Annotated in this window: 206 protein-coding genes, 12 tRNA genes, 3 rRNA genes, 1 other RNA gene, 5 pseudogenes and 2 riboswitches (1 of these 229 only partly in view); of the genes and pseudogenes, 113 read left to right on the forward strand and 114 right to left on the reverse strand. The window is 71.9% G+C overall.

Features of this window, described 5'->3' with window-relative positions:
• The 4 genes from FHX78_RS17755 to FHX78_RS17770 all read left to right on the forward strand — a co-directional run.
• A protein-coding gene (locus FHX78_RS17755) for a bifunctional glycosyltransferase family 2/GtrA family protein (RefSeq protein WP_145868425.1) crosses the window boundary here: on the forward strand, window positions 1-1,165 show its 3' portion. 437 nt of this gene lie to the left of the window's left edge; the window shows 1,165 of its 1,602 coding nt (coding positions 438-1,602); its start codon lies off the left edge, out of view; it ends in the stop codon at window positions 1,163-1,165.
• A complete protein-coding gene (locus FHX78_RS17760) occupies window positions 1,162-3,372 on the forward strand; it encodes a glycosyltransferase family 39 protein (RefSeq protein WP_145868426.1) in 2,211 nt (736 codons plus the stop codon). The genes FHX78_RS17755 and FHX78_RS17760 overlap by 4 nt, the downstream gene beginning before the upstream one ends.
• A gap of 123 nt (window positions 3,373-3,495) precedes the next feature.
• Entirely contained in the window at window positions 3,496-5,019 is a 1,524-nt protein-coding gene (locus tag FHX78_RS17765; RefSeq protein ID WP_145868427.1) for an MFS transporter, read from the forward strand.
• Between the two features lie 97 nt (window positions 5,020-5,116).
• Entirely contained in the window at window positions 5,117-5,896 is a 780-nt protein-coding gene (locus tag FHX78_RS17770; RefSeq protein ID WP_145868428.1) for a TetR/AcrR family transcriptional regulator, read from the forward strand.
• A gap of 115 nt (window positions 5,897-6,011) precedes the next feature.
• Here FHX78_RS17770 and FHX78_RS17775 read toward each other — a convergent pair whose 3' ends face one another.
• Both FHX78_RS17775 and FHX78_RS17780 read right to left on the reverse strand, forming a co-directional pair.
• Window positions 6,012-6,482 (reverse strand): PPOX class F420-dependent oxidoreductase, encoded by a 471-nt coding sequence (locus tag FHX78_RS17775; protein ID WP_145868429.1) that lies wholly within the window; start codon window positions 6,480-6,482, stop codon window positions 6,012-6,014.
• A 9-nt stretch (window positions 6,483-6,491) separates the two neighbouring features.
• Entirely contained in the window at window positions 6,492-6,857 is a 366-nt protein-coding gene (locus FHX78_RS17780) for an STAS domain-containing protein (RefSeq protein ID WP_145868430.1), read from the reverse strand.
• Window positions 6,858-6,980: 123 nt separating this feature from the next.
• On the opposite strand from FHX78_RS17780, the gene FHX78_RS17785 reads away from it, so the two are divergent.
• Entirely contained in the window at window positions 6,981-7,745 is a 765-nt protein-coding gene (locus FHX78_RS17785; protein WP_145868431.1) for an ANTAR domain-containing protein, read from the forward strand.
• A 54-nt stretch (window positions 7,746-7,799) separates the two neighbouring features.
• Here FHX78_RS17785 and FHX78_RS17790 read toward each other — a convergent pair whose 3' ends face one another.
• The 3 genes from FHX78_RS17790 to FHX78_RS17800 form a co-directional block, all read right to left on the reverse strand.
• Window positions 7,800-8,621 carry a YceI family protein gene (locus FHX78_RS17790; RefSeq protein ID WP_145868432.1) on the reverse strand — a complete coding sequence of 274 codons (822 nt, stop codon included), beginning with the start codon at window positions 8,619-8,621 and terminating at the stop codon, window positions 7,800-7,802.
• A 109-nt stretch (window positions 8,622-8,730) separates the two neighbouring features.
• A complete protein-coding gene (locus FHX78_RS17795; RefSeq protein WP_483025207.1) occupies window positions 8,731-11,214 on the reverse strand; it encodes an MFS transporter in 2,484 nt (827 codons plus the stop codon).
• A gap of 88 nt (window positions 11,215-11,302) precedes the next feature.
• Window positions 11,303-11,794 (reverse strand): MarR family winged helix-turn-helix transcriptional regulator, encoded by a 492-nt coding sequence (locus FHX78_RS17800; RefSeq protein WP_145868434.1) that lies wholly within the window; start codon window positions 11,792-11,794, stop codon window positions 11,303-11,305.
• A 228-nt stretch (window positions 11,795-12,022) separates the two neighbouring features.
• Here FHX78_RS17800 and FHX78_RS17805 point away from each other — a divergent pair, with 228 nt between their 5' ends.
• Complete coding sequence (locus tag FHX78_RS17805) at window positions 12,023-12,217, forward strand: hypothetical protein (RefSeq protein WP_145868435.1); 195 nt, start codon at window positions 12,023-12,025, stop codon at window positions 12,215-12,217.
• Window positions 12,218-12,405: 188 nt separating this feature from the next.
• Here the strand turns inward: FHX78_RS17805 and FHX78_RS17810 are convergent, their stop codons facing one another.
• The 8 genes from FHX78_RS17810 to FHX78_RS36820 all read right to left on the reverse strand — a co-directional run bounded on the left by FHX78_RS17810 (window position 12,406) and on the right by FHX78_RS36820 (window position 17,011).
• Window positions 12,406-13,308 (reverse strand): RNA polymerase sigma factor SigF, encoded by a 903-nt coding sequence (locus tag FHX78_RS17810; RefSeq protein WP_145868436.1) that lies wholly within the window; start codon window positions 13,306-13,308, stop codon window positions 12,406-12,408.
• 245 nt (window positions 13,309-13,553) lie between these two features.
• Window positions 13,554-14,489 carry an RNA polymerase sigma factor SigF gene (locus tag FHX78_RS17815; RefSeq protein WP_145872040.1) on the reverse strand — a complete coding sequence of 312 codons (936 nt, stop codon included), beginning with the start codon at window positions 14,487-14,489 and terminating at the stop codon, window positions 13,554-13,556.
• 204 nt (window positions 14,490-14,693) lie between these two features.
• Complete coding sequence (locus FHX78_RS17820; RefSeq protein WP_145868437.1) at window positions 14,694-14,987, reverse strand: Dabb family protein; 294 nt, start codon at window positions 14,985-14,987, stop codon at window positions 14,694-14,696.
• Window positions 14,987-15,163: a hypothetical protein gene (locus FHX78_RS17825; protein WP_145868438.1), complete on the reverse strand. Its 177-nt coding sequence runs from the start codon at window positions 15,161-15,163 to the stop codon at window positions 14,987-14,989. The genes FHX78_RS17820 and FHX78_RS17825 overlap by 1 nt, the downstream gene beginning before the upstream one ends.
• Before the next feature lie 100 nt (window positions 15,164-15,263).
• Window positions 15,264-15,348: transfer RNA gene (locus FHX78_RS17830), tRNA-Ser, on the reverse strand.
• Between the two features lie 45 nt (window positions 15,349-15,393).
• Entirely contained in the window at window positions 15,394-15,825 is a 432-nt protein-coding gene (gene tadA / locus FHX78_RS17835; protein ID WP_145872041.1) for a tRNA adenosine(34) deaminase TadA, read from the reverse strand.
• A gap of 74 nt (window positions 15,826-15,899) precedes the next feature.
• Window positions 15,900-16,439 carry a tRNA adenosine deaminase-associated protein gene (locus FHX78_RS17840; RefSeq protein ID WP_145872042.1) on the reverse strand — a complete coding sequence of 180 codons (540 nt, stop codon included), beginning with the start codon at window positions 16,437-16,439 and terminating at the stop codon, window positions 15,900-15,902.
• A gap of 338 nt (window positions 16,440-16,777) precedes the next feature.
• A complete protein-coding gene (locus FHX78_RS36820) occupies window positions 16,778-17,011 on the reverse strand; it encodes a hypothetical protein (protein ID WP_167531788.1) in 234 nt (77 codons plus the stop codon).
• A 138-nt stretch (window positions 17,012-17,149) separates the two neighbouring features.
• Here FHX78_RS36820 and upp point away from each other — a divergent pair, with 138 nt between their 5' ends.
• The gene (upp, locus tag FHX78_RS17845) at window positions 17,150-17,785 is read left to right on the forward strand and encodes a uracil phosphoribosyltransferase (protein WP_145868439.1); all 636 of its coding nucleotides are present in this window, start codon (window positions 17,150-17,152) and stop codon (window positions 17,783-17,785) included.
• 395 nt (window positions 17,786-18,180) lie between these two features.
• Here the strand turns inward: upp and FHX78_RS17850 are convergent, their stop codons facing one another.
• The 4 genes from FHX78_RS17850 to FHX78_RS17865 form a co-directional block, all read right to left on the reverse strand.
• Window positions 18,181-18,795 (reverse strand): LytR C-terminal domain-containing protein, encoded by a 615-nt coding sequence (locus FHX78_RS17850; protein WP_145872043.1) that lies wholly within the window; start codon window positions 18,793-18,795, stop codon window positions 18,181-18,183.
• 135 nt (window positions 18,796-18,930) lie between these two features.
• Window positions 18,931-19,227 (reverse strand): type II toxin-antitoxin system VapB family antitoxin, encoded by a 297-nt coding sequence (locus FHX78_RS17855; protein WP_004943146.1) that lies wholly within the window; start codon window positions 19,225-19,227, stop codon window positions 18,931-18,933.
• Between the two features lie 416 nt (window positions 19,228-19,643).
• Window positions 19,644-20,246 carry an HhH-GPD-type base excision DNA repair protein gene (locus FHX78_RS17860; RefSeq protein WP_145868440.1) on the reverse strand — a complete coding sequence of 201 codons (603 nt, stop codon included), beginning with the start codon at window positions 20,244-20,246 and terminating at the stop codon, window positions 19,644-19,646.
• 142 nt (window positions 20,247-20,388) lie between these two features.
• Window positions 20,389-21,111, reverse strand: a complete 723-nt coding sequence (locus FHX78_RS17865; RefSeq protein ID WP_145868441.1) for a siderophore-interacting protein — start codon at window positions 21,109-21,111, stop codon at window positions 20,389-20,391.
• A 77-nt stretch (window positions 21,112-21,188) separates the two neighbouring features.
• Between FHX78_RS17865 and FHX78_RS17870 the strand changes: the two genes are divergently transcribed.
• The 4 genes from FHX78_RS17870 to FHX78_RS17885 all read left to right on the forward strand — a co-directional run bounded on the left by FHX78_RS17870 (window position 21,189) and on the right by FHX78_RS17885 (window position 27,048).
• A complete protein-coding gene (locus FHX78_RS17870; protein ID WP_145868442.1) occupies window positions 21,189-23,945 on the forward strand; it encodes a GNAT family N-acetyltransferase in 2,757 nt (918 codons plus the stop codon).
• Window positions 23,942-24,421 (forward strand): cupin domain-containing protein, encoded by a 480-nt coding sequence (locus tag FHX78_RS17875; protein WP_145868443.1) that lies wholly within the window; start codon window positions 23,942-23,944, stop codon window positions 24,419-24,421. Before FHX78_RS17870 ends, FHX78_RS17875 begins: the two co-directional genes overlap by 4 nt.
• Window positions 24,418-25,191, forward strand: a complete 774-nt coding sequence (locus FHX78_RS17880; RefSeq protein WP_145868444.1) for an SDR family NAD(P)-dependent oxidoreductase — start codon at window positions 24,418-24,420, stop codon at window positions 25,189-25,191. The genes FHX78_RS17875 and FHX78_RS17880 overlap by 4 nt, the downstream gene beginning before the upstream one ends.
• Before the next feature lie 153 nt (window positions 25,192-25,344).
• Entirely contained in the window at window positions 25,345-27,048 is a 1,704-nt protein-coding gene (locus FHX78_RS17885; protein WP_145872044.1) for a copper resistance CopC/CopD family protein, read from the forward strand.
• 35 nt (window positions 27,049-27,083) lie between these two features.
• Here the strand turns inward: FHX78_RS17885 and FHX78_RS17890 are convergent.
• Window positions 27,084-27,323: pseudogene (locus FHX78_RS17890) on the reverse strand (ATP-binding protein); the annotation flags it as partial.
• A gap of 130 nt (window positions 27,324-27,453) precedes the next feature.
• Window positions 27,454-27,541, reverse strand: a tRNA-Ser gene (locus FHX78_RS17895).
• A 73-nt stretch (window positions 27,542-27,614) separates the two neighbouring features.
• Here FHX78_RS17895 and ffs point away from each other — a divergent pair.
• The 6 genes from ffs to FHX78_RS17925 all read left to right on the forward strand — a co-directional run bounded on the left by ffs (window position 27,615) and on the right by FHX78_RS17925 (window position 36,586).
• An RNA gene (gene ffs, locus FHX78_RS17900) (signal recognition particle sRNA small type) lies at window positions 27,615-27,713 on the forward strand.
• Between the two features lie 81 nt (window positions 27,714-27,794).
• Window positions 27,795-30,077 carry a DNA polymerase III subunit gamma and tau gene (locus tag FHX78_RS17905; protein ID WP_145868445.1) on the forward strand — a complete coding sequence of 761 codons (2,283 nt, stop codon included), beginning with the start codon at window positions 27,795-27,797 and terminating at the stop codon, window positions 30,075-30,077.
• Between the two features lie 222 nt (window positions 30,078-30,299).
• The gene (purD, locus tag FHX78_RS17910) at window positions 30,300-31,586 is read left to right on the forward strand and encodes a phosphoribosylamine--glycine ligase (RefSeq protein WP_145868446.1); all 1,287 of its coding nucleotides are present in this window, start codon (window positions 30,300-30,302) and stop codon (window positions 31,584-31,586) included.
• Window positions 31,587-31,892: 306 nt separating this feature from the next.
• Window positions 31,893-33,791 (forward strand): M48 family metalloprotease, encoded by a 1,899-nt coding sequence (locus tag FHX78_RS17915; protein WP_145868447.1) that lies wholly within the window; start codon window positions 31,893-31,895, stop codon window positions 33,789-33,791.
• A 273-nt stretch (window positions 33,792-34,064) separates the two neighbouring features.
• Window positions 34,065-35,594, forward strand: coding sequence for a N,N-dimethylformamidase beta subunit family domain-containing protein (locus FHX78_RS17920; RefSeq protein ID WP_145868448.1), 1,530 nt, complete (start codon window positions 34,065-34,067; stop codon window positions 35,592-35,594).
• A 92-nt stretch (window positions 35,595-35,686) separates the two neighbouring features.
• Window positions 35,687-36,586 (forward strand): phosphoribosylaminoimidazolesuccinocarboxamide synthase, encoded by a 900-nt coding sequence (locus FHX78_RS17925; RefSeq protein ID WP_145868449.1) that lies wholly within the window; start codon window positions 35,687-35,689, stop codon window positions 36,584-36,586.
• A 121-nt stretch (window positions 36,587-36,707) separates the two neighbouring features.
• On the opposite strand, the gene FHX78_RS17930 is transcribed toward FHX78_RS17925, so the two are convergent.
• The 8 genes from FHX78_RS17930 to FHX78_RS17965 all read right to left on the reverse strand — a co-directional run bounded on the left by FHX78_RS17930 (window position 36,708) and on the right by FHX78_RS17965 (window position 41,302).
• A tRNA-Gly gene (locus FHX78_RS17930) sits at window positions 36,708-36,780 on the reverse strand.
• Between the two features lie 23 nt (window positions 36,781-36,803).
• The gene (locus tag FHX78_RS17935; RefSeq protein ID WP_145868450.1) at window positions 36,804-37,424 is read right to left on the reverse strand and encodes a response regulator transcription factor; all 621 of its coding nucleotides are present in this window, start codon (window positions 37,422-37,424) and stop codon (window positions 36,804-36,806) included.
• Window positions 37,421-38,707, reverse strand: a complete 1,287-nt coding sequence (locus tag FHX78_RS17940; protein WP_145868451.1) for a sensor histidine kinase — start codon at window positions 38,705-38,707, stop codon at window positions 37,421-37,423. The genes FHX78_RS17935 and FHX78_RS17940 overlap by 4 nt, the downstream gene beginning before the upstream one ends.
• A gap of 29 nt (window positions 38,708-38,736) precedes the next feature.
• Complete coding sequence (locus FHX78_RS17945; protein ID WP_145868452.1) at window positions 38,737-39,513, reverse strand: ABC transporter permease; 777 nt, start codon at window positions 39,511-39,513, stop codon at window positions 38,737-38,739.
• Window positions 39,510-40,472 carry an ABC transporter ATP-binding protein gene (locus FHX78_RS17950; RefSeq protein ID WP_145868453.1) on the reverse strand — a complete coding sequence of 321 codons (963 nt, stop codon included), beginning with the start codon at window positions 40,470-40,472 and terminating at the stop codon, window positions 39,510-39,512. The genes FHX78_RS17945 and FHX78_RS17950 overlap by 4 nt, the downstream gene beginning before the upstream one ends.
• A gap of 130 nt (window positions 40,473-40,602) precedes the next feature.
• Window positions 40,603-40,675: transfer RNA gene (locus FHX78_RS17955), tRNA-Gly, on the reverse strand.
• Window positions 40,676-40,755: 80 nt separating this feature from the next.
• A tRNA-Gly gene (locus FHX78_RS17960) sits at window positions 40,756-40,827 on the reverse strand.
• Between the two features lie 157 nt (window positions 40,828-40,984).
• A complete protein-coding gene (locus tag FHX78_RS17965) occupies window positions 40,985-41,302 on the reverse strand; it encodes a histone-like nucleoid-structuring protein Lsr2 (RefSeq protein WP_145868454.1) in 318 nt (105 codons plus the stop codon).
• A gap of 353 nt (window positions 41,303-41,655) precedes the next feature.
• Here FHX78_RS17965 and purS point away from each other — a divergent pair, with 353 nt between their 5' ends.
• From purS to purM, 9 genes are all read left to right on the forward strand, one after another.
• Complete coding sequence (purS, locus tag FHX78_RS17970; RefSeq protein WP_006133353.1) at window positions 41,656-41,919, forward strand: phosphoribosylformylglycinamidine synthase subunit PurS; 264 nt, start codon at window positions 41,656-41,658, stop codon at window positions 41,917-41,919.
• Window positions 41,916-42,596, forward strand: coding sequence for a phosphoribosylformylglycinamidine synthase subunit PurQ (purQ, locus tag FHX78_RS17975; RefSeq protein ID WP_145868455.1), 681 nt, complete (start codon window positions 41,916-41,918; stop codon window positions 42,594-42,596). The genes purS and purQ overlap by 4 nt, the downstream gene beginning before the upstream one ends.
• Entirely contained in the window at window positions 42,593-44,851 is a 2,259-nt protein-coding gene (gene purL / locus FHX78_RS17980; protein WP_145868456.1) for a phosphoribosylformylglycinamidine synthase subunit PurL, read from the forward strand. The genes purQ and purL overlap by 4 nt, the downstream gene beginning before the upstream one ends.
• 123 nt (window positions 44,852-44,974) lie before the next feature.
• Window positions 44,975-45,475 carry an ArsR/SmtB family transcription factor gene (locus FHX78_RS17985; protein ID WP_229924123.1) on the forward strand — a complete coding sequence of 167 codons (501 nt, stop codon included), beginning with the start codon at window positions 44,975-44,977 and terminating at the stop codon, window positions 45,473-45,475.
• A 31-nt stretch (window positions 45,476-45,506) separates the two neighbouring features.
• Entirely contained in the window at window positions 45,507-46,343 is an 837-nt protein-coding gene (locus tag FHX78_RS17990) for a M23 family metallopeptidase (RefSeq protein ID WP_145868457.1), read from the forward strand.
• Between the two features lie 17 nt (window positions 46,344-46,360).
• A complete protein-coding gene (locus FHX78_RS17995) occupies window positions 46,361-47,158 on the forward strand; it encodes a maleylpyruvate isomerase family mycothiol-dependent enzyme (RefSeq protein ID WP_145868458.1) in 798 nt (265 codons plus the stop codon).
• 119 nt (window positions 47,159-47,277) lie between these two features.
• Complete coding sequence (locus FHX78_RS18000) at window positions 47,278-48,060, forward strand: META domain-containing protein (RefSeq protein WP_145868459.1); 783 nt, start codon at window positions 47,278-47,280, stop codon at window positions 48,058-48,060.
• 62 nt (window positions 48,061-48,122) lie between these two features.
• Window positions 48,123-49,649 (forward strand): amidophosphoribosyltransferase, encoded by a 1,527-nt coding sequence (gene purF / locus FHX78_RS18005; protein ID WP_145868460.1) that lies wholly within the window; start codon window positions 48,123-48,125, stop codon window positions 49,647-49,649.
• 33 nt (window positions 49,650-49,682) lie between these two features.
• The gene (gene purM / locus FHX78_RS18010; RefSeq protein ID WP_145868461.1) at window positions 49,683-50,750 is read left to right on the forward strand and encodes a phosphoribosylformylglycinamidine cyclo-ligase; all 1,068 of its coding nucleotides are present in this window, start codon (window positions 49,683-49,685) and stop codon (window positions 50,748-50,750) included.
• Between the two features lie 129 nt (window positions 50,751-50,879).
• Here the strand turns inward: purM and FHX78_RS18015 are convergent, their stop codons facing one another.
• Together FHX78_RS18015 and FHX78_RS18020 are read right to left on the reverse strand one after the other, a co-directional pair.
• Window positions 50,880-51,128, reverse strand: coding sequence for a DUF3073 domain-containing protein (locus FHX78_RS18015; RefSeq protein ID WP_073933448.1), 249 nt, complete (start codon window positions 51,126-51,128; stop codon window positions 50,880-50,882).
• Between the two features lie 317 nt (window positions 51,129-51,445).
• Complete coding sequence (locus FHX78_RS18020) at window positions 51,446-52,534, reverse strand: Leu/Phe/Val dehydrogenase (RefSeq protein WP_145868462.1); 1,089 nt, start codon at window positions 52,532-52,534, stop codon at window positions 51,446-51,448.
• Between the two features lie 222 nt (window positions 52,535-52,756).
• On the opposite strand from FHX78_RS18020, the gene FHX78_RS18025 reads away from it, so the two are divergent.
• Together FHX78_RS18025 and bldC are read left to right on the forward strand one after the other, a co-directional pair.
• Window positions 52,757-53,599, forward strand: a complete 843-nt coding sequence (locus FHX78_RS18025) for a DUF8083 family protein (protein WP_145868463.1) — start codon at window positions 52,757-52,759, stop codon at window positions 53,597-53,599.
• A gap of 539 nt (window positions 53,600-54,138) precedes the next feature.
• Entirely contained in the window at window positions 54,139-54,345 is a 207-nt protein-coding gene (bldC, locus tag FHX78_RS18030; protein WP_003949541.1) for a developmental transcriptional regulator BldC, read from the forward strand.
• A gap of 436 nt (window positions 54,346-54,781) precedes the next feature.
• Here the strand turns inward: bldC and FHX78_RS18035 are convergent, their stop codons facing one another.
• The 7 genes from FHX78_RS18035 to FHX78_RS18065 all read right to left on the reverse strand — a co-directional run bounded on the left by FHX78_RS18035 (window position 54,782) and on the right by FHX78_RS18065 (window position 61,348).
• Complete coding sequence (locus tag FHX78_RS18035; protein ID WP_145868464.1) at window positions 54,782-54,970, reverse strand: DUF6274 family protein; 189 nt, start codon at window positions 54,968-54,970, stop codon at window positions 54,782-54,784.
• A gap of 182 nt (window positions 54,971-55,152) precedes the next feature.
• A tRNA-Asp gene (locus FHX78_RS18040) sits at window positions 55,153-55,227 on the reverse strand.
• Between the two features lie 93 nt (window positions 55,228-55,320).
• The gene (gene hrpA, locus FHX78_RS18045; RefSeq protein ID WP_145868465.1) at window positions 55,321-59,298 is read right to left on the reverse strand and encodes an ATP-dependent RNA helicase HrpA; all 3,978 of its coding nucleotides are present in this window, start codon (window positions 59,296-59,298) and stop codon (window positions 55,321-55,323) included.
• Window positions 59,299-59,392: 94 nt separating this feature from the next.
• Window positions 59,393-59,466, reverse strand: a tRNA-Phe gene (locus tag FHX78_RS18050).
• Window positions 59,467-59,490: 24 nt separating this feature from the next.
• Window positions 59,491-59,565: transfer RNA gene (locus tag FHX78_RS18055), tRNA-Asp, on the reverse strand.
• A gap of 37 nt (window positions 59,566-59,602) precedes the next feature.
• Window positions 59,603-59,675 (reverse strand) — tRNA-Glu (locus FHX78_RS18060).
• Between the two features lie 80 nt (window positions 59,676-59,755).
• On the reverse strand, window positions 59,756-61,348 hold the full coding sequence (locus FHX78_RS18065; RefSeq protein ID WP_167531789.1) for a metallophosphoesterase family protein: 1,593 nt from the start codon (window positions 61,346-61,348) through the stop codon (window positions 59,756-59,758).
• Between the two features lie 84 nt (window positions 61,349-61,432).
• Here FHX78_RS18065 and FHX78_RS18070 point away from each other — a divergent pair, with 84 nt between their 5' ends.
• From FHX78_RS18070 to FHX78_RS18085, 4 genes are all read left to right on the forward strand, one after another.
• Window positions 61,433-61,783 (forward strand): metallopeptidase family protein, encoded by a 351-nt coding sequence (locus FHX78_RS18070; RefSeq protein ID WP_189908708.1) that lies wholly within the window; start codon window positions 61,433-61,435, stop codon window positions 61,781-61,783.
• A 72-nt stretch (window positions 61,784-61,855) separates the two neighbouring features.
• On the forward strand, window positions 61,856-62,404 hold the full coding sequence (locus FHX78_RS18075; RefSeq protein WP_145868466.1) for a hypothetical protein: 549 nt from the start codon (window positions 61,856-61,858) through the stop codon (window positions 62,402-62,404).
• Window positions 62,405-62,704: 300 nt separating this feature from the next.
• Window positions 62,705-64,885: a DEAD/DEAH box helicase gene (locus FHX78_RS18080; RefSeq protein ID WP_145868467.1), complete on the forward strand. Its 2,181-nt coding sequence runs from the start codon at window positions 62,705-62,707 to the stop codon at window positions 64,883-64,885.
• A gap of 152 nt (window positions 64,886-65,037) precedes the next feature.
• Window positions 65,038-65,110: transfer RNA gene (locus FHX78_RS18085), tRNA-Lys, on the forward strand.
• On the opposite strand, the gene FHX78_RS18090 is transcribed toward FHX78_RS18085, so the two are convergent.
• The gene (locus FHX78_RS18090) at window positions 65,108-65,428 is read right to left on the reverse strand and encodes a DUF3040 domain-containing protein (protein WP_145868468.1); all 321 of its coding nucleotides are present in this window, start codon (window positions 65,426-65,428) and stop codon (window positions 65,108-65,110) included. The genes FHX78_RS18085 and FHX78_RS18090 overlap by 3 nt on opposite strands.
• A gap of 441 nt (window positions 65,429-65,869) precedes the next feature.
• On the opposite strand from FHX78_RS18090, the gene FHX78_RS18095 reads away from it, so the two are divergent.
• The 5 genes from FHX78_RS18095 to FHX78_RS18115 all read left to right on the forward strand — a co-directional run bounded on the left by FHX78_RS18095 (window position 65,870) and on the right by FHX78_RS18115 (window position 70,479).
• Entirely contained in the window at window positions 65,870-66,895 is a 1,026-nt protein-coding gene (locus tag FHX78_RS18095) for a HAMP domain-containing sensor histidine kinase (protein WP_145868469.1), read from the forward strand.
• A gap of 27 nt (window positions 66,896-66,922) precedes the next feature.
• On the forward strand, window positions 66,923-67,582 hold the full coding sequence (locus FHX78_RS18100; protein ID WP_145868470.1) for a response regulator transcription factor: 660 nt from the start codon (window positions 66,923-66,925) through the stop codon (window positions 67,580-67,582).
• 126 nt (window positions 67,583-67,708) lie between these two features.
• On the forward strand, window positions 67,709-68,842 hold the full coding sequence (locus FHX78_RS18105; RefSeq protein ID WP_145868471.1) for a dihydrofolate reductase family protein: 1,134 nt from the start codon (window positions 67,709-67,711) through the stop codon (window positions 68,840-68,842).
• 63 nt (window positions 68,843-68,905) lie between these two features.
• Window positions 68,906-68,979, forward strand: a tRNA-Met gene (locus FHX78_RS18110).
• A gap of 310 nt (window positions 68,980-69,289) precedes the next feature.
• A riboswitch (cyclic di-AMP (ydaO/yuaA leader) is annotated at window positions 69,290-69,447 on the forward strand.
• A gap of 12 nt (window positions 69,448-69,459) precedes the next feature.
• Window positions 69,460-70,479 carry a M23 family metallopeptidase gene (locus FHX78_RS18115; RefSeq protein WP_145868472.1) on the forward strand — a complete coding sequence of 340 codons (1,020 nt, stop codon included), beginning with the start codon at window positions 69,460-69,462 and terminating at the stop codon, window positions 70,477-70,479.
• 126 nt (window positions 70,480-70,605) lie between these two features.
• On the opposite strand, the gene FHX78_RS18120 is transcribed toward FHX78_RS18115, so the two are convergent.
• The 4 genes from FHX78_RS18120 to FHX78_RS18135 all read right to left on the reverse strand — a co-directional run bounded on the left by FHX78_RS18120 (window position 70,606) and on the right by FHX78_RS18135 (window position 75,839).
• Window positions 70,606-72,078, reverse strand: a complete 1,473-nt coding sequence (locus FHX78_RS18120; RefSeq protein ID WP_145868473.1) for a PrsW family intramembrane metalloprotease — start codon at window positions 72,076-72,078, stop codon at window positions 70,606-70,608.
• 31 nt (window positions 72,079-72,109) lie between these two features.
• The gene (trmB, locus tag FHX78_RS18125) at window positions 72,110-72,973 is read right to left on the reverse strand and encodes a tRNA (guanosine(46)-N7)-methyltransferase TrmB (protein ID WP_145868474.1); all 864 of its coding nucleotides are present in this window, start codon (window positions 72,971-72,973) and stop codon (window positions 72,110-72,112) included.
• A gap of 139 nt (window positions 72,974-73,112) precedes the next feature.
• Window positions 73,113-74,360: an L-2-hydroxyglutarate oxidase gene (gene lhgO, locus FHX78_RS18130; protein ID WP_145868475.1), complete on the reverse strand. Its 1,248-nt coding sequence runs from the start codon at window positions 74,358-74,360 to the stop codon at window positions 73,113-73,115.
• A gap of 54 nt (window positions 74,361-74,414) precedes the next feature.
• Window positions 74,415-75,839 carry an NsdA family TPR-like regulatory protein gene (locus FHX78_RS18135; RefSeq protein WP_145868476.1) on the reverse strand — a complete coding sequence of 475 codons (1,425 nt, stop codon included), beginning with the start codon at window positions 75,837-75,839 and terminating at the stop codon, window positions 74,415-74,417.
• Between the two features lie 718 nt (window positions 75,840-76,557).
• On the opposite strand from FHX78_RS18135, the gene FHX78_RS18140 reads away from it, so the two are divergent.
• Window positions 76,558-78,690, forward strand: coding sequence for an asparagine synthase-related protein (locus FHX78_RS18140; protein WP_145868477.1), 2,133 nt, complete (start codon window positions 76,558-76,560; stop codon window positions 78,688-78,690).
• A gap of 487 nt (window positions 78,691-79,177) precedes the next feature.
• Here FHX78_RS18140 and FHX78_RS18145 read toward each other — a convergent pair whose 3' ends face one another.
• Window positions 79,178-79,933 (reverse strand): TetR/AcrR family transcriptional regulator, encoded by a 756-nt coding sequence (locus FHX78_RS18145; RefSeq protein ID WP_145868478.1) that lies wholly within the window; start codon window positions 79,931-79,933, stop codon window positions 79,178-79,180.
• 378 nt (window positions 79,934-80,311) lie between these two features.
• Here FHX78_RS18145 and FHX78_RS18150 point away from each other — a divergent pair, with 378 nt between their 5' ends.
• Together FHX78_RS18150 and FHX78_RS18155 are read left to right on the forward strand one after the other, a co-directional pair.
• Window positions 80,312-81,691 (forward strand): NAD(P)/FAD-dependent oxidoreductase, encoded by a 1,380-nt coding sequence (locus tag FHX78_RS18150; RefSeq protein WP_145868479.1) that lies wholly within the window; start codon window positions 80,312-80,314, stop codon window positions 81,689-81,691.
• 172 nt (window positions 81,692-81,863) lie between these two features.
• Window positions 81,864-83,513 carry an ATP-binding SpoIIE family protein phosphatase gene (locus FHX78_RS18155; protein WP_145868480.1) on the forward strand — a complete coding sequence of 550 codons (1,650 nt, stop codon included), beginning with the start codon at window positions 81,864-81,866 and terminating at the stop codon, window positions 83,511-83,513.
• Between the two features lie 22 nt (window positions 83,514-83,535).
• Here FHX78_RS18155 and FHX78_RS18160 read toward each other — a convergent pair whose 3' ends face one another.
• Complete coding sequence (locus FHX78_RS18160) at window positions 83,536-84,810, reverse strand: MFS transporter (protein WP_145872048.1); 1,275 nt, start codon at window positions 84,808-84,810, stop codon at window positions 83,536-83,538.
• A 122-nt stretch (window positions 84,811-84,932) separates the two neighbouring features.
• On the opposite strand from FHX78_RS18160, the gene FHX78_RS18165 reads away from it, so the two are divergent.
• From FHX78_RS18165 to rrf, 4 genes are all read left to right on the forward strand, one after another.
• Complete coding sequence (locus tag FHX78_RS18165) at window positions 84,933-85,481, forward strand: MarR family winged helix-turn-helix transcriptional regulator (protein WP_145868481.1); 549 nt, start codon at window positions 84,933-84,935, stop codon at window positions 85,479-85,481.
• 538 nt (window positions 85,482-86,019) lie between these two features.
• Window positions 86,020-87,545 (forward strand): 16S ribosomal RNA (locus FHX78_RS18175).
• A gap of 309 nt (window positions 87,546-87,854) precedes the next feature.
• A 23S ribosomal RNA gene (locus tag FHX78_RS18180) occupies window positions 87,855-90,974 on the forward strand.
• An 84-nt stretch (window positions 90,975-91,058) separates the two neighbouring features.
• A 5S ribosomal RNA gene (gene rrf, locus FHX78_RS18185) occupies window positions 91,059-91,175 on the forward strand.
• The 16S, 23S and 5S rRNA genes sit together here, the layout of an rRNA operon.
• A gap of 52 nt (window positions 91,176-91,227) precedes the next feature.
• On the opposite strand, the gene FHX78_RS18190 is transcribed toward rrf, so the two are convergent.
• From FHX78_RS18190 to FHX78_RS18240, 10 genes are all read right to left on the reverse strand, one after another.
• Window positions 91,228-91,890 (reverse strand): response regulator, encoded by a 663-nt coding sequence (locus FHX78_RS18190; protein ID WP_145868483.1) that lies wholly within the window; start codon window positions 91,888-91,890, stop codon window positions 91,228-91,230.
• The gene (locus FHX78_RS18195; protein ID WP_189908556.1) at window positions 91,887-93,152 is read right to left on the reverse strand and encodes a sensor histidine kinase; all 1,266 of its coding nucleotides are present in this window, start codon (window positions 93,150-93,152) and stop codon (window positions 91,887-91,889) included. The genes FHX78_RS18190 and FHX78_RS18195 overlap by 4 nt, the downstream gene beginning before the upstream one ends.
• Window positions 93,153-93,195: 43 nt before the next feature.
• Window positions 93,196-93,975, reverse strand: a complete 780-nt coding sequence (locus FHX78_RS18200) for an ABC transporter permease (RefSeq protein ID WP_145868485.1) — start codon at window positions 93,973-93,975, stop codon at window positions 93,196-93,198.
• A complete protein-coding gene (locus tag FHX78_RS18205; RefSeq protein ID WP_145868486.1) occupies window positions 93,972-94,892 on the reverse strand; it encodes an ATP-binding cassette domain-containing protein in 921 nt (306 codons plus the stop codon). Before FHX78_RS18205 ends, FHX78_RS18200 begins: the two co-directional genes overlap by 4 nt.
• A gap of 318 nt (window positions 94,893-95,210) precedes the next feature.
• Entirely contained in the window at window positions 95,211-96,707 is a 1,497-nt protein-coding gene (locus FHX78_RS18215) for a TraM recognition domain-containing protein (RefSeq protein WP_145868487.1), read from the reverse strand.
• Window positions 96,708-96,716: 9 nt separating this feature from the next.
• The gene (locus FHX78_RS18220; RefSeq protein ID WP_145868488.1) at window positions 96,717-98,126 is read right to left on the reverse strand and encodes an ATP-binding protein; all 1,410 of its coding nucleotides are present in this window, start codon (window positions 98,124-98,126) and stop codon (window positions 96,717-96,719) included.
• Between the two features lie 13 nt (window positions 98,127-98,139).
• Window positions 98,140-99,699 (reverse strand): SCO6880 family protein, encoded by a 1,560-nt coding sequence (locus FHX78_RS18225; RefSeq protein WP_145868489.1) that lies wholly within the window; start codon window positions 99,697-99,699, stop codon window positions 98,140-98,142.
• On the reverse strand, window positions 99,696-101,021 hold the full coding sequence (locus FHX78_RS18230) for a hypothetical protein (RefSeq protein ID WP_145868490.1): 1,326 nt from the start codon (window positions 101,019-101,021) through the stop codon (window positions 99,696-99,698). The genes FHX78_RS18225 and FHX78_RS18230 overlap by 4 nt, the downstream gene beginning before the upstream one ends.
• The gene (locus tag FHX78_RS18235; protein ID WP_145868491.1) at window positions 101,011-101,817 is read right to left on the reverse strand and encodes a DUF8175 domain-containg protein; all 807 of its coding nucleotides are present in this window, start codon (window positions 101,815-101,817) and stop codon (window positions 101,011-101,013) included. The genes FHX78_RS18230 and FHX78_RS18235 overlap by 11 nt, the downstream gene beginning before the upstream one ends.
• Window positions 101,818-102,016: 199 nt before the next feature.
• On the reverse strand, window positions 102,017-102,325 hold the full coding sequence (locus FHX78_RS18240; protein ID WP_030829533.1) for a hypothetical protein: 309 nt from the start codon (window positions 102,323-102,325) through the stop codon (window positions 102,017-102,019).
• 429 nt (window positions 102,326-102,754) lie between these two features.
• Here FHX78_RS18240 and FHX78_RS18245 point away from each other — a divergent pair, with 429 nt between their 5' ends.
• Entirely contained in the window at window positions 102,755-103,702 is a 948-nt protein-coding gene (locus FHX78_RS18245) for a bifunctional lytic transglycosylase/C40 family peptidase (protein ID WP_229923899.1), read from the forward strand.
• A gap of 210 nt (window positions 103,703-103,912) precedes the next feature.
• On the forward strand, window positions 103,913-104,620 hold the full coding sequence (locus FHX78_RS18250; RefSeq protein WP_145868492.1) for a phosphatase PAP2 family protein: 708 nt from the start codon (window positions 103,913-103,915) through the stop codon (window positions 104,618-104,620).
• Window positions 104,621-105,101: 481 nt separating this feature from the next.
• Here the strand turns inward: FHX78_RS18250 and FHX78_RS36825 are convergent, their stop codons facing one another.
• Entirely contained in the window at window positions 105,102-105,263 is a 162-nt protein-coding gene (locus FHX78_RS36825; protein WP_167531790.1) for a hypothetical protein, read from the reverse strand.
• A gap of 105 nt (window positions 105,264-105,368) precedes the next feature.
• Here FHX78_RS36825 and FHX78_RS18255 point away from each other — a divergent pair, with 105 nt between their 5' ends.
• Window positions 105,369-106,211 (forward strand): SCO4651 family lipoprotein, encoded by an 843-nt coding sequence (locus FHX78_RS18255; protein ID WP_145868493.1) that lies wholly within the window; start codon window positions 105,369-105,371, stop codon window positions 106,209-106,211.
• A gap of 82 nt (window positions 106,212-106,293) precedes the next feature.
• Entirely contained in the window at window positions 106,294-106,473 is a 180-nt protein-coding gene (locus FHX78_RS36830; RefSeq protein WP_189908549.1) for a hypothetical protein, read from the forward strand.
• 6 nt (window positions 106,474-106,479) lie between these two features.
• On the opposite strand, the gene FHX78_RS18260 is transcribed toward FHX78_RS36830, so the two are convergent.
• Window positions 106,480-106,875, reverse strand: coding sequence for a metal-sensitive transcriptional regulator (locus FHX78_RS18260; RefSeq protein ID WP_145868494.1), 396 nt, complete (start codon window positions 106,873-106,875; stop codon window positions 106,480-106,482).
• A 239-nt stretch (window positions 106,876-107,114) separates the two neighbouring features.
• On the opposite strand from FHX78_RS18260, the gene FHX78_RS18265 reads away from it, so the two are divergent.
• Both FHX78_RS18265 and FHX78_RS18270 read left to right on the forward strand, forming a co-directional pair.
• On the forward strand, window positions 107,115-107,735 hold the full coding sequence (locus FHX78_RS18265) for a DUF47 domain-containing protein (RefSeq protein ID WP_006136311.1): 621 nt from the start codon (window positions 107,115-107,117) through the stop codon (window positions 107,733-107,735).
• Window positions 107,736-107,742: 7 nt separating this feature from the next.
• Window positions 107,743-108,741 carry an inorganic phosphate transporter gene (locus tag FHX78_RS18270; RefSeq protein WP_145868495.1) on the forward strand — a complete coding sequence of 333 codons (999 nt, stop codon included), beginning with the start codon at window positions 107,743-107,745 and terminating at the stop codon, window positions 108,739-108,741.
• 157 nt (window positions 108,742-108,898) lie between these two features.
• On the opposite strand, the gene pstB is transcribed toward FHX78_RS18270, so the two are convergent.
• From pstB to mshD, 9 genes and pseudogenes are all read right to left on the reverse strand, one after another.
• Window positions 108,899-109,675, reverse strand: a complete 777-nt coding sequence (pstB, locus tag FHX78_RS18275; protein ID WP_145868496.1) for a phosphate ABC transporter ATP-binding protein PstB — start codon at window positions 109,673-109,675, stop codon at window positions 108,899-108,901.
• Between the two features lie 55 nt (window positions 109,676-109,730).
• A complete protein-coding gene (gene pstA / locus FHX78_RS18280; protein WP_145868497.1) occupies window positions 109,731-110,792 on the reverse strand; it encodes a phosphate ABC transporter permease PstA in 1,062 nt (353 codons plus the stop codon).
• Window positions 110,789-111,793, reverse strand: a complete 1,005-nt coding sequence (gene pstC, locus FHX78_RS18285) for a phosphate ABC transporter permease subunit PstC (RefSeq protein WP_145868498.1) — start codon at window positions 111,791-111,793, stop codon at window positions 110,789-110,791. The genes pstA and pstC overlap by 4 nt, the downstream gene beginning before the upstream one ends.
• Window positions 111,794-111,927: 134 nt before the next feature.
• The gene (pstS, locus tag FHX78_RS18290) at window positions 111,928-113,058 is read right to left on the reverse strand and encodes a phosphate ABC transporter substrate-binding protein PstS (protein ID WP_145868499.1); all 1,131 of its coding nucleotides are present in this window, start codon (window positions 113,056-113,058) and stop codon (window positions 111,928-111,930) included.
• A 233-nt stretch (window positions 113,059-113,291) separates the two neighbouring features.
• Window positions 113,292-113,732 (reverse strand): NUDIX hydrolase, encoded by a 441-nt coding sequence (locus FHX78_RS18295; protein WP_229923892.1) that lies wholly within the window; start codon window positions 113,730-113,732, stop codon window positions 113,292-113,294.
• A 22-nt stretch (window positions 113,733-113,754) separates the two neighbouring features.
• Window positions 113,755-114,936 (reverse strand): CHAD domain-containing protein, encoded by a 1,182-nt coding sequence (locus FHX78_RS18300; RefSeq protein ID WP_373313005.1) that lies wholly within the window; start codon window positions 114,934-114,936, stop codon window positions 113,755-113,757.
• 30 nt (window positions 114,937-114,966) lie between these two features.
• Window positions 114,967-115,263 (reverse strand): annotated as a pseudogene (locus FHX78_RS38165) (CHAD domain-containing protein); the annotation flags it as partial.
• Complete coding sequence (locus FHX78_RS18305) at window positions 115,244-117,613, reverse strand: RNA degradosome polyphosphate kinase (RefSeq protein WP_145868502.1); 2,370 nt, start codon at window positions 117,611-117,613, stop codon at window positions 115,244-115,246. The gene FHX78_RS18305 and the pseudogene FHX78_RS38165, both read right to left, overlap by 20 nt.
• Window positions 117,614-117,956: 343 nt before the next feature.
• Window positions 117,957-118,883 carry a mycothiol synthase gene (gene mshD, locus FHX78_RS18310; RefSeq protein ID WP_145868503.1) on the reverse strand — a complete coding sequence of 309 codons (927 nt, stop codon included), beginning with the start codon at window positions 118,881-118,883 and terminating at the stop codon, window positions 117,957-117,959.
• Window positions 118,884-119,043: 160 nt separating this feature from the next.
• On the opposite strand from mshD, the gene FHX78_RS18315 reads away from it, so the two are divergent.
• Together FHX78_RS18315 and FHX78_RS18320 are read left to right on the forward strand one after the other, a co-directional pair.
• Window positions 119,044-120,864: a bifunctional metallophosphatase/5'-nucleotidase gene (locus FHX78_RS18315; protein WP_145868504.1), complete on the forward strand. Its 1,821-nt coding sequence runs from the start codon at window positions 119,044-119,046 to the stop codon at window positions 120,862-120,864.
• A gap of 189 nt (window positions 120,865-121,053) precedes the next feature.
• Complete coding sequence (locus FHX78_RS18320) at window positions 121,054-122,043, forward strand: ornithine cyclodeaminase family protein (protein ID WP_145868505.1); 990 nt, start codon at window positions 121,054-121,056, stop codon at window positions 122,041-122,043.
• Here the strand turns inward: FHX78_RS18320 and FHX78_RS18325 are convergent.
• The 7 genes from FHX78_RS18325 to FHX78_RS18355 form a co-directional block, all read right to left on the reverse strand.
• Window positions 122,030-122,218: a DUF1737 domain-containing protein gene (locus FHX78_RS18325; protein WP_145868506.1), complete on the reverse strand. Its 189-nt coding sequence runs from the start codon at window positions 122,216-122,218 to the stop codon at window positions 122,030-122,032. The two genes, FHX78_RS18320 and FHX78_RS18325, sit on opposite strands and share 14 nt — an antisense overlap.
• Window positions 122,219-122,273: 55 nt before the next feature.
• Window positions 122,274-124,364 carry a pectinesterase family protein gene (locus FHX78_RS18330; RefSeq protein ID WP_145868507.1) on the reverse strand — a complete coding sequence of 697 codons (2,091 nt, stop codon included), beginning with the start codon at window positions 124,362-124,364 and terminating at the stop codon, window positions 122,274-122,276.
• A 73-nt stretch (window positions 124,365-124,437) separates the two neighbouring features.
• A complete protein-coding gene (locus tag FHX78_RS18335; protein ID WP_145868508.1) occupies window positions 124,438-125,859 on the reverse strand; it encodes a sensor histidine kinase in 1,422 nt (473 codons plus the stop codon).
• Complete coding sequence (locus FHX78_RS18340) at window positions 125,856-126,590, reverse strand: response regulator transcription factor (protein WP_145868509.1); 735 nt, start codon at window positions 126,588-126,590, stop codon at window positions 125,856-125,858. Before FHX78_RS18340 ends, FHX78_RS18335 begins: the two co-directional genes overlap by 4 nt.
• Window positions 126,591-126,661: 71 nt before the next feature.
• Window positions 126,662-127,726 (reverse strand): S1C family serine protease, encoded by a 1,065-nt coding sequence (locus FHX78_RS18345; protein ID WP_145868510.1) that lies wholly within the window; start codon window positions 127,724-127,726, stop codon window positions 126,662-126,664.
• 125 nt (window positions 127,727-127,851) lie between these two features.
• The gene (locus FHX78_RS18350) at window positions 127,852-128,874 is read right to left on the reverse strand and encodes a LacI family DNA-binding transcriptional regulator (RefSeq protein WP_145868511.1); all 1,023 of its coding nucleotides are present in this window, start codon (window positions 128,872-128,874) and stop codon (window positions 127,852-127,854) included.
• Window positions 128,875-128,981: 107 nt separating this feature from the next.
• Window positions 128,982-129,761, reverse strand: coding sequence for a winged helix-turn-helix transcriptional regulator (locus tag FHX78_RS18355; RefSeq protein WP_145868512.1), 780 nt, complete (start codon window positions 129,759-129,761; stop codon window positions 128,982-128,984).
• A 227-nt stretch (window positions 129,762-129,988) separates the two neighbouring features.
• On the opposite strand from FHX78_RS18355, the gene FHX78_RS18360 reads away from it, so the two are divergent.
• The 8 genes from FHX78_RS18360 (at window position 129,989) to FHX78_RS18395 (ending at window position 135,654) form a co-directional block, all read left to right on the forward strand.
• Window positions 129,989-130,954: an alpha/beta hydrolase gene (locus tag FHX78_RS18360; protein ID WP_167531793.1), complete on the forward strand. Its 966-nt coding sequence runs from the start codon at window positions 129,989-129,991 to the stop codon at window positions 130,952-130,954.
• Between the two features lie 40 nt (window positions 130,955-130,994).
• The gene (locus tag FHX78_RS18365; protein ID WP_145868513.1) at window positions 130,995-131,249 is read left to right on the forward strand and encodes a MoaD/ThiS family protein; all 255 of its coding nucleotides are present in this window, start codon (window positions 130,995-130,997) and stop codon (window positions 131,247-131,249) included.
• Between the two features lie 3 nt (window positions 131,250-131,252).
• Window positions 131,253-132,395 carry a hypothetical protein gene (locus FHX78_RS18370; RefSeq protein WP_145868514.1) on the forward strand — a complete coding sequence of 381 codons (1,143 nt, stop codon included), beginning with the start codon at window positions 131,253-131,255 and terminating at the stop codon, window positions 132,393-132,395.
• Window positions 132,396-132,989: 594 nt separating this feature from the next.
• Window positions 132,990-133,730 carry an LmeA family phospholipid-binding protein gene (locus FHX78_RS18375; protein ID WP_145868515.1) on the forward strand — a complete coding sequence of 247 codons (741 nt, stop codon included), beginning with the start codon at window positions 132,990-132,992 and terminating at the stop codon, window positions 133,728-133,730.
• Window positions 133,731-133,927: 197 nt separating this feature from the next.
• Window positions 133,928-134,008, forward strand: a complete 81-nt coding sequence (locus tag FHX78_RS38170) for a putative leader peptide (protein ID WP_350310325.1) — start codon at window positions 133,928-133,930, stop codon at window positions 134,006-134,008.
• 123 nt (window positions 134,009-134,131) lie between these two features.
• Window positions 134,132-134,977 carry a sulfurtransferase gene (locus FHX78_RS18385; protein ID WP_145868516.1) on the forward strand — a complete coding sequence of 282 codons (846 nt, stop codon included), beginning with the start codon at window positions 134,132-134,134 and terminating at the stop codon, window positions 134,975-134,977.
• A 41-nt stretch (window positions 134,978-135,018) separates the two neighbouring features.
• The gene (locus FHX78_RS18390; protein ID WP_004986406.1) at window positions 135,019-135,306 is read left to right on the forward strand and encodes a DUF1416 domain-containing protein; all 288 of its coding nucleotides are present in this window, start codon (window positions 135,019-135,021) and stop codon (window positions 135,304-135,306) included.
• Window positions 135,307-135,393: 87 nt separating this feature from the next.
• On the forward strand, window positions 135,394-135,654 hold the full coding sequence (locus FHX78_RS18395; RefSeq protein WP_145868517.1) for a DUF3099 domain-containing protein: 261 nt from the start codon (window positions 135,394-135,396) through the stop codon (window positions 135,652-135,654).
• A gap of 7 nt (window positions 135,655-135,661) precedes the next feature.
• Here the strand turns inward: FHX78_RS18395 and FHX78_RS18400 are convergent, their stop codons facing one another.
• Window positions 135,662-136,024, reverse strand: a complete 363-nt coding sequence (locus tag FHX78_RS18400) for a DsrE family protein (RefSeq protein WP_145868518.1) — start codon at window positions 136,022-136,024, stop codon at window positions 135,662-135,664.
• 102 nt (window positions 136,025-136,126) lie between these two features.
• Between FHX78_RS18400 and FHX78_RS18405 the strand changes: the two genes are divergently transcribed.
• From FHX78_RS18405 to ygfZ, 10 genes are all read left to right on the forward strand, one after another.
• Window positions 136,127-136,942, forward strand: a complete 816-nt coding sequence (locus tag FHX78_RS18405) for a hypothetical protein (RefSeq protein ID WP_189908547.1) — start codon at window positions 136,127-136,129, stop codon at window positions 136,940-136,942.
• On the forward strand, window positions 136,939-137,715 hold the full coding sequence (locus FHX78_RS18410) for a hypothetical protein (protein WP_145868519.1): 777 nt from the start codon (window positions 136,939-136,941) through the stop codon (window positions 137,713-137,715). Before FHX78_RS18405 ends, FHX78_RS18410 begins: the two co-directional genes overlap by 4 nt.
• A complete protein-coding gene (locus FHX78_RS18415) occupies window positions 137,712-138,587 on the forward strand; it encodes a hypothetical protein (RefSeq protein WP_145868520.1) in 876 nt (291 codons plus the stop codon). Before FHX78_RS18410 ends, FHX78_RS18415 begins: the two co-directional genes overlap by 4 nt.
• Window positions 138,588-138,650: 63 nt before the next feature.
• Window positions 138,651-138,785 (forward strand): hypothetical protein, encoded by a 135-nt coding sequence (locus FHX78_RS37960; protein WP_268257189.1) that lies wholly within the window; start codon window positions 138,651-138,653, stop codon window positions 138,783-138,785.
• Between the two features lie 23 nt (window positions 138,786-138,808).
• Complete coding sequence (locus FHX78_RS18425) at window positions 138,809-139,384, forward strand: heme-binding beta-barrel domain-containing protein (RefSeq protein ID WP_145868521.1); 576 nt, start codon at window positions 138,809-138,811, stop codon at window positions 139,382-139,384.
• A gap of 324 nt (window positions 139,385-139,708) precedes the next feature.
• Entirely contained in the window at window positions 139,709-140,374 is a 666-nt protein-coding gene (locus tag FHX78_RS18430; protein WP_145868522.1) for a hypothetical protein, read from the forward strand.
• Window positions 140,375-140,388: 14 nt separating this feature from the next.
• The gene (locus tag FHX78_RS18435) at window positions 140,389-142,062 is read left to right on the forward strand and encodes an N-6 DNA methylase (RefSeq protein ID WP_145868523.1); all 1,674 of its coding nucleotides are present in this window, start codon (window positions 140,389-140,391) and stop codon (window positions 142,060-142,062) included.
• Complete coding sequence (locus FHX78_RS18440; RefSeq protein ID WP_167531794.1) at window positions 142,059-142,712, forward strand: restriction endonuclease subunit S; 654 nt, start codon at window positions 142,059-142,061, stop codon at window positions 142,710-142,712. Before FHX78_RS18435 ends, FHX78_RS18440 begins: the two co-directional genes overlap by 4 nt.
• Window positions 142,713-142,741: 29 nt before the next feature.
• A complete protein-coding gene (locus tag FHX78_RS18445) occupies window positions 142,742-143,179 on the forward strand; it encodes a Fur family transcriptional regulator (protein WP_145868525.1) in 438 nt (145 codons plus the stop codon).
• A gap of 9 nt (window positions 143,180-143,188) precedes the next feature.
• A complete protein-coding gene (gene ygfZ / locus FHX78_RS18450) occupies window positions 143,189-144,154 on the forward strand; it encodes a CAF17-like 4Fe-4S cluster assembly/insertion protein YgfZ (protein WP_145868526.1) in 966 nt (321 codons plus the stop codon).
• Window positions 144,155-144,160: 6 nt separating this feature from the next.
• Here the strand turns inward: ygfZ and dtd are convergent, their stop codons facing one another.
• Window positions 144,161-144,586: a D-aminoacyl-tRNA deacylase gene (dtd, locus tag FHX78_RS18455; protein ID WP_145868527.1), complete on the reverse strand. Its 426-nt coding sequence runs from the start codon at window positions 144,584-144,586 to the stop codon at window positions 144,161-144,163.
• Between the two features lie 177 nt (window positions 144,587-144,763).
• Between dtd and FHX78_RS18460 the strand changes: the two genes are divergently transcribed.
• Both FHX78_RS18460 and FHX78_RS18465 read left to right on the forward strand, forming a co-directional pair.
• Window positions 144,764-145,396, forward strand: coding sequence for an RsiG family protein (locus tag FHX78_RS18460; protein WP_145868528.1), 633 nt, complete (start codon window positions 144,764-144,766; stop codon window positions 145,394-145,396).
• A 66-nt stretch (window positions 145,397-145,462) separates the two neighbouring features.
• Entirely contained in the window at window positions 145,463-146,719 is a 1,257-nt protein-coding gene (locus FHX78_RS18465) for a GNAT family N-acetyltransferase (protein ID WP_145868529.1), read from the forward strand.
• A 166-nt stretch (window positions 146,720-146,885) separates the two neighbouring features.
• On the opposite strand, the gene FHX78_RS18470 is transcribed toward FHX78_RS18465, so the two are convergent.
• Entirely contained in the window at window positions 146,886-147,071 is a 186-nt protein-coding gene (locus FHX78_RS18470; RefSeq protein WP_145868530.1) for a hypothetical protein, read from the reverse strand.
• Window positions 147,072-147,249: 178 nt separating this feature from the next.
• On the opposite strand from FHX78_RS18470, the gene FHX78_RS18475 reads away from it, so the two are divergent.
• Complete coding sequence (locus FHX78_RS18475; protein WP_145868531.1) at window positions 147,250-148,158, forward strand: FadR/GntR family transcriptional regulator; 909 nt, start codon at window positions 147,250-147,252, stop codon at window positions 148,156-148,158.
• 36 nt (window positions 148,159-148,194) lie between these two features.
• Here FHX78_RS18475 and FHX78_RS18480 read toward each other — a convergent pair whose 3' ends face one another.
• Window positions 148,195-148,383: a hypothetical protein gene (locus tag FHX78_RS18480; protein ID WP_145868532.1), complete on the reverse strand. Its 189-nt coding sequence runs from the start codon at window positions 148,381-148,383 to the stop codon at window positions 148,195-148,197.
• A 155-nt stretch (window positions 148,384-148,538) separates the two neighbouring features.
• On the opposite strand from FHX78_RS18480, the gene FHX78_RS18485 reads away from it, so the two are divergent.
• The 5 genes from FHX78_RS18485 (at window position 148,539) to FHX78_RS18505 (ending at window position 154,117) form a co-directional block, all read left to right on the forward strand.
• Window positions 148,539-149,420 carry a GntR family transcriptional regulator gene (locus tag FHX78_RS18485; RefSeq protein ID WP_145868533.1) on the forward strand — a complete coding sequence of 294 codons (882 nt, stop codon included), beginning with the start codon at window positions 148,539-148,541 and terminating at the stop codon, window positions 149,418-149,420.
• Window positions 149,420-150,163: an HAD family hydrolase gene (locus FHX78_RS18490; protein WP_229923890.1), complete on the forward strand. Its 744-nt coding sequence runs from the start codon at window positions 149,420-149,422 to the stop codon at window positions 150,161-150,163. Before FHX78_RS18485 ends, FHX78_RS18490 begins: the two co-directional genes overlap by 1 nt.
• Window positions 150,164-150,304: 141 nt before the next feature.
• Window positions 150,305-151,414: a phosphotransferase gene (locus FHX78_RS18495; protein WP_145868535.1), complete on the forward strand. Its 1,110-nt coding sequence runs from the start codon at window positions 150,305-150,307 to the stop codon at window positions 151,412-151,414.
• Window positions 151,407-152,027 (forward strand): TetR family transcriptional regulator, encoded by a 621-nt coding sequence (locus FHX78_RS18500; RefSeq protein WP_145868536.1) that lies wholly within the window; start codon window positions 151,407-151,409, stop codon window positions 152,025-152,027. Before FHX78_RS18495 ends, FHX78_RS18500 begins: the two co-directional genes overlap by 8 nt.
• 41 nt (window positions 152,028-152,068) lie before the next feature.
• Entirely contained in the window at window positions 152,069-154,117 is a 2,049-nt protein-coding gene (locus FHX78_RS18505) for a HelD family protein (RefSeq protein ID WP_145868537.1), read from the forward strand.
• Window positions 154,118-154,133: 16 nt separating this feature from the next.
• Here FHX78_RS18505 and FHX78_RS18510 read toward each other — a convergent pair whose 3' ends face one another.
• Complete coding sequence (locus FHX78_RS18510; RefSeq protein WP_145868538.1) at window positions 154,134-155,021, reverse strand: NAD(P)-dependent oxidoreductase; 888 nt, start codon at window positions 155,019-155,021, stop codon at window positions 154,134-154,136.
• Between the two features lie 50 nt (window positions 155,022-155,071).
• Between FHX78_RS18510 and FHX78_RS18515 the strand changes: the two genes are divergently transcribed.
• Window positions 155,072-155,422 (forward strand): winged helix-turn-helix transcriptional regulator, encoded by a 351-nt coding sequence (locus FHX78_RS18515; RefSeq protein ID WP_145868539.1) that lies wholly within the window; start codon window positions 155,072-155,074, stop codon window positions 155,420-155,422.
• A gap of 153 nt (window positions 155,423-155,575) precedes the next feature.
• Here FHX78_RS18515 and FHX78_RS18520 read toward each other — a convergent pair whose 3' ends face one another.
• Window positions 155,576-156,280 (reverse strand): FadR/GntR family transcriptional regulator, encoded by a 705-nt coding sequence (locus tag FHX78_RS18520; protein WP_145868540.1) that lies wholly within the window; start codon window positions 156,278-156,280, stop codon window positions 155,576-155,578.
• 281 nt (window positions 156,281-156,561) lie between these two features.
• Here FHX78_RS18520 and FHX78_RS18525 point away from each other — a divergent pair, with 281 nt between their 5' ends.
• From FHX78_RS18525 to FHX78_RS18540, 4 genes are read left to right on the forward strand one after another with little or no spacing between them, the layout of a single operon-like run.
• Window positions 156,562-157,803, forward strand: coding sequence for an aminotransferase class V-fold PLP-dependent enzyme (locus FHX78_RS18525; RefSeq protein ID WP_145868541.1), 1,242 nt, complete (start codon window positions 156,562-156,564; stop codon window positions 157,801-157,803).
• A 54-nt stretch (window positions 157,804-157,857) separates the two neighbouring features.
• Window positions 157,858-159,153 (forward strand): ABC transporter substrate-binding protein, encoded by a 1,296-nt coding sequence (locus FHX78_RS18530; RefSeq protein ID WP_145868542.1) that lies wholly within the window; start codon window positions 157,858-157,860, stop codon window positions 159,151-159,153.
• A 2-nt stretch (window positions 159,154-159,155) separates the two neighbouring features.
• Window positions 159,156-160,166 carry a carbohydrate ABC transporter permease gene (locus FHX78_RS18535; RefSeq protein ID WP_145868543.1) on the forward strand — a complete coding sequence of 337 codons (1,011 nt, stop codon included), beginning with the start codon at window positions 159,156-159,158 and terminating at the stop codon, window positions 160,164-160,166.
• A complete protein-coding gene (locus FHX78_RS18540; RefSeq protein ID WP_145868544.1) occupies window positions 160,163-160,999 on the forward strand; it encodes a carbohydrate ABC transporter permease in 837 nt (278 codons plus the stop codon). The genes FHX78_RS18535 and FHX78_RS18540 overlap by 4 nt, the downstream gene beginning before the upstream one ends.
• Window positions 161,000-161,055: 56 nt before the next feature.
• Here FHX78_RS18540 and FHX78_RS18545 read toward each other — a convergent pair whose 3' ends face one another.
• Window positions 161,056-161,670: a DinB family protein gene (locus tag FHX78_RS18545; RefSeq protein ID WP_145868545.1), complete on the reverse strand. Its 615-nt coding sequence runs from the start codon at window positions 161,668-161,670 to the stop codon at window positions 161,056-161,058.
• A gap of 18 nt (window positions 161,671-161,688) precedes the next feature.
• Window positions 161,689-162,549, reverse strand: coding sequence for a GNAT family N-acetyltransferase (locus FHX78_RS18550; RefSeq protein WP_145868546.1), 861 nt, complete (start codon window positions 162,547-162,549; stop codon window positions 161,689-161,691).
• Window positions 162,550-163,071: 522 nt separating this feature from the next.
• On the opposite strand from FHX78_RS18550, the gene FHX78_RS18555 reads away from it, so the two are divergent.
• The 4 genes from FHX78_RS18555 (at window position 163,072) to FHX78_RS18570 (ending at window position 165,592) form a co-directional block, all read left to right on the forward strand.
• Window positions 163,072-163,737 carry a maleylpyruvate isomerase family mycothiol-dependent enzyme gene (locus FHX78_RS18555; protein WP_145868547.1) on the forward strand — a complete coding sequence of 222 codons (666 nt, stop codon included), beginning with the start codon at window positions 163,072-163,074 and terminating at the stop codon, window positions 163,735-163,737.
• Window positions 163,738-163,836: 99 nt separating this feature from the next.
• Window positions 163,837-164,445 (forward strand): helix-turn-helix domain-containing protein, encoded by a 609-nt coding sequence (locus FHX78_RS18560; protein ID WP_145868548.1) that lies wholly within the window; start codon window positions 163,837-163,839, stop codon window positions 164,443-164,445.
• An 80-nt stretch (window positions 164,446-164,525) separates the two neighbouring features.
• The gene (locus tag FHX78_RS18565) at window positions 164,526-165,128 is read left to right on the forward strand and encodes a hypothetical protein (protein ID WP_145868549.1); all 603 of its coding nucleotides are present in this window, start codon (window positions 164,526-164,528) and stop codon (window positions 165,126-165,128) included.
• 128 nt (window positions 165,129-165,256) lie between these two features.
• Window positions 165,257-165,592, forward strand: a complete 336-nt coding sequence (locus tag FHX78_RS18570; protein ID WP_189908554.1) for a DUF2516 family protein — start codon at window positions 165,257-165,259, stop codon at window positions 165,590-165,592.
• Between the two features lie 24 nt (window positions 165,593-165,616).
• Here FHX78_RS18570 and FHX78_RS18575 read toward each other — a convergent pair whose 3' ends face one another.
• The 3 genes from FHX78_RS18575 to FHX78_RS18585 all read right to left on the reverse strand — a co-directional run bounded on the left by FHX78_RS18575 (window position 165,617) and on the right by FHX78_RS18585 (window position 169,702).
• On the reverse strand, window positions 165,617-166,990 hold the full coding sequence (locus FHX78_RS18575) for a PP2C family protein-serine/threonine phosphatase (protein ID WP_145868550.1): 1,374 nt from the start codon (window positions 166,988-166,990) through the stop codon (window positions 165,617-165,619).
• Between the two features lie 487 nt (window positions 166,991-167,477).
• The gene (locus FHX78_RS18580) at window positions 167,478-168,614 is read right to left on the reverse strand and encodes a C40 family peptidase (RefSeq protein ID WP_145868551.1); all 1,137 of its coding nucleotides are present in this window, start codon (window positions 168,612-168,614) and stop codon (window positions 167,478-167,480) included.
• A gap of 296 nt (window positions 168,615-168,910) precedes the next feature.
• Window positions 168,911-169,702: a class I SAM-dependent methyltransferase gene (locus tag FHX78_RS18585; RefSeq protein ID WP_145868552.1), complete on the reverse strand. Its 792-nt coding sequence runs from the start codon at window positions 169,700-169,702 to the stop codon at window positions 168,911-168,913.
• A 276-nt stretch (window positions 169,703-169,978) separates the two neighbouring features.
• On the opposite strand from FHX78_RS18585, the gene mshA reads away from it, so the two are divergent.
• Together mshA and FHX78_RS18595 are read left to right on the forward strand one after the other, a co-directional pair.
• Window positions 169,979-171,316, forward strand: a complete 1,338-nt coding sequence (mshA, locus tag FHX78_RS18590) for a D-inositol-3-phosphate glycosyltransferase (RefSeq protein ID WP_145868553.1) — start codon at window positions 169,979-169,981, stop codon at window positions 171,314-171,316.
• Complete coding sequence (locus FHX78_RS18595; protein ID WP_145868554.1) at window positions 171,309-171,848, forward strand: type III secretion system chaperone family protein; 540 nt, start codon at window positions 171,309-171,311, stop codon at window positions 171,846-171,848. Before mshA ends, FHX78_RS18595 begins: the two co-directional genes overlap by 8 nt.
• Window positions 171,849-171,930: 82 nt before the next feature.
• Here the strand turns inward: FHX78_RS18595 and FHX78_RS18600 are convergent, their stop codons facing one another.
• Complete coding sequence (locus FHX78_RS18600; RefSeq protein ID WP_145868555.1) at window positions 171,931-172,758, reverse strand: AraC family transcriptional regulator; 828 nt, start codon at window positions 172,756-172,758, stop codon at window positions 171,931-171,933.
• Between the two features lie 50 nt (window positions 172,759-172,808).
• On the opposite strand from FHX78_RS18600, the gene FHX78_RS18605 reads away from it, so the two are divergent.
• Window positions 172,809-173,225, forward strand: coding sequence for a DUF2000 domain-containing protein (locus FHX78_RS18605; protein ID WP_145868556.1), 417 nt, complete (start codon window positions 172,809-172,811; stop codon window positions 173,223-173,225).
• Between the two features lie 29 nt (window positions 173,226-173,254).
• Here FHX78_RS18605 and FHX78_RS18610 read toward each other — a convergent pair whose 3' ends face one another.
• From FHX78_RS18610 to FHX78_RS18635, 5 genes are all read right to left on the reverse strand, one after another.
• Window positions 173,255-174,220 (reverse strand): phosphorothioated DNA-binding restriction endonuclease, encoded by a 966-nt coding sequence (locus FHX78_RS18610; RefSeq protein ID WP_145868557.1) that lies wholly within the window; start codon window positions 174,218-174,220, stop codon window positions 173,255-173,257.
• A 294-nt stretch (window positions 174,221-174,514) separates the two neighbouring features.
• Window positions 174,515-174,694, reverse strand: a complete 180-nt coding sequence (locus tag FHX78_RS18620) for a DUF433 domain-containing protein (RefSeq protein WP_229923889.1) — start codon at window positions 174,692-174,694, stop codon at window positions 174,515-174,517.
• Between the two features lie 349 nt (window positions 174,695-175,043).
• A complete protein-coding gene (locus FHX78_RS18625; protein WP_145868558.1) occupies window positions 175,044-175,262 on the reverse strand; it encodes a DUF397 domain-containing protein in 219 nt (72 codons plus the stop codon).
• 29 nt (window positions 175,263-175,291) lie between these two features.
• Window positions 175,292-175,474, reverse strand: a complete 183-nt coding sequence (locus FHX78_RS37510; RefSeq protein WP_229923888.1) for a DUF397 domain-containing protein — start codon at window positions 175,472-175,474, stop codon at window positions 175,292-175,294.
• Window positions 175,386-176,300, reverse strand: coding sequence for a helix-turn-helix domain-containing protein (locus tag FHX78_RS18635; protein WP_145872054.1), 915 nt, complete (start codon window positions 176,298-176,300; stop codon window positions 175,386-175,388). The genes FHX78_RS37510 and FHX78_RS18635 overlap by 89 nt, the downstream gene beginning before the upstream one ends.
• 167 nt (window positions 176,301-176,467) lie before the next feature.
• On the opposite strand from FHX78_RS18635, the pseudogene FHX78_RS18640 reads away from it, so the two are divergent.
• Window positions 176,468-176,890: pseudogene (locus tag FHX78_RS18640) on the forward strand (ATP-binding protein); the annotation flags it as partial.
• Between the two features lie 217 nt (window positions 176,891-177,107).
• Window positions 177,108-178,565, forward strand: coding sequence for an FG-GAP and VCBS repeat-containing protein (locus FHX78_RS18645; RefSeq protein ID WP_145868561.1), 1,458 nt, complete (start codon window positions 177,108-177,110; stop codon window positions 178,563-178,565).
• 60 nt (window positions 178,566-178,625) lie between these two features.
• Here the strand turns inward: FHX78_RS18645 and FHX78_RS18650 are convergent, their stop codons facing one another.
• The 5 genes from FHX78_RS18650 to FHX78_RS36835 form a co-directional block, all read right to left on the reverse strand.
• Window positions 178,626-179,402 (reverse strand): methyltransferase domain-containing protein, encoded by a 777-nt coding sequence (locus FHX78_RS18650; RefSeq protein WP_145868562.1) that lies wholly within the window; start codon window positions 179,400-179,402, stop codon window positions 178,626-178,628.
• Between the two features lie 127 nt (window positions 179,403-179,529).
• Entirely contained in the window at window positions 179,530-179,865 is a 336-nt protein-coding gene (locus tag FHX78_RS18655; RefSeq protein WP_145868563.1) for a hypothetical protein, read from the reverse strand.
• On the reverse strand, window positions 179,862-180,332 hold the full coding sequence (locus FHX78_RS18660) for a DUF6232 family protein (RefSeq protein ID WP_145868564.1): 471 nt from the start codon (window positions 180,330-180,332) through the stop codon (window positions 179,862-179,864). Before FHX78_RS18660 ends, FHX78_RS18655 begins: the two co-directional genes overlap by 4 nt.
• 250 nt (window positions 180,333-180,582) lie before the next feature.
• The gene (locus tag FHX78_RS18665) at window positions 180,583-181,557 is read right to left on the reverse strand and encodes a GNAT family N-acetyltransferase (protein WP_167531795.1); all 975 of its coding nucleotides are present in this window, start codon (window positions 181,555-181,557) and stop codon (window positions 180,583-180,585) included.
• 392 nt (window positions 181,558-181,949) lie between these two features.
• On the reverse strand, window positions 181,950-184,469 hold the full coding sequence (locus FHX78_RS36835) for a hypothetical protein (protein WP_167531796.1): 2,520 nt from the start codon (window positions 184,467-184,469) through the stop codon (window positions 181,950-181,952).
• A gap of 132 nt (window positions 184,470-184,601) precedes the next feature.
• Here FHX78_RS36835 and FHX78_RS18675 point away from each other — a divergent pair.
• Window positions 184,602-184,969: pseudogene (locus FHX78_RS18675) on the forward strand (transposase family protein); the annotation flags it as partial.
• 145 nt (window positions 184,970-185,114) lie between these two features.
• On the opposite strand, the gene FHX78_RS18680 reads toward FHX78_RS18675, so the two are convergent.
• Window positions 185,115-185,876: a phosphoglyceromutase gene (locus tag FHX78_RS18680; protein WP_145868566.1), complete on the reverse strand. Its 762-nt coding sequence runs from the start codon at window positions 185,874-185,876 to the stop codon at window positions 185,115-185,117.
• 152 nt (window positions 185,877-186,028) lie between these two features.
• Between FHX78_RS18680 and FHX78_RS18685 the strand changes: the two genes are divergently transcribed.
• Window positions 186,029-187,318: an MDR family MFS transporter gene (locus FHX78_RS18685; protein WP_145868567.1), complete on the forward strand. Its 1,290-nt coding sequence runs from the start codon at window positions 186,029-186,031 to the stop codon at window positions 187,316-187,318.
• Between the two features lie 45 nt (window positions 187,319-187,363).
• Here the strand turns inward: FHX78_RS18685 and FHX78_RS18690 are convergent, their stop codons facing one another.
• The 3 genes from FHX78_RS18690 to phoU all read right to left on the reverse strand — a co-directional run bounded on the left by FHX78_RS18690 (window position 187,364) and on the right by phoU (window position 188,745).
• Window positions 187,364-187,612 (reverse strand): SCO4226 family nickel-binding protein, encoded by a 249-nt coding sequence (locus FHX78_RS18690; RefSeq protein WP_145868568.1) that lies wholly within the window; start codon window positions 187,610-187,612, stop codon window positions 187,364-187,366.
• Window positions 187,613-187,752: 140 nt separating this feature from the next.
• Window positions 187,753-187,908 (reverse strand): hypothetical protein, encoded by a 156-nt coding sequence (locus FHX78_RS36840; protein ID WP_167531797.1) that lies wholly within the window; start codon window positions 187,906-187,908, stop codon window positions 187,753-187,755.
• 147 nt (window positions 187,909-188,055) lie between these two features.
• Window positions 188,056-188,745 (reverse strand): phosphate signaling complex protein PhoU, encoded by a 690-nt coding sequence (phoU, locus tag FHX78_RS18695; protein ID WP_145868569.1) that lies wholly within the window; start codon window positions 188,743-188,745, stop codon window positions 188,056-188,058.
• 198 nt (window positions 188,746-188,943) lie between these two features.
• Here phoU and phoR point away from each other — a divergent pair, with 198 nt between their 5' ends.
• Window positions 188,944-190,236 (forward strand): two-component system sensor histidine kinase PhoR, encoded by a 1,293-nt coding sequence (phoR, locus tag FHX78_RS18700; RefSeq protein ID WP_145868570.1) that lies wholly within the window; start codon window positions 188,944-188,946, stop codon window positions 190,234-190,236.
• The gene (phoP, locus tag FHX78_RS18705; protein ID WP_004929857.1) at window positions 190,233-190,913 is read left to right on the forward strand and encodes a two-component system response regulator PhoP; all 681 of its coding nucleotides are present in this window, start codon (window positions 190,233-190,235) and stop codon (window positions 190,911-190,913) included. The genes phoR and phoP overlap by 4 nt, the downstream gene beginning before the upstream one ends.
• Window positions 190,914-191,022: 109 nt before the next feature.
• Here the strand turns inward: phoP and FHX78_RS18710 are convergent, their stop codons facing one another.
• On the reverse strand, window positions 191,023-191,751 hold the full coding sequence (locus FHX78_RS18710) for a copper chaperone PCu(A)C (RefSeq protein ID WP_145868571.1): 729 nt from the start codon (window positions 191,749-191,751) through the stop codon (window positions 191,023-191,025).
• Between the two features lie 820 nt (window positions 191,752-192,571).
• Here FHX78_RS18710 and FHX78_RS18720 point away from each other — a divergent pair.
• From FHX78_RS18720 to FHX78_RS18750, 6 genes and pseudogenes are all read left to right on the forward strand, one after another.
• A complete protein-coding gene (locus FHX78_RS18720) occupies window positions 192,572-193,054 on the forward strand; it encodes a CarD family transcriptional regulator (protein ID WP_003953493.1) in 483 nt (160 codons plus the stop codon).
• A 392-nt stretch (window positions 193,055-193,446) separates the two neighbouring features.
• Window positions 193,447-194,191 (forward strand): annotated as a pseudogene (gene ispD / locus FHX78_RS18730) (2-C-methyl-D-erythritol 4-phosphate cytidylyltransferase); the annotation flags it as partial.
• On the forward strand, window positions 194,181-194,678 hold the full coding sequence (gene ispF, locus FHX78_RS18735; protein ID WP_145868574.1) for a 2-C-methyl-D-erythritol 2,4-cyclodiphosphate synthase: 498 nt from the start codon (window positions 194,181-194,183) through the stop codon (window positions 194,676-194,678). The pseudogene ispD and the gene ispF, both read left to right, overlap by 11 nt.
• A gap of 145 nt (window positions 194,679-194,823) precedes the next feature.
• The gene (gene cysS, locus FHX78_RS18740; protein ID WP_145868575.1) at window positions 194,824-196,224 is read left to right on the forward strand and encodes a cysteine--tRNA ligase; all 1,401 of its coding nucleotides are present in this window, start codon (window positions 194,824-194,826) and stop codon (window positions 196,222-196,224) included.
• A 110-nt stretch (window positions 196,225-196,334) separates the two neighbouring features.
• Window positions 196,335-197,276, forward strand: coding sequence for a 23S rRNA (guanosine(2251)-2'-O)-methyltransferase RlmB (gene rlmB, locus FHX78_RS18745; protein WP_145868576.1), 942 nt, complete (start codon window positions 196,335-196,337; stop codon window positions 197,274-197,276).
• Window positions 197,277-197,394: 118 nt separating this feature from the next.
• Entirely contained in the window at window positions 197,395-199,044 is a 1,650-nt protein-coding gene (locus FHX78_RS18750; RefSeq protein WP_167531798.1) for a DoxX family membrane protein, read from the forward strand.
• A gap of 136 nt (window positions 199,045-199,180) precedes the next feature.
• Here FHX78_RS18750 and FHX78_RS18755 read toward each other — a convergent pair whose 3' ends face one another.
• The 3 genes from FHX78_RS18755 to FHX78_RS18770 form a co-directional block, all read right to left on the reverse strand.
• The gene (locus tag FHX78_RS18755) at window positions 199,181-199,912 is read right to left on the reverse strand and encodes a nucleotidyltransferase family protein (RefSeq protein ID WP_145868577.1); all 732 of its coding nucleotides are present in this window, start codon (window positions 199,910-199,912) and stop codon (window positions 199,181-199,183) included.
• Window positions 199,913-200,277: 365 nt separating this feature from the next.
• The gene (locus FHX78_RS18765) at window positions 200,278-200,736 is read right to left on the reverse strand and encodes a hypothetical protein (RefSeq protein ID WP_145868578.1); all 459 of its coding nucleotides are present in this window, start codon (window positions 200,734-200,736) and stop codon (window positions 200,278-200,280) included.
• Between the two features lie 188 nt (window positions 200,737-200,924).
• Window positions 200,925-202,013, reverse strand: coding sequence for an ABC transporter ATP-binding protein (locus tag FHX78_RS18770; protein WP_145868579.1), 1,089 nt, complete (start codon window positions 202,011-202,013; stop codon window positions 200,925-200,927).
• A gap of 338 nt (window positions 202,014-202,351) precedes the next feature.
• On the opposite strand from FHX78_RS18770, the gene FHX78_RS18775 reads away from it, so the two are divergent.
• A tRNA-Thr gene (locus FHX78_RS18775) sits at window positions 202,352-202,425 on the forward strand.
• Window positions 202,426-202,467: 42 nt separating this feature from the next.
• Here the strand turns inward: FHX78_RS18775 and FHX78_RS18780 are convergent.
• The 3 genes from FHX78_RS18780 to FHX78_RS18790 all read right to left on the reverse strand — a co-directional run bounded on the left by FHX78_RS18780 (window position 202,468) and on the right by FHX78_RS18790 (window position 205,608).
• Entirely contained in the window at window positions 202,468-203,391 is a 924-nt protein-coding gene (locus FHX78_RS18780) for an aminoglycoside phosphotransferase family protein (RefSeq protein WP_145868580.1), read from the reverse strand.
• Between the two features lie 18 nt (window positions 203,392-203,409).
• Complete coding sequence (locus tag FHX78_RS18785) at window positions 203,410-204,384, reverse strand: zinc-binding dehydrogenase (protein WP_145868581.1); 975 nt, start codon at window positions 204,382-204,384, stop codon at window positions 203,410-203,412.
• 63 nt (window positions 204,385-204,447) lie between these two features.
• Window positions 204,448-205,608, reverse strand: coding sequence for an NAD(P)-binding protein (locus FHX78_RS18790; protein WP_145868582.1), 1,161 nt, complete (start codon window positions 205,606-205,608; stop codon window positions 204,448-204,450).
• 170 nt (window positions 205,609-205,778) lie between these two features.
• Here FHX78_RS18790 and FHX78_RS18795 point away from each other — a divergent pair, with 170 nt between their 5' ends.
• The gene (locus tag FHX78_RS18795) at window positions 205,779-206,456 is read left to right on the forward strand and encodes a pentapeptide repeat-containing protein (RefSeq protein ID WP_229923886.1); all 678 of its coding nucleotides are present in this window, start codon (window positions 205,779-205,781) and stop codon (window positions 206,454-206,456) included.
• A gap of 40 nt (window positions 206,457-206,496) precedes the next feature.
• On the opposite strand, the gene FHX78_RS18800 is transcribed toward FHX78_RS18795, so the two are convergent.
• Window positions 206,497-206,997, reverse strand: a complete 501-nt coding sequence (locus tag FHX78_RS18800) for a hypothetical protein (protein ID WP_145868584.1) — start codon at window positions 206,995-206,997, stop codon at window positions 206,497-206,499.
• Between the two features lie 136 nt (window positions 206,998-207,133).
• Between FHX78_RS18800 and FHX78_RS18805 the strand changes: the two genes are divergently transcribed.
• Window positions 207,134-208,549, forward strand: a complete 1,416-nt coding sequence (locus FHX78_RS18805) for a M1 family metallopeptidase (protein ID WP_145868585.1) — start codon at window positions 207,134-207,136, stop codon at window positions 208,547-208,549.
• 135 nt (window positions 208,550-208,684) lie between these two features.
• On the opposite strand, the gene FHX78_RS18810 is transcribed toward FHX78_RS18805, so the two are convergent.
• A complete protein-coding gene (locus FHX78_RS18810; RefSeq protein WP_030829245.1) occupies window positions 208,685-209,260 on the reverse strand; it encodes a TerD family protein in 576 nt (191 codons plus the stop codon).
• Between the two features lie 162 nt (window positions 209,261-209,422).
• Between FHX78_RS18810 and arfB the strand changes: the two genes are divergently transcribed.
• The gene (gene arfB / locus FHX78_RS18815; RefSeq protein ID WP_145868586.1) at window positions 209,423-209,860 is read left to right on the forward strand and encodes an alternative ribosome rescue aminoacyl-tRNA hydrolase ArfB; all 438 of its coding nucleotides are present in this window, start codon (window positions 209,423-209,425) and stop codon (window positions 209,858-209,860) included.
• A 203-nt stretch (window positions 209,861-210,063) separates the two neighbouring features.
• On the opposite strand, the gene FHX78_RS18820 is transcribed toward arfB, so the two are convergent.
• Together FHX78_RS18820 and FHX78_RS18825 are read right to left on the reverse strand one after the other, a co-directional pair.
• Window positions 210,064-210,537: a GNAT family N-acetyltransferase gene (locus tag FHX78_RS18820; RefSeq protein ID WP_145868587.1), complete on the reverse strand. Its 474-nt coding sequence runs from the start codon at window positions 210,535-210,537 to the stop codon at window positions 210,064-210,066.
• Between the two features lie 73 nt (window positions 210,538-210,610).
• Window positions 210,611-211,195: a flavin reductase family protein gene (locus FHX78_RS18825; protein ID WP_145868588.1), complete on the reverse strand. Its 585-nt coding sequence runs from the start codon at window positions 211,193-211,195 to the stop codon at window positions 210,611-210,613.
• A gap of 316 nt (window positions 211,196-211,511) precedes the next feature.
• On the opposite strand from FHX78_RS18825, the gene cdgB reads away from it, so the two are divergent.
• Both cdgB and FHX78_RS18835 read left to right on the forward strand, forming a co-directional pair.
• Window positions 211,512-213,200: a diguanylate cyclase CdgB gene (gene cdgB / locus FHX78_RS18830; RefSeq protein ID WP_145868589.1), complete on the forward strand. Its 1,689-nt coding sequence runs from the start codon at window positions 211,512-211,514 to the stop codon at window positions 213,198-213,200.
• 116 nt (window positions 213,201-213,316) lie between these two features.
• The gene (locus FHX78_RS18835) at window positions 213,317-214,252 is read left to right on the forward strand and encodes a carbohydrate-binding protein (protein WP_145868590.1); all 936 of its coding nucleotides are present in this window, start codon (window positions 213,317-213,319) and stop codon (window positions 214,250-214,252) included.
• A 3-nt stretch (window positions 214,253-214,255) separates the two neighbouring features.
• Here FHX78_RS18835 and FHX78_RS18840 read toward each other — a convergent pair whose 3' ends face one another.
• From FHX78_RS18840 to FHX78_RS18850, 3 genes are all read right to left on the reverse strand, one after another.
• Window positions 214,256-215,185, reverse strand: coding sequence for a 1-phosphofructokinase family hexose kinase (locus FHX78_RS18840; RefSeq protein ID WP_145868591.1), 930 nt, complete (start codon window positions 215,183-215,185; stop codon window positions 214,256-214,258).
• A gap of 118 nt (window positions 215,186-215,303) precedes the next feature.
• Window positions 215,304-216,449 carry an N-acetylglucosamine-6-phosphate deacetylase gene (gene nagA, locus FHX78_RS18845; RefSeq protein WP_145868592.1) on the reverse strand — a complete coding sequence of 382 codons (1,146 nt, stop codon included), beginning with the start codon at window positions 216,447-216,449 and terminating at the stop codon, window positions 215,304-215,306.
• Window positions 216,449-217,459, reverse strand: a complete 1,011-nt coding sequence (locus tag FHX78_RS18850; protein WP_268257185.1) for an ROK family protein — start codon at window positions 217,457-217,459, stop codon at window positions 216,449-216,451. Before FHX78_RS18850 ends, nagA begins: the two co-directional genes overlap by 1 nt.
• A gap of 87 nt (window positions 217,460-217,546) precedes the next feature.
• On the opposite strand from FHX78_RS18850, the gene FHX78_RS18855 reads away from it, so the two are divergent.
• Together FHX78_RS18855 and FHX78_RS18860 are read left to right on the forward strand one after the other, a co-directional pair.
• Window positions 217,547-218,848, forward strand: coding sequence for an extracellular solute-binding protein (locus FHX78_RS18855; RefSeq protein WP_145868593.1), 1,302 nt, complete (start codon window positions 217,547-217,549; stop codon window positions 218,846-218,848).
• Between the two features lie 10 nt (window positions 218,849-218,858).
• Entirely contained in the window at window positions 218,859-219,134 is a 276-nt protein-coding gene (locus tag FHX78_RS18860; RefSeq protein WP_145868594.1) for a DUF3263 domain-containing protein, read from the forward strand.
• A gap of 242 nt (window positions 219,135-219,376) precedes the next feature.
• Here FHX78_RS18860 and otsB read toward each other — a convergent pair whose 3' ends face one another.
• From otsB to FHX78_RS18875, 3 genes are all read right to left on the reverse strand, one after another.
• The gene (gene otsB, locus FHX78_RS18865; RefSeq protein WP_145868595.1) at window positions 219,377-220,261 is read right to left on the reverse strand and encodes a trehalose-phosphatase; all 885 of its coding nucleotides are present in this window, start codon (window positions 220,259-220,261) and stop codon (window positions 219,377-219,379) included.
• Between the two features lie 57 nt (window positions 220,262-220,318).
• Entirely contained in the window at window positions 220,319-221,734 is a 1,416-nt protein-coding gene (locus FHX78_RS18870) for an alpha,alpha-trehalose-phosphate synthase (UDP-forming) (protein WP_189908546.1), read from the reverse strand.
• Window positions 221,735-221,795: 61 nt separating this feature from the next.
• Window positions 221,796-222,767, reverse strand: a complete 972-nt coding sequence (locus tag FHX78_RS18875) for a glucosyl-3-phosphoglycerate synthase (protein WP_145868596.1) — start codon at window positions 222,765-222,767, stop codon at window positions 221,796-221,798.
• Between the two features lie 138 nt (window positions 222,768-222,905).
• Window positions 222,906-223,053: riboswitch (SAM riboswitch) on the forward strand.
• A gap of 18 nt (window positions 223,054-223,071) precedes the next feature.
• Here FHX78_RS18875 and thrC point away from each other — a divergent pair.
• The 3 genes from thrC (at window position 223,072) to FHX78_RS18890 (ending at window position 225,313) form a co-directional block, all read left to right on the forward strand.
• A complete protein-coding gene (thrC, locus tag FHX78_RS18880; protein WP_145868597.1) occupies window positions 223,072-224,370 on the forward strand; it encodes a threonine synthase in 1,299 nt (432 codons plus the stop codon).
• Between the two features lie 32 nt (window positions 224,371-224,402).
• The gene (locus tag FHX78_RS18885) at window positions 224,403-224,678 is read left to right on the forward strand and encodes a ubiquitin-like small modifier protein 1 (RefSeq protein WP_145868598.1); all 276 of its coding nucleotides are present in this window, start codon (window positions 224,403-224,405) and stop codon (window positions 224,676-224,678) included.
• A gap of 431 nt (window positions 224,679-225,109) precedes the next feature.
• The gene (locus tag FHX78_RS18890) at window positions 225,110-225,313 is read left to right on the forward strand and encodes a cold-shock protein (protein WP_004929928.1); all 204 of its coding nucleotides are present in this window, start codon (window positions 225,110-225,112) and stop codon (window positions 225,311-225,313) included.
• Window positions 225,314-225,634 lie beyond the last annotated feature (321 nt).

Consider the following 225,634-nt stretch of genomic DNA (forward strand, 5'->3'; position numbering starts at 1 on the left):
CCGCAGCTCACGGGTGGTGCGGGGCGCCAAGCGGGAGTTCATCAGCCGCTCGTACAACTTGATCCTTCGCGGCTCGCTCCAGGCCCGCTTCTCCGACGCGCAGTGCGGGTTCAAGGCGATCCGCCGGGACGTGGCCCAGGTGCTGCTGCCGCTGGTGGAGGACAGCGGCTGGTTCTTCGACACGGAGCTGCTGGTGCTCGCCGAGCGCGCGGGGCTGCGGATCCACGAGGTGCCCGTCGACTGGGTCGACGACCCCGACTCCACCGTGCACATCGTGAAGACGGCGACCGACGACCTCAAGGGCGTCTGGCGGGTCGACAGGGCCCTGGCCACCGGGGCGCTGCCGCTGGACCGGCTCGCCCGCCCCTTCGGTGACGACCCCCGTGACCGGGACATCAAGGACGTACCCCAGGGACTGGCCCGGCAGTTGGTCGGATTCTGCGTCGTCGGCGCCCTGTCCACCCTGTTCTACCTGCTGCTCTACAGCGGCTTCCGGTCCTTCGCCGGCTCCCAGACCGCCAACGGACTCGCCCTGCTGGTCTCGGCGGTCGCCAACACCGCCGCCAACCGGCGGCTCACCTTCGGCGTGCGGGGGCGGGGCGGGGCCGTACGGCACCAGGCGCAGGGGCTCGTCGTCTTCGGCATCGGGCTCGCGCTGACCAGCGGCTCGCTCGCCGCGCTCGACACGGCGAGCAGCGACCCCGCCCACTCCACCGAGTTGGCGGTCCTCGTCGCCGCCAACCTCGCGGCGACGGTGCTCCGCTTCCTCCTCTTCCGGGCGTGGGTGTTCCCGGACCGGGGCCGCTCGGCCGACGCGCCCTCCCTTTCCTGGCAGGACGCGCCCTCGGCCCCCTCTCGGCAGGGCGCTCCCGCCGCTCCCTCCTGGCAGGACGCGACCACACCGCTCCGGCCGGTCCGCGCCCCCCTGCCCACCTCCCGCCCGTCCTTCCGGAACGCCCAGACCAGCCAGGTCACCGAGGTCACCTCAGCCACCCCAGCCACCCAAGGCCCGCAGGCCACCCACGCCGTCCCGCCCCTCCAGGAGAGCCGACCCACCCCGCCCCTCCAGGAGAGCCGACCCATCTCGCCCCTCCAGGAGAGCCGGCCCACCCCGCCCCTCCCGTCCCGCCCTTCCACCGACAACGACCCGAGGGACTTCTCATGACCACCCCGTATGACCGGACGAGTCCCCCGGCGGACCCCGCCACCTGGGAACCCCCGCTTCCGACGGCGCCCCGTCACACCGCGTCCACCCCCGCGCCGAGTGAACCCCGGCCGCCCCTGCCCCGCAGAGTGTGGCGCGGCCGGCCCGAGGACCCCCGCTGGGTGCGCCCGGCCTTCCTCGGACTGCTGCTGGTGACCGGCCTGCTCTACCTCTACGACCTGAGCGCCTCCGGATACGCCAACTCGTTCTACTCGGCGGCCGTCCAGGCGGGCAGCCAGTCCTGGAAGGCGTTCTTCTTCGGCTCGCTGGACGCGGCGAACGCCATCACCGTCGACAAGCCGCCGGCCTCGCTGTGGCCGATGGAGCTCTCGGTCAGGATCTTCGGCCTGAACTCCTGGGCGATCCTCGTCCCCGAGGTGCTCATGGGCGTCGCCACGGTCGCCGTGGTGTACGCGGCCGTCCGGCGCCGTTTCGGCCCGGCGGCCGGACTGATCGCGGGGACGGTCCTCGCGCTGACGCCCGTCGCGGCGCTGATGTTCCGGTTCAACAACCCGGACGCGATGCTGGCGCTGCTGATGTCCCTCGCCTGCTCCCTCGTGGTGCGCGCGCTGGAGGACGGCCGGACCAAGTGGCTGGTGTGGGCCGGGGCCGCCATCGGCTTCGCGTTCCTCGCCAAGACCCTCCAGGCCTTCCTGATCCTCCCGGCCCTCGCCCTCGTCTACGGGGTCTGCGCCCCGGTGCGGCTGCGGAAGCGGCTGGGGCAGCTGGCGCTGGCGACCGTCGCGCTGGTCGTCTCCGGCGGCTGGTGGGTGGCGGTCGTCGAACTGTGGCCCGCGTCCTCGCGGCCGTACGTCGGCGGCTCGCAGAACAACAGCTTCCTGGAGCTGACCTTCGGCTACAACGGGCTCGGCCGGCTCAACGGCGAGGAGACCGGCAGCGTCGGCGGCGGTGGCGGCATGGGCGGCGGAGGACAGTGGGGCGAGACCGGCTGGGACCGGATGTTCACCTCCGAGATTGGCGGCCAGATCTCCTGGCTGCTGCCCGCCGCGCTGATCCTGCTCGTCGCGGGCCTGTTCCTCACCCGCAGGGCCGCACGGACCGACCTGGCCCGCGCCTCCTTCCTGGTGTGGGGCGGCTCGCTGCTGATGACCGCGGTGGTCTTCAGCTACATGGCCGGCATCTTCCACCAGTACTACACGGTGGCGCTCGCCCCCTACCTCGCGGCCGTGGTCGGCATGGGCGCGGCGGCCCTGTGGGAGAAGCGGCACGCGCTCTGGGCCTCGCTCGCCCTCGCGGCCGCCGTCACGGCCACGGCCGCCTGGGGGTACGTGCTGCTCAACCGCACGCCCGACTACCTGCCGTGGCTGAAGTGGCTGGTGCTGGTCGGGGGACTGACCGCGGCGCTCGGGCTGGTCTTCGCCGGCAGGCTGGGGCCGCGGCTGGCCCTGTCGGCGGCGGGGCTGGGGCTGATCGCGGCGCTGGCCGGGCCGACGGCGTACACCCTGAGCACCGTGCAGGAGCCGCACACCGGTTCCATCGTCACCGCCGGTCCGGCGGGGGCGGGCATGGGCGGCGGTCCCCGCGGGGGTGGCGGCTTCCCCGGCGGGGGCGGCAACCAGCAGGGCGGTCCGGACGGCCGGACCCCGCCCGGCGCGGGCGGCACCGGCACCGGCGGCTTCCCGGGGGGCGGCCCGACGGGCCAGAACAACCAGAAGGGGGGAAGCAACCAGAACGGGGGAGGGACCCAGAACGGCCAGAACGGCCGGACCGCGCCCACCGCCCCCGGCGGCAGCGCCGAGGGAGGCATGCCGGGAGGAGGAGGCGGCGGCATGGGCGGTCTCCTCGGCGGCGCGGACGTCGACGCCGAGGCCCGGGAACTGCTGGAGGCCGACGCCGGCGACTACACCTGGGCCGCCGCCGCCATCGGCGCCCAGAACGCCGCGAGCTACCAACTCGCCACCGGTGAGCCCGTGATGGCGATCGGCGGCTTCAACGGCACCGACCCGTCCCCGACCCTCGCCCAGTTCCAGGAGTACGTGGCGGAAGGGAAGATCCACTACTTCGTCTCCGGCGGCGGCATGGGCGGCGGTGGCGGTGACTCCGGCACCTCCGCGCAGATCGCGACCTGGGTGGCGGAGAACTTCGAGGAAGTGACGGCCGGTACGGCGACCTTCTACGACCTCACGCAGAAGACGAGCGGCGACTGACGGCCGACACCCACCGGTGACGACGGGCGAGGGCGCTGGCGCCACGGCACGCCACCACCCTCACCCGTTCGCCCCGCCCGCCCGAGCTGTACGCCGTACAGGAGCTGTTCTACGCTGTACAGCATGACGGCATCACCTCAGGAGCGCGCCCCCGGCCGGTCCCCCGACCAGGCGGTTCCGCAGCCCCAGGGCCACGCGCGGCGCTGGCTGATCCTGGGAGTCATCTGCCTCGCCCAGCTCACCGTGCTGCTGGACAACACCGTCCTGAACGTGGCGATCCCCTCCCTCACCCGGGAGCTGGACGCCTCCACCGCCGACATCCAGTGGATGATCAACGCCTACTCCCTGGTGCAGTCGGGGCTGCTGCTCACCGCGGGCAACGCCGCCGACCGCTACGGCCGCAAGCGGATGCTGCTCGTGGGCCTGGCCCTGTTCGGCGCGGGCTCGCTGGGGGCCGGACTGGCTCAGTCCGCGGGCCAGTTGATCGCCGCGCGGGCCGGCATGGGGATCGGCGGCGCGCTGCTGCTGACCACGACCCTCGCCGTCGTGATGCAGATCTTCACGCACGAGGAGCAGCCCAGGGCGATCGGCATCTGGGCCGCCGTCAACTCGCTGGGGTTCGCGGCCGGGCCGCTGGTCGGCGGGTTCATCCTGAACCACTTCTGGTGGGGTGCCATCTTCCTGGTCAACCTGCCGGTCGTGGCCCTCGCCCTGGCCGCCGTCACCGCCTACGTCCCCGAGTCCAGGAACCGCCGGGGCGACCGGCCCGACCTGGCAGGCGCCGTGCTCTCCACCATCGGCATGGCGTCCCTCGTGTACGCGATCATCTCGGGACCCGAGCACGGCTGGACCTCGGGCCGGGTGCTGGGCACGGCGGCCGCGGCCGTGGCGGTGCTCGGCGCCTTCGCGTACTGGGAGAGCCGCATCCCCCACCCGATGCTCGACCCGCACTTCTTCCGCAACCGCCGCTTCACCGCCTCCGTCGGCGGTCTGGTGCTGATCACCTTCGGCATGGGCGGCGCGCTCTTCCTGCTCACCCAGTACCTGCAGTTCGTCCTCGGCTACGGCCCCCTGGAGGCCGGCCTGCGCACCGCGCCGATGGCGCTGACCGTCGTCGCCCTCAACTTCACCGGCGTGGCCACGACGTGGTCGGCGCGGATGGGCACCCCGGTCTCCATCGCCCTCGGCATGGGGCTGATGGCGGCCGGGCTGGTGTCGATCGCCACCCTCACCGAGCACGGTTACGCCGGCACCCTGCTCGGCCTGGTGCTGATCGGGGCGGGCACGGCCGTCGGCAGCCCGGTCATGTCGCACGCGATCATGAGTTCCATCCCGCGCGAGAAGGCGGGCGTCGGCGCGGGGATCAACGGCACCCTCGCCGAGTTCGGCACCGGGCTCGGGGTCGCCGTGCTGGGTGCGGTGCTCAACGCGCGGTTCGCGGCACTGGTCCCGGTCGCGGCGAGCTCGCTGCCGGTGGCGCTGGCCGCGGCGGGCTCGGACGGCGAGCGGGCGCGCATCACCGGCGCGTTCTCCTCCGGGCTGGAGACGAGTCTGCTGGTGGGGGCGCTGGCCGTGCTGCTGGGCGGGTTGATCGCGGCGGCGTTGCTGCGCCGGGCGGACCGGGCAGACTCCGGGGAGAAGGCCTGAGCGCCGGGGCGGTCCGCGGGGGGACGGGCGTCCTGGAGCGCCCCTCGCGGGGGGTGCCCGGTACGAACCGGCGTCGGGGAGTCGAGGAAGGTGCGCCATGGTGAGGGCAGACCAGCGGTCCGGGCGCGGGGCGCGGTCCAGTGTCTGGCTGGAGGGCAGGGCCGCCCGCCGGGGCGGACGCGGCGGCGGACAGCCGTCGGGGCTGGACCGGGAGCGGATCACCGGGGCCACCGTGCGGCTGCTGGACGCCGAGGGCCTGGACCGGTTCTCCATGCGCCGGCTCGCCGCCGAACTGCAGGTGACGGCGATGTCCGTCTACTGGTACGTCGACACCAAGGACGACCTCCTCGAACTCGCCCTGGACGCGGTCTTCGGCGAGCCCGCGCTGCCCGATCCGGCCGCCGACGAGGACTGGCGCGACCAGCTGCGCGCGCTCGCCCGGGAGTACCGCGCCCTGCTGGTGCGTCACCCGTGGCTGTCGCCGCTGGCCGGGAGGTACCTCAACATCGGGCCCAACGCGCTGGCGTTCTCCCAGGTGATGCAGCAGGTCGTCCGGAAGACGGGGCTGCCCGCGCGGGGGCTGACCGGGGCCATCTCCGCCGTCTTCCAGTTCGTCTACGGCTACGGCACGATCGAGGGGCACTTCTTCGCCCGCGTCGCCTCGGCCGGCATGACCCCCGACGAGTACCACCGGCACGCCATGAGCGAGGTGACGCGGTCACCGGACGCCGCCGAGGTCATCGGGGAGTCCGCGAGGGTCATGGAGGCCCGCGGCGGCGACACGGTCGAGGAGATGATGGAGCGGGACTTCGCCTTCGCCCTGGACCTGCTGGTCGCGGGCATCGAGGCGATGGTCGCCCGCGCCCGGGAGGACTGAGGGCCGGTACCGAGGGCCGATCCCGAGATGCCGGGCGGGCCGGACCGGGCAACCGGACCGAGCAGGCCGGACTGGGCGGGCTCACGCGCCTCCAGGCGCCCACGCGCCTCCGGGCCTACTCCCCTTCGGCCAGCCGCGCCGGGAACCCGCCGGTGGCCACCGGACCCCAGCGCTCCGGGGTGACGCGGATGAGGGACTTGCCCTGCTTGACCATCGCCTGCCGGTACTCGTCCCAGTCGGGGTGCTCCCCGGCGATGTTCCGGTAGTACTCCACCAGCGGCTCCACGGACTCGGGCGCATCCACCACCTCGGCGGTGCCGTCGATCTGCACCCAGGGCCCGTTCCACTCGTCGCTGAGGACGATCAGGCTCACCCGGGGGTCCCGCCTGGCGTTGCGGGTCTTGGCACGCTCGGGATAGGTGGAGACCACGATCCGGCCCGAGTCGTCGACCCCGCAGGTCAGCGGTGAGCCCTGGGGGCCGCCGTCGGCGCGCCGGGTGAGCAGGATCGCGCGGTGCCGGGGCCGTACGAAGTCGAGCAACTCGTCGAGGGAGACGCGGGTGTTCGTCGCGATGTTCGGTGCCATGGCGTCAGACTAGGCCGCCATCGCCTCGGCGACGTTGTCGTACACGGGGACGTCGCGGCGCAGGCCGGTCAGTTCCAGGACGCGGCTCGCCACGCTGTCCGGACGGGCCACCACGTACACCCCGGTCCGGGGGCGCAGCAGCCGGCGCACGTCGTTGATGAGGCGGACGCCCTGGGAGTCCATGAACAGGGTCGCGGTGAGGTCGAGGACCACGATCCGGGGCCGGCGGCCCGAGGCGGGGCGGGCCCGGGACATGATCAGCGGCAGCAGCCCGTCCGCGTTGGAGAAGTCGATCTCGGGCGGGAACGGCAGCAGCACACGCGCGGACGGACCGCGCGGTCCGGAGGACGACGGGAGGAAGGACACGGCACTCACCTGACAGACATGTGTCCGGGATTCCGGTAAGGCCACTTCCTGACCCGTCCACCCATTGCACCACGTCGGAGCGGATCAGCGGAAGCGGCTAAAGTTCTGTACGTCCTGTGCTCGCAGTCGGGAATGTGCTGCGGAGCTCTCCTGCGCACGGCCGGTCGGTCGTGCACGCCGAAGAGGTTCGTGGTGGCTGCGTCCCGGTTTTCTGATTTGCCCCGTTTTCCTGACGGTTTGGAACTGGCGGAAGCGCTTACGGCGGCGGCCCGTCGGCTGCACGACACCTCCAGCCCGGAGAGCACCCTCGACACCGCGGTCCGTCTCGCCGTGGACCTCGTGCCCGGCGCCGACCACGTGGGCATCTCCGTGATCGAACGCAACAACGGGCGCCGCACGCTCGCCTGGACCGACGAGGTGGTGCGCGCCGCCGAGGACGGAGCCCCGGCGTCCGAGCACCGGCCGTACTGGCACCGCCTGTGGACCGCCCCGGTGGCCGCGGTCGAGGACAGCGAGGGGGACGAGGGCGAGGACACGCTGGCGGACCTGGGCCTGCGCTCCGTGCTGTCGCTGCGGCTGCGCGCCGACCGCCGCCGGCTGACCGTGCTCACCGCCTACGCCCGCAAGCCGCGGGCCTTCGACGAGACCGCGCTGCGCATCGGGCGGCTGTTCACCGCGCACGTCGGCATCGCCCTCGACTCCGCCACCGTGCGCGAACAGCTCACCGAGGCGATGCGCACCCGGGACCTGATCGGCCAGGCCACCGGCATCCTCATGGAACGCCTGGACATCGACGCGGCGGGCGCCTTCGACAGCCTGGTACGGGCCTCGCAGCGGGAGAACGTGAAACTGCGCGACCTCGCCCGCCGCGTCGTCGACGCCCACACCAACCCCTGACGTCCCCCGAAGGGGCGTAGGGCCACGGCGCTACAGAACCACCGGGCCACAGGACTACAGCGCGGGCAGCGACTCCCCCTGGACGGCCTGGACGTCCAGCTCCACCCGGAGCGTCGTGCCGATGGCGGCGATGCCCGCCTGGAGGACCTGGTTGTAGTGCATCGCGAAGTCCTCGCGCCGCAGTTCGGCCGTGGCGCGGAAGGCCGCCCGGGTGCCGCCCCACGGGTCGGCGCCGGTGCCGAGGTAGGCCAGGTCCAGGTCCACGGGGCGCACGACACCGCGCAGGGCCAGCTCGCCGTGGACGGTCCAGCGGTCGGCGCCGGCCGGGGTCAGCCCCGTGGACCGGTAGGTGATCTCCGGGTACCGCTCGACGTCCAGGAAGTCCGCGGACCGCAGATGGGTGTCGCGCGTCGCGTTGCCGGTGTCGATGGACGCCGCCCGGATCACCGCCTCCACCCGGGACGTGGCGATGTCGTCCGGCGCGACCTCCACCGCGGCCGTGAACTCGGTGAACCGCCCGCGCACGCTGGAGATGCCCAGGTGCTGGGCGACGGCGGCCACGGCGGAGTGCGCCGGGTCGACGGTCCACGGCCCGGGCGGCGGCAGTTCGGAGCCGCCCTGCCGGGCCAGGGTCACCGTCCCGACCTCGGCCCGCCCGCTCGCGGTGACCACGGCGCTCGCGGCGGCGGGCGCGTACCCGACCGCGGTGACGATCACGGTGTACGCCCCCGGCGCCAGCGCGATGGTGTCCCGGACGACGCCCTCGGCGTCCGCCCCGGCGCGCAGCACCTGCGTACCGGTGGCGTCGGCCAGCGTGACGACCGCGTGCGACACGGCCCATCCGTCCCGGGTACGGATCCTCGCGGTCAGTGGCATCCCGTCTTCTCCCTGCGAAAGCTCACACGTCGGTCGTGAAGTGACCGGCCCGCGGCGGGGGCGCGTCTCCGCTACGGGACGCGCCCGTCCGCTGCGGGCCGGGGCCGTGCTACTCGCCCGGGTGGGCGAGCTCGATGTCGTGGTCGTCGGCTCCGCCGCCGGTGACCGTCAGCGCGGTGGCCACCGGGGGGTAGCCCGTGGCGATGACGGTGTACTCGCCGCCGTCCAGGTCGGTGAAGGCGTACGCCCCGTCCGCGCCGGTCGTCGCCGTGCCGACGACGTTGCCCGCCGCGTCGACCAGGGTCATCCGGGCGTCGGCCAGCGGTCCGTGCGGGGCGCGGACCACGCCCCGCACCTGGGCGCCGGTCTCCAGCTCGACCTCGACGCGGGTCACACCGGTGCCGCCCACCTCGACGGGCAGCGCCCGCGGCCGGAACCCGGCGGCGTTCACCGCGACGGTCACCGCGCCCGGCACCAGCTCGGCGAAGGCGAACTCGCCCTGCTCACCGGTGCTCCCGGCGGCCAGCAGGTCCCCGCGCACATCGGTGACGATCACCATGGCGTCCTTCACCGGCAGCCCGCCGCCGACGGTCCGGACGACGCCGTTCAGTCCGCTGGTGCCGCTGAGCAGGATGTCGTAGGCGACCGGTTCGCCGTTCACCACGACCGTGGACGCCTGCGGCTGGTGCCCGTCGGCGGCGGCGATCAGGACGTACGACCCGGTGCCGGGCGCGTCCACCGCGTAGGAGCCGTCGGACTGCGCCACCGACCGGCCCAGCTGACGCCCCGCCAGGGAGATCAGCGTGACGGCCGCCCGCGGCACGGGCGTGCTGTCGGCGCCCCGCACGAAACCTCGTACCGGGACGCCGCCGGCGGCGGACCCCTCCGGGGGCGCGACCGTGGCCACGGCGGACAGCGGCTGTGCGGCCGCGCCCTCCGCGCCGGTGCCGTTCACGGGCTCAGCCGTGACCTCCGGTCCGGTCGCGGTGTCGGTGACGGCACGGGCCGGGGCCGCGTCGGCGGCCGGGGCGGGCGCCTCGGCGGTGGCCCGCGCGGTGGCCGGGGACGTCTCCTCCGCGGCCTGGGCCAGCGCGCCGGAGGTGCGCAGCGGGACCTCCTTGATGAACAGGGTCACCAGGAAGGCGAGCAGGGCGATCGGGGCGACGTAGAGGAAGATGTCGGCGATGCCGTGCCCGTAGGCGCTCTCCAGCCAGGTCCGGATGCCCGGGGGCAGCAGGTCCATGTCGGGGATCGCGCCGCTGCCGGAGGCCTTGGCGGCCGCCGCCTGCTCCTGCGGGCCGAGTGAGCCGATGGTGTCGGAGGCGTAGTGGCCGATCCGGGTCGACATGACCGAGCCGAGCACCGAGACGCCCACCGCGCCGCCCAGGGAGCGGAAGAAGGTGACGACGGAGGAGGCCGCGCCCAGGTCGCTCGGGGCCACCTGGTTCTGGGTGCACAGCACCAGGTTCTGCATCATCATGCCGACGCCCAGGCCCATCAGCGCCATGTAGATCGCGATGTGCCAGTAGGGGGTGTCGTAGCGCATCGTGCCCAGCAGGCCGAGGCCCGCCGTCAGCAGCACGCCGCCGGCCAGCAGCCAGCCCTTCCACCGGCCGGTCCGGGTGATGATCATGCCGGAGACCGTGGACGACACGAACAGGCCGCCGATCATCGGGATCGTCATGACGCCCGACATCGTCGGGGACTTGTCGCGGGCCAGCTGGAAGTACTGGCTGAAGTAGACGGTGCCCGCGAACATCGCGATGCCGACGAACAGCGAGGCCAGCGAGGCCAGGGTGATGGTGCGGTTGCGGAACAGCCGCAGCGGGATGATCGGCTCGGCGGCCTTCGACTCGACGAACAGGAAGACCAGCGTCAGCGCGACCGCGCCGCCGACCATGACACCGGTCTGCCAGGACAGCCAGGCGTACTTGTCGTCGGCGAAGGTGACCCAGACGAGCAGCAGGCAGACGGCGGCGGTGACGAAGAAGGCGCCGGCCCAGTCGACCTTGACCTTCCGCCTGACCACCGGCAGGTGCAGCGTCTTCTGCAGCACGACCAGCGCGATCAGTGCGAAGGGCACGCCGACGTAGAGGCACCAGCGCCAGCCGAGCCAGCTGGTGTCGGTGATGACGCCGCCGAGCAGCGGACCGCCTACGGTGGCGACGGCGAAGGTCGCGCCCAGGTAGCCGGAGTACCGCCCGCGCTCACGCGGGGAGATCATCGCGGCCATGATGATCTGCGCCAGCGCGGACAGACCGCCGGCGCCCAGGCCCTGGATGGCGCGGGCGGTGATCAGCATCGCCGGGTTCTGCGCGAGGCCGGCGACGACGGAGCCGACGACGTAGACGACCAGGCCTATCTGGACCAGGGCCTTCTTGCTGACCAGGTCCGCGAGCTTGCCCCACAGGGGGGTGGAGGCGGTCATCGCCAGCAGCGAGGCCGTGACGACCCAGGTGTAGGCGCTCTGCCCGCCGCCGAGGTCGCCCACGATCTCGGGCAGGGCGTTGGTGACGATGGTGGAGGACAGGATGGCGGCGAACATGCCGAGCAGCAGCCCGGACAGTGCCTCCATGATCTGCCGGTGCGTCATCGGAGCGTGGCTTTCCGAGGAGCCTCCCCCGTGCTTGGCATGAGCCCGCACACCGGATGGTGTGGTCGTTGCCATGGACTTCCTTCTCTTACGTGCTTGCGGGTGTACGGGTGGTCTGTTCGGGAGCGGGAGGGGCCGGCCGGGGCGCGGCACGGCAGTCGCCGAAGCTGTCCCTGAGCCGGGCCATCAGCAGGGTGAGCCGGCCGACCTCGTCGTCGGTCCAGTCGGACAGGCGCTCGGCGAGCAGCCGGGTGGTCCGCCGGAACAGCTCGTCGAGCTGCTCCTGGCCGGACGGGGTCAGGTGCAGGATGCGCGAGCGCTTGTCGGCGGGATCGGGGGAGCGCTCGATCCAGCCGCGCTCGGCGAGGTGGGCGACGTGGCGGCTGGTGACCGACAGGTCGACCGACATCAGCTCGGCGAGCCTGCTCATGCGCATGGCGCCGTGACGGCCGAGCAGCGTCAGCACGCCGGCGGAGCCGCTGGGACAGTCCGCCGGCATGATCCGGTTCATCTCCCGCTTGACGGCGCCGAAGGCGCTGAACTGGCGCACCAGTTCCTCGTACTGCGCCGGCTCGGCCATGACACCTCCGTTTTGTTGCTTGAAGCAACCATAAAATCGATGGTTGCCACAGGCAAGCAAAAAGGGGGTCTCCCGTCCTAAAAACATGGCAAAGGCAAGTAATCGCACTAGTAAACGCCCAGGTGGCACGGCCCGCGCCCGTCCGCCCATGCCGTGCGCCTGCTCCGCCCGGGTCCTTCACCTGCCCCGCTTGGGCCGCCCGTCGGGGATTCGCTAGGGTCTCGGAGCATGGCTAACTCCCAGGGCCCGCAGGGCAACCACGACCCCGCCGGCAGCACCCAGATGTTCCGCGCGTTCGTCGATGAGGCGCCGCAGGGCCGGCAGGCCGCCACCACGGGCGGTGGGCCGCGGATCGGCCTGATCGTCGGCATCGTGGTGGCCGTGGCGGTCGTCGCCGCGGTCGCCTGGCTCGCGCTGAAGTAGGGGACACGGGGCCGGCGCGTTGGCGGCGGCGGCCCGGTCCATGAGGGGCCGCGGTGGCCCGGCCGGCGCCGAAGCGGCGCGAGAAACGCGGCGGCCGCCGTTGCGTCCGTATCAGGCGCCCCGGCGGCCACGGTCCGATGCCGGGTGCGGAGCGTCCGGCCGACGCCCCGTGACCCGCGCGCCGCGCGTCAGTCCGAGATGAGGCCCTCGCGCAGCTGCGCGAGCGTCCGCGTGAGCAGCCGCGAGACGTGCATCTGGGAGATGCCGACCTCCTCGCCGATCTGCGACTGGGTCATGTTGGCGAAGAAGCGCAGCATGATGATGCGCCGCTCCCGGGGCGGCAGCTTGGCGAGCAGCGGCTTGAGGGACTCGCGGTACTCCACGCCCTCCAGTGCCGTGTCCTCGTAGCCGAGGCGGTCCGCGAGCGAGCCCTCGCCGCCGTCGTCCTCGGGGGCGGGGGAGTCCAGCGAGGACGCCGTGTACGCGTTGCCGACCGCGAGGCCGTCGACGACGTCCTCCTCCGACACGCCCAGCACGGCGGCGAGTTCGGTGACCGTCGGCGAGCGGTCCAGCTTCTGGGAGAGCTCGTCGCTGGCCTTCGTCAGCGCCAGGCGCAGCTCCTGCAGCCGGCGCGGCACCCGCACCGACCACGAGGTGTCGCGGAAGAACCGCTTGATCTCACCGACCACCGTCGGCATCGCGAACGTCGGGAACTCGACGCCCCGTTCGCAGTCGAAGCGGTCGATCGCCTTGATCAGCCCGATGGTGCCGACCTGGACGATGTCCTCCATCGGCTCGTTGCGCGAGCGGAACCGGGCCGCCGCGTACCGCACCAGCGGGAGGTTGAGTTCGATCAGGGTGTCCCGGACGTAGGCACGCTCGGGGCTGTCCTCGTCGAGCGCGGCGAGGCGCAGGAACAGGGAGCGGGACAGGGTGCGGGTGTCGAGGGCCGCCGTGTCCGGGAGTTCCGGAGCGGGTGTGGCCGTGAGGGCCGGGCCTTCGTCGATGGGGCCGAGTGCGTCGAGAGCATGGGGAGCTGTTTCGCTCTCCGCGAGCGTGAGCACCTTCGAGCTGCCCTGTTCTGCGGACATGCCACCCCCTTTGGGTCGCGGGACGGTCGCGGCGGACGCTCCCGTCCGAGGAACGCAGCCTTCACCTGAATACCGGCGCCGAGGCTCCGGCAAACGCGCTTCCCGCAGAATGTCACATGTCGGCAACGCGCTGTAGTGACATGTCGACATCTGAGATGTGAATCAGCCCTGGAAACAAGGGGTCTGACGGGCTATCGGCCCAGAAACGCACAGAACAGCACTGATGAGCGATTCGCTCGTTCCGGCTACGCCTCGATCCTGTTTGCGGATCGCAGTCGCTGGAAGCTACGTGCCAGTAGGCGGGACACGTGCATCTGCGAGACGCCGAGTTCCGCGCTGATCTGCGACTGGGTGAGATTGCTGTAGTAACGCAGCAGCAGGATGCGCTGCTCCCGCTCGGGCAGCTGCACCAGCAGGTGCCGTACGAGGTCGCGGTGTTCGACGCCGTCCAGGGCGGGGTCCTCGTAGCCCAGGCGGTCCAGCAGTCCCGGCATCCCGTCGCCCTCCTGCGCGGCCTCCAGCGAGGTGGCGTGGTACGACCGTCCGGCCTCGATGCAGGACAGCACCTCGTCCTCGGAGATGCGCAGCCGCTCGGCGATCTCGGCGGTCGAGGGGGTGCGTCCGAAGGCGGTCGTCAGGTCCTCGGTCGCGCTGTTCACCTGGACCCACAGCTCGTGGAGCCGGCGCGGTACGTGGACGGTGCGGACGTTGTCGCGGAAGTACCGCTTGATCTCGCCGACCACCGTCGGCATGGCGAACGTCGGGAACTGCACGCCCCGGTCCGGGTCGAAGCGGTCGATGGCGTTGATCAGCCCGATCGTGCCGACCTGGACGACGTCCTCCATCGGCTCGTTGCGGGAGCGGAAGCGGGCGGCCGCGTAGCGCACGAGCGGGAGGTTCGCCTCGATGAGCGCCGCGCGCACGCGGGCGTGTTCCGGCGTGCCCGGCTCCAGTTCCTTGAGCTGGCCGAAGAGCAGTTGCGTCAGGGCCCGGGTGTCGGCGCCGCGCCGCTTGGCGGGGCTCGGCGGCTGGGAATCCTCCGGGGTTTCCGGGGCGTTCGGGACGTGCGGGGCGTTCGCGTTCGAGGTCGGTTCGGTGCCGGGAGCCTGTGCGGCGACGGTGGTCGGTGCGGTGGCCGGGGGCTGGGGTGTGGCCGGGGCCTGGAGCGCGTCGGGGGACATCTCGTCCTGGGGTGGCGCAGTACTGGCCGACACGGTCAACGCCACCTCTTGTTCGGTCAACTCGTCCGTCAAAAGCGGTCATAGCATCACAAGACTGACTCACTGTGTGCAAGCACCGCATATTCCGTGTTGGGTGACAAATATGTGCACACGACACAAGAGAGCCCCCTGCCGTCATGGCAGGGGGCTTCGGAAGGCCGGTGATCAGAACTCGTAGTCGGCGATCACCCACGTGGCGAACTCCCGCCACAGGCCGACGCCGGCCTGGTGCTCGGGGTGCTCCACGTAACGGCGCAGCGCGGCCGCGTCCTCGAACGCCGAGTTGATCGCGAAGTCGTACGCGATGGGCCGGTCGCTGATGTTCCAGGCGCACTCCCAGAAGCGGATCTCCGGGATCTTGCCGTCGAGCGAACGGAAGGCCTCCACGCCCTTCACGACCCTCGGGTCGTCGCGCTCGACACCCTCGTTCAGCCGGAAGAGCACCAGGTGGCGGATCATCACTGTCCTCCGTTGGCGAGCCACGTCATGAAGTCGCCGACGGCCTTCGCGGCGTCCGAGATGCCCTCGAACCCTATCTGGACGTAGTCGGCGGCCTTGGCCGGGTCGGTGATGATCAGATACAGCACGAAGACCACAAGAACGTAGACGGCGATCTTCTTCGCGTTCACCGCCATCGCGGCCCTCCCCTGTCACTGGTGTGCGCTGGTGTCACATGCCCCGGCGGGCCCCATGATCGCACGAAGGGCCCCGTCTGACGACGAGGCCCTTCACCAGCGGTAGCGGAGGGATTTGAACCCTCGGTGACTTGCGCCACACTCGCTTTCGAGGCGAGCTCCTTCGGCCGCTCGGACACGCTACCGAGGGAGACCTTACAGCACGGTGGGGCATGGTTCGAAATCGGTATTCACCGGCGGCGGAAGAACTCCGTGAGCAGCCGGGAGCACTCCTCGGCGAGCACGCCCTCGATCACTTCGGGCCGGTGGTTGAGCCGCCGGTCGCGGACCAGGTCCCAGAGGGAGCCGACCGCGCCCGCCTTCTCGTCCCGGGCGCCGTACACGACCCGGTCCACCCGGGACTGCTGGACCGCGCCCGCGCACATGGTGCAGGGCTCCAGCGTGACGACCAGGGTGCAGCCGGTCAGCCGCCACTCCCCGAGCCGCGCGGCGGCCCGCCGGACGGCGAGCACCTCCGCGTGCGCGGTGGGGTCGCCGCCGGCCTCGCGCTCGTTGTGCGCGGAGGCCAGCACGGTGGTGCCGTCCGGGGCGAGCACCACGGCGCCGACGGGAACGTCCCCGCCCGGGACGGCCAGTTCGGCCTCGTCCAGGGCGAGCCGCATCGCCGCCCGCCACCGGTCGCGGACCGGATCCGGCGGCGAGCCGGGTGCGCATGGGGGTGAGGTGGCCGGCACGGTCAGCGGACGGTCTCCAGGACCTCCGAGGCGCCCAGGGCCTCGGCGATCTCGTTGACGGCGTCCTCGGTCATGGATCGCAACTCCTTCTCGCTCACGCCCAGATCCTCCAGGACCTGCGCGTCACCGACCGGTCCGTGCGGCACGGCGTCGGCGGATCCGGTGGACGCGGGGCCGTCGTCGGCGTCCTCGTCGTCCGGCTCGCCGTCCTCCGTGCCGTCGAGGTCGAGGGCGTCCAGATCGGCGCCGTCGTCCCCGGGTTCACGGCCGAGCAGCTCGTCGGTGAGCAGGATCTCGCCGTAGCTGCTGCGGGCGGCCGCGGCGGCGTCGGAGACGTAGATGCGAGGGTCCTCCTCGCCGTCCACGCGGACGACGCCGAACCAGCCGTCCTCCTGCTCGATCAGTACGAGGACCGTGTCCTCGTCGGGAGAGGCTTCCCGGGCCAGGTCGGCCAGATCCGACAGGGTTTCCACATCGTCGAGCTCTGTGTCGCTCGCTTCCCACCCGTCTTCGGTGCGCGCGAGCAGTGCGGCGAAGTACACCGTGACTCTCCCACTGGTCATAGGCGTGCCGGTTGGGAATCCCCCCGGCGGAGGTGTGCGGGTGGGGGGTCGGCGTTCCGAGCCCCACCCACTCGGAATCGTGGCAGAAACAAGGCCGTCAGGGGACGTCTTCGGCTCCCTGTGTCCGGCGGTTTCGATCGCAGTTCGCCGGGTGGGCCCATCGAGGACCCACCAGCGAACTCCTTGTCGCCACGTGCGGATCGTACGCGGATCCGCCCGCCCTCTCCGCACGCCCACCGCACCCAACACCCGCGCGTCGCGCGATCTTCCCGGCACCACGGGCTCCGGTCGGCGGGACCGGAGCCGGGCGGGGCGTCCTACCAGCGGAAGGTGCGCATGCGCATCGCGTGCCGCAGCCGGGCCGCCTTGGCGCGGCGGGGCTGGACCCGGTCGCGCAGTTCCCGGGCCTCGGCCAGCTCGCGCAGGAACCGGGCGCGGCGCCGCCGCCGCTCGGCCTCCGTCTCGGACCCGGACGCGGACACGGACCCGGTCCCGGGCGGGCCGGAGGTCTCGTGCGACGACGGGACGTCTCGTTCTTCCTGCTCACGCAATCGGTTCACCACCCCAGTCCGTCCCTCCCACCTTCCCCCGGACGGGGGGTTTGACGCCAGCGAAGGAGTGACCGGTGCCCGGGAGGCTTGCCGCGTGCGGGGACGCCGAGCCCAGCGGGCCCGGTTAATGTTGACGCCATGCGTCTCCACGTCGTCGACCACCCCCTGGTCGCCCACAAGCTCACCACGCTGCGCGACCAGCGCACCGACTCCGCGACCTTCCGCCGTCTCGCCGACGAGCTGGTCACCCTGCTCGCCTACGAGGCCACGCGCGACGTGCGCACCGAACAGGTCGACATCCGGACGCCGGTCGAGGCGACCACGGGCGTCAAGCTCTCCCACCCGCGCCCGCTGGTGGTGCCGATCCTGCGCGCCGGTCTCGGCATGCTGGACGGCATGGTCCGGCTGCTGCCGACCGCCGAGGTGGGCTTCCTCGGCATGATCCGCAACGAGGAGACGCTGCAGGCGTCGACGTACGCCACCCGGATGCCGGAGGACCTCTCCGGGCGTCAGGTGTACGTCCTCGACCCGATGCTCGCCACCGGCGGCACGCTGGTCGCGGCGATCCAGGAGCTGATCAAGCGGGGCGCGGACGACGTGACCGCCGTGGTGCTGCTGGCCGCGCCGGAGGGCGTCGAGGTCATGGAGCGCGAGCTGGCCGGCACGCCGGTGACGGTCGTGACGGCGTCGGTCGACGAGCGCCTCAACGAGCAGGGCTACATCGTGCCGGGGCTCGGCGACGCGGGCGACCGGATGTACGGGGCGGCGGAGTAACGCTCCACACGGCGGAGTATCGCTCCACGCGGCGGGGCAACCACTGCGGGCGGCGGGGCCGCGGGAGCCCGGGCGGGGAGTAACCGCTCAGGGCGGGCTGGCCGCTGCCGCTGGTGGCCGGGCAATGGCCGCTGGTGGTTCAGGTGGTGATCCCGGGCTGCCGGGCTGCCGTCCAGGGCGGCCCGGTGACCGCTGTGGGCGGCCGGGCCACCGCCCCTCGTGGCCGAGGTAGCGCTCCGAACGGCCGAGCAACCGTCCCGGGCGGCGAGCCGCCACTCCGCACGGCCGGGCTGCCGTCCAGGGCCGCGGCGCAGACCCCCGGGGCGGCGGCGTAGCCACCCCGGGCGGCCGGGCAGTCGTCGCCGGTGGCCGCAGACGCCCCGGGGCCGTGCCGTTCAGCAGGTCTTCTTCGTCCCGGTGGGCGTCGGCGCGGGCGCGGTCAGGGCCGTCAGGGCCCGGTCGGCGTCCGCCTTCTTCGCGAGCTGCCGGAACGCGTCGCCGATGACGAGGTCGACCTCGCCGCCCTTGCGGGCGGGGTCGGTGCGCCGTTCGGCGCCGGCGAGCTGGGTGCCGAGCACCCGGAGCGAGGTGTCCAGGGCGGAGGCGGGGCCGAGCAGCACACCGGTGCCCTTGACCTTCTTGTCGTACTCCTTGGTCGCGTTGGCGACGTCGCCGATTTTGAAGCCGCGCTTCTTGAGCTCGTCGGCGGTCTTCTGGGCGAGACCCGCCCGGGTCGTCGCGTTGAGGACGTTGACGGTGATCGCGCCGGGCTCGGGCAGCGCCTTCGGGGCGGCCACGGGGCTCGGCCGGGTCACGCAGGCCGCCTTGGTGCCGGTCGCGGAGGTGGAGTCGCCGCCGCCGGCGAACACGTCGATGAGCTGGAGCGTGCCCCAGCCGCCCACGCCCAGCACGGCGACGGAGGCGACGGCCAGGACGACGAGCCTGCCGCGCCGCCGGGGTCGGCGCATCCGCGGGTACTTGTCGCCCGTGATCCGGTACTGGCCGCCCATGCCAGGTGGTGTGAGCATGCTCATGGGCGCAGCGTAGTGCGCCCGGGCGGCTCTGCCTACTAGATGATCATTCGATGGTGCGCAGTCCAACCCGAAAGGGCCAAACCGGCCCGCGCGGGCGGGGCCGGACGGGTGTCAGTCCAGCTCGAGGACGCGGGCGTGCAGCACCTGACGCTGCTGGAGCGCCGCCCGGACCGCGCGGTGCAGCCCGTCCTCCAGATACAGGTCGCCCTGCCACTTCACGACGTGCGCGAAGAGGTCGCCGTAGAAGGTCGAGTCCTCGGCGAGGAGCGTTTCCAGGTCGAGCTGCTGCTTGGTCGTCACGAGCTGATCGAGGCGGACCGGGCGCGGCGCGACGTCCGCCCACTGCCGGGTGCTTTCCCGGCCGTGGTCGGGGTACGGCCGGCCGTTTCCGATGCGCTTGAAGATCACACGGAAAGCCTACCGGTCAAGGCGTTCCGGGCGCAGCCATGGCGACGTAGTGCGACGCCGGAAAAGGCACCCGAAATGCGGGCGAAACGGGAACAGGGGTCCGAGACGAGCGAGCGGGAGAACGGGCCGCCGACCACCGTTCCGAGGCGCCCGGGGCCGCCCCCGCGCTCCCTGGGCGAACCCTGGGCAACGCGTCCGGCCGCGCCCTCACCCGGCCCGCCCTCCCGGTCCTCGCCGCGCCACCGCGCGCGTTGTGCACAGGCTGTGGACCGCACGGCGCCGCACTGCGCCGCACCGCACTGCGCCGCACCGCACCGCACTGCGCCGCGCCTCCGCGTACGAGCGGCCGGCTGAAGGGGACGCGGGCCGCGTCCGGTGCGCCACGGGCCGGCGGGGAGGGGGGAAGGCCCCGAGACCTACCCGGCGGTCTTCTTCGCGGCCTTGGCCGCCTTCGCCGCCGCCTTCATCTCCTGCTTGTGCGCCCGCACCTTGGCCAGCGACTCCGGACCGGTGATGTCGGCGACGGAGCGGAAGGACCGCTCCTCGCCGTAGGCGCCCGCGGCCTCCCGCCAGCCCGTGGGCCGCACGCCGAGCTGCTTGCCGAGCAGGGCCAGGAAGATCTGGGCCTTCTGCCTGCCGAACCCGGGCAGTTCCTCCAGCCGCTTCAGCAGCTGCCCGCCGTCGCCGACGCCCCGCCAGACGGCCTCGGCGTCACCGTCGTAGTGCTCGACGAGGTACCGGCACAGCTGCTGGATGCGGCCCGCCATGGAACCCGGGTAGCGGTGCACGGCGGGCTTCTCGGAGAGCAGCGCGGTGAAGGCGTCGGGGTCGTGTGCGGCGATCGCGTGCGCGTCCAGGTCGTCCGCGCCGAGCCGCCGGGCGATCGTCGCCGGGCCCTTGAACGCCCACTCCATCGGGATCTGCTGGTCCAGCAGCATGCCGGTCAGCGCGGCGAGCGGACTGCGCCCGAGGAGTTCGTCGGCCTCGGGGTCCTGGGCGAGGTGAAGGGTGACGTCCATGCGTCGATCATCCCGCGCCGGGCACACGGGCGCGCGCCGGTGCGAGGCCGGTCCGGCGGGGTGACGGAACGGTCCGGCGGGGTGGCGGAACGGTCCGGCGGGGTGGCGGAACGGTGCGGCGGGGAGCGGGGAGCGGGCGGGGTCAGGTCGCGCGCCAGTAGCCCAGGGCGTGCACCCGCTGCCGGGGCAGTCCCAGTTCCTTGCGGGCGTAGGCCGCGAGAGCGCGCGTCGTCGCCGTGTCGCAGGCGATCCAGACGTACGGGTCCGTCTCGTCCTTCAGCAGGTCCGGCAGCCGGGACGTCACCTCGGTGACGAGCAGCGCGCCCGCGTCGCCGCGCGGCACGCGCCGTACGTCGTGCAGGCCCGGTTCGGCGCGCAGGGGCAGCCCGTCCGTGTCGCCCTCCAGCCAGATCGTCGCCGGAGTGGTGCCGAGCGAGCCGAGGAGGGAGTTGATGGCCGGGAGGGACGCCGGGTCGCCGACGGCGACGACGTGGGACGGCTCGGGGTCCGGCCGGTCGAAGCCGGTGCCCTGGACGGTCGCCTCGATGGTGTCGCCGGGCCGTGCCGACCGCGCCCAGTCGCTCGCCCGGCCCTCGTGGAGCGCGAACTCCAGGCTGAAGGTGTCCGCCGCCGCGTCCGGGGCGACCAGTGTGTACGCGCGCTGGTGCGGCTTGCCCGCGTTGTCGAACCACAGCCGCACCCACATCGTCGGGTGCACGCCGGTCGCCGCCAGCATGCCGCCGTCGGTGAAGTGCACCCGCCGGTAGCCCGCGGTGACGTCCTCGGCACCCGTCACGGTGAAGGTGAAGTCCTTCGCCCGCAGCAGCTTGAGGACCGCGCCCTCCCAACCCCGCCCCTGCGCCATCTGCGTCTTCACCTTTCGCGTACGATTCCGCCACGATCTACTTAGGGAAGCCTAACCTAAAGTGAAATGAGGGCACAGTGACCGGCGAGATCTTCCGGGACCCCTGGGGCATCCCGCATCTGCGGGCGGACAGCGCGAACGACCTCGCGCACGCCCAGGGCCGGGTCACCGCCCTCGACCGCGCCTGGCAGCTCGAGGTCGAGCGCCACCGCGCCCAGGGCACCACGGCCGCCTTCCTCGGCCCCGAGTCCCTGCCCTGGGACCGCTTCGTCCGCCGCGCCCGCCTGGCCGACACGGCCCGCCGCTGCTGGACCGAGCTGGAACGGACGGACTCGGAGACCGCCGACTGGATCCGTGCCTACGTGGCCGGCGTCAACGAGGGGCTGGACGCCGCCGACGCCCCCGAGTTCGCGCGTACGGGACTCGCCCCCGGCCGCTGGGAGCCCTGGACCCCGCTCGGGGTCTGGCTCGCCACCCACATCCTCTTCGCCGGCTTCCCCGCCAAGCTCTGGCGCGAGCACGCCACCACCCACCTCGGCGAGGACGCGGTCGGCCTGTTCGCCACCGACGGCCCCGGCACCGCGGGCAGCAACGGCTGGCTGGTCGCCGGGGAACGCACGGTCACCGGGCAGGCGGTCATCGCCGGCGACCCGCACCGCTTCATCGAGGACCCCGGCGTCTACCAGCAGATCCGCCTGTCCTGCCCCGAGTTCGACGTCGTCGGCCTCGCTGTGCCCGGCGTCCCCGGCATCGCCCACTTCGGCCACACCGGCACCGTCGCCTGGGCCATCACCAACGCCATGGCCGACTACCAGGACCTCTACCGCGAGCGGCTGCGGCGCACCGGCGCCGGCGTGGAGGCACTCGGCCCGGACGGCACCTGGCACCGGGCCGCCCGGCACACCGAGACCGTCGAGGTGGCGGGCGAGGAGCCGGTCGAGGTGGAGGTCATCGAGACCGACCGGGGCCCGGTCGTCATCGGCGGCCCCGAAGGACTCGACGACGGCGTGCCCGAGCCCGGCGAGCCCCCGGTCGCCGTCGCCCTGCGCCACCCGCCCCGCGTCACCGGCGACCTCGGCTTCGGCGCCCTGCTGCCGCTGCTGCGCGCCCGCCGGGTCGCCGACGTCGACGCGGCCGTCGACCGCTGGGCCGAACCGGTCAACGTGGTCCTGGCCGCCGACACCGGGGGCGGCACCCTGCACCGGGTGGCCGGCCGGGTCCCGGTGCGCTCCGCGGCCAACCGGACCCGCTTGGTACCGGCGTGGGAACCCGGACACGAGTGGCAGGGGTGGCACGAGGCACCGCGCGCCGGACTGACCGAGGGCGTCGCCGTGATGGCCAACCAGCGCGGCCCGGCCGCGCCCCTCGGCGTGGAGTTCGCCCCGCCGCACCGCGCCGACCGCATCACCGAGCTGCTGGGACAGCGGACGCGCTGGGCCGCCGCCGACATGTCCGCCCTGCACACCGACACCCACCTCGCCTCCGCCGCCGCCCTGCTGGACCACGTCGCCGCACTCGACGGCCTGAGCGCCCCGGCCGCCGCCCTGCGCGACCGCCTGCTCCACTGGGACCGCCGCATGGACGCGGACAGCGCCGACGCGGCGGCCTACGCGGCGGTGCGCGGCGCGGTCGTACGGCGGCTGGCCGCGCACCCCGCCTTCGCCGCGCTGCGCACCCCGCCCGCGTACCCGGCGGTGTTCCGGCCCTGGCTCGCCCTCCTCCCGCGCATCGGCTTCGCCCTCGAACACCTCCTGCGGGCCCCGGAGCTGTACGGCGTCGACCGCCCGGCCGAGGTGCGCGCCGCACTGGAGGAGGTGGCCGAGCACCCGCCCGCCGGCACCTGGGGCGACACCCACCGCCTGGCACCCTGGCGCGCCCTGCCGCCCGGGACGCCGTACGACGAACCCGGTCTGTCCGGCGACCACGACTGCGTGCTGTGCACCTCCCCCGTGCCCGGCCTCACCGACCTCGCCGCCCGCGGCCCCGCCGCCCGCTACGTCTGGGACCTGGCCCGGCGCGAGGACAGCCGCTGGGTGGTGCCGCTGGGCGCCTCGGGCGTCCCCGGCTCCCCCCACCACCGCGACCAGCAGCCCCTGTGGGTCGCGGGCGACCTCGCCCCGGTGATCACCGACTGGCACCGGCTCCGCGAGGAGCCCGCAGGGCCCGGCCGGGACACGGACGACCACCCGGTGAACGACACCGACGCACGCCCCACGAGGAGACCGATGTCCGACCCGTACACCGCCCGCACGGCCGTCCACGAGCAGCTGGTCGACGGCTTCGGCCGGGTACGCGTCCTGCCGCTCGACGCGACCGCCGACGCGCCCCTCCTGCACCTATGGGTGAGCGGGGAACGCGCCGCCTTCTGGGGCATGAACGGCCTCACCGAGCAGCAGGTCGCCGAAATCTACGCGCACATGGCCACCCTCGACACCCACCATGCCTACCTCGTCCTCAAGGACGGCGAACCGGTCGCGCTGCTCCAGACCTACGAGCCGGAGGCCGACCGCGTCGGCGAGTGCTACCCCGTCCTGCCCGGCGACATCGGCGTCCACCTGCTGCTCGCCCCCGCCGCACCGGACGGGGCGCGGTCCGGCTGGACGGCCGGGCTGCTCACCGCCCTCACCGCGTTCGTCCTGCTGGGCCTGGACCGCCGGCGGGTGGTGGTCGACCCGGACGTCGCCAACGACAAGGCGGTCGCCCGCTTCCTGAAGCAGGGCTTCACGGCGGGCCCCGAGGTCGTCCTGCCGGAGGTCGACCTGCCCGACGTGTACCTCCCGGAGAAGAAGGCCCAACTCGCCTTCCTCACCCGAGAGGTAGCCTTCGGCGCATGACGCCCGACGAGCTCGTCGCCCACTACGGACTGGAGCCGATCCCCCGCGAGGGCGGGCGGTTCCGCCAGACCTGGGCGGGTCCGCGGCGGCCCGACGGCCGGCCCGAGGGCACCGCCATCGTTGCCCTGCTCACCGACGCCCCCGGCGACTTCTCGGCCCTGCACCGCCTGCCCGCCGACGAGATCTGGCACTTCCACCTCGGCGACCCGCTCCAGTTCCTCCTGCTCGCCCCGGACGGCACCTCCCGCACCCCCGTCCTGGGCCCCGACGTCCTCGGCGGCCAGCACGTGCAGCTCACCGTCCCCGCCGGCACCTGGATGGGGGCACGGGTGGCGGCGGGCGGCGCCTGGACCCTCTTCGGCTGCACCATGGCGCCCGGCTTCACCCACGAGGGCTACGAGCACGGCGACGCGGCGGAACTGACGGCGCGCCACCCGGACCGGGCGGCGCTCATCGCGGATCTGTGCCGCCCATGAGCGGCCAGGGCCTGCTCCGCGGCCAGGTCGCCCTCGTCACCGGCGCGGGCGGCGGCGTCGGCCGGGGCATCGCGGAGCGGTTCGCCGAGGAGGGCGCCGCCGTCGCGCTGCACTGCCGTACGGCGGTGGAGTCCGCGCGCGGCACCGCCGACCGCATCCGTGCGGCGGGTGGTGAGGCCGTCGTGCTGCGCGCCGACCTCACCGACGAGGACGCCTGCCACGCCCTGGTGGCCGAGGCCGCCGAGTGGGGCGGCGGCCGGCTGACCGCGCTCGTCAACAACGCCGGGATCCAGCCGGTCCGGGAACTCGCCGGAATGACGGCGGCCGAGTGGCGTACGGTCGTGGACACCAACCTCACCAGCGTCTTCGCCTGCACCCAGGCGGCCGCACGGCTCATGCGGGACCAGGACGGCGGCGGCTCCGTCACCCACATCGCCTCGGTCGAGGCCCACCGCCCGGCCCCGGCCCACGCCCACTACGGCGCGTCCAAGGCGGCGGTGGTGATGCACGCCCGCTCGGCCGCCCTGGAGTACGGCCCGTGGGGCGTGCGCGTCAACACGGTCTCGCCCGGCCTGATCGACCGGGAGGGCCTGGCCGACGCCTGGCCGGAGGGCGTACGCCGCTGGCAGCGGGCGTCCGCCGTGGGCCGGCTCGGCCGCGCCGAGGACGTCGGCGACGCCTGCGTGTTCCTGGCCTCACGGCTCGCGTCCTGGATCACGGGCCACGACCTGGTGGTGGACGGCGGGGTGTCGGCGCGGCCCACCTGGTGAGCCGGTGAGCGAAGCGGGCCACCTGTCCGTACGTATCCCGGAGCCGGACGGCCGGAGGGCGGGTACGACGTGGAGCGACGGCGGAGCGGGGCGGCGGACGGGGGCGGGCGCGGCCGGGCCCCGGCCCGCGGCACCCGGCGACTTCGGGGACTGGTGCTGCTGGGTCCCCTGCTGGTCCTGTTCCTCCTCGGCAGCGCGGCCCCGGCGAGTGCCCACGCCGCCCTGCGCGGCACCGACCCCGAGGACAAGAGCGTCGTCGCGTCGGCGCCCCGGCACATCACCCTGACCTTCACGGAGTCCGTCGGCCTGCTCGAGGACTCCTTCCGCGTCTACGCACCCGACAACCGCCGGGTCCCCCTGGGCGAGCCGCGGCACGCGGACGGCCGCTCCGACACCGCCCGCACCGGGCTCCCCGGCGGCCTCGCCGACGGCACCTACACGGTGGCCTGGCGGGTGGTCTCCGCCGACAGCCACCCGGTCTCCGGCGCCTTCACCTTCTCCGTCGGCGCCCCCTCGCCCACCCCACCCGCGGCGCGCGTGGCCCCCGCCGAGCACCCGGTCACCGCGAGCCTCTACGACACCGGCCGCCATCTCGCGTACATCGCCGCCGCCCTGCTGATCGGCACGGCGGCGTTCGCCGGGCTGTGCCGCCCGCCGGACCCCGCCCCGCTGCGGCTCCCGCTGCTCACCGGCTGGTGGACCCTGCTGGCGGCCACGGTCGTGCTCCTCGTCCTGCGCGCCCCCTACGAGACCGGTACCGCGCCGGGCACCGCCTTCGACACCTCCGCCCTGGCCCGCACCCTCACCGGCCGCCCGGGTCTCGCCCTGCTGGCCCGGCTGGCCCTGCTCCTGCTGACGGCGGCCGTCTTCCTCCTCCTCTCCCGGCGCCGCGCACCGGCCGCCCGCACACCCCCGGCCCACCTGGCCGCGGGCGCCGCCCTGGCCGTCGCCCTCGCCCTGACCTGGGCGGCGGCCGAACACGCCTCCGCCGGCATCCAGGTCCCGGTGGCGATGACGTCGTCCGTCCTGCACCTGCTGGCGATGGCGTGCTGGCTCGGCGGCCTGACCGCCCTGCTCCTCACCCTGTACCGCGCGAAGACCCCGCCACCGGCCGCCACGGTCACCCGCTTCTCCCGCCTGGCCTTCGCCTCGGTGACCGTCCTGGTCCTCACCGGCGTCTACCAGTCCTGGCGCGGCCTGGGCTCCTGGAACGCGCTCAACGACTCCCCGTACGGCCGCACCCTCACCGTCAAACTCCTGGTGACGGTCCTCCTGCTGGCGGCGGCGGGCCTCTCCCGCCACTGGACGACCGCCCTGGCAGCAGCGGAGACACCGCCCCCGACCCCCCACAAGCCCACCCCCGACCCCCGCCGCGCCCTGCGCCGGTCCGTACTGGCCGAAGTGACGGTGGCGGTCGTCGTGCTGCTGGTCACCACGGTGCTGACCGGCACCCTCCCGGCCCGCGCGGAGGCCGAGGCGGCCGAGGCACCGCGACCGCAGGTGGCCGGCCTCCCCGGGGCGTCGGCCCTCACGGTCCCCTACGACACCGGCACACCGGGCGGCCGGGGCTCGGTGCAGATCACCATGGACCCGGGCCGGGTGGGCGAGAACGGCCTCCAGGCGGTGGTCTTCGGCCCCGACGGCGGCCTGGTCACCATCCCGGAACTGCGCCTCTCCTTCACCCTCGCCGCCCGGGACATCGGCCCCCTGGACGCGAAGCTGACCGACCGCGGCGGCTACTGGGCCACCAACGACCTCACCCTCCCCCTCGACGGCACCTGGACCATGAAACTGACGGTCAGGGTCTCCGAACTGGACCAGGTGACCGAGACCCGAAAAGTACGCATCACCCGCTGACGCCGGCGCACTGCGACCTAGCGCTCGGTTCCTGCTCATGCCCTGCGCCAAGCGCTGAGCAGTTCCTCGGGGCCGTACACCGCCCGGAGGCCGGAACAACCGACCCCGTTGCGGGAGACCGCCACGAGCGGTACCGGCTCGTCGGTGATCGCTGCCCGGTGCTTCTGCAGTGCGATCAGGTCGTGGCTGTCGAACGGGGAGTTCTCCAGCCACTTGACCGAGCCGAGGAAGAGCAACCGCTCGGCCACCGGTTGCCGGTCGGCGCCCACCAAGTCGGGGGAGCCCTTGGGGATCGCGAGCTCAGCACCTGTTCCGAGACCGACTGAGACGGAAACTGGGACGGACCACGTCGAAGGGCCCCACCGCGAACGGTGGGGCCCTTCGACATCGTGCCCGGTGAGGCACTGGCGGAGGATACGAGATTCGAACTCGTGAGGGGTTGCCCCCAACACGCTTTCCAAGCGTGCGCCCTAGGCCTCTAGGCGAATCCTCCGGTGGGAACATTACATGACCGAGAGGAGTGCTCGCGAACTCGTTCCGGGCCCGCGACATGGGGTAGCCTCTGCCGTAGCCCCTCACGCGGCGCTATCTGACTGAACTCCCCCAGGGCCGGAAGGCAGCAAGGGTAGGTCGGCTCTGGCGGGTGCGTGGGGGGCGCTTGCGTTTGCCGGCCGGTCGTCGCAGGTCACGGGGCCCCCTCCGGCGCGCGGGGCCGGTTGTCGGCGGGCGCCTATAACCTCGTATGCGTGTCGTCTCTCGCGCTGTACCGCCGCTATCGCCCGGAGTCGTTCGCCGAGGTCATCGGGCAGGAGCATGTCACCGACCCGTTGCAGCAGGCGCTGCGGAACAACCGGGTCAATCACGCGTACCTGTTCAGCGGTCCGCGCGGATGCGGCAAGACGACCAGCGCGCGCATCCTGGCGCGCTGCCTGAACTGCGAGAAGGGCCCCACGCCGACCCCGTGCGGGGAGTGCCAGTCCTGCCAGGACCTCGCGCGCAACGGGCCCGGTTCGATCGACGTGATCGAGATCGACGCCGCTTCCCACGGTGGTGTGGACGACGCCCGTGACCTGCGCGAGAAGGCTTTCTTCGGGCCCGCCTCCAGCCGCTACAAGATCTACATCATCGACGAGGCCCACATGGTCTCCCCGCAGGGTTTCAACGCCCTGCTCAAGGTCGTCGAGGAGCCCCCGGAGCATCTGAAGTTCATCTTCGCGACCACCGAGCCCGAGAAGGTCATCGGGACCATCCGGTCGCGTACGCACCACTACCCGTTCCGGCTGGTGCCGCCCGGCACCCTGCGGGACTACCTCGGCCAGGTGTGCCAGAAGGAGGACATCCCCGTAGAGGACGGCGTGCTGCCGCTCGTCGTGCGGGCCGGTGCCGGGTCCGTGCGTGACTCGATGTCCGTCATGGACCAGCTGCTCGCCAGCGCCGGCGCGGACGGTGTGACGTACGCCATGGCCACCTCCCTGCTCGGGTACACGGACGGCTCGCTGCTCGACTCCGTCGTCGAGGCCTTCGCGACCGGCGACGGGGCCGCCGCCTTCGAGGTCGTCGACCGGGTCATCGAGGGCGGCAACGATCCGCGCAGGTTCGTCGCCGACCTGCTGGAGCGGCTGCGGGACCTGGTGATCCTCGCCGCCGTGCCGGACGCGGCCGAGAAGGGGCTCATCGACGCCCCCGCCGACGTCATCGAGCGGATGCAGGCCCAGGCCGGCACCTTCGGCGCCGCCGAGCTCAGCCGCGCCGCCGACCTCGTCAACGAGGGACTCACCGAGATGCGCGGCGCCACCTCGCCCCGCCTCCAGCTCGAGCTGATCTGCGCGCGCGTCCTGCTCCCCGCGGCCTACGGCGACGAGCGCTCGGTCATGGCCCGCCTGGACCGGATCGAGCGCGGGGTGAACTTCTCCGCGGGCGCCGGCGGCGTCGGCATGCCCGCCGCGGGATACGTGCCCGGGCCGGAGGCCCACGGGGGAGCACCGGCCGGGGCCGGTCAGGTTCCGGTGCCGCCGGGCAGCGGCCCCGCGGCCGCCCGGGCGGCGGTCCGCGGGCCGAGCCCGTCACCGGCTCCGCCGCCGCCCGCCCCCGCGCCTGCTCCGGCTCCCGCCGCGGCTCCCGCGCCCGCCCCCGCTCCGGCCGCCGCGCAGGCTCAGCCTCCGGCTGCCGCCCCGGCCCCTGCCCCGGCCGACCCGCAGGCCGCGTCCGGTGCCCCCGGCGCCTGGCCCACCGCAGCCTCCGCCGGTGGCGGTGGCCGACGGCCGGGCGGCTGGCCCACGGCCACGCCGGCCGGTGGCGGCGGGCAGCCCGCGGCCACCCCTGCCGGTGCTCCCACGCCGCCGCCCGCACCCCAGGCGGCCCCCGCGCCCGCACCGACGGCACCCGCGCCCTCGGGCGGCGGCGGTGGCCTCGACCCCCGCATGCTCTGGCCGAACATCCTGGAGACCGTCAAGAACCGCCGGCGCTTCACCTGGATCCTGCTCAGCCAGAACGCCCAGGTGACCGGCTTCGACGGCACCACCCTCCAGATCGGCTTCGTGAACGCCGGGGCCCGGGACAACTTCCTCAGCAGCGGCAGCGAGGACGTACTGCGCCAGGCGCTGGCCGAACAGTTCAACGTGCAGTGGAAGATCGAGGCGATCGTCGACCCCTCCGGTGGGGGCGCGCCCGCACCCGCCCCGGCCGGACCGCCCGGCGGCCGTAGTGGCGGCGGCGGGGGCTACGGAGGCGGGGGCGGTGGCTACGGCGGCCCCGGCACCGGAGGCGGCCAGCGCCCGTCCGCGCCCCAGACACCCGCCCCACCCGCCCCCACGCAGCACGCGAGCAGCGCCCCGGCCCCGCCCGCGTCGGCCCCCGCCCCCGCCCCGGCGCCCCGCCCGGCCGCCCAGGAACCGCCGCCGCCCGTCTCCCCGGAGGACGACACCCCCGAGGACGACGACCCCGACCTGGACGAATCGGCCCTCTCCGGCCAGGACCTCCTCGTCCGCGAGCTGGGGGCGACGGTCGTCGAGGAGTTCACCAACGACTAGGCGACGACCGGGGACGGCCGGGGACGACCGGCGGACGAGTGGCGGCCAGGGCTCCGATCCGGACGACGGGGCAGGACGAGAGGCGGGGCCGGAGGCGCTCCGCCGTAACTGCGGACGCCCTCCCTCCGCCCCCGTACCTGGAGGAACGTACGAACCGCCTTCCCCCACCCCTTCGGAAGCCCGCACAAAGCGAATGCGCCGCTTCCCGTTAGGCTGACCCCTGTGAAGGTCCTCGTCATCGGCAGCGGCGCCCGCGAACACGCCCTGTGCCACTCCCTGTCCCTCGACCCCGCCGTCACCGCGCTGCACTGCGCGCCCGGCAACGCCGGCATCGCCGGGGTCGCCGAGCTGCACCCGGTCGACGCCCTCGACGGCGCGGCCGTGTCGGCGCTGGCCACGCGGCTCGGCGCGGACCTCGTGGTGGTCGGCCCGGAGGCGCCCCTCGTCGCCGGTGTCGCCGACGCCGTGCGCGACGCGGGCATCCCGGTCTTCGGCCCCTCCAAGGAGGCCGCGCAGCTCGAGGGCTCCAAGGCCTTCGCCAAGGACGTCATGGCGGGGGCCGGGGTGCCCACCGCCCGCTCCTACGTCTGCACCACGCCCGAGGAGGCCGACGCGGCCCTCAGCGCGTTCGGCGCGCCGTACGTCGTCAAGGACGACGGGCTCGCTGCGGGCAAGGGCGTCGTCGTCACCGGAGACGTCGAGGTGGCCCGCGCGCACGCCGCCGCCTGCATGGGGGTGTCTCCCGCGCCGTCCCGGCAGCGGGGGAGCGTGGTCATCGAGGAGTTCCTCGACGGCCCCGAGGTCTCCCTCTTCGCCATCACCGACGGCGAGACGGTCGTCCCGTTGCAGCCCGCCCAGGACTTCAAGCGCGCGCTGGACGGCGACGAGGGCCCGAACACCGGCGGGATGGGGGCGTACTCCCCGCTGCCGTGGGCCGACCCGAAGCTGGTCGACGAGGTCATGGAGACCGTGCTCCAGCCGACCGTGGACGAGATGAGGCGCCGCGGCACCCCCTTCTCCGGCCTGCTGTACGCCGGACTCGCGATCACCTCGCGCGGTGTCCGCGTGATCGAGTTCAACGCCCGGTTCGGCGACCCCGAGACCCAGGTGGTCCTGGCCCGGCTGCAGACCCCGCTGGGCGGCGTGCTGATGGCCGCCGCCACCGGCAACCTCGCCCACCTGGAGCCGATGCGCTGGAGCGACGAGGCCGCCGTCACCGTGGTCGTCGCCTCGCACAACTACCCCGGCACGCCCCGCACCGGAGACCCGATCACCGGTCTGGACGAGGTCGCCGCGCAGGACGCCCCGCACGCGTACGTGCTGCACGCCGGGACGAAGCGCGACGGCGACGCGATCGTCAGCGCGGGCGGGCGCGTGCTGTCCGTCACCGCGACCGGCAAGGACCTCACCGAGGCCCGCGACCGCGCCTACCGCGCGGTCTCCCGCATCGGCCTCGACGGCTCCCAGCACCGCACCGACATCGCGGCGAAGGCGGCGCGGGACGCGTGAGCGACCGGGCCGACCCGCTCCCGGCCCCACCCCCATGCCTCGTCGATGAACCCCGCAGGCCCCGGATCCGTCTCAGGATTCGGGGCCTGACCCTTGCCGTCCGTCATCCACCTTTCCCCAAAGCCATTCCATCGAGTGAGCGATGTGCCATCCGGCTGACGAGGGCCGGAGCCCCAACTAGGGTGCCGCGCAAGCGTTCCGGCACTTGGCCCACCGGCATTGCGATGTCAGTGGCGGGTGCCACAGTGGGGGAGTGAGCAGGGCCAGGAGAGCGTCAGGACCGCCGTGAGGGGGTGAGGTCGGGCCATGAGCGGAAGCGGAATGGGAGCGGAAGCGGGCGCACGGACCGCGCGATCACGCGCGCTGGCCGTGCTGCGCATCCGCGGCCGGGCACTGGCCGTCGCGCTGCTGCCGGCCGCCGCCGCCGTGATCCTGCTCGTCGGCGGCTCCACCGGCCATCTGCCGGGCGCCGGCTGGGACCTGGCCCGCCGGCTCCTCACCCCGCTCGCCGTGCTCGTCCTGCTCGTCGCCGCCGGTGTCGCGCTCGTCGTGGCCCGGGCCCGGCCCGCCATGAGCCCGACGGTCCCGATCGCCGAGGAGGCGGCCCCGGACCTGTACCGGATGGTGCGCGACCTCGCCGACCGCCTCGACGTCCCCGCCCCGTCCGCGATAGCGCTCACCCCCGACTGCGACAGCTGGCTCGAGGACCGTACGCACCCGGCCCACGGCCCCCCGCCGGCCGAGAAACACGCCGACATAGCGGACGCCGGCCGGCCCGCGCGCGTCAGGACCGCCGCGCCGGTGCTGGTGATCGGCTCCCCGTTCCTGTGGTGGATGCGGGTGGGCGAGCTGCGCGCGGTGCTCGCCCCGGTCGTCGCCGGTACGGGACCGTCGGCGCACCCGGACATAGCCGCCGCCCGGCGCTTCGTGCAGGGGCTGGACGCCGCGGTGGCGGTGGCCTCGGAGCCCCGCCGAGGGCCGGTGTTCCGCGGGGTGCTCGCGGGCGTCGGCTGGGTCGCCCGGCTGCTGTTGCGCGGGTGCCGGGGGCACGCGGCCGAGATGGAGCGCGGGGTCGCCGCCGCGGCGGCCGAGCGGGCCCAGGCCGTGGACTACGGGCTGCGGATCGTCGCCCAGGAGCAGGTGGGGCTCGCGTACGCGGGCTGGGACCGGCTGCTCACCCGGGTCGCGCTGCCCGCCTGGCGGATGGGCCGCTGGCCGTCACGGCTGAACGCCGGGGTGGTGGCGGCGCTCACCGAGCTGTCCCGCCGGGACCGGCTGGCGGAGGGCTTCGCCTCCCGCCTCGGCGAGCGTCCCGCCTGTGACCTGCTCGAAGAGCCCGGCGCGGTGGACGAGGCGGCCTCCCTGCTCGCCGCCCGCCTCTTCCACGGCGGGCCCGCGGAGATCGGCCCCGCCTGGTCGCCGGTCCACTGGGACGACTATCCGGAGGAGGTCGTCGACCGCAAGTGGCGTACCGACGCCGCCCGCCTCCACCGCGTCCTGGACGCCCTCCGCGTGCCGCCCGCCCCCGGCGAGTCCCCGGCCTCCGACGCCCCCACCCTCACCCGCGTCCTCGCCCACCTGGCCACCCCGACGACACCGGCGGAGCCGCCGACCGGGCCCACGGCACCCGGGGAGCCGACCCGGCCGACGGAGCCCGCCGCGCCCGCCCCGCCCGCGACGACCACAGCACCCGCCCGGCCCGCCACGCTCGCCCCGTCAGCCCCCTCGACGCCTCCCGCCCCGTCCGCCCAGCCCCTGGACCCCGCCCCGGACGACGAGGACCTGGCGGGCACCACCGCCCGCAGCGCCGCCCTGGCCGCCCGGCTGAGCGCCGAACTGGCTCGCGAGGAGGCGGCGGCGGCCTCCGCCCCCGCGGAGGGCACCGCACCGGCCGGCACTCCCGACCCCGCCCCCCTCCGGGACGACCGCGCGCTCCCCCTCTTCCCCCTCCAGCCCCCGCGCTCCGCCCGCGAACTGCTCGCCGACCACATCACGGCGATGGTCTGCTGCGCGGCGATGGACACCGTGGGCGCCACCCCCGGGCTCGACTGGCTCGACGGGCCGACCCTGCTCCTGGGCGGCGCGCGGGCCGCTGACCTGTCCCCCCAGGTCCTGGCCCTGATCGAGGACGGCGACCCCTCGGCCCTGAGCCGGTGGCTGACCCGGCAGGGCATACGCCCGGAGAAGCCCGTCCGGCTCGTCTGAGCCCACGACCGCGACTCCCGCTCCACCCTTCCCCCCTCCTCTCCTCCCGCTCCACCCCTCCGGAGCTAAACCTTCCGTTTTCGGTCAATTCAAAACGAACGGTGACGGACTGGGTGCCTTATGTGATGTGCTTGGACCGTTCGCGCTCACTGGCAAGAGCGCGCGACATACGACAAGCACATAAGTCGCGGCGGGCATCACCCGCCAGGCGACTGCCGAACAGCACCACGCACCGCACCGCATCGCACGGGGGCCAGAGGGAGGGGAGCGATCATGGGTTCGGAGCAGATCCGCCGCTGGGAGTCGGGGGCACTGGCGCACGCCGTGAACGACCCCTTCGGGCAGGGCCCCCTCCCGTGGCTGCGCGGCAGCGAGACCTACTTCGGTGACTCCGGCCAGGTCGTCCCCTGGTACGTGGACCCGGACCCGGACGCGGGCCCGGAGCCGTCCCCGGAGCGGGCCGCCGCCCGCCTCCCCAGGCAGCGCGGCACCAGGGCACCCGCCCCCCGCTCCTCGGTCGGACCCCGCGCCGCGGACGACGTGCGCCGGCAGATCAAGGGCTACACCTCGACCGGCGCCGTCGCCCCCGGTGAGGCCATCGACTTCCACGTCACCGTCGACCCGCCCCAGGAATTCGACGTCGACGTCTACCGCATCGGCCACTACAGCGGCCACGGCGCCACGAAGATCACCTCCAGCCCCCGCCTCTCCGGCATCGTGCAGCCGCCGCCGCTCACCGCCGACCGCACCGTCTCCTGCCACCACTGGTGGCTGTCCTGGCGGTTACCGGTCCCCTCGTACTGGAGCGTCGGGGCGTACGTCGCCGTGCTCACCACGGCCGACGGCTACCGCTCGCACATCCCGTTCACCGTCCGCGACGACCGCCCGGCGGACCTCCTCCTCGTCCTGCCCGACGTCACCTGGCAGGCGTACAACCTCTACCCGGAGGACGGCCGCACCGGTGCGAGCCTCTACCACGCCTGGGACGAGCAGGGCCGCCTGCTCGGCGAGGCCGACGCCGCCACCACCGTCTCCTTCGACCGCCCCTACGCGGGCGCCGGCCTCCCGCTGCACGTCGGCCACGCCTACGACGTCATCCGCTGGGCCGAGCGCTACGGCTACGACCTCGCCTACGCCGACGCCCGCGACCTGCACGCCGGCCGCGTCGACCCCACCCGCTACCGGGGCCTGGTCTTCCCCGGCCACGACGAGTACTGGTCGCGGCCGATGCGCACCGCCGTGGAGCGCGCCCGCGAGCACGGCACGTCCCTGGTCTTCCTCTCCGCCAACACCCTGTACTGGCAGGTGGAGCTCGCCCCCTCCCCGTCCGGCCCCGACCGCCTGCTGACCTGCCGCAAGCGCCGCGGCCCGGGCAAGCCGGTGCTGTGGCGGGAGATCGACCGCCCGGAGCAGCAACTGCTGGGCATCCAGTACGCCGGTCCCGTCCCGGAACCGCACCCGCTGATCGTCCGCAACGCGGGCCACTGGATGTGGGAGGCGACCGGCGCCCACGAGGGCGACGGCCTGACGGGCATGGTCGCGGGCGAGGCCGACCGCTACTACCCGCGCACCGCGCTGCCCGAGCACGACGAGCGCGTCCTGCTCGCGCACTCCCCGTACACCGACCGCGGGGGCGCCCGGCGCCACCAGGAGACCTCCCTGTACCGGGCGCCGTCGGGGGCGTGGGTCTTCGCGTCGGGCACCTTCGCCTGGTCCCCGGCGCTGGACCGGCCGGGCCACGTGGACCCGCGCATCCAGCGCGCCACGGCCAACCTCCTGGACCGCATCTGCAAGCGTGACTGACCGTCCCAGGCCCGTCCCGTGCGACCCGTGGCCGAGACCGTTCGCCCCATACGGGAGAATCGACTCATTGGACAGAACCACGGGGAGGAACCGTGTCCGGATTCGTCGAAAAGCCCGAGCCGATCCAGGTTCCGGGTCTGGTGCACCTGCACACCGGGAAGGTGCGCGAGCTGTACCGGAACGAGGCGGGCGACCTCGTGATGGTCGCCAGTGACCGCATCTCCGCCTACGACTGGGTTCTGCCCACCGAGATCCCCGACAAGGGGCGGGTCCTCACCCAGCTCTCCCTGTGGTGGTTCGACCAGCTCGCCGACCTGCTCCCGCACCACGTGCTGAGCACGGACCTCCCGGCCGGCGCCCCCGCCGACTGGGCGGGCCGCACCCTGGTCTGCAAGTCGCTGAACATGGTCCCCGTCGAGTGCGTGGCCCGCGGCTACCTCACCGGTTCCGGCCTGGCCGAGTACGACCAGTCCCGCACCGTGTGCGGCCTCGCCCTCCCCGAGGGCCTGGTGGACGGTTCGGAACTGCCCGCGCCGATCTTCACCCCGGCCACCAAGGCCGCCGTCGGCGACCACGACGAGAACGTCTCCTACGAGGAGGTCGCACGCCAGGTCGGCGCGGAGACCGCGGCCCAGCTGCGCCAGGCGACCCTCGCCGCCTACTCGCGGGCCCGTGACATCGCCCGGGACCGGGGCATCCTGCTCGCCGACACCAAGTTCGAGTTCGGCTTCGACGGGGAGACCCTGGTCATCGCGGACGAGGTGCTCACCCCGGACTCCTCCCGCTTCTGGCCGGCCGAGCAGTGGGAGCCGGGCCGGGCGCAGCCGTCGTACGACAAGCAGTTCGTGCGGGACTGGCTGACCTCGGCGGAGTCGGGCTGGGACCGTAAGAGCGAGCAGCCCCCGCCGCCGCTGCCGCAGCAGGTCGTGGACGCGACACGGGCCAAGTACGTGGAGGCGTACGAGCGTCTGACCGGCACCGCCTGGAGCTGACCCCCGACCTCCCCGGGCCCGGAGGCACGGCCCCCGGGCCCGGAGGCACGACCCCGAGCCCCGCGGGTGACCCACCCCACGACGAAGGCCCCGGTCGAAGTGACCGGGGCCTTGATCCCTGAGCGGACGACGAGGCTCGAACTCGCGACCTCAACCTTGGCAAGGTTGCGCTCTACCAACTGAGCTACGTCCGCGTTGCGCCGTGGCGCGAGGCCAACTATACCCAACCTCGCTCGCGTGCGAGCCGCACCGCGGCATGACGGTTCTCCGCCCCGAGCTTCGAGACGGCCGAGGAGAGGTAGTTCCGCACGGTCCCCTGGGAGAGCGCGGCCCGCTCCGCGATCTCCGCGACGGGCGCCCCGTCCGCCGCCAGCTCCAGCACCTCGGCCTCCCGCGCGGTCAGCGGGGAGTCGCCGGAGGCGATCGCGTCGGCGGCCAACTCGGGGTCGACGTAGCGGTTTCCCTCGTGCACCGTGCGGATGATCTCCGCGAGGCGCTGGGCGCTGACGGTCTTGGGGACGAAACCGCGCACACCCGCCGCCAGCGCCCGCTTCAGATGCCCGGGCCGCCCGTGACTGGTCACGATCAGCACCCGGCAGCCGGGCAGTTCCGCCCGCAGGGATGTGGCGACCTTCACACCGTCCGCGCCGGGCATCTGCAGATCGAGTACGGCGACATCGGGGGCGTGCGCCCGTGCCATCGCCAGCGCCTCCGGACCGGAGGCCGCCTCGGCGACGACGGTCAGGTCGTCCTCGAGGGACAGCAGTGCGGCGAGCGCGCCCCGGATCAGGTGCTCGTCGTCGGCGAGCAGCAGCCGTACCGGCGGGGGTGTCGTCATGGTGTGGCCTCGCTGACGGGGGAGAAGGTGTGCAGGGCGGGATGGGCCTCGCCGGAGTGCGACGGCAGCGGGACCTCGACGGTCAGCAGGAACGACCCCTCGTCGAGGGGCCCGGCCCGCAGCGTGCCCCCGATCTCCGCGAGCCGCTCGCGCAGCCCGACCAGCCCGGAGCCGCCCCCCAGGGCGCCGCCCGAGCCACCGCCCGAGCCACCCCCCTGCGGCACCCCGTCGTTCTCCACCGTCAGCACCACACGCCCCTCATCCACCGTCAGCGCCATCGCGCACCGCCGTGCGTCCCCGTGCCGCAGCACGTTCGTGGCCGCCTCCCGCACCACCCAGCCGAGCGCGGACTGCACCGGCGAGGGCAGTCCGGTGACCGGGCCGGTGACGGTGCAGTCGATGCCGGCGGCGGTCAGCACGCCCTGCGCGCCCGCGAGTTCGCCGGACAGGTCGGCCTCCCGGTAGCCGCGCACCACCTCGCGCACCTCCCGCTGCGCCTCGTGCGCGAGACGCTGCACCTCGATCATCTCGGTCACGGCCTCCGGCCGTTCCCGCCGGGCGAGCTGCACGGCCAGCTCGCTCTTGAGCGCGATGACGGCGAGGTTGCGCCCCATCACGTCGTGCAGGTCCCGTCCGAACCTGAGCCGTTCCTCCGCGACGGCGAGCCGGGCGCGGGTCTCGCGGGCCTCGTCGAGTTCGTAGACGGCGGTGAGCAGCCAGACGGAGAACAGGGAGGTGAAGGCGGAGAACCCGCCGCAGGCCAGCACGACCAGGGCGACGACCAGGGCGACCGCGACGGGCCGGCCGAGGAGCAGGCACACGGTTCCCGCGCCCAGCGCGAACCCCGCCACGGTGAGGAACACCCGCCGCCGGCCGCCGACCCCGAGGGCGATCACACCGGTGCCGAAGGCCGTCACGACGGCGAAGACCGCGCCGGCCGCGCCGTCGACGTCCTTGCCGCCCGGAGCGTGCTCGACCACGAGGAGCGCGACGACGGCCACCGCCGCGGTGCCGGCGCCGAAGGCCCACAGTGTCCGCAGGGGCCGCTCGCGCTGCCCGCGCAGCCAGTCCAGGGCACGTGAGGCGGTCACCGCGCACCCCAGGCTGTGCACGGCCGTCATGACCAGCAGCAGCGCCGCCTGCCGCGGCCGCACGTGTTCGATCACCGGCCCGCAGACCACCACGAACTCGATCAGCGCGATCAGATGGAACGACCACCGCGTGTACGTCTCGACCTTGGCCGGGGTGCTCTTGCGCCCCCACCAGACGCCCGGCCTGCTCATCTCCCCGTGTCCCCCCGCCCTCATGTACGTCAGCGCCTCGGCTCCCAGCGGAACCACCGCTGTACAGCAAACACCGCCAGCAGGGTCCAGGCCACCGCCGTGGCCACGGCGCCCAGCGCCTCGTACGCCCCCAGGTCGCCGGTCCAGCCGCCGCGCACCAGGGTGATGACCGGGGTCAGCGGCAGCAGTTCGCAGAAGGAGGCCAGCCGGTCCGGGAGCAGCTCCAGCGGGACGAACATGCCGGAGCCGAGCATCGAGACGATCATCAGCGGCATCGGGGTGACCTGCGCGCTCTCCCCGGTGCGGGTGAAGCTCGCGGTGACCGCCGCGAGCGCGGCGCACATCACCAGCCCCAACAGCAGTCCGAGCACGGCCAGATGCGGCGCGGACGGCGCGGACAGGTCGAGGAGCAGGGAACAGCCCGCCGCCAGCAGCAGGCACTGGGCCAGCGCGATGAGGGCGGCCGGCAGCGCCGCCCCGCCGAGGATCTCGGCGTCCCGCAGCTCGCCGGTGCGCAGCCGCTTGAGCACCAGTTCCTCGCGCCGGACGACGAAGACACCGACGAGGGCGGAGTACACGGCGAAGAGCAGGGAGAAGCCGACGGCGGCGGGCAGGACGACGGTGCCGGGGGTCAGTCCGGCCTCGGCGAGGTCCATCTCCTCGGCGGCCGACCGCACGCTGAGCGGCAGCACCAGCGGCACGAACAGCGAGGCGACCATGGTGCCCTTGCTGCGTCCCAGCAGTGTCAGCTCGGCGCGGGCGAGGGCGGTCATCCGGCCCGTCGGTGTGGTCACGGCCGTGCTCATGCCGCGTACTCCTTCCTCGCGGCGGTGCCCGCGGTCACGTCCTTGGCGATGCCGAGGAACGCCTCTTCCAGGGACGCCGACCGCACGTCGAGGTGGCGCAGTTCCACTCCGGCGCCGTGGGCCCACATCAGCAGTCCCGTGGCGGCCCGCTGCAGGTCGCGGGTGCGCAGCCGTACGGTGCGGCCGTCCACCCGGTGGTCGGTGACACCGAGTTCGGCGAGCGGCGGCAGGTCGCCCACGAAGTAGCCCGGGGGCAGTTCGAAGGTGATGCGGGACGGCTGGGTGGCGGTCACCTCGGCCGGGGTCCCGGTGGTGGCGATGCGGCCCTCGTGCATGATGGCGAGCCGGTCGGCGAGGTTCTCGGCCTCCTCCAGATAGTGCGTGGTGAGGAGCACGGTCGTACCGCCGTCGCGCAGCGCGCTCACCAATTCCCAGGTGGCGTGGCGTCCTTCGGCGTCGAGTCCGGTGGTGGGTTCGTCGAGGAAGAGGACCTCGGGGTCGCCGAGCAGGGCGAGCGCCAGGTCCAGGCGGCGTCGCTGGCCCCCGGACAGCTGCTTCACCCGGACGTCGGCCTTGGCCTCCAGCCCGACGAGCGCCAGGACCTCCCGTTCCGGGCGGGCCCCGCTGACGCAGCCCGCCCACATCCGCGCGGTCTCCGCCACGGTCAGTTCGGAGGGGAAGCCCCCTTCCTGCAGCATCACGCCGGTGCGCGGCCGTACGGCGGCGCGGTCGGTGTACGGGTCGTGCCCGAGGACCCGGACGCGTCCGCCGGCCGGGGCGGCGAGTCCTTCGAGCAGTTCGACGGTGGAGGTCTTGCCGGCGCCGTTGGTGCCCAGCAGGGCGAAGATCTCCCCGCGCCGCACGGAGAAGTCGATCCCGCGCACCGCCTCGAACCCGCCCCCGTAGACACGCCGCAGGTCGGTGACCTCAATCACGTGTTCGTGTTCGTTCGCTTCCATGCGTCGAGCATCCCGGCGGCCGGGGGTTCCGGGCAGTGCGGGCTGTCATCACCGGACATGACAAATGTCAGACGGTGGCGCCCGGGCACACGAGAAGGCCCCGGTCCGATGGACCGGGGCCTTCTTCCCGAGCGGACGACGAGGCTCGAACTCGCGACCTCAACCTTGGCAAGGTTGCGCTCTACCAACTGAGCTACGTCCGCATTGCCTCCGACCGGCTCTCACCGATCGGCGCGGGCACCAGCCTACCCGATCCACAGGAGTGGTCGGTACGGTGGTGCAGAGCGGGTGACAGGAATTGCACACTGCGCCTTCCCCCTGGAAGGGGGATGTTCTACTACTGAACTACACCCGCATGTACTCCGTGGACCGGGCCTTTCGGCCGTGCCCCTCGGCGTGCTCCAGACTCTAGCTGATCAGCGGGGGTGCTGCGCAAGTCGGTTGCCGCGAGGGGCGGGTGACCGGCCGTCGGACGGACCACCCGGCCGGCCCGGACCGGCCACCCGGCCGGCTCACTGCGCCGCGGCGAAGGCCTCGTAGACCTTCTTGGGGATGCGTCCCCGCGCGGGGACGTCCATCCGGTTCGCCTGTGCCCAGGCGCGGACGGCCGCGGGATCGGGAGCGACCTCCGTCTGCCGGTACGCCTTGCCGGAGCGCGACCGCTTGCGGCCGGCGTCCACGTAGGGCGCGAGCGCCTTCCGCAGTTTCCTGGCGTTGGCTTCATTGAGGTCGATCTCGTACGACTTGCCGTCGAGTCCGAAGGCGATCGTTTCCGCCGCTTCCGAGCCGTCGATGTCGTCAAAGAGAGTGACCACGACCTTCTGCGCCACGAATATCGGTCCCTTCGTGCGACACCTCTCGTCCGGACGTCCGTGATGACGTGCCGGTACGTCGCCGAGATGTCGGCTGTTCGCCTGTAATCGGGCAAAGTATCTGCTAATGACAATTCATTTGTACAGTGCCCGGCATTGCAATGTGAAGCCCGACTAAATCTGTCCGCGTGTCCGCTGCGCAATAGCGGTGAGCGGGTGAACGCGGATCTTTCCCGGATCTTTTCCCAGCCGTCTCCCCGCGATGCCGAATCGTGATCGGGGTCACGTAGATTCCTACAACTCTACCCGCGTAGAAATTTTGTGCGGGTAGTCTGAAGGAACCTGCTCAGCACCACACACCGGGAGTGCCAGTGGCACGCGTCGTAGTCGACGTCATGCTCAAGCCGGAGATCCTCGACCCCCAGGGCCAGGCGGTGCAGCGCGCACTGCCGCGACTGGGTTTCGAGGGGATCTCGGACGTCCGTCAGGGAAAGCGATTCGAACTGGAAGTTGACGGGCCGGTCGACGAGGCCGCGCTCGCCCGTATCCACGATCTTGCGGAATCCTTCCTCGCCAACACCGTGATCGAGGACTTCACCGTCCGGGTCGAGGAAGTCGCGGAGGCCGCGAAGTGACCGCTCGTATTGGCGTCGTCACTTTCCCGGGCAGTCTCGACGACCGGGACACGCAGCGCGCGATCCGCGTCGCCGGCGCCGAGCCCGTCGCCCTCTGGCACAAGGACAAGGACCTCAAGCAGGTCGACGCCGTGGTGCTCTGCGGCGGTTTCTCGTACGGCGACTATCTGCGGGCCGGTGCCATCGCCCGCTTCTCGCCGGTGATGGACTCCGTCATCGACCAGGCCAAGGCCGGCCTGCCGGTGCTCGGCATCTGCAACGGCTTCCAGATCCTCACCGAGGCGCACCTGCTCCCCGGCGGCATGCTGGGCAACGACCACCTGCACTTCATCTGCCGCGACCAGAAGCTGCGGGTGGAGAACGCGGACACCGCCTGGACCACCGACTACACGGCCGGCCAGGAGATCCACATCCCGCTGAAGAACATGGACGGCCGCTACGTCGCCGATCGGCGGACGCTGGACGAGCTGGAGGCCGAGGGCCGGGTCGCCTTCCGCTACGTGGACTTCAACCCCAACGGCTCGCTCAACGACATCGCCGGCATCACCAACGCGGCGGGCAACGTCGTCGGTCTGATGCCGCACCCCGAGCACGCCGTCGAGCCGCTGATCGGCACCGGCCGCACCGACGGCCTGCCGTTCTTCACGTCGATCCTCAAGAAGCTGGTCAACGCATGAGCCGGACGCCTCTGGACACGGTCGAGCACGCGGCCGCGACCCCCGACGTCGAGCTGCCCTGGGCCGAGCTGGGCCTGAAGAAGGACGAGTACGAGAGGGTCGTGGAGATCCTCGGCCGCCGCCCCACCGGGGCGGAGCTGGCCATGTACTCCGTCATGTGGTCCGAGCACTGCTCGTACAAGAGCAGCAAGGTCCACCTGCGCCAGTTCGGCGAGAAGGCCCCCGAGTCCGACGCGATGCTCGTCGGCATCGGCGAGAACGCCGGTGTGGTCGACGTCGGCCAGGGCTACGCGGTCACCTTCAAGGTCGAGTCGCACAACCACCCCTCCTACGTCGAGCCCTACCAGGGCGCGGCCACGGGCGTCGGCGGCATCGTCCGCGACATCATCGCGATGGGCGCCCGCCCGGTCGCCGTCGTCGACCCCCTGCGCTTCGGCGCCGCGGACCACCCCGACACCAAGCGCGTCCTGCCCGGCGTCGTCGCCGGCATCGGCGGCTACGGCAACTGCCTGGGCCTGCCCAACATCGGCGGCGAGGTCGTCTTCGACGCCTGCTACCAGGGCAACCCGCTGGTCAACGCCGGTGCCATCGGCGTCATGCGGCACGAGGACATCCACCTCGCCAAGGCGTCCGGCGCCGGCAACAAGGTCATCCTGTACGGGGCCCGCACCGGCGGCGACGGCATCGGCGGCGCCTCCATCCTGGCCTCCGAGACCTTCGACGACGCCAAGCCGTCGAAGCGCCCCGCCGTCCAGGTCGGCGACCCCTTCCAGGAGAAGCTGCTCATCGAGTGCACCCTGGAGGCGTTCCAGGAGAAGCTCGTCGTCGGCATCCAGGACCTGGGAGCCGCGGGCCTGTCCTGCGCGACCAGCGAGCTGGCCTCCAACGGCTCCGGCGGCATGCGCGTCACCCTCGACGACGTCCCGCTGCGCGACTCCACGCTCTCGCCCGAGGAGATCCTCATGAGCGAGTCGCAGGAGCGCATGTGCGCGGTCGTCGAGCCCGAGAAGGTCGACCGCTTCCTCGAGATCTGCGACAAGTGGGACGTCATCGCCACCGTCATCGGCGAGGTGACCGACGGCGACCGCCTGGAGATCTTCTGGCACGGCGGCAAGATCGTCGACGTCGACCCGCGCACCGTCGCGCACGACGGCCCGGTCTACGAGCGCCCCTACGCCCGCCCGTCCTGGCAGGACGAGCTCCAGGCGGACGACGCGAACAAGCTGCCCCGCCCGCAGACGTCCGAGGAGCTGAAGGACCAGGTCCTGAAGCTGGTCGGCTCGCCCAACCAGGCGTCCAAGCGGTGGATCACCCAGCAGTACGACCACTTCGTGCAGGGCAACACCGTCCTCGCCCAGCCCGAGGACTCCGGCATGATCCGCGTCGACGAGGAGACCGGCCTCGGCGTCGCGATCGCCACCGACGGCAACGGCCGGTACGCCAAGCTGGACCCGTACACCGGCGCCCAGCTCGCGCTGGCGGAGGCCTACCGCAACGTGGCGACGACCGGCGCCAAGCCGCTGGCCGTCTCCGACTGCCTGAACTTCGGCTCGCCGGAGGACCCGGCCGTGATGTGGCAGTTCGCGGAGGCCGTGCGCGGTCTGGCGGACGGCTGCCTGCAGCTCGGCACCCCGGTGACCGGCGGCAATGTCTCCCTCTACAACCAGACCGGTGAGGTGGCCATCCACCCCACCCCGGTCGTGGCCGTGCTGGGCGTCATCGACGACGTCGCCCGCCGCACCCCGGTCGCCTTCCAGGAGGAGGGTCAGCTCCTCTACCTGCTCGGCGACACGCGGGAGGAGTTCGGCGGCTCGGCCTGGTCCCAGGTGATCCACGACCACCTCGGCGGCCTGCCGCCCAAGGTGGACCTGGAGCGCGAACGCCTGCTGGCCGAGATCCTGATCTCCGCCTCCCGCGACGGCATGATCGACTCCGCGCACGACCTGTCCGACGGCGGTCTGATCCAGGCGGTCGTGGAGTCGGCGCTGCTCGGCGGCAAGGGCGCGCGTCTGGTCGTCCCGGACGGCCTGGACGCGTTCACCTTCCTGTTCTCCGAGTCGGCCGGCCGCGCGATCGTCGCAGTGCCGCGCTCGGAGGAGGTCCGCTTCAACGACATGTGCGGTGCCCGCGGCCTCCCGGCCACCCGCGTCGGCGTGATCGACGGCGACACCGTGGAGCTCCAGGGCGAGTTCTCCCTCACCCTGGCCGAACTCCGCGAGACCCACGAGGCGACGATCCCGGCGCTGCTGGCCTGATCGTCAGGAGCCCGCTCGACGCACGAAGCCCCCGTCCGGTCCACCGGGCGGGGGCTTCGGCGTACCGAGGTCCTCGACGCCAGGGTCTTGTGCGTCATTACGTAGTTACGTAATCTCGTGGGTGTGGAACTCGAAAAGCGCATGACCGATCTCGAACGCCGGCTGGCGGCACTGGAAGCGGCCGACCGCGCCGCCCCCCGGCTCGGCGAGGGCGACTTCTGGGCCCTCGAAGGGCTGAAGGAGCAGCTCGCCGAGCTGCGGGCCGCCGACGGAGGCGTGCTGTTCACCGGCGCGGTCCGGCTGCCGACCGGCGAGCAGTACGAGTGGCAGCACGGCGCGCTCACCGACGGGCTGCTGGCCTACGAGTGGCCGGACGCCGCCGAGGCGCTCGCCGCGCTCGGCCATCCGGTGCGGCTCCGGCTGCTCCGCGAGATAGTCGGCGGCCGGCGCACCGCGGCGGACCTGGCGGAGCTGGAGGAGATCGGCACGACCGGCCAGATCTACCACCACCTCCGCCAGCTCACCGGTGCCGGCTGGCTGCACGCCACGGGCCGGGGCCGCTACGAGGTTCCACCCGGACGGGTCGTACCGCTGCTGGTGACGCTGTCGGCGGCGCGTCCCTGACCATCGCCGGCACACAGGACAAGGGGGAAACATGTCCGCGCGCAAACTCGCCCAGACCGCCTTCCGCGGTCTGCAGATCGGCTTCATCGGGCTGGTGACCGCCCACATCGCCTTCGGCTGGGGCTACGCCTGGTGGTGGAACCTGCTGCCGCTGGCCCTGGCCTACGCCCTCGTCATCGTGGTGAACAGGTGGGGCGGTGCTCCGGACGCCCCCGGCTCGGTCCGTGCGCCGGTCGAGGTCGACCCGCCGGTCACTGGCCGCTGGACCGCCCTGAACAGCCCGGCCGACCGCACCCCGAGCCACGGGCTGCACGCCTACGGCCAGACCTACGCCATAGACGTCCTCGCCGAACCCGGGCCGGGCGCCCGTCCGGGCTTCTCCTTGCTGTGGCCGCCCGCCCGCCGCCCGGCCGCCTTCCCGGCGTTCGGTGCTCCCCTGCGAGCCGTCGCCGACGCCCGGGTCGTACGCGCCGACGACCGGCAGCGCGACCACCTCAGCCGGACCTCGCTGCCCGCGCTGCTGTACCTGATGCTGATCGAGGGCTCGGTGCGCGAGATGTCGGGAGTCCGCCGGATCCTCGGCAACCACGTGGTGCTGGACCTCGGCGACGGCACCCACGCCGCCTACGCCCATCTGCGGCGCGGCTCCCTCACGGTGCGCGAGGGCGACCGGGTGAGCGCCGGGGACGTGATCGCCGCCTGCGGCAACTCCGGCAACTCCACCGAGCCGCACCTGCACTTCCAGCTGATGGACGGTCCCGACCCGGACACCGCCCGCGGCATACCGTTCACCTGGCGCGGCCTGGGCGTCCCCCGCAACGGCGAGTCGTTCGACGTGGCCGATCCGGCGTCGGCCGCCCCCGCGTGACGCCTTAGGCTGCCGCCATGCCACCGGCCAAGAAGCGCGCTCGTTCCTACGACCCCGCCAGGACCCGGGCCGCCGTGCTGGCCCAGTTCGGGCACGTGCGGGAGGCCGTGCGCACCCTCACCCCCGAGCAGCTCGCGCTGCCCACACGGCTCGGTGACTGGACGGTGCGGGAACTGGTGGCGCACTGCGGGATGGCGCTGACGGCCGTGGACCGGCTGCTGGACGAGCCCGAGCCCGCGCGGCAGGACGCGCGGCTGCTCGACTGGCCGTTCGCGATCGCCGCCGACGCGGACACCATCGCCGGTACCGCCCGCCGCCTGGCGGCGGACCACCCCGACCTCGACGCCCACCTCGCCGACGTCGAGCGGCGCTTCACCGCCCGCCTCGACGCGCACCCCGGCGGCCGGCTACTGCCGACCGGTGCCGGCGCCCTCCCACTGGCCGACTACCTGGTCACCCGCACCGTCGAGCTCGTCGTCCACACCGACGACCTCAACGCCGCCGTGCCCGGCCTCGGCATCCCCCACGACCGCCAGGCCCTGGCCGCCTGCACCCGGCTGCTGGCCGACGCGCTCGCGGTCAAGGCCCCCGGCGGCTCGACGGAGGTGCGGATCCCGCCGTACGCGGTGGTGCAGTGCGTGGAGGGGCCGAGGCACACGCGCGGCACCCCGCCGAACGTCGTCGAGACCGACCCGCTCACCTGGATCCGCCTGGCCACCGGGCGCACGGCCTGGCCGGACGCCGTGGCCGACGCCCGGGTGGGCGCGAGCGGGGAGCGGGCGGACCTGGGGCCGTACCTGCCGTTGCTGACGTGATCCCCTGACCGGACAGGACCGGACAGGGCCGGACAGGACAGGACCGGAAGGGACCGGACGGCACCGGACCGGACCGGATCGAAGGGGAACCGCCCGCTCCCCGCTTCCGTCGAATCGGCATGTACAGGCAGAAGCACCAGCAGCGCATGACCCTGATGGCAGTCGCCGTGCTCGTCCCGCTCGCGGCGGCCTGTGGCAGTGAACGGGCGGACGCGGGCAGCGGCACCGCCGACGTGGAGCGACCGGTCACCGGCATCCGCTGGAGCGTCGACAGCGTCACCGTCGACGGCACCACCCACCGGGCCCCCGGCAGCGCCCACGTCACCCTCGGTGACGACGGCCGGGCGGAGGGCAGCTACGGCTGCAACACCTTCAGCGCCAAGGCCGCCGTCGACGGGGACCGGATCAGCCTCAGCGACGCCGCGTCCACCGAGATGGCCTGCGACGACCGGCCCATGGACTTCGAACGCGTCCTCTCCCACACCCTCGCCGACAGCGCCCTGAAGGCCGACGTGAACGACGACCGCCTCACCCTCACCACCGACTCCGGCGACACCGTCCGCCTCAGCGAGGCGAAGGACGCGCCCCTGGCCGGCACCAAGTGGACCGTCACCACCCCCGCCACCGACAGCCGCGCCCACCTCACCTTCGACGAGCGGAAGGGCACCGTCTCCGGCAGCCTCGGCTGCAACCAGGTCAACGCGGCGGCCACCGTACGCGACGGGCATATCACCCTGGGCGTGCCGTCCCTGACCCGAATGATGTGCGAAGACTCACTCATGGACAGCGAGAAGGCCCTGACCAAGCTCTTCGGCGGCACGCTCGCCTACTCCATCGATCACCGCACGCTCACGCTGACCAGCGAAAACGGGACAGAGGTCCGCGCCGTCGCCGAGGGCTGATCCACTATGGCGGCCGCATCCCGCATTCGGACCAGTGGGCGATCTCGCCTACACTCAAAGGCGTGCCACGTGGTGACGGACGACTCAACCACGACCTGCTCCCCGGCGAGAAGGGCCCCCAGGACGCTTGCGGCGTCTTCGGTGTCTGGGCTCCGGGTGAAGAGGTCGCCAAGCTCACGTACTTCGGGCTCTACGCCCTCCAGCATCGGGGCCAGGAATCCGCGGGAATCGCGGTCAGCAACGGCTCCCAGATCCTCGTCTTCAAGGACATGGGCCTGGTTTCCCAGGTCTTCGACGAGACCTCTCTCGGTTCGCTCCAGGGTCACATCGCGGTCGGACACGCCCGCTACTCGACCACCGGTGCCTCCGTGTGGGAGAACGCCCAGCCGACGTTCCGCGCGACCGCGCACGGATCCATCGCGCTCGGCCACAACGGCAACCTGGTCAACACGGCGCAGCTCGCCGGCATGGTCGCCGAGCTGCCCAAGGAGAACGGCCGCGCCCCGAAGGTCGCCGCCACCAACGACACCGACCTGATCACCGCCCTGCTGGCCGGCCAGCGCGCCGCCGACGGCGAGCCGGTGACCGTGGAGCAGGCCGCTCACGTGGTCCTCCCCAAGGTCAGGGGCGCCTTCAGCCTCGTCTTCATGGACGAGAACACCCTCTACGCGGCCAGGGACCCGCAGGGCATCCGCCCGCTGGTCCTCGGCCGCCTGGAGCGCGGCTGGGTCGTCGCCTCCGAGTCCGCCGCCCTCGACATCTGCGGCGCCAGCTACGTCCGCGAGATCGAGCCGGGCGAGTTCGTCGCCATCGACGAGAACGGCCTGCGCACCTCCCGATTCGCGGAAGCGAAGCCCAAGGGCTGTGTCTTCGAGTACGTGTATCTGGCCCGCCCGGACACCGACATCGCCGGCCGGAACGTGTACCTCTCGCGTGTCGAGATGGGCCGCAAACTCGCCAAGGAAGCCCCGGTCGAGGCAGACCTGGTCATACCGACCCCGGAGTCGGGCACCCCGGCCGCCATCGGCTACGCGGAGGCCTCCGGCATCCCGTTCGGCGCCGGCCTGGTCAAGAACGCGTACGTCGGCCGGACGTTCATCCAGCCGTCGCAGACCATCCGGCAGCTCGGCATCCGCCTGAAGCTGAACCCGCTCAAGGAAGTCATCAAGGGCAAGCGCCTGGTCGTCGTCGACGACTCCATCGTGCGCGGCAACACCCAGCGCGCCCTGGTCCGCATGCTCCGCGAGGCCGGCGCCGCCGAGGTCCACATCCGGATCTCCTCGCCGCCCGTGAAGTGGCCCTGCTTCTTCGGCATCGACTTCGCCACCCGCGCCGAGCTCATCGCCAACGGCATGACCATCGAGGAGATCGGCACCTCGCTCGGCGCCGACTCCCTGGCGTACATCTCCATCGACGGCATGATCGAGGCGACCACCATCGCCAAGCCGAACCTGTGCCGCGCCTGCTTCGACGGCGAGTACCCGATGGAGCTGCCCGACCCCGAGCTCCTCGGCAAGCAGCTCCTGGAGACCGAGCTGGCCGCCGGCACCGCCGCCCCGGCCGCGGTCGACGCGATCCGCCGCCCGTAAGCCCTGACGGACGACACGAAAGCTCTCACAGTCATGTCCCAGAACACTGGTGCCAGCTACGCCGCGGCGGGCGTCGACATCGAAGCGGGCGACCGCGCCGTCGAGCTGATGAAGGAGTGGGTGAAGAAGACGCAGCGCCCCGAGGTCCTCGGCGGCCTCGGCGGCTTCGCCGGCCTCTTCGACGCCTCCGCCCTGAAGAACTACGACCGTCCGCTGCTCGCCTCCGCCACGGACGGCGTCGGCACCAAGGTCGACATCGCGCGGCAGCTGGGCGTGTACGACACCATCGGCCACGACCTGGTCGCCATGGTCATGGACGACATCGTGGTGTGCGGCGCCGAGCCGCTGTTCATGACCGACTACATCTGCGTCGGCAAGGTCCACCCCGAGCGGGTCGCCGCGATCGTCAAGGGCATCGCCGAAGGCTGTGTGCTGGCCGGATGCGCCCTGGTCGGCGGCGAGACGGCCGAACACCCCGGCCTGCTGGGTCCGGACGACTTCGACGTCGCCGGGGCCGGTACGGGCGTCGTGGAGGCCGACCGGGTGCTCGGCGCGGACCGCATCCGTACGGGTGACGCGGTCATCGCCATGGCGTCCTCCGGCCTTCACTCCAACGGTTACTCGCTGGTCCGGCACGTGCTGCTGAACCAGGCGGGGCTCGCCCTGGAGAGCCGGATCGACGAACTGGGCCGCACCCTCGGCGAGGAACTGCTGGAGCCCACCAAGATCTACTCGCTGGACTGCCTGGCCCTGATCCGCACCACCGAGGTGCACGCGTTCAGCCACGTCACCGGCGGCGGCCTCGCGGCCAACCTGGCCCGTGTGATCCCCGACGGGCTGCACGCGACCGTCGACCGCTCCACCTGGACCCCCGCCCCGGTCTTCGACCTGGTCGGCCGGACCGGCTCGGTCGAGCGCCTGGAGCTGGAGAAGACGCTGAACATGGGCGTGGGCATGATCGCGGTCGTGCCCCAGGAGTCCGTCGACGTGGCACTCGCGACGCTGGCCGACCGCGGTGTGGACGCCTGGGTGGCCGGTGAGATCACCGACCGCGGCGAGCACGCCGAGGGCGCTGCCCTCGTCGGTGACTACGCGAGCTGAGCACCCCGAAGCTGCCCGCGCGGAACGCGTGCGGGCAGCACGGTCGCACGGGCCGGCCCGGTCGGTGCGGGCAACACTGAACCCGGTCGGTGACCGGGGTCACCGACCGGGTTCATGCTCAGCGCAAGGTCAAGCGCCGCGACGCTGTTGCGAGGACGGGCCGTCCTCGTCCTCGTCGTCGTCCTCATAGAGGTCGGCGTACCGTGCGTACAGATCGTCGTCTTGCTCATCGTCCTCGAAATGCTCACCATTCGGTGGCTGGTTCGAAGGCGATGCGCCCAGCTCCTCGGCCAGGCGTGAGAGATCAGTCCCACCGCTGTTGTACTTCAGCTGGCGGGCGACCTTCGTCTGCTTGGCCTTGGCCCGGCCGCGCCCCATGGCTCGACCCCCTCAACGACGGGGCTCGACGGCCCCAGAGTCTTGACACGCGTTCATGGTCCAGAACGGACTCTCCGCGGAAAGTCCGGTCCGTAGGGCTTCCACGGTACCTGAGCCCGCGCCCATACGGTACGTCGCCCGCATGACGTGCCCGCGCCCAGGACCTTCGAGGCGCCCCGTCCTCGCTGGTCAACCGCGATTTTAACCACTTATTGGAGGTCGACCCGCCGGGAGAAGTGAGAGTTCTCTCCAAGTGCCCGCCGACGGGTACCGATCAGATGTGCGAGGGCGTCCGCGGCCGGGCGCCCTCGCGGACCTCAGCGCGCCGAGCGGGCCTCGGCCATCCGCTGCTCGGCGATCCGGTCGGCCGCGGCGGCCGGCGGAATACCATCGTCCTTCGCACGTGCGAATATGGCGAGCGTGGTGTCGAAGATCTTCGCCGCCTTCGCCTTGCACCGGTCGAAGTCGAAGCCGTGCAGCTCGTCGGCGACCTGGATGACCCCGCCGGCGTTCACCACGTAGTCCGGCGCGTAGAGGATCCCGCGGTCGGCGAGGTCCTTCTCCACACCCGGGTGGGCGAGCTGGTTGTTGGCGGCGCCGCAGACCACCTTGGCGGTCAGCACCGGCACGGTGTCGTCGTTCAGCGCGCCGCCGAGCGCGCACGGGGCGTAGATGTCCAGGCCCTCGGTGCGGATCAGCGCCTCGGTGTCGGCGACCGCCGTGACGCCCTCGGGGTGCCGCTCGAGGATCCGGCGCACGGCGTCCTCGCGCACGTCGGTGATCACGACCTCGGCGCCCTCCGCGCGCAGGTGCTCCACCAGGTGGTGGCCGACCTTGCCGACGCCGGCGACGCCGACCGTGCGGTCGCGCAGCGAGGGGTCGCCCCACAGGTGCTGGGCGGAGGCGCGCATGCCCTGGTAGACGCCGTAGGCGGTGAGCACCGAGGAGTCGCCGGCGCCGCCGTTCTCGGGGGAGCGGCCGGTGGTCCAGCGGCACTCGCGGGCCACGACGTCCATGTCGGCGACGTAGGTGCCGACGTCGCAGGCGGTGACGTAGCGGCCGCCGAGCGAGGCGACGAACCGGCCGTAGGCCAGCAGCAGCTCCTCGCTCTTGATCCGCTCCGGGTCGCCGATGATCACGGCCTTGCCGCCGCCGTGGTCCAGACCGGCCATGGCGTTCTTGTACGACATCCCGCGCGCGAGGTTCAGCGCGTCGGCGACGGCCTCCTCCTCGGTGGCGTACGGGTAGAAGCGCGTGCCGCCGAGGGCGGGGCCCAGGGCGGTGGAGTGGATGGCGATGACGGCCTTGAGGCCACTGGCACGGTCCTGACAGAGCACGACTTGCTCGTGACCCCCCTGGTCCGAGTGGAACAGGGTGTGCAGGACGCCGTCAGATACGTCGGTCACTGTGGTGACTCCTGAGTAAGTAGCGGCGGGTGGGGTGGGCTCCCCGTACGGGTGGCGGGGGCTGTGAGCACGAGATTAGAGCCTGCCGCGCCCGCTGGGGTCACCGTGTCGTGGATCACCTCCGACCGGAGTACCGCCGTGCGACGATTTGCAGGGGTTTCCCACCGGTCGGGTGGGGGATCCGGCAGGTTTTCGCAACGGTCCGCGGGGGAGGGAGCAGGCGTGCCCAAGGTGTCCTCGCTGATCGTCCCGTACGCGACCTACCTCCGCGTGTACGAACCGCTGGCCGCCTTCCCGGAAGCGGAACGCGGTCACTGGGCCCGGTACGCCCGCCGCCCCGACCGCCCCTCCTACCAGGACGAACTCCGCCGTGCCCTGGCCGGCCTGGCCCCCACCCCGCCGGTCGCGGTGCCGGTGCACGAGAGCGACGACGCGTTCGTGCTGGAGGCCGACGGCGTGGTCTGCGTCTGCCCCTGGCGCACCCGGCTGCGCGGCTGGCAGGCCCTGGGCGAGCTCGCCGAGGACTTCCCGCTGCCGGTCCTGGACGCGCTGCTGCCCCCGGTCGTACGGCACCAGGCGACCCAGGACTACGAGCGCTGGCTCGCCGAGAACCCCGACGCCCGGCCGTGGATCCGTACCGCCACCTGGCAGGTGCCGATCAACTGGTTCGTGCTCTTCGCGGACGAGGAGCGGGAGTACGCCAAGGGCTCCGCCGACGAGGCGCCCGTGCTGCGCTACCGGACGCCCATGGTGCAGGCCCGCAGGCGGGTGGCCCGGGGCCTGCGGGCGCTGCGGGACGCCATGGAGGAGAGCCTGCTGATCGACGGCCTCGTGGACGTCGGGCGGTGGCTGGAGGAGTTCCACCCGCGCTCGGTGGTCGAGCTGGACTACGGCGGGCTGGTGCACGCCCTGCCGGCCGGTGCGCTGGAGGGCGACCACTCGGCCGCCGACGTGGCCGAGGGGATCGCGGCGCTGCGCCGGGGCGACGAGGAGGGTGCCGGGGCGGCCTACGGGCGCCTCGTGGAGCGCTGGCGGTCGGTGCGCGACCTGCGCTCGGCGAACTGACGTTTGACCAAACGCCTTTCTTGGGGTTTTGTCATCGCTCTGAGGTGTCTGAGGTTCCGTCAGCCCGGGCGCGACTGTGGACGTAGGGCCCGATCCGGGCGTATGTCCCAAGCGTGTCAAGCGTGACGGACCGCACGTACGCGGCCCTTGCGCCGCTTGCCCCCCCTCATGCCAAAATAGGACAAGGAGTCCGGGGAGGACTCCTCCGTCCTGCTGTGCTGGACTATGGGCGGAATCTCAGCATTGCACGCTTTGGGGGGTCTGGTGACTCCTGAACGCCGCTGTGACTGATCGTCACAGCGGCGTGACTGTCCGCTATGGCATGGTCCATCGGCTTCCGCGGCTGATGAACACCTGGGAGGGCAATTCCATCGGTTTGGCCGACGTGGCTGGACAGATGGTGTAGTTGTAGTGCCGAGGACAAGCCGTTCGTCCTATAACCGACTCGACTCGCGTCCGCCATTTCGGGCAACGCGGGTCAAGGTGCAGAATTTAGAGGAAAGAACCGAGAAGGTTCGGTTCTCCCGAGGAGGCCGCTCATGACCGCTCGCACCCCTGATGCCGAGCCGCTGCTGACCCCGGCTGAGGTCGCCACCATGTTCCGCGTCGACCCCAAGACGGTCACGCGCTGGGCGAAGGCAGGCAAGCTCACGTCGATCCGCACGCTCGGCGGGCACCGCCGCTACCGCGAAGCCGAGGTCCGCGCACTGCTCGCGGGCATTCCGCAGCAGCGCAGCGAGGCCTGAACAACTGAATAAACCGGGCAGAACCGGCTGGTCCCCCACTGGCCGAGACGCCCGGGATCCTTGGCTCGAAGCGACGCGGGGACTGCCCCAACAGGCCCCGGGCCCACGCCGAACAGAGTTTTCCAGGCAACTGAACAAGGGTGCGTCGTAGATCGCGCTGGACTCCGCCGGGTCCAGCGCGATCTTTTTTGTGCGCCCCTGGTCGGCCCGGACGGGCGCGGACGGAGTCCGGGAGCGCCTCGTGCGCGGGCTTGTCGGACTCTGGGGACGGCTGTGGGATCACCTGTGCGCCGGCCGGGACGGACCCCGTCGAGTGGTGCAATTGCACATATTAAATTGACTGGTTGTAGGAGAGGCGTAAGTACCGCCCTTCCCAAAACTCATGCCGTGACACCCGTCACATACCAGTCGGCTTGTTGAGCCCCCGGCATATGCGCTAAAGAAGACGCCCGTTGGGGCCGGGCCGTTCCTCGGCCGCCTCCGGGCCGCCGGACGGGGACGCCATCGCCAGCCGCAACAGGCGGTGGCAGACCGGGCAGTGGCGCGTCACATGCCGGTACGACGACGCGGCCGACAGGTGCGCGCGCAGCAGCGCCCGCGTCTCGTGCCTGGCCGATGCGGCCATACGCCACCCCCAGCGGGCCCACACGGGAAGAGGCCCGCCTCTTGGAGTACCGAGGGAACGCGGGCCCGTCAAGACGGCGCAGCGGCGCCCGCCGACGCGGCCCGCGCCGCGGGACGCCGCCGACCTGCCCGAAGCACGAAGAAGGCCCGCACCCGGTGACGGGTACGAGCCTTCTTCTTCTGCGGTCCTGACGGGATTTGAACCCGCGGCCTCCACCTTGACAGGGTGGCGAGCACTCCAAACTGCTCCACAGGACCAGGTTTTGCGGCGCCATTCCCTCGTTGCGCTGCGAGAAGGACTCTACAGGAGGGAAAGCCTCCTGGTCGAACTCACCCTGCGTGCCGGACCGGTCACGGCACCGCCGCGTCGATCGCCTTCACGATCCGCTTGTCCGACACCGGGTACGCCGTGCCCAGCGCGTGGGCGAAATAGCTGACCCGCAGCTCCTCGATCATCCAGCGGATCTCCAGGACCTCCCGCGGCACGGGCCGCCCCTGGGGCATCTGCTCCAGCAGCCACGCGTACTCGTCCCGCATCTCGTGGACCTTCGCCATCCGCGTGGTGTCCCGCTGCGCGTTCGCCGGCATCTGCTGCAGCCGGCGGTCCGCGGCCACCAGGTACCGCATCAGGTCCGGCAGCCGGCGCAGCCCCGCCCCGGTCACGAAACCGGGCCGTACGAGCCCGTCCAGCTGCGCCCGCACGTCCTGGAGGTTCGGCAGCAGCGCGGGGCTCCGTACGCCCTTCAGGCGCCGCTCACAGGCCTGCCAGGCGGCCAGCACCTGCTGCACCTGCCCCACCGCGCGGACGGTCGTGTCCACGATCTCCGCGCGGACCTTGTCGTACAGCTTCCGGTACGACTCCTCGTCCCACGCCGGACCGCCGAAGTCCCCGATCAGCTTGTCCGCCGCGGCCATCGCGCAGTCGTCGAACAGCGCCTGGACGGAACCGTGCGGATTGGCGGACAGCGCCAGCTTCTGAGGATTCGTCAGCTTCTCGGACGCGAACTTCGCGGGGTTCACCGGGATGCCCAGCAGGATCAGCCGGCGGGTGCCCTTCCACATCGCCTCCGCCTGCTCGGCCTCCGAGTCGAACAGCCGCACCGACACCGTGTCGCCGTCGTCCACCAGCGCCGGATACGCCTTCACCGGCTGGCCGGCCCGACGGGTCTCGAACACCCGGGTGAGCGAACCGATCGTCCAGTCCGTCAGCCCCTTGCGCTCCAGGGACTCGCCGCCCTGGCGCTGCGCCGTGGCGGCGGCCGCCTGGGACAGGGCCTTGCGGGCCTTCGGCCGCAGACTGAGCTTCAGCGCCTCCAGGTCCTTGTCCTCGGCGAGCTTGCGACGCCGCTCGTCGACGATCCGGAAAGTGATCTTCAAGTGGTCCGGGACCTTGGACCAGTCGAAGTCCTCCGCCTCGAACGGAACCCCGACCATCCGCTTCAGCTCACGGGCCATCGTCACGGTGAGCGGCTCCTGGAGCGGGACCGCCCGCTCCAGGAACGCCTTCGCGTAGTTCGGCGCCGGCACGTAGTTGCGGCGGATCGGCTTGGGGAGCGAGCGGATCAGCTCCGTGACCACGTCCTCCCTGAGGCCCGGGATCTGCCAGTCGAATCCCTCGTCCGTCACCTGGTTCAGCACCTGGAGCGGGATGTGGACCGTGACACCGTCGGCGTCCGCACCCGGCTCGAACTGGTACGTCACCCGGAACTTCAGCGGGCCCTGCCGCCAGGAGTCCGGGTAGTCCGCCTTGGTGACGGCCTCCGCGGACTCGCGGATCAGCATCTCGCGCTCGAAGTCGAGGAACTCCGGCTGCTCGTGCCGCTTGTGCTTCCACCACGAGTCGAAGTGCGCCCCCGACACCACGTGCTCGGGGATCCGCTGGTCGTAGAAGTCGAACAGGGTCTCGTCGTCGACCAGGATGTCCCGCCGCCGCGCCCGGTGCTCCAGCTCCTCGACCTCGGTCAGCAGCCGCCGGTTGTCCGCGTAGAACTTGTGGTGCGTCCGCCAGTCGCCCTCGACGAGCGCGTTGCGGATGAACAGCTCCCGGCTGGCCTTCGGGTCGATCCGGCCGTAGTTCACCTTGCGCTGTGCCACGATCGGCACGCCGTACAGCGTCACCTTCTCGTAGGCCATCACGGCCGCCTGGTCCTTCTCCCAGTGCGGTTCGCTGTACGTGCGCTTGAGCAGGTGCTCCGCGAGCGGTTCCACCCACTCCGGCTCGATCCTCGCGTTGACCCGCGCCCACAGCCGGGACGTCTCCACCAGCTCGGCCGACATCACGAACCGCGGGGGCTTCTTGAAGAGCGCCGACCCCGGGAAGATCGCGAACTTGGCGTTGCGCGCGCCCAGGTACTCGTTGCGGCCGCCGTCCTTGCGGCCGGCCTGACCCGAGTCCTTGGACTCCTTCACGTCCTTCATGCCGATGTGCGAGAGCAACCCCGCCAGCAGCGACACATGGATGTGGTCCGCGGGGGCGTCGTCCTCGTTCAGATGGATGCCCATCTGCTTGGCGACGGTCCGCAGCTGGGTGTAGATGTCCTGCCACTCGCGGATCCGCAGGAAGTTCAGGTACTCCTGCTTGCACATCCGCCGGAACGACGACGAGCCGCGTTCCTTCTGCTGCTCGCGGACGTACCGCCACAGGTTGAGGTAGGCCAGGAAGTCGCTGCTCTCGTCCCGGAACCGGGCGTGCTGCTGGTCCGCCTGCGCCTGCTTGTCGGCCGGCCGCTCCCGCGGGTCCTGGATGGACAGCGCCGCCGCGATGACCATGACCTCGCGGACGCAGCCGTTCTTGTCCGCCTCCAGCACCATGCGGGCCAGCCGCGGGTCCACCGGCAGCTGCGCCAGCTTGCGGCCGGTCTGCGTCAGCCGCTTGCGCGGGTCCTTCTGCGCGGCGTCGAGCGCGCCCAGCTCCTGCAGCAGCTGCACACCGTCGCGGATGTTGCGGTGGTCCGGCGGGTCGATGAACGGGAACTTCTCGATCTCGCCCAGACCGGCCGCCGTCATCTGCAGGATGACCGAGGCGAGGTTGGTGCGCAGGATCTCCGCGTCCGTGAACTCCGGCCGGGACAGGAAGTCGTCCTCGCTGTAGAGCCGGATGCAGATGCCGTCCGAGGTACGGCCGCAGCGGCCCTTGCGCTGGTTGGCGCTCGCCTGCGACACCGGCTCGATCGGCAGCCGCTGCACCTTGGTGCGGTGGCTGTACCGCGAGATGCGGGCGAACCCGGGGTCGATCACGTACTTGATGCCCGGAACGGTCAGCGACGTCTCGGCGACGTTCGTCGCCAGCACGATCCGGCGGCCGCTGTGCTGCTGGAAGACCCGGTGCTGCTCCGCGTGCGACAGCCGCGCGTACAGCGGCAGCACCTCGGTCGACCGGTACCGCTTCTTGGTGAGCGCGTCCGCGGTGTCCCGGATCTCCCGCTCACCGGAGAGGAAGACCAGGACGTCCCCGGGCCCCTCCGCCATCAGCTCCTCGACGGCGTCCGTGATCGCGGTGATCTGGTCGCGGTCGGCGTCGTCCGAGTCCTCCTCCAGCAGCGGGCGGTAACGGACCTCCACCGGGTACGTACGCCCGCTGACCTCGATGATCGGGGCGTCACCGAAATGCCGGGAGAACCGCTCCGGGTCGATGGTCGCGGAGGTGATCACGACCTTGAGGTCCGGCCGCTTCGGCAGCAGCTGCGCCAGATAGCCGAGCAGGAAGTCGATGTTCAGCGACCGCTCGTGCGCCTCGTCGATGATGATCGTGTCGTAGGCGCGCAGCTCGCGGTCGGTCTGGATCTCCGCGAGGAGGATGCCGTCGGTCATCAGCTTGATGAACGTGGCCTCGGGGTTCACCTGGTCGGTGAAGCGGACCTTCCAGCCGACGGCCTCCCCGAGCGGGGTCTCCAGCTCCTCGGCGACCCGCTCGGCCACCGTGCGGGCGGCGATCCGGCGGGGCTGGGTGTGCCCGATCATGCCCCGGACGCCCCGGCCCAGCTCCAGACAGATCTTCGGGATCTGCGTGGTCTTCCCGGACCCGGTCTCACCCGCGACGATCACCACCTGGTGGTCGCGGATGGCCTCGGCGATCGCGTCCTTCTTCTGGCTGACGGGCAGCTGCTCCGGGTACCGGATCTCCGGCACCCGGGCGCGCCGGGCCGTCATCCGCTCCTCGGCCCCGGCGACCTCCGCCTCGATCTCGGCGAGAACGGCGGCGCGGGCCTCCGGCTTACGGATCTTGCGCGCACCCTCCAGCCTCCGCCCGAGCCGGTGCGCGTCGCGCAGCGACAGCTCGGTGAGGCGGGGGGTGAGGGAGCCGAGAGTGGGGGCAGAGTGCGTAGACATACGGACTCCAGGATCTCATCCTGCGGAAATTCGCGGCCAATGGTTTTGCCGGGGCACACAACAAGGCCCCGATCGATGATCGGGGCCTTTGCTGTGGCTGGGGCCGGGGTCGAACCGGCGACCTATCGCTTTTCAGGCGATCGCTCGTACCAACTGAGCTACCCAGCCGCGGTGTTTCACGTGAAACACCAGCGGTCCTGACGGGATTTGAACCCGCGGCCTCCACCTTGACAGGGTGGCGAGCACTCCAAACTGCTCCACAGGACCAAGCGTGTCGTACGACAGTGTCGCACAGGGTGGTGCGTGCCCCCAACGGGATTCGAACCCGTGCTACCGCCTTGAAAGGGCGGCGTCCTAGGCCGCTAGACGATGAGGGCTATCGGCCCGCCTGGGCGCTTCGCAGCGCGTCGGGGACGTGAGAAGCATATGGGATGGGGGGAGGGTTCGCCAAAACGGTTTACGGGGAGGTCGTCGAGGGCGTGGCGGTGGACGGGCTCGGCGACGGGCTCGGTGAGGGGGCGGCGCCGGGCTGGTTCTCCTCGGGGAGGTGCCGGCTGACCTCCGCCGTCGTCAGCCCGAGCCCGCCCAGTTCGATCGAGTCCCACGCCTGGAGGCGCCGGGAGTCGCGGTCGAAGTAGAGGATCGACGTCTCGATCGGGTCGGGGTACGTGCCCTCGATGGCGCGCAGGCCGCTGCCGCCGGTGGAGCCCTCCACGCGGAGCCGGGTGCCGTACCGCATGACTTCCGTCTTCTCGTGGTGGATGTGGCCGGCCAGGACCAGCGGCACGGTGCCGTCGACCTCGCGGGCCGCGGACGGTTCGTGGGCGATCGCCACGTCCACCGGGGTGCCGGCGGTCCGCTGGTCGCGCAGGGCGGAGGCGAGACGGGCGCCCGCCAGTTCCTGGGACTCCTCGGCCCCGGCCCTCTTCGAACGGTCGGGGGTGAACTGCGGATCGCCGATGCCGGCGAAGCGCAGTCCGGCGACGGTCCGGGCCCTGCCGTCGTCGAGGACGTGGACGTTCTTCATCCGTTCGAGGTAGCGCTGGGTGACGAGCGAGTCGTGGTTGCCCCGCACCCAGACGTAGGGCGCGCCCAGGTCCTCGATGGGGTCCAGGAAGCCGTTCTCGGCGGCGCTGCCGTGGTCCATCGTGTCGCCGGAGTCGACGATCACGTCCACCCGGTACTGCTCCACCAGCGAGGCGATGATCTTCCAGCTGGCCGGGTTGAGGTGGATGTCGGAGACGTGCAGCACACGGATGGTGGTGGGGTCCGGCTGGTAGGCGGGGAGGGTGGAGGTGGCGTCGTAGAGCTTGGTCACGTTGGTGACGAGGCGGGCCAACTCCTTCTGGTAGACGTCGAACTCGGTCACGATGCTGCGCGCGTCGCCGACGAGGGAGGGCGCGGAGGAGAGCAGGCCGGAGAACTTCGGTTCCAGGACGGAGTCGGCGTTCCAGGTGGCGTAGGCGGTGCCGCCGGACGCGACCAGCAGGGTGAGGGCGAGGCCGCCCGCGGCGAGGGCCCGGCGGGGCCGGCGGTAGACGACGAGGCCGAGGGCGGTGGCCCCGGTGACGACGGCGATGCAGGAGCGCACGGCGAGGTCGGCGGTGCCGCGGGTGATGTCCTGGGCGACCTCGTCCTGGAGGCCGGAGAGGCGTTCGGGGTGGTCGACGAGGGCCTGGGAGCGCTCGGGGTCGAGCTGGTCGACGTTGACGTCGAGGCGGACGGGGGCGATGTGGCTGTCGAGTTGGAGGGCGCCCAGGGGGGAGATGTTGATCTTCGTGCCGCCGGTGAGGGAGGGGCGCAGGGTCATGGTGGTGTTCATGGGGCCGACCGGGACACGGACGTTGCCGACCACGAGCAGGCCGAGCCAGGCGCCGAGGGTGACCACGGCCACGAGGCCGAGGGCACGGGTCCAGGGGCGCGCCCGCGGCGCGAGGGTCACGGCCGCGGGGGCGGCGGGCCGGCGGGTGCGGTGACGGCGGGTGAGGGCCCGCGGGACCCGTCGGATGCGGTGCAGGGCGTTCGTGACGGCGGAGGGGACGCGGACCATTGGTCCCGTATGCCCAAGTCGGCGACGGGATATGCGGGGCCCTTGGGCATCTCGTACGGACGGCTCGTACCTGACAATGGCTCTGTGCTGGAGATGACGCGCGAGATGTTCGAGGAACTGGTCGCCGAGGCGCTGGACCGGATCCCTCCGGAGCTGACGCGACTGATGGACAACGTCGCGGTGTTCGTCGAGGACGAACCGCCGGCGGACGATCCGGAACTGCTCGGGGTGTACGAGGGAACCCCGCTGACGGAACGGGGCGAGTGGTACGCCGGGGTGCTGCCGGACCGGATCACCATCTTCCGGGGGCCGACGCTGCGGATGTGCGAGTCCCAGGAGGACGTCGTGGCCGAGACGGAGATCACGGTGGTGCACGAGATCGCGCACCACTTCGGGATCGACGACGCCCGGCTGCACGCGCTCGGTTACGGCTAGGCCGTTTGCGTGTCCTCCTGTGGGGGGCGGGAGTTGGGGTGGTTGACCCTGCACTCCCATCGGAGGTGGCCCGTGCGCCGCTTGTACGTACCAGTCCGCCTGGCCGCCGCCGTCGTGGCCGTCGCCGCTGCCGCCGGCTGTGTGAGCGTGGGTGAGGACGGCGCGGGCGGGCACGCCGGGCCGTCGCGTTCCGCCGAACGGCCGGGCGGTGAGGAACCCGACGGGGGTGCGGCGGTGTCGGGCGGCGGGCCCGGGTACGGCGCCGCCGCGGCCGACGGCGAGCGCGGCGACCGCGGCCGGGACAAGGGGCGCAAGGGCGGCAAGGGGAACAAGGCCGGGCAGGACGAGTCCGCGGCCCCCGACGCGTCACCGTCCGCGGGGGCGAGCCGTTCCGCGACGGCCGAGGACGAGCCCGGTGGGCCGGCCAAGCCGACCCCCGACGACCGGCCCGTTCCGCCGGAGCCGACGCGGACGCCGGAGCCCGAGCCGACGCCGACCCCGCCCGAGCCGTCGGCGTCCCCGGAGCCGACGCAGGCGGAGCCCTCGTCGTCGGCGCACGAGCCGCCCCAGACCCAGTTGGCGCAGCGGGAGCCGGCGCCGGAAGCGGGGGCGCCGTTCTAGCGTTCCCTCCCTCGCCCACCCGCGTGTCCGCCCGCCGACCCGGCCGGCCCCTCTTCCTGGATCACCCCGCTGACCTGCGGATCGTTCCGGGGCATCGGGCTCGGTTTGCTTTCGGGGGGTGGAGGTGCGTATGGTGGCAGATCGTTTGATCCTATTTGCCCGGCGCCACTGCAGAGCGCGCCGTGTGGCGCGTACTCTCCCTTGCCGTGGTGGACCGCATTGAGGCGGTCATATTGCGAATCGCGAATCACGGAGTTGACGGGCGCGTGCCGAAGAGACTCCGGAAGGTTTCGCATTCGTATGCCCATCGCCAGTACTGATCACGTCGTCGTGCCCGAGAACACCGAGGACACGGACATCGACGTCACCACCGAGGTGGCGGCTCCCGAGCCCACCTTCGCCGACCTCGGTCTCCCCGAGGGCGTCGTGCGCAAGCTCGCGCAGAACGGCGTGACCACCCCCTTCCCGATCCAGGCCGCGACCATCCCGGACGCCCTGGCCGGCAGGGACATCCTCGGCCGTGGCCGCACCGGCTCCGGCAAGACCCTCTCCTTCGGTCTGCCGACCCTGGCCACCCTGGCCGGCGGCCGCACCGAGAAGCACAAGCCGCGCGCCGTCATCCTGACGCCGACGCGCGAGCTGGCCATGCAGGTCGCCGACGCGCTCCAGCCCTACGGCGACGTCCTCGGCCTCAAGATGAAGGTCGTCTGCGGCGGCACCTCCATGGGCAACCAGATCTACGCCCTCGAGCGCGGCGTCGACGTCCTGGTCGCCACCCCGGGCCGGCTGCGGGACATCATCAACCGCGGCGCCTGCTCGCTGGAGAACGTGCAGATCACCGTTCTCGACGAGGCCGACCAGATGTCCGACCTGGGCTTCCTGCCCGAGGTCACCGAACTGCTCGACCAGGTCCCGGCGGGCGGCCAGCGCATGCTGTTCTCCGCGACCATGGAGAACGAGATCAAGACCCTCGTCGACCGGTACCTCGACAAGCCGGCGACGCACGAGGTCGACGCGGCGCAGGGCGCGGTGACGACCATGTCGCACCACATCCTCGTCGTGAAGCCCAAGGACAAGGCGCCGGTCACCGCGGCCATCGCCTCCCGCAAGGGCCGCACCATCATCTTCGTCCGCACCCAGCTGGGCGCCGACCGCGTCGCCGAGCAGCTGCGGGACGCGGGCGTGAAGGCGGACGCGCTGCACGGCGGCATGACCCAGGGCGCGCGCACCCGGACGCTGGCCGACTTCAAGGATGGCTACGTCAACGTGCTCGTGGCGACGGACGTCGCCGCGCGCGGCATCCACGTCGACGGCATCGACCTCGTCCTCAACGTGGACCCGGCCGGCGACCACAAGGACTACCTGCACCGCGCGGGCCGCACGGCGCGCGCCGGGCGCACGGGCACGGTCGTCTCGCTGTCCCTGCCGCACCAGCGGCGCCAGATCTTCCGTCTGATGGAGGACGCGGGCGTCGACGCCACGCGCCACATCATCCAGGGCGGCGCGGCCTTCGAACCGGAGGTCGCCGAGATCACCGGCGCCCGGTCCATGACCGAGGTGCAGGCCGAGTCGGCGGGCAACGCGGCGCAGCAGGCCGAGCGCGAGGTCGCCCAGCTCACCAAGGAGCTGGAGCGGGCGCAGCGCCGCGCGGCGGAGCTGCGCGAGGAGTCCGACCGGCTGCTGGCCCGGGTCGCGCGCGAGCGCGGCGAGGACGTCGAGACGGTGGTGGCCGAGGCGGCCGCCGTCGTGGCGGCCGAGGCCGAGGTGACGCTGCCCGAGCAGCCGACCTCGCGGGACGTGGAGCGGGTCGAGCGCACGGAGCGTACGGACTCCTCCGCGCCGTACGAGCGCCGTGAGCGCCGGGACGACCGCCGTGACGGGGACCGTGGCGGTTTCCGCCGCGACGACCGCGGTGACCGTGGTGGGCGTTCCTTCGAGCGTCGTGACGACCGGGGTGGCTTCCGCCGGGACGACCGCCGTGACGGGGACCGTGGCGGTTTCCGCCGCGACGACCGCGGTGACCGTGGTGGTGACCGTGGTGGGCGTTCCTTCGAGCGTCGTGACGACCGGGGCGGTTTCCGCCGGGACGACCGCCGTGACGGCGACCGCGGTGGCTTCCGCCGCGACGACCGCGGTGACCGTGGCGGCTTCCGCCGCGACGACCGGGGCGACCGCGGTGGTGACCGTGGTGGTGACCGTGGTGGGCGTTCCTTCGAGCGCCGTGACGACCGGGGCGGCTTCAACCGTGACCGTGACGACCGGGGCGGCTTCAACCGCGACCGCGACCGCGGCGGTTTCCGCCGTGACGAGCGCACCGGACACCGCGGCAGCGACCGTCCCTTCAACCGCGACCGCCAGGGCGACCGCCCGGGCTTCCGCACCGGCGCCCACGACCGCCCCCACGGCCGTCGTGACGACCACCGCGGCGGCGGCTCCTTCGGCCGCCGCGAGGACAAGCCGCGCTGGAAGCGCAACGGCTGACACGACCTCACCGAGCTGACCGGAAGGGCCCGCACGACACCCGTCGCGCGGGCCCTTCCGCGTCCCCACGGGACACGACGGGGCCCGCCCGCCCGATACCCGATCGGAGACCCGCCCGCGTCCGGCTATGCTCGTGGAGGCAACATCGCCAGGGGCCCTTAGCTCAATTGGCAGAGCAGTGGACTTTTAATCCATTGGTTGTGGGTTCGAGTCCCACAGGGCCTACCGGTGACCCCGGTCCGGACGACGTCCGGGCCGGGGTTCGTCGTGTCGGGGGCGGCCGGTGCGCGGGTGGTCGGGGTCGAGCAGCTGGACCGTGATCCCGGTGAGGACCAGGCCCGCCGCGATGAGCAGCCCGTCGGCGACGGCCACGCCCCCCACCAGCATGGTCACCCCGACGGCCAGCAGCCACCGGGCACCCGTACGCCGGTACTCGCGCGGGCGGGCCGGCCGCCCGGCGGACAGCGAGCGGGCGAAACGGGGATCCTCGTGCGCGAGTCGGGCCGAGAGGTCGACGAGGCGCTCGTCGTCGGACTGGGGCACGGCTCCTCCTTCCCAGGGGGTGGCCGCCCGGCGGCACCGTCGGCGGCCGTCGCTCCGGACACCGCCGGGCATCGGTTCCGTGCCGCCGGGGACGTACCGGGCGACGCGTGGGTCAGCCGCGAACTCGGGCCGCTACAAGGGAGTTTGCCCGTACGCCGAGGTCATCACCCGCCCGGTGCGCGGACTCCAGCGTGGCCCGGCGCCGCCGGATCCGGCCATCGGTCACGGGCCCCATCCCGCCCCGGGGCCGGTGCGCACCCGGGCGGGATGGGGGGTGGGGGTTCCGGCGCCGAAATGGGGGCTGTCACCGATGGCGCCGGGCCCGCCCGGCACACAGGCTGGAGGACGACGGCCCCCGCCGCGCCCCCGGCAGGCGGGCCGTCGGGCTCCCGCCGCACCGGGAGCCCACCAGGAGCGGCCCACGGTGAGGAGGCGGTACGGGTGCCTCTGTTCTGGCGGATCTTCCTGCTGAACGCCGTCGTCCTCATCGTCGCCACGGCCCTGCTGCTGGGCCCGGTCACCGTGTCCACTCCCGTGCTGCTCACCGAGGCCGCGGTCCTCACGGCGGGGCTCGCCGCCATGCTGGTCGCCAACGCGCTGCTGCTGCGGATCGGTCTGGCGCCGCTGCAACGCCTGACGCGCGCCATGACCACCACCGACCTGCTCCGCCCGGGACACCGGCCCGCGGTCGGCGGGCGGGGCGAGATCGCCGAGCTGATCACCACCTTCAACACGATGCTCGACCGGCTGGAGGACGAGCGCGCCACCAGCAGCGCCCGCGCCCTGTCGGCCCAGGAGGCGGAACGCCGCCGGGTTGCCCGGGAACTGCACGACGAGGTCGGCCAGTCCCTCACCGCCGTCCTGCTCCAGCTCAAGCGCGCCGCCGACCACGCACCGCCCGGCCTGGGCGAGGAACTCCGCCAGGTCCAGGAGGCCACCCGGGCCGGGCTGGAGGAGATCCGGCGCATCGCCCGCCGGCTGCGCCCCGGCGTCCTGGACGAACTCGGCCTGGCCAGCGCGCTGAAGGCGCTCGCCGCCGAGTTCGCCGGGCCGGGGCTCGACGTCCGGCACCGTCTCGCGCCGGACCTGCCGCCGCTGGACCGCGAGGCCGAGCTGGTCCTCTACCGGGTGGCCCAGGAAGCGCTCACCAACACCGTCCGCCACGCCCGCGCCCACCGCGCCGAGATCGCCCTGCACCGCACCCCCGGCGGTGTCGAACTCCGCGTCCGCGACGACGGCCGGGGCACCGGCGGCGCACCGGAGGGCGCCGGCGTCCGCGGCATGCGGGAACGCGCCCTGCTCATCGGGGCCGGGCTGACCGTGGAGTCCGGCACCGAGCCGACCGTGGAGTCCGGCGCCGGCGTCGGCACCGTCGTACGGCTGGCCGTCCCCGTCCCCGTCCGCTTCCCCGCGCACACCCTCGTTCCCGTACGCGGGTCCGCGCCCGCGCACGCCCCGCCCCCGTGACCGACGCCCCCGACCGGAAACGCTGACATGAACGACCCGGCCCCCACCCGCATCCTCCTCGCCGACGACCACGCGCTGGTCCGCCGGGGGGTCCGCCTCATCCTGGACGGCGAACCGGACCTGACCGTCGTGGCCGAGGCCGCCGACGGCGTCGAAGCCCTGGAGCAGGCCCGTGAGCACCGGCCCGACCTGGCCGTCCTGGACATCGCCATGCCCCGCCTGACCGGTCTCCAGGCGGCCCGCGAGCTCTCCCGCGCCCTGCCGGACACCCGCATCCTCGTCCTGACCATGTACGACAACGAGCAGTTCTTCTTCGAGGCGCTGGCCGCCGGGGCCTCGGGGTACGTCCTGAAGTCCGTCGCCGACCGCGACCTCGTCGAGGCCTGCCGCGCCACCATGCGCGGTGAGCCGTTCCTCTACCCCGGGGCGGTCAACGCGCTCATCCACCACTACCTCGACCTCGCGCGGGAGGGCCGCAGCCTGCCCGCCAAGGCCATCACCGACCGCGAGGAGCAGATCCTCAAGCTCGTCGCCGAGGGCCACACCTCGCAGCAGATCGCGGGCCTGCTGGTGATCAGCCCCAAGACGGTGGAGCGGCACCGGGCCAACCTCCTGGCCAAGCTCGGCCTGAAGGACCGCCTGGCACTGACCCGGTACGCCATCCGCGTCGGCCTGATCGAGCCCTGAGCCCGCCCGGCGCGGGAGCGGGGTGCGGGCGTACGCCGGCCGCGCGGGTTGTCAGACTGGAACCGGGCCGCACCGGCCCGCCCGCCGCGGTCCCGCCGGCCGCCGTTCCCCGCCCGGAGTACGCCGATGCCCCACCCGTACGTCCTGCTGTCCGCCGCCGTCTCCCTGGACGGCTGCCTCGACGACACCGGCCCCGAGCGGCTGCTGCTGTCCGGCCCGGAGGACTTCGACCGGGTCGACGAGGTGCGGGCATCCGCGGACGCCGTCCTGGTCGGCGCCGGCACCCTCCGCGCGGACAACCCCCGGCTGCTGGTCTACTCGCCCGCCCGGCGCGCCGCCCGGGTCGCCGCGGGCCGGCCCGAGTACCCGCTCAAGGTCGCCGTCAGCGGCTCCGGCGACCTCGACCCGGCGGCGCGGTTCTGGCACACCGGTGGCGCGAAGGTGCTCTACACCACCGACCGGGGCGCCGAGCGGGCACACGCCCTCGGTGTCGCCGCCGACGTCGTCCCGCTCGGCCCCGACCTCGACTGGCGGCGGCTGCTGGAGCACCTGCACGCCGTGCGCGGCGTCCGGCGGCTGATGGTCGAGGGCGGCGGCCGGATCCACACCCAGCTGCTCACCCAGGGCCTCGCGGACGAACTCCAGCTCGTCCTCGCCCCGCTGTTCGTCGGTGACCCGGACGCGCCCCGCCTCTTCGGCCCCGGCGCGTACCAGGCGGGCCGGCTGCGGCTGGTCGAGACCCGCCCGGTGGGTGACGTCGTTTTGACGCGCTACGAGCCCACCGCGCCCGGCACCGGCCCGCTGCCCGTCGCCGCCGACCACCACTGGCTGGCGCTCGCCTGCGCGCTGGCCGCCGAGTGCCCGCCCTCCACGACGGCGTTCAGCGTGGGCGCGGTCGTCGTGGCGGCCGACGGTACGGAGCTGGCGCGCGGCCACTCCCGGGAGGGCACCGACCCGGTGGTGCACGCGGAGGAGGCCGCGCTCGCCAAGATCGACCCCATGGACCCCCGGCTCCCGGCCGCCACCGTGTACTCCAGCCTGGAGCCCTGCGCCCGCCGCGCGTCCCGGCCGGCGCCCTGTGCCCGGCTGATCCTGGACACGGGGGTGCGGCGGGTGGTCACGGCCTGGCGCGAGCCGGACACCTTCGTGGCGGGCGCCGACGGCAGCGGGGTGCTGGCCGAGGGGGGCGCCACCGTGGTGGTCCTGCCGGAGTACGAGGACCGGGCCAAGGCGCCGAACGGCCATCTGACCGGCCGGTGAAACGGGGCCGGCGACAACGGGTGTGCTTCGTGTCCCGCGCATGGCGTACACTGGTTTCAACGACGCGGGGTGGAGCAGCTCGGTAGCTCGCTGGGCTCATAACCCAGAGGTCGCAGGTTCAAATCCTGTCCCCGCTACTGAAGGCCGAGGGCCGGAATCCGAAAGGGTTCCGGCCCTCGGTGTTTTCCGGCTCCCGCCGACTTCTCCCGAGATTCCGCTGTCACCCAGCGTGAGGGATCCACCCCGCAGCGCATAACAACTGACATACCGTCAGAAGAGAGCGGGCGCGCGAAGCGCGGTCAACTCGCCCGTTTTTGGGCGTCGGTGGCGGTTAAGTCCCCACGGAAATCGTTAACGATCAAGAGGAACAGCTTGGAATACGACCCTCGCGTCTATTAACGTTCGATAACGCAGCGCGGTCGTCCCAGCCGTCACAGAAGTCGGCTCCGTGCGCACGCGCCGAATCCCGCAAGGGAACCGGGGAACCATCACCATGGGGTGAATCGCGTGGATACCGCCGTGGCAACACGGTGCGTATACGCGCGTAGGAGACCTTCCTGCTCCGAACCCGTCAGCTAACCCGGTAGGCGGAGAAGGAAGGAAAGGAGTACGCCCACGTGGCGTCCAACCGGCCTGCCCCCGAGGCCCCGTACCAGCCGAGCGACACCTTCGCCTACGGCGGCATCCGCACCGACGAGGGCCCCTTCGAGGAGTGGAACCCCACTGCGGAGACCATCCGCCCGGTACGTGGCCGGCACCGCGTGGCCAAGCAGCGCGGCGGCGGGCTCGCCCGCAGCTCCACCGTCCTCGGCGTCGGCGTCATCGCCGCGGTCGGAGCGGGCGGCATGGCCAGCGCCCAGACCGGCAAGCCGCCGGTCTCGATCTCCGTGCCCGACCTCCCCAACGTGGGTTCCCTCATCTCCGACGAGGACACCCCCAAGGGTTCGGCCACGCCCCTCAGCGACATCGGCATGAGCGCCGCCGACGACGAGCAGGCCACCGCCGGCGCCGGTGAGGCGCTGCGCGCCCGGATCATGGCCCAGGTCGAGCAGCAGCAGGACCAGGCGGAGGACAGGGCCGCCGCCGAGGCCGCGGCCGCCGCCGAGAAGGAGGCCGCCGAGGCCGTCGCCAAGGCGGAGAAGGAGGCCAAGGCCAAGGCCGCCGCCGCCAAGAAGAAGGCGGAGGAGGAGGCCAGGAAGAAGGCCGAGGCGGAGCGCCTCGCCGCACTGGCCAAGCAGTACGCGCTGCCGACCTCCTCGTACACCCTCAGCTCCACCTTCATGCAGGCCGGTGCCTACTGGTCCTCCGGCTACCACACCGGCCTCGACTTCGCTGCCCCCACCGGTACCCTGATCAAGGCCGTCCACACCGGCACGATCACCTCCGCCGGCTGGGACGGCTCCTACGGCTACAAGACCGTGCTCACCCTCGACGACGGCACCGAGATCTGGTACGCCCACCAGTCCTCCATCAGCGTCAGCGTCGGCCAGAAGGTCAGCACCGGCGATGTGATCGGCCGTGTCGGCTCCACCGGCAACTCCACCGGGGCCCACCTCCACCTGGAGGTCCACCCCGGCGGTTCCACCTCGGGCGTGGACCCGCTGGCCTGGCTGCGCGACAAGGGCCTCACCCCCTGAGAACCGACGCCCCCTGAATCCCGGCAGTCCCGACGACGACCCCCCCGACGTCAGGGCTGCCGGTCAGGTGTGTGCGGGGCGGGGTGAGGCGGGGTGATTGGACCGGTCAGGATCCGTCAGGATCGGTCAGGACCGGCGGGGATCCGGGTTCGGCCGCGGGTCCGGGTACGGGGCGTACGCGGCGTAGGGATGCCCGTACGGCAGCGGACCCTGCGGCGGATGGCCGTGTGGGGGATACGCGTGGTGTGCCTGCACATGTAGTGGCTGCCCATGGGGCGCCTGCACGTGTGACGGCTGGCCATGGTGTGCCTGCCCCTGCCCATGGGGCTGCTGGCCGTACACCCCGTGCACCGGCCACGGCGCCGCGGTGACCGGGGCCGGGGGCGCGAGGGCGCGGGCCGCGTGGTCCAGGGCCGGACGGGCCGCTCCCCGCCGGTGCCACAGCTCGAGCAGCAGCTCCCGCTCCCGCGTGACGAAGTCCGTCCCCGCCCGCCCGAGCCGCCCCCGGTGCCGCAGGAACGCCAGCGAGGTCGCGTACGCCTCGTACTGCGCCACCGCCCGGGCCGCCGCCCGCCCGCCGTACCGGCGCGCGTACTGCCGCGCGATGCGCCGCGCCCGCATCGAGCCGAGCGCGAACGGCTCCGCGGGAGTGAGCCAGCCGGCCACCGCGTACGCGGGCAGTTCCGACCGTACGGTCCGCAGCTCGCGCTGCCGCGTCCACACCACCAGCCAGGTCAGCAGTCCGAACGTCGGCACCATGAACGCCGCGTACACCGCGAAGAAGCCGTACTGGCCGAGCGTCGAGGAGCCGTTCCACAGCGCGTGCATGCCCATCGCGAGGAGCAGCCCGCCCAGCGGGAGCAGTACGCGGCGCAGCCGCTGCCGGGGGCCGGACAGCGCGGCGATGCCGAAGCCGATCCCGGTGAGCACGGTGAACAGGGGGTGCGCGAACGGCGACATGACGATGCGGACGAAGAACGTCGCCGCGGTCACCGAGGCCATGCCGCTGTCGCCGGTCAGCTGGTCGGTGCCGAAGGCGGTACCCAGGTAGAGGATGTTCTCCGTGAACGCGAAGCCGGTGGCGGTGACCCCGGCTATCACCACGCCGTCGAGGATCCCGGAGAAGTCCCGTCTGCGGAAGAGGAACACCAGGAGGACGGCGGCGGCCTTCGCGGACTCCTCCACGACCGGGGCTATGACGGTCGCGCCGAGGGTGTCCGCGCCGGCCGGGTCGGCGGTCGCCGTCGCTATCCACTGTGTGGCGAAACTGTTCGCGACGATCGCTATCAGCGCCGCCGCGCACGCCCCCCAGGCGAAGGAGAACAGCAGGTTCCGCCAGGGTCCCGGTTCGACCCGGTCCAGCCAGCGGAAGGCGGCCACGAGGAGCGGCACCGGGAGGACGGCGAGTCCCAGTCCGACCAGGAAGCCGTGCGTGCCGGTCTGCTCGCGGACCAGGGCGAGGATGACCAGCCCGGAGAGCGTCAGCAGGGTGATCAGCGCCCCGTAGCGCACCCAGGGGCGCTGCCACCAGTGCGCGTGCCGCGGCGGTCCGCCGGTGTCTTCGCCGGGAGGCGCCGGGTACGGGGGGCTGGAAGCCACGGAATCGGCCCTAACGAGGGAGGGGAAGGGTCTACACGCTGTCTCGGGCCCGGTCTTCGGGGCGGTGCCCGGCCCGTTCGCCGTGCGGTACGCGCCGGAAGAGCAGGTCGTTCACGGCATGACCCTTGTCCAGTCCCTGCCCCTCGAAACGGGTGAGCGGCCGGAACCCGGGACGCGGCGCGAAACCGCCGTCCGCCTGCGTGTTCTCGAAGGCCGGGTGCGCGGTGAGCACGTCGAGCATCTGCTCCGCGTACGGCTCCCAGTCGGTGGCGCAGTGCAGCACCGCCCCGGGCCGCAGCCGGGTGGCGGCGAGGGTGAGGAACTCCGGCTGGATCAGCCGGCGCTTGTGGTGCCGCTTCTTGGGCCAGGGGTCGGGGAAGTAGACGCGCAGGCCGTCGAGGGAGTCGGGGGCGAGCATCTCGCGCAGCAGGATGATCGCGTCGCCGTTGCCGACCCGTACGTTGTCCAGGCCGAGCTGGTCGGCGAGGTTGAGCAGATTGCCCTGGCCGGGGGTGTGGACGTCCACGGCGAGGATGTTGGTGGCGGGGTCGGCGGCGGCCATCGTCGCCGTGGCCTCGCCCATGCCGAAGCCGATCTCCAGGACGACGGGGTGGTCGTTGCCGAAGAACGCGGCGAGGTCGAGCAGCCGGCTGCCGTCGACGTCGAAGCCCCAGGTGGGCCAGAGCCGCTGCAGCGCGTCCGCCTGACCGGCGGTGACACGGCTGCGGCGGGGCTGGAAGCTGCGGATCCGCCGCTCGAAGTGCGATCCGGCGGGGTCGGCCTTCGGCCCGTCCGGGAACCGCGGCTCGCCCTTGGCCCGGGCATGGCGGATCGACACACCGGGCGAGTGGGCGGGGTGCGGGGCTTCGGGGGTGGCGCTCACGGAGTCAGACACAGTGCTGTCGATTTTACGGGGGTCCGGTGGGCGGGTGTCGTGGTCGTGCGGCGGGGGTCGGTGATCTGGTGCCTGGTGCCCGGTGCCGGTGCCGGTGCCCGGGGCCACGGGCGGGGGTCGGCGGGCGGTGGCCGTGTCCTTACCGCCCCTCCGCCGCCGCCAGGGCCGTCAGGGCGCGTCGGGCGACCTCCCGTCCGATCGGGAGGGACGCCGTCGCCGCGGGCGAGGGCGCGTTCAGCACGTGGACCGCGCGGGGGGTCTCCCGGATCAGGAAGTCGTCGGCCAGGGTGCCGTCCCGCAGCACGGCCTGTGCCCGCACCCCGGCCGCCGCCGGCACCAGGTCCTCCTCCCGCACGGCGGGCAGGAGCCGGCGCACGGCCTTGGCGAAGGCCCTCCTGGACAGTGAGCGGTGCAGCTCGCCGCCGCCGTACCGCCAGTGGCGGCGGGCCAGCTGCCAGGAGCCCGGCCACGCCAGGGTCGCGCCCAGCTCGCGGGGACGCACCGTGCCCCAGTCGTAGCCCTCCCGGGCCAGCGCCGGGACCGCGTTGGGACCGACGTGCACGCTGCCGTCGATGCCGCGGGTGAGGTGGACGCCGAGGAAGGGGAACGCCGGGTCGGGCACCGGGTAGACCAGGCCGCGCACCAGGTCGGGCCGGGCCAGCTCGTAGTACTCGCCGCGGAAGGGCACGATGCGGGCGCCGGGCTCGTCACCGGTCAGGCGGGCGATCGAGTCGCAGTGCAGACCGGCGCAGTTCACCATGATCCGGCCGCGCACGACGTCGCCGGCGGCCGTCAGGACCGCGACGCCCCGGTCGGGGCGGCGGTCGACGCGTACGACCCGCGCCCCGTAGCGGATCTCCGCGCCGGACGCCTCCGCGAGACGGCGGGCGACCGCGGCGAAGTCGCAGATGCCGGTGGTGCCGACGTGGATCGCGGCCAGGCCGTCGATCTCCGGCTCGTACTCCGCCATCTGCGCGGCGCCCAGTTCGCGGACCGTGATGCCGTTCTCCCGGCCGCGCTGGACCAGCGCGTGCAGACGGGGCAGCTCGTCGCGGGCGGTGGCGACGATCAGCTTGCCCGTCACGGCGTGCGGGATGTCGTACTCCGCGCAGAACTTGACCATCTCCGCGGCGCCCCGCACCGCGTACCGGGCCTTCAGCGAGCCGGGGCGGTAGTAGATGCCGCTGTGGATGACGCCGCTGTTGCGGCCCGTCTGGTGACGGGCGGGACCGGGCTCCTTCTCCAGCACCGTGACCCGCGTGCCCGGCGCCGCCCGGCTGATCGCGTACGCCGTCGACAGGCCGACGATCCCGCCGCCGACCACCAGCACGTCGCAGTCGTACGCCTGCCCCGCCACCCGCACCACCTCCCGGTTCCGATAGTGCACTGCGCCACTGACAACGGCTTCAAACCCGGGAGGCGGGCCTTCGGCGCCGCCGGGTCACGCCGTGGTCATCAGCAGCGGCCGGGCGCGCTCGCGCAACTCCGCCACCCGGGGTTCGTCGCCGTAGGGCTCCAGCCGGTGCAGCAGGTCCTTGACGTACTCGGTGGTGCGGGCGGAGGAGATGCGGCCCGCCACCTCCACCGCGCGCACGCCCTGCTCGCAGGCCGCGTCCAGGTTGCCCGACTCCAGTTCGGCGACCGCCGAGACCACCAGCCGCAGCCCGTGCGAGCGCACGAACTCCTCCGTCGGCTTCGACAGCGCCTGCTCGGTGAAGCGGCGCACCTGGCGGGGCGCCTTCAGGTCGCGGTAGCACTCGGCGGCGTCGGCGGCGAAACGGTCGTAGGAGTAGAAGCCGAGCCAGGACGGGTCGCTGTCGCCCGGCCGGGAGCGCTCCAGCCAGCTCTCCGCCGACTTCAGGGCGGCCCCGGCCGCCTGGGCGTCCCCCGCGCGGGCGTGCGCGCGGGCCTCGACGAGGCGGAAGAAGCTCAGGGTGCGGGCGGTGGCCAGGCCCCGGTTGCGCTCCAGCGCGGCCTGGGCGAGGTCCACGCCCTCGTCGCCGAAGCCCCGGTAGGTCGCCTGGAGGGACATCGATGCCAGGACGTACCCGCCGAGGGGGACGTCGGCCGCCGCGCGGGCCAGGCGCAGCGCCTGGATGTAGTAGCGCTGGGCGGCCTCCTGCTGGCCGGTGTCGAAGGCCATCCAGCCGGCGAGGCGGGTGAGCTCGGCCGCGGCGCCGAAGAGCGAGCGGCCCACGTCGTCGGAGTAGGAGCCGAGCAGCAGCGGCGCCGCCTCCACCCGGAGGCATTCGGGCACCATCGAGGAGCGCCAGTCGCCGCCGCCGTACTTGGAGTCCCAGCGCCGGGCGTCCTCGGCGGCCTCGCGGAGTTTGCGCACATCGCTGTGGCCGACTTTGAGCGGTGCGCCGGCTCCGTCGGCCGGGTTCACCTCACGCGCCACCGAGCTGTCGGCCGGGGTTATCAGCCAGCGCGAGGCGGGCGTGGCGTAGGCGCTCACCGCGAACGACCCGGCGAGCGACTGCCAGATGCCGCCGGAGCCGGCTCTGCGGCCGGCGAGGTCCAGCCGGTACAGCTCCGTGGCGGACTTCACCGCCTGTCCGACGTCCCGGGGGAAGGCGAGGCCCACCTCGGGTGCGGGATCCGCGTCCGCCAGGCCGATCTCGTGGAGCGGCACGGGTCGCCCCAGCTTCTGGCCGATCGCGGCGGCGATCAGGTGCGGGGCGGCGCCTTGCGGCACCATGCCCTTCGACACCCAGCGCGCCACCGACGTCTTGTCGTAGCGAAGTGTCAGTCCCCGCTGGGCGCCAAGGTCGTTGACGCGTCGCGCGAGGCCTGCGTTGGAGATTCCCGCGAGGGCGAGAACGGCGCCGAGTTTTTCGTTCGGCCCGCGTTGCTCCCTGGACATGCGCCACCCCTCGACACAGACGGCTGCCGCGCTGGCATAACCACGCGGCATTCGTAAACCCAGCGTAGTTCGCCGCATCCCAAGCGTTAAGGGGCATTCTTCCGGATGGCGGGAATGTGGTCCGTACTGAAGTGCGGGTCCGATACGCGCAGTTGCGGCGCGCTCCCGGTGTGTGGCCGTGCGCCTGCGCGTGCGCTCTTCTCCGGCCATCGCGGGAGCGGTTCCATGGTCGATGCGTGGGTCGGCCCGCTGTACTGGATCCAGTGGGCTGGGGGACACCGCCGCCTTCATCCCCGCGGGCGGCGGAACGGTCCGGGAGGCGTGCAGCGTCTCCCGGACCGCGCGACGGTCCAGCGGTGCGCAGAGCCTGCACGGAGCGTGTTCGAGGAGGGCCTCACCGCTTCGAATTGGCCGAAAAACGATCCCTGCCCTTCCCGGTGGATCTCCGCTTCTACCATGGCAGTTGACGGCGCGTTGGGGATCTCGGGGGCGCGCTGTGGGGGCGCATTCGCGTCGCAGTGGCGTGGGCCGTCGCCCGGCGCCGGTACGGTGAGTGCCTTGCGGCGGCCCCCTGTTCGGGGCAGGGGCGGTGTATCCGCCGGGGCGCATGCGACGGGGCACATACGGCTCCGGCACCCCTCCTGAGCGCCTCCTTCATGGCAGCATGGGGAACCGGTTCGTACGGTGCACTGGTTGTCCACAGCCTGTGGAGGCGGCGATGCGGTGGTTGGTGGGATGGAGCAGCACCGCCGCGGGCGCCATGGGATTCGGCCCCCACGGCTCCGCCGGCGCCACCGGGTTCGACGGCGAGACCCTGCACCCCGTGGGCTCCCAGCTGCTGTGGGGCGACCCCGACCCGCTGTGGGCGGTCGGCGACTGGCGCCCCGACGAGGTGCGGGTGGTCACGGCCGACGAACAGACCCGGATCGCCGTCCTCGGCACCTGCGGCGCCTCCGACGAGCAGCTGCGCGTCGCGCTGTTCGCCGCCCGGGGCGGGGCGCTGCGGCACCTGACCGCCTGGCCGGGCAGCTACACCGCGATCGTCCAGGTCGGCAGGAGGGTCACCGTCTGCGGTGACCTCGCGGGCGCCCGGCCGGTCTTCCACACCCCTTGGGCGGGCGGCACGGCGTACGCGACCGCCGCGCTGCCGCTCGCCGACCTCATCGAGGCCAACCTCGACTTCGGGCACCTCGCCGCGCTGCTCGCCGCCCCCGACGTGCCCGCCGCGCTGCACGACTCCACGCCGTACGACGGCGTGAAGCGCGTTCCGCCGGGGCATGCGCTGATCCTGCGCGCCGGGGCGCGCGAGATCGCCGGGTACGAACCCGTCGCCTCGCTCGCGGTCGCCGCCCCGCCCGCCGACCCCGACCGTGCCGTGGACGCGGTGCGGGACGCGCTGGTCGAGGCCGTGCGGACACGGCTGGCCGCGCCCCGGCACGTCCCCGGCGCCGACATCGACCCCGGACCGGTGCCGGGTATGGGCCCGGCCGAACGGCGCGCGGCGCGCGGGACGCCGGTGCCGGGGATCGGGGCCGATCTGTCCGGCGGGCCGGCCTCCGGTGCGCTGGCGCTGCTGGCCGCCGGGCTGCCCGGGAGACCGGGGACCGTACTCGGGCACGGCACGGGGGCGGGGGAGCGGCTGCTGGCCGTCACCTTCAACGACCTGGCGGTGGGCGGGACCGCCGGCGGGCGGGACGACGACGAACTGGAGCGGGCGGGCGCGCTGGCGGCGAACCCGCGGCTGCACCACGTGGTGGTGGCGGGCGGCGAGGAGACGCTTCCCTACGTCGAGCTGGACGGGCCGCTGACCGACGAGCCGGGGCCCTCGCTGGTGTCGGCCGCCCGGCACCGGGCGCGGCTGGCGGCGGGCAGCGCGGACCATTTCACGGGGTACGGGGCGAAGCAGGTGCTGGACGCGCATCCGGCGCGGCTGGCAGATCTGCTGATGGACCGTAAGCGGCGGCACCTGGTGCGGCCGGTCGCCGCGCTGGCCAAGGCGGACGGGTCCGTGATGGTGCCGGCGCGGGTGTACGCGGCGGCCCGGCGGCTGGCCCGCACGCCGTACCGGACAGGGCTGGAGAGCCTCGCGGAGCGGCTGCTGCACCGGCGGCTGGACGGCGACGGGCCCGCGGGGGCGGCGGACGCCTCGCTGGCCGCGCTGACCTGGGGCAGACCCGGGCCCGCGGCGCGCTGGCTGACCGGTGAGGCGCTGGCAGAAGTATCGGTTCGCCTCCAGGCGTCGACGCGGCGGTCGGACGTGGGGCCGGGGCAGCGGCCCGGTGACTTCCGGGCGCGGGCGGCGCTGGCCCGGCACGCGGCGGATCTGCGGGTGCTGGAGCAGGCGGCCGAGATCCGCTTCCAGCGGCTGCACGCGCCGTTTCTGGACAACCAGGTCGTGCGGGCGTGCCGGGCGCTGCCGGAGGCGCTGCGGGTGCAGCCGGGGGCGCGGGCGTCGATCCTGCGGTCGGTTCTGGAGGGGGCGGGGGTGCGGGAGCTGCCGGCGGGGTGGGGGGCGCCGGGCGTCGCCACCTCGGGGGTGGCCGCGCGGGCGGGGCTGCGGGTGGCGGCCGGGTCGCTGATGGCGCTGTTCGACACGCCGCTGCTGGCGGAGGCGGGGCTGGTCGAGGCGCGGGTGGTGCGCAAGGCGTTGCGGGGGGCGGCGGAGGGGGAGCCCCTGCCGCTGGACGGGCTGGCGGATCTGGTCGCGCTGGAGGTGTGGCTGCGGCGGTTGCTCGCCCGGCGGGGGACGTGCTGGACGGGGACGCCGGCACGGCAGCGGGCGGTGCCGGGTGGGATCGCTCCGCGACGGGGGGCGTTGGGGGCGGCCGGCGCGGGGGGTGCGGCGCGGTGACGCGCCGGGTGTTCGGACGGTAGCGCCCGCGGGCCCGCGGGCCGGTGGGTGGGGCCGAGGCGGGTGCTGGGCGGTAGTGCCCACGGATGGGCGGGCCCCGGGTCGGTGTTCGGGCGGTGGCGCTCACGGATGGTGGGCGGGCGAGGCGGGTGTTCGGGCGGTTGCGCCCACGGCCGGTGGGTGGGTCGGGGCCGGGGCGGGGGTGTCCGTCCCCGGTCCGGCGCGGAACGGGTCACTTGAGAAGTGTGGGGTGCGGACGCGCCGACCACTGCGGGCGCACACCCCCGCCCCGTCCCCTCCGCGCCGTACGCGGCCATCGCCGTTCACCTGTGGCGGTCGCCTGCCGCTCACTGCGGGCAGTCGTGCCGCTGGGGCGGCACGGGTGGGCGCGGCGGCACCCCGTAGGCGCCGGGTTGCGCGACACCCCCCGCCCGCCCCCACGGCTGGGTCGCTCAATGAACAGACGTGACGGATACGCCCGTACGACTTACGCAGGCCGTGAGCGCAGCCCCTCCAGCAGGATGTCCAGCAACCGCGCCGACGCCGCCGCCTGATGCGCCGCGTCCGGCAGGGACGGCGCCGCCGTGGCGATCACCAGCAGTACGTCCGACACCGAGACGTCCGGCCGCAGCTCCCCCGCCGCACGGGCCCGCTCCACCAGCTGCCCCACGACATCGAGGAGCTGCGCCGCACCGGCGTCGTCCTCCGGCGCGCCGCCGGCGGGCGCCGGATCCTCCGGCACCAGCCGCAGCTCACCGGCCGGCTGCGTCCTCTGCTGCGGCAGCCGCGCCTGGTCGGACGGACCGTGCTCCTCCGCCACCCCCACCCGCAGCACCTGCGGCGGCAGCAGCCGGCCGGCCCCCGAGGCGACCGACGTGCGCAGGAAACGGGACAGCGCCGACCACGGCTCGTCCTCCTGGCCGAGCGCCGCACGCGCCTGGTCGGTCAGCCGGGAGGTCTCCTCCTCGGCGATCCGCCGCACCAGGACGTCCTTGCTCGGGAAGCGCCGGTACACCGTGCCCACACCGACGCGCGCGCGGCGGGCCACGTCCTCCATCGGCGCGCCGTAGCCCAGCTCGCCGAAGACCTCACGCGCGGCACGCAGCACGTGCTCCAGATTGCGCTGGGCGTCCACGCGCAGCGGTGTCGTGCGCGGACCGTCCGCGCGGCCGTTGCCCGCCGGGGCGCTCATCGTGGCGCCGGTCGTGGCAACGGAAGACCAATGAGAGTCCTGAACATGCATACGTCTTCCCCCGGTAATGACGTCTCCCCCCGGAGACTTCTCCCCGTCATCGATGGCCGGGGCGTGCGGGACGGGCCCGGCCTTTCGGCTCCGCCCGTCGCGGATCCGATGGGCGCATCCCCCTACACCCCGTCGACACACGAACATAGTTGAGAGGGGGTCAATTCAGAAGAGGCAGACTCCGCACGGAGTGCCCCTCGATCGGAGTACGGGTGGTATACGTCCTGAATGTACCCGGGGATGCGGAGTGATTCACCCTGGCTGACCTGTGGGTATTCCGTCAAGGCTGGTGAATCGGCCAACCCGGTGCGCGGAGGCCGTCCGGTCACACAATTGGTCGAGGCTGTGGACAAACGCAAGCGACGGGTGCGTCATGGGATGGTGAAGGAACGTGCGCGCATTCTCGTTGTCGGCGGCGGCTACGTCGGGATGTACACGGCCCTGCGTCTGCAGCGGAAGCTGAAACGGGAACTCGGGCGGGGCGATGCAGAGATCACGGTCGTCACCCCGGATCCGTACATGACGTACCAGCCCTTCCTCCCCGAAGCGGCCGCCGGTGCCATTTCGCCTCGGCACGTCGTCGTACCCCTGCGTCGTGTCCTCGACCGGTGCCACGTCGTCATCGGCGAGGCGACCGCCATCGACCACGCCGGACGCACGGCCACCATCAGCACGCTCGCCACCGACGAGGAGGGCACCGGCGGCCGGCGGATCGCGTACGACGAACTCGTCCTCGCGCCCGGTTCCGTGTCGCGCACCCTGCCCATCCCCGGCCTCGCCGACCACGGCATCGGCTTCAAGACCGTCGAGGAGGCCATCGGCCTGCGCAACCACGTCCTCGAACAGATGGACATCGCCTCCTCGACCCGCGACCCCGCCATCCGGGACGCCGCCCTGACCTTCGTCTTCGTCGGCGGTGGTTACGCGGGCGTCGAGGCCCTCGGCGAGCTGGAGGACATGGCCCGCTACGCCGCGCGGTACTACCACAACGTCCGGCCCGAGGACATGAAGTGGATCCTCGTCGAGGCCTCGGACCGCGTCCTGCCCGAGGTCGGCGAGGAGATGGGCCGCTACACGGTCACCGAACTGCGCCGGCGCAACATCGACGTACGCCTGGAGACGCGGCTGGAGTCCTGCGCCGACCGGGTCGCCGTGCTCAGCGACGGCTCACGCTTCCCCACGCGCACGGTCGTGTGGACGGCGGGCGTCAAACCGCACCCCGTCCTCGCCGCCACCGACCTGCCGCTGAACGGGCGGGGACGCCTGAAGTGCACCGCCGAGCTGGCCGTCGACGGGGCACCGCACGCCTGGGCCGCGGGGGACGCCGCCGCCGTCCCCGACGTCACCGCGCGGGAGCCGGGCCGCGAGTGCGCCCCCAACGCGCAGCACGCCCTGCGCCAGGCCAGGGTCCTCGGCGACAACATCGCGCACGCCCTGCGCGGCGAACCGCTGGAGACGTACGCCCACAAGTACGCCGGCTCCGTCGCCTCCCTCGGACTGCACAAAGGGGTCGCCCAGGTGTACGGGCGCAAGCTCAAGGGCTACCCCGCCTGGTTCATGCACCGCACCTATCACCTCAGCCGGGTGCCCACCGTCAACCGCAAGGCGCGGGTGGCCGCCGAGTGGGCCCTCGCCGGGCTCTTCAAACGGGAGATCGTCTCCCTGGGTTCACTCGAACACCCCCGGGCGGAGTTCGAACTGGCGGCCGGTGGAAAGCCTTCTCAAGACCCCCCGCACAACCCGAAGGGGTCGTCCTGACCGGACCCAGGAACTCCACCGGCCGGGGCGGCGTCTGACGGATGCCGGCCCGGTCGGCACCCTGCCAGACTGGTCCACCACCGCGGGCGGGCCCCAACCCACCCGGTGCGGGCCCCCGGGCCCCGGCCGGTCCCGGTTTCCGGCCGCCGACAACTACACGAGGCAAGGATTCGTGAACTTCACGCGCTGGAGCGCCCGGCTCCCCGGAACGCAGCGCCGCGCCGCAGCGCGGACCGAGCACACGGTCTCTCCGGACCGGCCGGGAGAGGGCTCCGTGCCCGCCGCCCGCGCCGAACAACTCACCGACGACGTACGGCCCGTACCCGCCGTCGACGAGCTCGGAGTGCGCGAGGTCCTGGACCGCGTCCCCTCCCTCGTCGCCCTGGTCCACGGCCCCGACCACCGCATCGCCTACGTCAACGACGCCTACACGGCGGCCTTCGGTGCCCGCCCGCTCGGCGCCCCCGCCCGCGAAGCCCTCCCCGAACTGGAGGAGCTGGGCCTGCTGCCCCTGCTCGACCAGGTCCTGCGCAGCGGCAAGCCCCGCACGGTGAAGTCCCGCCGGGCACCCGACGGCCGCTCCTACACCTTCACCTGCACCCCGGTCACCGAGGGCGTCGGCCGCGGAGTGCTGGTCTTCGCCACCGACGTCACCGACCACGCGGAAGCCGCCGAGCGCCTGCGCGCCAGTGAACGCCGGCAGCGCGAGACCGCCGTCACCCTTCAGCGCTCCCTGCTGCCCCAGGAGCTGGAGCAGCCCGACGACCTGCGCATCGCCGCCACCTACCACCCCGGCGGCACCGAGGCCGCCGTCGGCGGCGACTGGTACGACGTGATCACCCTGGGCGGCGGCCGCACCGCCCTGGTCATCGGCGACGTCATGGGCCGGGGGGTGCGCGCCGCCGCCGTCATGGGACAGCTCCGCACGGCCGTCCGCGCGTACGCCCGGCTCGACCTCCCCCCGCACGAGGTGCTCCAGCTCCTCGACGGCCTCGCCATGGAGATCGACGCCAACCAGATCGCCACCTGCGCGTACGCCATCCACGACCCCAACGAGGGCAGCCTGGTGTACGCCTCCGCCGGCCACCTGCCCATCCTGGTCCGCGACGAGACCGGCTCCGTCCAGCGCGCCGACGAACCGACCGGCCCCCCGCTCGGCACCGGCGGCTGGATGCACACCTCCGGTTCGATCCCCCTCGGCCCCGGCTCCACCGCCGTCCTCTACACGGACGGCCTGGTCGAGCGGAGGAACGAGGACCTGGACGAGGGCATCGCCGCCCTGGAGCGCGCCCTGGCCGGAGCCACCGGCACCCCGCAGGTGGTCTGCGACCGCCTGGTCCGCTCCGCCGGAGTGACCCCCGACCACGACGACGACGTCGCCGTCCTGGTCCTCCAGCATCCCGCCCGCAAGGGAGCCGAGAGCGAGCTCTTCCGCAACGCCGCGCTGGAACTGCTCGGCGGCGTCGAAGCGGCCCCCCGCGCGCGTGCCTTCGCGTCCGGGGTGCTGACCAGCTGGCGCTTCCCCGCCGAACTGCACGACCTGGGCGTCCTGGCCACCAGCGAACTGGTGGCCAACTCCCTCCAGCACGGCACGCCCCCGATGCGGCTGCGACTGCGCCGCACCGACCGCCGTCTGATCATCGAGGTCACCGACGGGGACGACCACCTGCCGCGACGCCGCCGCGCGGAACCGGGCGACGAGTCCGGCCGGGGCATCGCCATCGTCGCGACGATCGCCTCCCACTGGGGCAGCAGACGCACGCCGGGCGGCGGCAAGGCGGTCTGGTGCGAGTTCGTCCTCCCGCAGCCCGCCCTGCGGTGAGACCGCGACCGGCGCGCGCGGATCAGGCGTGCGCCGGCGCCTGCCCGGCCGCCGCGCCCCCTTGTGCCACCACACGGCTCCTCGCCGCCGACGGCTGGTCCTGCACCTCCGTGAGCTGACGTCCCAGCCGCACCGCCAGCACCGTGATCCCCAGCGAGAACAGCACGAAGACCACGATGTACGGCGCGTGCAGCGACGCACCGAGCGGCCCGCCCACCGCCGGACCCACGGCCAGCGCGAGCTGCTTCACCAGGGCGAACGCCGAGTTGTACTGACCGGCCATCCCGGTCGGCGCGAGATCGGCGACGAGCGGCGCCAGCGTCGGCGACAGCATCGCCTCACCGAGCCCGAACAGGGCGTAGGTCGAGATGAACGCGGCGGTCGCCATCGCCTGGCTGCCGCCCCCGAGCCCCGCGTACCCGGCCACGGCCCAGGCCACGGCCCAGAGGAGACCGACGGACGCGATCACCCGGGACCGCTTGCGCCGCTCGACGAACCGCAACACCGCGAACTGAGCAATGACGATCACCAGGGTGTTCGCCGCCAGCGCCGTCCCCAGCGCCGACGTCGAGATCCCGGCGGCCTCGACGCCGTACGCGCTCAGGCCCGACTCGAACTGTCCGTAGCAGGCGAAGAACAGCACGAAGCCCAGGACACACAGCTGCACCATGGCGCGATTGCCCAGCAGCTGCTTCCAACCGGCCCTCGCCGACTCCACCGGAGCGTCCGTGATCCGCGGCGCACGCGGCATCCGCACCGTCGCCATCACCACGACCAGCAGCAGGAACATCGCCGCCTCGAGCGAGAAGAGCAGGGTGAAGGAGCCGGCCTTCGTCGGGTCCACCAGGTGACCGCCGATGAGACCGCCGACGCCGAGCCCGAGGTTCTGCAGGAAGAACTGCGTGGCGAACGCCCGGGACCTGGTCTCCGCCGTGGAGCAGTCCACGATCATCGTCGCGAGCGCCGGCTGCGTCACGGCCTGACCGGCGCCGAGCACCGCCGCGGACACCAGGACGGCCCCCGCACCGCTCGACAGCCCCAGGCCCAGCGCACCGACCGCGGCCGTGACCAGGGCGACGAGCAGCACCGGCAGCGGACCCCGCCGGACGATGGCCCGCCCGGCGAACGGCAGCACGATCAGCGCGGCCACAGCGAAGACGGCGAGTACGAGACCCGCCGTCATGGCTCCCAGCCCCCGCACCTGCGCCACATAGACGTACAGATACGGAACCGTGAAGCCCAGCCCGAAAGCGCTGAGTGCGTTGCCCACGTGGATCCGGCGCATCGCCGCGCCCATCGCCCTGGTCACGTTCACCTCTCTCACTAGTTAGGTATGAAGAGTTAGAAGCTAAAGTTCGATGCTAAAGAGTACACAGGGAAGGACTTCAAGGCAAAGAGACGGCGTGCCATACTGCGGCCATGGGCGACACCTCCGGCCTCGGCGAGCCGACACTCGAAGAGCAGATCGCCGCCTACCAGCGCGAGTTCCGCGACCTCGACCCCCAGGTCGAGAAGATCGTCAACGCGCTGTCCCGGCTGAACCGCCGCATGAACGTCGCCTACGGCCGCCAGACCGCCGAGCTCGGCATCACCAACGCCGACTGGGAGGTCCTCAAGGCCCTCGTCCTCTCCGGCGCCCCGTACCGCATGGGCCCCAGTGACCTGGCCAAGCGACTGGGCCTGACCCCGGCCGCCATGACCCACCGGATCGACCGCATGGTCACCGAGGGTCTGGTCACCCGGGAGCGGGACGAGAACAACCGGGTACGCGTGATCGTCGAGCTGACACCGCCCGGCCGCGAGAAGTGGCTGCAGGCCATGCGCATGGCCTCCGTCTTCGAGGAGGACCTCCTCCAGGACCTCGACCCCGACGAGCGGACGACCCTGGGCGAGGTCCTCATCCGTCTGCTCCGCCGGGTCGAACACGCCCAGCCGGACGCCGGCGGGCGCCTCACCGACCTGGACTGAAGACGGTGAGGGAGGGAGCTTGACAGCCCCCTCGCCGATCCGTAAGGTTCTTCGGGTTGCCGCGGGGCCTTAACGGTTCTTCGGCGGCACCTTCCGCCGCATGAGCGGCACTCAAAACCCCAGCACGACCTCCCAGTGGGAACGATTTCGGCGTGCCCGAATTCAATTCCGCCCCTCGATTTGGGAAACACGGAGAGAGTCCGCTAAGGTTTGAGACGTCGGAACGGCCCAGCGGCCGGGAAGACAAACCCCGCTGACTGGGGGTCAGGCCGAGAAAAGGATCTGATAGAGTCGGAAACGCAAGACCGAAGGGAAGCGCCCGGAGGAAAGCCCGAGAGGGTGAGTACAAAGGAAGCGTCCGTTCCTTGAGAACTCAACAGCGTGCCAAAAGTCAACGCCAGATATGTTGATACCCCGTCCATCGGACTTCCGATGGTCGAGGTTCCTTTGAAAAAACACAGCGAGGACGCTGTGAACCGGAGGATCATTCCTCCTCCGGTTCCGCTCTCGTGTGTGCGCACCGGATTACCGGTAAACATTCACGGAGAGTTTGATCCTGGCTCAGGACGAACGCTGGCGGCGTGCTTAACACATGCAAGTCGAACGATGAACCACTTTGGTGGGGATTAGTGGCGAACGGGTGAGTAACACGTGGGCAATCTGCCCTGCACTCTGGGACAAGCCCTGGAAACGGGGTCTAATACCGGATACTGATCATCTTGGGCATCCTTGGTGATCGAAAGCTCCGGCGGTGCAGGATGAGCCCGCGGCCTATCAGCTTGTTGGTGAGGTAATGGCTCACCAAGGCGACGACGGGTAGCCGGCCTGAGAGGGCGACCGGCCACACTGGGACTGAGACACGGCCCAGACTCCTACGGGAGGCAGCAGTGGGGAATATTGCACAATGGGCGAAAGCCTGATGCAGCGACGCCGCGTGAGGGATGACGGCCTTCGGGTTGTAAACCTCTTTCAGCAGGGAAGAAGCGAAAGTGACGGTACCTGCAGAAGAAGCGCCGGCTAACTACGTGCCAGCAGCCGCGGTAATACGTAGGGCGCGAGCGTTGTCCGGAATTATTGGGCGTAAAGAGCTCGTAGGCGGCTTGTCACGTCGGTTGTGAAAGCCCGGGGCTTAACCCCGGGTCTGCAGTCGATACGGGCAGGCTAGAGTTCGGTAGGGGAGATCGGAATTCCTGGTGTAGCGGTGAAATGCGCAGATATCAGGAGGAACACCGGTGGCGAAGGCGGATCTCTGGGCCGATACTGACGCTGAGGAGCGAAAGCGTGGGGAGCGAACAGGATTAGATACCCTGGTAGTCCACGCCGTAAACGGTGGGCACTAGGTGTGGGCGACATTCCACGTCGTCCGTGCCGCAGCTAACGCATTAAGTGCCCCGCCTGGGGAGTACGGCCGCAAGGCTAAAACTCAAAGGAATTGACGGGGGCCCGCACAAGCGGCGGAGCATGTGGCTTAATTCGACGCAACGCGAAGAACCTTACCAAGGCTTGACATACACCGGAAAACCCTGGAGACAGGGTCCCCCTTGTGGTCGGTGTACAGGTGGTGCATGGCTGTCGTCAGCTCGTGTCGTGAGATGTTGGGTTAAGTCCCGCAACGAGCGCAACCCTTGTCCCGTGTTGCCAGCAGGCCCTTGTGGTGCTGGGGACTCACGGGAGACCGCCGGGGTCAACTCGGAGGAAGGTGGGGACGACGTCAAGTCATCATGCCCCTTATGTCTTGGGCTGCACACGTGCTACAATGGCCGGTACAATGAGCTGCGATACCGCGAGGTGGAGCGAATCTCAAAAAGCCGGTCTCAGTTCGGATTGGGGTCTGCAACTCGACCCCATGAAGTCGGAGTCGCTAGTAATCGCAGATCAGCATTGCTGCGGTGAATACGTTCCCGGGCCTTGTACACACCGCCCGTCACGTCACGAAAGTCGGTAACACCCGAAGCCGGTGGCCCAACCCCTTGTGGGAGGGAGCTGTCGAAGGTGGGACTGGCGATTGGGACGAAGTCGTAACAAGGTAGCCGTACCGGAAGGTGCGGCTGGATCACCTCCTTTCTAAGGAGCACTTCTTACCGAGTCCTTCGGGGCGAGGTCAGAGGCCAGTACATCAGCGAATGTCTGATGCTGGTTGCTCATGGGTGGAACGTTGACTACTCGGCACACTTGACCAGCTGGTCTTCCTAGTACTGCTTCGGCGTGGAACGGAATGACGAGTGGTGAGTGTGTCGGGCACGCTGTTGGGTGTCTGAGGGTATGGCCGTATGGCTGCCTTCAGTGCCGGCCCCAGTGCACTCGGGATGTTGTCCCGGGGTGATGGGTGGTTGGTCGTTGTTTGAGAACTGCACAGTGGACGCGAGCATCTGTGGCCAAGTTTTTAAGGGCGCACGGTGGATGCCTTGGCACCAGGAACCGATGAAGGACGTGGGAGGCCACGATAGGCCCCGGGGAGTCGTCAACCAGGCTTTGATCCGGGGGTGTCCGAATGGGGAAACCCGGCAGTCGTCATGGGCTGTCACCCTTGCCTGAACACATAGGGCAAGTGGAGGGAACGCGGGGAAGTGAAACATCTCAGTACCCGCAGGAAGAGAAAACAACCGTGATTCCGGGAGTAGTGGCGAGCGAAACCGGATGAGGCCAAACCGTATGCGTGTGAGACCCGGCAGGGGTTGCGTATACGGGGTTGTGGGATCTCTCTTTTATGGTCTGCCGGCCATGAGACGAGTCAGAAACCGTTGATGTAGGCGAAGGACATGCGAAAGGTCCGGCGTAGAGGGTAAGACCCCCGTAGTCGAAACGTCAGCGGCTCGTTTGAGAGACACCCAAGTAGCACGGGGCCCGAGAAATCCCGTGTGAATCTGGCGGGACCACCCGCTAAGCCTAAATATTCCCTGGTGACCGATAGCGGATAGTACCGTGAGGGAATGGTGAAAAGTACCGCGGGAGCGGAGTGAAATAGTACCTGAAACCGTGTGCCTACAAGCCGTGGGAGCGTCGGGATGGAGCTTGCTCCATCCTCGTGACTGCGTGCCTTTTGAAGAATGAGCCTGCGAGTTTGCGGTGTGTTGCGAGGTTAACCCGGGTGGGGTAGCCGTAGCGAAAGCGAGTCCGAATAGGGCGTTTCAGTAGCACGCTCAAGACCCGAAGCGGAGTGATCTAGCCATGGGCAGGTTGAAGCGGAGGTAAGACTTCGTGGAGGACCGAACCCACCAGGGTTGAAAACCTGGGGGATGACCTGTGGTTAGGGGTGAAAGGCCAATCAAACTCCGTGATAGCTGGTTCTCCCCGAAATGCATTTAGGTGCAGCGTCGCGTGTTTCTTGCCGGAGGTAGAGCACTGGATAGGCGATGGGCCCTACCGGGTTACTGACCTTAGCCAAACTCCGAATGCCGGTAAGTGAGAGCGCGGCAGTGAGACTGTGGGGGATAAGCTCCATGGTCGAGAGGGAAACAGCCCAGAGCATCGACTAAGGCCCCTAAGCGTACGCTAAGTGGGAAAGGATGTGGAGTCGCAGAGACAACCAGGAGGTTGGCTTAGAAGCAGCCACCCTTGAAAGAGTGCGTAATAGCTCACTGGTCTAGTGATTCCGCGCCGACAATGTAGCGGGGCTCAAGCGTACCGCCGAAGTCGTGTCATTCACATATGAGGGCCAACGCCTGTGTGGATGGGTAGGGGAGCGTCGTGTGCCGGGTGAAGCAGCCGCGGAAGCGAGTTGTGGACGGTTCACGAGTGAGAATGCAGGCATGAGTAGCGATACAAACGTGAGAAACGTTTGCGCCGATTGACTAAGGGTTCCTGGGTTAAGCTGATCTGCCCAGGGTAAGTCGGGACCTAAGGCGAGGCCGACAGGCGTAGTCGATGGATAACCGGTTGATATTCCGGTACCCGCTGTGAAGCGTCAAACATCGAGCATCGTGATGCTAAGGCCGTGAAGCCGTTCCGGACCCTTCGGGGAAAGGAAAGTGGTGGAGCCGCCGGCCCAAGCGGTTAGTAGGTGAGTGATGGGGTGACGCAGGAAGGTAGTCCATCCCGGGCGGTGGTTGTCCCGGGGTAAGGGTGTAGGACGTCAGGTAGGTAAATCCGCCTGGCAATAGTCTGAGACCTGATGCCGAGCCGATTGTGGTGAAGTGGATGATCCTATGCTGTCGAGAAAAGCCTCTAGCGAGTTTCATGGCGGCCCGTACCCTAAACCGACTCAGGTGGTCAGGTAGAGAATACCGAGGCGTTCGGGTGAACTATGGTTAAGGAACTCGGCAAAATGCCCCCGTAACTTCGGGAGAAGGGGGGCCACGTCCGGTGAGAGCACTTGCTGCTTGAGCTGGGGGTGGCCGCAGAGACCAGCGAGAAGCGACTGTTTACTAAAAACACAGGTCCGTGCGAAGCCGTAAGGCGATGTATACGGACTGACGCCTGCCCGGTGCTGGAACGTTAAGGGGACCGGTTAGCTTGGATTCGTCCGGGCGAAGCTGAGAACTTAAGCGCCAGTAAACGGCGGTGGTAACTATAACCATCCTAAGGTAGCGAAATTCCTTGTCGGGTAAGTTCCGACCTGCACGAATGGCGTAACGACTTCTCGACTGTCTCAACCATAGGCCCGGTGAAATTGCACTACGAGTAAAGATGCTCGTTTCGCGCAGCAGGACGGAAAGACCCCGGGACCTTTACTACAGTTTGATATTGGTGTTCGGTTCGGCTTGTGTAGGATAGCTGGGAGACTTTGAAGCGGCCACGCCAGTGGTTGTGGAGTCGTCGTTGAAATACCAGTCTGGTCGTGCTGGATGTCTAACCTGGGTCCGTGATCCGGATCAGGGACAGTGTCTGATGGGTAGTTTAACTGGGGCGGTTGCCTCCTAAAGGGTAACGGAGGCGCCCAAAGGTTCCCTCAGCCTGGTTGGCAATCAGGTGTTGAGTGTAAGTGCACAAGGGAGCTTGACTGTGAGACCGACGGGTCGAGCAGGGACGAAAGTCGGGACTAGTGATCCGGCGGTGGCTTGTGGAAGCGCCGTCGCTCAACGGATAAAAGGTACCCCGGGGATAACAGGCTGATCTTCCCCAAGAGTCCATATCGACGGGATGGTTTGGCACCTCGATGTCGGCTCGTCGCATCCTGGGGCTGGAGTCGGTCCCAAGGGTTGGGCTGTTCGCCCATTAAAGCGGTACGCGAGCTGGGTTTAGAACGTCGTGAGACAGTTCGGTCCCTATCCGCTGTGCGCGTAGGAGTCTTGAGAAGGGCTGTCCCTAGTACGAGAGGACCGGGACGGACGAACCTCTGGTGTGCCAGTTGTTCTGCCAAGGGCATGGCTGGTTGGCTACGTTCGGGAGGGATAACCGCTGAAAGCATCTAAGCGGGAAGCCTGCTTCGAGATGAGGGCTCCCACCTCCTAGAGAGGGTAAGGCTCCCAGTAGACGACTGGGTTGATAGGCCGGATATGGAAGCACGGTAACGTGTGGAGTTGACCGGTACTAATAGGCCGAGGGCTTGTCCTCAGTTGCTCGCGTCCACTGTGTTGGTTCTGAAACCACGAACAACCCCACGTCCACAGCGTGGTGCGGTTGATTGTTTCATAGTGTTTCGGTGGTCATAGCGTAGGGGAAACGCCCGGTTACATTCCGAACCCGGAAGCTAAGCCTTACAGCGCCGATGGTACTGCAGGGGGGACCCTGTGGGAGAGTAGGACGCCGCCGAACAATTTTTATAGAGAAAGCCCCCGTGCCCTTCGGCACGGGGGCTTTCTGCGTTTCAGGACGGTTCGACGAGCCGTGTGTCGTAGGCCAGGATGACCGCCTGAATGCGGTCCCGGGAGCCGGTCTTCGCCAGGATGCGGCCCACGTGGGTTTTCACCGTGGATTCCGCGAGGTGGAGACGGGTGGCAATCTCCGTGTTGGTCCAGCCCTTGCCGATGACCGTGAGGATCTCGCGTTCCCGTTCCGTGAGGGTCGCAAGGCGCGGGTCGGGGGTGTCCGGCGCCGCGGCCGTCGGCAGGTGGTGGGCGTAGGCGTCGAGGAGGCGGCGGGTCAGGCTGGGGGCCACGACCGCGTCCCCGGTGGCCACCGAGCGGATGCCGGAGAGGAGTTCCTCCGGTTGGGCGTCCTTGATGAGGAAGCCGGAGGCGCCCGCGCGCAGGCCCGCGTGGGCGTACTCGTCGAGGTCGAAGGTCGTGAGGATGAGGACGCGGGTGCGGCCGCCGGCGGTGACGATGCGGCGGGTGGCCTCGATGCCGTCCAGGCCGGGCATGCGGATGTCCATCAGGACCACGTCAGGGCGTAGTTCCGCCGTCATGCGGATCGCTTCGCTGCCGTTCGACGCCTCGCCCAGGACCGTGATGTCGTCCTGGCTCTCCAGGAGCATGCGGAAGCCGAAGCGCTGGAGGGGCTGGTCGTCGGCGATGAGGACCGTGGTCACTGCGGGGTTTCCTCCGGTAGGTGCAGGTGGACGCGCCAGCCCTGTTCGGGGTGGGGGCGTGGGCCGGCCTCGAGTGTGCCCCTGTACAGGGCGGAGCGTTCGCGCATGCCGGGGAGGCCGCGGCCGTCGGACGGGACCGGGGCGTGCGTGGTGGCGCCCGTGTCGGTGACGGTGACCCGGACGGCGCCCTGGTCGCCGTAGGAGAGGGCGATCTCGGCGGTGGCGTGCGGGCCGGCGTGCTTAAGGGTGTTGGTGAGGGCTTCCTGGATGACCCGGTAGACGGTCAGTTGGCGGCCCGGGGGGAGGGTGGCGCGGCCCTCCACGGTGGTGTGGACGGGCAGGCCCGCGCCGCGGACGCCGTTGATGAGCTGGTCCAGGTCGGTCAGGGTGGGTTGGGGGGTGCGTTCGGCGGGGTGGGACGTCTCGTCGTCGCGGAGGACGTCCAGGAGGCGGCGCAGTTCACCGAGGGCCTGGCGGCTGGTGGTGCCGATGGCGTCCAGGGCCTGGGCGGCACGCTCGGGGGACTTGGTGGCCGCGTACCTGCCGCCGTCGGCCAGACCGGTGATCACGGAGAGGTTGTGGCCGATGATGTCGTGCATCTCGCGGGCGATACGGGCGCGTTCGGCGGCGGCGGCGAGCCGGGCCTGCTGGTCGCGTTCGGTCTCCAGGCGGCGGGCGCGGTCGAGCAGGGCCTCGGTGTAATTCTGGCGGGTGCGGACCGTGATGCCGATGAGGACCGCCACGACGACGGACATGAGGTGCCCGCCGATCTGCTGGTTCCACTCGCCCTCCCCGTAGCGGGCGGTGAAGACGACCACCGGGGTGAGCGTCACGGCCGACGCCCACCACAGGTTGCGCAAAGGCAGCCGCAGAGCGATGTGAAAGAGGACGACGAGCTGGAGCAGAGATGCCTGGAGGGCGGTGCCGGTCCAGGAGTTGACCAGCGCGAACGGAAAGGTGGTGAGCAGGACCGCCGCCGGGTGGGTGCGGCGCCACAGGAGGGGGGCCGACAGGGCGACGCTCAGAGTGATCAGGAGCCAGCCGGGTGCGTCGGGGTTGTGGGTGATGTAACGCCAGCCGCCGTCGGCGCAGTCGATGAGGGCGGCCGTCACCCAGAAGCCGGTGAAGTGCAGGTCCCACAGCAGCGGGTGGCGCCGGTCGAAGGCGCGCACCCGCTGGTTGACGCGTTGCGTGTACTGGGTGAGGGGTTCGGTCGGCCGGTCCCCCGTGGGTGCCCCCTGGTCGTTCGCCACGGGGTCCATGGTGGTGGGTCCGGCCGCCCGGGGGAACACGGTGGGCGGCACGTCAGACGTCCCGGCGGCGCAGGGTCGCCGCGGCCGCGGTGAGGGAGACCGCCGCCCACAGGGCGAGGGCGAGCAGGGCCGCGCCCGGGGAGGTCGTGCCGGGTCCGGACTGGGCGGCGGTGACGGACTCCAGGGCCTTCGCCGGGAAGTACCGCACGGCGTCGTCGACGACGGCGTACGGGAGCATGCGGAGCAGCTCCGGCAGGATCATCACCAGGCCGATGTAGACGCCGGTGGCGATGGGGACGGAGCGGGTGACGGCGCCGAGGCCGAGGGCCATGACGGTGAGGAGGGCGAGGGCCGCCGCGTTGCCGGTCAGGCCGCGCAGGACGCCCGGGTCGCCGAGGGCGGCCGACTGGTCGGTGTCGCCGAGGAAGGACTGGGCCAGGGGGAAGGTGAGCAGGTTGGTCCACAGGCACAGGGCGAAGGCGACGGTGGCCAGGACGGCGGCCTTGGACCACAGCACGGGCAGACGGCGCGGTACGGCGGTCATGGTGGCGCGGATCTGGCCGGTGGAGTACTCGCCGGCGGTGGCGAGGATGCCCAGGACGGCGAGGTTGAGGGTGGCGAACTGGGTGCCCAGGAGGACGAAGACGACCGTGTCGAGGCCGCCCTCGCCGGTGCCGTCGTAGGCGGCGCTGATGCCGACGCCCATGCCGAGGGTGAGGACGCCGGTGGCGGCGAGGGTGAGCCAGGTGGAGCGGAGCGTCCACAGCTTGTGCCATTCGGAGCGCAGGACACGGGCCGGGGTCACCCGGTACGGCGGGGCGGCGGTGGTCATGCGGCTGCTCCTTCCGGGGCGGCGGTGTACTCGACCGCGTCGTGGGTGAGTTCCATGAAGGCCTCCTCCAGGGAGGCCGTGTTCGGGGTGAGTTCGAAGAGGGGGATGCCGTGGGCGGCGGCGGTGCGGCCGATGTGCTCGGCGTCCGTGCCGTGCACGGTGAGGCTGCCGGGGGTGTCGGTGGTGACGGTGAGCCCGGGTGCGGTGAGGTGGCGCACGAGGGTGGCGGCGTCGGGGGTGACGACCTTGACGGTGCCGGCGCCCGAGCGGCGTACGAAGTCGGTGACCGTGGTGTCGGCGAGGAGCCGGCCGCGGCCGATGACGACCAGGTGGTCGGCGGTGAGGGCCATCTCGCTCATCAGGTGGGAGGAGACGAGGACGGTACGACCCTCGGCGGCCAGGGACTTCAGCAGGGTGCGGATCCACAGGACGCCCTCGGGGTCCAGGCCGTTGACCGGTTCGTCGAGGAGGACGGTGGCCGGGTCGCCGAGCAGGGCGGCGGCGATGCCGAGGCGCTGGCCCATGCCGAGGGAGAAGCCCTTGACCCTGCGGTGCGCCACGTCGGTGAGGCCGGCGAGGCCGAGGACGTGGTCGACGCGGGTGCGCGGGATGCCGTGGGTGTGGGCGAGGGCGCGCAGGTGCTGGAAGGCGGTGCGGCCCGGGTGGACGGAGCGGGCCTCCAGCAGGGCGCCGACCTCCGTGAGGGGCGCGGGGTGGGCGGCGTAGGCGCGGCCGCCGACGGTGGCGCTGCCCCGGGTGGGGGCGTCCAGGCCGAGGATCATCCGCAGGGTGGTGGACTTGCCGGCGCCGTTCGGGCCGAGGAAGCCGGTGACCGTGCCGGGGCGGACGGTGAAGGACAGGTCGGTGACGACGGTCCGGTCGCCGTAGCGTTTGGTGAGGTCCTGTGCCGTAATCATGCTTCGATGCTCGTCCGCGCGGGGGGCGGGGGCGTCGGACCGTCGGCCGTATTCGGGGTGAGGGGGTGGTACCCCGGTACTACGGTGGCGGCCATGAGTGCCCTGCCCTTCGAGGACTGTGTGATCCGGCCGGTGCGTGCGGACGAGTGACGTGCGGCGAAGGCGCTGCGGGACCTGGTGGCGCGTCTCGCCTTCCTGGACACGTACGAGGACGCCGTGGCCCTGCCGGACGCGTACTGGAGGGAGCGGACGGCGAACGGGGCCGAGGGCGCCCACCGTGCCGGTGGGCGGGGCGGGCGGGGTGGCCGGGGGCCGTGGTCAGACCGGCAGTTCGTCGTGCGGCCAGCGGGCTCGGCCCTGCTCGCGGGAGCGGAGCAGGGCCAGGGTGGGCATGCCCCGGTCGGCGCCGGTGGCGAGGAGCTCCGGGAGCTGGGGGAGCGGGGCCACGGCGGCCACGTCGTCCAGGACGAGGGTGAGTGGTGGGTCGAGCCGACCGGAGGATGACCGTTCGGCCATGCGCCGGCCGTGCTCGACCACGTGTGCGGCGAGGGCCGTCAGCAGGGGCATCGCGCCCGGGCTGGTGCGGGGGTCCTCGATGGATTCACCCACGACATAGAGCGTGCCCCCTTCGTGGACGAAGGAATCCAAGGCGAGGGCATCAGTTCGGTGGGGAGTGCAGGCCTCGCGCACATTGACCGTGGACAGGGCGGACAGGGCACGGGTGGTCAGCTGCTGGGCCATGTCCCGGCGTTCGGGATGTGCCGTGAGGGCCGCTTCCAGTTCGCCCGCGGAGCCGGGGGCGGCCTTGGGGTGGGTGCGGAGGATGCGGACGGCGTCGTGGACCTGGATGCCCTGGGCCCAGCGGTGGACGTGGCGGACGGTACGGCCGTCGACGGCGGCGGCGTGCACATAGCTGCGGAGCAGCGTCTCGGCGGTGTCGCCGACCGCCTGGTCGAGGCGGGAGGAGGGGCGGACGGGGGCGAGGAGCGCCGCCGCGCGGGAGGCCGCCGTGTCCTTGTGCTCGCAGCCGGTGGTGGGGGACCAGTGGAGGCGGGCGGGGGTGTCGCAGCGGTGCGTGGGGTCGTAGAGGTGGGTGGGGCCGAGTTTGGCGCGGGCGTCCTTGGTCTCGGCCCACAGGGCGGGGTTGGAGGTGAGGACGAGGGTGGGTCCCTCGGCTTCCCGTATGGCCTGGACGGCGGTTGCGTGGCGCAGGTCGGGCGGGCCGTAGTGCACCGCGGCCTCGGCACGGTGCGGTGCGCGGACGTCGGGGCGGTGGCTCCCGGTGGGGGAGGGCGACGGTGGCCGCGGTGCCTCCTCCTGCGGCGTCCTCGGGGTCGGTACCTCGTGCGGGTGAGCCGGCTCCGCCTGCCGAGGCGGCTGGGGTTGCGGTAGCGGTTGCGGTTGCGGTTGCGGCTCAGGCTTCGGTACGTCCGTCGTCCGCGCCGCGCGGCGGCGGGCCCGGCCCGCTCGCCAGCGGGCGACCGTGCCCACGACGAACACCGTCAGCACGGTCAGGATCATCAGCTGGCTGATGAACAGGCCCCAGAAGAGGCCGTAGCCGGACAGGGCGGAGGCAGGTGTGTCCGGCCAGGCGCCGGGCATGTCGTGCGGCCGGGCGACGAGGTGGCGCACGGCCAGGGGGGTGCGGGCGAAGGTCACCCCGGACGGCCAGTGCCCGTGGGCGAAGACGCCCGCGAGGCCCGTGGCCGTCCACACCATCGTGGTCAGGCCGAGGAGGAACGCGAGGACGCCGATCAGCAGCCCGTCGGGGATGCCGCCGGCCCGGCCGTGTGCGCGGTGATCGTCCGGTCTCACGCGTTCCCCCTACGCCACCGTCGATTCGGAGTCGCCGACGTGCTGCTCCACGAAGGCCGCCGCGCGTTCCTCCGCCTCCCGTTCGGCGGCGCGCAGGGCGTCGTCGTTGAGGTCGGCGGAGGACTCGGTCATCGCGCGGTCGGTGAACACCAGGGGGCGTTCGGTCTCGGTGACCAGGTGTTTGACCACCTGGACGTTGCCGTTGACGTCCCAGACCGCGATGCCGGGCGTGAGGGTCGGGATGATCTCCACGGCCCAGCGGGGCAGGCCCAGGACCCGTCCGGTGGCCCTCGCCTCGTCGGCCTTCTGGGCGTAGATGGTCCGGGTCGACGCCATCTTCAGGATGGCCGCCGCCTCCTTCGCGGCCGCCCCGTCCACCACGTCGGACAGGTGGTGGACGACGGCGACGAAGGACAGGCCGAGCCGCCGGCCGAACTTCAGCAGGCGCTGGAAGAGCTGGGCGACGAAGGGGCTGTTGATGATGTGCCAGGCCTCCTCGACCAGGAAGATGCGCTTCTTCCGGTCGGGGCGGATCCAGGTGTGCTCCAGCCACACGCCGACGATCGCCATCAGGATCGGCATGGCGATGGAGTTGCGGTCGATGTGGGACAGGTCGAAGACGATGAGCGGCGCGTCCAGGTCGATGCCGACGGTCGTCGGCCCGTCGAACATGCCGCGCAGGTCACCGTCGACCAGGCGGTCCAGGACCAGGGCGACGTCCAGGCCCCAGGCCCGTACGTCGTCTATGGCGACGTTCATCGCCTCCGCCGACTCCGGTTCGGGGTGGCGCAGTTGGTCGACGATGTCGGAGAGGACCGGCTGGCGTTCGACGATGGTCTCGTTGACGTAGGCGTGCGCCACCTTGAGGGCGAAGCCGGAGCGCTCGTCCAGGCCGTGGCCCATCGCGACCTCGATGATGGTCCGCAGCAGTGCCAGCTGGCCCGTGGTGGTGATCGACGGGTCGAGCGGGTTGAGCCGGATGCCGTGGTCCAGGGCGGCCATCGGGTCCAGCCGGATGGGAGTTATCCCCAGCTCCTGCGCGATGAGGTTCCACTCGCCGACGCCGTCCTCGCCCTGTGCGTCCAGGACGACGACCTGCCGGTCGCGGAAGCGCAGCTGGCGCAGGACGTACGTCTTCTCCAGGGCCGACTTGCCGTTGCCGGACTCCCCGAGGACCAGCCAGTGCGGGGCGGGGAGCTGTTGGCCGTAGAGCTGGAAGGGGTCGTAGATGTAGCCCTTCCCGGAGTAGACCTCGCGGCCGATGATGACGCCGGAGTCGCCGAGGCCGGGCGCGGCGGTCGGCAGATAGACCGCCTGGGCCTGGCCGGTGGAGGTGCGCACCGGAAGCCGGGTCGTCTCGACCTTCCCGAACAGGAAGGACGTGAAGGCGTCGGTGACGACGGACAGCGGATCCCGCATCAGGAATCAGCCCCTACCTTCGAATGCCGGTGGCGAACGGGAGTGTGTTCACGAAGGCGCGGTGGTGCTCGCGGTCGCACCACTCCAGCTTCAGGTACGACTTTCCGGCCGACGCCCGTATGGTCCGCTTGTCGCGGGCCAGGGCCTCGGGGGTGCGGGAGGAGACGGTGATGTAGCCGACGAGGTTGACGCCCGCCGCGCCGCTGGCGAGGTCCTCGCCGCGCTGGTCGAGGCGGCTGTGGGCGGCGAGGTCGCGGGGGTCGACGGTGCGGTTCATCTTGGCGGCGCGGGACGCCTCCGCCTCGTCGTTGGTCTTCTCGGTGAGCATGCGCTCGATGGCGACCTCGGTGGGTTCGAGGTCCATCGTGACGGCGACCGTGCGGATCACGTCCGGGGTGTGGACCAGCAGCGGCGCCAGGAAGTTGACGCCGACGGGGGTCATCGGCCACTCCTTCACCCAGGCGGTGGCGTGGCACCAGGGGGCGCGGGTGGCGGACTCGCGGGTCTTGGCCTGGAGGTAGGTGGGCTCCATGGCGTCCAGCTCGGCCGGCCAGGCGTTGCGCTGGGTCATCGCCTGGATGTGGTCGATCGGGTGGTCCGGGTCGTACATGGAGTGGACCAGCGAGGACAGTCTGCTCTGGCCGAGCGGCTGCCGTACGCGGATGTCGGCCTCCTGGAGCCGGGAGCAGATGTCGGTCAGCTCACGGGCCATGACGACGGCGAGCCCGGCGTCGCGGTCGACCTTGCCGCCGCCCTGGCTGCGCATCGCGCGGGCCATGGTGTGGGCCTCGGCGGCCAGCTCGCGGGTGTAGTGCATGCAGGCGACCAGGTACGCGCGGTGCTGCTCGCTGCTGGTCGACACCATCGACTGCAACTGGTCGTACGACTGCTGGAGCCACGGCGGTGCCTTCTCGTCCCCGCGGATGCTGACGTCCTTGGCGTGGGCGTCGGGGTCGGCGGGCAGGGTGCGGGCCAGCATCTGGATGCGGGTGACGAAGCCGTCGCCGTTGGCGACGTGCTTGAGCAGGGTGCCGAAGCGGTCGACGAGGGCTTCCTGGTCCTCGGAGTCGCGCAGGCCGACGCCCGGGCCTTCGATCTCGATGGCCGCCGTGACGGTTTTGCGGTCCGCGTGCAGCAGGACGGCGATCTCGTCCGGCCCGAAGGGCGCGGCGAGCCAGGTGATCCGTCCGATGCCGGGCGGCGGTCCGACCTCCACCTCGCGCCCGTCGAGCCGGGTGCCGGCCTCGACGACGCCGGAGCGGTAGGTGGCACCGCTGCGCAGGGTGCGCTTGTAGCTGCGGTTGATCTCGAACCACTTGTAGAACGTGCGGTGCTTGTACGGCACGTACACCGCGGCCAGCGCCAGCATGGGCAGGCCGGCGAGGAGGACGATCCGCACGGACAGGACGGGGACGAGGAGTCCGCACATCATGCCGAGGAACGCGCCCACGACGATCAGCGCGATCTCACCGGTCTCGCGATTGCGGCCGACGATCGCGTTCGGCCGGGCGCGGCCGATCAGATACGTACGGCGGGGCGTGACCGGATGGGACACGTGGGACTCGGTCGTCAACGCCCTTCACCTCCCGTGCGGTTGTTGCTGCTGTTGCGGGTGCTGCTGGCGTGGGGCGTGTTCACCGGGCTGCCCGAGCGCGGTGCGGGTGCGGCGGAGGGGACGGTCCCGCCGCTGTTGGACGTGCGGGAGCTGTGCGCGGCGACTCCGCCGGAGGCCGGGTTGGAGGGGCGGGGGCCGGAGGACTGGCCGCCGCCGTTGTTGTCGGCGCGGGTGCTGTGGGTCTTGATGCCCTGGGCGACCAGGCTCGCCGGGGAGCTCATGACGGCGGCGGCCTTGCCCTCGGCGCCCTGCATGAGGCGGTTGTTGCGGGAGTGGGCGAGTTCGTCGCCGAAGCCGGGGACGAAGCGGTAGATCATCGCCGAGGCGAAGATGGCGAGCAGGATGATCGCCAGCCCGGAGACGACGGCGGAGAACGCGTCGGGGCCCTCTTCGGCGGACAGCGCGCCGGCGAGGCCGAGCACGATGACGATGACGGGCTTGACCAGGATCACGGCGATCATGATGCCCGCCCAGCGGCGGACGTGGCCCCACAGGTTCTTGTCGACGAGGCCGGCGTAGACGACGGTGCCGAGGAGGGCGCCGACGTAGAGCAGGGCGGCGCGGATGACCAGTTCCAGCCAGAGGACGCCGGCGGCGAGGATGGAGACGAGGGAGACGACGATCAGCATGATCGGGCCGCCGCCGATGTCCTCGCCCTTTTCGAGGGCGGCGGAGAACGTGCCGAAGAACGTGTCCGTCTGGTCGCCGGTCGCCTTCGCGAGCACGTCGGTGACGCCGTCGGTCGCGGAGACGACGGTGTAGAGGATCAGCGGGGTGAACGCCGAGGCGAGGACGGTGAGCCAGAGGAAGCCGATGGCTTCGGAGAGGGCGGTGGTGAGCGGGACGCCTCGTACGGCGCGCTTGGCGACGGCGAGCAGCCAGAGCAGGAGGGTCAGGATCGTCGAGGCGGCGAAGACGACGGCGTACTGCTGGAGGAAGGTGTCGTTGGTGAAGTCGACCTCGGCGGTCTCCTGGACGGCGTCGCTGAGCTTGTCGACGGTCCAGGAGGCGGCCTCGGCGCAGCCCTTGGCCAGGGAGGCGAGGGGGTCGAGGGTGGTGGTGGGGTCGTCGAGCGTGCTGCTGGTTCCGCCGGAGTCGCGGCCCTCGCCTTGCTCGCAGTAGTCCTTGGCGCGGCCGACGATGAGGTCGCAGTTGCTGTCCGACGGCGTGGGTGTCGGGGTGGGGGCCGCCGTGGCACGGGTCGCCAGCAGCAGGGCCGTTGCCTGCACGGCTGTGAGAGCGGCGGCGATCCTGAGTACGCGGCGCGGGCTACCGGGCATACGTGAAGCCTCCGTACTCCTGGACGGCCTTGGCCATCTCGTCGGCGGTGGACGCCTTGTCGTCTCCGGGGACGGGCGCGGGCCCGTCCTTCTGCGAGAAGCCGTCCACCTTCCAGTCGTCGTCCGTCCAGCGCAACTGGAGCGTCATGGTGAACCAGTCGCTGGTGACCGGGTTGGTGGACTTCTCGCCGGCCGTGCCGAACACGCCGGAGCACCAGACCTCTACGGTGGCGGCGGTGTCCGAGTAAGTCGTGACCTTGGTGCCGATCGGCATGGTGCGTGAGACGTAGGTGCCGCCCGCGACCGCGTTGCCGTTCTCATCGAGGCCGATGCTGCTCAGGAACTCCTTGGTGTACGCCTTGTCGAAGCGGTTCTCCAGGGACGCCTGCCTGTCGGCGACGAAGACCTGCCGGGCGATCTCCGTCCGCCGCTCGGGCTTGAGGATGTCGGCGGAGCCCAGAGCCACCGCGTAGTTCGCTGCCGCGCTCTCCGCTCCCTGGCGGTTGTGGGCGAAGCCCGACGGGATGCCGGTCGACTTCGTCGTCACCGGCTTCTGGCCCGAGGGGGCCGTCGCCGAGGCCTTGGAGGAGTCGCCGGTGGTCTCCTTCGGTGCGGAGTCGCCGCCTCCACGGTTCGCGAAGGCGATCGCGGCGATGAGGAGGACCACCACGGCGACCACCGTGACGAGGCTGCGCGACGAGGAGCGGCCGGCTCTGCGCGCACCGCCGTACGGGTCGCCGCCGTCTCCCTCCGGCAGACGGATGCGGGTCTGGCCCGTGTCGTCTCCGAGACTCATACCGCCTGCGCCCCCTCAGCGTCGTGCGGAAACACCTCGTACTCCGTGTACTCCACGTACGACGGTAGCCGTGCCGGCTCCCGTGCGGGCGCGGTGTGGTGACTGGACATCAGGGAAACGCAACCTCAGCCGGTGGGCACGACGGGCGGGTGGGATGGAGGGGGGCCGGGCGTGCCCGGTCGGGGTCGATGGGGCGTACCTATACGGCCATGCCGTACACGATGGTGAACAGCGTGCCGAGCGAGCCGATGATGAAGACGCCCGTCAGCCCCGCGATGATGAGGCCCTTGCCCTGTTCGGCGCTGAACGTGTCCCTCAACGCGGTGGCGCCGATGCGCTGTTTGGCCGCCCCCCAGATGGCGATGCCGAGGCAGATGAGGATGGCTACCGCCATGACCACTTCGATCATGATTTTGGCCTCGTTGCCCAGGCTGCCGAAGGGGCCCCAATCCGGAGCGATCCCGCCGATAATGGTGTTGATGTCTCCCTCGTCGGCCGCGAAGAACATGTAAGTCACCGCCCCTGTATGGGTTGTTCCGCTTCCCCTGCGGTGGTGCAGAGGTCAGGCCTCATTGTCGCCGACGATGACGCTGTCGCATGTCGACTTGGCGTCATCTGTTGGCGGGTTTCGTACGAATAGCTTGCCACCGGCGCGCGCCGGACTCCGGGAGGGGCGCGTTCCGACGGGTGAAGAGTCGTATCGTCACTCTGTGTATCACGGTGTGTTACCGCGGGCAACGAAGGGGAAGCGGCCGGGGCGGGTGGTGTGCGCGGTCTATTCGGCATGCCCTCTCTTCTGCTGTGATCAACCCGGAGGACGGGTGTCGCCTCTACACTGACGTTCGGCTACGTACTGCGCGGCGACGAGGGGCGGTTGACGGTGCGCAAGGCATGGGTCGCGGCGGGGATCGCCGTCAGTTCCGCGCTTGCTCTCGTGATGCTGCTGGTCGTAGGGGTCTACGTCGTCGCCGGGAACCTCGTGAACGGGGTCGGCGGCGGGGCGGCCAAGTCGCTGGCCAAGGGGAGCGTGCCGGCCGCGTACCAGGCGCTCGTGCAGAAGTGGGGCACCCTCTGCCCGGCCATCAACCCGGCGCTGCTCGCGGCCCAGCTCTACCAGGAGAGCGGGTTCAACCCGAAGGCGCAGAGCCACGCGGCGGCGCAGGGCATCGCCCAGTTCATCCCCGGCACCTGGGCCACGCACGGGATCGACGGGGACGGGGACGGGGACCGCGACGTGTGGGATCCGAAGGACGCCATCCCGTCCGCGGCGACGTACGACTGCACGCTCGCGTCCTACGTGAAGGACGTCGGCGGGAATCTGACCGAAAACATGCTCGCCTCGTACAACGCCGGGGCGTACGCGGTCATCAAGTACGGAGGGGTTCCGCCGTACGAGGAGACGCAGAACTACGTCAAGAGGATCAAGTCGCTGGAGGAGAGCTTCGCCGCGCCGGTGGGGCGGGTCGATCCGTCGAAGCAGGCCGCCGGGGCGATCGCGTACGCGCAGAAGAAGCTCGGCACGCTGTATCTGTGGGGCGGTAACGGTACGCCTGAGCAGGGCGGACGGTTCGACTGCTCGGGTCTGACCAAGGCGGCGTACGAAAGCGTGGGGATCACGCTGCCGCGGGTGGCGAACGACCAGTACAACGCGGGGCCGCATCCGAAGCGGGACGAACTGCTGCCGGGCGATCTGGTGTTCTTCTCGGACGATCTGACCAATTCGCGGGCCATCCGGCATGTGGGCATTTATGTCGGCGGCGGGTACATGATCGACGCGCCCCGTACCGGTGCCGTGATCCGATTCGACCCGATCGACACGCCTGACTACTTCGGTGCCACCCGGGTCACCGAAGATGGCGCGAAAGCACTGCCCACGACCGTGTGAGCGGAGCGTGAGCCCACCCCCTGAGCTGCGAGGATGTATCTCTCTTCGATAACGTCTGCGTGATCATTCGGTGGAGTGTGGAACGTATCAACGGGGGCCGTGCGTTCCTGTTGTCGTAGCCGAGCAGACGAGCGCTTCTACAACCACGGGGGTGGCAGGAGCGGCGTGCGCACCGTGCGCCGGGACAGATGACGAAGGGGCCGCAGCACTATGGCTGGACTCGCCGATTCCGGGTCGAACCCCGACGTCGACCTGCTCTACGACATCAACGGTCTCGCCAAGGACGCGCCGCCGTGGTTCGACCGGGTCATGGAGTTCGTCGGCGAGTACGGGCTGCTGTTCGCCATGGTCCTGCTGGTGATGTGGTGCTGGTGGACCGTGCGGCGGCGGGGCGGTGAGGACGCGGCGCCCTCCGTCGCGGCCCTGGTGTGGGCACCGCTGGCGGCCGGTGTCGCGGTCCTGGTGAACGTGCCGATCCGGGGATTCGTGGAGCGGCCCAGGCCGTTCAACGACCACGGGGGCCTGGAAGTCCTCGTCGAGGGCAAGACCGACTTCTCCTTCGTCAGCGACCACGCGACGATCACCATGGCGCTCGCCGTCGGACTGTTCGTCGCCAACCGGAGGTTCGGCCTCGTCGGCCTCGGCATCGCCCTGCTCGAAGGTTTCTGCCGCGTCTACATGGGCGTGCACTACCCGACGGACGTCGTGGGCGGACTCGCGCTCGGTACGGCGGTCGCGCTGCTGCTGTCGCCGCCGGCCATGGCCCTGCTGACGCCGGTCATGCGGGCGATCGAGCGGTCGCCGCGGGCCGGGTGGCTGATCACGGCCCGGGGCCGGCACCACACCGAGGAGGGCCGCGTGGCCGCGGGTGCCCGCAACGGGGCGTCCGGTGCCGAGGAGCGGGACCTGGCGGCCTGACCCGCCAAGGGGCCGGTGGGCCGCGGGGTTCGCGGGCCACAGGGCCTGGGGGCGGGTGAAGACGCGGGCCGGGCCGTGGCGCCAGTTCGTGAGGGTCGGGTCCGGGTAGTTCTGGTACGCCGCGCCGGACGCGTGCGGGCGCATGGCCCGGTGGGCCGACGACAGCCAGGACTCGGCGGCGGCACCGGACGTGCCGACGCTCCAGGACCCGACAGCCGAGGGCGCGAGCGCGCTGATCGGCTGGCCACCTCACCGGCGTCCCCGACGAACTGCTCACCGCGCTGCGCGCCTTGGCGGACCGGTCCCTCGACACCCCGGTCCCGTCGGGCCAGTACGAGGCCCATTCCCTCTTCAGCGTCCCGGACGTGGTGGACGAGGTCGACGTCGGCCGCGCACGAACGGTTCGCGCGGGTATGGCGGGAGGGCTCGGCGGCGGTGCGCGGGGAGCGCGGGGACCGAGGCGCCCCGGAGGGGGCGGGCGTCACTCGCCGGTGTGGTTCCTGGCGTCCGTGCGCGCCTGGCTGCGGGCCCTTCTGGCGGGGCCGCGCCAGCCGCAGGAACAGCGGGCCACGCAGAAAGGGCCCTGTTCGACGGTGGTCGTGCTGTGCCCGCCGGGGTCCGCCTCGTCCTCGTGATGCGCCACCCGTCAACGGTAGCGCTCCGGTGGGCCCGCGTGACGGGCCCATCCACCGGTCGTTAGCCGGGACGACAGGCGGCCCGTGTCGGACGGAGCGGGGGTAGGCAGGCGATGGTTCGACGGCAGCAGCGCAGGCGGTGGGGCGGCGTGGTGGCCGCGGTCGGGGTCGTGGGCTGCCTGGGAGCCGGGGCCGCGGGCTGCGCGCGCGGTGAGGCCGTGACCGGGGGTGCTCCCGCGGGCGATCCGGTGCGGCTGCTGCACCGGGCCGCCGACGCGCTCGTGGCGGCCGGGAGTTCCAGGGCGCGGACGTCCCTGGAGATGGCCACCGGCGGGACCCGGGTCACCATCAGGGGCGAGGGCGTGTACGACTACCGCGAGCGGCTCGGCCGACTGGAGGTGCTGCTGCCGCAGGACCCGGCGGGCACCGCGGCACGGCGGCCCATCACCGAACTGCTCGCCCCCGGCGCGCTGTTCATGAAGAACCGGGGCGCCGGGGTGCCCGCCGACAAGTGGGTGCGCGTGGACACCGGGACGCTGTCCGACGGCAATCTCGTCACCGGCGGGGCCACGGACCCGTTCGTCGCGGCCGAGGTGCTGCGCGGGACGCGCTCGGCGACGTTCGTGGGGCGGACCGAGGTGGCGGGGACGAAGGTGCGCCACTACCGGGGGACCGCCGACCTGGAGAGGGCGTCGCGCGAGGCCTCGGAGGCGAACCGGGGGCCGCTGGGCGCGGCGGCCGCGGGCTTCGCCACGGCCCGGGTGCCGTTCGACGCCTACCTCGACGACCAGGGCAGGATCCGCAAGGTCCGTCAGCGGTTCAGCTTCGTCAACGGCCGGCAGGAGGCGCCCGTCGCGGTCGCCTCGACGACGCTGCTGTACGACTTCGGCGTCCCGGCCGACGTACGGCTGCCCGGGGGCGGGGACATCTACGCGGGCCGGATCGCCGAGGAGTGACCGGCCTGAACTAGCCCTTCCGTGCCATGCGCGGGGTGTAGGGCGCTCCCTACTCTAGGAAGTCGGTGACGACGGAGAAGAGGTGAGGCGCGTGGCTCTGCTCAGGGGTGGGACGGTGCAGGACCACGTGGCGCTCGCCGAGATCGAACTGTGCGGGGAGCTGATCATCGCCGCCTCCGCCGCCGAGGACCGGCTCAGCCTGGAGAGCATCGACGAGGTGCTGCGGGTGGCCGAGGCGCGGGCGGAGTCCGCACGGGAGTGAGACCGGTCAGGTTCGCAGCATGCGGGCGATGGCCTGGGTCGCCTCCTTGACCTTCGCGTCGATCTCGTCGCCGCCCTTGAGGGCCGCGTCGGCGACGCAGTGGCGCAGGTGCTCCTCGAGGAGTTGCAGGGCGAACGACTGCAGGGCCTTGGTGGAGGCGGACACCTGGGTGAGTATGTCGATGCAGTACACGTCCTCGTCGACCATGCGCTGCAGGCCGCGGATCTGGCCCTCGATGCGGCGCAGGCGTTTGAGGTGCTCCTGCTTCTGCTTGTGGTAGCCGTGGATGCCCCGGTCGTGGTCGGTCACGACCTCCGTGGCGTCGGCCACGTCCGCCGGGTGCGCCGCCGCGCCGGTCGCGCTCGGGGAGGGCGCGTCCGCGCCGGTCTCGGTGGTCGTCATCGCGTCCTCCTGGTGCACTGGCAGCCGACATATACCCCTGGTGGGTATATGGTAGCGAACTTTGATGGGTATAGGCCTCTTGGCCAATGACATGCGCCGCGGCCGGAAACGGACCACGGACCGCCCCTGTGCTCATCACTCTGCCTGATGGGCGACACTGGGGGGCGGCCCGTTACACGTGGCCGGATGATGCGCCTAGCATCAGCCTGACCGAAACCGATGCTCACCGAGGACCCCACGTGCGCTTTCGTCTGACCCCCAGGGAGACGAGCTTCTACGACATGTTCGCCGCGTCCGCGGACAACATCGTCACGGGCTCGAAACTCCTGATGGAACTGCTCGGGGCGGACCCCTCCGCCCGGGCCGAGATCGCAGAGCGTATGCGGGCCGCGGAACACGCAGGTGACGACGCCACGCATGCGATCTTCCACCAGCTGAACTCCTCGTTCATCACGCCCTTCGACCGCGAGGACATCTACTCCCTCGCGTCCTCCCTCGACGACATCATGGACTTCATGGAGGAGGCCGTCGACCTGGTCGTCCTCTACAACGTCGAGGAACTGCCCAAGGGCGTCGAGCAGCAGATCGAGGTGCTGGCGCGGGCGGCGGAGCTGACCGCGGAGGCCATGCCGCACCTGCGCACCATGGAGAACCTCACCGAGTACTGGATCGAGGTCAACCGTCTGGAGAACCAGGCCGACCAGATCCACCGCAAGCTGCTGGCCCACCTCTTCAACGGCAAGTACGACGCGATCGAGGTGCTGAAGCTCAAGCAGATCGTGGACGTACTGGAGGAGGCGGCCGACGCCTTCGAGCACGTGGCGAACACGGTGGAGACCATCGCCGTCAAGGAGTCCTGAGCCCTTCATGGACACCTTCGCTCTGGTCGTGACCATCGGGGTCGCGCTCTTCTTCACCTACACCAACGGCTTCCACGACTCGGCGAACGCGATCGCGACGTCCGTGTCGACGCGCGCGCTCACCCCGCGGGCGGCGCTCGCTATGGCGGCCGTGATGAACCTGGCCGGCGCGTTCATGGGGTCGGGGGTCGCCAAGACGGTCAGTGAGGGGCTGATCCAGACACCCGAGGGGTCGAAGGGGATGGGCATCCTCTTCGCGGCGCTGGTGGGCGCGATCGTCTGGAACCTGATCACCTGGTACTTCGGGCTGCCGTCCTCGTCGTCGCACGCGCTGTTCGGCGGCATGGTGGGCGCGGCGCTGGCCGGCGGGACGACGGTGTACTGGGACGGGGTGCTCGACAAGGTCGTCATCCCCATGTTCGTCTCGCCGGTGGTCGGCATGCTCGCCGGATACCTGGTGATGACGGCGATCCTGTGGATGTTCCGGCGGGCCAACCCGCACAAGGCCAAGCGGGGCTTCCGCATCGCGCAGACGGTGTCGGCGGCGGGCATGGCCCTCGGACACGGCTTGCAGGACGCGCAGAAGACGATGGGCATCGTGGTGATGGCGCTGGTCATCGCCGACGTCGAGGACTACGGCGACCCGATCCCGGTCTGGGTGAAGATCGCCTGCGCGGTGATGCTGTCCGCGGGGACGTACGCGGGTGGCTGGCGGATCATGCGGACGCTGGGACGGAAGATCATCGAGCTGGACCCGCCGCAGGGGTTCGCCGCGGAGACCACGGGCGCGTCGATCATGTTCGGCTCGGCGTTCCTGTTCCACGCGCCGATCTCCACGACGCACGTGATCACCTCGGCGATCATGGGCGTGGGGGCCACCAAGCGGGTCAACGCCGTGCGGTGGGGGGTCGCCAAGAACATCGTGCTGGGGTGGTTCATCACCATGCCGGCGGCGGCCGCGGTGGCCGCGGTGTCGTTCGGACTGGTCAATCTCGCGTTCTTGTAGCGGTACAGCGGTACCTCCCAGGCCTTTCCGGCACGGGGGGAGGCACGACTGCCCGCGGTTGTTCGCGGGCGTGTGAAAGGGCCCGCCCCCGGGAGCCAGGGGCGGGCCCTTCGTGCCTCGCGGTGGCACCGCCATGCAGCACCGCGAGGGGATCGGATCAGCCGAAGCGGCCGGAGATGTAGTCCTCCGTGGCCTGGACCGACGGGTTGGAGAAGATGCGCTCCGTGTCGTCGATCTCGATCAGCTTGCCGGGCTGGCCGACGGCCGCCAGGTTGAAGAACGCCGTGCGGTCCGAGACGCGCGCCGCCTGCTGCATGTTGTGCGTCACGATGACGATCGTGAAGCGCTCCTTCAGCTCACCGATCAGGTCCTCGATGGCGAGGGTGGAGATCGGGTCCAGGGCGGAGCAGGGCTCGTCCATCAGCAGGACGTTCGGCTCGACCGCGATGGCGCGGGCGATGCACAGGCGCTGCTGCTGACCGCCGGAGAGGCCGGAGCCCGGCTTGTTCAGGCGGTCCTTCACCTCGTTCCAGAGGTTGGCGCCCTTGAGGGACTTCTCGACGACGTCGTCCAGCTCGGACTTCTTGTACTTGCCGTTCAGCCGCAGGCCCGCCGCCACGTTGTCGTACACCGACATCGTGGGGAAGGGGTTCGGGCGCTGGAAGACCATGCCGACCTCACGCCGCACGGCCACCGGGTCGATGCCCGCGCCGTACAGGTTCTCGTCGTCGAGCATGACCTTGCCGTCGACCCGGCCGCCCGGGGTCACCTCGTGCATGCGGTTGAGGGTGCGCAGGAAGGTGGACTTGCCGCAGCCGGACGGGCCGATGAAGGCCGTCACGGAACGGGGTTCGACGGTCATCGAGATGTCCTCGATGGCCAGGAAGGAGCCGTAGTAGGCGTTCAGGCCGCTCACATCGATGCGCTTGGCCATGGGTATCACTGCTTCTTTCGAGTCCGAGTCGCTGGCTGTCTTCGCCGTGGCCGCGTCAGCGACCGGTCTTGGGGGCCTTCCAGCGGGCGATGCCGCGGGCCACCAGGTTGAGGATCATGATGAACGCGATGAGCGTCAGGGCCGCCGCCCAGGCACGGTCGTACGCCGCGCCGGAGCCGCCGCTGTTGGCGTACTGCAGGTAGATGTACATCGGCAGTGACGCCTGCGGGTCGGAGAACGGGTTGGCGTTGATGAAGTTCGTGACCCAGACCAGCAGCAGCACGGGGGCCGTCTCACCGGTGATACGGGCGATGGCCAGCATGACGCCGGTGGTGATGCCGCCGATCGAGGTCGGCAGGACCACCTTGAGGATGGTGCGCCACTTCGGCACGCCCAGCGCCAGCGAGGCCTCGCGCAGCTCGTTCGGGACGAGCTTGAGCATCTCCTCCGTGGAGCGGACGACCACCGGGATCATCAGGATGGACAGGGCCATCGAGCCGGCGAAGCCGGAGTAGCCCATGCCCAGGATCAGGATCCACAGGCTGAGGATGAACAGACCGGCGACGATCGACGGGATGCCCGTCATGACGTCGACGAAGAAGGTGACGGCCTTGGCGAGCTTGCCGCGCCCGTACTCGACCAGGTAGATCGCGGTGAGCACGCCGATCGGCACGGAGATCAGGGTGGCGAGGCCGACCTGCTCCAGGGTGCCGAGGATGGCGTGGTAGATGCCGCCGCCGGGCTCGGTGTCGGCGACCACGCCCATCGAGTGGCTCAGGAAGTAGCCGTCGAAGACCTTGGTGCCGCGCTTGACCGTCTCCCAGATCAGGGAGGCCAGCGGGATGACGGCCATCAGGAACGCGACCCAGACCAGGCTGGTCGCGGTGCGGTCCTTGGCCTGGCGGCGGCCCTCGATCCTGGCCGAGATGCCGTAGCTGCCGAGGACGAAGAGGACCGCGGCGATCAGGGCCCACTGGATGTCGCTGTCCAGGCCGGCCGCGGCGCTGATGCCGTAGCCGAGGGCGGCGGAGCCGACGGCGACCGCCCAGCCGAACCACTTGGGCAGGGTCGCTCCGCGCAGCGAGGCGCCTTGGGGGGTGAGGGTTGCGTTGCTCATGCGTTGGCCCCCGAGTACTCCTTGCGGCGGGCGATGATCAGGCGGGCCGCGCCGTTGACCACCAGCGTGATGACGAACAGCACGAGACCGGAGGCGATCAGGGCGTCGCGGCCCATCTCGGTGGCCTCGTTGAACTTGCTGGCGATGTTCTGGGCGAACGTGCCGCCGCCCGGGTCGAGCAGGCTGGCGCTGATGTCGAAGGACGGCGAGAGCACCATGGCGACGGCCATCGTCTCGCCGAGCGCGCGGCCGAGGCCCAGCATCGAGGCGGAGATGACGCCGGAGCGGCCGAAGGGCAGCACCGACATCCGGATGACCTCCCAGCGGGTGGCGCCGAGGGCCAGGGCGGCCTCCTCGTGCATCCGCGGGACCTGCCGGAAGACCTCGCGGCTCACGTTGGTGATGATCGGAAGGATCATCAGGGCGAGCAGGATGCCGACGGTGAACAGGGAGCGCGGGGCGCCGCCGTTCCACTCGAAGAAGCCGGTCCAGCCCAGGTAGTCGTCGAGCCAGCCGTAGAGGCCGTCCATGTGCGGCACCAGGACGAGGGCGCCCCACAGGCCGTAGACGATGGACGGGACGGCGGCGAGCAGGTCGATCACGTACGCGATGACACCGCCGAGCCGGCGGGGCGCGTAGTGCGTGATGAACAGGGCGATGCCCACCGAGATCGGGACCGCGATGACCATGGCGATGATCGACGACACGATGGTGCCGAACGCCAGGACCGCGATGCCGAACTCCGGCGGGATGCCGCTGGGGTTCCACTCGAAGGCGGTGAAGAAGTTCGCCTCGTTGTCGCTGATGGCTATGGAGGCGCGGTACGTCAGGAAGGCCGCGATGGCGGCCATGAGGACCAGGACGAAGATGCCGGACCCGCGGGAGAGACCGAGGAAGATCCGGTCACCGGGGCGGGTGGCGCCGCGCGCGGCACGCTGGTCGGCGGGCGCGGACGGTCCGGGTGTGGGGGGAGCGGCTGGTTTCTGTGTGGTGATGTCCATCGGGTTCTCCGGTCTGCGGAGCCACCGGGGCCGGCGGCTCGGTCGGAGCCGTCCTCGGTGTCGGGGGCTCCTGATGGCGGTGCACCGGACGGTGCGGACCGGCTCCGTGGTCGGAGCCGGTCCGCACTCTCGGGTCAGGCGAGGCTCGAGATGGTCTCGCGGACCTTGGTGATGATCTCCTCGGGCATCGGGGCGTAGCCGGCGTCGGCGAGCAGCGCCTGGCCGTCCTCGGAGGCCATGTAGTTCAGGAAGGACTTGGTGGCGGGCAGGGTCTCCGCCTTGTTGCCCTTGTCACAGACGATCTCGTAGGTGACCAGGACGATCGGGTAGGCGCCCGCGGCGGCCGGGGTGTAGTCCAGCTCCAGCGCGAGGTCCTTGCCGGTGCCGACGACCTTGGCGGCGCCGATGGCGGCCGTGGCGTTCTCGATGGTGGCCTTGACCGGCTCGGCGGCCTCGGTCTTGATGTCGACCGTCTTCAGGCCGTCCTTGGCGTAGGAGAGCTCGAAGTACGAGATCGCACCCGAGGTCTGCTTCACCTGCTGGGCCACACCGGAGGAGCCCTGCGCGGACTGGCCGCCCTTGGCCTCCCACGCCTTGCTGGGCTCGTACGACCAGTCCTTGGGCGCGGCTTCCTTCAGGTACGTGGTGAAGTTGTCCGTGGTGCCGGACTCGTCCGAGCGGTGGAAGGCCTGGATCTTCAGGTCGGGAAGCTTGGCGTCGGGGTTGAGCTTGGCGATCGCCTCGTCGTTCCAGTTGGTGATCTTGCTGTCGAAGATCTTGGCGAGGGTCGACGCGTCCAGAACGAGGCTGTCGACGCCCGGGACGTTGAAGCCGACGGCGATCGGACCGCCGACCATGGGCAGGTCGACGCCCTGGCCGTCCTTGCAGATCTTCTTGGACTGCTCGATCTCCTCGGCCTCCAGCGCGGAGTCCGAGCCGGCGAACGCGGTCTGGCCCTGGAGGAACGCGGTGATGCCGGCGCCCGAACCGGTCGGGTTGTAGTTGACCTGGACGTCCTTGCACGCCGCGGAGTACTGCTTCACCCAGGCGTCGATGGCGTTCTTCTGGGCGGAGGAGCCGGAGGCCTGGAGCTGGCCCTTGGCGTCGCCGCAGTCGATGTTGCCGGCCTGCGCGGTGGCGGAGGAGCCGCCGCCCTCGCTGTTGCCGCCGGTGTCATCGGAGCCGCACGCCGTGAGGGCCAGGGCGCCGGAGACGGCGAGAGCACCGAAGGCGAGGGCCCGCCGGTTCTTGCGCTGAAGCTTCACTTGAGTTCCTTCCAGTGGCCGCCGTCCTGAATTCGGCGGCGTGCGAAGTGTGGGTGATGCGGTCGCCTCCCAGCTTCGGGCGTTCCGCATCGCGTAAGGCCGAAATTAGGCAGAACAGGTGAAGCCGCCGATGGCCGTAAATGAACGAGGGGTGAACCCCTGTGGACGGTGCGGTGAGGTCACGGAACGCTCACGTCGAGGACACGGGGGGATACCGGGCGGGAACGGGACAGTCACGGGGCGGCACGCAGCGTGGCGAGCAGGGCGTCCACCAGGCCGGCGTCCCGGGGTTCGGTGAGGCGGGCGCGGGCCGCCTCCGGGGGGAGCCAGAGGACGCGGTCGACCTCGTCGGTCGGCGTGAAGGCGCCGGCGACGGCTTCGGCCGCCCAGTAGCGGACCCGCTTGGGGCGGCCGGCCGCCAGGTAGTGCGACGAGGGCAGCTCGGCCGCCGGGACGGCGGTGTGCCCGGTCTCCTCGGCGACCTCGCGCAGCGCGCCGGCCAGCGGGTCCTCGCCCCGTTTGAGCTTGCCCTTGGGCCAGGACCAGTCGTCGTACTTCGGCCGGTGCACGAGGCAGAGCTCGAGCTCCCCGGTGACCGGGGAGCGGCGCCACAGGACGCAACCGGCGGCCTGGACGGTGAGGGTGCGGTGCCGTGCGGAGTCCGGGGAGTCCACCTGCGCCTCCTGTCCTTTGTCCCTAAGGCGTGCCGACGACGTCCTTCTGCCAGCACCGCTGGAACGCGTACCGCGCGGCCTCCACCTCATGCCGCTGGTCGGCGTGGAGCACGCCCAGCGCGTACGCCGTGGCGGGGGCGATGCGCGGGGTGCGGGCCGCCTGCGCCGCGGCGGCGGCCGCCTCGGAGGCGTCCCGGTGCCGGTCGAGCGCCTCGCCGGCGGCGCACAGGCGCGGATCGGCGGGCGGGGCGTCGCCGGTGCCCGTGTGCAGGACCTCGCGGGCGTAGCGGTGCAGGCGCAGTAGCAGGCGGACCTGGTGCCAGGGGGCGTCCTGCGGGTGCGGGGCGGGGTCCGGGGACAGGCCGTGGATCAGCGCCTCGGCGTTGTACGGGCTGCCCGCGGTGAGCAGGGGCAGCGCGGCGACGGCGTCGGCGAGGCGCTCGCGGGCGGCCTCGGCCAGCGGACGCAGGTCGGCGCCGGCGGCCGCCGGGGACAGGGGGACCTCGCTGGCCAGGACGGCGACCCGGTCGGCGATCCCGTGGAAGCGGGAGGAGCCGAGGGCCTGGAGGGCGGTGGAGTGGGCCCGGGTCCGGGCCAGGGTCAGCTGCCGGTCCAGCAGGGCGCCCGCCTTGGCGGCGCCGACGGTGAGGTTGCCGCGGTCGGGTGCCGGGGCGGGGCCCGAGGACGAGGCCGCCGGGGCGGCCGTGCCGGTGGCGCGGGCGGTGGTGCGGGTGGCGGTGCGGGCGGGGACGGAGGCGGTGGCGGAGGTGCGCCGGGCCGCGCCCGTCATGCCGTCGGCCGCGGCGACGGTGCGGCGCGGGCCGTCCGGGGCCGTACCGCCGCTCGCGCCCGCCGTGGCCACGCCGGTGCGCCGGGCGGTGGCCGGCTCGGCGGCGGCGTGCAGGGCGGCGGTGGTGCGGTCGCGGCCGGGGTCCGTTGACGTGCCCGTCGTGTCCGCGGGCTCGGTGGCCGTGCGGCGGGCGGTGGCCGGCGGGGATGTGCCGGTGCGGTCGCGGCCGGGGGCCGGGGAGGTGGCCGGCGGGGCGGGCGGGTCGGTGGCGGGGCGCCGGGTGCCCGACGGGTCTCCGCCGGTGCCGGAGCCCGTCGCCCCGGGTGCCTGCGACGCGCCCGCGGCGGGGTGCGCGCGGGCCGGGCCCGCCGGGTCCTGGGCGGGCAGCGGCGGCGCCCCCGACAGCCGGTGCAGGGCCAGGAGCAGCTGCTCCAGGCGGGACGCGTACGCGTGCTCCAGGGCCAGGGTGCCGGAGACCCACGCCAGCTCCGGACGCATGGCCTCCGACCAGTCGGGGTCCAGGACCGGCTGGAACGTGTGGAGGCTGGCGCTGATGCGGCGGGCCGCGCGGCGCAGCGCGCGGGCCGCCTCGGCGGAGCCCTCCGACCCGGCCGCGCCGGCCCCGGTCTCCCGGTGCAGGCGCAGCGCGCGCAGGAACTCGGTCGCCTGGGCCCGCAGATAGCCGGCCAGGGCGTCCGCCGGCACCGCGCCAGCCGTCGGATCAAGGTGTCGCTGTGCCACGCCGGCGCCTCCGGGCGTCAATGAGCATCTCCTGGACGTTGCGCAGGGGCTGGCCGTCCGCGTCCGTCGCGTGCCGGGTCCACTCGCCGTCCTGGCCGAGGTGCCAGGACGCCGTGGTGTCGGACATACCGGTCTCCAGCAGCCGGTTCAGGGCAGCCCGGTGGGCCGGGTCGGTGACCCGTACCAGTGCCTCTATACGGCGGTCGAGATTGCGGTGCATCATGTCCGCGCTGCCGAGCCACACCTCGGGCTCGCCGCCGTTGCCGAAGGCGAAGACGCGGGAGTGTTCGAGGAAGCGGCCGAGGACGGACCGTACCCGGACGTTCTCCGACAGGCCCGCCACGCCCGGCCGGATCGCGCAGATGCCGCGCACCCAGATGTCGACCGGCACGCCCGCCTGCGACGCCCGGTAGCAGGCGTCGATGACGGCCTCGTCGACCATCGAGTTGACCTTGATGCGGACGAAGGCGGGACGCCCGGCACGGTGGTGCTGGGCCTCCTTGTCGATCCGGGAGACCAGTCCGTCGCGCAGCGACTTGGGGGCGACCAGCAGCCGCCGGTAGGTCTCCCGGCGGGAGTAGCCGGAGAGGCGGTTGAACAGGTCGGAGAGGTCCGCGCCGACCTGCTGGTCGGCGGTGAGCACGCCGAGGTCCTCGTAGAGGCGCGCCGTCTTCGGGTGGTAGTTGCCGGTGCCGACGTGGCTGTAGCGCCGCAGGGTCTCGCCCTCCTGGCGGACCACCAGGGACAGCTTGCAGTGGGTCTTGAGGCCGACCAGGCCGTAGACGACGTGGCAGCCCGCCTCCTCCAGCTTGCGGGCCCACTTGATGTTGGCGTGCTCGTCGAAGCGGGCCTTGATCTCGACCAGGACCAGGACCTGCTTGCCGGACTCGGCGGCGTCGATGAGCGCGTCCACGATCGGGGAGTCGCCGGACGTCCGGTACAGCGTCTGCTTGATGGCGAGGACGTCGGGGTCGGCGGCGGCCTGCTCCAGGAACGCCTGCACGGAGGTGGAGAAGGAGTCGTACGGGTGGTGCAGCAGCACGTCCCGGCTGCGCAGGGCCGCGAAGATGTCGGGGGGCGAGGCGGACTCGACCTCCGCCAGGTCGCGGTGGGTGCCGGCGATGAACTTCGGGTACTTCAGCTCGGGCCGGTCCAGGCTGTGGATGCGGAACAGACCGGTGAGGTCGAGCGGGCCCGGCAGCGGGTACACCTCGGCCTCGCTGATCTTCAGCTCGCGCACCAGCAGGTCCAGCACCTCGCGGTCGATGGACTCCTCGACCTCCAGGCGCACCGGCGGCCCGAAGCGGCGCCGCATGAGCTCCTTCTCCAGCGCCTGGAGCAGGTTCTCCGCGTCGTCCTCCTCGACCTCGAGGTCCTCGTTGCGGGTGAGCCGGAAGGCGTGGTGCTCCAGCACCTCCATGCCCGGGAACAGCTCCTCCAGGTGGGCGGCGATGACGTCCTCGATGGGGACGTAGCGGCCGGGGGAGCATTCCAGGAAGCGTGACAGCAGCGGCGGCACCTTGACCCGGGCGAAGTGCCGGTGGCCGGTGACCGGGTTGCGGACGACGACGGCCAGGTTCAGCGACAGGCCGGATATGTACGGGAAGGGGTGCGCCGGGTCGACCGCGAGGGGGGTCAGGACCGGGAAGATCTGGTGCCGGAAGAGGGTGAACAGGCGGGCCTGCTCCTTCTCCGCCAGCTCGTTCCAGCGGACCAGGTGGATGCCCTCCTCCGCGAGTGCGGGGGCGACGTCCTCGTGGTAGCAGGCGGCGTGCCGGGCCATCAGCTCCCGCGAGCGGGCCCAGATCATGTCCAGCACCTCGCGCGGCTGGAGGCCGGACGCGGAGCGGGTGGCGACACCGGTGGCGATGCGGCGCTTCAGACCGGCCACGCGGACCATGAAGAACTCGTCCAGGTTGCTGGCGAAGATCGCGAGGAAGTTCGCGCGCTCCAGCAGCGGGGTGTCCGGGTCCTCGGCGAGCTCCAGGACGCGCTCGTTGAACGCGAGCCAGCTGCGCTCCCGGTCGAGGAAGCGGCCCTGGGGCAGCGGGGTCGCGCCGTCCGCCAGCGTCTCCTCGTAACCGTCGAGGTCCGCGTCGATGTCCGGTTCCAGGTCGGAGACCACCCCGGCCACGGTGTGCGGGCGGTGGGCGGCGATGGAGCCCACGGAGGGCTGCGGGTGCTGTACCTGTGCCTGGGTGTTGGGCTGGCTCATGGCCCCATTGTTCCGCGCCGACAGCGTCACGGGCGCGTCGGAAAGCGCGGGTGGGAGCGGTGGTGGCCCTGAGGCGTTCCCGTTCCCCCCGTTCACCCTTCGGGGCGGTGAAGGCTCTGGCGCGGCGGGAGTCATTGGCCGAGCCTCGCAAGCCTGTCTGAATCACTGGTTACGGAGACATGACGTCCGGGATAGCGGGGGGCGGCTCACGGGGTGCGGGACCGCACCCCTCCGGCCACGTCGGTCCGCTCCCGCACCGGCCCGTCCGCCCGTACGCCCCGACAGGTCCCGCCCCGTACGGCGGCGCAGGACCGCGAACGCGGCGGCGGTGGCGAGGGCGGCGACCGCCGGCACGTAGCCGGTCGCGGGGATGACGCCCTGGGTCCGGGCGAGGCGGGCGGTGCCGGACTGCTGTGCGCGGCGGTGGCGCCGGTCGCGCCGGAGCCGGGCCGGTGGCGGGCCGGCGTGCGCGGCAGGCTCAGGTTTCCGTCCGGTACATCAGGTCCACCTCGTGGGTGACGAAGCCCAGCCGCTCGTAGACGGAGACCGCCGCCTTGTTGTCGGCGTCGACGTAGAGCATGGCCGTCGGCAGCCCCCGGTCCGCCAGATGCCGCAGCCCGATCGTCGTCAGCGACTTGCCGAGGCCGCCGCCCTGGGCGCCGGGGTTCACCCCGAGGACGTACACCTCGCCCAGCCGCTCCTCGGCGTGCACCTTGGTCCAGTGGAAGCCGACGAGCCGGCCGTCCCGCTCGGCCAGGAAGAAGCCCTCGGGGTCGAACCACGGCTCGGCCTTGCGGTCGTCGAGGTCGCGCTGGGTGAGGGAGCCCTGTTCGGGGTGGTGGGCGAAGGCGGCGGCGTTCACCGCGAGCCAGGCCGCGTCGTCCTGCCCGGGCACGAAGGTGCGCACGCTCACGCCCTCCGGCAGCACCGGGTCGGGCAGGTCGAGCCCGGCCAGGGGCCGCCGCATCTGGCGCAGTTCCCGGAACAGCGTCAGCCCGAGGACCTGCGCGAGGTGCCGGGCTGCGGAGTGACCGCCGTGCGCCCACACCCGCAGCCGCTTGCCGGAGGCCGCGAGCAGCGCCGCGCCCAGGGCCCGCCCGTGACCGTTCCCCCGGTGCGAGGGGTGCACCACCAGTTCGGCGGCCGGCGGCTCCACCGGGTCGGTGTCCTCCAGCTGCGCGTAGCCGACGAGTTCACCGTCGACGGACAGCAGCAGATGGGACACGCCCGCCCGCTCCCCGCCGCGCAGCTGCAGCCGCCCCTGCTCGGACACCGCCTGCTGGCCGTCGGTCCGGGCGGCCTCCGCGAGCAGGGCGAGGACCGCCTCGGTCTGCTCGGGGGCGAGCGCGGCATAGGTCTGGAGCGAGCGGGGGCGGCCGGGCCGTGCGATGTCGTCGCTGGTCATGCGTACGAGGGTACGGGGAGGGCGCGGCGAGGACGCCGCATATCGGGCGATACCGGTGCCCCTGAAAGGTAAACCAGGATGTAACCATGAAGACCCTGTCGCGCTACGCGCGTTGACCCTAGGCTGCGCCGGTACCCAATCGGACCCACATGGGGGGCGCATGCCAGCCACATCCCCGGCGCACCACCAGCGCCGCAGACGCCGTACCACCCGTCTCCTCGCGACCGCCGTCGGCGTGCTCACCGCCGGGGCGCTGGCCGCCGCCCTGCCCGGCTCGGCGAGCGCCGGCGAGGACGGCGCGGACAAGGGCGCCGCGCACGGCCCCGGCCGCTACCAGGACGTCCAGCTGCTGTCCTTCAACGACCTGCACGGCAACCTCGAGCCCCCGGCGGGCTCCTCGGGCCGGGTCACCGAACTGCAGCACGACGGCACGACGAAGAGCGTCGACGCGGGCGGCGTGGAGTACCTCGCCACCCACCTGCGCCAGGCCCGCGAGGGCAACCGGTACTCCATCACCGCCGCCGGCGGCGACATGGTCGGCGCGTCCCCCCTGCTCTCCGGCCTGTTCCACGACGAGCCCACCATCGAGGCGCTCAACAAGCTCGACCTGGACGTCACCTCGGTCGGCAACCACGAGTTCGACGAGGGCGCCAGGGAACTCGGCCGCCTGCAGAACGGCGGCTGCCACCCCACCGACGGCTGCTACTCCGACGAGGAGTTCGAGGGCGCCGACTTCCCGTACCTGGCGGCGAACGTCCTGGACGAGAAGACCGGCAAGCCGGTCCTCGACCCGTACTGGGTGTGGAAGAAGAACGGCGTCAAGGTCGGCTTCATCGGCGTCACCCTGGAGGGCACCCCGGACATCGTCTCCGCCGAGGGCGTCAAGGGCCTGTCCTTCAAGGACGAGGTCGAGACGATCAACAAGTACGCCAAGGTGCTCCAGCGCCAGGGCGTGAAGTCGGTCGTCGCCCTCATCCACGAGGGCGGCTTCCCGGCGTCCACCGCCTACAACTACGACTGCGACGCCCCGGGCGCCGGCGACGGCATCTCCGGCCCGATCGCGGACATCGCCAAGAACGTCACGCCGCAGGTGGACGCGCTGGTCACCGGCCACACCCACAACGCGTACGTGTGCACGATCCCGGACCCGGCGGGCAAGCCCCGCATGGTCACCTCGGCCGCGTCCTTCGGCCGCCTCTACACCGACACCACGCTGACCTACGACCGCGCGACCGGCGACATCGCCCGTACGGCCGTGAAGTCCGCGAACCACGTCGTCACCCGGGACGTCCCCAAGGCGCCCGACATGACCGCGCTGATCGACGAGTGGAACACCCTCGCCGCCCCCATCGGCAACCGTCCGATCGGCTACATCTCCGGCGACATCAACCGCGACGGCACCGAGTCCCCGCTGGGCGACCTCATCGCCGACGCGCAACTGGCGTACGCCAAGGGCCTGGACGCGGAGACCGACCTCGCGCTGATGAACCCCGGCGGCATCCGGGCGCCCCTGACCTACGCGGCCAAGGCCGGTGAGGGCGACGGCGTGGTGACCTACGCCGAGGGCTTCACCGTCCAGCCGTTCGCCAACACGGTCAACCTCCAGGACTTCACCGGCGCGCAGCTCGTCCAGATCCTCAAGGAGCAGGTGAGCGGCCCGAACGAGGCGGCCGTGAAGATCCTCCAGGTCTCCTCGGGCCTGACCTACACCCTGGACCTGACGAAGACGGGCGCGGACCGCGTGGTCACGGACTCGATCCGGCTGAACGGCGCGCCCCTCGACCCGGCCGCCACCTACCGCGTCGCGTCCAACAGCTTCCTCGCGGGCGGCGGCGACGGCTTCCCGACCCTGGGCCAGGGCACGAACGACCTGGTCGGCGAGGACGACCTGACCGCCCTGGAGCAGTACCTGACGGCCAACTCCTCGGCCACCGCCCCGATCGCCCCGCCGAAGGCGGACCGCATCACGGTCGTGCGGTAACCACCGGAGGGACCCCTGGGGGAACCACCACGGAACCACCACCGGGACGGGGCCGGTGCGCGACGCCGGGACGTCGTGCACCGGCCCCGTCCCCGTGCGTGGCGTGTCCTGCGCCGGGCACCGGCCGTGGTGGGTCACGCTTCGACGGACGGACGCCATCACGGCGGGAGGGTCAGGAGGGTGACACGGATGCTGGTGCTCGGACGCTCGCAGGTGGAGCGACTGCTCGATCCGGACGCGCTGATCGACGCGCTGGCCGGGGCGATGGCCGATCTCAGCGCGGGCCGTGCCTCCGCTCCCGGCCGCATCGCCGCCCTGGTGCCCGACCGGGAGGGCTTCCTGGCCGCCATGCCCGGCCACGTGCCCTCCGCCGGGGTGCTGGCGGGCAAGCTGGTCTCCCTCTTCCCGCGCAACGCCGGAACCGCGCTGCCCACCCACCAGGCACTGATCGTGATGTTCGACCCCGGTACCGGCGAGCCCGTCGCCCTGTTGGACGGCACCGCCATCACCGCGGCCCGCACCGGCGCCTGCTCGGCGCTCTCCGCCCGGCTGCTGGCCCGGGCGGACGCGTCGGTGCTGGCCGTCCTGGGCACCGGGGTGCAGGCCCGCTCCCACGCCCGCGCGATGTGCAGGGTGCGCCCGGTCCGGGAGATCCGGGTGGCCGGGCGCGATCCGGCGAAGGCGGCGGCCCTGGCCCGGGAACTCTCCGCCGAACTGGACGCCGACGTACGGGCGGTGGCCACCTACGCCGAGGCCGCCGACGGCGCCGACATCGTCGCCGCCACCACGCACGCCCTGGAACCCGTCGTCCGCCGCCCCTGGATCGCCCCCGGGACCCACATCACCTCGGTGGGCTACAACCCGGCCGGCCGGGAGGTCGACGACGCCACCGTGGCCGACGCCCTGGTGTGCGTGGAGTCCCGGGAGGCCGCGCTCGCCCCGTTCCCGACCGGCAGCAACGACCTCCTGGACCCGATCCGCGACGGCGTCGTCACGGCGGACCACGTCCACGCCGAACTGGGCGAACTAATCCTGGGCCGCCGCCCCGGCCGGGAGTCGGCCGACCGGATCACCCTCTACAAGTCGGTCGGCGTGGCGGTGCAGGACGCCGCCGCCGCGGCGCTGGTCCTCGCCGCGGCGCGGGAGCGGGGGGCCGGCGAGCGGATCAGTCTGCGGTAGGGGCCCACACGACGGCCTGCGCCACGATCACCCGCTCACCGTCGAAGGTGACGGCGGGCCCCTCGTGCAGCCGGTACCCCCGCTCCAGCGCCTCGCTCACCCGGCGGCAGAACGCCGCGTCGTCGGGTCCGGTCAGTACGCGGTACACGGGCAGCCCGTCCGGTGGTGTCGTCATGCGCCCACGGTGTCACAGCCGCCCGCCCGCCGCGCCCGCCCCGACGCCCCCGGCGTCAGGACGCCGTGGGCGTCCAGCCGGCCAGCCAGTCCGCGACCTCCTGGGACGCCGCCTGGGAGTCCGTCAGGTGCGGACGGTCGCCGCTCGCCGACCCGGAGCCGGGGCCCGTGTTCCGGTACTCGGCGAAGCGGTCGTCCTTCCAGGAGAAGCCGCCCATGTCGGTCCACGGCGTGGTGCGGATCGCCGCGCCGAGGGTGGTGTTGCGGACCGTGGTCTGCGGGTCGAGGGAGGCGTCGCCGCCCGCGTGCCAGGGCCGGCCGAGGTAGAAGGTGCGGTCGGAGACGTCGCCGTTCACCGCGGAGTTGGCGATGAGGATGCCCTTGCGGTTCGCGGCCGTGCTCGGCGCCGTGACGTAGCCGGCCGACGTGCCGTCCCAGCGCTTCTTCAGGGTGATGACGGAGCGGTCGATCACCGCGGTCGCCCGGCCGAAGATGAAGTCGACGTTCCCGACGACGTAGGAGTTGGTGACGTACACCCGCCCGAGCCGGTCCTTGGCGGCCGTGTCGAGGAGGAGGGTGTCCTGGTCGCCCTCGACGATCACGCCGTCGAGGAAGACCCGGTCGGCCGCCGTGCGCAGGGCGACCGCCTGGTGGCCGGAGAGGGACTGGTTGGCGCGCTCGTCGAAGTCGTTGGAGATCGTCAGGTTGCGGGCCTGGAAGTCGTCGGCCTCGACGGCGACCGTGGCGCTGCCGGAGGTGCCGTGGTTCCCCGAACCGTCCGGCTTCGGCGTGCCGGCCGCGTTGTTGAAGACGATCACCGTGTCCTTGCGGCTGGCGCCGGTGCCCTGGAAGGTGACGTGCGGCTTGGTGGAGGGGACCTTCACCGTCTCGCGGTACGTGCCCGGCTTGATGGAGATCACCACGCGGGAGGCGTTGTTCGCGGGGACCGCGTTCACCGCCGCCTGGACCGTCCGGTACTGGCCGGTGCCGTCCTTGGCGACGGTGAGGGTCGTGGCCGCCGCGGCCTTCGGCGCGACGTCCGCCGCCGCCGACGCCGTCGTGCCGATGGTCGGACGCGGGCCCGTGCCCGACTTCAGCAGGGACGGCACGTTCGCCGCGCTGTCGAGGGTGTAGGAGTAGTACGCCTTCGGGTCGAAGGCCGTACCGCCGCTCTCGTTGCGGCCCGACGTGCCCGAGAAGATGTTGCCGCGCTGGACGATCGTCGCCGTCGCGTCCTTGATGACCGGGTTCTTCATGCCCTGGAAGTAGCTGTTCTCCAGGACCATCCGGGTGCCGCCGCGCGAGTAGTTGCCGTACGAGGAGTTGATGCTCGTGCCGGCGACGTCCTCCAGGTAGTTGTTGTAGAGGTGCGCGTGGGCGGCGTTGTCCGTGGACGGGTTGCGCTGCTCGGTCTCGCGGAACCAGTTGTGGTGGATCGTGATGTCCGTCGTGACGTTCTCGGTCCAGCCGATGCCGAAGGTCTTGTTGTTCTGGCTCAGCTCGTTCCAGGAGACCGTCACGTACGTGCTGTCCTTGCGGACGTCGATCAGCCCGTCCGCCATGTTCCGCAGGTCGTTGTGGTCGATCCAGACGTGGTGCGCGCCGTCCATCTGGACCGCGTCGAAGTCGTGGTCCTTGTCGTTCCAGATGCCCTGGTAGGCGTCCCGGATCGTCAGGTTGCGGATGATCACGTTGTGCACGCCCTGGCCGAGGAAGAAGCCCCCGCCGACGAGGTGCCCGGACGTGCCGGAGCCCACGATCGTCTTGTCGGAGGCGACCTTGATCTCCTTGCCGACCGGGTTCATCGTGATCGTCCCGGCCACGACGATGACGTACGGCTCGGCGGCGGTGGCGTACTTCTCCAGGTCCGCCTGTGTGCGCACGGTGACGGTCTGCCCGTCCCGGCCGCCGTACGTGCCGTTCTGGCCGAGCGCGTTCACCGAGGCGAAGCCGTCGGCGGTGGCCGTGGCCCAGGCGGGGGCCGCGGCGGAGGTGACGTCGGAGGCGGCGGACGCCAGTTGGGGGGTGATGGCGCCGGGACCGGCGCCGTACACCGCCAGTGAGGCGGTGGCGAGGGTCAGCGGCAGGCCGACGGCCAGGAGCTTCCTGCTGCGGCGGTGACGCGCAGTGCTGCGGTGCTCGCTCATGCGGCGATCCGTTCCGTGTGGGGGGAGGGGACACGGGTCGGTCGCCGCCCGGCACGGAAAGGTTGCCGCCCCGTCAGACGACGTCCGGCGGGGGTGTCGGCGCGCCCGGCAGCCGGATCGTGGCCGTCGTGCCGCCGCCCTCGGCCGGGGCCAGGGTCACCTCACCGCCCGCCTGCTGGACCGTGCGGGCCACGATGGACAGGCCGAGTCCGGAACCGGGCAGGGCGCGGGCACCGGGCGAGCGCCAGAACCGGTCGAAGACGTGGGGGAGTTCGTCGGCGGGGATACCGGGGCCGCGGTCGCGGACGGTGAGGACACCGTCCGCCAGGCGTACGTCGATCGTGCCGCCCTCCGGGCTGAACTTCACGGCGTTGTCCAGGACGTTGACCACCGCCCGCTCCAGCGCGGACGGCTCCGCCCGTACGTACCAGGGGTGGACGTCCGCCGTGATCGTCAGCTCGGGACCGCGCAGCCGGGCGCGGCGCAGCGCCGACCCGACGGCGTCCTGCCAGGCGACGATCTGCGCCCGGTCCGCGTGCTGGCCGGTGTCCGGGCGGGACAGTTCCTGGAGGTCCCCGATGAGCGCGGCCAGCTCGGTCATCTGCGCCTTGACGGAGGCGAGCAGCGCCTTGCGGTCGGCGGGCGGGAGCGGGCGGCCCGTCTCCTCGCTGCGGGTGAGCAGTTCGATGTTGGTGCGCAGCGAGGTGAGCGGGGTGCGCAGTTCGTGGCCGGCGTCCGCGATGAGCTGCTGCTGGAGGTCGCGGGAGCTGGCGAGGGCGGAGGTCATGGAGTTGAAGGAGCGGGAGAGGCGGGCGATCTCGTCCTCGCTGTCGTCGCCGACGGGGATGCGGACGGTGAGGTCCTCGGTGCGGGCCACGTGCTCCACCGCCCGGGTCAGTTCGTCCACGGGGCGCAGTGCGGTGCGGGCCACCCAGAGGCCGGCGGCGGCGGCCCCCACGACCCCGGCGCCCGCGACGAAGACCAGCACCAGCGCCAGGTTGCTGAGGGAGCTGTTCACCTCGCTCAGCGGGCGCGCGGCGGACACGGCGACGTTCTGCAGGCCGGGCACGGTGTAGGTGAAGACCCGGTACTGCCCGCCGTCGGACCCCGTCGCCTCGTGCAGCGCGTCGGGGGCCGTGCCCTCGGCCACGGCGCGGTCGGCGCCGGTGAGCGGGACCTCCTCCGTGCCGATGATGAGGCAGCTCCCGCCCTTGCCGTCCACGAGCTGTACGGACGAGCCGAAGGGGTTCTCCTCGTGGGTGACGGGGTCGTGGGCGCACAGACCGGTGCGCAGGTTGAGGTACTTGCTCACCTGCTGCCCGTCCATCCGGTTCGCCCTCAGGGCCTCGTCCAGCGAGCTCACCAGCACGCTCTTCACCACGAACCAGCACGCCACCGCCACCGCCGCCACCGCGAACGCCACCGCCGCCGCCACCAGCAGCGACAGCCGGGCCCGGATGGGCAGGGCACGGACGCGGCGGACCAGCCCGCTCACTCCGCGCCCCCCTGCCGCAGCACGTACCCCACCCCCCGCACCGTGTGCACCAGGCGCGGCTCGCCGCCCGCCTCGGTCTTGCGGCGCAGGTACATGACGTACACGTCGAGGGAGTTGGAGGAGGGCTCGAAGTCGAAGCCCCAGACCGCCTTCAGGATCTGCTCCCGGGTGAGGACCTGGCGCGGGTGCGCCATGAACATCTCCAGCAGCGTGAACTCCGTGCGGGTCAGCTCCACCGGCCGGCCGCCCCGGACGACCTCGCGGGTCGACAGGTCCATGCGCAGGTCGGCGAAGGCCAGGACGTCGTCGGACTCGGCGGAGGCGGCCACCGCCGCCGCGTACGAGCTGCGGCGCAGCAGCGCGCGGATCCGGGCGAACAGTTCGTCCAGCTCGAACGGCTTGACCAGGTAGTCGTCCGCCCCCGCGTCCAGCCCGGTCACCCGGTCGCCGACCGTGTCCCGGGCCGTCAGCATCAGGATGGGTGTGGTGTCACCGGTGGCGCGGATGCGGCGGGCGGCGGTCAGGCCGTCCATGCGGGGCATCTGGATGTCGAGCACGACCAGGTCCGGCCGGTACGCCGCCGCCTTCTCCAGGGCGTCCGCGCCGTCGACGGCGACCTCGGTGCCGTACCCCTCGAAGGCCAGGCTGCGCTGGAGCGCTTCGCGCACCGCCGGCTCGTCGTCGACGATCAGGATGCGCTGGGGGGCACGGTCGCCTTCTGCGGGGCTCATGGGCTCGGGGGGTCCTTCGTCGTCCGGTGCGGTCTCGGGTCTTCAGCCTCGCATGCTTCCCGGGCGGGACGTCAGGTCGTGGAGCCGGAGCGCAGGGTCTCCAGGTCGGCCTTGACCGTGTTGACCGGGATGGCGAAGCCCAGGCCCACGCTGCCCGCCTCGGACGAGGACGAGCCGCTGCCGCTGCCGCTGCCGCTCGCCGAGTACATCGCGGAGTTGATGCCGATGATGGTGCCGTTCATGTCGATCAGCGCTCCGCCGGAGTTCCCGGGGTTCAGGGACGCGTCCGTCTGGATCGCCTGGTAGGTGGTGGTGGAGCTGCCGGTGTCGCCGTTGAACTCCTGGCCGCCGTACTCGAAGGGCCAGCCGCCGCCCTGCTGCCGCTGCTGCTGGCCCTGGCTCTCGTCCGTCGAGACGGTCACGTCGCGGTCGAGGGCCGAGACGATGCCGCTGGTCACCGTGCCGGTCAGGCCCTCGGGGGAGCCGATCGCGACGACCTGGTCGCCGACCCGCACCCCGTCGGAGTCGCCGAGGGTGGCCGCCTGGAGGCCGGAGGCGTCCTCCAGCTCGATCAGCGCCAGGTCCTTCTTGCTGTCGGTGCCGACGACCCGCGCGGTGTAGGTCTTGCCGTCACTCGTCCGCACCTTGATCGAGGAGGCGCCGGCGACGACGTGGTTGTTGGTGATGATCTCGCCGTCGTCGGTGATGATCACGCCGGAGCCGGTGGAGGAACCGGCGTTCGAGGTGGCGTTGATCTCGACGATGCTCGGGGTGACCGCCTCGGCGACACCGGACACCGTGCCCTTCTGGCTGGACGGCACCACGGTGGTGCCGGTCGAGCCGGCGGACGCGACCGTGTCGTTTCCGGTCAGCTCCTGCACGCCGTAGGCGGTGCCGCCGCCCACGGCCGCCGCGACGATCGCCACCGCGGCGAGCAGGGCGCCCGGGCCGCGGGCCCGCTTCCGCCGGGGGAGCGGGGGCTGAGAGGGCTGCGGGGGCCGAGCGGGATGCGAGGGTTCAACGGGCTGCGAGGGCTGCGCGGTCGCGGGCGTGTACGGCGGCGGGGGCGGCCACTCGGGGTTCACCTGCTGGGGGCTGCTCTCGTACGCGCCGCTGGGGCGGAGGCTCTCGGTCATGTGGACGAGCCTCGCGCCCGACGATGAGAACAGCCTGAGCGTGTGCTGAGAAGCCCGACAGAACCTCGTATGCCCGATATAAAGGCCCGCCGTCGTCGGTGACACCCCTTCGCGGGGCGGTGCGGTTACGCGCAGCCGCAGGAGTGGCGGACCACCAGGCGGGACGGGAACACCTTCAGGCGTTCGCGGCGCGAGCCCGCCACCCGCAGGCCGTCGTCCAGGACCAGGTCGACCGCCGCGCGGGCCATCGCCGAGCGGTCCGAGGCCACCGTGGTCAGGGGCGGGTCCGCGAGCGGCGCCTCCTTGATGTCGTCGAAGCCGGCGACCGCCAGCTCACCCGGCACGTCGATGCGCAGCTCCCGCGCGGCGCGCAGGACACCGATCGCCTGGTCGTCGGTCGAGCAGAAGATCGCGGGCGGGCGGTCGGGGCCGGAGAGGATGTCCAGCGCGATGCGATAGGCGTCGTAGCGGTTGTACGGGGCTTCGAAGAGGCGGCCCTCGGTCGGCAGGCCGGCCTCCTCCATCGCGCGCCGCCAGCCCTCGACGTGGTCGGAGACCGGGTCGCCGACGGCGGGGGTCTCCTCGGTGCCGCCGAGACAGGCGACGTACTCGTTGCCGTGCTCCAGCAGGTGGCGTACGGCGAGCTGGGCGCCGCCGAGGTCGTCGGTGACGACGGCGACGTCGTCGATCGCCTCCGGGCGCTCGTGCAGCAGGACGACCCGGGCGTCCCAGGCGTCGATCTCGGCCGCCGCCAGGTCGTTCAGCGCGTGGCTGACCAGGATCAGACCGGAGACGCGCATCCCGAGGAAGGCCCGCAGGTAGTGGACCTCGCGCTCGCCGATGTAGTCCGTGTTGCCGACGAGCACCATCTTCCCGCGCTCGGAGGCGGCCTGTTCCACCGCGTGCGCCATCTCCCCGAAGAAGGGCTGGCGGGCGTCCGGGATGATCAGGCCTATGAGGTCCGTGCGCCGGGACGCCATCGCCTGGGCGACCCGGTCCGGCCGGTACCCCAGCTCCTTGATCGCGGCGAGGACACGCTCGCGCGTGGCCGGGGCGACCGGCCGGGGTCCGTTGTTGATGACATAGCTGACGACGGCGGTCGACGTCCCCGCCAGCCGCGCCACATCATCCCTGGTTACCTTGGCCACGCGCGGAGTCTACGCGGATATACCAGTTCGGGGCAGGGCGTAAAAGCGCTTGCGAACAGCAGGGAAACGGCTCGTATGTGCGAACGCAATGCTCATGCGTGCGCCGGTCAGGCCTGTGCCCGGACGCCGGTGGTGTCCCGCGCGGCCGTCTCGTCCGCATCCGCCGCCTTTTGCCGGTCGCCCTTGGCCCTGGCCTCCTCGGCGGCCCGTTCGACCTTCTCCGGCGTAACGAATCGGTAACCCACGTTCCGCACGGTGCCGATCAGCGACTCGTGCTCGGGGCCGAGCTTGGCGCGCAGGCGCCGTACGTGCACGTCGACCGTGCGGGTGCCGCCGAAGTAGTCGTAGCCCCAGACCTCCTGGAGGAGCTGGGCGCGGGTGAAGACCCGGCCGGGGTGCTGCGCGAGGTACTTCAGCAGCTCGAACTCCTTGAAGGTCAGGTCGAGGACCCTGCCCTTCAGCTTGGCCGAGTAGGTCGCCTCGTCGACGGACAGGTCGCCGTTGCGGATCTCCATCGGGGAGTCGTCGTTGACGATCTGCTGGCGGCCCATGGCCAGGCGCAGGCGCGCCTCGACCTCCGCCGGGCCGGCGGTGTCCAGGAGTACGTCGTCGATGCCCCAGTCCGCGGTGACGGCGGCGAGGCCGCCCTCGGTCACCACCAGCACGAGGGGGCAGCCGGGGCCGGTGGAGCGCAGCAGCTGGCACAGGCTGCGGACCTGGGGGAGGTCGCGCCGGCCGTCGACGAGGATCACGTCGGCGCCGGGGGTGTCGACGAGGGCCGGGCCCTCCGCGGGGGCCACCCGTACGGTGTGCAGGAGCAGGCCGAGGGCGGGGAGCACCTCCGTCGACGGCTGGAGCGCGTTGGTCAGGAGCAGCAGCGAACTCATCGCGCCTCACCTGCCCGCGTCGGGGTCGTCCTGTGTACGTGCATGGTTCGCTCGCCCATAACGTCTGGTTCCTCCTCGGTCCCTGCGAGGACGTTTACGGCACTGCTGCGTGCGATCGACGCCCGTACCGCCGGCGGGAAATCCCGCTTCGTATACAACGCTCCCGAAAGCACAAAAGGACCCGGGGGCTTCACTGCCCGAGTCCTCTTCGCAGCAGAATAGCCGACATGAGTACCGGTCGGGCAGGTCATGTGGCGCGATCTACCGCACGATCCGCCATTCGTCCATATTCCGAGACGCGTGGGGTAACGCGGGGTGGCGGGCCTTTGCGGACGTTTTTGCGCACTGCGGACGGGGTGTCGATCGATTCCGTATACGAACCCGGGCCGGTTGTATACGACGGTCTCGATTCCGGTCTTCCGGAGGCGGGTGGTGCTGCGTCGGAGGGTGCTTCGTCGGGGCGTGCTGTGTCGGGGCGTGCTGCGGATCTTGTGTTCGTGGTCGCACACGGTTTCACCGGGGACGCGGACCGGCCGCACGTGCGGCGGGTGGCGGGGGTGCTGGCGCGGTACGGGAGCGTGGTGACGTTCTCCTTCCGGGGGCACGGTGCCTCCGGCGGGCGGTCCACGGTCGGGGACCGTGAGGTGCTGGACCTCGCCGCGGCGGTGGGCTGGGCGCGGGAGCTGGGGCACACGCGGGTGGCGACGGTCGGGTTCTCGATGGGGGGCTCGGTGGTGCTGCGGCACGCGGGGCTCGGCTGGGAGGCGGGGGGTGCCCCGGGGGTCGGGAGTGACCCGGGGGCCGGGGTGGACGCCGTGGTCTCCGTGAGCGCGCCCGCGCGGTGGTTCTACCGGGGGACCGCTCCGATGCGGCGGCTGCACTGGCTGGTGACCCGGCCGTCCGGGCGGCTGGTGGGGCGGTACGGGCTGCGGACGCGGATCCACCACCGGCAGTGGGACCCGGTGCCGGTGTCCCCCGTCGAGGCGGTGCCCCGGATCGCGCCGACGCCGTTGCTGATCGTGCACGGGGACCAGGACGGGTACTTCCCGCTCGACCACCCCCGGATGCTGGCGGCCGCCGCCGGTGAGGGCGGGGAGCTGTGGGTCGAGCCGGGGATGGGGCACGCCGAGAACGCGGCGCCGGAGGGCCTGTTGACCCGGATCGGGGACTGGGTGGTCGCCCGGGCGGGCTAGCCTGACGGTGTTCACCGTCAACCGACAGAGGAACCAGCAGATGGCAAAGGTCACGGTGCGGTACTGGGCCGCCGCCAAGGCCGCGGCCGGGGTGGCCGAGGAGCCCTACGAGGCGGTCACGCTCGCCGAGGCGCTCGACGCGGTGCGCGGGCGGCACTCCGGCGAACTCGCGCGCGTGCTGATGCGGTGCTCGTTCCTCGTCGACGGTGATCCCGTGGGGACCCGCGCGCATGAGACGGTACGGCTGGCCGACGGCGGCACGGTCGAGGTGCTTCCGCCGTTCGCAGGAGGATGAGCGATGACGAACCAGCCGTACGGGTACGGGGCGTACGAGCCGTACCCGCAGCAGGGGCAGGGGCAGGGCCAGCAGCAGGGTCAGCAGCAGGCTTGGCCCGGGCAGGCGGGGTCGGCGGGGCAGGTGGGGCCGCCCGGGTACGGGGATCCGTACGCCGATCAGCAGTACACGCAGCAGTGGCAGGGGCAGACGTGGGAGACGCAGATGCAGCCGCCGGTGGCCGCGCCCGCGGAGGAGACGTCGTACCTGCCGCCGGTGCAGTCGCCCGCGCAGCCGCCCGCGCCGTCCCCTGCGCAGGCGCCGGGGTACGCCGAGCCCGCGGCGCCGAGTGGCGGTGCCGGGAACGGGGGCGGGCCCGAGTACGGGCCGGCCACGCTGGCCGGGAACACGCGCGTCACTGACGCGCAGCGGGCGCGGGCGGAGGGGCGCTCGCCGATCATCGAGCCCGGGATGCAGCCGGCGGCGCTCACCGCGCTGCTGGGGCTGCTGCTCGCCGGCGGGGCGGCGCTGGGGACGTACGGGCTTCTCGTGCCGCTGGTGCTGCTCCAGGCGGTCACGGCGGCGGGCTGGTTCCGGCTGAACGGCATGTGGCCGGCGCGGCAGGGGATCGCGCTCGGGTTCCTGGGCGCGGTGGTCGCGGACGCGGCGCTGCTGGTCTCCGACGGCTCGCCGGGGGCGATCCTGGGGGCGCTGGGGGTGTGGGTGCTGCTGTCGCTGGTGTTGCAGCTGCGATCGCACGCGGATCCCGACGAGCGGATGTACGGGCTGATGGCGACGGTCGCGGCGGCGGCGCTGGCGATCGCGGCCGGCGGGTACCTCGCGGCGGACGCGGATGCGGTGACCGTGGGTGCGGTGGCCGTGGCGGTGGCGGTCGTGGTGCGGGCGCTGCCGTTGCCAACGGCTTTGTCCGTGGTGGTCGCGCCGGCCGCGGCGGCGGGCGCGGGGTTCGCCGTGGGCGGGGTCGCGGGGCTGGATGCCGCCTCGGGTGCGCTGGTGGGTGCGGGGGCCGCGGTCTGCGCGCTGATCGGTCACCGGGTCGCGAGCTACGACTATCCGTCGCGGTTCGTGCACTTCACCGCGGGTGTGGCGCTGCCGCTGGCCGCCGCGGCGCCCGCGGTGTACGTACTGGGGCGCATGGCCGTCTGACGGTCGTGGGCGGGATGCCATGCCCGCGGCGCAGGGGTCGGTCCGGTGGGGGTGCGCGTAGCGCCTACGGGTGGTGGGTGGGGCGGGGCCGGGTCGGGGGTGTCCGTCCTCGGACCGGCGCGGAATCGGTCACTCGAGAAGCGTGGGGAGCGGACGCGCCGGCCACTGCGGGCGCACACCCCCGCCCCGTCCCCTTCCCGCCGTACGCGACCGTTACCGCTGATGGTGGCCATCCGTCGCCGTTCACTGCGGGCACCTGCCTGCCGTTCACTGCAGGCACCTGCCTGCCGTTCACTGCGGGCACCCGTCTGCCGTTCACCGCGGGCAGTCGGGCAGTCGGGCCGTGGGGCGATGGGGGAGGTGGGCGCGGCGGCGTCCCGGCAGCGCCGGGCTGCGCGACATCCCCCGGGCCGCTCCCACACCGGTCACCCCTGGAGCACCGGTCCCCGGACAACCGTCCCGCCCGCGCAGCCCCCTGTCACAGGTGATCGACAATTCCGTGGTCCCGCCCGCCCCAGGGTTACGCTCGCGCTGGACGACCGCCCGGTCGTCGGGGGCCGCCGTCGTCAAAAAGCCACGTGGGGGAAGCACCGCATGCGCGCACTGCGAATACTGCTCGTCGTCGTCGTGATCCTGGGCGGGATCTTCGTGATCGTCGACCGCGTCGCGGTCAACATCGCCGAGGGCGAGGCGGCGGACCGCCTGAAGGCGACGGAGAACCTCGCGGCCACCCCCGACGTGTCGATCAAGGGCTTCCCGTTCCTCACCCAGGTGGCCGGCGGCTCCCTGGACGAGGTGCAGGTCGGGATCGAGGGCTACGAGGCCGGCACCGGCGACGGCGCCGAGACGATCCGCATCGGGGACCTCCGCGCCGACATGAAGGGCGTGGACTTCTCCAGCGACTTCAGCTCCGCCGTCGCCGACAGCGCGACCGGTACGGCCACCGTGGCCTACGACGAGCTGCTGAAGACCGCCAAGTCCGAGCCCACACAGGTCGCCCCCGGGGTCACGGCCAAGGTCATCGGCCTGTCCGACGGCGGCAACGGGAAGATCAAGGTCGCCGTGGAGGTGGAGACCGCGCTGGGCACCCTGCCCGAGCCCGTCTCCGTGCTCAGCTCGGTGACCGTCGTGGACGGCGACACCGTGCGCGTGCAGGCCGACGCGCTGCCCGAGTTCGGCGGGGTGGAGCTGGCCGAGTCGAGGGTGCGGCGGATCACCGACTTCGAGCAGAAGATCGACGGACTGCCCGGCGGCATCCGGCTGGACAAGGTCGAGGCGGCTCGGAACGGCGTGGACATCACGGTGACGGGTTCCGATGTCCGTCTCGTCGGGTAGGGAACGGTTCGGCGGACAGGGGCGTCCGACAGGCGAGACGGGCGCGTCCGCAGGGCAGATGTGACGGCGGACGCGGGCGGGCCCGGAGTGCGCGGGAGCCGGTCCGGAGGCGATCGCATCCCATATCGCGGACGATCCCGTCTCATTATGCGACACGCCGGTGACACGTGCGGCTGCGCCTCCCTACGATCGACCCCATGAAGCGACAGGCGGATCTCACGAAGCGGCGGGCAGTAGACCTGTGCCGTGTCGCCGCCATGCTCTGTCGCACCTTCTGAGCGGACGCGTCGACGTCCGCGTTCCCCCCGCCCCGCTGAGGGCACCCGTGCGCCGGTCCGCCGAGGACGCGCGCACCCTCTCACCCGCACGCCCCGCCGCAACTGCCCCGGAGGAGAAAGAGCATGAGTCGCAGCGACGTCCTGGTCGACGCCGATTGGCTCCAGGAGCACCTGGACGACCCGACCATCGCCATCGTCGAGGTGGACGAGGACACGTCCGCCTACGAGAAGAACCACATCAAGAACGCCATCCGGATCGACTGGACGCAGGACCTTCAGGACCCGGTCCGCCGTGACTTCGTCGACCAGGAGGGCTTCGAGAAGCTCCTGTCGGACAAGGGCATCTCCAACGACCACACGGTCGTCCTCTACGGCGGCAACAACAACTGGTTCGCGTCGTACGCCTACTGGTACTTCAAGCTGTACGGCCACGAGAGCGTCAAGCTCCTCGACGGCGGCCGCAAGAAGTGGGAGCTGGACGCCCGCGAGCTGGTCCCCGGCGACGAGGTGCCGGAGCGCCCGAAGACCGACTACAAGGCCAAGGCCCAGGACACCTCGATCCGCGCCTTCCGCGACGACGTCGTGGCCGCCATCGGCGCCCAGAACCTGGTCGACGTGCGCTCGCCCGACGAGTTCTCCGGCAAGCTCCTCGCCCCGGCCCACCTGCCGCAGGAGCAGTCGCAGCGCCCGGGCCACGTCCCGACGGCCGCGAACATCCCGTGGTCGAAGAACGCCAACGACGACGGCACCTTCAAGTCGGACGACGAACTCAAGGCCCTCTACGAGGCCGAGCAGGTCGACCTGGCCAAGGACACCATCGCCTACTGCCGCATCGGTGAGCGTTCCGCGCTGACCTGGTTCGTGCTGCACGAGCTGCTCGGTGTCGAGAACGTCAAGAACTACGACGGCTCCTGGACCGAGTACGGCTCCCTCGTCGGCGTGCCGATCGAGCTCGGCTCCGGCAAGTAAGCCCTCCCGACCGACCTCTTCCGACCCCCTAGGAGTACGACATGTGCGGTGCGAAGGCCGGCGGCCCGGACGCCTCGACGATCAAGCCCGGTGAGACCACCATCCAGGGTCAGGTGACCCGTGACGGCGAGCCGGTGACGGGCTACGTCCGTCTGCTGGACTCGACCGGCGAGTTCACCGCGGAGGTCCCGACCTCCGCCACCGGACAGTTCCGCTTCTACGCGGCCGAGGGCACCTGGACCGTCCGTGCCCTGGTGCCGGGCGGCACCGCCGACCGCACGGTCGTCGCCCAGCAGGGCGGTCTGGCCGAGGTCGCGATCGCGGTCTGAGGCGCGTGACGGCCCAAGGGCCGCACCCCACGGGTTGGACGCCCGGGGTGCGGCCCTTCGGCATGTCCGCGGACCTACGCTGGAGGTATGTACGCGCGCAGGCGGCACGTCTACTTCGCCATGATGGGCACCTGCATCGGGCTGTTCGTCCTGGCCTGGGGCGTGGTGCGGCTCTGGTCGGTGCCGGTGGCCGTGGGCATGTGCCTGGTCGCCATGGTCATCCCGCCGGTCGCCGCGGTGATCGCCAACCGGCGCGGTCCGGAGGACCGCTGGTGGGACGACCCGTCCGGCGATCCGAAGTCCGACGAGTGGTGGGACGAGCTGGACGGCAGGAAGGGGCCCCGGTAGGCGCGTCTCAGTAGACGAGCGCCTGCGTGCCGTCCGCCATGGACTCCTGGACGAAGACCTGGGCGCCGGCGATGCGCACACCGTCGAGGACGTCCTTCTCCGTGATGTCGCGCCGGGCCGCGCACTGGGTGCACAGGGTGATCCGGCCGGCGGCCAGGATCGAGTCCAGCAGGTCGGGCAGCGGGGCCGCGTGCGGCAGCTCGAACTCGGCGGCGCGGCCCGGCAGGGCGAACCACGAGGACTCACCGGTGAGCCAGAGGGAGACCTCGACACCGCTGGCCGCGGCCACCGCGGCCACCGTGAACGCCTGGGAGCAGCGTTCGGGGGCGTCGCTTCCCGCGGTCACCTTGATCACAAGCTTCTTCGCCATGACCGAATCGTAATCACATGCGCTACAACTTCGGTCGACGGCTGTGGGTCTCCTGTGCGCGCGTAGACGGAATACGCGCTTCATATTCTGTGGGGGGACGTCTTGGAACAACCCGAAGAGACAGCCGACGCCCCGGACGCCCTGGATACTCCGGACGCTCCGGACGCTCCGGAACCGTCCGATACGCCGGATGCCGAGCCGGTCGCGCCCGACCTGCCCGCGAAGCGCCGGCGGGGGCGCACGGTCGCGCTGATCTGCGCGGCCGCCGTGCTGGGGCTGGTCGCCGGTACCTGTACCGGATACCTCGTGCAGGCCGACCGTGAGCCCACCCCGTTGCCTCCGCTGTCGCAGCCGGTGCTGCCCCAGGCGAAGGGCGAGGGCCCCGCGCCGCTGTCGGCGGCGCAGGACCGGCGTGTGAAGACCGAGGGCGACCTGCGCGAGCTGCTGCTCGACAAGCCGCGCGGGGCGAAGCGGACCGAGGGCTCCGACGGGTGGCTGGACCTGGCCGCCTACGCCGACCGCTTCGAGAAGCCCGATGTGGCGTTCGGCGAGCTCGTGCAGGACCGGTTCCGCCGGGCGGCCGTGACCGGCTGGGAGGTCGGCGACGACTACAGCGTGGACATCTGCCTCGTGCAGTACCGCCAGGAGGAGGCCGCCTCGGCGGCCGAGGTCGCCCTCGAAGGGCAGTACTGGCCCGAGCAGGAGCGCCACGACAGCTGGCCGATACCCGGCACCGGCGAGGGCCGGGCGTACGTGCTGGCCGAACCGGAGACCGAGGACGGCTATCTGCCCCTGTACGGCGCGGAGGCGCACGCCGCCCGCGGGGACGTCGTCATGGAGATCTACGTGTACGGGACCAAGCCCGTACCCAAGAAAATGATCATGAGCTTGGCCGAGCGGCAGATGGAGCGGCTGTGAGCGAGACACCCAACGAGCCGGTGGCGCCCGCGCGGCGTGGCCGCCGTATCGCCGCCGTCGCCGGTTCCCTGCTGCTGGCCGGTGCCGTCGTCGCGGGCGTCGGCGTCACCGCCGTGACGGTGAACGGCGCCGACCGGGACGCGGGAGCCGCGTCCTGGAAGTTCCCCAAGGCGTCGGCCGGCACCGAGAAGCCGCCCGCGCCGGAGGGCCTCGCGGGCATGCTCGTGCCGTACGGGTACGACAACTCGCTGCGGGGGCCGGACTTCGGCGAGTTCGGCTCGGACGCGCGGCTCAGCGGCGCCCGGGCCACGGAACTGCAGAAGGAGTCGCTGCGCGATCTGCCGCGCTCCGAGCGCAAGCGGCTGGAGCGGGAGATCGACCGGCGGCGCATCACGGGCATGGCGATGCGCAGCTACGTCAGCGGATCGGCCAGCGTCTACCAGGAGGAGGACGTCTACACGGTGGGCATCGTGCTCGCCCAGATGGACAACCGGGACGCCGTGCGGGACCTCGCACGGTTCCAGAGCGAGTTTCTCGACTCCCTCGACATCTTCCGCGACGGTCCCGAGATCGAGGGCCACGAGGACGCCGACTGCTACCTGCCGCCCAAGGACGACGAGCAGACCCTCGACACCATGTTCTGCTCCGCGTACGTGGGAGACGTCCTGGTCACCGTCACCGCCGACGGGGTGGCGCCCCTCGACACCAAGGGTGTCGCCGTACTGCTCGGTGAGCAGCTCGACCGCATCGCCGAACCGGGGAAGGCCGTATGACCGAGCAGCAGCAGACCGCCCTGCCCGCCCCGCCCGAGCACCCGCCGGCCGTCCCGGGCCCGCCCGTGCCCGAGCAGCCGCCCGCCGTCCCGGGGCCGTCCGGGCCGAGGGACCGCCGGGTGCTGCGGGCCGTGCTGCGCTGGACCGCGGCCGTCGTCGTCTTCGCGGCCGTCGGCGCGGGCGCCGCGTACGGCATCACCGGGATGGAGCGGACGGACGTACCCGGCCTGGCCACCGCGTCCGACGGGCGGTGGGAGTACCCGCCGCTGACCAAGCCGCCCCTGCCGTCCGGCAGCCCCGGGCCGCAGGCCGAGTCCAACCCGGCCGGCACCCACCACGCCGACCTGCGCGCCCTCCTGCTGCCCGCCCCGCGGGGGGCCAGGGAGGACAAGGCGCTGCGCGGCGCGGACGGCTGGCTGGAGACGGAGGTCTTCCTCAAGGAGTACGCGGCGAAGGAGGACCGGGACCAGTTCCGGCAGCAGCTCGTGGACGGCGGACTGCGGCACATCGCCGCCCGCGGGTGGACCACGGCGGACGGCACCCGGACCCGGGTCTACCTGCTGCAGTTCGACACCGCGGCCGTGGTGGAGGACACCTTCTTCCGCCCCCTCTTCCCGTTCAGCGCCCCCTCCCACCCCGTCCGGGGCGCCGCGGTCGTCGGCCCCGACGAGACCTTCCCGGACCAGTCGGCCGTCGCCGGCGTCCAGCGCAGGGCCTACGTCGAGAACGAGCCGTACGCCGCCGAGCAGGACCGTCAGGCCTACCTGGCCGCCGGTGACGTCCTCGCCGTGGTGCTGCAGTCCCGGAAGGGGACGGCGCCCGCCGTGCCGTTCCGGCAGACGGTGGTGCTGCAGAGCCAGCTGCTGGGCTGAGCGCGTCAGGCACACCTCGCACGACGGGGGCCGGCCCCGGCCGCGTAAGCTGGGGCCGGCCCTGTGCACACCACCGCACTCCCGCTCAAGGAGCACCCCGTGATCGTCTTCTTCGAAGTCCTGCTGGTCCTGGTCGCCGTCGGCGTTCTCGCCTTCGCGGGGCTGACCGTGAAGAAGCTGTTCCAGGGCCAGCGCTGATCCACGGCTTAGGAAGTTCCCCCATGATCGAGATTCCGTCCGACCTGCACAAGGACCTCCTCCCGCTCGCCTTCCTGCTCGGCAACTGGGCGGGCGCGGGCGTGCACGACTTCCCCGGCGCCGAGAAGTGCAACTTCGGCCAGGAGGTCACCTTCACCCACGACGGCCGGGACTTCCTGGAGTACGCCTCCCGCACCTGGGTGCTGGACGGCGACGGCAACAAGGTCCGCCCGCTGGAGTCCGAACACGGCTTCTGGCGGATCAACGCCGACCGCAAGGTCGAGGTGACGATGACCCGCGACGACGGCGTCATCGAGATCTGGTACGGCGAGCTGGCCGAGGGCAAGCCGCAGATCGACCTGGTCACCGACGCGGTGGCGCGCACCGCCGCCTCCCAGCCCTACAGCGGCGGCAAGCGGCTGTACGGCTACGTCAAGAGCGACCTGATGTGGGTCGGCGAGAAGCAGACCCCCGAGGTCGAGCTGCGCCCCTACATGTCGGCGCACCTGAAGAAGGTCGTCACCCCCGAGGAGGTCGAGCGCTGGGCCAAGGCCCTGCCCGACGACATGCCGGACGACGGGATCGCCTTCTTCAAGTAGGCACACGGCTTCCAGACGTCCCCCGGGCCACCTCGGCCCGGGGGACGTCGTGCGTGGGGGCCGCAGGGGATGTGTGAACCCCGCGAGGCATTAACAAAAAGCATTGCAGCGCAATGCGCTTGCGAGTGCAGGGGTGTGTGGCTACAGTTGCGGTGTCTTCGGGGAGCGCCTTCGAGGCTTCGCGAACGCGCGGAGCCCCGGTCGCAACGTGCCTGCGACCGGGGCTCCGGAGGCTGTGTTCTGGGTGGCTTGCATGCAGAGGCGAGCCCAGAACGTTCACTGACCACGGTAGCACAGCGCACCCTGAGAGGTGCTGGGGGAAACATGACCAACCGCCTGCCCGCATGGATGCTGCGCGACCTGTCCCTGCCGCGACTGCGGCGGTACATCCGGGCCGCGCACGGCGACGCTCGGGCAGCCGAACGTCTCTACTGGTGGAACGTCGAGGTGTCGTCCGCCCTGTTCGGCTCCCTGCACTGCCTCGAACTCGCCCTGCGCAACGCACTGCACACCGCACTCGCGCGGCATTACGGCAGACCGGACTGGTGGACGGTGGCGCCGTTGAACGACCGTGGACAGCGGCTCGTGAACGACGCTCGCCGCTCCTGCGGCCGACGCCTGAGGCGGATCACACCGGACGACCTGGTGGCGGAGCTGTCCTTCGGCTTCTGGGTCTCCCTGCTCAGCCACGGCTCGGGTTACGACCGGCACTTCTGGGTTCCCGTCCTGCACGCGGCGTTTCCGCACTACCAGGGACGCCGCGATCGCCTCTATCGCGAGCTGACCTCACTCGTCCTGCTGCGCAACCGGGTCATGCACCACGAGCCGGTCCATCACAGGCACCTGGCCGCCGACCATGACACCATCTGCCGGGTGCTCGGGTACCTGAGTCCCGAGCTGGCCGAGGAGACCCGGACGATGGACCGGTTCCCGGACGTGCTCGCCGGTCGGGCGGACGTCCTGAGCGGCGCCCGGCCGCCGCGTTTCTGAGGGAGGGAAGCGCTGTGACGGAGTTCGACGCGCGGCGGTCCGGAACGGGCGTCGGCGCAGAGTTCGCCGATGTGCTGGTGACGCGGTCCGACATCGCCCGGCTCGCGGGAGTCAGGCGCCCGGCCGTCAGCAACTGGGAGCGTCGCCACCCGGACTTTCCCCGGCCCGTGACCGCTGGTGCCGGAAGCGACGGGGCGGCCGGTGCCGAGGTCGAACGGTTCCGTGCCGACGAGGTGTCCTCCTGGCTCGCGAGACGTACCGTCGCCTCGAACGCCCTGCGTCCGGGGGAGCCGTCGGGCACCACCTACGGTGACCGGTTCCGAGCCGGGCTGACCGGAGGCACCGCGGGGGAGCTGCTCCGGGCGGTGGAGCGGCTCGCGGGGCCGGAGGCGGATCGGTTGCGGGGCCCGATGCCGCTGGACCGCTATCTCCTGTGGTTGCTGTACCTCGTCCACCTCCGCGTCGTGGAACCGGACAGCGGGCCGGCCGAGGCCGTGGACGACTGGCGCGGCATCGTACGCCGGTACAACCCGCCGGAGAAAACGGTTCCGCGCACTCTGCTGGCCGAGCTCGCGGGGCGGCTCCGGCTGCTCTCCGCGGGGTCCGAGGAGGAGGGGCGTGCGGCGTTCGAGCACGTGCTGGTGCTGTGGCGGGCCGCGCACGCACGCGAGGGCGGTGCGTTCTTCACCCCGCCCTCCGTGAGCCGCGTCATGGCCCGGGCGCTGGCCGCCGTACGGCCCGGAGCCACGCGGGTGCACGATCCGTACAGTCGCACCGGAGAACTGCTCGTCGCGTACTTGGACGCGATGGCCGAACGGAAGGGCGACGCGACGAGCCGGGTCGGGGGCCGGGTGCCCGATGCCCTGGAACGGCATGTGGCCGAGATGAACATGCGGGTGCACCACGGTCTGACCCTGCGGCTCGGTGAAGGCCCGTTCACCCCGGCGCTCTCCCCCTCCGCGGATCCCCCCGGTGCCTTCGACGTGATCTTGACCAACCCGCCCTTCGGCCGGCGTGTGGAGGACGTGCCCCCTCCTCCGTACTGGATCCACGGCCCCGCACGCCGGACCGAGTTCGACTGGGTGCAGTACGCCGTTTCGCGGCTCGCTCCCGGAGGCCGGGCCGCCGTGCTGATGCCGGCCGGGGCCTCCTTCAACGCCGGCGCCGCCGAGACGGTCCGGGCGGGACTGATCGAGGCCGGCGCTGTGGAGTGCGTCATCGGGCTCCCCGCCGGGCTCTTCACCCTGACCAGCGTGAAGACGCAGATCTGGTTCCTCAGAGCCCCGGGGCCCGAGAAGGGGACGGATGATCCCGAGGTGCTGTTCGTGGCGGGCGAAGGGCTGGGGCGACGCCTCTCCCGGACCCAGTGGGCTCTGACCGACGGCGACATCGTGCGGCTGGTGGGGGAGTACGTGACCTGGAACGAGGTCAGGGCGACCGGACACCGTTTCCCCGGCACCCCCGGACTGAGCAGGGCGGTGCCGGTGTCGGGTATCGGCCGGGGGCACAGTCTGGATCCCCATGTGTACGTCGGGCCGCCCGGCTCGTCGGCGGCCGCTCGTGCGGCCGGTCCCCTGGAGATCAGGAACCGGCTGGCCGGACTGGCCGAGGAGATCGCGACCCTGCAGGCGCGGGCGGAAGCCGCCGACGCCGAGGCGGGCCGCCGACTGAGGAGGTACGGCCTGTGACGTCGACCGACGCGTTCGTGCCGCCGGCGGGCTGGTCGTGCGCCCCCCTGCGGGACCTCTGCGCGTCCCTGCAGACCGGGCCGGCCCGGCGGGCCGAGGACCGGGGACGCACATGGGCCGACGGAGGGGCCCCGCTCGTGCTGCCCCGGGACCTCCAGGGACAGCGGATCCTCACCGGGGAAGCCGCGCACGTCCCCGCGATCCCCCCGGACGGGGCACGGACACTGGTGAAGTACGAGTTGGCCGAAGGGGACATCCTCCTCACCAGGACCGGCACAGTGGGGCGCTGTGCGCTGGTCACCGGAGAGCATGCGGGCTGGCTGTTCCACCCCAACCTGGTGCGCATCAGGCTGCCCGAGGCGCGGCAGGTGTCGGCCACGTATCTCGTGGCCTATCTGAGCGCGACGGCCGCACAGGACTGGATCACGGCTCGCACGGCCGGCTCGGTCATCCCGTCACTCAGCCTCCGCACTCTGGGCGAGCTGCCCGTCCTCGTGCCGCCGGCCGCGGAGCAGGAGGCCATTGGCGCCACGCTCGCCGCCCTCGATGCCAAGATCAGGGCCCATACCGAGATCGCCCGCGTCACCCGCGACTACCGCAGCGTGCTCGCCGACGCCTTGATGACAGGCGTTCTGCCCACCGAGCCGTGATCCGGTCCGCTCCGCCTTAGACTCGAGGTGTGGTGAGCACCGACTGGAAGAGCGACCTCAGGCAGCGCGGCTACCGGCTGACGCCGCAGCGCCAACTCGTGCTCGAAGCCGTGGACACCCTGGAGCACGCGACCCCCGACGCCATCCTCGGCGAAGTGAGGAAGACGGCGTCGGGGGTCAACATTTCCACCGTGTACCGCACGCTGGAGCTCCTGGAGGAGCTCGGGCTGGTCTCGCACGCCCATCTCGGGCACGGCGCCCCGACGTACCACCTCGCCGACCGGCACCACCATCTGCACCTGGTCTGCCGTGACTGCACCGAGGTCATCGAGGCGGACGTGGAGGTGGCCGCCGAGTTCACGGCCAAGCTGCGGGACTCCTTCGGCTTCGACACCGACATGAAGCACTTCGCGATCTTCGGCAGGTGCCGGGACTGTTCCCTGAAGGCTTCAACTACCGAGTCGTAGGCTGGTCGTATGAAGAGCCCTCTGCTGACCCTGCCCGGCGCCGTCCCCGCCGAGGGCGTGGACGAAGGCGTGGCCGCCCACTACGGCGATCTGTTCCGCGAGCAGCGCACCCTCGCCGACGGCACCGGTTTCGTCGACCTGTCCCACCGCGGGGTCGTCACCGTCTCCGGGCCCGAGCGGCTCGGCTGGCTGCACCTGCTGCTCACCCAGCACGTCAGCGACCTCCCGCCGCACCAGGCCACCGAGGCCCTGATCCTCTCCGCCAACGGGCACATCGAGCACGCGCTCTACCTCGTCGACGACGGGGAGACGGTGTGGGCGCACGTCGAGCCCGGCACCCGGGAGGCGCTGATCGCCTACCTGGAGTCCATGAAGTTCTTCTACCGGGTCGAGGTCGCCGACCGCACCGCCGACACCGCCGTGGTGCACCTGCCGGCCGGGTCGATCGCGGAGGTGCCGGAGGGCGTCGTGGTGCGCGAGACGCCGTACGGCCGTGATCTGTTCCTGCCCCGGGGCGACCTGGAGGCGTACGCGGAGAAGACGGGGCCGGCCGCCGGGATCCTCGCGCTCGAGGCGCTGCGGGTCGAGCAGCACCGGCCGCGGCTCGGCTTCGAGACCGACCACCGCACCATCCCGCACGAGCTGGGCTGGATCGGCGGCGCGGTGCACCTGCAGAAGGGCTGCTACCGGGGCCAGGAGACGGTCGCCCGGGTGCAGAACCTGGGCAAGCCGCCGCGCCGGCTGGTCTTCCTGCACCTGGACGGCAGCGAGGTCCACCTGCCGACGCCGGGGACGGAGATCCGGCTCGCGGACGACGGCCCGGACGGGCGCAAGGTCGGGTTCGTCACGACGTCCGCGCGCCACTTCGAGCTGGGGCCGGTCGCGCTCGCGCTGGTGAAGCGCAACGTGCCGGTGGACGCCCGTCTGGTCGCCGGGGAGACCGCGGCGGCGCAGGAGACCGTCGTCGAGCCCTGAGCGGGCTCAGATCTCCAGCAGGACGGTGAACGGGCCGTCGTTGGTCAGCGACACCCGCATGGCCGCGCCGAAGCGGCCCGTCGCCACCGTCGCGCCCAGGGCGCGCAGCTGGGCGACCACCTCGTCGACCAGCGGTTCGGCGAGGTCACCGGGGGCGGCGGCGTTCCAGGTGGGACGGCGGCCCTTGCGGGCGTCGCCGTAAAGGGTGAACTGGCTGATCACCAGCAGCGGTGCGCCGGTGTCGCTGCACGACTTCTCGTCGTGCAGCATCCGCACCGACCAGAGCTTGCGGGCGAGCCGGGCCGCCTTCTCCTTGGTGTCCTCGTGGGTGACGCCGACGAGGACGCACAGTCCCTCGCCCTCGATCGCCCCCACCGTCTCGCCGTCCACGACGACGCTCGCGCCGTCGACCCTCTGCACCACCGCACGCATACGACCATGATGCCGGTCGGGGAACAGCCGACCGACGGCGGCCCACGAGGTCCCCCGCTCGGGCTATTTTTACTCCTTAGGGCCCATCTGGGGCGGATCGGGGACACTCGCTCACATAGCGGCCGCTTGGGGTGGCACGATGCTGGCACATGCCGGTCGAGGGGACGGTTGAGGCACATGAGCACACCGGGAGTGGGGCAGCCGCCTGCGGCTGTTCCGTTGACCCAGGCGGGAATCGGGGAGCGCGAGTTCCACCGGCCGCCCACACAGCGCACCGACAGTCCGGTGCTGCCCGAGGACGGGCCGGGGGCCGATCTGACCGTGCTCGGCCTGCCCGAGCTGCGGCGGGTGCGGCGGGAGGCGCAGCGGGACGAGGCGGACCTCAGCTATGTGCGGCGGCTGCTCCAGGGGCGGATCGACATCCTGCGGGCGGAGCTGGCCCGGCGCGTGCCGGGCTGTGTGCCCTCGGTCGTCGCGCCGGGGGCGGTGTCGGTCGTGGAGCGGCTGTCGGAGATCCTGCGGGACGGCCCGGCCCGGCACCGCTCCTCCGCCCGCCACGTGACACTGGGGACGCCGCGCGGCGAGGAGTACCGGCGGCTGGCGGCCGAGGCGCTCGCCGAGGTGGAGCTGTCCGACCTGGGGGCGCGCACGGACGCGGAGCTGAACGCCGCGATGGGCCGGCTGGTGCGGTACGAGCAGCAGGTCTCGCGGCGGCGGCAGCGGTTGCAGCGTACGGCCGACGAGTGCAGCGCGGAGATCGCGCGCCGGTACCGCGAGGGGGAGGCGCAGGTCGACGACCTGCTCGGGTGAGCCGGGGCGGGCGGGGCCGGGGAAACCTCTTCGACACCCGTCGCGCGCCCGCCCTACCGTGAGCCCATGACCTCCCGAGCCGACATCGAAGTACGCCCGATCGACGGGACCGAGTTCGCCGACTGGAACCGCGCCCTCAACACCGGGTTCCTGCGGGAGCCCACGTCCGACGAGGAGATCGTCGACGCGCGCCGGGCGCAGTTCACGCCCGGCCGGTCGATCGGGGCCTTCGACGGCGGGCGCTGTGTCGCCACGTTCCGTTCCTTCGCGCAGGAGCTGACCGTGGTCGGCGGCGCGAGCGTGCCCGCCGACGCCGTCTCCAACGTCACCGTCACCGCCACCCACCGCCGCCGCGGCCTGCTGACCCGCATGATGGCGCGGGACCTGGCGGCCGCGAAGGAGCGCGGGGACGTCGTCGCGACGCTGATCGCCGCGGAGTACCCGATCTACGGCCGCTACGGCTTCGGCCCGGCCACCTCGACGACCGAGTGGACCATCGACGTGCCGCGCACCGGTCTCGACCCGCGCTGGGCGGGCCCGGAGGACGGCGGCCGCGTCGACCTGGTGGACGGGGAGGAGGTCCGCAAGCTGGGGCCCGACCTGCACGAGCGGCTGCGCCGGGCGCAGCCGGGGGCGGTCAGCCGGGACGATCTGTGGTGGCGGATCACCACGGGGGCGGTGCGTTTCCACCCGACGTTCCAGGAGCCGTACTACGTGGTGTACCGGTCGGCCGGGGGCGAGGTCGAGGGCATGGCCGCCTACACGGCGGACGACCACTGGGGCGACGCCAAGCAGCCGTTGAACACGGCGCGGGTGAAGTGGCTGATCGGGGTGACCCCGGCCGCGGAGCGCGCGCTGTGGCACTACCTGTGTTCCATCGACTGGGTGGTGCGGGTGAAGAGCGGCTGGCGCGCCCCCGACGACCTGCTCCCGCACTTCCTGCCGGACCCGCGGGCCGCCGCCGTCACCACGCACGCGGACTGGCTGTGGGTGCGGATCCTGGATGTCGTACGGGCCATGGAGGCGCGGACGTACGGGGTGGCGGGGTCGCTGGTGCTGGAGGTCGTCGACCGTGGCGGGCCGGCCGGCGGGCGGTACCGGCTGGAGGCGTCGGCGGACGGGGCCGGGTCGTGTGTGCCGACCACCGGGAGCGCCGATCTCACGCTGGACGTCGTGGAGTTGGCGGCGCTGTGGCTGGGGGACGAGTCCGCGGTGCGGCTGGCGGCGCTGGGCCGGGTGCGGGAAGAACGAGCGGGCGCCGCCCGTCAGGCCGACGCCCTGCTGCGTACGTCCAGGCGACCGTGGTGCCCGGACCTGTTCTGAGCGCTGTCGCTCTCGCGCTCCTGCTGTCTGTCTCCTTCCGCCGACGACGGGTGAGCGCTCATCCGTAGCGAGCTGTTCGGTTGTGGTTGTTGTGCGGGTGGTGCCTGCCGACGGGCTCCCGGCTCCCCTCCGGAGGGGAGCCCGGCCGGCGGTCTGCGGTGTGCTGTCAGCCGGACTGGGCGAGCAGCATCACGAGGATGACCGCGCCGATGCCGCCGATCACGGTGTTCCGCGCCTTGATGCCCACGGTGAGGGCGACGAAGGCGATGATCCCCATCGGCCCGTACTTCCACTGGACGAGCTGCTCGAACCCGATGGCCAGTGCTGCGACGACGACGGCGACGAACGGCATGACGGTCCCCCTTGTGTCGTGGTCACCTCCTGCCACCCTGGCGGCCAACCCCCCAGGAGATCAACCAGGTTGCGCAAGTTGGCGACCAACTTGTCTTTAGTTATCTCCACTTGGAAGAGGCTTATAACCACCTGCCGTTGAACTGCCCGAAGATGGCGGGAAGTTGTAGTGTGCGGCTGTGGACCCGGAACACGCCTCCGTCACGGGGCGGAAGAAGTCACAGCGGCCACGGACAACACATCGTGAGGTGGCCGACGAACTGCGCGCGCGGATCAGGTCCGGGGCGCTGCGGCCGGGTCAGCGCATGCCCACCCAGGCCCAGCTCGCCGCCGAGTTCGGCGTGGAGCGGCCCGCGGTCCGCCAGGCGCTGCGCGTGCTGCAGGCGGAGCAGTTGCTCACCAACGTCTCCAAGGGGGTGCCGGCCACCGTCGCCGACGACCCCGACAGGGCGCTGACCGGCCCCGCGGCACCTCCGCTGCCCACCACGGCGGCCCTCGCCCCGCGGATCGCCGCCGCCTTCGCGGCCGAGCACGTGCGGATCGACGCCGTCTGCCTGACCGCGGTCTCCCTCACCCTGGCCATCGGGGAGCCGCTGCGCCAGATCCACGCGGGGCGGCGGAAACCGGCCAAGGTCGACGTGCGGGTGCTGCTGCCCAGCCGGAACATCGACCTGGCCTTCCCCACCCCGGTCGAGGGGCGCGGCGGGACGGACGGCCCGGTCCACGAGCGGTGGCTGTCGATGCGCAACGCCCAGGGGCAGGTGCTCCGGCACAACCTGCTCGCCCTGCGTGCCACGCACGGCATCGACGTGCGGGTCTCCTTCCGGGCGCTGCCCTTCACCCCGCCGGTGAAGCTGTACCTGCTCAACGGCGTGGAGGCGCTGTTCGCCTACTACACGGTGGTCCGCGGCGAGACGCAGATCGGCCAGGAGAACCTGGAGACGTACGACGCCCAGGGCATCCGGTCCATGCTGTTCGCGTTCGAGCGGGGGACCGGCCCGCGGGACACCGCGTTCGTGGAGCAGTCCCGCCGGTGGTTCGACGCGCTGTGGGAGACGATCAGTTCGGAGCTGGTGCTCACGGGCTGACGCCTCCCTCGGGGGCCCGGGTGACCGGGTGGCTCCTCACAGGGCCGGCCGCGCGACCAGCAGCGCGAGCAGCACGGCCCCGGCGGAGCTGAAGCCGGGGCTGTTGGCCCTGACTCCTATGGTGAGCAACAGCAGGCCGAGGAGGCCGGCCGCGCCGTACTGCCACTGGACGAGCTGCTCGACGGTGATGACGAGGACGGCGGAGATCAGGGCGAGGGCGGGCATGGTGTTCCTCCTTCGGTCCGACGTGCGCGGTGGAGCCGTATCTCCTGCCAACTTGGCCAAGTTGGCAACCAACTCTGTTTAAGTTGTCCCCACTTGGCTACTATGAATAAACAACTTTCAAGCAACTCCCCTTAGATGGACCAAAGTTGTAGCGTTTGGTCGTGACCCAGGAGAACGTGTCAGTGAACGGCAGCGGCAGGCTCTCGCCCCAGGAGATCGCCGACATCCTGCGGGAACGCATCCGGAGCGGCGAGCTCAAGGCGGGCGACCGGCTGCCCACGCAGGCCGAACTGGCCGAGGAGTTCGGCGTGGAGCGCGGCACCGTCCGCCAGGCCCTGCGGGCCCTCCAGGAGGACGGTCTGCTCAGCAACGTCAGCAAGGGCAGTCCGCCGCGGATCGCCGAACCGGCTCCCGCGCGGGAGGAGCCCCAGCCGACGATGGTGGGCCTCGCGCCCCGGCTGACGGAGGCGTTCGCACCGCCGAGGGTGCGGATCGACGCGGTCTGCCTGACGGCCGAGAGCCTCATGCTGGCGCTCAGCGAGCCCGTGCGCCACATCCACGAGGGCCGCATCCGCCCCGAGTCCGTCGACGTCCGCGTCATGCTGCCCTCCCGGGACATCGACCTCGCCTTCCCGGTGCCCGTCCAGGAGGGCGACGGCACCGACAACCCGGTCCACGACCGCTGGCTGGCGATGCGCAACGCCCAGGCCCGCGTGCTCCAGCACAACCTCCAGGCCCTGCGCGCCACGCACGGCATCGACGTCCACGTGACGTTCCGCGCCCTGCCCTTCACCCCGCCGGTGAAGCTGTACCTGCTCAACGGGGAGGAGGCGCTGATGGGCTACTACATGCTCACCCGGCGCGAGGAGGAGTGGGAGAGCCGCACCCTGGAGATGTACGACGCGCTGGGCTCCCACTCCCTGCTCTTCTCCTTCCTCAAGCGGTCCGGGCGGCGGGACCAGGCGTTCGTGGAGGAATCCCAGAAGTGGTTCGACGCCCTCTGGGAAACCATCACGACGGACCTGACACTCTCCTAGTGACCTCTGAGACGACGCGGACCGGTCCGGTGAGGGCCGGGAGCGAGACGGAACTGGACGCACTGCGCAAGCTGGTCAAGGGCTCCCGCGTCGTGCTGTGGGACTTCGACGGGCCCGTCTGCCGCCTGTTCGCCGGGCACTCGGCGGAGCGGGTGGCCGACGACCTGGTGTCCTGGCTCGAGGGGCACGGCCTGCACGGCCTGCTCACGGACACCGAACGCGAGTCCCCGGACCCGCAGGTGGTCCTGCGTGCCCTCGACCGCCGGCACCCCGGCAGCGACCTCGTCGCGGAGCTGGAACAACGCCTCACCCACGAGGAGCTGCGGGCCACCGCCTCGGCGATGCCCACCCCGTACGCGGACCCGCTGATCCGCACCTGGACCGCGGTGGGCTCCCGGCTCGCCGTCGCGACCAACAACTCCCCGCGCGTCGTGCGCGCCTACCTGGACTCCCGGGGCCTCGCCCCCTGCTTCGCCCCCCACATATACGGCCGCACCCAGGAACTGAACCGCCTCAAACCCGACCCGCACTGCGTCAACCGGGCCCTGAACGCCATGGGCGCCGCGCCGGCGACCGCGCTGATGATCGGCGACACCCCGTCCGACCTGCTCGCCGCCCGGGCGGCCGGCGTCCCGTTCCTCGGCTACGCCCGCACCGAACGCAAGGGCGAGCTGCTGCGCGACGCGGGCGCCACGGTGGTCGTGGACTCACTGGAGCCGGTGCTGCGGCTGGTCCGCCGCTGAGGGCCGGCCGCGCGGCGCTGCGCCGTCGGTGGGGCGGGTCCGGCGGGGAGACGGCGTCGCGCACGGAGTGCGGCGGTGGCGGGAGTACCGTACTGCCACTTCCGTACCCCGCGGAGGGGTCCAGCACGAGAGACACGGGCCATGCCACCCGAAACACCTTCCCCCGCCCGGCGGCACGCGGTCGCGGCGTGCGGGGATCCGAGCGTGGTCGAGGGACCGCTCCAGGGCTACCACCACGAGACGTACGTCTTCCCCCTGCCCGGCGAGGCGGGAGCGGCCGTGGCCGTCCGGTGGAAGTGCCGGGAGCCGCGCGCCGGTCTGCTCTGGTTCGACCGGCGGTGCTTCGACTCGGAGGAACAGCTCCTGGACGCGCTGAGCGGGCGGATCACCGGCATCCCGGGCGTCACGGAGTTCGGCGGACTGCGCCTGCAGCGGTTCGTCGAGGGCCGGACGCTGGGCGCGCTGCGCGCATCGGGGCTGTCCGTCCCCGGCCCGCTGCTCCGGCAGGTCGTCGGCCTCTTCCGCGAGCTGGCCGGGGTGACGCCGGAGACCCTCGTCGTCAAGCGGCGCTGCGAGGCCAGGGACCGTCCCGAGTCCGGTGACACCAACGGGTTCCTGGAGCGGCTGGTCTGCTTCACCGAGGAGAACGTCTACCGGGCGAACCTGGAGACGTTCGGGCGGCTCTTCGCGGACCTGGGCGTGGACGAGGACGCCTTCCGGAACCTCAGGAAGCACGTGTCGGGCCTGACGGAACGTCCCTTCTGCCTGCTCCACGCCGACCTGCACCGCGAGAACTTCGTCGTCGACGACCGGCAGCGGCTGTGGACCATCGACTGGGAACTCGCGATGCTCGGCGACCCGCTGTACGACCTGGCCACCCACCTGTACCTCATGCGGTACCCGCGGTCGCAGGCCCGCGAGCTGACCGGCCGGTGGGTGAGCACCGTCGAGGAGGTCCGTCCCGGCGGTTCGAGGGGCTGGCGGCACGATCTGGGGCTGCTCATGGACTACAAGAGGGCCCAGTCCGTGTTCACCGACGTCATCCGCGCGGCCCTGTCGCCGGGCTCCGGTCCGGGACCCGGGCGGGACCGGCTCGACCGTGCGGGAGGGAAGCTGAACCGGATCCTGGCCGGGGCCGCCGTGCCGCTGGGCCTCGCCTCGGTGCCGGACCCGGACCGGATCGCCGGGGCCCTCGCGCGCTGGCGCCGGACCCACGCGGGGGACGGGACCGTAGGCTCGCCGCATGAGTGAGACCGGGCTGCGGGAGCGCAAGAAGCGGCGGATGTACCGGACCCTGTCGGACACCGCGATCCGGCTCTTCCTGGAGCGGGGCTTCGACGCGGTGTCCGTGGCCGAGGTGGCCGCCGCGGCCGAGATCTCCAAGCCGACGCTCTTCCGGTACTTCCCGGCGAAGGAGGACCTCGTCCTGCACCGGATCGCCGATCACGAGGGCGAGGCCGCGCGGGTCGCCGGTGAGGGCCCGGCGCCCGTGGAGGCGTTGCGGCGGCACTTCCTGGACGGGCTGGAGCGGTGCGATCCGGCCACCGGGCTCAACGACGACCCGGAGGTGCTGGCCTTCCACACGCTGCTGTACGGCACGCCGGCGCTGGTGGCGCGGCTGTACGGGCATCTGGAGCGGTCCGAGGACGCGCTGGCCGGGGCGCTCGGGGGCGGGCTCGACGCGCGGCTGGCCGCGGGGCAGATCATCGCCGTACGGCGGATCCTGGCGCAGGAGAACTGGCGGCGGATCGCGGCGGGGGAGCGGGTCGAGGACGTGCGGGGGGACGCGGTGGCGGCGGCGGAGCGGGCGTTCGGGGTGCTGGCGGAGGCCGTGCCCCGGCTCCTGGCCGATGAGCCGGAGTAAAAAATGTAACTCGGTTGCTTTTTTGGTTTACGCTCGGTGGAATGACGTCACCCGAGCCCGCCCTCCGGCACGCCCTCGACCACGAACGCGCCCACCACGACCGCTGCCGCGACGCCCTCGCCGCCATGGCCGACGGCTCCGACGAACAGGTCGTCACCGGCGAGGACGTCTCCGCCTCCGGCGCCGACGCCGAGGTCCTCGGCCGCCGGCTGCGCACCCGGGCCAGGGAACTGCGCGAACTCCCCCCGGGCCCCCTGTTCTTCGGCCGGCTGGACTTCGCGCGGGGCACCGGCGACCACGCCGGGCAGAGCTACCACATCGGCCGGCTGCGGATCACCGAGCACCCCACCGCCCCGCCCCTGGTCGTCGACTGGCGGGCGCCCGTCTCCCGCGCCTTCTACCAGGCCACCGCCCGCGCGCCGCGGGGCGTCGCCGTGCGCCGCCGGTTCGGCTGGGCGCCCGGCAGCCGGGGCGACTCCGCCGACCTGACCGGACTGGAGGACGAGCACCTGGCGGAGGGCGAGGAGCGGGTCAGCGGCATCGTCGCCCAGGAGATCGAGCGGCCCCGCGTCGGGCCCATGCGGGACATCGCGGCCACCATCCAGCCCGAGCAGGACGACCTCGTCCGCGGCGACCTGGGCGCCTCCGTGTGCGTGCAGGGCGCCCCCGGCACCGGCAAGACCGCCGTCGGCCTGCACCGGGCGGCGTACCTGCTCTACACCCACCCCCAGCGCATCCGGCGCGGCGGACTGCTCATCCTCGGCCCCAACCGCACCTTCCTCTCCTACATCGCCGAGGTCCTGCCCGCCCTCGGCGAGACCGGCGTACGACAGTCCACCCTCGTCGAGGAGATCGCCCGGCACCCGGTCACCGGCACCGACGACGAGCGGACCGCCGTCGTCAAGCACGACGCCCGGACGGCCGAGGTGCTGCGCCGGGCGCTGTACGCGCGCGTGCGGGCCGGCGGTGACGGCGGTCCGCGGGACCTCGCCGTGCCCGACGGGTCCTCCCGCTGGCGGGTCCCGGCGGAGGAACTGGCGCGGATCGTGGCGGACGTACGGGCCGAGGAGGTGCCGTACGACGTCGGGCGGGAGCGGGTGCGGGCGCGGATCGTGCGCGCGGTGCGGGAGCGGGCCGAGCGGCGCGGCGGGCCGCGCGGCACCGCCTGGACGCGCCGGATCGAACGGGCGCGGCCGGTGTCCGCGTACGTCGACGCCGTCTGGCCCCGGGTGCGGGCCGAGGAGGTGCTGGCGGGGCTGCTCGGCGACCCGGGGGAGCTGTCCGCCGCGGCCGAGGGCGTGCTGGACACCGAGGAGCAGAAGGCCCTGCTGTGGGCCCGGCCGCCGCGGTCCTGGAAGTCGGCGCGCTGGTCGGCCGCCGACCTCGTGCTGCTCGACGAGGTCGCCGGACTGCTCGAACACTCCCCGGGATACGGCCACATCGTCGTCGACGAGGCCCAGGACCTCTCCCCGATGGAGTGCCGGGCCGTCGCCCGCCGGGCCGCCTACGGTTCGCTCACCGTGCTGGGCGACCTGGCGCAGGGCACCACCCCGTGGGCGGCCCGCACGTGGCCGGAGGCCCTCGCCCACCTCGGAAAGCCGGACGCGGCCGTCGTCCCGCTGACCACCGGATACCGCGTGCCGCGGGCGGTGGCCGACCTCGCCAACCGGCTCCTGGAACGCCTGGACGTCGACGTCCCGGCGGCCCGTTCGCTGCGCGGTGACGGCGCGTTGCGCCTGCGCGAGGTCCCCGGGCCGGGCGCGGTGCCGGACGCGGTGGTGGCCGCCGTACGGGACGCGTCGGCGCGGGAGGGGTCCGTCGGGGTCGTCGCGGCGGACGCGGACGTGCCCCGGCTGCGGCGGGCGCTGACCGGGGCGGGGGTGGACGCGGCGGGACCGGAGGAGCCGGGCGCGCGCGTCACCGTGGTGCCGGCGAGCCTCGTCAAGGGCCTGGAGTACGACCACGTGGTGGCCGTCGAACCGGCGGCGATCGCGGAGGCGGAGGCCCGGGGGCTGCACCGGCTGTACGTGGTGCTGACCCGGGCGGTGTCCCGGCTGGAGGTGGTGCACGGGCGGCCCCTGCCGTTCTGAGGCCGCCCGCCTCCGGTCAGCGCCGGGCGAGCACCTCGGCGAGCCGGGTGAACGCGTCCGCGCCGTGCCCGAGCGCGATCACCCGCCGGGCCTGCCCCTCGATCACGCGCATCACGCTCGCGTCGATGCCATGACCCTCGGAGGCGTGCACGACGTGGGCCATGGTCGAGACGGCCGAGGTGACCGGGTTCACCTCGCCCGAGTACGTGCCGGCGTCGGCGTCGGCCGCGAACTGCGTGAACAGCGGCGGGAGGATCGCGGCGATGCCCCCGGCGAACGGGGCGAGCTCCTCGGCGGTGACGCCCTCCGCGCGGGCCACGGCGAGGGCGTGCGCGTAACCGGCCATCGACGTCCAGAAGATGTCGAGCAGCGCGATGTCGTACGCCGCGGCCCGGCCGATGTCCTCCCCGAGGTGGGTGTGGCTGCCGCCGAGCGCGTCCAGCACCGGCCGGTGCTCCCGGTACAGCTCCTCGGGGCCGCTGTGCAGGAAGACCCCGGCGTCCGTGCCGATCGTCGTGGTCGGGGTCATGATCGCGCCGTCCAGGTAGCGGACGCCGTGCCGGCCGGCCCAGGCGGCCGTGTCCCGGGAGCGCTCGGGGGTGTCGGCGCTCAGGTTCACCACCGTACGGCCCTTGAGGGCGGTGGTGACGGCGTCCTGGCGCAGCACGGCGTCCGAGGCGTCGTAGTTCACCACGCACACGACGGTGAGCGGGGCGGCGGCGACGGCCTCCTCGGGGGAGGCGGCCGGGACCGCGCCCCGGGCGACCAGGTCGGTGTCCCGGCCGGGCGTGCGGTTCCAGACGGTGGTGCGCAGTCCCGCGTCGAGGAACGCGCCGGCCAGCGCCCGGCCCATGGGGCCCAGTCCGAGGACCGTGACGGAGGACCGGTCGGTGTGCACAGACATCTGTCAACTCCCGTAATGTGTCTGACAATTGCTGAGGAAAGGGGCAGGGCATGGTGCACCGGCGTCACGATCCGGACGTCTGCGGGGTGACGGCCGCGATCGCCGTGATCGAGGGCAAGTGGAAGACCACGCTGCTGTGGCTGCTGGAGTCAGGACCGCACCGGCCGGCCGCGCTGCGCCGGCAGGTGCCGGGGCTGACCGAGAAGGTGCTGACCGTGGCGTTGCGCGAGATGGAGGCGGACGGTCTGGTGCACCGGGAGGTGCACGACGTCCTGCCGCCGAAGACGGTCTACTCGCTGACCGGTTTCGGCCGTGACCTCGCCGAGGCCCTGGGACCCCTGTCCGACTGGGGGTACCGCCGCCTGGAGAAGATGACGGAGGCCGAGGCGGAGGCCTCCTGACCGCAGCTGATGGTTCCCGCTCCCTTCCCGTCCGGCGGCTCGTCCGCCGCCCTCGTCAAGGGTCGCCGGACGCCGGTGCGCTGCCAAGTACGCACAAAAAAGTGGGTGTTCCGGGCTGAGGGGCGAAGAGCGTCCCCGGTGCCGGCCCCGTCCTCAGCCGGCGGAGCCGTCCTCCTCCTCCACCGGCGGCATCAGCGCCCGCAGCCAGCGCTCCGTCTGGGCGACATGGGCCTCGGCGGCGCCCGCCGCGGCGCCCGGGTCGCGGTCGGCGATCGCGGTGGCCAGCACCCGGTGGTCCGCGTCGCTCTTGGCCCGCAGCTCCGGGCCCTCGGGGAGGGTGAACACCTGGTACTTGCGGGAGCGGGCGCGGAAGACCGCGAGCAGCGAGGCGAGGGTGGGGTTGCCGCCCGCCCGGGCGATCTCGGCGTGGAAGCGGTGGTCGAGTTCCGAGGCCTCGGCGGGGTCGTCGGTGGCCTCCATCGCCTCGATCAGCGAGAACAGCGTCTCGATCGTCCCCGGTGTCGCGCGCGCCGCGGCCTTGGCCGCGACATGGGCCTCCAGGACCCGCCGGATCTCGTACACCTCCAGCAGCCCGGGCAGCGGCAGGAGTTGGAGCGTCAGCGAGAGGCTGCCGATCAGGTCCTCCGGGCGCAGCTGGGAGACGTAGGTGCCCGAGCCGTGCCGGGGCTCGATCACGCCCAGCGCCGCGAGCATGCGCACCGCCTCGCGCAACGAGCCCCGGGAGACGCCCAGTTCCTCGCAGAGGTCCGCCTCGGGGGGAATGCGCTCCCCGGCGGCGAGCCGCCCCGTGGCGATCATGTGCCGTAGGCCGTGGAACGCCTTGTCGACTGCGGACATCCGAATCCTCCCCTGACGGACCGGCTGCGTCGCGCCTGCCCCGCTGTGCACTGTAGCGAGGGCGAGAGATCAGATGTCTTGGATGTATCGGCCGCGAGTCATCTGACTTCTCTCGCTGCAAAGGTCTTGTCATGGCTGAAAATCCCATGCCACCATCCCGAGTCATCATACGTCTCGCCCCGAAAGTCTGATGTCCCGGGCTTTTCCGGGCGCCCGAGACGTGCGTGCCGCGATACGTGCCGGACGTGCCGGACGTCCGAGGTGTTCGAGATGGGAGCCATGTGAGCGAGACCGAGGTCACCACCGCACCCCGCCCCCTGCTGCTGGCCGACGGCCGGCCGGCGGCGCGGGCGTGGTCGCTGGACCCCGCCCTGCGCCACCTCAACCACGGCTCGTTCGGCGCCGTGCCGGTGGTGGCCCAGGAGCGGCAGCAGGAGCTGCGCACGCGGATGGAGAGCGCGCCGGTGGTGTGGTTCCCCGAGCTGCCGCAGCGCCTCGCGGCGGCCCGGGCCGACCTCGCCGCCTTCCTCGGCACGGACCCCGGTGACCTGGCCCTGGTGCCGAACGCCAGCGCCGGCGTGAGCGTGGTGTACGCCGGTCTCGACCGCCGGGCCGGCGGCGAGATCGTCGTCACCGACCACGGCTACGGCGCCGTCACGATGGGCGCCGAGCGGCTGGCCCGCCGCTGGGGCGGCCGGGTCCGCACCGCCCGGGTGCCGCTGGACGCCGGTGAGGAGCAGGCGTACGAGGCGGTGATGGCCGAGGTGGGCGAGGCCACCGACCTGATCGTCGTCGACCAGATCACCTCCGCGACCGCCCGCCGGCTGCCGGTGGAGCGGATCGGCGCGGAGGCGCGGCGGCGGGGGATCCCGCTGCTCGTGGACGCCGCGCACGCGCCCGGGCTGATCGCCGCCCCGCTCGACGGCCTGGACTGCGACTTCTGGGCGGGCAACCTGCACAAGTGGGGCTGCGCGCCGCGCGGCACCGCGGCGCTGGTGGCACGCGGACCGCTGCGCGAGCGGCTGTACCCGCTGATCGACTCCTGGGGCGCGGCCGACCCCTACCCCGACCGCTTCGACCAGCAGGGCACGATCGACGCCACCGGCTACCTGGCCGCCGCGACGGCGCTCGACTTCGTCGCCACCACCTGGGGCTGGCCGGCCGCCCGCCGGTACATGGACGACCTGGCCGGCTACGCCGAGCGCATCGTGGGCGCCGCGTTCGCCGAACTGACCGGCACCGACGCCTTCGTCGACGTCGGCATGCCGGTGCCCGGCATGCGGCTGGTGCGGCTGCCCGAGGGGCTCGCCGACAGCCGGGTCACCGCCGACGCCCTGCGCGACCGGGCCACCGCCGAACTCGGCGTCGAGGCGGCGTTCACCAGCTTCGGCGGCGTCGGCTACATGCGCCTGTCCGCCCACGTCTACAACACCGCCGAGGACTACGAGTACTTCGCCGAGAGCTGCGTTCCCGTCCTCGGCGAGTGGGCCCGCACGGCGCGCGAGCAGCGGCACACGTCCTAGCCGCACACCGTCCCGCGCCGTCATCCCCGTACAACCAAGGAAGAGGTCAGCACGATGAGAAGAAGGACGGCAGCTCTCGCGCTCGGCACCGCCGCCGCGATGGTCCTGACCGGCTGTTCCACCATGAGCCCCGGTGAGAGCGGAACAGTCACCCTCAACATGGTCGAGAGCCTGACCAACCCCGCCCGCACCGACCTGCTGAAGGACCTGATCGCCGACTTCGAGCGGAAGAACCCGAAGGTCCGGGTCAACCTGGTCTCCCCGCCCACCGAGCAGGCCGACCAGAAGATCCAGCAGATGCTCCAGTCCGGCAGCGGCGTGGACGTCCTGGAGGTGCGGGACATCACCGTCGGCCCGTGGTCGAACAACGGCTGGCTGTACGACATGAAGAAGGACCTCGCCGGCTGGAAGGGCTGGGACGCCCTGACCGACAACGCGGTCGCCGCCGCCGAGGACGGAGAGGGCAGGACGTACTTCGTCCCCTACGGCTTCTACGGGCTCAGCCTCTTCCACCGCACCGACCTGATCGAGCAGGCCGGCTTCGACGAGCCGCCGGCCACCTGGGACGAACTGCTGGAGCAGGCGTCGAAGATCCACGACCCGGCGGAGCGCCGGTACGGCTACGCCTTCCGAGGCGGCGCCAACGCGCACAGCAACGCCACCGCCGCGATCGAGGCATACGTCGCCGAGAGGATCGACCCGGCCAACGGCTACAAGCTGAAGGACGGCAGCACGATCTTCTCCGCGCCCGAGGCGCTCGACGCCATGGAGATGTACCTCGAACTGTTCAAGGAGGCCTCGCCCAAGTCGTCGGTGGCGTGGGGCTACCCGGAGATGGTCGAGGGCTTCTCCAACGGCTCCACCGCCTTCCTGCTCCAGGACCCCGAGGTCATCGCGACCGTCTCGGAGTCCCAGTCGATCGGCGAGGACCAGTGGAGCACCGCCCCGCTGATGGCCGGGCCGAGCGGCAGGACGGTGCAGCCGCTGGCCACCGCCGGGTGGGGCGTGGCCGACGGCGGCGAGCACAAGGCGGAGGCGGTGAAGCTGGTCGAGTTCCTCTCCGAGGGGGAGGCGTCGACGGCGTTCACCAAGAAGAACAGCCTGGTGCCGATCCTGAAGTCGGCGGCCGAGGACGCGTTCTACCGGACCGGCCCGTGGGCCAGCTACGTCACCATGACGGAGAACCCGGACAAGTACCTCGTCGTCACCCAGCCGCGCGGCGTCGCCTGGTGGACGGAGTGGCAGCAGCGGGCCGACACCGACGTGCAGAAGATGATCCTCGGCAAGCTGACGCCGAAGGAACTGCTGGCCGGCTGGGACGCGTACTGGACCGAGAAGTGGAAGAAGTAGCCATGTCCACCCCGTCCACGCCGGACGCGGGGACGGCGCCCTCCGTGCGGAAGGAGGGCGCCCCGCCCGGCCGGGGCACGGCGGGGGGCCGCCGCAAGCGGGAGTTCACCACCCGTCAGGGCCTGCTGATCGCCGCCTTCATGGCGCCGGCCGCGGTCTTCGTGGCGCTCTTCACCTACTACCCGATGATCGCCGGCAGCCAGATGGCGTTCCGGAACTGGAACCTGACCGACCTCACCGACACCTCGTGGGTGGGTCTGAAGAACTTCCGTGAGGTCTTCACCGACCCCGCCTGGAGCACGGTGGTGGACAACACCGTGCTGTGGGTGGTCGGCTCGATCGTGCCCCAGTTGGTGATCGGGTTCGCCATCGCGCTGTGGCTGCGGCGTCGGTTCCGCTTCCGCGGGCTCTACCAGGCGCTGATCTTCTTCCCCTGGGCGATCTCCGGGTTCCTCATCGGCATCCTGTTCCGCTGGCTGTTCAACAGCGAGTTCGGCGTCGTCAACGACCTGCTGCAGAAGGCGGGGCTGATCGACGAGCCGATCGCCTGGCTGGCCGATCCGCAGACGGCGATGATCGCGGTGCTGATCGCCAACGTCTGGTACGGCGTCACCTTCTTCGCGATCATGATTCTGGCGGCGCTCCAGTCGATCCCCGACGAGCTGTACGAGGCGGCGGCGCTCGACGGCGCCGGCAAAGCGCGCACGCTCTTCCAAATCACCATTCCCTACATCCGTACGACGCTGGCGCTGACGGTGCTGCTGCGGGTGATCTGGATCTTCAACTTCCCCGACCTGATCTTCGGCATGACCGGGGGCGGCCCGAACGACGAGACGCACATCGTGACGACCTGGATGGTCAAGATCACGCAGCAGGGCGACTACGGCAAGGCGTCCGCCCTCGGCCTCCTGGTGGTCGCCGTGCTCATGGTGTTCGCGGTGTTCTTCCTGCTGGCCACGCGGGAGCGCCGGATCCCGGCGCGGGGCACCGGAAAGCGAGGTGTGCGGTCGTGATCGGCAAGGAAACCACGGCCGGCCGGGTCACCAAGTTCACCTTCCTCGGCCTGTGGCTGGTCTTCTCCCTCTTCCCGCTCTACTGGATCACCGTCACCTCGCTCAAGGCGCCGGGCGACATCTTCGCCTTCCCCCTCGCCTACTGGCCCGAGCGGTTCTCGCTGGAGAACTACCAGGGCCTCTTCGGCACGGCGGACTTCGGCACGTACCTCGTCAACAGCCTGGTGGTGGCGACCGTCGCCGGTGCCGTGGCCACCGCGATCTCGACCCTGTCGGCGTACGTCCTGGCCCGCTTCGAGTTCCGCACCAAGTCCGCGCTGCTGATGGCGGCCCTGGTCACCCAGATGATCCCGTCGTTCATCGCGCTCGGACCGCTGTACCTGCTGATGACCGACCTGCGGCTGGTCGACAACCGCCTCGGGCTGGTCCTCGTCTACATCGCCGTGTGCGTCCCCTTCTGCACGGTGATGCTCCGCGGCTTCTTCGAGAACATCCCGGACGCGCTGGAGGAGGCCGCCATGATCGACGGCCTGTCCCGGTTCGGGGCGCTGGTGCGGGTCCTGCTGCCGGTGATGCGCCCCGGGATCGTCGCCGCGTTCATCTTCAACTTCGTCAACTGCTGGAACGAGCTGTTCCTGTCGGTGACGCTGATGAACAGCGACAGCAACAAGACGGTGCCGACGGCCCTGAACGGCTTCATCTCCAGCTTCAACATCGACTGGGGTTCGATGTCCGCGGCGGCCGTGCTGACCATCCTGCCCACCATGGTCCTCTTCGCCTTCGCCAGCCGGCACATCGTGCAGGGGCTCACCTCGGGGGCGGTGAAGGGGTGAGGGCCGTCCGGCGGGGAGGACCCGTCCGGCCGGCGGGGAGGGCCGTCCGGACGGTGTCAGCCGTCGCGGTCCGCCGCCTCCCGGGCGGCGCGCTCCAGGCGGCTCCGGTAGGACTCCCACCAGGCCGGGTCGTCCGAGGCCAGGGCGGTGTTGCTCCGGTTCATGCCCACGGTGCCGTCCATGAGTTCCCGGAGGATGTCGGCGTGACCGGCGTGCCGCTGGTTATCGGCGATCACGCGCACCACGGCGTGGTGCAGCGTCACCTCGTCCTTGCCGTCCGGCCACCACGGCACCCGGCCGGTGGTCTCCAGCGGCAGCGCGTCGATCGTCGCGTCCGCGTGCGCCCAGGCCCGGCGGTACAGGCCGACGACGAACGCGCGTGACTCGTCGGCCGTCGCCCACATGTCCCCGTTGGGCTCGGCGCCGTCCGCGAGCCAGGGCAGCGGCTCGCCGGACGGCCGTCCGAAGGTGTCACCGAGGTAGCCCAGCTCCACGCCGGCCGCGTGCTTCACCAGGCCGAGGAGGTTGGTGCCGGTCGGCGTGAGCGGGCGCCGGACGTCGTACTCGGTGAGCCCTTCGAGCTTCCACAGGAGCGCGTCCCGGGCCGACTGAAGGTAGAAGAGCAGGTCCTGCCGGGCGGTTCCGGTGGGCTCGGCCCTGGATGCGGTCATGCCCGCCAGTGTGCCCCCTCAGGCGAAGTCGTACCCCGACCAGTCGGCGAGGGGGCGGTAACCGAGCCGCTGGTACAGGGCGTTGCTGGTGGGGTTGGCCCGGTCCGCGAACAGCACGACGTCCCGCGCCCCCGCCGCGAGGGCGGCCCGGCTCACCTCCGCCGTGACGGCACCCGCGTAGCCGCGGCCGCGCAGGGCGACCGGGGTGTGGACGATGTCCACCTGGATCTGACCGCCGATCAGCGGGTTCATCCCCGCGACGGAGACGGGGGTGCCGTCCGGGGTCTCCCACACCGTGTAGCGCTTGTCGGCGAAGCGCGTGCCGGCCCAGGAGTCCGCGTCGATCACCACGGCCTCCCCGACCGCCGCGGCGAACTCGCCGCACCAGAACATCACCTCGTCGAGGTCGTCGTCGCCCAGGACGCGGGCGCGGCCGGCCGGCATGGGGTCCGGCGGTGTGAGCGTGCCGAGCCGGTACAGCCGCAGCCGCGTGTCACGGAGCCTCGGCGTGGCGCCGGTGCGCCGCTGCCACGCCTCGGCGAAAGCGGTGGCGGTGTCGTGGTCCGCGCTGACGGAGGGGAGGGAGTGCCCGAGGGCGGCCAGCCGCGCGGCCAGTGCGTCGGCCTGCTCGGGCGTGAGCGCGGTGGGGGTCAGCGCGCGGGGCACGAGGCGGTGGAACGTCGCCTGCACCTCGCCCGCCCGCTCCAGCACACCGAAGACGGCGGTCTCGGCGCCGAAGGCCCCCGCTCCCCGGGTCCGCACCCTCTCGGCCCACGTCAGCGCCATCACGTGCGCGCCGGGCCGCGAGCGCAGGAAGTCTCCCGCGCGGGCGAGGAAGTCGTCGACGTCTTCGGTGAGGTACCAGTCGTCCGAGGTCATGCCTCATGCTCCCGGATCGGCCCGGGGGCCCGCCGCTTTCCCGCCGGTCTCCCACGCCGGGCCGTGCCGTCCCGGCAGACGGCCCTCTCCCTCCCTCGCTCGGCCGCGCTGCCCGTCCACCGGCCCGCACCGCCACCGAGGATGGCCCGAAGTCACACCCGGAGCGTGAACCTCCGCCGGTGACCACGCCCCGCCGGCCTCCGGCGGCTGCGGCTGCCCCGTCCCACCCTCCGCTCCCGCGAGCCCCGGGCCGGGGCGTGTGCTCCACGACGGTCCGCTCCTCGGCGCCCTCCACGCCCCTCGCCCCGGCGGCCCGCGGCCCTGTCCCCTCCGCTCCCGGGCGAGGCCACCCCGGCCCGGATCGTGCGCCTCCGGGACGGTCCGCACACACGGAGGAAAGCCCTCCACGGCCGATGACTTCGCGCCGGAACGGCAGTCTCCCTCTCGAACGCCCGTGCCGGCGCGGCCCGGGTGCGACCGTGGGCGTACGTCCACGCCCCCCGTGACAGGAGAACCTGACGCATGACCGACCCCGCAGTGACAACGCCCCGCGGCCACGGCGACGGGGCCTGGCCCCTCATCCACGCCGAGCGGGCCGCGCTGGCGGACGACCTCGCGGACATGCCGGACGAGCGCTGGGAAACGCCCTCGCTCTGCGAGGGCCTGACGGTGCGCGAAGTGCTCGCCCACCTCACCGCGGGCGCGAGCCTCAACACCGTGCGCTGGATGGCGGGGGTGATCCGCTGCCGGTTCGACTTCGACCGGCAGGTCGCCATGCGGCTGGCCGAGCAGCTGGGCACGGCCCCGGCCGAGACGCTCGAACGGTTCCGGCGCGTCGTCCCGAGCACCACCAAGCCTCCCCTGCCCGCCCTCGCCATGCTGGGCGAGACGATCGTGCACGGGGAGGACATCCGGCGCCCGCTGGGCATCCGCCGCGACCACCCGATCGGGGCCGTCACCCGGGTCGCCGAGTACTACCAGGGCTCGGACCTCGTCGTCGTGGCCAGGAAACGCGTCGCCGGCCTGCGGCTCGTCGCGAACGACGGCCCCTTCACGACCGGCGCGGGGCCGGTCGTGTCCGGCCCCACCCTCGCCCTGGTGATGGCCATGACCGGACGCACGGCGTACTGCGACGATCTCGACGGCGACGGCGTGGAACTCCTGCGCAGCCGAGGCGCGATGGCGTGACGCCGCCGCCCTCCAGGGCCGGACCGCGGCCGCCCGGACGTGGCGCACTTTTGCAAGCAGGTGCTTGCAATAGTTAGCGCGGTGCGGCAGGGTGGGGGTATGGCATCGCTCAACGTCGGCAATCTCGGTGAGTACCTGCGCGAGCAGCGGCGCAGCGCGCAGCTGTCGCTGCGGCAGCTCGCCGACGCCGCCGGGGTGTCCAATCCGTATCTCAGCCAGATCGAGCGCGGGCTGCGCAAGCCGAGCGCGGAGGTGCTGCAGCAGGTCGCCAAGGCGCTGCGGATCTCCGCCGAGACCCTGTACGTCAGGGCCGGCATCCTCGACGCGGAGCGGGACGGCGAGGAGCGCCTGCGGGAAGGGGCGACGCGGGCCGTGCTGCTCGCCGACCCCACCCTGACGGAGCGTCAGAAGCAGGTTCTACTCCAGATCTACGAGTCCTTCCGCAAGGAGAACGGGTTTGGGGCCGCCGGGGACGGTCAGGCGACGGACGGGGACCACGAGGTCATCGAGGTCATCGGGACCGACGAGACCGAGGAGGTCGCCGGGGGCTCCGAGGCCGGAGCCGACGGGAGTGACCGCGCGGTGGACGCCTCGGGCGGCGGTGCCGGGATACGCCGGAGCCGTACGGCCGGCGGCGGGACGTCGGGCAGGCGCCGGCCCCGCGAGGACGGCGGCAGCGACACCGATCCGCGGCAGACGGCCGGCTGAACCGGACCAGGGCACCGGCCGCCCGCCGCGGACCACTTGAAAACCCTCAGCCGAAAAACGAATCCGGGAGGACCATCACCATGGCCATCACCGACGACCTGCGCAAGACCTTCAGCGACCCGACCCCGCTCTACTTCGCCGCCGGCACCGCCGACCTCGCGCTGCAGCAGGCCAAGAAGGTGCCCGCCCTGGTGGAGCAGCTGCGCACCGAGGCCCCGGCGCGCATCGAGGCCGTGCGCAACACCGACCCCAAGGCCGTCCAGGAGCGGGCGACCGTCCGGGTCCGCGAGACGCAGGAAACGCTCCAGACCAAGGTCGGCGAGCTCTTCGGCTCGCTCGACACCGACCTGAAGAAGCTCGGTGAGACCGCCCAGGACCTCGCGCTGCGCGGGGTGGGCGTCGCCGCCGAGTACGCGGTCAAGGCCCGGGAGACCTACGAGAAGGTCGCCGAGCACGGCGAGCAGGCCGTGAAGACCTGGCGCGGCGAGGCCGCCGAGGGCATCGAGGACATCGCCGTGGCGGTCGAGCCGTCGCCCGAGCCGAAGACCGAGGTGAAGACCGAGCCGGTCGCGGTCGCGGACCACAAGCCCGCCGAGGCCGCCGCGGTGAAGAAGCCGGCCCCCGCCAAGAAGGCGCCGGTGCGCAAGCCGGCCGCCAAGAAGTCCACTCCGCCCGCCGAGTAGGCGGCGGACGCGACGGCGGGCCGGGCACTCTCGTGGTGTCCGGCCCGTTGTCCTGATAGCCGGCCCGGGTATGCGGGTACGGTGACGGCGTAGCGGACGAGCCGAATCGGGTGGTGGACCCAGTGCTGATGCAGGGCTTCAACAACTTCATGTGGCTGCTGAGCATGGCCCTGATCGTGTTCAGCGGCTTCGCGCTGATCGACGCCGCCACGCGCCGTGAGGACGCCTACCGCGCGGCCGACAAGCAGACCAAGCCGTTCTGGCTGATCATCCTCGCCATCGCCTTCGTGGTGAACCTGATCTTCAACATCCTGTCGTTCCTGCCGATCATCGGCCTGATCGCGACCATCGTCTACATGGTCGACGTCCGCCCGGCCCTCCGCGGCCTGCCCGGCGGCGGCCGCAGCAGCCGCAGAGGCTCCAGCAGCGACGGCCCCTACGGGCCGTACAACGGCGGACGCTGACGCTGACGGGGGGCGGCCCGCCGCTCAAACGGTCCGGTCCAGCAGCAGCACCGCCACGTCGTCCGTCAGCTCGCCGCCGTTGAGGTCCCGGACCTCGTTGACGGCGGTGCGCAGTAGTTCCTCCCCGCGCAGGCCCTCGGAGAGCTGGCGGCGGATCATCTCGACCATGCCGTCCTGGCCGAGCCGTTCGCCGGTGTCGCCGACGCGGCCCTCGATCAGGCCGTCGGTGTAGAGCATCAGGCTCCACTCGGCGCCCAGCTCCACCTGCATCCGCGGCCAGCGGGCGCCCGGCAGCAGCCCGAGCGCCGGGCCGTTGTTGTCGTACGGCAGCAGCCGCGCCGGCAGGCCCGGGCGGGCCAGCAGCGGCGACGGGTGGCCGGCCAGGCACAGGCCCGCCCGGCGGCCGTCCGGCGCGATGTCCACCGTGCACAGGGTCGCGAAGATCTCGTCGTCCGCGCGTTCGTGCTCCAGCACCTCCTGGAGCGTGCCCAGCAGCTGGTCCCCGCACAGCCCCGCCAGGGTCAGCGCGCGCCAGGCGATGCGCAGCTCCACGCCGAGGGCGGCCTCGTCCGGGCCGTGCCCGCAGACGTCGCCGATCATGGCGTGCACGGTGCCGTCCGGGGTGCGGACGACGTCGTAGAAGTCGCCGCCGAGCAGGGCCCGTGAGCGGCCGGGGCGGTAGCGGGCGGCGAAGCGCAGCGGGGAGCCGTCCAGCAGCGGTGTCGGCAGCAGGCCGCGCTCCAGGCGGGCGTTCTCCTGGGCGCGCAGTCTGCCCTCGGCGAGCCGCCGCTCGGCGGAGTCGGAGCGCTTGCGCTCCACCGCGTACCGGATCGCCCGGCTCAGCAGCCGGCCGTCCAGCTCGTCGCGGACGAGGTAGTCCTGGGCGCCCACCCGTACCGCCTCCGCGCCGCGCTCGGCGTCGTCGGCACCGGTGAGGGCGAGGACGGCGTGCCGGGGCGCGAGTTCCAGGACGTGCTGGAGCACGGCCAGCTCGTCGCCACCGTCGCCGGTCCGGCCCGGCGCGGGCAGGGCGAGGTCGAGGTCGAGCAGGATGCAGTGGACATCGTCGGTCAGCAGCCGTCCGGCCTCGGTGAGGTTGCGGGCGGTGCGGACGCGGATCGGCTTGCCGGACTGGTCGAGCAGGTCCGGCACGATCGGCGAGCCGCCGGGATCGTCCTCGATCAGCAGCAGGGTGAGGTTGGTGTGGGCGGCCGTCTCGGCCCTGTCCGGCGCGGCCGCGGCCCGGTCCGTGGTGTTCTCGGACGGGTCCGCCGCGCGCGGGGCCGCCGCCGAGGTCTCCGAGGAGTCCTGGGCGGAGCCGCCGTTCGGTGCGGCGGCCGGCGCCTGACCACCTTCCGCGGCCGGGATCGCTCTCTGCCGCGGTACGGGTACGGGCATGGTTCCGGTTTCCTTCCCTCCCCCCGAGGGCACGGTGGGGGCCGGGGCCCGTCGTACGGACCCGGGGTTCGCGACCCTTTCCCGAGCTCACACCTTCTGTGCGAGCGGGGGGCGCCCCCTTCGAACGGGGACCATAGCGGTTGACGGCGCCGCAACGGAATGGTGTGAACCACGTCGCCCGGACATCGGCCACTGTCATATGCCGCGTTTACTATCGCAGTTGGACAGGCCGGCGATGACGCGGTGATGACGAACGTCACGTCCGCAGGGGGTTTGGCCGCAAGATCCACGTGCGCTGGGTCACGTGGCCCATGACACCGGGCCGTTGAGCGGACGGACGGGCGCGCCCCGCCGGTCGGTTTTCGTTCGTGTCCCGGCCGCTCTGCGTTCTTGTGCGTGCTCTGCGTGCTGTGCGTGCTGTGCGTGCTCTGTGCTCTGTGCTCTGTGCGCTGTGCGTGCTGTGCGTGTTCTGTGCGCTCGGCTTGTTCTATGTGCTCGGCTTGTTCCGCGTGCCCTGTGAGTCCGGCGTGCCGTCCGGCTCCGAGCCCGGGTCCGGCCGCACCACGCCGAGGATCGGCATCGACCCGGCCCCCGCCAGCGTCACCGCCCGCCCGGGGCGCGGGGCGTGCACGATGGCACCGTCCCCCACGTACATCCCGACGTGGCTGGCGTCGTCGAAGTAGATGACGAGGTCACCGGGCCGCATCTCCTCGACGGCGACGCGCTCCAGCTGCTTCCACTGCGCCTGCGAGGTGCGCGGGATGCCCTGCCCGGCCGTCGTCCAGGCCTGCGAGGTCAGTCCGGAGCAGTCGTACGTCCTGGGGCCCTCGGCGCCCCACTGGTACGGCTTGCCGATCTGCGCGGTGGCGTACGCGACGGCCTTCTTGCCCTGCTCCGTCGCCCTGCCGTCGATGTCGTCGAGGATGCCCGAGCTGAGCCAGGCGCTCTGCGCCCGGTCGGCGGCCCGCTGCTCCAGGAGGGCCAGGCGCTCCTTCTCCTCCGTCTCCAGCTCGGACTCGACCTTCTCGGCCGCCTCGATCTGCCGCTCGATCCGCTGCTGCGCCTTCGCCTTGGCCTTGCGCCCGGCCTCCAGCTTCTTCCACTGGGCGTCGGCGTCGCGCGCGTACTGCTCCAAGTCCTGCTGGGTGCGGGTCATTTCGCCGAGCAGTCCGTTGGTGGCGTGCTGGCCCTGCCGCACCCGCCCCGCGCCGTCGAGGAAGTCCTGCGGATCGTCGCTCAGCATCAGATGGGCCTCGGGCGGCAGTCCGCCGCCGCGGTACTGGGCGGCGGCCGCGGCGCCCGCGCGGGCCTCCAGCTCCTCCAGCCGCTCCCGGCCCTCGACGATCTTCTTCGCCAGCCGGACGATCTCGGCGGACTGCTGCTCCGCCTTCTCCTCGGCCGCGTTGTACGCGTCGGTGGCGACGGCCGCGGCGCGGTAGAGCTTGTCGAGCTTCTCGCGTACGGCCTCGAGGTCCTTGTCGGCCGGGACGCCGGCGCCGGGACTCGCGCCCGGGGGCGGCGGGGGAGTGGGGGCCGCGAACGCCGTGCCGGGCACCGCCAGCACGGTGACCGCACAGACCACGGTCACGGCCGCCGCGAGCCACCCGCGCTTGCCCTTGCCCATGACTGCCGCACCCCCACCTGGTTAACCGTCGGTAACTTCCGGTCGCCCGGGGGATGCTGCCATGCCGGCGCGCGAAACGACAGAGGGAGTACTTCCCCGCCCACCCTCCCCGTCATTCCCCGGCACCACGATCACCCCGTCGATGTGACGAACGACTCACGGAGATCGTTCCCGGGGCCGCCGGCCGCCGGCCGTCGGCCGCCGGCCGCGGGCAGCCGTGGAAACTGGGGGCGGCCGGAAAAGCCGGGGGAAGCCGCCCGCAGCCGTGGGAAGCCGCGGGCAGCCGCGCCGCACCCTCAGCCGCGAGGCGCCAACGCCCCCCACCGCACCGTCACTTCCCCCTGCCGCCACCGCACCGGCCCGTCCGTCACCGGCCAGTCGGCCGTGAGGTCCCGCACGGACCGGATCCAGCGCTGCCGGGCACCGTAGGAGGCGTAGGGCGCGGCGGCGGCCCAGGCGCGGTCGAAGTCGCGCAGGAAGGCGTGCACCGGCTCGCCGGGGACATTGCGGTGGATCAGCGCCTTCGGCAGGCGTTCGGCCAGGTCCGAGGGGCGCTCCAGCGAGCCGAGCCGGGTCGCGAAGGTGACGGTGCGCGGCCCTTCCGGCCCGAGCGCCACCCACACGTGCCGGCGTCCGATCTCGTCGCAGGTGCCCTCGACGAGCAGCCCGCCGCGCGAGCCCGTCGCCGGGTCGGCCGGGGCGAGCCGCGCGCACAGCCGCCGCCACACGGCGGCGACCTCGGCCTCGTCGTACTGGCGCAGCACGTTCGCCGCGCGGACGAGCAGGGGCCGTCCCGCGACCGGGATCTCGAACCCGCCGTGGTGGAAGAGCAGGCCCTCGCGCTCGTACGGCCGTGCCGCCGCGACCCGGGCCGGTTCGATCTCGACGCCCGCCACGCGCGCGCGGGGGGCGACGGTGCGCAGCCGGTGCAGCAGTTCGACGGCCGTCCAGGGGGCCGCGCCGTACCCGAGGTCGACGGCGACGGGATCCTCCGCGCGGCGCAGTTCCGCGCCGTGCGTGGCCGCGATCCAGCGGTCCATGCGGCGCAGCCGGTTGGGGTTGGTCGTGCCGCGCGTCACCGTGCCCACGACGGGGCTCCTCCCGCCCGGGCGGCTCCGGGCGTGGGGGAGGGAGGCGGCGCGCACGGTCATACGGACGAGGGTAAGGGGGCACCCGCGCGGGGAGTGCCGGCGCGGGCGCCACGCACGCCGTTCTCGAACGGTTGAGCGACCAGCGGTAATGATTCGGTAAATACCCGAACCGGAGACGCCGTCCGGAAATGGGAACGGGTCCTTCCGGTGTTGAGCCCCCAGAGGGCCCGCACACCCTCCGACAGCCATGCCCGCAGCGAGGAGGAACGCCACGTGAGCCAGTACATCGCGAGGCTCGGGCGGCGTTCCACCGCCGCATCGCCCCGGCTGCGACTGCACCGCAGGCCCCGCCGTGTGGCGATGCTCTCCGTGCACACCTCCCCGCTCCACCAGCCGGGCACCGGCGACGCGGGCGGCATGAACGTCTACATCGTGGAGCTGGCGCAGCGCCTCGCCGCGATCAACATCGAGGTCGAGATCTTCACCCGGGCGACCACCGCCGCCCTCCCGCCCTCCGTCGAGCTCGCCCCCGGCGTCCTGGTCCGGCACGTCGACGCCGGCCCCTACGAGGGACTGGCCAAGGAGGAGCTGCCCGCCCAGCTGTGCGCCTTCACCCACGGCGTGATGCAGGCCTGGGCCGGCCACCGGCCCGGCCACTACGACCTGGTCCACTCGCACTACTGGCTCTCCGGCCACGTCGGCTGGCTCGCCGCCCAGCGCTGGGGCGTCCCCCTGGTGCACGCCATGCACACCATGGCCAAGGTCAAGAACGCCAACCTGGCCGACGGCGACACCCCCGAGCCCGCCGCGCGGGTCATCGGCGAGACCCAGATCGTCGCCGCCGCGGACCGCCTGATCGCCAACACCGCCGAGGAGGCGGACGAGCTGGTACGGCACTACGCGGCCGAGCCCGGCAAGGTCGCCGTCGTCCACCCGGGCGTCAACCTCTCCCGCTTCCGCCCGGCCGACGGCCGTGCCGCCGCGCGGGCGCGCCTCGGGCTGCCCCAGGACGCCCTGATCCCGCTCTTCGCGGGCCGCATCCAGCCGCTGAAGGCCCCGGACGTGCTCCTGCGCGCGGTGGCCGTCCTGCTCGACGAGCGCCCCGAACTGCGCTCGCGCATCTGCGTCCCCGTGGTCGGTGGCCCGAGCGGCAGCGGCCTCGCCAAGCCGGAGGGGCTCCAGAAGCTCGCCGCGCGGCTGGGCATCGCGGACGTCGTACGGTTCCGCCCGCCCGTCGGCCAGGAACAGCTCGCGGACTGGTTCCGCGCGGCGTCCGTGCTCGTGATGCCCTCCTACAGCGAGTCCTTCGGACTGGTCGCCATAGAGGCCCAGGCCTCCGGCACTCCGGTGCTCGCCGCGGCGGTCGGCGGCCTTCCGGTGGCCGTACGGGACGGGGACACCGGTTTCCTCGTCCAGGGCCACGACCCGGCCGCCTACGCGCGCGTGCTCCGCGACTTCGCCGACCACCCGCATCTCGCCGACCGCATGGGCGAGGCCGCCGCCCGGCACGCCCAGTCCTTCGGCTGGGACGCCGCGGCCGCCGCCACGGCCGACGTCTACACGGCCGCGACCCACGCGCACCGCCGTCACGTACGCTCGCACCATGGCTGACAGGGCAGCGGAAGCGGCACAGCGGGCGGCGCAGGTCATCGAGGGCGTGCTGAAGGACGCCGAGCTGGAGTGGGAGAGCACCGCTCCCGGCACGTACGTGGTGAAGCTCCCCGGCACCCGCAAGCTGTCCACGACGGTGTCCCTGATCGCCGGCCGGCACACGCTCAGCCTCAACGCCTTCGTCATCCGGCACCCCGACGAGAACGAGGGGGCCGTCCACCGCTGGCTCCTGGAGCGCAACCTGAAGCTCTTCGGCGTGAGCTACGCGGTCGACCCGCTCGGCGACATCTACGTCACCGGCCGCCTCCCGCTGTCCGCCGTCACCGCGGACGAGGTCGACCGGCTCCTCGGCCAGGTCCTGGAAGCCGCCGACGGCAGCTTCAACACCCTCCTGGAGCTCGGTTTCGCCTCCGCGATCCGCAAGGAGTACGCGTGGCGGGTGTCGCGCGGCGAGCCGACCCGCAACCTGGACGCGTTTGCCCACCTGCTGGCCCGCCCGTCGGAGCAGACGCGGAACACGGCCCCCGACTGACACACCCGGCTCACACCACGACACGGCTCACACCACGACACGGCTCACACGACAGCGCGTCGCTCACACGACAGCGCGTCGCTCACACCACTCCGGCGTCGTCCGCGCGGCCGCTCCCGCGATACCGGCCGGGTGCGACGCCCACCAGCTTCCGGAAGTGCCGGGTGAGGTGCGCCTGGTCGTAGAACCCGGTGGCGGCCGCCACGCCGCTCGGCGACTGCCCCTCCAGCAGCAGCCGCCGCGCCCGGCCCACCCGGCGGGACGTCAGGTACTGGTGCGGGGCGATGCCGTACGCGCCGCTGAACGCGCGGACCAGATGCGCGGGATGGGCGGACAGCAGCGTGCCCGCCTCCTCCAGGGTGAGCCCCTCGACCACCCGCGCGTCCAGCAACTCCCGCAGCCGGCGCGCGAGCACGGGATCGCGCCGCGCCGTGCCGGTGACGTCCCGCGACCGCAGATGGGCCCGCAGCCGCTCCCCCACCAGCGTCAGCCTGCTCTCCGCCTCCAGCTCGTCACCGGGCCGCACCAGCGCCGAGTGCACCTGCCCCACGCGCCGCCGCAGCAACGGATCCCGCAGGTCGGGACGGTCGACGGCGGCCCCGATCAGATCGTCGCCGAGACGGCTGCCGTCGAGGTAGAGCACCCGTTTGCGGAAGCCGCCGGTGGTGGCGGGGGAGCCGTTGTGGGGGACGTGCGGCGGCAGCAGGGACACCGTGTCGTGCGGGGTGCCGTGCTCGTGCCGGTCCAGGTCGTACCGTACGGCGCCGTCGTCGACGATGAGCAGCGTCCAGGCATCGTGGACGTGCATCGGATAGGCGTACTCGGTGAAGTGGGCGTGGAACACCTCGACGACGCCCGGGACGCGGGGCCGCCAGGCAGAGACGGTCCGCTCGGAACGCTCCGCGGTCATGCAAACAACGTACAAGACGCTGGCGGACCCGCACCGGCAGCCTGAACGGCATGAGCACTCGCTTCGACACGAAGATCGCCGTACTGCTGCGCGAGGACCTGGAACCCTGGCAGCGCCTCAACGTCACCGCGTTCCTGGTCAGCGGCCTGGGCACCCAGGTGCCGGAGCTGATCGGGGAACCGTACGAGGACGCGGACCAGGTGCCGTACCTGCCGATGTTCCGCCAGCCGGTCCTGGTCTTCAAGGGCACGAAGGAAACCCTGAGGGCCGCCCACACACGGGCCCTGTCCCGCGCCCTCCCCCGCGCGGTCTTCACCTCGGACCTGTTCGCCACGGGCCACGACGAGGCCAACCGCGCGGCGGTACGGGCCGTCGGCACCGCGGACCTCGACCTGGTCGGCCTGTCGGTGCACGGCCCGCGGAACGCGGTCGACAAGGTGCTGAAGGGCGCGCGAATGCACCCGTGACGCCGCGCGGGCGCCGGCCGCGCCCGCGGTCACGCCGACGACGGGGCGGCGTGGGCCGCCTGCGGGGCGGCCGGAGGATCACCGCGGAACACCTGCTCCATGTGCCAGGCGCGGTGGGCCGCCGCTATGGGGGCGGCGCCCGGCCGGGGCCCGATGAGCGGGCGCCCGGAGAGTTCGGTGACGGCCGCGCGAGCGGCGGGACTGTGCCCGGTGAACCGCTCCGAGACGAGGATCCGGTGCGGCCCTCCGCCGGCGCCGCTGCCCTCGCCGCCGCGGGCGGGCCCCCGCCCCACACCGAGGACACCCTTGTCGAAGAGCTTGTGGTGCAGCGAGCACAGGCACAGCCCGTTGTCGACGTCGTCCGGGCCGTCGAACGCCCACCAGCGCACGTGCGCGGCCTCCAGCCCGACCGGCACCGGCCCGAGCCGGCCGTCGTAACCGCAGAAGGCGCACCGGTACTCGTACGCCGTCAGCACCAGCTCCCGCATCCGGCGGTCCCGCTGCCGCCGCGCGGCGGAGAACCGCTCGGACACGGCCGGCCCCGCCTCCGGATCCAGGCCGACGGCTTCGCACAACTCGCCGTGCAGCGAGGGCGGGAAGTTCGCGTCGAGCAGCACCCGGGCCATCCGCCCGAGCAGCGACGGCTCCCGCCGCAACGCCACCCGCAGCTCGGGCACGAGCCGCCCGGCCGCGTTGCTCGCCCGCAGCTCCCGCACACCGGTGCCCGGACTGCCGGCCCCGCGATCGGTACGCACCTCCCACACACCGTCGCTGACCAGATGATGGAACGGGTAGGCGGCCGACGTCCTGTTGCGCGGCCCGTACTCGGCCAGCAGCCCCTTCAGGTCCTCCTCCACGGCGCTGTACCGCAGCTCACCGTCACCGTCCTGCTGGAACCGCCCGAGCGCGTACAGCAGGAGCAGCGGCTTGTGAGGGGCCCGTGCGGCCCCCTTGCTCCACTGCCTCAACTCGGCTGCGCGCTCTACCCAGTTCATGACCGGTGATCGTAGCGACGCGGGATCCCGCGGGCCCGGGGACCCGCCTCAGTCCGGCAGCGGCACGGAGCGGGCCTCTCGGGGCTGCGCAGTTGCTGGTTGTCGAGGTAGAAGAGCACGGCTTCGCGCTCCAGGACGGGCCGGATCTCCAGGTCCCGGGTCTTGATGCGCCCGTCCTCTCGTCCGCGATGTCCTGCCCGTCGTCCGGGAAGACGTCCCCGATGCGGTGGACCTGCCACCCGGCGGCTCTCAGCCCTTCAAACGCGACGCCCGAGATTGTGGTCGAGGAAGAACTCAGGCGGCAAGATGCACCACTGCCCGGCAGAGTTCGTCCACTTGCTCCGGGGTCATGTCGTAGTCGTAGGCGATGTCCTCGACGCTTTCGCCGGCTTCCCACAGGTCGGCGATGGCCTGGACCGTGACCCTGTTGGCGGCGACCACGGGGAGGCCGTGTCCGAACCTCGGATCGATCACGACGGGGACGGATTCCGGGTACTACCTCAACCGCAGACTGTCGGCGCGCAGTGCGCGTCAGACTGCGGGTCAGCCATCGGGAAGAAGTTCACTCCCTGATCGGTCAGACCCTCGCCCGGGATCGCAGTCGCGGCCGGGGGCTGCATCTGTTCGCGGTGTCGCGGCGGACGTGACCGTCCGTCTCTCCCACCTGCGAGCCGGTGACTCGCATGGGTGACGCGGGCCGCGCCGGCGGGGAGGGTGGGTGGGCGGGTGGTGGCCCCTCCCGGTTCTCCGGGGAGTGCAGCGGGCCGCCGGACCCTCACGGACAAGGACCCGGCGGACCGGGAAGAACCGGTACCTGGCCACCTCACATCCGGTGACGCCCGGCCTTCAACTCGCCTACGAACGCCACCCAGGAGGCGCTTCGGAAGTGGAGTGCCGGGCCGTGCGGGTTCTTGCTGTCACGGACGGGGACGGCGCCGGGGAATCCGTCCGCCACTTCCACGCAATCCCCGCCCGCCTGATTGCTGTAGCTGCTCTTGCACCAGACGACGTGGTTCTGATCGGGACGGGACTTCTGCTCCATGGTTGACGTCCTCACTTGACCCGGCCGCCTCAGATTCGGTGGTGGCTGCCCTTCAACTCACTTATGAACGCGGTCCAGGAGGCGCTTCGGAAGTGGAGTTCGGGGCCGTGCGGGTTCTTGCTGTCACGTACGGGGACGGCGCGGGGAAATCCGTCCGCCACTTCCACGCAGTTGCCGCCTTCCTGATTGCTGTAGCTGCTTTTGCGCCACACGACGCCGTTCGGATCGGGACGGGACATTCGCTCCACGGTGGTTGTCCTCCATCACGGATCGGATCATGTCGAGTGACATGAGCGGGGGCAGTGCTGCCGCCCGTAGCTGATGGTAGGTCCGTACGAAGTTTCCGACGTCCTCCGGATCCTCGATGAGTTGGCCGTAATGCGCGCCCTCCGTGTACGCCACGTCGGAGCCGTCCGGGAGCGTGAGGATCGACAGTGATCCGCCCATCACGTCGTGCTCGCCTTGGTCGAAAGGCAGCACCTGAACAGTGATGTGCCGCTCCGAGGCGTTATCCAGCAGGCGCTTCAACTGCTCCCTCATCACAGTGGAATCACCGACCGGGCGTCTCAGTACCGCTTCGTCCAGGACGACCCGGAGGACGGGCCTGTCCTCAGAGGTGAGCCGCACCTGCCGTCCCATGCGGGCGGAAAGTCTCTCCTCCAATTGTGCGTCTCCGCTGAGCGTGAGGCCGACGCTCAGGACGGCCCTCGCGTAACTCGCGGTCTGCAACAGACCTGGGACCACGTGTGCCGCGTACTCCCCGATGGACACGGCTTGTTCGGCGTACGCCATGAACTTCCGCGACCAGTCCGGGAACGTCTCCCGGTACACGTACGGCCACAGCTCCACGAGCAAGTCGTCCGCACCGAGTACCGCGTCCAGCGCCCGCGCCAGTTCCAGCGTCGGCTTCGCACCCGAGACGCGTTCGATCTGGGCGATCCGAGTGCCCACCACGTGCACCCGGGCGCCCAGTTCGGCCTGGGTCAGCCCGGCCGCCGTACGGAGCTTGCGCACCCGTGCGCCGAACAGCGCCGCCATCGACGTGCTGGGGTCGATCTCTTTGGCCAAGGCGCTACGTCCGTCCTTTACGAACCGAAAGGTAATGCTGCGTCACCTTCCGAGCGTAGAGCGATCCGGCCACCCTTGAGCACGGAACGTGATGACTCGCGTACGGCGCGAGACGACAGTGCAAGGACGGACCCGCTGTGCTCATCGGAACGACGAACACCACCACGCGCGAAGCACAGTTCGCCTCGACGCCCCGAGGCGCGAGGCACGCGCGGCACCTGGCCGTGCGGTGGATGGAGGAGTGGGGGCACCCGCCGGTGTCGGACGCGTCGTGCGCCGTCGCACTGGTCGTCGGCGAACTCGCCGCGAACGCCGTACGGCACGGGCGGGTCCCGGGACGTGACGTCCGTATCCGGCTCGTTCACGACCAGCCGTCCGCCCTCGTCCGGGTCGAGGTGGCCGACGCCGCCTCCGGCAAACGGCGGCCGCCCGTGGCTGCGCCGGTGACGTGTCCGGACGGGGAGTCGGGCCGCGGGCTGTTCCTGGTCGACGTCCTGGCGGTGCGCTGGGGCTGGGAGCCACGCCTCCCCGTGGGGAAGACGGTCTGGGCCGAGGTGCCGTGTGAGGAGAGGCCCGACGCCGACGTGCCGTGTGCGGAGAGGCACGACGCCGACATGCCGTGCGAGGAGGGGAGCGGTGCCGAGGAGCCGCCCGGGGGGCGGAGCGGCGCCGAGGAGACGTCCCCCTCGCCGGCGTACAACCTTTGAGCTGCCCTCCGTGTCCAAGTTCGCAGCTCAAGCGTCCGTCCACAGGGCGCTTCCAGGATCACGGAGAACCATGCGCGCCTCACGCACCGTCCTCGCCGCCGCCGCGGCACTCGCGGCAGCGGTCTGTACCCCTCTCCTCGTCGCGCCCACGGCGGCCGCCGCCCCCGCACGGCTCGCCGACGACTTCAACGGCGACGGCTACCGCGACCTCGTCCTGCTCGGCGGGACGCACGGCAAGGACGGCAGGGTCACCGTCGTCTACGGCACGTCGACCGGACCCGGCACCCGGGTGCAGACCATCCACCAGGACTCGGCCGGCATACCCGGCGCGGTGGAGGAGGGCGACGAGTGGGGATTCGCCGCGACCAGCGCCGACCTCGACCGCGACGGCTACGCCGACCTGGTGGTCGCCTCACCGGGGGAGGCCGTCGGTGACATCCAGCGGCGCGGCGGGCTGACCGTCGTGTGGGGCAGCGCCAAGGGCCTCGGCTCCGGCACCGTCTTCCACTCGCCCATCGCACCGGAGTACGCGGGCTCGGGCGACGGGTTCGGCCTGGACGTCGTCGCCGGTGACTTCGACGGCGACGGCGACCAGGACCTCACGGCGCTCAGCGACAGCCGCGCCGGCGCCCTCCTGTTCAAGGGCCCCTTCACCCGCACCGGCGGGAAGAGCGGCTGGCAGTCCCTCGGCGGGAGCTACGGCTACCTGAACGGCTCCCAGCTCGCGGCGGGCCGGGTCACCGCCGACGGCGCCACCGACCTGTACATCATCGGCCGCGATCTCCAGGCCGGCTACAGCGACCTGGACATGCGGGCCTACTTCCACCGCGGAGGCGCCGACTTCACCCGGCGCGCGAGCGAGCTGCGCGTACCGGACGACGGCGGGCACCAGATCGGCGGCGGCCCCATCGCCGCCATCGGCGACTTCGACAAGGACGGCTACGGCGACCTGGCCCTCGGCCGCGGTTACGAGCAGCCGGACGGGGAGAAGGGGTACGTCAGCATCCAGTACGGCGGTTCCACCGGCCCCAACACGGCCCGCGCACGGGTGAAGATCACCCAGAACACCTCGGGCGTACCGGGCGCTTCCGAGAACGAGGACTACTTCGGCGCCGCCGTCGCCGCGGGCGACGTCAACGGCGACGGATACGCCGACCTCGCCGTCGGCGCCTCCGGCGAGGACCTGGGGGACCGGCGCCAGGCCGGCATGGTCACGGTGCTCCTCGGCCGTGCGGGCGGACTGTCCGGCACCGGAGCCAAGGCCTACGACCAGAACACGTCGGGCATCGCGGGCGCGGTCGAGAACAACGACTACTTCGGCTGGAACCTCAAGCTCACCGACTACACGCGCGACGGCCGCGCCGACCTCCTCATCGACACCAACGAGCAGCTGGACAACACCCGCTGGGGCCTGGTCCACCAGCTGAAGGGCTCGACGTCGGGCATCACCACGACCGGCTCGAAGACGTACACGGTGAACTCCCTGAACCTGCCCTACACGACACTGGGCGGCCGCTTCGCGCACTGACGACGGCGTGCCGTCTCCGTACGCCGATGGCCCCTTCACCCGGCCGGCCACCCGGCCGGCTCAGCGGGAGCAGACCACGCTGACCAGGGTGAACGATGCGTAGAAGGGCCCCGGTGCGGAGAGGCCGTCGAACCAGTCCCGCCCGCGCACCGGGTCGATGTGCCCCCCGTCGACGGCCTTCTGCAGATTGCGGCCCAGGCCCAGGGTGTGATCCGCCTCGGCGAAGTCGAGGAAGAGCGGGGTCGTGGTGTGCACGGCCTCGACGCGGAAGCCGGCCCGCGCGGCGAGGCGGGCGAGACCGCGCCCGATGGTCGCGTGGCGGACCACCTCGGACGTGGTGAAGCGGGTGAAGGCGCGGCTCGTCTCCAGGTCCTCCGCGTCGACGATCAGGGTGTCCCAGTCGGGCTCGGCGAGCCCGATCCGGGCGCCCGGCCGGGTCGCGCGGTGGAGCTGCGCGAGGACGTCCGCGGGATCGGCCACGTGCATCAGGACGCGGTCGGTCTTGGCGCGGTCGATGGTGCCCGCCTCGACGGGGAGCGCGTGGGCGTCCCCCTCGCGGATCTCCACCCGCGGCAGTCCGGCCGTGCGCGCACGGGCCCGTTCGAGCATGGCCGGGTCCCGGTCGACACCGATCACGGTGCCGGCGTCCCCGACGCGTTCCGCCAGCGCCGGGAGGTCGGTACCCGGCCCGCACCCCACGTCCAGTACGGCGTGGCCGTCGCGGACGTCCAGCATGTCGAGCATCCGCTGCTTGTACGCCCGCCCCGCGTCACCGGCCGCGGCGCGCAGCATGTAGTCGGCCTGATCGGGACGCGGGACACCGAGAGTCGTCGACATGCCTCCGAGTCAAGCAGCCCGGACCCCGGATCCGTGGGCGAAGCGGCGAACCCGCACAGGCTCCCCGTACGCCCGCCCGGCATCGCGACGGGCCGAGGTGCCCCGCCGTGCCGCCGCCCCCACTCGATTACAGCGCCCCCAGCAGCCCCAGGAGTCTGTTCGCCGCCTCGACGGTCGGCGCACCCAGCGCGCCGACGGTCGCGGCGATGGTGGCGACGGCGATCAGGGCCCGGTGCCGCTCCTGCGGCGCACTCGCCCCGGAGACGATCACGGGCAGCGAGTCGTCGATGACCCGCGCGGTCCCGGGCGCCACCTGCCCCCGAAGGCCGGCGAGGAGCTGCGCCAACTGGTCGACCGCCTCGGTCAGTTCCTGGGACGTCGGCTGTGCCGGGCCTCCGTACTGGTTCTTGATGATCCCGACGTGGTGGCTGCCTTGGTTGATGTTGACGATGTCACCGCTCACTTCTTCAGCACCCCCGTGTGCCCCAGACCGCCGTAGATGTTGACCTTGTCGCCGTGATGGTAGTTACGGCTGAAATTCATGCTCTCGACCTGCACGTGGAGCTGTTTCTCGGGTGACTCGACGGCCTCCACGATGGCGTCGACCAACTGCCGGAGCCGTTCGCGGTGCGGCAGGGTCACGAGGGCGCTCGCCGTGCCGGACGTGTCGATGACGAGCGCGTACTTGCTCGGCGACCACAGCACCTTCAGCAGCCACACGAGCAGCGCGGCCACCGCGAGCACACAGCCCGGCAACGCGTCCGGCTCCGACCTGGCCACCACGAGCGCGATCACGCTGCCGACGAGGAAGAACCCGAACGTCTCCCCGCGTTTGGGCTTGAACTCGACGGAGTAGACCCGGGTCACGTTGCGCAGCGGATAGGCGGCATCCCCCACCCACAGCACCCGCTTGCCCACCCGCAGATCCACGGTCTTCCCACTGGGCGGCGGCGGAATCAGCGGTGGCACCGGCGGCGGCCCGGACGGCGGCACCGGCGGTCCCCATGTCCCCTTCGTCTCCACAAGTCCCCCGTGAGTTGTGTGACGCCCCGCGGCCCTGCGACCGCGTGGGGAACCATTAAGCACCCCACGCCTACCACGCAAGAGACGAAAAACGGTCAACTTCCCTGATTCCACGCGACTTCGTCCCCACCACCGGCCTGGGCCGCAGCGCCATGACTCAGCGCCAGTCGTCGATCACATAGGCGTCCGGGTGGCTGTAGCCGGGTTCGTTGGGCTTGTGCATGGTCACGCCCTGCAGCCAGGTACGGAAACCGCGGTCCACCATGCGCCGGTAGGCGTCCTGGCGGGCCAGGTTCATGCCGGCGTCCAGTTGCCCCAGTCCCCTCTCGGTGGCCAGTTGCTCGCACGCGTCCAGCAGTCGTTCGAACCGGTCCGCGGCGCCCGGGCCAGGGCGTACGGCGCCGAACTTGACGAAGCACACGTCCTCACCGGCCTCCGACCCCGCTCCGCAGTGGCAGACGGCCAGACCGTCGAGGCCGGAGTCGGCGCCGTCGAGCAGGATGGTGTCACCGATCCCCTGCTCCTGTACGGCCGTGATCTCGCGCTCCAGACTCAGCCCCTCGTACACGGACCCCGTCAGTGCGCGCCCCAGGCTCAGCGCGTCGGGCCGCTCGGCGGCGGTCAGCTCGCCGTACAGCACCCGGCCGGGGACAGCGGCACTCACGGCGACCTGCTTCTTCATGATGGCGGTGAGGAACCGGGGCCAGAAGCCGTACCGGCGGTAGAGCTCGATGTGCTTGGGACTGTGCGAGAAGGTGAACAGGCCGAGGTGCCGGTTCCCCCAGGTGTCGAAGCAGGCCATGACCGGTTCCATGAGGCGCCTGCCGATGCCCTGGTCCCACAGGTCCGGTCGTACGGTCAGCGGGCCGAAGTACCCGACGCTGCCCCAGTCGGCGGCGAAGTTCGATCCGACGACCTCGTCCTCGACGGTCGCTGCGAAGGCAGCGCGCGGATCCGCCGCCCAGCGGGTGCGGACGTAGTCGGCGGTCCCGAAGAACGTCCCCGGCTCGGGCGCCCCGAGGAAGGTCCCGAAGGCGACCCGGAAGATCCCGTCGGCCCGGTCCAGGTCCGGCTCGACCAGCGGGCGGACCGACACCGGGGCGGCGACACTCGTTCGCTTCGCTGCGGACATGATCGCTCTCCTTTCCGCCCCCACTTCCATCGCACCACGGACCTGCACCGCGGGCGATGCGACAGGTCTCGGCGGCCCAGGGACAGCGACAGCCCCTCCCAGAGGAGAACCCGCAGGCAGGGGCTTGTTCGTGGGCAATCCTGCTACACCGGGCTATCGTCCGTCGTGACAAGCGCGACGGAGCGTCCCCTCCTGGAAAACCCGACACCTCGTCGAGTGGGCCTCACCGCGTCGACCCGGCCCAGGGCGTCACGGACGTCGACTTCACCGCGCTCGCCGACGGGCTTCAGGGAAGGGCTTCAGGCAACAGCCCGACGCAGCCACCACCAACGGCGCCTTGGCGAACCTGCTGGATAGGCCACGAAACCTCACTGGAATATCAACACGCCGAACTATCGACGGCCTCGAATTGTAGAAATTGTGCTGTTTGGCGCATCTCTCGGTGGAAACATTGCTTCGGGCCGCGACTGGTTGCGTTGTGCACTAGTGGGGCGGAGACTGCTCGCTGCGGCGATGGAGGAGGTGGAGGCCACGTTGGCCGACTCGGCCCTTATCCAACTGCTGGGCGGCTCCTTGTGTAGTTCCACTTCACCTTGTTGGCGAGCCTTCGCCAACAAAACAGATTGCCAGGCCGTCGGTGCGAATCCTACGGCAGGGCTGCCACTCTGGAGGGGGACTTGGCGTGCCCCCATGTCGTTGAGGGCGTTTTGTACCTGCGGAGGGAATACGGTGTTGGGGAGAAATCCGGAAGCGGCCCCGGTGACGTGAACCTGGTGTTCCGATCCTTGTCCGCGAAAGGTGAGGGAGTATCCCAGGTACTGGGAGTTCTTGTCGAACATGAGATCTCCCTCGAGGTTGCCGTTGCTCTTATGGACCCAGCGACTGAGGTCCTGTGCGGCTTCGGGTACGGGGGCTGTGCGGGCAAGGCTGGCGATGTAGGCCTCGGCTTCGACGTTGCCTATGCGGAAGCACGCCTCCCCTTCCGAGTTGTATGCGAGCGGGATGCCACGTGCCCGGTTTCCAGGGGCGATATGGAAGCTCAGCCTTCCGTCTCCGCCGTGCGCGGTCTCGAACCGTTCTCGCGCGGCCCGCAGTGGAATTTGCTCGAACAGAATGGGAGGAATGTTGGAGCCGACTATTGCCACTCTTGCGTCGGGGTTGGCCTCCAAGATGATCTCGGCCGCAGATATGGCATTTCCTGATGCGCCGGAGATCAGCCAGGAATTGGCGACATGAGGGTCAAATTTATTGTCCGACACCTCGTCGCCGAGGAGTACCTTTCCAGGGAGTATCTCCCTGGCATTCTCCCAATCAACAGCGGCGTCGAGGGTGCGCATCGCGGCCCTGGCCGTCGTGTTTGCGCGAAGTGCGCTCTCGCTGTTCTCCTGCCGAAGCACTTCGAGTGTTTCCCGCGCCGTGGTGACTGTGGACAACCGTTCGTGCACGGGGCTGTCATCGGGGAGGATCTTGTGCAACCTGTCATGCACGGCGGCTATCGTCGGCACGGCAAGGTCGGCCCCCGGAATCAGTTGGGGCGGTATCCCTGTAGCAATGGTCGGCACGCCTTCGACCCTGACGCGAAGACTTTCCGAGCCGTCATTCGGCACGATGTGCGCCCAGAGGTTTCCGTCTTCCCCGGCCACGAGTCGGGCGGAACCGTCGACGAGCGGCCCCCGTGAAGCCAGTGTGTCCTCCCACAACTGCACGGCCTGCATCGTGACACGGTTTGTGGGGTCAGTGAATTGATGACTGTAGCCAAGGCCGACAGCCCGGGTGTCCCTGACCTGGTCGGCGGACTGAAACAGGCCTTCGCCCGGGTCCAGATGCCATCGCCCACGTGCGTCGATGAGCAGAGCGTCAGGGTCTCGCCCAGCCAGGCTCGCCCCACCACCGATGATTACCTTCCGGCCGGGCGATTGCCCCGTTCGGAGAGTCTCGGCGCGCAATTCGTTGAGAGTGCGCTGACTGATTCCGGTACGGGTGTCGGCCATCAGCAGTGCCTCCGTGGTAAGTTCCACTCGGGATATAGCAGAACCATCGACGCGAAATCCGGGCACGGTATGATTCCCGATTCCTGACCTCGTCATGTTCCGTGCGGGTTGAGACCGGACGCGAGCCCGGAAGTCTGACAGTGCGCGCGCGTCGGAACCCCCCAACTGATGAATGGGTACAGAGAGACCTTTCAGTTCTCGCAACGCGACCGGAGACAGATGCTTCCTGATGGACGCGATACGCAGATCTGCCGCATGCTGTTCTTCGACGCGGGCCTGCGTCTCGCGCGCGAAGGCCCGCGAACGCAAGCCAGTGTGGTCGAGTAGGAACGAGAATTCCTTGCGTGCCTTGCTGCGAACCCGCACCGCCAGGCTTCGGTCATTCATGCGGCCGGCAAGGTGGTTGAGTTCACTGACTCTGCCGATATCCTCGTCGGAGAGGGTCACAGGACCCCTGACCGATCCTCTCGTCAAGCTATCCTGAAAAGGGGTTCTCTGATTATTCCTGGCTCTTTCTCTGACTGCCAGCAGTTCTCCCACCTCATGACTGAGGGCTCGGTCGACGTGCTGTGCATCGATTGCATCGGACAACTGAATGACGTGGTTGTCCGATGTGGTGTTGACATAAGTCCGGGCGACGATTCCTGCCGGGAGGGGAACGACGTCCAGGTGAACGGTGAGTTCCTTATCGTGGTGATCGCGCATTGTGAAGTAGTTGCGCTCGCCGTCATGACGTCGCTCTATGAGATGAAGCCGGCTGGAATGGAGGCCGTTTGTCACGTACGGGAACCTGGATTCGACCAGCCCGACCAGATGATGCCGCTCAGTTCGTATGGCACCCTTCTTGGGCTGGGCCGCTCGGCCCGTAAATGACGTGCCAGGGATCTCAGTCGCGGTGATTACCGTGATACCGTCAGACATAGTCTTCATTCTCGAAAATCATGGTTGTGCCCCAAGTCCTCTCGTTGGTGCATCAGGTTCTGTCATGCAATACGAGCCCGATCCATTGACGGTTCATCCCGACTCGTGTTGAAGAGCGATCCCGATGAGGGTGTCGTGGCCGGCTTCGGGATATCCGTCGGCACCGCTCACGCGTACGTCACCTCCGTCACCGCCGTCACCGGCCTGCTCGCCGACCGCGCCCACCGCATCATCCGGATCTGCGAGCGTCAGGGCGTCCCGATCCTCGCCGACCGCGCCTACCAGGGCGCCGGCCCTTCGGTCACCACCGGACTCAAGCGGCCACCCGGCGGCGAACTCACCCCCACCCAGCGCACGGCCAACCGGGCCGTGGCCGCAGCCAGGCACCGGTCGAACGCGGCATGGCACGGCTGAAGTCCTGGCAGCTCTTCCGCAGATCCCGCATCAGCCCGAACCGCATGACCGTCATCGCCACAGCAGTCCTCACCCTGGAGAGGCAGTTCGGATGCCGTGGGCTTCTGTCGTCGGCGGCCAAGCGGTCGGGTGACCTCGGACGGCCCGGAGACGGCCCAGAGACTGCCCAGCGGCAGCGAAAAGCCCCCTACTAGCGGAGAACCCGCAGGTAGGGGGCTTACGTGTAGGCGCTTACTTCTTCTTGCCCTGGTTCTTGACCGCCTCGATCGCGGCCGCCGCCGCCTCCGGGTCGAGGTACTTGCCGCCGGGGGTGACCGGCTTGAAGTCGGAGTCGAGCTCGTAGTAGAGGGGGATGCCCGTCGGGATGTTCAGGCCCGCGATGTCGGCGTCCGAGATGCCGTCGAGGTGCTTGACCAGGGCGCGCAGGCTGTTGCCGTGGGCGGCGATCAGGACCGTGCGGCCGGTCAGGAGGTCCGGGACGATGTTGTCGAACCAGTACGGGAGCATCCGGACGACGACGTCCTTCAGGCACTCCGTCTGCGGGCGCACCTCCGGCGGGAGGGTCGCGTAGCGCGGGTCGGAGAACTGGGAGTACTCGGCGTCGTTGGCGAGCGCCGGCGGCGGAGTGTCGTAGGAGCGGCGCCACAGCATGAACTGCTCCTCGCCGAACTCCGCGAGGGTCTGCGCCTTGTCCTTGCCCTGGAGGGCGCCGTAGTGGCGCTCGTTCAGGCGCCAGCTGCGGTTCACCGGGATCCACAGGCGGTCGGCTGCCTCCAGCGCCAGCTGCGCGGTGCGGATCGCGCGCTTCTGGAGGGAGGTGTGGAGCACGTCGGGCAGCAGGCCGGCGTCCTTGAGCAGCTCGCCGCCGCGCGTCGCCTCCTTCTCGCCCTTCGCGGTGAGGTTGACGTCCACCCAGCCGGTGAACAGGTTCTTCTCGTTCCACTCGCTCTCGCCGTGGCGGAGCAGGATCAGCTTGTACGGTGCGTCGGCCATGCGCCCGAGCGTAATCGAAGGGCCGTGCGCGTCGCGCGCCCGCCCGAGGGCCGGACGGTTGACGGGATCTGTTAATTGAGTGGCTGCTTAAGAGCGCCCCTTTGTAAGTTGTGCCTGCCGTCACAGCCGCTTACATCCGGGGGGTTCCTTCCATGTCGTCCGTCGTCCGTGCGAGACGCGCCGTCCGGGAGACCGTCTCCGGACTTCCCCCGGCGTTCTGGTGGCTGTGGACCAGCACCCTGGTCAACCGGCTCGGTGCCTTCGTCGCCACCTTCATGGCGCTCTACCTCACCCTCGACCGCGGCTACTCGGCCACCTACGCCGGTCTCGTCGCCGCCCTCCACGGGCTGGGCGGGGTGATCTCGTCGCTGGTCGCGGGGGTGATGACCGACCGGCTGGGACGGCGGCCCACACTGCTCGTCGCGCAGGTGTCCACGGCCGTCTCCGTGGCGGCGCTCGGCTTCGTGCGCGACCCCGTCGCCATCGCCTCCGTCGCCTTCCTGGTGGGCATGGCCTCCAACGCCTCCCGGCCGGCCGTGCAGGCGATGATGGCCGACATCGTGCGGCCCGAGGACCGCATCCGCGCCTTCTCCCTCAACTACTGGGCGATCAACCTGGGGTTCGCGATCTCGTCGATGGCCGCCGGGTTCATCGCCGAGTACAGCTACCTCGCCGGGTTCCTCATCGAGGCGCTGATGACCCTGGTGTGCGCGGTCGTCGTCTTCGTGAAGCTGCCCGAGTCCAAGCCGGTGCGCAGCGCCGAGGCGGCGCGGCAGGAGGACTCCGTGAGGTTGGGGACCGTACTGCGCGACGGGCGGTTCATGGGGGTCGTCGGGCTGTCCTTCCTCATCGCGCTGATCTTCCAGCAGGCCTCCGTCGGCCTGCCCATCGCCATGGGCGAGGCCGGGTTCACCCCGGCCGACTACGGGCTGGCCGTCGCCGTCAACGGCTTCCTCATCGTCGTGCTGCAGATCCCGGTCACCCGGTTCATCGAGCACCGCGACCCCGGCCGGCTGCTGGTGATCTCCTCCCTCCTCGCCGGATACGGTCTCGGACTCACCGCCTTCGCCGGCTCCCTCGGTGCCTTCGCCCTCACTGTCTGCGTGTGGACGCTCGCCGAGATCGTCAACGCGCCGACCCAGACCGGGCTCGTCGTCCGGCTGTCCCCGGTGCACGGGCGCGGGCGCTACCAGGGCATGTACACCATGTCCTGGGCCGTGGCCGCCCTCGTCGCGCCGCTGATGTCGGGGCTGGTCATCGACCGGTTCGGGGCCGAGTGGCTGTGGGCGACGTGCGCCGTCGTCGGCACGGTGGCCGGCCTCGGCTACGGGCTGCTGATGCGGCGGCTGCCGACGGAAGGGGAAGAGGGGGAGGGGGAGAAGGAGGCGGCAGGGGAGCGGACCGGTGCCGTGCGCGGTGCGCCGGAGGTCAGCGCTTCCTGAGAAGCGCCGGCCCCGGCGGGGATCCGGCCCGCGCGTCCGGGCCGCTCACACCGACAGCGGCACCGCGTGGATCTCGTCGGCCTTGTGGCCGGTCCGCTCGTGGATGCGCTGCACCGCTTCGGCGGAGGGGGCCTCGGAGAGGCAGTAGATCGTGCCGGACTCCGGGTCCGCCCAGGCCTGCCGGAAGTGGACTCCTTCCTCCTGCTGTATCGCGAGGTCGGCCTCGTGGGCCTGCCGCAGCTGGTCCTCCGTAATGCCCCGCATTCCGTGGTGGATGTCCATGTACTGGGTCATGGTCCGCACCTCCTTACCGGGTCGCGTACCTTCCCCGTACCTCCCATGCTGCGCCTCGGCGCACCCCCCGGCATGCCGAACCCCGGCACCCGTGACGGGCGCCGGGGGGTCGGTGTGCACCGGGCCGTGCGCGTACGGCGTCAGCCGCACTGGCAGGGGTTGCCCGACTGGCACCCGCAGCCGCAGCCCGAGCCGCAGCCGCAGGCGGCGATCAGCGTCAGGTTCCTGATCTCGGCGGGCTGCTCGGTCTCGCGCTCCTGCGCGGGGTCGGGTGTCGTGCGGGGCGATGCGGCCATGGGACCCTCCTCGAGGCTGGTGCCTGTGCCCATTGGATGCCCGTCCCGCCGGGCGCATCAACAGCGCATTGAGGCTCGCGGGCGCCGCGGCCGGGCCCCTTCGCGCGGGTTCGGGCCCGCGCGAAAGGAGCCCCGGACCTCAGCGGGTCACGCGCCCTCGGCGCCCGGCACCGCCTGGATCTCCGCCTGGATCTCGTCCGCGTGCTCACCGGTGACCAGGTAGACCACGCGCTTGGCGACGGAGACCGCGTGGTCCGCGAAGCGCTCGTAGTAGCGGCCCAGCAGGGTCACGTCGACGGCCGTCTCGATGCCGTGCTTCCAGCGCTCGTCGATCAGGTGCTGGAAGAGGGTGCGGTGCAGCAGGTCCATCGCGTCGTCGTCCTGCTCCAGCTGGAGCGCCAGGTCGACGTCCTTGGTGATGATCACCTCGGCCGCCTTCGCCATCAGGCGCTGGGCGAGCTGGCCCATCTCCAGGATCGTGGCGTGCAGGTCCTGCGGGACCGCACGCGACGGGTAGCGCAGCCGGGCCAGCTTCGCCACGTGCTGGGCGAGGTCGCCGGAGCGCTCCAGGTCGGCCGACATCCGCAGGGAGGTGACGACTATCCGCAGGTCGGTGGCGACCGGCTGCTGGCGCGCCAGCAGGGCGATGGCCCGCGCCTCCAGGTCGTGCTGGAGCTCGTCGACCTTCTGGTCGGCCTCGATCACGCTCTCCGCCAGCTTCAGATCGGCGTCGAGGATGGCGGTCGTGGCGCGTCCGATCGCCGACCCGACCAGCCGGGCCATCTCCACCAGACCGTCGCCGATCGAATCCAGTTCCTCGTGGTACGCGTCCCGCATCAGGGTTCCTCTCGTGCTTCTGTTCGGCTTCAGGGGCCTGGGCTCCTCCCCACGCTCCCACGTTCCGTCCCGTACGCGACCGATTCCATCACCTCAAATGAACCATCCCTGGCTCCAAGGTGAACTCTGGGCGACGAGTGTTCGAGCTCGCCCGCCGACGGCTGTGGGCACCGGCCGCGACATGCCTAACCTGGACGCATGGACGTGAACGCGGCAGTCGCCGCAGTGGCAGCGATCGCCGGAGTACTCACCGGCGTCATCGCCATGCTGGCGTTCCGCTTCAGCGAGCGCGAACAGAGGCGCCCCACCCGCACCTCCCTGCACACGGACCCGGTGCTTCCGCCCGGTGTGGACACCGTCCTGTCCGTGCTGCGCTCGTCCGCCGTCGTCCTCGACGAGGCCGACGGCGTGGTCAAGGCCAGCTCCGCCGCGTACGCCCTCGGGCTGGTGCGCGGCGGCAAGCTCGCCGTGGAACCCATGCTCCAGATGGCCCGCGACACCCGGCGCGACGGCGAGATACGCCAGGTCGAGCTGGACCTGCCCCGCCGGGGGACCGGACGCGGCGAGGCCCTCGCGGTGTCCGCGCGGGTGGCGCCGCTCGGCTCCCGGCTCGTACTGCTGCTGGTGGAGGACCTCACCGAGGCCCGCCGCATAGAGGCGGTACGACGCGACTTCGTCGCCAATGTGAGCCACGAGCTCAAGACCCCCGTCGGCGCGCTCTCGCTGCTCTCCGAGGCCGTGATGGACGCCGCCGACGATCCCGAGGCCGTGGAACGCTTCGCCGGCCGGATGCAGATCGAGGCGACCCGGCTCACCAACCTGGTGCAGGAACTCATCGACCTCTCCCGGGTGCAGAACGACGACCCGCTGGAGGACGCCGAACCCATCCGGGTCGACGAACTGGTCGCCGAGGCCATCGACCGCTGCCGGCACGCGGCGGGCACCAAGGAGATCACCATGGCCGCCGGCGGCACCGCCGACCTGGCCGTGTGGGGCAACCGCGGCCAGCTCGCCGCCGCGCTCGGCAACCTCGTCGAGAACGCCGTCAACTACTCACCCGCCCGCACCCGCGTCGGCATCGCCGCCCGCACGGTCGCCCAGCCCGGCGGGGACCTGATCGAGATAGCCGTGACCGACCAGGGCATCGGCATCTCCGACAAGGACAAGGAGCGCATCTTCGAGCGCTTCTACCGGGTCGACCCGGCGCGCTCCCGCGCCACCGGCGGCACGGGGCTGGGCCTCGCGATCGTGAAGCACGTGGCCGCCTCCCACGGCGGCGAGGTCACCGTGTGGAGCGCCGAGGGCCAGGGCTCCACCTTCACGCTGCGGCTGCCGGAGGCCGGCGCGGCCCGCCACCGCGCCCACCAGATGTCCCACCGGGACGAAACCGAGGGCCTCGACGCCGAGGCCGGACGGTCGGCCCACCCATCCCCCCACTCTTCCGATTCATCCGCGTACGAAACGCTTCCCTCCCCGGAGGTCCTTCCGTGACCCGAGTGCTCGTCGTCGAGGACGAGGAGTCCTTCTCCGACGCCCTGTCGTACATGCTCCGCAAGGAGGGCTTCGAGGTCGCCGTCGCGACCACCGGGCCCGACGGACTCGACGAGTTCGAGCGCAACGGCGCCGACCTCGTCCTCCTCGACCTGATGCTGCCCGGCCTGCCGGGCACCGAGGTGTGCCGTCAGCTGCGCGGCCGTTCCAACGTCCCCGTCATCATGGTGACCGCCAAGGACAGCGAGATCGACAAGGTGGTCGGCCTGGAGATAGGGGCCGACGACTACGTCACCAAGCCGTTCTCCTCGCGCGAGCTGGTCGCCCGCATCCGCGCGGTGCTGCGCCGGCGCGGCGAGCCCGAGGAGGTGACCCCCGCGGCCCTGGAGGCCGGTCCGGTCCGGATGGACGTCGACCGGCACGTGGTCACCGTGGGCGGCACCAAGGTCGACCTGCCGCTGAAGGAGTTCGACCTGCTGGAGATGCTGCTGCGCAACGCCGGGCGGGTGCTGACCCGGATGCAGCTGATCGACCGGGTGTGGGGCGCCGACTACGTCGGTGACACCAAGACCCTCGACGTCCACGTCAAGCGGCTGCGCGCCAAGATCGAGCCGGACCCGGGCGCGCCGCGCTACCTGGTGACGGTGCGCGGTCTCGGCTACAAGTTCGAGCCGTAGGCCGTACCCCCGCGGTCCGGGACGCGAGGGTGTCTCCGGGCCGGGAGACGGTGAAGGGCGGGACCCCTGCGCGGGGTCCCGCCCTTCACCACGTCTGCCGTACGGCCGCTCAGTGGCCGGCCGACGCGCTCGCGGAGGCCGCGTCGGACGGCGTGCCCTCCGGGGCGCCGGTCTCCGCCGACTCTCCCGTCCCGGCGGACTCGGTGCCGCCCGGGGTGTCCGTCGTCCCCTCGGCGGCCTCGCCGGTGGCCCCGTCCGTGGTTCCGTCGGCCGGCTCCCCGGAGGTCTCCTCCGACGGGTCCGTCGAGGTGCCCGGCGCGGCCGGGGCCTCGGTCGGGCCCCAGCTCTCGAAGAAGTCCTCCGCCGGGTGGACGAGCGCGCGCAGGCTCACGTCGCCGGTCTCGCTGAAGGTGAAGGTGATCTTCTGCGCGTTGCCGTCCTGGACGGCCTCGCGGCTGCTGGGCAGGACGGCGGAGGCGTTGCCCTCGCCGCCGAGGATCAGGGAGCCGCCGGCCGGGACGGTGAAACTGCCGCCCTCGGCGGGGGTCAGCTCGGCGGTCTTGCCGGCGCCGGCGACGGTGACCGACTCCAGGGTCTGGTCGGTCCTGCCCTCGTTGAAGAGCGTGGCGGCGATGACGGCCGGGCCCGTGGACTCTAGGTCGGGCTGGGTGATCACCACGGCGTTCTGCACCTTGATGTCACCGACGGTCGTCGCGGCGTTGTCGGGCTTGACCTGCAGGGTCTGGGCGTTGTTGCCGGCCGCGCACGCGGAGAGCGAGGCGATCGAGAACGCGATGGCGGCGGCGGCGAGGGCGCCGCGTCGAAGGCTGCTGCTCACGGCGGCGGCAACTCCTTGACTCGAGCGTTTGGCGACCCGGTGAAGCCGCCTTAAGTGTCTGTCAGCGACCTCAGGTTACCGAGCCGTTCCCGCGCGTCCGCACCCGACCCTCCCCGAGACCTCCCCCGTTGTTCCGGGCGGGCGTCCTCCCGGCCGGAGACGTCACCCGATCACCGGCCGGGGCACCGCCGGATCCGGCCCCGGTGTCCCCGATGCCCCCGACGTCCCTGGTGTCCCCGGTACGGCGGTCCTCGGCGGTCCTCAGGGGGTCTCAGCGGTCCTCAGGGGTCCTCAGGGGTTCCCAGTGGTCCCCGGGGCCGGGGTCGCACTCGTCGGCAGTAGTCGTCGCGGTAGTCGACGCCAGTCCCATGAGTCACAAGTGACTCGTTAGTAAACTCTCGGCGCTTGCGACACCCCCACTTCCATGCCATTCACCTGATCGCGCATTTCCCGTGAAGGAATGAGCGGGGAGGCTCCGGAATTGATCACCGGCAACCGATCCTCACACCGTGTGATCAATTCCGGAAACGGCCGGAACCCGGCTCCGCTCACCGAACGGAGTAGCGGAACTCGATCACTTGGAACCGGACATATGGGGGCATTCGACCGCTCGTGCGCGGCTCCGGATGCCTGTAACGTGCGCGTTTCACTTGCCCCGGACAGCGGCTCCGACCTGCGAATACCTGCTTCCGCTCGGCGTCCGCAGCACGTTCACGTTGCTGTTGTCAAGCCCCGAGAATGGCCCTGACCTGCGAAAACGCCATTCAGAAGACGCCGTATCCGTGTTACCCTGGATAGCCACGGAAGGGGTACCTGTCACATGACGTTCAAGGTTGGCGACACCGTGGTCTATCCCCATCACGGGGCCGCGCTGATCGAGGCTATCGAAACTCGCCAGATCAAAGGCGTGGACAAGACCTACTTGGTGCTGAAGGTCGCCCAGGGTGACCTGACGGTACGTGTGCCAGCGGACAATGCGGAGTTCGTCGGCGTGCGTGATGTGGTCGGTCAGGACGGGCTGGACCGGGTCTTCGAGGTGCTGCGCGCGCCGTATGCCGAGGAGCCCACGAACTGGTCCCGTCGTTACAAGGCAAACCTGGAGAAGCTCGCCTCGGGCGATGTCATCAAGGTCGCGGAAGTCGTGCGTGACCTGTGGCGTCGTGAGCGCGAGCGCGGACTCTCCGCCGGTGAGAAGCGCATGCTCGCCAAGGCGCGTCAGATCCTGGTCAGCGAGCTCGCCCTCGCGGAGAACACCAACGAGGACAAGGCCGAGGCCCTGCTCGACGAGGTTCTCGCCTCCTGAGCCATCTGCTCTGCCCGCTCGGCGCCCGCTGCCGCGGCGCCCGGCAGACCGAGGCAGCACTCAGCACGCCGAAGCACACCGAAATGCCGCGGTGCCCGATGACATCATGGATGTCGCCGGGCGCTGCGGCATGTTCGTACCCGGAGGCCGGGCGTCCCTGCGCTGCGCTTGCGCCGTGCCGGGGAATGTGCCATCACTCACGTCCCACCCCTGGCGTGCCGGGCCCGGGCGGTCGACTCGACCAGAGTCACGGAAGGGGCTGGTCAAGACGTCACGCCCGGCACTCCCCCCGCTCAGGGAGCAGGGGGTACGCCCAGGCCATACCCACGTAGGCCGAGCACACAAACCTGACAGGAACCGATGTCTGACGATCCGCTTCGCCCGCCGTCGCCGACCCCCGCCCCCGGCCGCCCGGCCGCCCGCACGGCCGCCGTGATCCCGGCCGCCGGCCGGGGCGTACGCCTCGGACCGGGCGCCCCCAAGGCCCTGCGCAGCCTGGGCGGCACCCCCATGCTCATCCACGCGGTCCGCGCCATGGCCGACTCCCGCGCCGTCTCCCTCGTCGTGGTGGTCGCCCCGCCCGAGGGAACCGCCGAGGTCAAGAGCCTGCTGGACGCCCACGCGCTGCCCGAGCGCACCGACTTCCTCGTGGTCCCCGGCGGCGACAGCCGCCAGGCGTCCGTGAGACTCGGCCTCGACGCGCTGCCCCCCGGCTACGACATCGTCCTGGTGCACGACGCGGCCCGCCCGCTCGTCCCCGTGGACACCGTCGACGCCGTCATCGAGGCCGTCCGCGACGGCGCGCCCGCCGTCGTCCCCGCGCTGCCGCTCGCCGACACCGTCAAGCAGGTCCGGCCCGCCGCCGCCCCCGGCGACCCGGAACCCGTGGTCGCCACCCCCGACCGTTCGCTGCTGCGGGCCGTCCAGACCCCGCAGGGCTTCGACCGGGCCACGCTGGAACTCGCGCACGCGACGGTCGAGGACGACGTCACCGACGACGCGAGCATGGTCGAACAGCTCGGCCGGACCGTCGTCACCGTCCCCGGGCACGAGGAGGCCTTCAAGGTCACCCGCCCCCTCGACCTGGTGCTCGCCGAGGCCGTCCTCGCCCGCAGGAGGCTCAACGATGGCTTCTGACCCCCTCCCGCCGCTCCCGCAGGTCGGCATCGGCACCGACATCCACGCCTTCGCCGACGACCGGGAACTGTGGTGCGCCGGCCTGAAGTGGGAGGACCAGGGGCCCGGCCTCGCCGGACACTCCGACGCCGACGTCGTCGCCCACGCCGCCTGCAACGCCCTGTTCTCCGCCGCCGGACTCGGCGACCTCGGACAGCACTTCGGCACCGGACGCCCCGAGTGGTCCGGCGCCTCCGGCGTGGCACTGCTGACCGAGGCCGCGCGGATCGTCCGCGACGCCGGCTACCGCATCGGCAACATCGCCGTCCAGGTGGTCGGCCCCCGACCGAAGATCGGCAAGCGCCGGGAGGAGGCCCAGAAGGTGCTGAGCGAAGCGGCCGGCGCCCCGGTCTCCGTCTCGGGCGCCACCACGGACGGCCTCGGCTTCCCCGGCAGGGACGAAGGTCTGATGGCGGTGGCGACGGCGCTCGTCGTCCGCACCGGATGAGCGTCCCCGCCCGAGGACGCCCCGGCGCTCCGGTGCGGGGCGCGGCGGTGCGGGCACGACCCGCCCCGCCGCGCCCGCACGTGACATGCGCCGTCGAAACCGCGGGACGCACCTCGCACGCCCCCGCGCCTACTACCCTGGACACGTGACTATTCGCCTGTACGACACCAGCGCCCGGCAGATCCGTGACTTCACCCCGCTCCGGCCGGGCTGCGTCTCGATCTACCTGTGTGGTGCCACCGTGCAGGCGGCGCCCCACATCGGGCACATCCGCTCGGGCCTGAACTTCGACATCATGCGCCGCTGGTTCGAGTACCGCGGCCTGGAGGTGACGTTCATCCGCAACGTCACCGACATCGACGACAAGATCATCGCCAAGTCCGCCGAACAGAACCGCCCCTGGTGGTCCATCGGCTACGACAACGAGCGCGCCTTCACCGACGGCTACCGCGCCCTCGGCTGCCTGCCCCCGACCTACGAACCGCGCGCCACCGGCCACATCACCGAGATGGTCGAGATGATGCGCGGGCTCATCGAGCGCGGCCACGCCTACGCGTCCGACGGCAACGTCTACTTCGCGGTCACCTCCTTCCCGGAGTACCTGAGGCTGTCCAACCAGGAGCTCGACAACCTGCTCCAGCCGTCCGCCGAGGGCGAGACCGGCAAGCGGGACCCGCGCGACTTCGCCATGTGGAAGGCTGCCAAGCCGGGCGAGCCGAGCTGGGAGACGCCGTGGGGCCGCGGGCGCCCCGGCTGGCACCTGGAGTGCTCGGCCATGGCCCACAAGTACCTCGGCACCGCCTTCGACATCCACGGCGGCGGCCTCGACCTGATCTTCCCGCACCACGAGAACGAGATCGCCCAGGCCAAGGCCTACGGCGACGAGTTCGCCCGGTACTGGGTGCACAACGCCTGGGTCACCATGAGCGGCGAGAAGATGTCGAAGTCGCTCGGCAACTCCGTGCTCGTCAGCGAGATGGTCAAGCGCTGGCGGCCCGTCGTGCTGCGCTACTACCTCGGCACCCCGCACTACCGCTCGATGATCGAGTACAGCGAGGAGGCCCTGCGCGAGGCCGAGTCCGCGTACGCGCGGATCGAGGGCTTCGTGCAGCGCGCCGCGGAACTCGCCGGACGGCAGGTCGAGCCGTCCGCCGAGGTGCCGCCCGCGTTCGCCGAGGCGATGGACGACGACCTGGGCGTCCCCCAGGCCCTCGCCGTCCTGCACACCACCGTCCGCCAGGGCAACAGCGCGCTGGCCGCCGACGACAAGGACGCGGCCGTCGCCCGCCTCGCCGAGGTCCGCGCCATGCTCGGCGTGCTCGGCCTCGACCCGCTGGACCCGCACTGGGCCGGCGAGAGCGGGAGCGGCGAGGACCTGCACGGCGTGGTCGACAGCCTCGTACGCCTCGTCCTCGACCAGCGCGAGGCGGCCCGGGCCCGCAAGGACTGGCCCACCGCGGACGCCATCCGCGACCAGCTCGGCCAGTCCGGCCTCATCATCGAGGACAGCCCGCAGGGGCCCCGCTGGAGCCTCGGCCCGCGCTGAGGCGCCCGGGGCTCACGAAGATCGAGTGTGCCGTCCGGGCCTCCGGGCGGCACACTGCACAGACGTACGCACAGAAGCACCACCCACGACTTCACGGAGACGGATACCTCATGGCCGCGAACAACCGCCGCATGTCCGGCAAGAAGGGCGCGCAGGTCGGCAGTGGCGGCCAGCGGCGCCGGGGCCTGGAAGGCAAGGGGCCCACGCCGCCCGCCGAGATGCGCAAGGGACACGCCAAGCAGCGCGCCGCCCAGGCGAAGGTGCGCCGCGCCACGGGCCGCACCCCGCAGCGCCGCGGCGGCGGCCGCTCCGCATCCGAGCTCGTCGTCGGCCGCAACCCGGTCGTCGAGGCGCTGCGCGGCGGCGTACCCGCCTCCACGCTCTACGTGCAGCAGTTCATCGACAACGACGAGCGGGTCCGCGAGGCGCTCCAGCTCGCGGCCGACCGCGGCGGCATCAACCTCATGGAGGCGCCCCGCCCCGAACTCGACCGCATGACGAACGGCCTGAACCACCAGGGGCTGGTGCTCCAGGTCCCGCCGTACGAGTACGCGCACCCCGAGGACCTGGTCGCCGCCGCCCACGACGAGGGCGAGGACCCGCTGATCGTCGCCCTCGACGGCGTCACCGACCCGCGCAACCTCGGCGCGGTCGTCCGCTCCGTCTCCGCCTTCGGCGGCCACGGCGTGGTCGTGCCCGAGCGGCGCGCCGCCGGCATGACCGCCGGTGCCTGGAAGACGTCCGCCGGTACCGCCGCCCGTACGCCGGTCGCCCGCGCCACCAACCTGACGCGCGCCCTGGAGGCGTACAAGAAGGCCGGGATCGCGGTCGTCGGCCTCGCCGCCGACGGCGAGGCCGAGCTCGGTGACCTGGCGGCGCTGGACGGCCCGGTCGTCATCGTCGTCGGCAGCGAGGGCAAGGGACTGTCCCGGCTGGTCGGCGAGACCTGCGACGTCCGGGTGCGCATCCCGATGCCCGGCGGCGCGGAATCGCTCAACGCCGGTGTCGCGGCGGGCATCGTGCTCTACGAGGCGGCACGCAACCGGCGCTGAACGCACGTTCGAGGACGTCACCCACAGGGAGCGTTCGGGGAGGTCCGGGCCAGCTTGACGCGGTCCGGACACTCCCGGCGGGTCAAGGCAGTGTCCTAACGCCGTGTCACTCGGTTAGATGAGTGTGGACACCAGAACACCCCGCACACCCACGGGGGACCGCTCGTCGGGACTCGACGACGCTCCCGCGCTGAGCATGGTGAAGGTGCCGAGCGATCCGGCCCAGGTCATCGTCAATCACGCCAGCTTCCGCGTGCAGCTGGGCGTCTCGGCGCGGCGCGCCTCGTCGCCGCGGATCGCACGGCACGCGAGCGCCGCCGAGGACACCGCCCGCATCCCCGTCGTCACCACCATGGGCGCGACGGGACCGGCCGCCGCCCGCCGCCGTCCCGTCGTCTGGAGCGGCCGTTCCGCCCCCGACGACACCGGCGCCCACCGGCTGCTCCAGGCCGTGCGGCAGCACGAGGGCGTCCGCCACGCCGACGAGCCGCTCACCGGCGTCGGAGTCACCCACCCCGTGCCACGCCCGGGCGGCGGATACGACTACGACGACGACCCGGCCACCCAGCCCCTGGAGACCCCGTTCGTCGGCGCCCAGCGCCGCCCCGCCGACGGGCCCCTGCTGCCCCCGATGCGCACGGTCGGCAGCGCCTACGACGAACCCGCCTACGCCCCGGCCCACCACGGCCCCGGCTACGACGCGCCGGGCCCCGAGGACGAGTTCGAGATCACCGACCGGCGCGGCCGGCGGCACGGCGACGACCCCGCCCGGCACGCCTACTACCCCGGCCGCCGGATGAACCTCGGCGTCGTCCTGCTCCCGCTGCGCGTCTTCCTCGGCGGCATCTCCGTCTACGCCGGGATGAGCAAGCTCTGCGACCCGCTCTACTTCGAGGGCGGCACCCGCGGCTCCATGGGCAAGTGGCTGCACTCCCTGCACCCGTGGGAAGTCGCCGAGCCACTGCGCCAGTTCGCCCTCGAACACCCCGTCGGCTCCGGGCTGGCCATCGCCTTCGCCCAGGTCGTCGTCGGCGTCCTCACCGTCCTCGGCTGCTGGCAGCGGGTGGCCGCCGTCATCGGCGCGACCCTCTCCGCGGCACTGCTGGTCACCGTCAGCTGGAAGAGCGTCCCGGCCTACGAGACGCCCGACATCATCTACCTCGCCGCCTGGTCACCGCTGATCATCGCCGGCGCGCCCGTCTACTCCGTCGACGGCCGCCTCGCCGGCGGCGCCTGGCGACGGCTCGGCCCCCGCGCCGCCCTCTGGGACCTGCGCCGCTACGTACTGCGCCGCGGCGCCCTCGTGACCGCCGTGGTCTGCGGGCTCACCCTGCTCGTCGGCTCGCTGCTCGGCGGAGCCGTCCGCGACGCCGACCGCGTGGTCGTCCCGGGCCCCGGCGAGGCCCCGCGCAACGAGATCCCCGGCTCCCCGCTGCCGGAGAACTCCGCCGAACGCCGGCCCGAGAAGCGCGATCCGTCCGCCTCCACCTCGCCCACCCAGGGCGCCTCCGGCTCGGCGAGCCCCTCCGCCGGGACCACCACCACGACGCCCGGTGCGACCCAGGGCGCCGGCGCGGTCACGGGCGCCCCCAGCCAGACCCAGGGCAGCACCGGCCAGGCCCCGCCCCAGCAGTCCTCCCCGGGCGGCCAGGCCCCGAGCACAAGCTCCGGACCGACCTCGTCCGGCGGTGCGTCCGGCGGCACCCCGAGCGACGGCAGCGGCGGCTCCTCCGGGGAACCGGGCCTGGTGGGCGGCCTCCTGGGCTAGGAGGACGGCCACCCGCGTACGACGGTGGGGTCCCGCACGGACGACGTGCGGGACCCCACTTCCGTATCCGGGTGACTTCGGGCCGGCGGGCCCGAGTGCTTCGCCCGGGTCGGCGGGCCTGCGTGCTGAGCTGGGGTCAGCGGGCCTGCGCGGCCAGTTCCTTCGCGGCCTCCGTCAGGTCCTTGGCGGTGTCGATCGCCCGCCAGTAGGAGCCCTGGGGGATCGGGAACCCGGCCAGGCGCCGTTCCCGCGCCAGACGCGGGAACGTGGTGCGTTCGTGGTCGCCGCGCTCCGGGAGCAGGTCCGCGAACTCGGGCGAGAAGACATACACACCCGCGTTGATCTCGAAGGTCGACGGCGGGGCCTCGATGAAGTCGGTGATGTGACCGAAGCCGTCCGTGCGCACCGCGCCCCACGGGATGCGCGGGCGGGCCAGGGCGAGGGTCGCGACGGCGTCCCGCTCGGTGTGGAAGTCCGCCATGTCGCGCAGCGAGAAACGGGTCCAGATGTCGCCGTTGGTGGCGTACCAGGGCCGGTCCGGGTGCGGGAGGCGGGCGGCGGCGTACTTCAGGCCGCCGCCGCGGCCGAGGGGTTCCGGCTCCACGACGGTGGTGACGGAGACGGGCAGGTCGGCGGTGTCCAGCCACTCCTGGAGCACCTCGGCGAGGTGGCCGCAGGAGACCACCACGTCCGTCACGCCCTCCTCGGCGAGCCAGGACAGCTGGTGGCCGATGATCGGGGTTCCCGTGCCGGGGATCTCGACCATCGGCTTGGGCCGGTCGTCGGTGTACGGACGAAGCCGGGACCCCTGGCCGCCGGCCAGGACGACGGCTTGCACGGGGCGGGACACGGCACGCGGATCGGTCATGCCCGAACCCTACGCGGCGCCCCGGGACACCGGCGCGCGGTGGCGGCTGTTGCCGTGAGGGGGGTGCGGTGGCGCGGGGGTGTGGGGGACGGTCACGTGGTGGTTCGGGGGTGGGGCGGACGGCGGCGCGGCGGGACGGGGCCGCGGCGGGACGGGGCCGCGGCGGGACGGGGGCCGCAGGGGTGGTGCCGGGTGCCGGGTGCCGGACGGTCGGGGGCGGGGTGGCGGCGACCGGGGTGGTCGGCCGGTGGTGGTTCCGGCCAACCGGGGCGGGCGGCAACCGGTGCGGCCTGCCGTGGGCGGGCCCGGCGGTGGTGCCGGGGCCGGGGCGGGCGGCGGTGGGGGCGTACCGGCAGCCGGGGCGGTCAGCGGGCGGCGGTGACGACGCCCGAGGCGAAGGCGGTGTCGCAGACCGGGCGGGCGTAGGACTGCGCCTTGGTGGGGCCGTACACGCGGACCGCGGCCTTGCCGAGCGTGCGGGCGATGGACGCGCAGTGCTTCGCCAGCGACGGGCGGTCGTTCACGGCCTGCTGGAGGTGGGTGAGCGCCACGCCCGGGTCCTCCTCCTGCAGTTCGACGAGCAGCGCGTCGCGCAGCGCCTCGTGCGGCGCGCGGGCACCCGCCCGTGACGAGGCGTCGGCGGACGAGGTGTCCGCCGCGGTGAGCATGGGGCTGGAGGGGGCCGCCCCCGACCAGTTGACGCCCGCGACCGCGAGGGTCCCGGAGAGCACCAGGACGACGGGCAGGACGAGGGCGAGGGAGCGGCCGATCCGCCGGGCGGGGCCCCGGCCGCGTCGCGTCTGAGGGTTAGTGGAGTGCTTCACGCGAGTGAGGGTAGCGCCCGGTAGCGGCGAGAAAACATTCCGTCACCGCTACGGGTGACGCGGACCCTCGAATCCCTGGCGGCAGGTTGACGAACCTGGTCGAAATGCCCGGTGTGCCGGGGTATTTGTCGACAACGAGAAAGGCCCCGCTGTGAGCCGCGGGGCCTTTTCTCGAGCGGAGGGCGACGTCAGTCGGACAGGCGCGCACCGGTCGACGTGGAGAAGACGTGGGTCTCGCCCGCGCGCGGCACGACGTGCAGCACGCTGCCCTTCTCCGGGACCTCACGGCCGCCGACACGGACCACGAGGTCCTTGGTCTCGCCGCCGACCTGCGCGGTGCCGTACACGAACGCGTCGGAGCCCAGCTCCTCGACCACGTTCACGGTGACCGCGACACCCTGGTCGGAGTCGGCGCCGGCCACGTCGAAGTGCTCGGGGCGCACGCCCACGGTGACGGTCTTGTCGCTGGTCGCGGAGAGCGCGTCACGCTGCACCGGCACCACCGAGTTGCCGAACTTCACACCGCCGTCGGCGACCGCCACCTCGACCAGGTTCATGGCCGGGGAGCCGATGAAGCCGGCGACGAACAGGTTCGCGGGCCTGTCGTACATGTTGCGCGGGGTGTCGACCTGCTGGAGCAGACCGTCCTTGAGGACCGCGACGCGGTCACCCATCGTCAGGGCCTCGACCTGGTCGTGGGTGACGTAGACGGTGGTGATGCCCAGACGGCGCTGGAGCGACGCGATCTGCGTACGGGTCGACACACGGAGCTTGGCGTCCAGGTTGGACAGCGGCTCGTCCATGAGGAACACCTGCGGCTCACGCACGATGGCGCGGCCCATGGCGACACGCTGGCGCTGACCACCGGAGAGCGCCTTCGGCTTGCGGTCCAGGTACTCGGTGAGGTCGAGGATCTTCGCGGCCTCCTCGACCTTCTGCCGGATCTCCGCCTTGTTGACGCCCGCGATCTTGAGCGCGAAGCCCATGTTGTCGGCGACCGTCATGTGCGGGTAGAGCGCGTAGTTCTGGAACACCATGGCGATGTCCCGGTCCTTCGGCGGCAGGTGCGTGACGTCGCGGTCACCGATGCGGATCGCGCCGCCGTTGACGTCCTCGAGCCCCGCGAGCATGCGGAGCGAGGTGGACTTGCCGCAACCGGACGGGCCGACCAGGACGAGGAACTCGCCGTCCGCGATCTCGATGTCCAGGGCGTCGACGGCGGGCTTGGTGGAGCCGGGGTAGACCCGGGTCGCCTTGTCGAACGTGACAGTGGCCATGGTGAATGGTCCCCTTCTACCGGCAGGAACGTGCCGGACGATCCGAGTAGGAAGGTGATGCCACGACGGGTGTTCCGTTGTGGTGTGGTCCACACGAGTGAACTGGCACAGGACGGTACCCGGCGTTCACCTGGTTGTCAGCAGTTCCGGGACCGTGAATTTCGCGGAAACTTTCGACCCCGGGGGTGATCGCCCGGTTTCCGCCGGGTCGGCCCTCGCCCGCGTACCGGGCCGCCGGCACCGCCGTCGCGACCGCCGGCGGATCACTCCCACAAGTGCGTGGCTCGGTGAAACCCACACTGTGTACAGTGGACCAGCCTTCGCGCGCGCCGCGCGGCGCCTCCTTAGCTCAGATGGCCAGAGCAACGCACTTGTAATGCGTAGGTCGTCGGTTCGAATCCGACAGGGGGCTCTTCTTTCATCCCGGGCCGGACCGTTTCCGGCCCGGGATTCTTCATGCCGTGAGGCTCCGCAGGCGGCGGGCGGTCTCCAGGTCCGCCTCGTCCAGCGGGCGGCCGTCCTCGATCTCCCAGAGGCAGTTCTGCAGCAGCCGTCCGTACGTCCATGCGCGGGCCCGCGCGCGGTCCAGGCCGAGGACGTCGGTCATGGCGTCGAAGCGCCAGCCGATGTCGTCGGGGTCGAAGTTGTTGGCCAGGGCGGGCCAGAGGTCGAAGCCGGGGTCGCCGGCCAGGGGTTTGGGGTCGATGGCGAGCCAGGGGGCGCGGTCGGAGGCGAGGACGTTCTCGTCGTGCAGGTCCCAGTGGAGCAGGCGGTCGCCGGGTTCGTCGGCGACCTCCCGTACGGCGGCGGCGCAGTCGGCGACGAGGCGGCGGGCGGCCGGGTCCGGGATGCGGGGCAGGGCGCGGGGGGTGCGTTCGAGCAGGGCGGCGGCGATGTCGCGGAGGTGGCGCATGCCCGGGGGTGCGGGGGTGGTGTGGAGGTGGGCGAGGAGGCGGGCGATCACCAGGACGCCCTCGTGGACGTCGGGTCGGTGCGCGAGCATGCGGGTGGCGTCGAGGCGTTCCAGGAGCATGGTGCCGGTGGGTTCGTCGTGGTCGAGCAGGCGGACGGCGCCGTCGCCGTTCCACAGGCGGAGGGCGACCGGTTCGCCCTCGCTCTCGTGGTCGCGGAGCTGGAGTTTGAGGACGGCGGGTGTGCCGTCGGCGCGGTCGACGGGCAGGACGAGCGCGCTGACGCCGTGCATGGAGGGCCCGGTGACGCGCAGGTCCCAGCGGTGCAGGAAGTCGGCGGTGAGGTCCGGGAGGGCGGCGATGAAGGCGCGGCCGGCCTCCTTGTTGAACTTCTCCTGGGCGGCGGCGAGTTCCTCGGGGATGTCGATCACTTCTGGCACGGTAGCGGCGGGCGCGGGCCGGGTCATGTGGATTGCGGGGCGGTGCTACGGCTCCAGGACGACCTTTCCGGTGGTGCCCCGGCTTTCCAGGGCGCGGTGGGCGGCGGCGGCCTCGGCGAGCGGGAAGCGGTGCACGGCGGGGGTGAGGCGGCCTTCGGCGGCCTGGGTGAGGGCGCGTCGTTCGAGGGTGCGCAGGGGGTTGGGGCCGCCGGCCCTCTTCAGCATCTCGGGGCCGAGGACGCTGGTGGAGACGCCGTCGACGAGGTGGGGGCCGTCGCTGCCGATGCCCTGGGCCGACCAGCCGAACACGAGGTGCCGGCCGCCGGGGGCGAGGAGGTCGACGAGGGTGCGGGCGACGTCCCCGCCGACGCCGTCGTACACGAGGGTGAGGGCGCCGCGGTGGGCGGCGAGCTGTTCGGGCCAGTGGGGGTCGGTGTAGTCGACGGTGAGGTGGGCGCCGGCGGCCGCGGCGTGTGCGGTCTTGGCGGGGCCGCCGGCCAGGCCGATGACGGTGGCGCCGGCGCGGGCGGCGTACTGGACGAGGAGGGTGCCGATGCCGCCCGCGGCGGCGGGGACGGCGACGAGGTCGTCGGGTCCCGGTTCGGCGAACTGGACGATGCCCATCGCGGTGCGGCCGGTGCCGATCATGGTGACGGCTTCGGCGAAGTCGAGGCGTTGGGGGATCTCGTGCAGCCGGTCGGCGTCGGTGACGGCGAGTTCCGCGTAGCCGCCGGGGACGAAGCCGAGGTGGGCGACGACGCGCTTGCCGAGCAGGTGCGGTGGGGCGCCCGGGCCGAGCGTGTCGACGACCCCGGCGACTTCGCGGCCGGGGATCGTCGGCAGGGTGACCGGGGTGGGGGCGGGGCCTTGGACGCCTTCTCTGAGGGCGGTGTCCAGGAGGTGGACGCCGGCCGCTCGGACGGCGATACGGACCTGGCCCGGGCCCGGCCGGGGGTCCTCGACCTGTTCGTAGGTGAGGTGGTCGGCCGGGCCGAAGGCGTGCAGTCGGATGGCGTGCATGGGTTTCCCCCCGTGGGTGTGGCGCCGGGCCGTGTGGCTCGTCGCGCGCCCCACTCTTCGACCTCAAGCGTGCTTGAGGTCAAGCTCGTGCCGGCCGAGGGCGAGGGTGACGGCCGTCAGGGCGCTGTTGAAGGAGACCTCGGAGAGCACGCCGGGTGCGGCGACCTGGTCGCCGGCGAGGTAGACGCCGTCGCCGCGGTCGACGGCGGGCCGGTCGCGCCAGCTGGTGCCGGGCGGGTCGACGGCGCCGGTCCGGCCGGCCGCGATCGCGTCGCGCCGCCAGGTGACGCGGTCCCGCCAGCCCGCGAAGGCGAGGTCGAGGAGTTCCTCGGCGCGGGCGGTGCCGTCCGCCTTGGACTCGTCCGGGGCGATGGGGATCTGTCCCTGGATCAGCTGTTCGCCGGCCGGGGCGAGGGTGCGGTCCTGGGCGGTGAACCGTTCCAGCCAGCCGGGCGCGTCGAGGTCGGACACGGCGAACGCGTCTTTGCGCCGGGTGCGTACGGCGAGGTCGAGCAGGACGGTGCGGCCGCTCGGCCAGGTCAGTGAGGGGTCGTCAAGGAGGCGGCGGGCCGCGTCGAGGGAGGTGGCGACGATGACCGGGGTGTCGGTGGGCACGGTGTCGACGCGGGACAGGGTTTCCATGCGCACGCCGAGGTTCCAGGCGCGGGCGGCCATCCGGTCGATGAGCCCGCCCCAGCCGCCCCGCGGGTAGGTGGCCTCCGGGGGGAGCTTGGCGGCGCGGCGCAGGCGTTCCTGCACGAACGCGGCGGACAGGGAGCCGGGGTCGTGGTGGAACAGGGCGACGGCGGCGTAGTGGGCGGCGGCCCGCGCGCCTTCCTCACCGGCGATGCGGGTGGCCCAGGTGAGGAAGTCGGTGTCGACGGGGGCTTCGGCGGCGCCGCGGCGCAGCAGTTTCAGCAGGGCGAAGGGCGGGGTGCGGCGCAGTGCGCCCCGGTGGCGGAGCCGCAGCCGGGCTGCTTCGAGGGCGGGGATCGGGGCGAGGGGGCCGATGAGGCCGCGCTGTCGGAGCCAGGTCCAGTGCGGGCCGCCGTTGTAGAGGGCGTGCGGTCCGTCGTTGGTCCGGTAGGGGCCCTCGGCGGTGCGTGCGCGGCCGCCCAGGGTGTGGTGGGCCTCGTGGACGGTGACCTTGGCACCCGCCTCGGCGGCGGTGATGGCCGCGGTGAGTCCGGCGAAGCCGCCGCCGATGACGGTGATGCGGTGCATGGCTGGGTCTCCCTTGGTCGGGGGTCGCCTTCCGGTCGACGCTGCTGTGCTGGCTGTGTGGGCTGTGCGGGCTGTCTGGGGTGATGACGGGTTGGGGGCCCCGGAATGTGACATGCGGGGTGTTCTCGCAGGTCGGGGGGATTGTCAGTGGTGGGGTGCAGCATGGGGGCATGGCGAGGAGAGCGGTGGGTGGCGCGGGCGTGCGGGGGGCGCGGCGCCCGGAGCTGCGGTTGCCCGTGCTGGAGCGGTTCGAGGGGGGTGGTCTGGAGCCGGACGGGGACTACGACGGGCTGGAGTTCCGGGAGGCGGACTTCGCCGGGCAGGACGGGGGCGGGGCGCGTTTCATGGACTGCGCGCTGACGGGGTGCGTGCTGGACGGGGCGCGGCTGTCCCGGGCGCGGGTGCTGGACTCGGTGCTGGCCGGTGTCCGGGGAGTGGGTACGGACCTGGTGGAGGCGACCCTGCGGGACGTCGAGCTGACCGACGCGCGGCTCGGGGGGACGCAGGCGCACGGGGCGGTGCTGGAGCGGGTGCTGGTCCGGGGCGGGAAGATCGACTTCCTGAATCTTCGGGCGGCCCGGCTCAAGGACGTCGTCTTCGAGGGCTGTGTGCTGGTCGAGCCGGACTTCGGCGGGGCGCGGCTGGAGCGCGTGGAGTTCGTGGACTGCGCGCTGAAGGGCGCGGACCTGAGCGGGGCCACGCTCACGGACGTGGACCTGCGGGGGGCCGCTTCGCTGGAGATCGCGAGGGGGGTGGACCGGCTGTCGGGGGCGGTGATCAGCACGGGGCAACTGCTGGATCTGGCGCCGGTGCTGGCGGGGGAGCTGGGGATCAGAGTGGAGGGGTGAGCGGGAGGCGGCGGCGACTCATCGGGGTGATCGGGAGTGGTCAGGAGATCCTCGGGAAGCGGGCCTGGAGGTTCCAGATCGCCGGGTTCTCGCCGAGGTCCTCGTGCAGGTCGGTCAGGTCGGCGAGGAGGTCGTGCAGGAAGTCGCGGGCCTCCCGGCGCAGTTCGGTGTGCGAGAAGGTCAGCGGGGGCTCGGACGCCGGGAGCCATTCCGCCTCGATGTCCACCCAGCCGAAGCGGCGCTCGAACAGCAGGCGGTCGGTGGACTCGGTGAAGTCCAGCTCCGCGTGCTGGGGGCGGGAGGCGCGGGAGCCCGCCGGGTCCCGGTCGACCTGTTCCACGATGTCGCAGAGCGCCCACGCGAAGTCGAGCACCGGCACCCATCCCCAGGCTGTGGACAGCTCGCGGTCCGTCTCGGTGTCGGCGAGGTAGACGTCGCCGCAGAACAGGTCGTGCCGCAGGGCATGGACGTCCGCGCGGCGGTAGTCGGTCTGCGGGGGGTCGGGGAAGCGGTTGGAGAGGGCGTAGCCGATGTCGAGCACGGGTGTGATGGTGTCACGCCGGAACGGCCCGGCAGACGCGGCGTCGGGGGTGGGGGCGGGGGCGTCGGGGCGGTGCCGGTTTCCGTGCCGGTGCCGGCGCGCTCCCGGTCGGTGTGCGCCTGCATAGGATCGCGGCGTGCGCCTCCGTCGGCCCCTTCGTGCCCGTTCCCTGACCGCCGCCGTGCTGCTCACCGTGTCGGTGGCCGGGTGCGGGGAGGGGCCCGGTGCCTCCCCGGGGCGGCCCGGTGTGGGGGACCCGTTCTTCCCCGAGGCCGGCAACGAGGGCTACGACGTCGCCCACTACGCCCTCCGCCTCGGCTACGACCCCGGCCCCCACCGCCTCACCGGCACGGCGACGATCACCGCGCGGGCGACGCGGGACCTCTCCGCGCTGAACCTGGACCTCCGGGGCCTGGACGTGGAGGCGGTCGCCGTCGACGGCGCGCCCGCCCGCTGGAGCCGTGCCGGACAGGAGCTGACGGTCCGCCCGCGCGGCGCACTCGACCGGGGCGCGCGGTTCCGCGTCACCGTCCGCTACTCCGGAGCCCCGGTGACCGTCACCGACCCGGACGGTTCCGAGGAGGGCTGGCTGCGCACCGCCGACGGGGCGCTGGCGCTGGGGGAGCCGGTGGGGTCGGCGGCCTGGTTCCCGGGCAACCACCACCCCTCCGACAAGGCGACGTACAGCCTCGCGGTGACCGTGCCGAAGGGGCTGCGGGCGGTGTCCAACGGGGAGCCGGCCGGGGAGGAGACGGAGGGGGACCGTACGACGTACCGGTGGCGCACCGGTGAGCCGATGGCCGGTTACCTCGCCACCCTCGCCATCGGCCGGTACGAGACCGGGCGCACCACGACCGCCGGCGGGCTGCCCGTCCACACGGCGGTCGATCCGGAGGAGGCGGAGGCGAGCCGTGCGGTGCTGGCGCGGATCCCCGAGGTCGTGGCGTGGGCGGAGCGGACCTTCGGCCCGTACCCCTTCTCCTCGGCGGGCGCGATCGTCGAGCGGCCGGGGGACGCCGGGTACGCGCTGGAGACCCAGAGCCGCCCCGTCTTCCCCGGCGCCCCCGGCATCGTGCTGCTGGTCCACGAGATCGCCCACCAGTGGTACGGCAACTCGGTCACCCCGCGGACCTGGCGGGACATGTGGCTGAACGAGGCCTTCGCGACGTACGCGGAGTGGCTGTGGCAGGAGGAGCACGGCGGCGACACCGCGCAGGAGGTCTTCGACGCGCTGTACGCCGGCGCGTACTTCCCGGACGCGGAGCGGGACGAGGCGCTCTGGTCGTTCCCGCCGGCCGAGCCGCCGGACGCGGCGCACGTCTCGGGCCTCCCCGTGTACTGGCGCGGGGCGATGGTCCTGCACCGGATCCGGCAGACGGTCGGCGACGGCGCCTTCCGGGCCCTGTTGCGCGGCTGGGCGGCGGAGCACCGCCACGGCACCGCGGACACCGGCGACTTCACGGCATACGTGGAGACGTTCGCGCCGGGCCGGGACTTCGACGCGGTGTGGGAGGACTGGCTGTACGGGGCGGGCAGGCCGCCGCGGCCCTGAGCCGGGCGGGGACCTTGACGGCATCCCGGCCGACCCCGGCCCGCCGGGTCCGCTCGCGCCGGGCTCGCTCGCGCCGGAGCCCCCGGCCTGCCGGGCCTGCGGCCGGCCGGGGGCTCCGCTGGACGCGGGTGTCCGTCAGACGTTCACACCGAAGTCCTGGGCGATGCCCACCAGGCCCGAGGCGTAGCCCTGGCCGACCGCGCGGAACTTCCACTCCGCGCCGTTGCGGTACAGCTCGCCGAAGACCATGGCGGTCTCGGTGGCGGCGTCCTCCGACAGGTCGTAGCGGGCGATCTCGGCGCCGCCGGCCTGGTTGACGATGCGGATGTAGGCGTTGCGCACCTGGCCGAAGTTCTGGCTGCGGTTCTCGGCGTCGTAGATCGACACCGGGAAGACGATCTTGTCGATGTCGGCCGGGAGGGCGGCGAGGTTGACGTTGATCGCCTCGTCGTCGCCGGCGCCCTCACCGGTGCGGTTGTCACCGGTGTGGACGATGGTGTTGTCCGGGGTCTGCTTGTTGTTGAAGAACACGAAGTGGGCGTCCGAGTAGACCTTGCCCTGCGTGTTGACCGCGATCGCCGAGGCGTCGAGGTCGAAGTCCGTGCCGGTGGTGGTGCGGACGTCCCAGCCGAGGCCCACGGTGACGGCGGTCAGGCCCGGAGCCTCCTTGGTGAGCGAGACGTTGCCACCCTTGGACAGGCTTACAGCCATTGTTGGGAGTCCCTTCCCTCGTTTACGTACGGCTAGAAGCTACAGCTATCCCATTGAACGCGGAGAGGGGTGCGAGAGGTTCCAGGTCGCTTTACTTTCTTTACCCCGGGTTCCGAGGGATCCGGGATATTCGGATGACGTGGACCGGTCAGAGGCGGGAACATGTACGGCATGTCCGGTCCCTATCCCATCCGTGGCTCCGTCTCCCTGCCCGAGGCCGAGCTCATGTGGCGTTTCTCGCGGTCGTCCGGGCCCGGCGGACAGCACGTGAACACCAGCGACTCCCAGGTCGAGCTGCGCTTCGACCTCGCGCGCACCGAGGCGCTGCCCGAGGTGTGGAAGCGGCGGGCGCTCGAACGGCTGGCCGGGCGGCTGACCGGCGGGGTCGTCACGGTCCGCGCCTCCGAGCACCGCTCGCAGTGGCGCAACCGCGAGACCGCCGCGGTGCGCCTCGCGGCGCTGCTCGCGGAGGCGACGGCGCCTCCGCCGAAGCCGCGCAGGGCGACGCGTATCCCGCGCGGCATCAATGAGCGGCGGTTGCGGGAGAAGAAGCAGCGGTCCGAGACGAAGCGGGGGCGCTCCGCGCGGGACTGGGGGTGACCCCAGTGCCCCTTTCCGGGGCGTGGCCCCGGCGCCCCAGGGGGGTGTGGCCCCGGCGCCCCAGGGGGTGGGGTTCGGTCTCCGGTGGGTGCGGGTTCGTGGGGGCTGGGCGCGCAGTTCCCCGCGCCCCTTTGAGGGGGTGATGCCGGCGTGTCTGGGGGCGTGACCCCGGGGCCTGTCGCGTGCCTTCCGGGGCCGTGTGTTCAGGTCAGGGGTAGGACGCCTACCGTTTCGGCCTCGGCGGTTTCTCCGGTTCTGCGGAAGCCCAGGCGCAGGTAGAAGTTCTCGGGGCCGTGGGCGCCGGGGTGCCAGGTGACGTAGAGCTCCTTGGTGCCGCGGCGGCGCAGCTCCGCCGCCACCGACTCCACGGCGAACCGGCCGTACCCCTTGCCCTGCTCCCCGGCCGCGATGTTCAGCCGCCACAGGCCGGAGCGGACGACGCTGCCGCCGTCCCCGTGCCAGTCGATGTCGAGGAAGGCCATCAGGAAGCCGACCGCGCGGTCGCCGTCCATGATCAGGCGGGGCAGGGCGACGCCGGGATGGACGTAGGCCTCGGCGAGGGAGTTCACCACCGGTTCGACCGCGAATTCCTGGTCGGGGCGGACTCGTATACCGAGGGCGTCCTTCAGGTTCTTCGGCGTGATCTCTTCGAGGCGCGGTGCCGTGGGCGTCGTCATCCGGGCAGCCTAAGCAGCGAAATCCCGGTGGGTAAAAGGGATTTCGGGGCCGTGGGCAAAGGACGGGCCGCGCTCAGCCCAACTGCCGGTAACGGCCCCGGAAATACGTCAGCGGACCGCCCTCGGCGCTTGGCACCCGGGCCGTCAGGACGCGGCCGATCACCAGCGTGTGGTCCCCGGCCGGCACCCGCTGCTCGGTGCGGCACTCCAGGGTCGCCAGGGCGCCGCCCACCAGCGGGGCCCCGCTGTACTCGCCGCGCAGGTAGGGGATGTCCGCGAACAGCAGCCGGTCGCTGACGCGGCCCTTCATCGCGAAGCGGCCCGCGATGTGCCGCTGGCTCTCGGAGAGCACGGACACCGCCCACAGCGGCTGCTCGTCGAGCAGATCGTCCATGCGGGAGCCGTTGCGCAGGCTGACCAGCACCAGCGGCGGGTCCAGGGAGACCGACAGGAACGCGGTCGCGGTCATGCCGACGTCCTCGCCGGCCGGCGCCCCGGGGTCGTCCGGGTCCAGCGGCGGTTCCTGCGCGGTCACCAGGACCACACCGGCGGCCAGACGGGACATGGCGGCACGGAACTCGTCGTTGCTCACCCCCTCAGCATGCCGGGCGGCGGGCGGAACGGTGATCGCGGACGGGACTGCGGGAGTGTTCGGCACGCCGGACACGCTAATCTCCGCTCGTCCGGCACCACATCGGACCACGGCCCGAGCCGGGACCTAGGACCAACGTCCGATCCGGTCACGAGCCATGCACAACCGCTACAAATACTGCGTTCGGTAATCGCGCGGGGAAACCGCGGAAAGACCCGGCAATTGTTCACGTTTAGCTGTGACTTGAGTCACAAGGGGCGACAATTGTTGACCCTGTGTACCGAGTGGGCAGCGCGCTGTGATTCAGTGGCTGGGAAGCTGCTGGGACGATGCGCCGAAGAGAACCCTTGATTCGCTGCGAGGTCTCGGGGGGAGGGCGAGGATGGAGACCGAGTCGGAACCCTACGTCCGTCTTGCGTCGCTGCGACAACTGCACCGGGCCATGGCCGACATGAACACGGCCCGCAGCCTGGCGGACACGTTGCAGACCGTCGCCGACGGCGTCGTGGGCGCCCTCGGGTACGAGCTGGCCTGCGTCAACCTCGTACGCCCCGACGGTGACCTGGTGGTCGCCGCCCTGGCGGGGAACTCCGCCGCCGAGGCCCTGATCACCGGCCGGACCGGCTCCCGCGACTCCTGGGACCGCCGCCTCCAGATGGGCGAACGCTGGGGCGACCTGATCTTCATACCGCACACCGAGGGCTGGGTCCTCGACGACGACGACGTCCCGCAGTGGTACACCGACGGGCCCGCGCCCCGCTTCGAGGACGAGTGGCACCCCTCCGACCGCCTCTTCGCCCCGATGTACGCCCCCGGCCCGCAGGGCGGCGGCACCTCCGGCGAGCTGGTCGGCGTGCTCTCCGTGGACCGCCCGCGCAACGGGCGGCGGCCCGGCGCCTGGGGCCGCGAAGCGCTCCAGATGTACGCCTTCCAGGCCGCCATCGCGATCAGCAACGCCCGGCTGCGCTCCAACATGCAGCGCGCCCTGGTCCGCCTGGAGCGCGAGCAGCAGGCGCTGCGGGCCAGCGAGGAGAGCTTCCGGCAGGCCTTCGAGTACGCCCCCTCCGGCATGGCCATCGCCGAGATGGGCGGCGAACAGCACGGCCGGATCCTGCGCACCAACGACGCCCTGTGCCGGCTGCTCGGCCGCCCCGCCTCCGCGATGCGCCGCTACTGCTTCTCCGACCTGGTCCACCCCGAGGACATAGGCACCCTGCTCCGCACCTCCGCCGAGGGCGGCCGGGCCGAGCTGCGCCTGTGCCGCCGCGACGGCAGCTACGTCTGGGTCAGCCTGCGCAACTCGGTGGTCGCCGACGCCGCCGACGGCCCCCGCTTCCTCCTCACCCACGTCGAGGACATCGAGGAGCGCAAGCGCCGCGAGCTCCAGCTCGCCCACCGCGCCTCCCACGACTCGCTCACCGGACTGCCGAACTCCGCCGAGCTGCGGGCGCGGCTGTCCGCCCGGCTGTGCCAGCAGCGCCCGCAGCAGGCGCTGCCCGCCGCCGTCGACTCCATGGCCCCCTTCGAGTCCTTCGACTCCCAGGACGCCGCCTACGGCCCGCCCGCCTTCGACCGGGGGCACGACTTCGACTTCCCGCCGGGCAGCGAGGCGTACGACGGCTACGACCACCATGTGCACACCGTCGCGCCCGCCGCGGACTTCGACGACGGCTCCAAGGGGCTCGCGGTGCTCTTCTGCGACCTCGACGGCTTCAAGTCCATCAACGACCGGTTCGGCCACAACGCGGGCGACGCGGTGCTCATCGAGGTCGCCCGCCGGCTGGGCAACGGCGTGCGCGACGGCGACACCGTCGCCCGGCTCGGCGGCGACGAGTTCGTGATCCTCGCCGACGGGCTCGGCCGGGCCGACGCCCAGGACCTCGCCGTGCGGCTGCGCAACGAGATCATCCAGCCCATCCGGGCCGAGGGCCGGGCCGTGCGGGTGGGCGCCAGCTTCGGCATCGGGTGGGCGCACTGCGGAATGACCGCGGACGAAGTGTTGAAGTCCGCCGACGAGCGGATGTACGTCGAGAAACGATCTCGTCCCAAACAGCACCGCCGTGCGGGATGAAGCCCAGGTCAGTGAGTTGATGCGGTCCGCGTCACCCAATCGGGTCATCGGAAGCGGGTAGGCTCGCTCTCTCACCACTCGTACCGCACCCGATCCGCAGCTAGGAGCACCAAGGGATGACGCCCGGCAACAACGGCGCGAGCACGCCCGAGGACGACGACCCGTTCGGCTACCTCTACGCCGACGGGCAGGCCAACGGAGCCCAGCCGCCGTCCGGGGGCTACGGCTACCCGAACTCGGTCAACCGGGTGCGGCCGGTCGGGACCCGCCAGTACGGCCAGCAGGCTGCTCCCCAGGCACCGCCGCAGCAGGGCGTCTACGGGCAGCCGAGCGCCCACTACGCCGCCCCGGAGACGCTGCCCGGCGGCGCCACCACCACCCAGTCCCCGCAGCCGGGGCACGGCGGCCGGGGCAGCGGGCGCGGTCGCGGACCGAACACCAAGGGCCTCCTCATCGGCGCGATCGCCGTGGTCGCCGCGGTCGTGATCGGCATCGGCGTGGCCATGATCGGCGGCGACGACGAGGACAAGGGCGACGACCAGGCGGGCACGACGCCGACCCAGTCCCAGGACAGCACCGAGCCGAGCCCGTCGACGAGCGAGAGCGCGCAGGACGAGGTCGAGCTGCCGACGATCGACGCGAAGGCGCTCCGTCTCGACGGCGGAGCCGCTCTCGCCTCCGACGTCGAGGGCGCGCAGTCCGACGGCGGCATCTACGTGACCAACCTCAACCAGCCGGGCTCCACGGTCACCTGGACCGTCAACGGCATCCCCAAGGACGGCGCCTACACCGTCTTCGTGCGCTACAGCACGACCGACGACCCCCAGTCGATGACGCTCACCGTCAACGGCAAGCCGTTCGGCTCCAAACTGAACATGGACAACTGGGCCGGCGCCAAGGACGGCGACTTCTCCAAGGGCTGGACCAAGACCTACGCCTGGCCCACCCTCAACAAGGGCACCAACACCATCTCCGTCTCCTGCGCCGACGGCGACAAGTGCAACGTCCTGCTGGACCAGCTGTGGCTGAAGGAAGGCCAGGTCAAGGACTGACCCCTACGCCGCGTTCGCTTCCCCCGTCACCCTGACGTCGGGCAGCAGGCGTTCGTAGGCCGGGCGGTCGAAGTCGCCGGCCGTGGGGGAGAGGACCGTCGCCGCCGACAGGGCTGTCGCCCGGGCGAGGCGGTCGGGCCAGGGGCGGTGTTCCACCAGGGCCGACAGCAGACCCGCCACGACCGAGTCGCCGGCGCCGGTCGGGTTGCCGGGCAGCCGGGCCGGCGGGGCCGCGCGCCAGTGGCCCTCGGGGGTCAGCGCGAGCAGGCCCTCCGGGCCCAGGGAGGCGACCACCGTGCCCGCGCCGCGCCGGCGGGCGTCCTGGGCGGCGCGCAACGGCTCGTGGAAACCGGTGAGTTCGGCCAGCTCCTCGGCGTTCGGCTTGAGGATGTCGGGGCGCCCGGCCACCCCGCGGCGCAGCGCCGCCCCACTGGTGTCGAGGAGGACCGGTACCCCGGCCGTGCGGGCGGTGCGGACCAGCCCGGCGTAGGCGCCCACCGGGACGCCCGGCGGGAGGCTGCCGCACAGGGCCACCGCCGAGGCGGACGCCAGCAGATCCCCGTACACCGCCTGGAAGGCGGACCACTCGGCGTGAGCGATCGTCGGGCCGGGCTCGTTGAGCTGGGTGGTGGAGCCGGAGCGCGCGTCGACCACCGCGACGGTGCGGCGGGTGGGGCCCGACACCGGGACCAGCGCGTCCACCAGGCCCGGGACCTCGGTGAGCCGGTCCCGCAGGATCCGGCCCGTCGTGCCGCCCGCGAAACCGGTGACCGTCACCTCGTGGCCGAGGGCGGCGAGTACGCGGGCCACGTTGACACCCTTGCCGCCGGGGCGTTCGGTCACCTCGGAGACGCGGTGGGAGGACCCCGGCCGCAGGGACGGCACGCGATGGGTGATGTCGAGAGCGGTGTTCAGCGTCACCGTGAGGATCACCGGGCCGACCTCCCCTTTTGTCTGCGCCCGCCGTGTGGCGCGGGGTCACGATCATGCCAAACGGACGGCGGTCGGCCCACCCCCCGGACCGGCCGCCGTCCGCCGACGGCGGGACGGATCAGCCCAGTTGGGGATCGACCACCCATTCTCCCCGGCGCATCACGCCCTTGAGCACGAACTCCGCGTCCAGGACCACCAGGTCGGCGTCCTTGCCGGGCTCCAGGGAACCGATCCGGTCGTCCAGGCCGAGCAGCCGCGCCGGGTTGGCGGAGATCGCCGCGACCACGTCCTCGACGGGCAGCCCGTCCACCGTCACCGCCCGCCGGAAGGCGCGGTCCAGGGTGAGCGTGGAGCCGGCGATGGAGCCGCCCTCCACCAGCCGGGCCACGCCGTCCGCGACCTCGACCTCCATCGGGCCGAGCATGTAGCGGCCGTCGCCGAAGCCGGCCGCGTCCATCGCGTCGGTGATGAAGGCGACCCGGTCCCGGCCCGCGTGGTGGAAGGCGAGCTGGAGCGCGGCGGGGTGCAGATGCGTGCCGTCGTTGATCAGCTCGACGGTGACCCGCTCGTCCTCCAGCAGCGCGGCGATGGGGCCGGGGGCGCGGTGGCCGAGCGGGGGCATCGCGTTGAACAGGTGGGTGGCGACGGTCGCGCCCGCGTCGATGGCCGCGACCGTCTGCTCGTACGTGGCGTCCGTGTGCCCGACCGCCGCGATCACCCCGTGCTCGGCGAGCAGCCGTACGGAGTCCAGGCCGCCCGGCAGCTCGGTGGCCAGGGTCATCATCCTCGCGTGGCCGTGCGCCGCGTCGATCAGCTTGCGGACCTCGGCCGGGTCCGGGTCGCGCAGCAGTTCCTCGTTGTGCGCGCCCTTGCGGCACGGCGAGATGAACGGCCCCTCGAAGTGGATGCCGGCGATCTCCTCCTGCTGGGCGAGTTCCGCCAGCATCCCGGCGTGCCGGGCGAGGAAGGCCAGGTCGCCGGTGACGGCGGAGGCGACGACCGTGGTGGTGCCGTGCAGGCGGTGGGTGCGGACGCCCCGGAGGACGTCCTCGGCGGTGCCGCCGGCGAAGGAGGTGCCGCCGCCGCCGTGGTTGTGGATGTCGACGAACCCGGGGACCAGCCAGTGGCCGGACGCGTCGAGCGGCTCGGCCTGCCTGGGCGCGGTGGCCGCGATCCGCGTGCCCTCGACGATCACGCGGCCGTCGTCCACGATGCCGGTGGGCAGGACCACCCGGGCACCGGTGAGAACCGTGGTGGGGGCCATCAGGTGGTTACCTCCGAGGGGTCAGGGGTCGAGGGGTCAGGGGTCGAGGGGTCAGGGGTCGAGGGGGCCGGCGCAGGGGGTGCGGGGCCGGTGGTGCCGAGGAGGTCCCAGGCCAGGAGCCCCGCGCCCAGGCATCCGGCGGTGTCCCCGAGGGCCGCGGGGACCAGGGACGGCAGCTTCTGGAAGGTGACCCGCCGCCGGACGGCCTCCCGCAGCGGTGTGAACAAGGTTTCCCCCGCCTCGGCCAGCCCGCCACCGATGATCAGCGTGCGGGGGTCCAGCAGGGTGAGCGCGGTGACCAGCCCGTCGGCGAGCGCGTCCACCGCCTCCTGCCACACCCGGCGCGCCCGGACGTCCCCGGACTCGACGGCCTCGGCGCAGTCCGCCGCGTCCGCGCCCGGGTCGCCGCAGGCCGCCGCCCACGCCTCGCTCACCGCGGCGGCGGACGCGAACCGCTCCAGACAGCCGCGCTGCCCGCACGGACAGGGCGCGCCCCCGGGCCGTACGACGATGTGGCCGATCTCGCCCGCGAAGCCGTGGGCACCCGCCTCGACCCGGCCGTCGATGCCGATGGCGCCCGCGATGCCGGTGCCCAGCGGCACGAACAGGAAGCGGTCGGCGCCCCGGCCGGCGCCGATGCGGCCCTCGGCGAGCCCGCCGGCGCGGACGTCGTGGCCGAGGGCCACGGGGATGCCGCCGAGCCGTTCGGCGAGCAGGGCGCGCAGAGGGACGTCGCGCCAGCCGAGGTTGGCCGCGTAGACGGCGGTGCCGCCCGACTCGTCGACGATCCCGGGGACCGCGACACCGGCGGCGGAGGCGGCTTCGCCGTGCCGGCGGACGCCGTGGGCGCGCAGCTCGGACGCGAAGTCGAGGATGTCCGCGACCACCGCGTCCGGACCGCGGTCGCGGCGGGTGGCCCGGCGGTCCCGGTGCAGCAGCTCGCCGTCCGCCCCGACCAGGGCGGCCTTCATCGCGGTGCCGCCCACATCGAGGGCGATGACGTGTCTCACGGGGAACAGTGTGGCCCGGGGACCCTCAAGAGGTCTAGTCCACTCACGTGGTGTAGACCTTATTCCGATTATCGAAAGACGTTCGGAATGGCGCGGAGCGCCGGGGTAGGGGCAAGGCAAGTGCAGCGGCGGGTCGGGACAAGGGCGATCGCGGTGGTGTCCGCACTGGGGCTGACGGGAGTCCTCGGCGGATGCGGAGTCGGCGGCGGATCGTCGGACGTGACGCTGAGGCTGGTCGCCGCCGACTACGGCGACAGCGCGGCCAACAGCTCCGAGAAGTACTGGGCGGACCTGGTCGAGCGGTACGAGGCCGAGCACCCCGACGTGAAGATCGACGTCAGCGTCCACTCCTGGAGCGACGTCGACCGCAAGGTCAGGGAGATGGTCGACGCGGGCGACCCGCCGGACCTGGCACAGATCGGCGCCTACGCCGACTACGCGGCCGCGGGCAAGCTCTACAAGGCCGGTGACCTGCTCTCCATCCCCGTGCAGGCGGACTTCCTCTCGCAGCTGTCCACCGCGGGCGAGGTCAACAGCGTGCAGTACGGGATGCCGTTCGCCTCCTCCACGCGCGTGCTCTTCTACAACAAGGAGCTGTTCGCCGAGGCCGGCATCACCCCGCCGAAGACCTGGGAGGAGCTCGCCGCCGGCGCCGAGGCGCTCAAGGCGGAGGGCGTGAAGTACCCGTACGCGCTGCCGCTCGGCCCGGAGGAGGCGCAGGCCGAGACCATGCAGTGGCTGCTCAGCGGCGAGGGCGGCTACACCGACATCACGGGCACCTACAGCATCGACTCCGTGCAGAACGTCCAGACCTTCACCTGGCTGAAGGACGAGCTGGTCGGCAAGGGCCTCACCGGGCCGGTGGCGCCCGGCAAGCTGGACCGGGCCGCCGCGTTCGCCGCGTTCGCGGCCGGTGACGTCGGCATGCTCAACGGGCACCCCTCGCTGATGGGGATGGCCGAGAAGAAGGGCGTGAAGTTCGGCATGGTGCCGACGCCCGGTGTGGACGGCGAGAGCCCCTCCACGCTCGGTGTCGCCGACTGGATGATGGCCTTCAACCAGAACGGCCACCGCGACCAGGTGGGCGACTTCCTCGACTTCGTCTACAGCGAGGAGAACGTGCTCGACTTCTCCCGCGAGTACAACCTGCTGCCGGTCACCAACTCCGCGTCCCGCGCGATGGCCGCGTCCGACGAGGACAAGGACCTCAAGCCGTTCCTCGACCAGCTGCCGGCCTCGGAGCTCTACCCGGTCGGCAACACCTCCTGGGCGGCGGTCAACGCGGCGGTCAAGAAGCAGATCGGCAAGGCGGTCGCCCCGAACGGCAGCCCCGAGGGCGTCCTGGGCGGGCTCCAGGCGACGGCGACGCGCGCGGAGAGCGCGGAGTAGCCTGCGGGACATGGACGTGGGGGACGCGAGGGACGAGGGGCACGACGAGCACGGCGGGGCCGGGCAGCTGGCCCGGCGCGAGCGGGACATCCTCGCGCTGGAACGCCGGGGCTTCACCGGCCCCGGTGTGAAGGAGCGGGCGATCCGCGAGGAACTGGGCCTGGCCCCGGTCCGCTACTACCAGCTCCTCAACGCCCTCCTCGACGACCCCCGCGCCCTCGCCCACGACCCGGTGACGGTGAACCGCCTGCGCCGCATCCGGGACACCCGGCGCTCGGAACGCTGAACGGCCCCGCCGGCGCCCGCGGGGCCGTTACCGAGGGCGAGACTCAGGTGCCGGTGCAGGAGCCGGGCGGCGCGTGCCGCCTGCCCGCCGTCACCCGCCGGCCTGCGCCCGCGGCCGTCGCGCCGAACACGGCCGGTCGCGCGGTGTGCGGACCCAGGTGCGCAGGGCGCGGGCGCGGGTGTGCGACGGGGTGCCCCTGTCCGACGGAGCGCCCGTGTCCGGCACGGTGCCGTGCGTGCCCGTCAGGGCAGCCTGTCCGCCAGTGCCCGCAGCAGCCGTACGACCCCCTCGGGGCCGTCGACCACCACGTCGGCGCGGTCGCGCAGCTCCGTGACCTCGTCGCTGCCGCTGCACACCAGCAGCCCCGGCACACCGGTGTCGCGGAGCTTGTCGACGGCGGTGTAGGCGGGGAGGTCGCCCAGGTCGTCACCGGCGTACAGGACCGACCCGGCGCCGATCTGCCGGGCGTACTCCGTGAGGGCGACGCCCTTGTCCATGCCGGGCGGGCGCAGCTCCAGGACCATGCGGCCCGGCTCGACGATCAGGCCGTGCCGGGTGGCGAGGTCGGTCAGCGGCTCGCGCAGCGCCTCGAAGGCGGCCTGCGGATCGCCGGCCCGGCGGGTGTGGACGGCCACCGCCCGCCCCTTCTCCTCGATCCAGGTCCCCTGCCACGCGCCGACCCGGTCCAGCAGCCCCGGCAGCTCCGCACGGGCGGCGGCGACACCGGGGTGCGGGGCGGGCGCGCTGACCGTACCGGTGACGGCGTCCCAGCGCTCGGCGCCGTAGTGGCCGAGAACGACGAGGTGCTCCAGACCGGGGACGCCCGCGAAGCCGCCGTTGCGCACCGCGACGCCCGCCGGCCGGCCGGTGACGACCGCGACCGAGGCCACCTTCGGCGCGAGGGCGGCGAGCGCGGCCACCGCGTCGGGGTGGGCGCGGGCCTGCTCGGGGTCGGCCACGATCGGCGCGAGCGTGCCGTCGAAGTCGAGCCCGACCAACGCCTTGTCCGGCCGTGCGAGAAGGGCCTCCAGCCCTTCCCGGCCGGCCCGCGCGGCGGGCGTCGGCAGGTCGTCGGTGGCACGTGTGTCCGGGGTCTTCGGGTCCGTGGAATCCGTAGGGCTGCCCATACGCCTCAACCTATCCACGCCCGCGCGTTCGCACGCCTGCCTGACCGGTCGTACCGGTCAGGCGGGCGGCTGCTCCCGCAGCGCGTTCAGCTGGTCCAGGAACCACCGGGCCGGGGGGAGCGCGGTCGCCGCCGCGGCCAGGCGCTTGCCGCGGTCGGCGCGCTCCTCCGCCCCCATGGTCAGGGCCTCGTGGAGGGCGCGGGCGGTGTCGACGACGTCGTAGGGGTTGACGGTGATCGCGTCCTCGCCCAGCTCCTCGTGGGCGCCCGCCTCCCGGGACAGCACCAGCGCGCAGCCCGCGTCGGAGACGACCGGGACCTCCTTGGCGACCAGGTTCATGCCGTCGCGGATCGGGTTGACCAGGGCCACGTCCGCCAGCCGGTACGCGGCCAGGGAGCGCGCGAAGTCGTCCTTGACGTGCAGCACGACCGGCCGCCAGCCGGGCGTGCCGAACCGCTCGTTGATCTCCTCCGCCACCCGTCGCACCTCGGCGGTGTAGTCGCGGTACACGGCGAGGTCCTGCCGGGAGGGGTAGGCGAAGGCGACGTGCACGACGCGCTCGCGCCACTCGGGGTGGTCCTCCAGGAGCTGCCGGTACGCCAGCAGACCGCGCACGATGTTCTTCGACAGCTCGGTGCGGTCGACCCGGACGACGGTCCGGCGTGCCCCGCCGTCGGGGGCCGTGCCGATCTCCTCCCGCAGCGCGGCGATCCGCTCCTCGACGTCCGGTTCGTGGGAACGGGCGCGCAGGAAGTCGGCGTCCGCGCCCAGCCCGTGCACCCCGATCCGGGTGTCCCCGAGCCCGCCCGCGAACCGCTCGCAGCACGCGGTGAACGCGTCCGCCCAGCGGTGGGTGAGGAAGCCGAGCCGGTCGGCGCCCAGCATCCCGCGCAGCACCTGCTCGGCGATGTCGTCGGGCAGCATCCGGAAGTACTCCGGCGGCGCCCAGGGGGTGTGCGAGAAGTGACCGATGCGCAGATCGGGGCGGAGCGCGCGGAGCATGCCCGGGACCAGCGTCAGGTGGTAGTCCTGCACGACCACCGCGGCGCCCTGCGCGGCCTCCTCGGCCAGCGCCTCGGCGAACGCGCGGTTGTAGTCCTCGTACGACGCCCACTGCCGGCGGAACTCCGCGTCGAAGACCGGCTCCAGGGGGGTCTGGTACAGCATGTGGTGCACGAGCCACAGCACCGAGTTGGCGATCCCGTTGTACGCGTCCGCGTGCACGCCCGCGGGGATGTCCAGCATCCGCACGCCGTCCTCGCCGACGCCGCGCCGCACGGCCTCGCGGTCGCCGTCGGACAGCGCCGAGCACACCCACAGCGCCCCCGCCTCCGGCCCGATCGCGGAGAGCCCGGACACCAGCCCGCCGCCGCCCCGCCTGGCCCGCAGCGAACCGTCCTCCCGCACCTCGTACGACACGGGCCCCCGATTGGAGGCGACCAGCACCTGAGCAGCACCGAACCTTGAAGCCATACGCCTCAACCTAGCCCGGCCCCCGGAACCTCAAACGTGCCGGCCGGCCGTATACGACGGCTCAGGCCACCCGGCGTGCCTGGTACTCCGCGATCTCCCTCATCGGGGGGCGTTCCTCGGTGTCGACGGAGTAGGTGCGGGGTTCGAAGTTGTCGCCCATGCGCTCGAACTGGGTCAGGGACGGCCGGATCAGATGGCCGCGGGCCAGGCGGAGCTGGGCGGTGCGGTAGATCGCGGCGGCCATCCGGCCGAGGGCCTGGCCGTCCTGGTGGCGGTGTTTGCGGACCCCGACGTCGACCTGGGCCAGGGCGTCCAGGCCGACCAGGTGCAGGGCGTCGACCAGCATGCCCAGCTCGACGCCGTACCCGACGGGGAAGGGGAGCTGTTCCAGGAGGGTGCGGCGGGCCGCGTACTCGCCGCCCAGCGGCTGGACGAAGCCGGCCAGCCGGGGCCAGTGCATGTTCAGCAGCGGGCGGGCCATCAGCTCCGTCACCCGGCCGCCCTGGCCGGCGGCGGCCGTGCCGGAGGCGGGTCCGTCGGACACCGTGAGGGGACGGTCGTACATGGCCTTGACCAGGTGCACGTCCGGGTCGGTGAGGAGCGGGCCGACGATGCCGGAGACGAAGTCGGCGGAGAAGTCCCGCAGGTCCGCGTCGACGAAGCAGACGATGTCGCCGGAGGTGACCAGCAGGGACCGCCACAGCACCTCGCCCTTGCCGGGCACCGCCGGTATCCGGGGCAGGATCGCGTCCCGGTGCACCACGGTGGCGCCCGCCGCCGCCGCCACCTCGGCCGTGCGGTCGGTCGAGCCCGAGTCGACCACCACGACCTCGTCGACCAGCGGGGCCCGCTCCACCAGCTCGCGCCGGATGACCGACACGATCGAGCCGACCGTCGCCTCCTCGTTGAGCGCGGGCAGCACCACGCTCACCGTCTGGCCCGTGGCGCGCTTCGCGGCCAGGACCCGGTGGAGCGGGCGGTCGGCCACCGACCAGGAACGGTCGGCCAGCCAGCGCTCGACTTCTTCCAGCACGACTCCCGGGCTCCTCACTGGCCTGTGATCCATCTCGCGGTTCGGACGACTATCTCAACCATGCAGGCCGTCGGTTACAGTCTTGAACAACGCCGATGACCACCGCATGCCGGGGTCGTGGCGCCCACAACTGAACACCGCTCATCCAGAGGGGCAGAGGGATACGGCCCGATGAAGCCCCGGCAACCCTCCAGTCGGTTCTTGTCACACGGACGTGGCGAGGCTCCCGGCTAGGGAAGGTGCCAAATCCGTCTCACGGCGAGATGCGTCGTGAGGAAGATGAGGAGAAAGGGCCTCGCCTCACATGGCTGTGCAGACCGTTGCAAGCACCACCGATTCCGCCGCCGGCACCTCCGTCGACCTGGGCCCCGCCGCCGCGCTCTCCTGTCGCGAATGCGGCCACCGCGTCCCCCTCGGCCCCGTCTTCGCCTGCGAGGAGTGTTTCGGCCCGCTGGAGATCGCCTACGACTTCTCGGCCTACGACACCGAGGAGCTCCGCAAGCGGATCGAGGCGGGCCCCGCGAACATCTGGCGCTACGCGCCGCTGCTCCCCGTCCCGGCGGACGTGGCGACCAAGCCGAACATCAACCCCGGCTGGACCAAGCTCGTCCAGGCCGACAACCTCGCGCGTGAGCTCGGTGTCGACGCCGGCAAGCTGTTCGTGAAGGACGACTCCGGCAACCCGACGCACTCCTTCAAGGACCGCGTCGTCGCCCAGGCCATCGAGGCCGCCCGCGCCTTCGGCTTCACCACCCTGTCCTGCTCCTCCACCGGCAACCTCGCCGGCGCCGTCGGCGCCGCCGCCGCCCGGGCCGGCTTCCGTTCCTGCGTGTTCATCCCGCACGACCTGGAGCAGGGCAAGGTCGTCATGGCCGCCGTCTACGGCGGCGAGCTCGTCGGCATCGAGGGCAACTACGACGACGTGAACCGCTTCTGCTCCGAGCTGATCGGCGACCCGGCCGGCGAGGGCTGGGGCTTCGTCAACGTCAACCTGCGGCCCTACTACGCGGAGGGCTCCAAGACGCTCGCGTACGAGATCTGCGAGCAGCTCGGCTGGCGGTTGCCCGACCAGATCGTCGTCCCGATCGCCTCCGGCTCGCAGCTCACGAAGATCGACAAGGGTCTGCGGGAGCTGATCGAACTCGGTCTGGTCGAGGACAAGCCGTACAAGATCTTCGGCGCGCAGGCCGAGGGCTGCTCGCCGGTCTCCACCGCGTACAAGGCCGGCCACGACGTCGTCCGCCCGCAGAAGCCGAACACCATCGCCAAGTCGCTGGCGATCGGCAACCCGGCGGACGGGCCGTACGTGCTCGACATCGCGCGGCGCACCGGCGGTGCGGTGGAGGACGTGACGGACGAGCAGGTCGTCGACGCGATCGGGCTGCTCGCGCGGACGGAGGGCATCTTCGCGGAGACCGCGGGCGGTGTGACGGTCGGCGTGACCAGGAAGCTCCTGGAGAGCGGGGCGCTGGACCCGTCGCTGACGACGGTGGTCCTCAACACGGGTGACGGTCTGAAGACGCTCGACGCGGTGGCCGGGACGGGCATGACCGCGACGATCCGCCCCACCCTGGAGTCGTTCCGCGAGGCCGGGCTCGTTTAGCAGGCCGTTCCATCCGACCGGAGGTTTTCCAAGTGAGCGTTACCGTCCGCATCCCGACCATCCTGCGCACCTACACCGGTGGGCAGGCCGAGGTGAACGCCGAGGGGGCCACCCTGGGCGAGGTCATCGAGGACCTGGAGAAGAACCACACCGGCATCGCCGCCCGGGTCCTGGACGACCAGGGCAAGCTGCGCCGGTTCGTCAACGTCTACGTCAACGACGACGACGTCCGCTTCGAGCAGGGCCTGGAGACCGCCACCCCCGACGGCGCCGGCGTCTCCATCATCCCGGCGGTCGCCGGCGGCTGATCATTACCATCGGTAATGGCGGTTACCGAACGTTCAGGACATTGCCCCCTCCGTAAGAGAAGCGGAGGGGGCAATTCCATTGGGTTGAGCGCGGTAGAGTTGGGGAACGCGCTCCCGGTCCACTGATCGGAAACCCTGAATTCCTGCCGTACGCCCGACTGGATGTAGCCAAAGTGCGGGCACCTTCCGTGGCATTTGCGGCCTTTGCGTGGCCCGACTTGCCCAGAATTCAGGCGAATTCTCGCCATATTCCGGACCGCCCGCGTCCAGATTTCTCGTCCGATTGACCTGTTGCAGACGGCAGTTGGACAGATACATTCGGCCGCGGTCGACGCGTTCCGGCGCACGCCCCCAACCGTTTGGGGGGTGAGGTCTGACCCGGATCCGCGAAGTGTGGATCTGTGCAAGGGCCAGTAATAGGGGAGTTAGGCATGGCTCAGGGCACCGTCAAGTGGTTCAACGCGGAGAAGGGGTACGGCTTCATCGCGGTCGACGGTGGTGCGGATGTTTTCGTCCACTACAGCGCGATCCAGATGGACGGCTACCGCACCCTCGAAGAAGGCCAGCGGGTCGAGTTCGAGATCTCGCAGGGTCAGAAGGGCCCGCAGGCCGACATGGTTCGTCTCAGCGCCTGAACGCGCTACCAGCCGCAAGCATCTTCTGCCGACGAAGGGCCCGCACCTCCCGGGGTGCGGGCCCTTCGCCGTGCCCGCACGCGCCGGAGAGGGGGCCCGCGGTCGTGTCCGTGCGCGGCCCGAAGGGGCCCGGCGCCGTGTTCGCGGGCGGCGGAGAGCGCCCGCCGGCCCCGGAAGGGCGCTTGCACTCGGGTGGGTCGAGTGCTAATCATTGCGTTAGCACTCTGAAGGTGAGAGTGACAACGTAAGGACCGGGTCGGTGAGGCCCGCAGGCCGTGTGGGGCAAGGAACCACGGGCCGGCGAGCCGTCCGTCGCGGGCG

It is taken from the genome of Streptomyces capillispiralis (assembly GCF_007829875.1).
GTDB lineage: Bacteria > Actinomycetota > Actinomycetes > Streptomycetales > Streptomycetaceae > Streptomyces > Streptomyces capillispiralis.

Coding starts and splice junctions, on each gene's coding strand:
- rlmB (WP_145868576.1), top strand. CDS start 196,335: ATGGCCGCGAACAACCGCCGCATGTCCGGCAAGAAGGGCGCGCAGGTC.
- purM (WP_145868461.1), top strand. CDS start 49,683: ATGTCCCAGAACACTGGTGCCAGCTACGCCGCGGCGGGCGTCGACATC.
- ygfZ (WP_145868526.1), top strand. CDS start 143,189: ATGAAGAGCCCTCTGCTGACCCTGCCCGGCGCCGTCCCCGCCGAGGGC.
- FHX78_RS18415 (WP_145868520.1), top strand. CDS start 137,712: ATGACCGAGCAGCAGCAGACCGCCCTGCCCGCCCCGCCCGAGCACCCG.
- FHX78_RS18790 (WP_145868582.1), bottom strand. CDS start 205,608: ATGCACCGCATCACCGTCATCGGCGGCGGCTTCGCCGGACTCACCGCG.
- FHX78_RS18325 (WP_145868506.1), bottom strand. CDS start 122,218: ATGACGACACCACCGGACGGGCTGCCCGTGTACCGCGTACTGACCGGA.
- cdgB (WP_145868589.1), top strand. CDS start 211,512: ATGGAGACCGAGTCGGAACCCTACGTCCGTCTTGCGTCGCTGCGACAA.
- nagA (WP_145868592.1), bottom strand. CDS start 216,449: ATGGCCCCCACCACGGTTCTCACCGGTGCCCGGGTGGTCCTGCCCACC.
- FHX78_RS18395 (WP_145868517.1), top strand. CDS start 135,394: ATGTACGCGCGCAGGCGGCACGTCTACTTCGCCATGATGGGCACCTGC.
- FHX78_RS17875 (WP_145868443.1), top strand. CDS start 23,942: ATGACGCCCGACGAGCTCGTCGCCCACTACGGACTGGAGCCGATCCCC.
- FHX78_RS18260 (WP_145868494.1), bottom strand. CDS start 106,875: ATGACGACCACCGAGACCGGCGCGGACGCGCCCTCCCCGAGCGCGACC.
- FHX78_RS18230 (WP_145868490.1), bottom strand. CDS start 101,021: ATGCCCGGTAGCCCGCGCCGCGTACTCAGGATCGCCGCCGCTCTCACA.
- FHX78_RS36835 (WP_167531796.1), bottom strand. CDS start 184,469: ATGTCTGACGGTATCACGGTAATCACCGCGACTGAGATCCCTGGCACG.
- FHX78_RS18860 (WP_145868594.1), top strand. CDS start 218,859: ATGGACGTGGGGGACGCGAGGGACGAGGGGCACGACGAGCACGGCGGG.
- FHX78_RS18220 (WP_145868488.1), bottom strand. CDS start 98,126: ATGCGGGATCCGCTGTCCGTCGTCACCGACGCCTTCACGTCCTTCCTG.
- FHX78_RS18770 (WP_145868579.1), bottom strand. CDS start 202,013: ATGGCCACTGTCACGTTCGACAAGGCGACCCGGGTCTACCCCGGCTCC.
- FHX78_RS18545 (WP_145868545.1), bottom strand. CDS start 161,670: ATGACCGCATCCAGGGCCGAGCCCACCGGAACCGCCCGGCAGGACCTG.
- FHX78_RS18500 (WP_145868536.1), top strand. CDS start 151,407: ATGAGTGAGACCGGGCTGCGGGAGCGCAAGAAGCGGCGGATGTACCGG.
- FHX78_RS18355 (WP_145868512.1), bottom strand. CDS start 129,761: ATGAGTTCGCTGCTGCTCCTGACCAACGCGCTCCAGCCGTCGACGGAG.
- ispF (WP_145868574.1), top strand. CDS start 194,181: ATGGCTTCTGACCCCCTCCCGCCGCTCCCGCAGGTCGGCATCGGCACC.
- FHX78_RS18795 (WP_229923886.1), top strand. CDS start 205,779: ATGGCGAGGAGAGCGGTGGGTGGCGCGGGCGTGCGGGGGGCGCGGCGC.
- FHX78_RS17800 (WP_145868434.1), bottom strand. CDS start 11,794: ATGGCCGAGCCGGCGCAGTACGAGGAACTGGTGCGCCAGTTCAGCGCC.
- FHX78_RS18240 (WP_030829533.1), bottom strand. CDS start 102,325: ATGTTCTTCGCGGCCGACGAGGGAGACATCAACACCATTATCGGCGGG.
- FHX78_RS17850 (WP_145872043.1), bottom strand. CDS start 18,795: ATGGGCGGCCAGTACCGGATCACGGGCGACAAGTACCCGCGGATGCGC.
- FHX78_RS18580 (WP_145868551.1), bottom strand. CDS start 168,614: ATGGGCAAGGGCAAGCGCGGGTGGCTCGCGGCGGCCGTGACCGTGGTC.
- FHX78_RS18465 (WP_145868529.1), top strand. CDS start 145,463: ATGACCTCCCGAGCCGACATCGAAGTACGCCCGATCGACGGGACCGAG.
- FHX78_RS18370 (WP_145868514.1), top strand. CDS start 131,253: ATGACGAACCAGCCGTACGGGTACGGGGCGTACGAGCCGTACCCGCAG.
- FHX78_RS18555 (WP_145868547.1), top strand. CDS start 163,072: ATGACCGACCCCGCAGTGACAACGCCCCGCGGCCACGGCGACGGGGCC.
- FHX78_RS18195 (WP_189908556.1), bottom strand. CDS start 93,152: ATGGACCCCGTGGCGAACGACCAGGGGGCACCCACGGGGGACCGGCCG.
- phoU (WP_145868569.1), bottom strand. CDS start 188,745: ATGCGGGACGCGTACCACGAGGAACTGGATTCGATCGGCGACGGTCTG.
- FHX78_RS18340 (WP_145868509.1), bottom strand. CDS start 126,590: ATGAGCCCCGCAGAAGGCGACCGTGCCCCCCAGCGCATCCTGATCGTC.
- pstB (WP_145868496.1), bottom strand. CDS start 109,675: ATGGCCAAGCGCATCGATGTGAGCGGCCTGAACGCCTACTACGGCTCC.
- FHX78_RS18515 (WP_145868539.1), top strand. CDS start 155,072: ATGGTGCACCGGCGTCACGATCCGGACGTCTGCGGGGTGACGGCCGCG.
- FHX78_RS18605 (WP_145868556.1), top strand. CDS start 172,809: ATGAGCACTCGCTTCGACACGAAGATCGCCGTACTGCTGCGCGAGGAC.
- FHX78_RS18305 (WP_145868502.1), bottom strand. CDS start 117,613: ATGACTCCCGCCGCGCCAGAGCCTTCACCGCCCCGAAGGGTGAACGGG.
- thrC (WP_145868597.1), top strand. CDS start 223,072: ATGGCTGTGCAGACCGTTGCAAGCACCACCGATTCCGCCGCCGGCACC.
- bldC (WP_003949541.1), top strand. CDS start 54,139: ATGACCGCTCGCACCCCTGATGCCGAGCCGCTGCTGACCCCGGCTGAG.
- FHX78_RS18550 (WP_145868546.1), bottom strand. CDS start 162,549: ATGACCTCGGACGACTGGTACCTCACCGAAGACGTCGACGACTTCCTC.
- arfB (WP_145868586.1), top strand. CDS start 209,423: ATGTACGGCATGTCCGGTCCCTATCCCATCCGTGGCTCCGTCTCCCTG.
- FHX78_RS18205 (WP_145868486.1), bottom strand. CDS start 94,892: ATGATTACGGCACAGGACCTCACCAAACGCTACGGCGACCGGACCGTC.
- purL (WP_145868456.1), top strand. CDS start 42,593: ATGAGCCGGACGCCTCTGGACACGGTCGAGCACGCGGCCGCGACCCCC.
- upp (WP_145868439.1), top strand. CDS start 17,150: ATGCGTCTCCACGTCGTCGACCACCCCCTGGTCGCCCACAAGCTCACC.
- FHX78_RS17775 (WP_145868429.1), bottom strand. CDS start 6,482: ATGGCACCGAACATCGCGACGAACACCCGCGTCTCCCTCGACGAGTTG.
- FHX78_RS36840 (WP_167531797.1), bottom strand. CDS start 187,908: ATGGCCGCATCGCCCCGCACGACACCCGACCCCGCGCAGGAGCGCGAG.
- FHX78_RS17880 (WP_145868444.1), top strand. CDS start 24,418: ATGAGCGGCCAGGGCCTGCTCCGCGGCCAGGTCGCCCTCGTCACCGGC.
- FHX78_RS18460 (WP_145868528.1), top strand. CDS start 144,764: ATGAGCACACCGGGAGTGGGGCAGCCGCCTGCGGCTGTTCCGTTGACC.
- hrpA (WP_145868465.1), bottom strand. CDS start 59,298: ATGTCTACGCACTCTGCCCCCACTCTCGGCTCCCTCACCCCCCGCCTC.
- FHX78_RS18810 (WP_030829245.1), bottom strand. CDS start 209,260: ATGGCTGTAAGCCTGTCCAAGGGTGGCAACGTCTCGCTCACCAAGGAG.
- FHX78_RS17770 (WP_145868428.1), top strand. CDS start 5,117: ATGGTGAGGGCAGACCAGCGGTCCGGGCGCGGGGCGCGGTCCAGTGTC.
- FHX78_RS18135 (WP_145868476.1), bottom strand. CDS start 75,839: ATGTCCAGGGAGCAACGCGGGCCGAACGAAAAACTCGGCGCCGTTCTC.
- pstA (WP_145868497.1), bottom strand. CDS start 110,792: ATGAGCAACGCAACCCTCACCCCCCAAGGCGCCTCGCTGCGCGGAGCG.
- FHX78_RS18570 (WP_189908554.1), top strand. CDS start 165,257: ATGCAGGGCTTCAACAACTTCATGTGGCTGCTGAGCATGGCCCTGATC.
- FHX78_RS18105 (WP_145868471.1), top strand. CDS start 67,709: ATGCCCCACCCGTACGTCCTGCTGTCCGCCGCCGTCTCCCTGGACGGC.
- FHX78_RS17790 (WP_145868432.1), bottom strand. CDS start 8,621: ATGCCACTGACCGCGAGGATCCGTACCCGGGACGGATGGGCCGTGTCG.
- FHX78_RS18255 (WP_145868493.1), top strand. CDS start 105,369: ATGGTTCGACGGCAGCAGCGCAGGCGGTGGGGCGGCGTGGTGGCCGCG.
- FHX78_RS18520 (WP_145868540.1), bottom strand. CDS start 156,280: ATGTCCGCAGTCGACAAGGCGTTCCACGGCCTACGGCACATGATCGCC.
- FHX78_RS17760 (WP_145868426.1), top strand. CDS start 1,162: ATGACCACCCCGTATGACCGGACGAGTCCCCCGGCGGACCCCGCCACC.
- mshD (WP_145868503.1), bottom strand. CDS start 118,883: ATGACCAGCGACGACATCGCACGGCCCGGCCGCCCCCGCTCGCTCCAG.
- FHX78_RS18245 (WP_229923899.1), top strand. CDS start 102,755: ATGCTGCTGGTCGTAGGGGTCTACGTCGTCGCCGGGAACCTCGTGAAC.
- FHX78_RS18650 (WP_145868562.1), bottom strand. CDS start 179,402: ATGTCGACGACTCTCGGTGTCCCGCGTCCCGATCAGGCCGACTACATG.
- FHX78_RS18780 (WP_145868580.1), bottom strand. CDS start 203,391: ATGACCCGGCCCGCGCCCGCCGCTACCGTGCCAGAAGTGATCGACATC.
- dtd (WP_145868527.1), bottom strand. CDS start 144,586: ATGCGTGCGGTGGTGCAGAGGGTCGACGGCGCGAGCGTCGTCGTGGAC.
- FHX78_RS18600 (WP_145868555.1), bottom strand. CDS start 172,758: ATGACCGCGGAGCGTTCCGAGCGGACCGTCTCTGCCTGGCGGCCCCGC.
- FHX78_RS18470 (WP_145868530.1), bottom strand. CDS start 147,071: ATGCCGTTCGTCGCCGTCGTCGTCGCAGCACTGGCCATCGGGTTCGAG.
- FHX78_RS18375 (WP_145868515.1), top strand. CDS start 132,990: ATGCGCGCACTGCGAATACTGCTCGTCGTCGTCGTGATCCTGGGCGGG.
- FHX78_RS18015 (WP_073933448.1), bottom strand. CDS start 51,128: ATGGGGCGCGGCCGGGCCAAGGCCAAGCAGACGAAGGTCGCCCGCCAG.
- FHX78_RS18645 (WP_145868561.1), top strand. CDS start 177,108: ATGCGCGCCTCACGCACCGTCCTCGCCGCCGCCGCGGCACTCGCGGCA.
- FHX78_RS18595 (WP_145868554.1), top strand. CDS start 171,309: ATGGCTGACAGGGCAGCGGAAGCGGCACAGCGGGCGGCGCAGGTCATC.
- FHX78_RS18235 (WP_145868491.1), bottom strand. CDS start 101,817: ATGAGTCTCGGAGACGACACGGGCCAGACCCGCATCCGTCTGCCGGAG.
- FHX78_RS18360 (WP_167531793.1), top strand. CDS start 129,989: ATGAGTACCGGTCGGGCAGGTCATGTGGCGCGATCTACCGCACGATCC.
- FHX78_RS18505 (WP_145868537.1), top strand. CDS start 152,069: ATGACGTCACCCGAGCCCGCCCTCCGGCACGCCCTCGACCACGAACGC.
- FHX78_RS38170 (WP_350310325.1), top strand. CDS start 133,928: ATGAAGCGACAGGCGGATCTCACGAAGCGGCGGGCAGTAGACCTGTGC.
- pstC (WP_145868498.1), bottom strand. CDS start 111,793: ATGGACATCACCACACAGAAACCAGCCGCTCCCCCCACACCCGGACCG.
- FHX78_RS18165 (WP_145868481.1), top strand. CDS start 84,933: ATGGGCGACACCTCCGGCCTCGGCGAGCCGACACTCGAAGAGCAGATC.
- FHX78_RS17805 (WP_145868435.1), top strand. CDS start 12,023: ATGGCTAACTCCCAGGGCCCGCAGGGCAACCACGACCCCGCCGGCAGC.
- FHX78_RS18065 (WP_167531789.1), bottom strand. CDS start 61,348: ATGGTCCGCGTCCCCTCCGCCGTCACGAACGCCCTGCACCGCATCCGA.
- FHX78_RS17825 (WP_145868438.1), bottom strand. CDS start 15,163: ATGGCGGTGAACGCGAAGAAGATCGCCGTCTACGTTCTTGTGGTCTTC.
- FHX78_RS18535 (WP_145868543.1), top strand. CDS start 159,156: ATGTCCACCCCGTCCACGCCGGACGCGGGGACGGCGCCCTCCGTGCGG.
- FHX78_RS18035 (WP_145868464.1), bottom strand. CDS start 54,970: ATGGCCGCATCGGCCAGGCACGAGACGCGGGCGCTGCTGCGCGCGCAC.
- FHX78_RS18560 (WP_145868548.1), top strand. CDS start 163,837: ATGGCATCGCTCAACGTCGGCAATCTCGGTGAGTACCTGCGCGAGCAG.
- FHX78_RS17940 (WP_145868451.1), bottom strand. CDS start 38,707: ATGAGCAGGCCGGGCGTCTGGTGGGGGCGCAAGAGCACCCCGGCCAAG.
- otsB (WP_145868595.1), bottom strand. CDS start 220,261: ATGGGCAGCCCTACGGATTCCACGGACCCGAAGACCCCGGACACACGT.
- FHX78_RS18690 (WP_145868568.1), bottom strand. CDS start 187,612: ATGACCCAGTACATGGACATCCACCACGGAATGCGGGGCATTACGGAG.
- FHX78_RS18610 (WP_145868557.1), bottom strand. CDS start 174,220: ATGAACTGGGTAGAGCGCGCAGCCGAGTTGAGGCAGTGGAGCAAGGGG.
- FHX78_RS18510 (WP_145868538.1), bottom strand. CDS start 155,021: ATGTCTGTGCACACCGACCGGTCCTCCGTCACGGTCCTCGGACTGGGC.
- FHX78_RS18530 (WP_145868542.1), top strand. CDS start 157,858: ATGAGAAGAAGGACGGCAGCTCTCGCGCTCGGCACCGCCGCCGCGATG.
- FHX78_RS18495 (WP_145868535.1), top strand. CDS start 150,305: ATGCCACCCGAAACACCTTCCCCCGCCCGGCGGCACGCGGTCGCGGCG.
- FHX78_RS18345 (WP_145868510.1), bottom strand. CDS start 127,726: ATGACCGAGAGCCTCCGCCCCAGCGGCGCGTACGAGAGCAGCCCCCAG.
- FHX78_RS18390 (WP_004986406.1), top strand. CDS start 135,019: ATGTGCGGTGCGAAGGCCGGCGGCCCGGACGCCTCGACGATCAAGCCC.
- FHX78_RS17920 (WP_145868448.1), top strand. CDS start 34,065: ATGGGTTCGGAGCAGATCCGCCGCTGGGAGTCGGGGGCACTGGCGCAC.
- FHX78_RS18000 (WP_145868459.1), top strand. CDS start 47,278: ATGTACAGGCAGAAGCACCAGCAGCGCATGACCCTGATGGCAGTCGCC.
- FHX78_RS17995 (WP_145868458.1), top strand. CDS start 46,361: ATGCCACCGGCCAAGAAGCGCGCTCGTTCCTACGACCCCGCCAGGACC.
- FHX78_RS18635 (WP_145872054.1), bottom strand. CDS start 176,300: ATGGCGGCGCTGTTCGGCGCACGGGTGCGCAAGCTCCGTACGGCGGCC.
- FHX78_RS17935 (WP_145868450.1), bottom strand. CDS start 37,424: ATGACGACACCCCCGCCGGTACGGCTGCTGCTCGCCGACGACGAGCAC.
- tadA (WP_145872041.1), bottom strand. CDS start 15,825: ATGCGGCTCGCCCTGGACGAGGCCGAACTGGCCGTCCCGGGCGGGGAC.
- FHX78_RS18565 (WP_145868549.1), top strand. CDS start 164,526: ATGGCCATCACCGACGACCTGCGCAAGACCTTCAGCGACCCGACCCCG.
- FHX78_RS18665 (WP_167531795.1), bottom strand. CDS start 181,557: ATGTCCGCAGCGAAGCGAACGAGTGTCGCCGCCCCGGTGTCGGTCCGC.
- FHX78_RS18870 (WP_189908546.1), bottom strand. CDS start 221,734: ATGGCTTCAAGGTTCGGTGCTGCTCAGGTGCTGGTCGCCTCCAATCGG.
- FHX78_RS17950 (WP_145868453.1), bottom strand. CDS start 40,472: ATGGAAGCGAACGAACACGAACACGTGATTGAGGTCACCGACCTGCGG.
- FHX78_RS18200 (WP_145868485.1), bottom strand. CDS start 93,975: ATGACCACCGCCGCCCCGCCGTACCGGGTGACCCCGGCCCGTGTCCTG.
- FHX78_RS18755 (WP_145868577.1), bottom strand. CDS start 199,912: ATGACCGATCCGCGTGCCGTGTCCCGCCCCGTGCAAGCCGTCGTCCTG.
- FHX78_RS17815 (WP_145872040.1), bottom strand. CDS start 14,489: ATGTCCCCCGACGCGCTCCAGGCCCCGGCCACACCCCAGCCCCCGGCC.
- FHX78_RS17945 (WP_145868452.1), bottom strand. CDS start 39,513: ATGAGCACGGCCGTGACCACACCGACGGGCCGGATGACCGCCCTCGCC.
- FHX78_RS17860 (WP_145868440.1), bottom strand. CDS start 20,246: ATGGACGTCACCCTTCACCTCGCCCAGGACCCCGAGGCCGACGAACTC.
- FHX78_RS18890 (WP_004929928.1), top strand. CDS start 225,110: ATGGCTCAGGGCACCGTCAAGTGGTTCAACGCGGAGAAGGGGTACGGC.
- FHX78_RS17865 (WP_145868441.1), bottom strand. CDS start 21,111: ATGGCGCAGGGGCGGGGTTGGGAGGGCGCGGTCCTCAAGCTGCTGCGG.
- FHX78_RS17785 (WP_145868431.1), top strand. CDS start 6,981: ATGTGCTGCGGAGCTCTCCTGCGCACGGCCGGTCGGTCGTGCACGCCG.
- FHX78_RS18145 (WP_145868478.1), bottom strand. CDS start 79,933: ATGCATGTTCAGGACTCTCATTGGTCTTCCGTTGCCACGACCGGCGCC.
- FHX78_RS18625 (WP_145868558.1), bottom strand. CDS start 175,262: ATGGAGCAGAAGTCCCGTCCCGATCAGAACCACGTCGTCTGGTGCAAG.
- FHX78_RS18315 (WP_145868504.1), top strand. CDS start 119,044: ATGCCAGCCACATCCCCGGCGCACCACCAGCGCCGCAGACGCCGTACC.
- FHX78_RS18330 (WP_145868507.1), bottom strand. CDS start 124,364: ATGAGCGAGCACCGCAGCACTGCGCGTCACCGCCGCAGCAGGAAGCTC.
- FHX78_RS18385 (WP_145868516.1), top strand. CDS start 134,132: ATGAGTCGCAGCGACGTCCTGGTCGACGCCGATTGGCTCCAGGAGCAC.
- FHX78_RS18270 (WP_145868495.1), top strand. CDS start 107,743: ATGGACACCTTCGCTCTGGTCGTGACCATCGGGGTCGCGCTCTTCTTC.
- FHX78_RS18430 (WP_145868522.1), top strand. CDS start 139,709: ATGACCAACCGCCTGCCCGCATGGATGCTGCGCGACCTGTCCCTGCCG.
- FHX78_RS18140 (WP_145868477.1), top strand. CDS start 76,558: ATGCGGTGGTTGGTGGGATGGAGCAGCACCGCCGCGGGCGCCATGGGA.
- FHX78_RS17810 (WP_145868436.1), bottom strand. CDS start 13,308: ATGTCCGCAGAACAGGGCAGCTCGAAGGTGCTCACGCTCGCGGAGAGC.
- FHX78_RS18400 (WP_145868518.1), bottom strand. CDS start 136,024: ATGGCGAAGAAGCTTGTGATCAAGGTGACCGCGGGAAGCGACGCCCCC.
- FHX78_RS18750 (WP_167531798.1), top strand. CDS start 197,395: ATGAGTGTGGACACCAGAACACCCCGCACACCCACGGGGGACCGCTCG.
- phoR (WP_145868570.1), top strand. CDS start 188,944: ATGGACGTGAACGCGGCAGTCGCCGCAGTGGCAGCGATCGCCGGAGTA.
- FHX78_RS18080 (WP_145868467.1), top strand. CDS start 62,705: ATGCCCATCGCCAGTACTGATCACGTCGTCGTGCCCGAGAACACCGAG.
- FHX78_RS18575 (WP_145868550.1), bottom strand. CDS start 166,990: ATGCCCGTACCCGTACCGCGGCAGAGAGCGATCCCGGCCGCGGAAGGT.
- FHX78_RS18720 (WP_003953493.1), top strand. CDS start 192,572: ATGACGTTCAAGGTTGGCGACACCGTGGTCTATCCCCATCACGGGGCC.
- FHX78_RS18685 (WP_145868567.1), top strand. CDS start 186,029: ATGTCGTCCGTCGTCCGTGCGAGACGCGCCGTCCGGGAGACCGTCTCC.
- FHX78_RS17915 (WP_145868447.1), top strand. CDS start 31,893: ATGAGCGGAAGCGGAATGGGAGCGGAAGCGGGCGCACGGACCGCGCGA.
- FHX78_RS18855 (WP_145868593.1), top strand. CDS start 217,547: ATGGCGCGGAGCGCCGGGGTAGGGGCAAGGCAAGTGCAGCGGCGGGTC.
- FHX78_RS18160 (WP_145872048.1), bottom strand. CDS start 84,810: ATGGGCGCGGCGATGCGCCGGATCCACGTGGGCAACGCACTCAGCGCT.
- FHX78_RS18480 (WP_145868532.1), bottom strand. CDS start 148,383: ATGCCCGCCCTCGCCCTGATCTCCGCCGTCCTCGTCATCACCGTCGAG.
- FHX78_RS18150 (WP_145868479.1), top strand. CDS start 80,312: ATGGTGAAGGAACGTGCGCGCATTCTCGTTGTCGGCGGCGGCTACGTC.
- FHX78_RS18365 (WP_145868513.1), top strand. CDS start 130,995: ATGGCAAAGGTCACGGTGCGGTACTGGGCCGCCGCCAAGGCCGCGGCC.
- FHX78_RS18785 (WP_145868581.1), bottom strand. CDS start 204,384: ATGCACGCCATCCGACTGCACGCCTTCGGCCCGGCCGACCACCTCACC.
- FHX78_RS18835 (WP_145868590.1), top strand. CDS start 213,317: ATGACGCCCGGCAACAACGGCGCGAGCACGCCCGAGGACGACGACCCG.
- FHX78_RS17795 (WP_483025207.1), bottom strand. CDS start 11,214: ATGACGCACCGGCAGATCATGGAGGCACTGTCCGGGCTGCTGCTCGGC.
- FHX78_RS17765 (WP_145868427.1), top strand. CDS start 3,496: ATGACGGCATCACCTCAGGAGCGCGCCCCCGGCCGGTCCCCCGACCAG.
- FHX78_RS18320 (WP_145868505.1), top strand. CDS start 121,054: ATGCTGGTGCTCGGACGCTCGCAGGTGGAGCGACTGCTCGATCCGGAC.
- FHX78_RS18820 (WP_145868587.1), bottom strand. CDS start 210,537: ATGACGACGCCCACGGCACCGCGCCTCGAAGAGATCACGCCGAAGAAC.
- FHX78_RS18100 (WP_145868470.1), top strand. CDS start 66,923: ATGAACGACCCGGCCCCCACCCGCATCCTCCTCGCCGACGACCACGCG.
- FHX78_RS17990 (WP_145868457.1), top strand. CDS start 45,507: ATGTCCGCGCGCAAACTCGCCCAGACCGCCTTCCGCGGTCTGCAGATC.
- FHX78_RS18250 (WP_145868492.1), top strand. CDS start 103,913: ATGGCTGGACTCGCCGATTCCGGGTCGAACCCCGACGTCGACCTGCTC.
- FHX78_RS18425 (WP_145868521.1), top strand. CDS start 138,809: ATGATCGAGATTCCGTCCGACCTGCACAAGGACCTCCTCCCGCTCGCC.
- FHX78_RS18680 (WP_145868566.1), bottom strand. CDS start 185,876: ATGGCCGACGCACCGTACAAGCTGATCCTGCTCCGCCACGGCGAGAGC.
- FHX78_RS17820 (WP_145868437.1), bottom strand. CDS start 14,987: ATGATCCGCCACCTGGTGCTCTTCCGGCTGAACGAGGGTGTCGAGCGC.